The following is a 225551-nucleotide window of genomic DNA, read 5'->3' as shown; positions in this document are numbered from 1 at the left end:
TGGCGAGATCGTCGATACCATGCAGGACATCAGCGCCAGCTCGCACCAGGTCGCCGATATCATTACCCTTATTGATAATATCGCCTTCCAGACGAATATTCTGGCGCTAAACGCGTCCGTAGAAGCGGCGCGGGCTGGCGAGCATGGTAGAGGGTTTGCGGTGGTTGCACAGGAAGTTCGCAGTCTCGCCAGTCGAAGCGCCAGTGCGGCTAAGGATATTCGAACCCTGATCGACACCTCGTTGAGCAAAGTCGATGTTGGTACTGAGCGGGTCAATCAGGCCGGTAAGACAATGCAGGACCTGGTGGCCGCCGTGCAGCGGGTCAGCGACATCATGGACGAAATTGCGGCTGCTTCCGAAGAGCAGAGCAATGGTATCGGTCAGGTTAACCAGGCCGTGGCGCAAATGGATCAAGTGGTTCAGCAAAATGCCGAGTTGGTGCAACAAGCCGCCTTCAGTGCGAACGAGTTGGAAGACGAAGCCGGGCGACTGCGCGAAGCCGTTGAACGTTTTCGTGTTGCCGAGTCGCAGACGGCTTCCGCAAGCAAGCCACGCGCAGCCACTTCGCTGCCCGCTCAGTCCCCCCGTCCTGCCGCGCCAGCTTCAGCAGCAACAGCGGATGAATGGGAAGCGTTTTAAACACTAAAGACGTACTGCAAACGCGCTCAAGTCAGCGGGTTTCAAGCCGATAGTATAAAAGCTGGAGTCAATAGCACTTCGACCAGAGGCATGCCGCTCTATCAGGCGGTGTGCCTCTGGTGCCAGCAGTCGGTTGTGTTTCAGACTCACCGTGTCGTGCAACCCCCGTTGGCTGACAAGTAGGCGGGTCAAGGCTTTGTAGAGGAGTGGCGCATATTTTGACCGAGCAACGTGAACGAGTCGACATCGGCCAATGGGCATCCGGCAGCCAGATCGAGCGCGACCTGGAACTGACGGATGCCGATTTTACCCGTGTACGTGAGTTGATTTATCAGCGCGCAGGCATTGTGCTGGCCGAGCACAAGCGCGAAATGGTCTATAGCCGTTTAGCGAAACGGTTACGTCACCACGGGATGACTCGGTTTGGCGACTACCTCGCGCGCCTTGAGCGTCAGCCGGATGCTAAAGAGTGGGAAGCGTTTACCAATGCGCTAACCACCAACCTCACGGCCTTTTTCCGTGAGGCCCACCACTTTCCGCTGCTGGCTGAGCATATAAAGGACAAGCAGGGGCCTGTATCGGTGTGGTGTTCGGCTGCGTCCACCGGTGAAGAGCCTTACTCGATTGCCATGACGCTGCTCGAAACGCTGGGCGGACGAGCTTCCCAGTCCAGCGTCATCGCGACGGATATTGACACTGACGCCCTGAACAAAGCGCGTAAGGGCGTCTATCCCCAGGAACAGGTGCGCAAGCTTGAAGAGGCGCGGGTAAAGCGTTTCTTCCAGAAGGGCACCGGCAACCATCTCGGGCTGGCCCGCGTGCGACCTGAAGTATCTTCGCTGGTCGAGTTTATGCCCATGAACCTGCTGGCGCCCCAGTGGCCTGTCAAAGGCCCTTTTGACGTGATCTTTTGCCGGAATATCATGATTTATTTTGATAAAGACACCCAGGCAAAAATTCTTAAACGTTTCGCGCCCCTGCTCAAGCCCGACGGCCTTCTGTTTGCCGGTCACTCGGAGAATTTTTCCTACATCAGCGATGCTTTCAAGCTACGTGGGCAAACAGTTTATACCCTGGCAAACAAATAAAACGCCAACGTGCCTTAGTGCGGCAAACGGCTTGACGGATAAGGAGGCGTGCTTTGAGTGCAGCCAAAATAAAAGTGTTATGTGTTGACGACTCGGCGCTGATTCGCGACCTGTTGACGGAAATTATCAATACCCAACCCGATATGGAAGTTGTGGCGGTAGCGCCTGATCCGATTGCCGCCCGCGACCTTATCAAGCAGCATAATCCGGATGTCCTGACGCTTGATGTTGAAATGCCGCGCATGGACGGGCTGGACTTTCTCGAGCGCCTGATGCGTCTGCGTCCGATGCCGGTATTGATGGTATCGTCACTGACCCAAAGCGGTTCGGAAATCACCCTGCGGGCGTTGGAGCTTGGGGCGCTGGACTTTGTTGCCAAGCCCAGTTTGGGTATTCGCAGCGGGATGATGGATTACGCCAACGAGATTGCCGAAAAACTGCGTGCGGCGGCGCGTTCTCGCCCTCGCCAGGCGCGGCATAAAAATACCCCGCCGCCTGCCCAACTCAAAGCGCCCATGGTATCGAGTGAGAAGCTGATTATTATCGGCGCTTCCACTGGCGGTACCGAAGCAATCAGGGCAGTGCTCGAACCGCTACCCGCCAACGCGCCGGCGATTTTAATTACCCAGCACATGCCGGGTGGGTTTACGCGTTCGTTTGCGGAGCGGCTGGACCGGCTATGTCGCATTACCGTCAAGGAAGCCACCGACGGCGAGCGTGTGCTGCCCGGCCACGCCTATATTGCCCCCGGAGACCAGCACCTCAAACTGGCGCGCAGCGGTGCCAACTACGTCGCCCGGCTTGACGACGGACCACCGGTCAATCGCCACCGCCCCTCGGTGGATGTGCTATTTCACTCTGCCGCCGACCAGGCCGGCAAAAACGCCATTGGCGTGATTCTTACCGGCATGGGCAAAGATGGAGCCGCCGGGCTACTTGAAATGCGTCAGGCCGGTTCGGCGACCATTGCCCAGGACGAACAAAGTTGTGTGGTCTTTGGTATGCCCCGCGAGGCTATTGCCATGGGCGGAGCCGTCGATGTCACGCCGTTGGATGAAGTACCCGCGCGACTGATGTCGTTGATTGCCTCGTCCGGGCGTGCGCAGCGGGTATAAAGAAAACGTATAACGGAAGCGTGAAACGCAAATAAAGGGCAGCGTTAGCTGCAAGGGAAGGGAATGCCATGAACCAGGTGTTACGCAACTTGAGTGTTAATGCGGTCGTTGTGACCGCGCTGCTCTTCTTCGTGTTAGCGATGGTCGCCAATGTCGCGATGAGCGCTTTTGCCGAGCAGGCAACCAATCGAACGCTCACGACGCTTGAGCGCATCAACGTCGAGCAGTTGAACGAGATCAACCGTGCTGATGCCCTATGGAGTGGTGCGCTGGTCGACCTGGAAATAGCGTCCAACGATTTTATGCTGGGGCGGGCTCAGCAGGCCAACCAGCACCTGGCGGCGGCCATTGACCAGATAGATCGCGCCGAAGAGCGGCTGCATAATTTCTCTGCCGTGCCGCGGACCAACAGCGGAGCCGCCCTCGGCGAGGAAATCGATACGCTGTTTGCCAGGGTCATCGAGTTTTCTCGTCAGCAGGCCGAGGCGCTCGATCAAATGAACACTACCGGCTTCAATGAACTACGCCGCGAGATGGCCCCCGTTGCCGCGGCCCAAGAGGCCGCATTGACGGAGTTCATGCGTTATGCCTCGGCGCGTGGCGATGCCCTTCAGCAAGAGCTTGAAGAGATCAATGATTTCTACAGCGCGATCGAGTGGGCGATCCTGGCTTTTACACTGGTACTGGTCCTGCTGATTTATCTAGGCTTGCGCAGCGTGATCGTGCGTCCACTGAAACAGGCGGTTACCACGCTGGATACCATTGCCGATGCGGATCTCACTACGCGGATCCCGAGCGGCGGAAAAAACGAGGTTGGCCAGCTTTACACCGCCATGCAGCGCATGCAGAACAGCCTCAACGATATCGTCGCGCGGGTGCGTGATGGCAGCCGTGAAATTCACCACGGTACTCGCGAAATTGCCAGCGGCAATGCCGACCTTTCATCGCGTACCGAGCAGCAGGCGGCCTCTATCGAAGAGACTGCCTCCAGCATGGAAGAGATGACGGCGACGGTGAAGCAGAATGCCGACAATGCACGCCAGGCAAGCACGCTGGCAGCGGATGCATCGTCCACGGCTGAGCGTGGCGGCGACGTGGTGCAGCAGGTGGTGACCACCATGCACGGTATTTCCAGCAGTTCGCAAAAAGTCTCGGATATTACCAGCGTGATCGACTCGATCGCCTTTCAAACCAATATCCTGGCCCTCAATGCGTCGGTTGAAGCAGCCCGTGCCGGTGAGCAAGGCCGAGGCTTTGCTGTCGTGGCCGGGGAAGTGCGCAACCTCGCCAGCCGAAGTGCCGATGCCGCCAAGGAGATCAAAGCGCTGATTGATGACTCGGTGACTCAGATCCAGCAAGGCTCTACCCTCGTTGAACAGGCGGGCACAACCATGTCCGACGTGGTGACGTCTGTACGCCGTGTCACCGACATCATGGACGAAATCTCAGCTGCGTCCCAGGAGCAGAGCGACGGCATCGAACAAGTCAGTCAAGCGGTCGGCCAGATGGACCAAGTGACCCAGCAGAATGCCTCCTTGGTGCAACAGGCCACCGCCGCCGCGTCGTCATTGGAAGAGCAGGCCAACCGCCTTGAAGAAGCGGTGGCGGTATTTAAACTGGTGGGCATGCAGGTGGCTCATCAGCAGCCGTCACGCCAGGCAAGTGCAGGCTCAGTGCCTAAAGCGGTGGCCGCGCCAGCCGCCAAAACACCATCGACTCCGCCTAGCCGTTCAGTGCCATCAACCAGCGGACACGACGACTGGGAAGAATTTTAACCAGCCCCAACTGATAGAGGATGACCCATGGCAGATAAGAACATGAGCTTTTTGGTGGTGGATGACTTCCCCACGATGCGCCGTATTGTACGCAGCTTGTTGAAAGAACTCGGTTTTACCAACGTAGAAGAGGCAGAGGATGGGCAGGATGCCTTGAACAAGCTACGTGCAGGCAATTTTGAGTTTGTGGTCTCTGATTGGAACATGCCCAATCTGGATGGCCTGGAGATGCTCAAGGAAATCCGTCAGGATGACGCCCTCAAAGAGTTGCCGGTGTTAATGGTGACTGCGGAAGCCAAGAAAGAAAACATCATTGCGGCGGCTCAGGCGGGCGCCAACGGCTATGTTGTGAAGCCGTTTACAGCCGCGACGCTGGAAGAAAAGCTCAATAAGATCTTTGACAAATTGGGTAAGTAACGCGGCAAGGCCTGCGGGCCGGGATTACGAGGAGAGAGCACCATGAGCCAGAATGAGCAGTCCGGTTCTACCCAACTGTCCGAAGAGGCCGCCGAAGATCTTATTCATCGCGTTGGCAAACTGACCCGCATGTTGAGGGAAAACATGCGTGAGCTGGGGCTGGATAAGGAAATCGAGCGAGCGGCTGAAGCGATACCCGATGCACGCGACCGTTTGCATTACGTCGCCACCATGACCGAGCAGGCGGCAGATCGCTCGCTGAATGCGATTGACCGGGCCCAACCGCTTCAGGATCAGCTTAGCGATCAGGCTGAGGCGTTGGATAAGCGTTGGTCAGAGTGGTTTGAAGCGCCAAAGGAGTTGGACGAAGCCAAAGCGCTGGTCAAAGATACGCGTGGCTATCTGGGGAGCGTGCCGGATATGGCGGCGGCGACCAATAAAGAGTTAATGGAAATCATGATGGCACAGGATTTCCAGGACCTTACCGGTCAGGTCATCAAGAAGATGATGGACGTCATTCGCGAGATTGAACATCAGCTGGTTCAGGTGCTCATTGACAACGTTCCGGAGGCCCAGGCACGAGAAACGATGCAACGCAAGGCCGAAGATCAGTGGAAAAACGAGAATGCACGGCGTAACGAAGAGCTTTTGAATGGGCCTCAAGTGAAGGACAATGCACCTGATATCGTGACCGGGCAAGATCAGGTCGACGATCTATTGGACGAATTGGGCTTCTAGCGCACGGTTTGAACCCTTGCTCGGGTTACACGACGTTTCGCTCAGCCGTCCTTAGGGGCGGCTTTTCGTGTTTAGCCGCGATACATTACCTGGCCGGATGACCGCATGGCAGAAGACGATAGCGACCAGGAAAAGACCGAAGAGGCCACGCCCCGACGGCTGGAAAAGGCGCGTGAAGAAGGGCAGGTGCCCCGCTCGCGGGAGCTGACCACCTTTTTGGTGCTCTTGGGCGGGGTGATTGGCCTCTGGACCATGGGACAAATGCTCTACAATCAGCTTGGCATGGTGATGGAGCAGGCTTTTCTATTCGAGCGCCGCCACGCCATGGAAAGTATGCCGATGGTGACCCATGCCATCGATCTCGGCAGGCGCACTCTGTTTGCAATGATGCCGCTGTTTTTACTGCTGACATTGATCGCGCTGGTGTCACCTGCGCTGCTGGGCGGTTTTTTGATTTCAGGAAAGTCGATGCAGCCGAAACTGTCCAAGCTGAATCCGCTATCCGGGATGAAGCGCATCTTCGCTACCCAAGCATTGATCGAGCTGGCCAAGGCGATTGCCAAGACACTGCTGGTCGGTAGCGTAGGTGCGGCATTTTTATACCTTAATATGGGCAAGTTCATGTCACTGATGAACCAGCCCATTCAGCAGGCGTTGGCCAGCGCCTTGACCATGGCGGCCCAGGCAGCGGGATTGATGATCCTGGCGTTGATCGTGGTGATTTTGATTGATGTGCCCTTCCAGCTGTGGAGTAATGCCAAGAAATTGCGCATGAGCCAGGAAGAAGTCAAGCGCGAGCACAAGGAATCAGAAGGCGACCCTCAGGTGAAGGCCCGGATTCGCCAGCAGCAGCAGGCCATGGCGCGCGGCCGTATGATGAGCAAGGTACCGGAGGCGGACGTCATCATTACCAACCCGACCCACTACGCAGTGGCGCTGTCGTATCAAGAGGGGCAGATGGGGGCGCCACGCCTGGTGGCTAAAGGCACTGATGCGGTGGCCGAGCGCATCCGTGAAATTGCCAATGAGGCGGAAGTGCCACGGTTAGAAGCAGCACCGCTGGCGCGGGCGCTGTATCATCACGTCGATCTGGACGCCGAAATACCGGCGAATCTATATACGGCCGTGGCCGAGGTCATGGCCTGGGCATATCGCTTGAAAAATGTAGCGCAACAAGGAGGCGAAGTGCCGCCTACCCCCGATAATCTGCCGGTGCCCCCGGAAATGGAAACCCCCGGGCGTGGCGCCGGTGGCGATGAGGCCCAAACATGAAAGGCTTTACCCAACTAATGAGTCGGCGTGACTGGGTGAGCGACGTAAAAGTCCAGTTGCTCGCCGGGCCACTGCTGATCCTGATGATTCTGGGCATGATGATCGTGCCCATGCCGCCGTTTGCGCTGGATTTGCTGTTTACCTTCAATATCGCCATGGCCGTCATGGTGCTGATGGTCAGCATGTTCGCCCAAAAACCCCTCGACTTTGCCGCCTTCCCCGCCGTGCTGCTGTTTACGACGCTGCTGCGTTTGTCGTTGAACGTGGCGTCAACCCGCGTGGTGCTGATGGAAGGGCACCAGGGCGGTGCCGCTGCCGGCAAGGTGATCGAGGCTTTTGGGGCGTTTCTGGTCGGTGGTAATTTTGCCGTGGGTTTGGTGGTCTTTTTGATTCTGGTGATCATCAACTTCATGGTTATCACCAAAGGTGCAGGGCGTATCGCCGAAGTGGGTGCTCGCTTCACGCTGGACGCCATGCCTGGCAAGCAGATGGCAATCGATGCTGACCTCAATGCAGGGCTGATTGGCGAGGAAGACGCCAAGAACCGGCGTGCGGAAATCGCCCAGGAAGCCGACTTTTACGGGTCGATGGATGGTGCCAGCAAGTTCGTACGTGGCGACGCCGTCGCGGGCCTGGTGATCATGGTCGTTAACATCATTGGCGGCCTGATGATTGGCATGCTGCAGCACGATATGAGCTTCGGCGATGCCGGTCGCAGCTATATGTTGCTGGCCATCGGGGATGGCCTGGTGGCGCAAATTCCCGCCCTGGTTATTTCGACGGCCGCCGGTGTGACGGTATCGCGGGTCAATACCGACCAGGATGTTGGTCAGCAGATGATCAGCCAGTTGTTCATCAACCCCCAGGTGATGATCCTGGCAGCGATTGTCATGGGCCTGCTAGGTATTGTGCCGGGCATGCCCAACATGGTTTTCCTGCTGTTTACCCTGCTGCTTGCCGGGCTGGCCTGGTTCATCATGCGCCGCCAGGAGCAGGCGCTGGTCAAGGAGGAAATCTCCGCCGCACCACCGCCGACCCAGGAGGCGCCTGAGGCCAGCTGGGAAGATGTCCAACTGGTCGATACGCTCGGCCTGGAAGTCGGTCATCGTCTGATTCCACTAGTCGATTCACGACAAAAAGGCGAGTTGTTGGCGCGGATTAAAAGCGTTCGTAAAAAGTTTGCCCAGGAGGTCGGCTTTCTGCCGCCGGTAGTGCATATACGCGACAACCTGGAGCTGTCGCCAAACGCTTATGTGCTGTCAATGAAAGGCGCCGAAATTGGCCGTGCCGAGGCCTATCCGGGCAAGTGGCTGGCGATTAACCCGGGTCAGGTGTCCGGGGAGCTGCAGGGCACGCCAACCGAAGATCCTGCCTTTGGCTTGCCCGCGGTGTGGATTGAGTCCAGTCAGCGAGAGCATGCCCAGGTCTACGGCTACACGGTCGTCGACGCCAGCACAGTGATCGCGACGCATCTCAATCACCTATTGCACCGCCACTCGCCGGAAATGCTCGGCCGCCAGGAAGTTCAGAAACTGCTGGACAAGCTGGGCAGCGAGCAGAAGTCGCTGGTGGAAGAAGTCGTACCCAAGGCCATTTCGCTCACGGTGCTGCAGCGTATCCTGCAGAACCTGCTGGATGAAGACGTGTCGATTCGCGACATGCGCACCATCCTTGATACCCTGGCTGAGTACGCCAGCCAGCAGCAGGACGCCAACGAGCTGACGGCTCTGGTTCGTGTGGCCCTGGGCCGGGCGATTACCCAGCAGTGGTTTGCCGGTCAGGATACCTTGAACGTGATGGGGCTGGATGCTCAGCTAGAGCAGGTGCTGGTGCAGGCGATGAACGGCAACGGGGCGATGGAGCCGGGGCTTGCCGAAACGCTAATGACCCAGGCCCAGCAGGCACTGGAGCGCCACGAAAGCAGTGGCGAGCCGCCGGTACTGGTGGTTCAGCATTCCCTGCGTGCGGTGTTGTCGCGGTTCTTGCGCCGTCGCTTGCGCCATATGGCCGTCCTGTCCCAGGCTGAGATACCCGATGACCGCACGCTGCGGGTAACCACTGTGGTAGGGGGCCGCTGATGCCAGCGTCACTATTTGACTCACGGCCAGGGGTAATACATGAGTGTTAGACGTTTCGTGGGCGCCAACAGTCGCGATGTGATGCGCCAGGTGCGTGAAGCGCTGGGTGACGACGCGTTGATTGTCGCGAACCGGCGCACTGAGGGCGGCGTTGAAATTCTCGCCATGGCCGACGAAGCCGTTGATCATTTCGAGCCTTCGCCCCCTCCCGCCAACGAGCCACCGGCTGCGCCGAAGGATCCGCTGGAGTCGATGAGTGAGCGCTTACTGCGCGAAATGCAGGATATGCGCTCGCTGCTTGCTTCCCAACAAACCGACCGTAGCACAACACCCACTGCCTCGACCGCCAGCGGGACAGAGCGTTGGCGACAGCTGCTTTGCGGTGTTGGTTTCAGCCGCGAGCTTGCCGACGACATCCTGATGGACCTGCCGGGCTTCCTGTCGGCGCAAAGTGCGGACAGCGAGCAGGCACTGCCTTGGTTGCGTGAGCGCCTGATGGCACGACTGGACGTGCTCCAGGATGAGCCCGAATTTTTCGATCAAACGGGCATTGTCGCCCTGGTTGGGCCCACCGGGGTTGGCAAGACGACCACGACCGCCAAGCTCGCGGCTCGCTTTGTCATGCGCCATGGGACCCGTCCCGTCGCCCTGGTGACCACCGACAGCTTCCGTATCGGCGCTCATGAGCAACTGCGCATCTACGCGCGCCTGCTGGATATCCCGATGTACGCGCTGGATGCGGAGCAACCCATCGACGACCTGCTGAATCGTCTGCAGGGCAAACAGTGGGTCATCATCGATACCGTGGGCATGAGCCAGCGCGACCAGCGGGTCATCGAGCAGATCGCTCACTTGCAGGGTGGTCGCTCCAACGTCAGGTTGGTACTGCTGCTGAATGCCGCCAGCCAACCGGAAACGTTGGAAGAAGTGGTGATGCGCTATCGCCAGGCTGCCCGTGCGGCAGGTGCTGAACTGGATGACTGCATCATCACCAAGCAGGACGAAGCGGGACGTTTGGCGCCTATCCTGGATATTGTCATGCGCCATGGCATGCGCGTGCTGTTTGGTTCCTATGGTCAGCAGGTCCCCGAAGATATGGCGGTGGCGGACCCGGCTACCCTGGTCGATCAGGCGCTGAATACCGACGCGGCCGGGTCAGGCAGTGGATCTCCATCCGCCGCACCGCTCAGCATGCCCCGCTGGTCACGGGATGTGCTGGGCCAGGGGCGCCGTCTGTCGTCGCTGTTTGCGCGTCTGCGCGAGCGCATGGTGGGCTTTGAGCGTCTCGAAGGCGTCTGGGATATCGCTAACCTGCCCAGCGTGTTGCAGGATCAGCGTCTGGACGAGCTTCTGGAAGGGTACCCACCGCCCCAACACATGCTGGGCATGGCCTGGTCGCCCCGCCGCAATGAACGCGGCTGCGATTGGGCGATGCCGGATATAGGACTGGATGCCGAGGGCGCCTGGATGGCGCTACCCTGGCTTCAGCACCGCCAGCCCGCTGGCTGGCAACCGCGCATGACCACCTTTAGCGAGCGCGATGGCGTCGCCGTGCACCTGCTGCCGTCATTACCCGATAGCGAGGCGTTGACCTGGTTAGAGCGCCAATACCTGACCTGGGTCAGCCTGGCACCCCCGGCACTCAGGGTAAACTTGCACGGTGAACGCTATGCGCTGCGCCAGCTGTTTGCCGAGAGTACGCTCAATCACCGCGTCAATGTGCGCTTCCGTGGCCAGCCGATGGCGCTGTGGACGGCCTATGCCGAAGTTACCGACAAAGAGGGGCGGGCGCTGCTGGCGTGGTATGGCGAAGTCCGTGACCCCGAAAGCGCCAAAGTGGTCACCCGCCGTTACTGGCTCACCCCCGCGCGATTGGGCAATGAGGTGCTGAGCCTGCTGGTGACCCAACTGCAGAGTGAAAGCCTTGCGGCGCTGACACGGCGTGCCTGGCAGCAGCTCAAAGACGCCGATAGTGGCGACGTAAGCCCTGAAGTGCGCCTGTTGATGGCCAGTGGCATTGCCGCCATTGCCGGGCACCTTGATTGCGCCGAGGACGAGGCCGCCGGTGCATTGCACGGTGATGTGCTGAACCTGCTAAGCAGCCGTCGCCGTCGGCGCGATACGGCATTGCTGGATGCGCTGGTATACGCCTTTATGGCCCGTGATGCGATCCGCCAACTGGGCGGTGTTAATCGTGAGGGCCTGGCATGAGCGCACAAGACCAAGCTTCTGGGCTGCGCAAGTGGGCGGATCTGCAGCGTCAGCAGCGGGGCGATGAAGCGCCTCCCGAGGTAACGGAATCATCCGGGCCGATGGCCTACCGCTCACCCGTGGTGCCCAGCGCGGCGGCCATGGAGCCGCCTGTCACACCGCCTAAGCCTAAAACGCCGTTAATGGTCACCGGGCTATCGGGCGATGGGCCGGTAGAGGTGCGCAAGGTCAGCGCGCGCCTGGGCCAGTGGGCCGCGCTAGGGCGAGCCTGGGCCGGGGATCCGGCCGACTGGGATATTCGGATCGTGATGCCGGATGCACCTGAACTGGCGACGCTCAGCCAGCAACACCGTCGCTGGGCGTTGTGGGTCAGCAGCGATGCCGATGCATTTGGGCGCATGTACCAGCTATTGAAACAGCTGCGGCAGCATAACGGCCCGCAACGCTTGTTGGCACTGCACGAGCCTCACCTGCCCAGGCAAGGCCTATTGGCCAACCTGCAGCAAGCGGCCGGCCACTATCTTGACACTGAATTGCTATTGCTGGCCCGCTAATGGCAGCTAACGCCGGTAAAGCGTCTAATAATCGGGGTTAATCCGCTCATGAGAAGGAACGATGCATGCTAGGCTATTGGCGTCATGCGATTAGCATTTTGGTACTAGCCCTGGGACTCGGTTCGTTTGCTCAGGGAGCGTCCAGCAGCTGGGTGACACAAGTGCCGGGGCTCATGGTGACCATGAGCGACCGCGCCAGTCGCAGTGAACCGGTTCGTCCTCCAGCGGGCGCTACCACGCCAGCGGCGGTCATCGAGCGAGTCCAGTGGCAGTACCAACACGCGCCCGGGGCAGCGCTACAGGCATGGTTATGCCACCCCGAGCGCTGTGTGTCATTATCGGGCATGCGTGGGGAGACCCGTGCTTTATCAGGCATAAGTGCGACAACGCCCCTGCATTTTCAATTTGCGCTAAACCCAGGGCAGCGTCCCGTTAGCGTTAAAGGGTTGCAGATGATAGTGAATTACCAGTGAGCACAGGTGGTTTAGCCGCGAGGCAATAGGATGTACACAGCACAAGGCAGGATCAAACAAAGTGAGCTGATGACGGAGTACATGCCACTGGTGAGACGTCAGGCCTTGACGCTTCAGGTCAGGTTGCCGGCCAGCATAGAGCTGGATGACTTAATCCAGGCAGGCATGATGGGGCTACTGGAAGCTCTGGGACGTTTCGATGCCACTCAGGGGGCCACCTTTGCGACGTTTGCCAGTCAGCGCATACGCGGGGCGATGGTGGACGAATTGCGTACTCGTGATTGGCTGCCTCGCAGCGTCCGTCGTTCGGCGCGGGCCGTTGATGAAACCGTCAGGCGTTTGGAGCAGTCGCTTGGGCGTCCCCCCGAAGAAACGGAAATCGCTGACGCCATGGAGATGCCGCTGGGCGACTATCAGCAGCTATTGCACGATACCAATAGCGGGCAGTTGCTGCCCTTTGAAGAGCTGGTGGCGGATGGCAGCGAACCGCATAATCGCGAAACCGTGAGTTCGCCGTTTGACCACTTGCTCGATGCCCAGCAGCGGGAAACCCTGGTGGCGGCCATTGAGGCGCTGCCCGAGCGTGAAAAGTTGCTCATGGCGCTGTATTACCAGGAAGAGCTCAACCTGAAAGAAGTGGGCGCTGTTCTCGGCGTCACGGAGTCACGCGTTTCCCAGTTGCATAGTCAGGCAGTCAGCCGTCTGCGCGCCAAGTTAAACGACTCGGTTTAGGGTCTTTTGACGTCACTGCCAGGGCAACGGCGATTGGCTGACGTTTTAGCGCTCGGTGCTGATAAGCCCCGTTATATTGCTTTAAGGAGCACGACATGAACCCATCGACGCTGATCGGTATTTTCGCCAGCATCCTGTTGCTGGTAAGCGTCCTGTTTTTCACCGCCGAATCGCCGGATAGCTTCCTCAACCTGCCTGGGCTCGCCATCGTGGTCACGGGCACACTTGCCGCTACCTTTATCAGCTATCCCCTCAAGGAAGTGCTGCGGGTGGTGCGTCTGGTCGGGCTGGTCTTCCGGCGCGAAAACACCTACGTGCGTGATGATATCAACGAGTTGGTGGCCATGTCCCGGCTGTGGTTCAAGGGCGATGTCCGCGCTGTTGAACGAGAGCTCGAAAACACCCGTAATCCGTTTTTGCGGACCGGCATTCAACTGGTGATCGCCAACACCAAAGAAGACGAAATCTTCGATATGTTGCGCTGGCGTATTGCGCGGCTGAAGGCGCGTGAGCATGCGGAAGCCCAGATATTCCGCACCATGGCCACTTATGCGCCCGCTTTCGGCATGATTGGCACCCTGGTGGGACTGGTCAATATGCTGGAAGTCATGGACGCCGGCAATCTTGATGTGATCGGCCCGCGCATGGCGGTGGCGCTGCTGACCACCTTCTACGGTATCCTGCTGGCCAATCTGGTGTTCAAGCCTATCGCGGTAAAGCTCGAGCGACGCACCGAGGAGCGCCTGATCACCATGAACATGGTGCTGGAAGGGATCTCCCTGATTACCAAGCGGCGGTTACCTTCCTTTATTGAAGAAACGCTCAATTCCTTTGTCGCCAATTACCATGACGAAATCCGCGAGCCGGAGGTCAAGAAGCCGCGCGCCTCGAATAGCGCCCCCGCCAAGGGGTAGTCGGCATGTTGGACCGGGATACCCGCCATACATTGGAAGCGCCACTGCCCAAGGACAGTGGCGACGATGGCTGGATGACCAGCTATCTGGATGTATTGACGCTGTTGCTGACCTTGTTTGTCTTGCTGCTCTCGCTGGCGCCACCCGGCGGTAACGATGCCGGATCGCAAGCCAGCGTCGTTGAAGCATCTCCCGGCGCGATTGCCGACCTGCCTCTGGCGTCACTGGCGGCCGGGATCGAGCCCCGTCATAGCGGCCTTAAGCCACGCTTTGAGGGTGTCAGTATCCCCGGGGTGGATGTCTCCCAGGGGCGGGAAGGGGTGACGCTGCGCATCAACGACAACCTGTTGTTCGATAGCGGCCGGGCGCAACTCACCGGGCAGGGCCGTGACCTTGTCGAAAGTCTTGTCGAGACGCTCAGCGCCTTTGATGGACAGGTGTCGATCGAAGGCCATACCGATAACGTGCCCATCGCGACCTCGCACTTTCCTTCCAACTGGGAGCTATCAGCAGCACGGGCGATCGCAGTGGTCCGCCACCTGGATAGCCAGGGGCTCGAGGTTGATCGCATGCGCGCCGTTGGCTATGCCGATACCCAGCCGATCGCAAGTAATGCCACGGCGCAGGGGCGGGCGGCCAACCGTCGTGTCGAACTGGTACTCAGGCAACCGCCAACCCAGGAGTAACCCCTACTAAGACGCATCCCGGCACAGGCGCTGCATCCTTGCCAGTGCCTCTCCCGCGCCCTCCAGGCTGAATATCATGTACCAGGGGGCTTCATCTCCCTGATCAAAACCCAGGAAGACCTGTTCACCAACACTCATGTCGGCGATCAATTGATCGATATCGTTGAGATAAAAGTGGGCATAAAAGCCGTTATCGCCACGCTCGGTGATAAATTCGGCGACGCTGTGAATGCGCTCTCGCTCATCGACGCGTAGCCGCGCAGGCACCTGATTAACCGCTTGGCTTTCGCCCTGAGCGGCCTCCAGCTCGACACGCATCTCCAGCCAGGGTAAGTCGCACACGCCCTGGGTGGCATTGATACTCAAGGTGGCATCGGAATAGCTGTGCGCTTCCACGGCACGAAAATGCCGCTCGTCACCGAGGGTCAATGACATCGACTGCCAATGCTCATGGGTTTGGTCGTCTTCGACGTTAAACGACACGGCATGAGCCGATGGCAGCGATAACACCAATGCCGCGCCAAGTGCAGGGTAAGCAAGTGCGGAATGAAAACGCGATATCAACGGCATGAACAGGCCCATCATCTGGAAAACCCTTAGCCTATCGTCTGATGCTCGGGGACAAAAGGCTAACGCGCTGATTTTTCTATATATGGTAGAAAAAATATCAAAAAGCAGCCGATATAGTGGAAAGTCAGGGCTATACTTCATCCGGTTGCCTCGTATAATCGCTTTGACCAAGTGCTATTTTCACCGCCGCTAAGGAGTTTCGCGACATGAGTACTGCTACCCAGGCTATGAACACCTCTAACGATGTCCCGCTGCAGGCGCCGTCGCGGGAAATTTGGGATGCCAAGTATCGTCTGAAGGATCGCCATAGCCAACCGGTGGATCAGGACCTGGGCGCGACCTTCGAGCGTGTAGCGAAAGCCTTGGCGGATGTAGAAGGTGACAAGGCGCAAGAGTGGCTGCCCAAATTCCGTTGGGCGCTGGAAAATGGTGCGGTTCCTGCAGGTCGTATTCTCTCCAATGCCGGGGCTGACGCCTATAAGCCCGCGGTAAGTCTGATCAACTGCACCGTGTCGCGCACCATCCGCGATTCGATGCGCGATATTCTGGATTCCGTGGTGGACGCAGGGATGACGCTCAAGTCCGGCGCCGGTATCGGCTACGACTTCTCCACGCTGCGCCACAAGGGCGCCTTTGTGTTTGGTGCAGGTGCGGGCACCAACGGCCCCCTGGCGTTCATGGATATCTACGACAAGATGTGCTTTACCGTCGCCTCGGCGGGCGGCCGCCGAGGCGCCCAGATGGGCACCTTCGATGTTGGCCACCCCGATGTGCGTGAGTTTATCCAGGCCAAGCGCGAAGCGGGGCGGCTGCGTCAGTTTAACCTTAGCCTGTTGATTACCGACGAGTTCATGGAGGCCGTCAAGCATAACACGGACTGGCCGCTGGCCTTCCCGCTCCACCCCGGCGAGAAAGAAGACGTCAGCGCCGAGGACATCATCTACCGTGACTGGCCGGTAGTTGAAGACGGCTACACGGTCGACGATGAAGGCCGTGTGGCCTGCCGCATTGTCGAGGTGATCAAGGCGCGGGAACTGTGGGACACCATCATGTCCTCGACCTACGACTATGCCGAGCCTGGGTTCATCCTGATTGATCAGGTGAACCGCATGAACAATAACTGGTTCTGCGAAGATATCCGCGCCACCAACCCCTGCGGTGAGCAGCCGCTGCCGCCGGAAGGCGCTTGCCTACTGGGCTCGGTCAACCTGACCCAGTTCGTGATTGAACCGTTCAGTGACCAGCCGCGCTTTGATTGGGATCGCTACCGCAAGGTGGTGGCGATCTTCACCCGCATGCTGGATAACGTGGTCGAGATTGCCGGCTTGCCGCTGCCCCAGCAGCAGCGCGAAATCGAAGCCAAGCGTCGCCATGGCATGGGGTTTCTGGGCCTGGGGTCGACGTTGACCATGCTCAAGATCCCCTATGGCTCACAGGCGTCGCTGGCCTTCACGGAAGAAGTCAGTCGTCACCTGGCACTAGAAGGCTGGAAGCAGGCGCTAGAGCTTTCCCAAGAGAAAGGCATGGCGCCGGTACTTGCCGAAGAGCACGTGATCACGCCGAAGATGATGCGTGAGCGTCCTCAGCTTGCCAAAGACGGCTATGAAGTGGGCGATAAGGTGCCCGGTCGCATTCTCCATGCCCGCTACAGCCAGTACATGAACAAGGTGGCTGAGCTGGAACCCGAACTGATGGCGCAGCTTGCGGAACACGGTGCTCGCTTTACCCATCACAGCTCTATCGCGCCGACCGGCACGATTTCGCTATCGATGGGTAACAACGCCTCCAACGGCATCGAGCCGTCGTTCTCGCACCGTTATTTCCGCAATATCATCCAGTCTGGCAAGAAAACCAAAGAGCAGGTCGAAGTTGTGTCCTTCGAGCTGGCAGCCTATCGCCACTTTATTGCTGCTGATGCGGTGGACAGTGACCTCCCTGACTACTTCATTACGGCTGATGCCGTCACCCCCGAGCAGCATGTCGCGGTGCAGGCGGCGGCCCAGCAATGGATCGACTCGGCGATTTCCAAAACGGTTAACGTGCCCACCGAATTTCCGTTCGAACAGTTCCAGGACCTGTATCTACAGGCTTATGAAAGCCGCCTGAAAGGCTGCACGACCTTCCGCTTTAACCCGGAAGCCTTCCAGGGCGTGCTGGTGCGTGAGGATGACCTGAAAAACACTACCTATGTATTTGAGCTCGAGAACGGTGAAACCCTCGAACTGGCCGGCGATGAAAAAGTGATCTACGACGGTGAAGAGCACAATGCCGCCAACCTGTTTGATGGCTTGAAAGAAGGCACTTACGGCAAATGGTGATGCCTGGACGCGGCCCCATCACGCACAGCCAATGCACACCTTTGCTAAGTGGAGAACGTTATGACTGTTGAAATTACTTCAAAGATCGTCGGTTACCGTATCAAACAGCAGGAGCCGACGGCGCCCAACCCAACTCTGCCCGAGGAAGACCCGCTGACGGTGCGCATTCCGTCGCGCCCGGAAGGCACGCTGGAGGCCGTCTCGGAAAAGATTTCCTACGTGGGCGCTGAAGGCCGCAAAAAAGTTTATCTACTGGTGTCCTTCATGCCGGTGGAAGGCGTGGTCGGCGGCAAACGCGTGATCATCGAGCGGCCGGTGGAGTTTTTCTTCCCCTCCGGGCAGCTTTCCAGCGAACACCAATGGATTACGGCTACCATGCGTAGCCTGTCACTGGCGGCGCGGGGCGGCTATGTCACCCAGGCGGTCGCGGACCTACGCAAGGTTGCCTGGGATAAGGGGCTGGTGCGTTGTGGCATGAACCGCTGGAACAAACCCATGTTCCACGATTCCGAAGTGGCTGCTATTGCCTGGTCGATCCAGCAGATTCTGTATCGCCGGGGCTTTCTGGATCAGGACGGCAACCAGGTGCCGGTGGAAAGCCTGGTGGAGCGGTACGCGCATCGTATGCAGCACGGCCACGCCTGGCAGCCCCCCGTGGATGATACCTCCGACGAGGCCGGCAGCGGGGCGGTCGAGCCCATCGGTCAGGCGGCGTCGACCACTGACCAGGCCAGCGGACCGGCGGTCGTCGGCCACTGCCCGGAGTGCCGCGGTGAGCTGATCATGATGGATGGCTGCCCGACCTGTTACGCGGGGTGTGGCTGGTCTAAGTGCGGCTAATAAGCGTCATCGCCGTATGAGAAACGCCGCGAGCTTAGTCAGCCCGCGGCGTTTTTTGCTTGTTGGGGAGACGAGGAGGTAGGGTCTAGCCCGCGGCATCAAACAGTGGGCGCACATTATCGGTCAGGTAGGCGTCGTCAAACTCGCCTTCTACCGAGAGGGCGTCCAGGTCCGGGATCGTGACGTTATGCCGATCACGGAAGACCAGCCCATCCTCGCTGAGGGCGCTGAACGTTCGGCTGACGTGGACCGGGCTCAAACCCAGGATATCGGCCAACTGCTCCTGGGAAAGCGGTAAGCGGAACTGGCCACTGATATCGTCGTTTGTTTGGCGCAGCCGTAAATACATTTCATGAAGAAAATGAGCCATTTTCTGGCGGGCGCTGCGCCGGGCAATGTTGACTAGCCGTTCGGTTAGTAATGCTTGCTGACGACTGCCGATGGCGAACATGACCGAGGTTAACGGTAGCGACTGGCGAAATAGCTCGAGCATGCGGCGATGGGGAAAATGGCAGATAACCCCGTCGTTGATCATGCGCACGTTCTCGAGACGCTGGTTAAAGGCAAACTCACGCAGTCCAATGATATCGCCTGGCAAAAAGACTTCCAGTATCTGGCGGTCGCCGTTCTCCAGATGGCGATACGAGTAAGCCCAGCCGCTTTTCAGGGTACAGAACTCATTGGCCGGGTCGCCTATCTCCCAGAGTAGCGTGCCTGCCTTGATGTCGGTGGGACTATCCTCCAGCGAGATGAGCAGTTGCTTTTCGTCTTCACTAAGCGAGGAGTAGTGGCTGAAATGCTTAATGATGCAGCTTTTTTCTTGGCCCACGGCTAACGACCCCTTAAATGATGTTCGCACAAAATCGATGATCCAATCGATCGCTACTATAAACGACGCCGATTAAAAATGCTTAGCGTATGAGTCTCGCAGCGTGGCAGCAGCGCGCGCAAGCCCACCATGGTTGACCATCAGGCGGACGCGGGCTGTTGGCGTTTCAGTAACGGTGCCAGGAAGCGTCCGGTATGCGATGTCGATTGTTTGACGACCTGCTCCGGCGTGCCTTCAGCGATGATTCGGCCACCTCCCGAGCCTCCCTCAGGCCCCAGGTCGATAATCCAGTCGGCGGTCTTGATCACATCCAGGTTATGCTCGATCACCACGATGGTGTTGCCGTGATCGCGCAGGCGGTGAAGTACCGTCAGCAGTTGGCGAATATCCTCAAAGTGCAGGCCGGTGGTCGGCTCATCGAGGATATATAGCGTTTTGCCGGTATCGCGTTTGGCCAGCTCGCGGGCGAGCTTGATTCGTTGAGCTTCACCACCGGAAAGCGTGGTCGCACTTTGCCCCAGGCGAATATAGGACAGGCCCACGTCGAGCAGGGTTTGCAGGCGGCGGGCAATGGCCGGCACTGGGCTGAAGAATTCCAGGGCATCTTCCACCGTCATGGCCAGCACTTCGTGGATAGTTTTGCCCTTGTAATGAATATCCAGCGTTTCACGGTTATAGCGCTTGCCCTTGCACACGTCGCAGGGCACATAGATGTCGGGCAGGAAGTGCATCTCGACCTTGATCATGCCTTCGCCCTGACAGGCCTCGCAGCGCCCGCCCTTGACGTTAAAGCTGAACCGGCCGGGCTTGTAGCCTCGCGAACGGGCTTCCTGGGTGCCGGCAAACAGTTCGCGGATAGGCGTGAAAATGCCGGTATAGGTGGCCGGGTTGGAGCGCGGCGTGCGCCCAATCGGGCTCTGGTCGATATCGATCACTTTATCCAGCTGATCGAGCCCTTCGATTTTCTGATAAGGCGCAGGGGTAAGTGAGGTGGCGCGATTCAATTCCCGGGCGGCGATGGGCATCAGGGTGCCGTTGATCAAGGTTGATTTACCCGAGCCAGACACGCCCGTAATGGCGACAAATAGCCCCAGCGGCAGCGAGAGCGACACGTCCTGAAGGTTGTTGCCGGTGGCGCCGTGCACGATGAGCTGCTTTTCCGGATTGCCGGGAATGCGGTAGGGCGGTACGGCGATTTCCCGCGTGCCGGAAAGGTACTGGCCGGTCAGCGACTTGGGGTTGTCCATGACGTCTTGCGGGGTCCCCTGGGCGACAATTTCGCCGCCGTGGACGCCAGCTCCGGGCCCGATATCCAGCACGTGGTCGGCGGCGCGGATGGCATCTTCGTCGTGCTCGACCACGATCACGGTGTTGCCCAGGTCGCGCAGTCGCTCCAGGGTCTTTAAAAGCCGGTCGTTGTCGCGTTGATGCAACCCGATGGAAGGCTCATCGAGAATATACATCACCCCGACCAGGCCTGCGCCAATCTGGCTGGCCAAGCGAATGCGCTGTGCCTCGCCGCCGGAGAGGGTGTCGGCGCTGCGTTCCAGGTTAAGGTAATCCAGGCCCACATTGACCAGAAACTCCAGCCGTGCATGAATTTCATGAACGATCTTGTCGGCGATCTCACCCTTGCGTCCCGGCAGGCTCAGGTTGGCAAAGTAGCGCCACGCGTCGCCAATGGGCAAATGCACCATATCGGCAATGTTGCGGTCGTCGACATACACATGGCGTGATTCTTTACGCAGACGAGAGCCGCTACAGGTCGCGCAGGGCTGTACCGCGATATACTTGGCCAGGTCGTCGCGGACCATGTTGGATTCGGTTTCCCGGTAGCGGCGCTGCATGTTGGGCAGTACGCCCTCAAACGCATGTTCGCGGGTCACTTTGCGGCCGCGATCACCCACATAGACAAACGGAATGGTTTCATCGCCGCTGCCGTTGAGAATAATCTCCTGCTCGTGGCGAGCAAGTTCATTCCAGGGCGTTTCCAGTTCAAAGCGATAGTGTTTGGCCAACGCCTGAAGTTGGGTGAAGTAGTAGATATTGCGCCGGTCCCAGCCCTTGATTACACCTTCCGCCAAGGACAGCTCAGGGTGGCTGATCAGTTTGGCCGGGTCGAAGTACTGCTGGACACCCAGCCCGTCGCAGGTGGGGCAGGCACCGGCCGGATTATTGAACGAGAACATGCGCGGTTCGAGCTCTGCCAGCGAGTAGCCGCACACCGGGCAGGCAAAGCGCGACGAGAAGGCGATATCCTCGTGGCCACCGTCCATGAAGTGGATCATGGCGGTGCCGTCGGCCAGGTTCAGCGCGGTCTCAAAGGATTCGGCCAGGCGTTGAGCGAGGTCGTCACGCACCTTGAAACGGTCGACCACCACGCTGATGTCGTGTTTTTTGCGCTTGTCCAGCGGAGCGATGTCGTCCAGTTCCAGCACCTGTCCATCGATCAACGCGCGCACAAAGCCTTGAGCGCGCAACTCTGCCAGCAGCTGCAAATGCTCGCCTTTACGGCCTTTGACCACCGGGGCAAGCAGCATCAGCTTGGTGCCTTCGGTGAGGTTCATTACCTGGTCGACCATCTGCGAAATCGTCTGGGCTTCCAGATCCTCACCGTGCTCGGGGCAGCGTGGCGTGCCCGCACGGGCAAACAGCAGGCGCAGGTAGTCGTAAATTTCGGTAATCGTGCCAACCGTCGAACGCGGGTTGTGCGAGGTGGACTTCTGCTCAATGGAGATCGCAGGTGACAGCCCTTCGATGTGATCTACATCGGGCTTTTCCATCATCGACAGGAACTGGCGCGCGTAGGTGGAGAGCGACTCCACATAGCGGCGCTGCCCCTCGGCGTAAAGGGTGTCGAACGCCAGCGATGATTTACCCGAACCGGAAAGGCCGGTAATCACGATCAACTTATTGCGGGGCAGTTCCACATCGATCTGCTTGAGGTTGTGGGTGCGGGCACCCCTGACCAGAATGCTGTCCATCAACACCTCGAATCGCGCGGCAAAAGCGTGATTATACGTTTCTCTGTGCCCTCCCGGCAAAGCGGTTTCACTTGGCATCGGGTTGATGGCGTTTCGCTGAATCACCCAACGCGCTAGAATGGGCGGCTATCCAAGCCCCTATGGGCATTTACCATCGACGATCATCACCCCAAGGACCACCCCAAGGGTTTTATGCGCAAGGTGTCTGCACTGTTACTGGCCTCTGAACGCCGTGCCATCAGCGGCCTGGCGGGTCTATACGCGTCTCGTATGTTGGGGCTTTTCATGGTGCTGCCCGTGTTGGCGCTGTATGCCGACGGTCTGGCAGGTTCGACGCCGCTGCTGGTGGGGGTGGCGCTAGGGATCTATGGACTGACCCAGGCGCTGCTGCAAATCCCCTTTGGTTTATGGTCTGACCGGATTGGCCGCAAACGCGTGATTGCCTTCGGCCTGGTACTGTTTGCCCTGGGCAGTGTGGTGGCGGCGCTCGCTGATTCCATCGGTGCAATGATTGTCGGTCGTGCCTTGCAGGGCAGTGGTGCGGTGGCCGCGGCTATCATGGCGCTGCTCGCGGACCAGACCCGCGAGCAGGTGCGTACCGCGGCGATGGCAACGATTGGCTTATCGATTGGCGTGGCATTTGCGCTGGCCATGGTGATTGGGCCCTGGCTGGCTGCGTGGGCAGGGCTTGCCGGTGTGTTCTGGATGACGGTGCTGCTGACGCTGCTGGGCTTGATGGTACTTTGGCGCTGGGTGCCTCCCGCGCCGCGCCGTGTCCAGCACCGCGATGTGGGCATGGATCGTCGGCAGTTGAGAAGCGTGTTGTCACGCCCGGAGCTCTGGCGACTCGACGTGTCGATTTTTGCACTGCACTTTGTGCTGATGGCGATTTTTGTGGCCGTGCCGTTTCGCTTGATTGAGACGGGTATCAGTGCGGCGCATCATGGTCTGGCCTACCTGGCGATCATGGGGCTTTCGTTTATCGCCATGCTGCCGCTGATGATTATGGCCGAGAAGCACCAGCGCATGACGCGGATCTGTTTGCTGGCGATAGGCGCCATTGCGGTCAGCCTGGCGGGGTTGGGACTGCCCGTTTCTGAAGGCTATTGGTTATTTCCATGGCTGTTTATTTTCTTTACCGGCTTTAACCTGCTGGAAGCGACCCTTCCCTCGATGCTCAGCAAGCTCGCACCGGCCGGGGCGAAGGGGACTGCCATGGGTGTCTATTCCACCAGCCAATTCCTGGGGGCATTTCTCGGCGGTACCCTGGGGGGCGTGCTGGCAACGGTCGGCGGTCTGGACGCAGTATTTCTCGGCTGTGCGCTGCTGGCGCTATTATGGTGGGTCGCGATGCTGAATATGCCATCGCCACCGCCGTTGAGCAGTGAGGTGGTGGCACTGGGTGACACCGAGGGCGATACTATGGACGTGCTGCTTGATCACCTGGCGGGCGTGGCAGGCGTCGAGGATGTCATGGTCGTGCCCGAAGAGCGGCTAGCGTATTTGAAGGTCAATCGACAGCAGCTTGATCAAGCAGCGCTTGCTAAGCTGGTAACACCCCCGAAATCGTAAGAGGGGCGGGGTAATAGTGCGTCGCTGGGACGCTGTCGACGTTTATCGATATCAATTGAAAGGAGCGCCTTATGGCTCGCGGCATTAACAAGGTTATCTTGATCGGCAACCTCGGACAGGATCCTGAGGTACGGTTCACGCCCTCCGGGACAGCGGTTGCCAATCTTAATCTGGCCACCACTGATACCTGGATGGATCGCCAGAGTGGCCAGCGCCAGGAGCGCACCGAGTGGCACCGGGTGGTGATGTTCAACAAAACCGCCGAAATTGCCCAGCAATACCTCAAGAAAGGCTCCAAGGTTTACATCGAAGGTCGTTTGCAAACCCGCAAATGGCAGGACCAGAATGGTCAGGACCGCTACAGCACTGAAATCGTTGCCAATGACATGCAGATGCTTGATTCCCGCGGCGGTGATTACCAGGGCGGCGGGGCGCCCAATAACTATGCGCAAGGTGGGCAGGGTGGCCAACCCCAGCCGCCTCAGGGTGACCAATACGGCGGACAAGGCGCTAACCAGCCGCAGCGAGCGCCCCAGCAAAACCAGCCCGCACCGCCCCAAGGCCAGCAAAACAACCAGTATGGCGCCCCTGACCCCGGCAATTTCGATGATTTCGACGATGAGATTCCGTTCTAAGTGACGTTCAATGACGCGAGTGATGGTTAAGGGAGACAGGCCGTCTTGAAGCTTTTGATACTCGATGCGGGACACTGCTTGAGTCTGGCGCTGGCGCGCGAAACCAATCGCCGCTCAGATACTGAGCTGGTGATTGAGCCAACGACGCGAGTGAACTCCGAGCGCCTGCGCGAGGTGTCGCCGGATGCAGTGATTATGCCGCCTCTGGCGCACCCCTTGAACATGGCTCCCGCCGCCGTTATGGAGCACGCCGACGCCGTTGAGGCCTGCCTTGAGGCCTGCCGCGCAGAAGACGTGGCGCTCGTCTGGTGTGTGTCTGATCAGCTCTACGAAGACGGTTTCGACGTCGCCATCGATGAGCATGTCGTTCCGGCACCTCGTGATGAGAGCCTGCGCCGTCTGGTGCAAACCGGCAATCGTATCCGTGCTGATTACGCGCGCCATCTGATTGTTCGTCTGGGGCCGCTGTTTGCCCTTGAGGGCAGTCATGCGTGGCTCAACGAACTGTTGGACAGCCTGGTCATGGGTGACAGCGTGCGCGCGGCGGAAGACGTCATCTTCTGCCCTACCTCGGCAGATGCCGTGGCTCTCGCACTGATCGGCATGCTCCAGCAGCAGTCCTGCGGGGCGAACGCCTGGGGCGCCTATCACCTGGCAGGCACTGAGCCGGTGAGCGCTTTTACCTTTACCTCCATGGTAAGAACCCAGTTGTTGACCCACCTTGAAGGTCGTGGCGAGCAAGTGACATTAGGCGACGTCAAGGCATTGAAGCATCATCACGATGCCAAACTGCGGCGCGTGCTGAATTGCCGCCGCGTGCTCAACGTGTTTGGTGTCCATCAAAAGCCGTGGCGTTTGGAGGTTGGGCGCATGCTCGATGCCTGGTGTTTAACGCGTGATCAAAAGGGTGTCGACGGCACAGGAGCGTCGTCTTGAAGCAAGTGGTTCGCAGCGTGGTATTTTACGCGGGATATTTTGCCGCTTTGTTGGTGATTGGCGTATTGTTTCTGCCGATCGCGCCTTTTTTACCTCTGGCCGGGCGCTATCGCCTGCTCAATTTATATAATTATTTTCTGATGTTCTGGTTCCGCATCGCCTGTGGTGTGCGTTACGACATTCAGGGCGCGCATCACCTGCCTGACGGGCCCTGTGTGATTCAGGCAAACCACCAGAGCGAGTGGGAAACGGTTTTTCTGCAGGTGATGAAACCGCCTGTTTGTACCGTGTTGAAGCGAGAATTACTGCGCCTACCCATCTTTGGCTGGGGCTTGCGTCTGCTACACCCGATCAGCCTGGACCGTTCCAAACCGGCACGGGCTATCAAACAGGTGCTGAGCCAGGGCGTCTCGCGGCTGAACACGGGGCTTTCGGTGCTGATTTTCCCTGAAGGCACCCGGGTTGAGCCGGGGGAGCGCAGGCGTTACAACAAAAGCGGTAGCGTGGTTGCCTGTCGTGCAGGGGTGCCGGTCATCCCCGTGGCCCATAATGCGGGAGAGCGTTGGCCAGGGCGCCATTGGGTCAAGCGTCCGGGCGTGCTGCGGGTGCGTATTGGCGAGCCGATCGAAACCGCGGGGCGAACCTCGGATGAGGTACTGGCCGATGTCGAGGCGTGGATAGAGACCCAACTGATCGATATATCGGATGTGCCAAGGCCGCAATAACGCGCTTATGCGCTGAGCATAAAAAACGCCCCCTGTGGATTCCACAGGGGGCGTTTTCATGGTGCTTACCAGAGATTACTCGGCGTAGCGCTGGAACACCAGGCAGGCATTGGTGCCGCCAAAGCCAAAGCTGTTGGACAAGACGCGGTCGATCGTTACGCCGTCGCGACGTTCGGTGACGATATCGAAACCGTCGGCCTGCTCGTCGAGCTGTTCCACGTTGGCCGAGGCGGCCACAAAGCCATGCTGCATCATAAGCAGCGAGTAGACGGCTTCCTGCACGCCGGTCGCGCCCAGTGAATGGCCAGTCAGCGATTTGGTCGAGCTCATCGCCGGTGTTGAATTGCCAAATACTTCGCGAACCGCTTTGAGCTCGGCCACATCGCCCACCGGCGTTGATGTGCCGTGGGTATTGATATAGTCAATATCACCCTCAACGGTCGCCATGGCTTGGCGCATACAGCGAGTCGCCCCTTCGCCAGAAGGTGCCACCATGTCGTAGCCGTCAGACGTGGCGCCATAGCCTACCAACTCACCGTAAATCTTGGCGCCGCGTGCCTTGGCGTGCTCCAGTTCTTCGAGCACCAGCATGCCGCCGCCGCCAGCGATCACAAAGCCGTCACGAGCTTGGTCATAAGGACGCGATGCCTTGTCGGGCGACGCGTTATAGTGAGTGGAAAGAGCGCCCATGGCGTCGAACAGGCAGGACAGTGTCCAGTGTTCCTCTTCGCCACCGCCAGCAAAGACCACGTCCTGCTTGCCGAGCTGGATCTGCTCCATGGCGCTGCCAATGCAGTGCGCCGATGTCGCACAAGCCGACGAAATCGAATAGTTGACGCCCTTGATCTTGAACGGCGTTGCCAAGCAGGCCGACACGGTACTGCCCATTGTGCGGGTAACGCGGTAGGGGCCCACACGGCGCAAACCTTTTTCGCGCAGCACGTCAGCGGCTTCAACCTGGTTGGCGCTCGAGGCGCCGCCAGAACCTGCAATCAGGCCGGTTCGCTCGTTGGATACCTGGTCATCAGGGAGGCCGGCGTCTTCGATGGCCTGTGCCATGGAAATATACGCATAAGCCGCTGCATCGCCCATAAAGCGCAGCAGTTTGCGGTCAATGAGCGATTCAAGGTCAATATCAACGCTGCCTGCAACCTGGCTGCGAAAGCCACGTTCAGCATAGTCTTCTTTGAAGCGAATGCCGCTACGGCCACTTCTGAGCGCCTCAAGAACCTGTTGTTGGTCGTTGCCCAGGCACGACACAATGCCAAGGCCGGTGACTACCACTCGTCGCATGGGAGCCTCCTGTTAAAAATTCGCAGTGGAGGTGAATAGGCCAACGCGCAAATCATTAGCCTGATAGATGTCACGACCGTCTACTGAGACGGTGCCGTCGGCCATGCCCAGAATCAGCCGACGAGTAATAATACGCTTCATGTTGATACGATAAGTTACTTTTTGCGCGTCGGGAAGTATCTGGCCGCTGAACTTCACTTCGCCGCAGCCGAGTGCGCGACCGCGGCCGGGGTGGCCTAGCCAGCCCAGGTAGAAGCCAACCAACTGCCACATGGCATCAAGCCCAAGGCAGCCTGGCATGACCGGGTCACCGGGAAAATGGCAATCAAAAAACCACAGGTCGGGTGTGATATCCAATTCGGCAATCAGCTCGCCTTTATTGTACTCGCCGCCTGCTTCGTGAATGTGCGTGATGCGGTCAAGCATCAGCATGTTGGGTGCTGGCAGTTGGGCATTGCCCGGGCCAAAAAGTTCGCCGCGCGAGCAGGCCAGCAGTTCATCGCGATCAAAGGAATGTTGCTTGGTCACTGAATCGTTCCGAGTATCAGGGTAAAAGGTTGCGTCTAGTCTACTTCCCGAAACCGCTGAATGCACGTAACGGGCCTATTATTGGTGTGCCCTACAGATTTTTTATTAGCGGCCGAAAGTATAATGAGGCAAATAGTGTAGAGTCGAATGATTGGTTTTGCACATTAAACGGCTTATTGACGTAAGATTGGCGTTCAGTCGCTTGTCAGGCGACGGTATGACGTCGATCTAATTCTTTTTGGGAGTAGCTCTGAGCCCGTTTTTATAGGATATCGTGAACAAGCATGTGGCTTCCCGTTTCCCTTAATCGTCCCTTAGTCTGGACAGCGCTGGTGGCATTACCCGCCTGCATCTGGATTCCGGATGTCGCGCTGCGCATGGTCGCGGCATCGATGGTGGCGCTCGGGCTTTGGGATGCATGGCGTCAGGTTGGTCACCAGCGCCTAAGGTTGCGCCTATCGCAGGATGCGATCGGTCTCGCCAATGATGCGATGGTCATCAGTGACATTGAGAATCGTGTCATTGCGGTTAACCCTGCGTTTACTGAAATTACCGGCTATGAAAGTCATGAAATTCTGGGGCTGAAGCTCGAAACGCTGGCAGCCCCGAGGCACGACAAAACGTTTTACCAGCATTTCTGGAGCACACTGAAAAGCACCGGGCGCTGGGAAGGCGAGATGTGGAACCGGCGCAAGCACGGCGATGAATACCCCGAGTGGCTCAAGGTGCGTGCCATCACCGATAAACGCGGCAAGATAACCCATTTCATTAGCCTTTTTGCCGATATTTCCGCCCAGAAAGCCCGTGAGCGCGACCTGCGTCGCATTGGCTATGAAGACCCGCTGACCGGGCTACCTAACCGGCGGCGCCTGCACGACCTGATGGAATCACGCCTGCGCGGTGTACGCGCGGGGGAAAGCCTGGATATTGCGCTGATCGATATTGATGGCCTGAAATCGGTGAACGACAGCATGGGCGTTGAGCAGGGTGATCGTTTGCTGGCGCGCTTTGCTCAGCGGTTGACGAGTTATATGGCAGGTAGCGTCGTCGGACGTCTAGGCGGCGATGAATTCATGGTCATTCGCACCACGACCTATGATGATCACGATAAGTGGGTCGCTAACTTACGCGACCACATGAGCAACCCGTTTGAGATTCTAGAGCAGTCGTTGCGTCTGGGTTTGACCATCGGCAGCTGTCGAGCGCCAGAAGATGGTCGTGACTCAGGCGTGCTGTTTCAACGGCTGGAGTCGGCGTTATACAACGCCAAGCGGCTTGGGCGTAACCACAGTCTGCGTTTTCGCCCTGCCCTGGACAAGCAGGACAATCCGCAATTGGCGCTGGTTAGCGACCTGCGCGCCGCCCTCGTCTCGGGAGACCAACTGGAACTGTACTTTCAGACCCAGCACCACCCTGGTACGGGCGAGCTGCTTGGCATGGAAGCGCTGCTGCGCTGGCAGCACCCTCGCGATGGAATGATATCGCCCGGTGAATTCATTCCCTTGGCCGAGCGCCACGGCCTGATGGCCGAACTGGGTAGCTGGGTGATTGAAAAGGCTTGCGCCCAGCAGGCGCACTGGGCCAATAATGGCATGCCGACGCTGACCATGTGGGTCAACATCTCGGCGCTGCAACTCTTTCATGGCGATCTGGAAACCCAACTGGCCACCTGCCTGAAACGCTACCGGATAACGCCTGGTCACATCGGTCTGGAGCTAACCGAATCGGTTCTTCTGGACGAGCGCGCGGGAGATATGGGGCCGCGCCTGAAAGCGCTACGCGCCCAAGGCTATGCTATTGCGATTGATGACTTCGGTACCGGCTATTCGTCGCTTGGCTACTTGAAGCGCTTGCCGGTGGACAAGATAAAACTCGACCGCGCTTTCATCCGGGAGCTGCCCGGTGATCAGGCCGATGCCGCCATTGTGAAGGCGGTCCTGTCGATGGCCAAGGGGCTGGAGCTTGATGTGATTGCTGAAGGCGTCGAAACCAAAGAACAGTGTGATTTCCTGGTTGATGCGGGCTGCCATATGGTGCAAGGGTTTTATTTCGCCCGTCCTCAACCCGCACACGAACTGGAGCAACGTTTGCTCCCCCAGTCACAGCCTGCAAAGTCACGCACCGGCAGCATGGCGAAAGCGGGTCCTTAGCGAACTGCAGTGGCAGCATGGCGATATTGCCAGCGCCGATAATAGCGGCAAACCCCCAGGCAGAGGAGTGCCCATACCAGCGCCTGGGCGGGTAGCAGCCAAGGCGCCAGGGTGACATCGGTGAGGGCGGCGCCCGCAAAATACGATAGTGGCCCGCCCAGCGCACCCAGCGCTGCTGCCAGCCAGGGCCATCGCCATAGCCAGGCAAGCGAATGATGCACCAGGGTGGCAAACAGTGGCCAGAGCATCCATAGCCATAATGGCAGCAAGCCGGCAATGAGCCGTTGATCGCCAAATATCAGCCCCCCTGCCAGCTGTAAGCCGCCGTCGACTGCGAGCCCTAACAAGGCAAAGCCCGCCACCAGGCGCCATTCGCCCGGTTTACCGACATACCTTAAATGCAGTGCAATCCAGGTGCTGCCAGCGATCGCTGCGACCCAGGAGCCTCCAAGCACGCATAGCGTCCAGATCACTTCAAAGCCGAGGGCATTGACGAGCACCGCCATCAAGCGCCGCCGTGCAAGCATTACAACCCTCCGGTCAAGGGCGCCGGTTTGGCAGCAGGCTTGGCCAGCAGCAGGTGGCAGGTGCCAATCGAACGCTCAAGGAAACCGCCTTCGCAGTAACAGAGATAATAACGCCACATGCGAATAAAGCGCTCGTCATAACCCAGCGCTTGAATATGTTCCAGATGGGCCTCGAAGCGGTGCCGCCATTCGCGCAGGGTGCGCGCGTAATGCTGGCCAATTTCATCGAGCGCAACCATGTTGAGCGAGGTCTTGCGCATCAAGCTGTTGGCAATGGCGTGGTGGGAAGGTAAAAAGCCACCGGGGAAAATATACCGCTTGATGAAGTCCATATCCCGCTTGGCACCATCAAAGCGCTGGTCGCGGATGGTAATTGCCTGGAGCATGGCTTGACCGTCGTCGGTCAACAGGCTGTCGACCTTGTGCAGGTAGGTATCCAGGTACTGATGGCCGACGGCTTCAATCATCTCGACGGAAATCAGCCGGTCAAAGCGTCCGGTCAGTTCGCGATAGTCCTGTTTCAGCAGTGTAACGCGTGCCTCCAGGCCTTCTTCCTTAATGCGGTTTGCGGTATAGGCGTACTGTTCTTCGGAAATGGTGGTTGTCGTCACACGGCAGCCGCGGGTCTTGGCCGCATGGATGGCCAGCCCGCCCCAGCCCGTGCCGATTTCCAGCAAATGGTGCTCGGGTTGCACGTCGAGCTTGTCGAGCATGACATCCAGCTTGTAGGTCGAGGCCTCTTCCAGACTGGCATCCGGATAGGGAAAAACGGCGCTGGAGTACATCCAGTGGTGCTTGTCGAGAAAGGTGGCAAACAGGTCGTTGCCAATATCATAGTGCGCGGCGATATTGCGCTTGGAACCGGTCAGGCTGTTGCGCTGAAAACGATGCACCAGGCCCATCAGCCAGCGTGCCATGCGCGCGCTGCCGTTCTCGAGATGCCCGTTGACCTGATCCAGGTTAATGGCAAACAGGCGCACCAGGGCGACCAGGTCATCGGCGTCCCAGTCGTTATCCATGTACGCCTCGGCGGCGCCCACGGTGCCGCCGAAAGCCAGCCGCTTCCAGGCGCGTGCGTGGCGGACGACGACGGTGACGTGAAGCTCGCCACCCTGGCCCAGATGGTGACATTGGTTGCCTTCAATCAGGGTGATGTGCCCGCCGGTAAAGGTGTCCAGCTGTGTGATCAACCGCTTTTTCAGCCAGCGGGTGACACGCCCCTGGGGGGCGGGTTGAATGTCAGGCGGCGTGGAACGCAGGGTCGTCATTTCGAGGTCTCCTTGCGCTTGGGATGGTTATAGACAGGGTTGCGCTTCAACCACAGCCGAAGCGCCTCAAAATGAATGCCGGTGATGGTTTTCAGACTTATCCATGGCTGGCGCGCCAAAGTGGTCAGCAATACCCTGGCGGTGGCGGGTGCCGCCTCCAGGGTCAAGGTGGCGTCGAAATGACGCTGCCCGGCCTGCCAGTTTTCCATGTGCAGTAATAACTGGTCGCCCGGTGTGTTAAATCGCCATCGATAAGTCATGTCCATGGGGTTAAAGGGTGAGACGTGCATGGCTTTAGCGAAGGTTGCGTGGTGGCTGTGGCGGTGGCTATCGACACGGCAGGCATAACAGGTGCGCTCACGCCAGGGCATATTGGTGACTTCGCCAAGCACCGCTGACAGTTGGCCTTGCCGGTCATAGGCGTAATACATCGAGATAGGATTGAACATGGCGCCCAGCGTTCGCAGTTGCGTCAACACGCAGATTCGGCCCTCAGGAGCGCTGCCCAGCTGGCGTGTCAGCTCCTCGCGCACGGCGGTGGCCAGCGGGCGATCCGTCGGGCCGAGATAATCTTCGCGGCGAAAGCGAGCCAGCGCCGCGCCTCTAGCGCTGAACCCCGGCACACCGTCAAACAGCGTCGGCAACTCGTCCAGGTCCAGCCAGGCCATCCATAGCTGGTAATCAAAACGGTGGGCATGAGGCGAGAAACGTCGGTGGCGCAGGGTGCCGCGATACACCCGTGAATGTGGCGTCGTTATCATCCCGCGTCACTCCCCTGGTGGGCGTCAAACAGTTCCGTGGTAGGCAGCGCCGTGGGGGTGGTAAACGGGGTGTATGCTTCGTCACAACCCAGCGAGCGGGCAACACGCAGGGCGCTCCAGACGCCGTCTTCATGAAAGCCGTTGCGCCAGTAGGCACCGCAGAAGTGCGTACGTCGGGCGGGGGATGAAATCTCGTCGTGACGCTGCTGAGCGGCGTGCCCCGCCAGGGTGAACTGCGGGTGAGCGTAGGTGTAGCGACCCAGCACCTTGGCGGGGTCAATGCTGTCTGAATCGTTGAGGGTGACGCAGAACGTGGTGTCCGCGTCCAGCCGCTGGAGAATGTTCATGTTGTAGGTGACCGAGACCCGCTCATCGGCGCCGCGACCGTCGAGGCGGTAATTCCAGCTGGCCCAGGCGCGTTGCCGACGCGGTAACAGCGACGTATCAGTGTGTAGTACCACCTCGTTGTCCTGATAAGGCATTGCGCCGAGAATCTCACTTTCAGCCTCGGTCGGGTCGTCCAGCATGGCCAGGGCCTGATCGGCGTGGCATGCCAGTACGACCTGATCAAAGCGTTGGGTGCCTTGAGCAGTGGTGATCATCACCCCGGTATCCGTGCGGGTAATGCCGGAAACCGGGGTGTTCAGATGAATACGGTCCGCATAGGGCGCGGTCAATCGTGGAATGTAGCGGCGTGAACCGCCCACCAAGGTGTACCACTGGGGACGGTGGTTGACCGATAGAAGCCCGTGGTTGCGGAAAAAACGGACAAAAAAAGTCAGCGGAAAGGATCGCAAGTCGCCAATGCTCGCCGACCAGATGGCCGCACCCATGGGCAGCAGGTAGCGCCGCTGGAAGGCCTGGCCGTAGCCGTGACGGTCCAGATAGTCGCCAAGCGTCATGTCCTGAGCAAGCCGACCGTTCTCCAGGTCCGCAGTGGCCTGCTTGTTGAAGCGCATGATATCGCCGAGTAAGCGATAAAAAGCTGGATTCAGCAGGTTTCGGCGTTGGGCAAACAGCGAGGTCAAGGTGTGGCCGTTGTATTCAAAGTCAACGCTGGTCTCGTGTACCGAAAAACTCATTTCGGTGGCCTGGCTGGGAACATCCAGGGCATCCAGCAGGCGCTGAAAATGCGGATAGGTCCAGTCGTTGAAGACGATGAAGCCGGTGTCGATGGCGTAAGGGCGACTGCCTACCTCGACATCCATGGTCGCGGTATGCCCGCCCAGGCGCGCGTCGGCTTCGAACAGCGTGACCTCGTGCTGGGCAGATAGGTACCATCCGGCCGCCATGCCGCTGATGCCGCTGCCGATAATGGCAATGCGTTGAGACGCCGTGTTGCTCATCAGGAAGCCTCTTGCCGGGTCATGCGCAGGCCGATCCGGCGACGCAGGGCTGGCGGCAGGATGCCGAGAAACTTGACCAGATAGGTAAAGCGGCGCGGAAAATGAATATCCAGATGGCCTTTGACCAGGCCGTTGATAATGGCCTCGGCGGCGGTGTCGGCGCTGACCTGCATGGGCATGGGGAAGTCATTGCGATCGGTCAGCGGCGTCTTGACGAAGCCTGGGTGAATCAGGCTGACGTCGATGCCTTCCTGGTCAAGGTCAAGGCGCAGCGATTCCAGGAAATAGCTGACGGCCGCCTTGGAGGCGCCATAGGCTTCAGCCCGGGGTAACGGCAGGTAGGCAGAAGCGCTCGAAGTGGCCGCAAGCCGGGCGGGCTTGCCTTCCTGGCGGGCGGCACGCAGTAAGGGGAGGGCCGCCTCGACGCCATACAGGGTGCCAAACAGGTTGGGGGTGAAAACACGTTCGATCAGGTCCATGTCAAACTGCTGGGCATCGAGATATTCACAGGTGCCTGCGTTGAGCAGAACGAGGTCCAGGGCGCCCAACAGTTCGCCGATCTGCTGGCCCGCCGCCAACACCGCATGGCGGTCGCTGACGTCGAGCGGCAGCGGGTGGGCGTTGGGGTGGTCCTGGCACAGCGCTTCCAGCGCCTCGTGGTTGCGGGCGCTGATTACGACCTGATGACCCTGGGCAATAAGCTTTCTGGCCAAGGCTTCGCCAATCCCCGAGGTCGCACCCGTCAGCCAGATACGCTGGGGGGTTGTCCATGTGCTCATCGAACCTCTCCTGTTACACCCTGTGGGCACCTCGGTCAGGTGCCCCAGGCAACGTAATGATTAATCAAGACGATGCTTTAACCAGCGAATTACCCGCCCCATTACCGGAAGGTGCTCATAGAGCATCGCCCCGGCGTCAAAGTAGTCTCTGTGTCGCGCTACACGTCCGTCGTCAGCAAATGTCAACGCACTGCATCCCTCTACCTTGATCGTACGTCCCCCTGACAGCTTTGGATGCACGAATGTCATGGTCCAGGTGACAAATGCCTGACTGCCCTGGCGCTGGCGCGTGTGATAAACGAATTGGCAATGCTCGACGTTTTCATACATCGCGGCAAAATAGCGCGACAGCGCGGGGCGACCTTCAACGTTATGCAGCGGGTCAGTGAAAATTATATCGTCAGTATATACTTCGTACAGCTTTTCTGTACAGGTATTGTCAAGTTTGTTGAAAAAGGCGCAAAAATCTTCCAGTGCCTTGTCCTGTGACATGAAGACTCCTGAAGTCGTTAGGCGGTTAGCGGGCCGGTATCAGTCTGACAGCGCCTTGAAGGCATCGAGTGCCCGTTGACGTGCTGCCTTGTGGTCGACAACGGGGGCGGGGTAGTCCAACTGGGTCAACAAGTCGCGTGGCGGTGCATGGCGGGCTTTGGCTGGCAAAGTGGCAAACTCGGGCAACCAGTAGGCAATAAACTCGCCGTGGGGGTCAAAGCGCGTGGATTGCGTGGTGGGATTGAAGATTCGGAAATACGGGGCCGCGTCGGTACCCGTTGAGGCCGCCCACTGCCAGCCGCCGTTATTGGCGCAAAATTCGCCATCGATCAGATGATGCAGAAAAAACGCTTCACCCTGCCGCCAGTCGATCAACAAGTGTTTGCTCAGGAACATCGCCGTCACCATTCGCAACCGATTATGCATCCAGCCGGTGGCGACGAGCTGGCGCATGGCGGCGTCTACCAGCGGGTAGCCGGTGCGTCCTTCGCACCAGGCACTAAAGGCGTCGGGGTCGTCGCGCCAGGCAAGTTTACGAGTGTGGGCCTGAAACGGCTGGTGGCGGCATACCTGAGGAAAGCCGACGGCCACGTGCTGGTAAAATTCCCGCCAGATAAGCTCGCTTACCCAGGCGGTCAGGCCTTTATCGCCATCGGCCAAATGTCCGCCATTCTCGCTCATGACGGCTTGCATGCATTGACGATAAGAAATCATTCCCAGCGCCAGATAGGGCGAAAGCTCGCTGGTGCCGCGCACCTTTGGGAAGTCCCGCTGATCGCTGTAGTGGTGGCCGCGGAAGCGTAAGAAGCGCTCCAGGCGGTCACTGGCGGCGTGCTCTCCTGCAGGCCACTGGTGTGCATCAACGGGGGAGCCATTGACGTCTGCCAGCGTAGGCAAGGGGTCGCTCTCGATACTTAGCGGCGATTGGGCGTCCGGGGTGTCGCGCAGTGTCAACTGGTCTGCCGTGATCTGCTTGTGCCAGGCCTTGGCAAACGGCGTGAACACGCCGTAATAGTCGCCCTTGCCGGTCAGCAACGTCCCGGGGGCAAAGGCCACCGCATCATGATGTCCTTGCGCGTCAATTCCTGCCTGCTTGAAGGACTCCATGACCGCCTGGTCGCGGCGCCGTTCGTTGAGGGGGTACTCGATGTTGAAATGCAACTGCTCAATCCGGTGCTGGCGGGCAATCTCCAGCAAGGTGGCGGGAGCATCGTCAAACGATGCGATATCCCGGTGCAGGAGCGGAATATTCAGTCCATCAAGTGCCTCTTTGAGGGCAGTAACGCCACGTGCCCAGAAGTCGATCTTGTTAATACCATGGCCATGCGCCTGCCACTGGGCCACTGAGCGAAGAAACACGGCAACGACCGGCCCTTTTGCAGCGGCGGCGGCAAGCGCGGTGTTATCGTGGATGCGCAGGTCACTACGCAGCCAAACCAACTGTCGAGACATGGGAACTCCTGCAGGGCGATGGTCAAGCGGGTAGCCACCGCCGCAGCGGCGGTGTCACTCAGTTTGTCAAAGGACGCCTGATTCGCGCAGCAACGGGCGCAAGCGGGCGATGGCTTGAGGGAGGTCATCGCCCAGCATATGCACGGAGGTGTCGCGCAAGTCGGCGTCGCGCAGGCGGGCGACTTCACCGCAGACGCCGATGGGCACATTTAACGTGGCGGCGGCATCCGGCAGCGACTGGCGAATATAGTGGTCGTCTTCCCGCTGGCCGCTGGACAGCAGCACCATCGAAGAATGCAGGCGGGCAACGGCTTGGGGTAGGTCTTCAAGCGGCAAGGAGTGATCCAGCAGCTGCACACGGTAACCCTGTTCGCTGGCCATCAACGCTGCCATCAGAACCCACAGGGGGCCTGGGTCGTCGGGCATGACATTAAGCAGGATCAACGGGCCGCGGGTGGCTTGGTTGGCATAATGCAGGCGAATTCCCACCTGACTGCGCAGGAAGGCTTCGAAGGTGCGGCGGACAAGGGCATCAGGCTGCACTGCCCACTTGGCTTCCAGCGTCAGCACCACCGGCTGCCACAGTTCGTTGATAGCGGTACTCAGCGGATAGAGGGCCAGGCTCTGGTGGTAGAAGGCTTCCAGTTTGGGTAGATCCAGCGCTTCGATGACCGCCTGCAACTGCTGACGCTGGCTTACCCAATCGCCGGCATCGGGCACCGGGGCCTCAACGGTGTCGGGTTGGTCGAGCAGGTCCGCGACCTGGCTGACCGGAACGCCGCGGTTGAGCCACTGAAGAATGCGCTCGATGCGTGTGATGTCGTCCTGGGCATACAGCCGGTGGCCCTTGGGGGTGCGTTTGGGGCATATCAAACCGTAACGTCGCTCCCAGGCGCGCAGGGTAACCGAGTTTACGCCCGTCAGACGGGAAACTTCCCGAATAGGATAAAGTGGGGTATCGGGTGGGTGGGTCGCCTTATTATTCATGGGCGCCATTGCCTCTTCGTTGTCTGCGGAGCCAAGCCGCATGGGCCTATCGTAGTTTGCTGCGGCGGGCGATGTGGTTTGCTATCCATAGCAATTACCTAATATCTAATTAACCGATCAACAATCTTGAATAACTAACGTTCCTTTGTACAACTTGTAGCCTCAAGGTACAACCTTTGGATTCACTTGTTGGAGTGTGATGATGAGGCTCTGTTATGTACCGACCGATCTATTAACGCCTGGGCTGATTGCGTTCCAGAGACCCATGCCGATTCCACACGGCTGGCCGTGAAACTGTCACCGCACATAGCCAGGCCGCTGTCGCTGTATAGGTATAGCTGGTCATCGGCAGTGCTTGGCTGAGCATAACGCCAACGGTGTGCGCTGCTGGTAACCCGCAACGGTAACGGCGTGTCAGCCGGAAAAAGCGTCGTAAAGGCCGCCCACAGTGACTCAGCAACCGCTTGTGGGTCATCTTCCAGGTGGGTCTCGCTCCAGTCCAGATGGGCCATCAGGCTGAGGCTTTCAGGCTGATGCTCGCGACCCGGCTTGGTCTGGTTACGCGACACCAGGCGCAGCGCGGGGTGCTCAATACGGGCCATCTGCCAGTCGCTCTGACTGCCTGGTGGAGTGGGTAGGGGGCCATCCAGCACCGCCCAGGCCGCCCAGCAGCTGCGCTGCTCACGTGCTTGGCATGCCTCAGCCAGTGTCGTCTCCCAGGGCGCCACCAGTGGTAATGCCTGTGGCGGTGGAGTGGTCAAGACGACGTGGTCGAACGGCCCGTAACCACGCCCCTGTGCATCTTGAAGCTGCCAGCCTTTGAGTGAGCGGTGCAGCGCCTCGATGCGCGTTGCAAGTTGCAGGGCCGTTTGGGGGTGGGCCTGGAACCTAGCTGCCAGGTGGCGGGTTATAGCGCTCATTCGGGGTGCCCCGGTGTAGCGGGGGCGTGAGTCATGATGCAGTTGCCAGCCGTTTGGACTAGCTTGATAGCTGACGATCGGCCAGCGAGCGACGAGCCCTGACGCAAGCCAGTCAGCAACAGCGTCCCTGAAGGCTGGATCGCGAGCGGTAAATGCTTGGGCACCCAGATCAAGCTGAGCCTGATCGAGGCGCTTGGTCGACATGCGTCCGCCTGGGCCACGGGCTTTATCAAATACCGTCACCGCCACACCGTGTTCTACCAACCGGTTGGCGCAGGCCAGTCCCGTTATGCCAGCACCGATAATGGCGACGTTTGAGAGAGAAGGAGAGGTGACGGTTGTCATGGCGACCTGTTGGGTAATCGGCCCAGCACGATGTGATGTATAGAGTTCACATATATTTATGTACGGATCATTTTATAAGTAATAGTCTTGTATAAATAAATCGAAATGTAAACCTTAATAAAGAGCGTAGCTTGCTCATCGATATCAAAGGGAGAAGCACATGCGTGTACTAGTGACCGGCGGCAGTGGTTTTGTCGGCCAGCGACTCTGCCCGGCGTTGATAGCGCAGGGACATGAGGTGCTGGTGGTTTCCCGTACGCCCCATAAAGTACGCGAGCGTCTTCCCCGCGAATGTGACATCCGTGACAGCGCCCAGGCGTTCATCGATAGCCCGCCGGATGCACTGGTTAACCTGGCGGGGGAGTCAATTGCGGCCAAGCGCTGGAGCGACAGCCAGAAAAAGCGGCTGACTCGCTCGAGGATCGAGATGACCGAGCAACTCGTCTCGCTTTGCGAGCAGCTGGGCGAGAACGGCCAGCCGCTGCCCAAGGTGCTGATCAGTGGTTCCGCGATGGGCTATTACGGTGATCAAGGCGATAAGCGCGTCACCGAAGACACCTCGCCCCACGATGAGTTTGCCCACCGGCTATGCGCGGAATGGGAAGCCGCGGCGAAGCCCATTGAGAACATGGGCGTGCGCCTGGCGATTTTACGTATCGGGCTGGTATTGGGTGCGGGCGGCGGCACCCTGCAAAAGATGCTACCGCCGTTCAAGCTGGGGCTGGGGGGCCGTTTTGGCGATGGCAGGCAGTTCATGCCCTGGATCCATCGCGACGACCTGGTCGAGGCGATCATGTTCCTGCTCAATGATGCCTCGCTATCCGGCGCCTTCAACGGCAGTGCGCCGCATCCTGTGACCAATGCCGAGTTTACCCGGACACTGGCCAGGCAACTGCACCGCCCGGCGGTATTGCCGGTGCCTGCCTGCGTGTTGAAAGCGGGGTTGGGTGAGATGTCTCAGCTGCTGCTGACCGGTGCCGATATGCGCCCCGAGCGCCTTGAGGCAGCGGGGTTTCGCTTTCAATACCCCACGCTGGAAAAGGCGCTCGCCGCTATCCTTTCGCCTGAGCGGAGTGCTTAGGCATTGGGGTCAACGGTGATAATCACCCGCACGGCGTCGAGCCGCAGACGGGTGTTTTCAATCGCGTCACTGAGGGCCTGGCGTTCCTTTTTCAGGGCGTCGAGCTCCTCGCTGCGTACTGACGGGTTGTGTTCCGCCAGCGCCCCCAGACGGGCAAGTTCTGCGTCCAACTGGGTGCGCATGCGTGCCTCGGCGGCTTCAACGATGCTGGGTAGTTCTCGTTCGGCTTCACCCTCTCCTTGCCTGAGCAGACCGCGAAGTTCGTCGTGACGGCTCTTGATCAGGTCCCGTGCCATGGATTTATTGACCTTCTGCAGGTTTTTACCCAGCCCGGTGAAGGAAATCTTGTCGGTCAGGTTGGCCCCCGACTCGTCAAGCAATACGCGGACGGCCGTCGGCGGCAGAAACCGGTTCAGGTGCAGCGATGTGGGCGCTGGGCAATGGGTGCGGAATATCAGCTCGGTCATCAGTCGGCCGCTGGGGATTGCCGGGTGACCCAGCAATGCCAGTGCCGTGTTACCCATGGTGCCGTCAATGATGCGCCCCATCATTTCGCGCAGCAGCGGGTGTTCCCAGGAAAGCCGCTGAACGTCATCGCGGGCGAGTGCCTGATGGCGATCAAAGGTAGCCGAAAACCCTTCTTCGCCTTTTACCAGCCCAGGCAGGCCGTCCAGCATGTGCTGTCCCGGCTGGAGGTGTAGCAGCCCGTTGCCGATCTCCTGGCTATCCACGCCAAACACATCCAACGCGCGCTCTACGTAGCGCGGCAGGGCGCTGTCGTCGTCCAGCTCGCGCACGGCTTCGACTACCTGCTGGGCGCGCACAGGGCGGCAGGCATTGAGCTCCAGCAGGCGGTTACGGCCTGCATCCCGCTCGGCTAATTTGGCGACAAACAGCTCACGGGTCTCGCTGATGATTTCATCCAGCATCTCGTCGTCGAGCAGTGCATCGGCCAGGGCATCGCCAAAGGCGTCAAACAGGTCACTGCCAATACCGTGGGGCGCGCTGAAGGCATCCATGCCTTCGTGATACCAGCGCATCAGGCGTTCGCCGGGACTGCCGGTAAACGTCGGTATGTGCATCTCGATCGCGTGGCGCTGGCCGATCCTGTCAAGGCGGCCAATGCGTTGTTCTAACTGGTCGGGATGCTGGGGCATGTCAAACATGACCAGGTGACGGCAGAACTGGAAGTTGCGCCCTTCGGAGCCGATTTCAGAGCACACCAGCACCTGGCAGCCGTCTTCTTCATCGGCAAACGCCGCGGCGGCACGGTCGCGTTCGACCAGCGACAGGCCCTCGTGAAACACCGGGGCATGGTAGCCGCCCAGCACGCGGAGACCTTCGGCCAGGCCTTCAGCGGTGTCGCGGTGATGGGCAATCACCAACACCTTATCGTTGGCAAAACCGGCGGCGCTGTCGTCGCTGAGTTTTTCCAGCAGCCAGTTAACCCGCGGGTCGATATGCCACCAGGGTTCGCCGTGAAGCGGATCGTTACTCAACTCGCGGTAAGCGGCATCCGGATAGATCAGCACGTCCGGATGATCCATGCCGGTCTCGATCAGCAGTTCGTCGAGGTAGTCGTCGTCGCGTTCCAGGCGTCGCTGCATGCGGCGATAGGCCGACGGCAATGCTAGCGCGTCAAGGTGCAGGCGGCGCTCGGGGAAACCGCCCACATGGCGGCGGCTATTGCGAAACATCACCCGCCCGGTGCCGTGGCGGTCAAGCAGGGCGTCGCGCAGTTGGGCGCGGGCAGCGTCCTGCTGGTCGGTGCTGGCCTCAGGATTGCACAGGGTGGCAAGCAGGGCCCGGCTATCGCGGTCGTCGGCCACGGCGTCGACGTGGACACGGGCGTCAGGCGTGTCGGGTAATGCCTCGAGCGCTTCAATGGCGCTGGCCACTTCACCGTAGTGACGTTCTTCGTCTTTGAAGCGCGCCAGGTCGTGGTAGCGTTCTGGATCGAGCAGCCGCAAACGGGCAAAGTGGCTTTCTATGCCCATCTGCTCGGGCGTGGCGGTGAGCAGCAACAGGCTGGGGATATCGCGTGCCAGCTGCTCGACGCACTGATAGCCGGGGCCGCTACCCTCGCTGCTCCAGTCAAGATGGTGGGCTTCGTCAACAATCAGCAGGTCAAAGTGGCTGGCCAGCGCCTGTTCCTGGCGGTGGGTATTGGCAAACAGCCAGCCCTGGCTTGCCAGTACCAGCTGAGCGCTTTCAAACGGGTTGGCGCTGCCGTGAGCCTGACTCTGGGTCTCATCCAACAGGGTAACGTTGAGCGAGAAGCGGCGCAGCAACTCGACCAGCCACTGATGGGTCAGGCTATCCGGCACCAGAATCAGGGCTCGCTCGGCGCGTCCGGTCAGCAGCAGGCGGTGCAATATCAGCCCCGCTTCAATGGTTTTGCCGAGCCCGACTTCGTCTGCCAGCAGGACGCGCGGCGCATGGCGCCGGGCGACTTCATCGGCAATATACAGCTGGTGTGGCACCAGGTCGATTCGCGGCCCGGCAAAGCCCAGCGCGCTGTGCTGTTCGATACGCTGGTGGTGATGCAGGGTGCGAAAGCGCAGGTCGAACCAGTCGTTGCGGTCGACCTGGCCGGTAAGCAGCCGGTCGCGAGCCTGGTCGAACTGCATGGTGTCGGCGAGCTTGGCTTCCGGCAGTTCGCGCCGTTGTCCCTGGTTGTCTTCGCCTGTATAGGTGATCAAGCCGTTAGACGTTTGGCTGTCATCGACGATCATCTGCCAGCCATCAGCCGACTGGATGCGGTCGCCGGTGCCGAACATGACGCGGGTCAGCGGGGCCTGGCGGGTATTGTAGGTGCGGGTTTCCTGGCTGGCACTGAACAAGATGGTAACGCTACGGGTGTCGCAGTTAAGCACGGTACCGAGCCCAAGCTCGGCTTCTCCGTCACTAATCCAGCGTTGGCCGGGGGAAAAATCGCTCATGATGCCTCAAGGAAGTCTGCGAAACGGGGCGTACGTGGCCGGTCACGATGACCGGCCACAAACAGGGCGAGGGATTCTAACGCAAAGGCGCTGGGGGATTAAGGTGTATCGTCGTCAATCTTCGAGCCAACGGTCCAGATGGGCCTGGGTGAGTTCGCCCACATGAATATCCAGGGTGTTGCCGTCGCCGTCGAACAACACCGTCGTGGGTAACCCGGGGGCCTCGACGAGCGACATCAGCATTTGGTTGGGGTCGCGAAGGGCGTAGCGAAAGCGCAGCGATTGTTCATCCAGGTAGCGCACAATGGGCAGCAGGTCCTCGCCCTGGTTGGCGACCACGACAGCGACGCCTTCGCGCTGGTCGGCATCTTCAAGCAGCGGCATTTCGCGTAGGCAAGGCGGGCACCAGGTGGCCCAAAGATTGACGATGACCCTGTCGTGGTCGTCCGCCAAAGAGGGAAGATGCACCGGGGTGCCATCAATATCTTCCAGGGTAATGTCGGGCAGGCTTTTCAAGCTCATGTCGCTGCCCAGCGGGGCAAGCGTTACCAGCACCAGCCACAGGCTTGAGGCCCCGATCAGCAGCGCCATGGCGCCGCCCATGGCAATCAGCCGTGAGCGCAGCGACCAGATTGTCCACAACAGGCCTGCTGCCATGCCCCAAAGTCCTTGGTAACCAGGTTTCCAGAGCTTAAGTGTCTCCAGTGGGGCGGTACTGTAGCTTTCGATATGCAGGGCGACATGACCGAAGCGAGCCGCGATCAGCCAGATGACCAAAAGACCCAAAAACCAGCGTTGGTGGCGGCGGTGGGGCAGCCCCAGCAAATAGCGCGTGCTGACCAGCAATGCCAGCGCGCAGGCAATGGCGTAAAGGCGGGGCAGCGAAATCAGCAGCGGGCCAAGGGTGATGGCGTTCATGGTTTTCCCGTTTAGCAGTTACACTGATGCACCATATCATGCGAGTTGAAAATTACGGAGACGTTATGCCCCCACCCGCTTTTGATAGGCTGCGCGCGCTAGCGATCGGCTCCCAGGCAATTGGCCTGACACTGATTATCACGTTGGAGACGGTAATGGGTAACGCGGCCCGTCCCTGGCAGGGCGTCGTGTTGGCTGCCATGCTGGCGACGGCGCTGACGATTGCACTGATGCGGCTTTATCGACGCAACCTGGCTCGCAAGCGCTGGGCTGAGCGCGTCAAGGATGATCGCGACGGCTAGCGTTGGAAAACGTTGCTTGTATTTTTAGCGTTCCAGTTCCAGATTAAGAGCAGACCCCAGCGCGAGACGATGGGGCGCTAAATCCTACAGGGAGCGATTGATAACATGATGAATAAACGCATAATTGCCACGGCCGTGGCCGTTTCTTCACTGGCATTGGCAGGTGCGGCCCAGGCTCAGGTCAAGGTGGGCTTTTTGGGGGGCTTTACCGGGGGGATCGAGAGCCTGACACCGCCAATCTTTGACGGTGCGCAGTTGGCGGTCAAGCAGATCAATGAACAGGGCGGTCTTCTGGGCGGCCAGACGCTGGAAATGCCGTCGGGCGATACCACCTGTTCTGATGCATCGGCCGCCTCGAATTCGGCGGACCGTATGGTCAATTCCGAAGATGTCACCGCCATCGTCGGTGCGCTGTGTACCGGTGCCACCATTGCCGCGGCCAATAATGCAGCGATCCCCGGCGGTGTGCTCATGGTATCCCCCGCTTCTACCGCGCCGGCGGTCTCCGAGCTTGACGATAATGATCTGGTGTTCCGCACCGTGCCTTCTGATGCCTTCCAGGGCGAAATGCTGGCTAAGCTTCTGATCGATAAAGGCATCGAAGAAGTCGCCGTGACCTTCGTCAATAACGACTATGGACAGGGGCTATCCGACGCCTTTACCACCACCTTTGAAGCGGAAGGTGGTAGCGTGGTGGAAAGCCTCGCCCACGAAGACAATCGTGCCGACTACCGCTCTGAACTGGGCATATTGTCGTCGACCGGTGTACAAACGTTAGTGGTACTGGCCTATGCCGATACATCGGGCCAGACCGTGCTGCGCCAGGCGGCAGAAAGCGGTGTATTCACCCAGTACGTCGGTGCTGACGGCATGGTGGGCAACAGCCTCGTCGAAGCCGTAGGCGCTGGTGTGCTTGAGGGCATGATCGCAACCCGCCCAGGCAGCCCGGCACTGCCCGGCACGGATATCTTCATTGAAGCCGCCGAAGCTGAAGGAATCGACCCTGAAGCGGTATTTGCCGCCCAGGCCTATGATGCGGCGTTTCTGGTGGCATTGGCCATCGAGCAGAACGGTAACGCCGAGCGTGAAGGGTTATCAGAGGCATTGCGCTCGGTGGCGACAGCACCCGGTGAAACCATTTTGCCCGGCGAGTGGGAGAAGGCCGTGGAGCTGATTGCCCAGGGAGAAGAGATTAACTACGAAGGTGCTTCAGGCAGCCATGAGTTCAACGAAAGCGGCGACGTGCCCGGTATCGTTGTGGAAATGACCGTTGAAGACGGCGAGTTCAAACGGGTAGGCGAACTCGCCGACTAGCCGTCAGCGGCGTCAACTGAGCCACATCCACCGCCCCGGCCAGTCGCTGGGGCGGTTTTTTGTTCAGTCGTGGTACTTGACGCGCTCTGGCAGCAGTCCCTTAGGCGCGAAGCGCAATACCAGCGTTACCAGTACACCAATCACCAAGACCCTTGCCTGGAGGGCGCGACTGTCGATGTTGGCAGGGGCCTGCCAGTCGAAGGCAACGTTACCGAAAGCCACGGCGAGGTCCATCAGGTACAGCGCCAGTGGTTCCGACATGATCCAGATGATATATACGGCGACGGCGCCAAAAATGGTGCCCAGATTGTTGCCTGGTCCACCCAGAATCACCATGACCAGAACCAGAAAGGTATGGTTGAGCGGCAGGTAACCGTTGGGGTCAAACAAGCTGTTGAAGCTGGCTAGCATCCCGCCGCCGATGCCCATCAGGATACAGCCGAGGACGAAAATCTCGAGGCGCCGCTTGTTGATATCCTTGCCCATGGCCGCCGACGATATCTCGTTGTCGCGAATGGCGCGGATCATACGCCCCCAGGGGGCATGGTAAGCCTGATGGAGCAGAAAGAAGATCCCGGCAATGATCACCGCCGTCAGCGACAGGTATATCGCCCGGGAAAGGGTAAACCCCAATTCTGCCGGCCCGGGCGTTGGCCAGGGCAGTGGCGAAACCGTCGCGGTGCCGCGGGTCAGCCAGTCTGAGTTTTTCAGGAATGCCTTGATGATCTCGGCGATACCCAGTGTGGCGATGGCCAGATAGTCGCTGCGCAGGCCAAGGCAAACATGGCCGATGAAGTAGCCCACGACGCCTGCCAGCGCACCGCCAAAGATCCAGCCGAGCCAGGGCGGCAAGCCAAGCCCGCCGACGAAGTCTGCCTGGGACTCAATATCCGCGGTGACGTCGCGCAACAAACTGATGACCACCATATACAGAACGATGGCGAGCAGCACAGCGAATACGGTACGCACCCGTTTGGGAACGCCCAGCCGGGTGAGCTTGGTGGCGGCCACGACCAGCAGTGTGGCCCCAATGGCATACAGCAATACCTTGCCAAGCTCGGCAGGCAGTTCGCTGTTCCAGAAAGCGTCGTTGACCGGCACGCTGAACAACATGGCGCTGACACCGCCCAGGGCGACAAAACCCATGACACCAGCATTGAATTGGCCCGCATAGCCCCATTGAATGGTCAGCCCCAGCGCCAGCACGGCGTAACACGCCGCTTCGACCAGCATGCGGGTACTGTAGGCGGCCCCCATCGCCGCATAAACGCCGACAATGGTCAACAATAGTGCGCCGAACAGGCAAAGTTCGCGTAGCGGCAGCCGCGACGCCTTGGGCGTTGCATCCTGCGGGGTGTAGTTATTATCAGCCATCAGATCACCTTGCCTTTAAAGATGCCGGTGGGTCGCCAAACGAGGATGGCGACCAGAATGAAAAACGGCACGACGATTTTATATTCGGTCCCCACGAAGGCTAAGTTGGACGGCAGCTCGAGCCAGGTGGGCAGGCTATCGCGGAAGGGGCGCAGCAACACGGCCCAGTTGAACACCGCCAGGGTTTCAGCAAAAGCGACCACGAAGCCCCCGGCGACCGCGCCATAGGGGTGGCCGACGCCGCCGACGATGGCGGCGGCGAAAATGGGTAGCAGCAGGAAGAAGCTCAGGTCGGGCTTGAACGTCACGTCCAGCGACAGCAGCGTGCCGGCAATGGCGGCAAGCCCGCCGGCAATCACCCAGGTGACGGCGACGATGGTGTTGGTGTTGATGCCCGAAGCCTGGGCCAGTTCGGGGTTATCGGACATTGCCCGCATGGCTTTACCGAGCCGCGAGCGGCTTAAAAACAGGTGCAGGGCGATCACCGCCACCAGGGTGATCACGAATAGATAAATTTGCGGCTCGGTAATCACGATCGGTACACGAACGTTTTCAAACGGCAGCATGCGAAAAATCGCCTTGCGATCGTCAACGTACAAGCCTTGGCCGCCTGTCCCTGAGAACAAGCGAATCAGGCCCTGTAGAATCAAGGTGACCCCCAGCGAGGCGATGACCATGACGATGGGCTTCACCCCGTGAGCGCGCAGCGGCTTGTAAAACGCTTTATCAATACCCACTGCCAGGAAGGCGGTCAGCAGCATGGCAATAGGCAACATGACGATTGCCGTGGGTACGCCGATGCTGATGCCGACGCCAGGAAATGCGGTGGTGAGCAGCAACACCATGAAGGCGCCAAAGGTCATCACGTCGGCGTGGGCAAAATGAGCAAAGCGCATGATGCTGAAAATCAACGTGACGCCGATCGCCCCAATGGCGTAGATGGCGCCTGTCACGCTACCGGCGATCACGACGTTGTTAACAAAGAAAACCAGTTCATTCACGTTATTGTCCCCTGGACTATCCGCCCAAAAAGCTTTTTGCCACGTCCGGGTCGGCAAGCAGTGCCGCGCCGGTATCGGTGAAGCGGTTTTGGCCTGCTGCCAACACAAAGCCCTTATCTGCAATGGCCAGTGCTTGCTTGGCGTTTTGTTCGACCATCAGAATGCCTACCCCAGCCGCGTTAATATGCTTAACGCGGTCAAAAATCTCGTTCATGTAGAGCGGGGAAAGCCCGGCGGTGGGTTCATCGAGCAGCAGCAAGCTGGGTTCGGCCATGAGCGCGCGGCCCATGGCGACCATCTGGCGCTGCCCTCCGGATAGCTCCCCCGCCGGCTGATGACGCTTTTCCTGCAGGGGCGGAAAGAACTCGTAAACCTGACCCAGCATGCGTTTCACGTTCTGCGGCTTCAGAAAGGCTCCCATCTCCAGGTTTTCCTGCACGGTGAGGCTCGGGAAAACGTTCTTTTCCTGAGGGACAAAGCCCATACCGAGCTCAACCAACTGGTGGGGGGGTAAATTTTGGATGGGCTTGCCATGGAGCAGAATGTCACCCTGATTGACGTGCAGAAGCCCGAAGATCGCTTTCAGCAGCGTCGATTTACCCGCCCCGTTCGGTCCTACAATCACCCCGACTTCGTCAGCTTCCAGGGACATGTCCACCCCATTGAGGATATTCATGCCGCCATAGCCGCCATAAACGTCGCGCGCTTCGATTAAAGGCATGGTGGAAAAGTCTCTTGTTGATTGCCAACTGATTGCTTGTGGCATTTAAATAAGCTCGTCGCCTTCATCCGTCACGCTGCTCCGGCACCGAAATAGGCCTCAATGACCTCGGGATTGTTCTGGATATCCTGGATGTGACCTTCAACCATGACCTGACCCTGGGCAAGCACGATGACCGGATCGCAAAGCCGGGCGATCATGTCCATGTCGTGTTCTATAACCAGGAAGGTATAGCCCATTTCGCGATTGAGTCGTTCGATATTGCCTATCAGGTCGCCGAGCAGGGTACGGTTGACGCCAGCGGCGATTTCATCGAGCAGCACGATCTTGGCGTTGGTCATCATCGTGCGGCCCAGTTCCAGCAGTTTCTTCTGGCCGCCGGACAGGTTGCCAGCCAGCTCATTGCGCACATGGTGAAGGCCGATAAAGTCGATCACCTCAAGCGCGCGTCGGCGCACTTCGGCTTCCTCGCGGCGCACCAGACCGGGTTTGAACCAGGTCGTGAACAGGTTTTCCCCGGCCTGCGCCGGGGGGACCATCATCAGGTTTTCCAGAGCACTCATGTGGGTGAATTCATGGGCAATCTGGAAGGTGCGCAGCAGGCCTTTATGAAAGCGCTGATCCGCGCTGAGCGCGGTAATATCGTCGCCTTCCAGCAGGATACGCCCGCTGTCGGGCTGTAACGCGCCGGCCATCAAGTTGAATAACGTCGACTTGCCCGCGCCGTTAGGGCCGATCATGCCGGTAATCGAGCCTTTCTCGACGTGGATAGAACAGTCGTTGATGACCTGCAGGCCACCAAAGGCCTTGTTGACCTGTTGAACCTCGATAAGCGGGGTCATGGGTTTCCTTGACGGCAGTGATGATCAAAACGTTTGTATGAATTCGATAATAAAATGATTTCCCGTGTCGGGGATACCGCTACTTTGCGCTACACCGCAGCGGCTTTCCAGCGAGTAACCGTTAAGGTTGCGTTGGGGGAACCCCTTGGCAAACGTGCGTGGTCAACATGTCAGGGGTGTGGCAGGCAAAAAAAAGCCCGCTGCTAAGCGGGCTTCGAGAACTTACTTCTTGCTGGAGCGTTTGCGCTCGTTTTCCTTGAGCAGCTTCTTGCGCAGACGAATATGGTTCGGCGTTACTTCCACCAGCTCGTCGGAGTCAAGGAACTCGATGGCCTGCTCCAGGGTGAAGTTGATCGGCGGGGTCAGCACGATATTTTCATCGTTACCTGTTGAGCGCATGTTATCGAGCTTTTTACCCTTGGTCGGGTTGACCACCATGTCGTTGGCACGGTTGTTGATGCCGATCAGCATACCTTCGTAGACTTCGGTGGCGTGGTCGACGATCAGCTTGCCGCGTTCCTGAAGGGTGTAAAGCGCATAGGCCAGTGCCTTGCCATCGACCATCGACACCATGACGCCGTTACGACGCTCGATCGAGGCGTCCGGCTTCAGCGGGCCGTAGTGGTCAAAGCGGCTGGTCAGGATGCCGGTGCCCGAGGTCAGGGTCAAAAACTGACCGCGGAAGCCGATCAGGCCACGCGCCGGGATGATGAAGTCCAGGCGAACGCGACCCTTGCCGTCCGGATTCATGTTGGTCATTTCACCCTTGCGGTAGCCAAGCTCTTCCATGATGGCGCCCTGGTGCTGCTCCTCGCAGTCGATGATGACTTCTTCGTAGGGCTCCTGCTGTTCGCCGTCGATTTCACGGATGATCACCTCGGGGCGGCCAACGGCCAGCTCAAAGCCTTCACGACGCATGGATTCGATCAATACGGACAGGTGCAGTTCGCCACGCCCGGAGACCTTGAATTTCTCCGGCGTTTCGCCTTGTTCAACGCGCAGCGCCACGTTGTGGATGAGTTCCTGTTCCAGGCGGTCCTTGATATTGCGGCTGGTCACGAACTTGCCGTCTTTACCAGCAAACGGCGAGTCGTTGACCTGGAAGGTCATCGAGACTGTCGGCTCGTCAACGGTCAACGGCGGCAGCGCTTCGACGGCGTTCACGTCGCACAGGGTGTCGGAAATCGCCAGATTCTCGATGCCGGTGATGCAGATGATATCGCCCGCAGTGGCTTCGTCGGTCTGTACGCGATCGAGGCCCATGTGGGTCATCACCTGGCCGATCTTGCCCTTGCGTGACTGGCCTTCCTTGGTTACCACGGTAATCTGCTGGTTCGGCTTGACGCTGCCGCGGCTGATGCGGCCGAGGCCGATGACGCCGACGTAGCTGTTGTAGTCCAGTGCTGAAATCTGCATCTGGAACGGTCCGTCACTCTCGACCTTGGGCGGCTCGACGATATCGACAATCGACTGGAACATGGGGGACATGTCGTCTGCCAGCTCTTCCGGGTCGGGGCCGGCAATGCCGTTCAAGGCAGAGCAATAGATAATCGGGAAGTCGAGCTGGTCGTCGGAAGCGCCCAGGTTATCAAACAGATCAAAGATCTGGTCGATCACCCAGTCGGGGCGCGCGCCGGGGCGGTCAATCTTGTTGACCACGACGATAGGCTTCAGGCCACGGTCAAACGCTTTCTGGGTAACAAAGCGGGTCTGCGGCATCGGGCCATCAACGGCGTCAACGAGTAGCAATACCGAGTCCACCATCGACATGACGCGCTCGACCTCACCGCCGAAATCGGCGTGTCCGGGCGTGTCCACGATATTGATGTGGTAGTCAGTGCCGTTGCCGTCCTGCCACTTGATCGCCGTATTTTTGGCCAGGATGGTGATGCCACGCTCCTTTTCCTGGTCATTGGAGTCCATGATCCGCTCTTGCCCTTCGGCTTTGCGGTCGAGCGTGCCGGACTGGCTCAAAAGTTTATCGACCAGGGTAGTTTTACCGTGGTCAACGTGGGCGATAATGGCAATGTTGCGAAGATTCTCGATCACGACGCGATCCTGCTAGAAAAATAGGGCGGCATTATAGGGTCTCGGTGCGGTCTACTACCAGCACTGTATTGTGCAAGGCATCAATAGATTAACTTTGGGCAGTAGTTTTCGCGCTGCTGGCGCATCCGGTAAGATAGACGTTTTCCCAGATGGGGCAAGGACATGAGCATCGGCAACCTGATGCGGCTGCTAAGCGATGGCGAGGTTCATTCCGGTGAACAATTGGGCGAGGCGCTAGGCGTTTCACGCGCTGCCGTCTGGAAGCAGCTGAAAAAGTTAGAGGCGCTCGGCGTGTCGCTGGTGGCGGTCAAGGGGCGCGGCTATCGCCTCGCCCAGCCGTTGGAGCCGCTTGTCGGAGCAAAAATCGTGGAGCGCCTTCCCGCCTCGGCTCGCCATCACCTTGCCCGCCTGTTTGTCGAAGACCAACTGCCTTCGAGCAATGCCTACCTGCGTGAGCGGTTTGAGCAGGGGGCTGGCCACGCAGAGGTGTGTCTGGTCGAGCTGCAAACGGCGGGGCGTGGTCGACGAGGGCGGGTATGGACAACGCCCTGGGGGCAAAGCCTGATGCTCTCGGTCGGCTGGCGCTTTGAAGCGGGTGTTAATGCCCTGGAAGGCTTGAGCCTGGCCGTTGGCGTGGTAGTTGCCCAGGTGCTTGAACAGCATGGTGTCGCCCCTCGGCTGAAATGGCCCAATGATATTTTACTGCCCCAGCGCGACAGCGATGAGTTGGGCAAGCTGGCGGGTATATTGGTGGAAGTGACCGGGGACGCGGCCGGCCCGTGCGAGGTCGTGATAGGCATGGGTATGAACCTCTCGCTGCCCGAAGCAATGCGTGACGCCATTGAACAGCCGGTAGCGGCACTGTTTGATGACTTGCCGTCGCTTTCCCGTAACCAGCTGGCAGCGGATGTTGTGGCGGGGCTGCTCGCCATGCTGGCGGGGTTTGAACAACAAGGGTTTGCATCCTGGCGCGCGGCCTGGAATGAGCGGCATGCTTATGCTGACCAGCCCATTCGCGTCACTCAGGGTAGTCAGGTTTACGAGGCTGTCGCGTGCGATGTGGACGATAGCGGCAGCCTGTGGGTAACGGCATCAGGGCAGTCAAAGCGCTTGTCGGGCGGTGAAATCAGCGTACGTAGGCGCTTATGATTCTAGATCTAGATATTGGCAATACCTTGTCCAAGTGGCGCCTGAAAGACGCTGACAGCAGTGAGATACGGTCACGGGGCGCTGTGTGGACACGTGAGGAATGGCGGCCCGGGGCTGATATACCCGACCTCGACGTGGTCGAAGCTGTGCGCATTTCCAGTGTTGCCCGGGCGGCCGTACTAGAGGAGACCGTGGGGCTGCTGCGTCGGCGGGTGCGGAATGTCCATGTTGCCCGTTCAACTGCCGAAGCACTGGGCGTGGTCAACGGCTACGAAGAGCCCGAAAGATTAGGTGTCGACCGTTGGCTGGGTGCGCTGGCGGGCTATCAGCTCGCGGGTGGCTGCTGTGCGGTAGACTGTGGTAGTGCCATCACTATCGACTTCGTGCTGCCAGGCGGACAGCACCTGGGTGGCTTTATTGTACCCGGACTGCGCCTGATGAAGGAAAGCCTGAAGCTGGGAACGCGGAACGTGGCCATTGACCCGGAAAGCGAAGCGGACGCTCTGCTGGAGCCAGGGCGGCGAACGGTCGACGCTGTGAACCATGGCATTTACATGGCGGCAGTGAGTGCCATTAACCGCATCTACAGCGAGGTGTGCGATCAGGAAGGCGTGGCCCTGCCAATGCTGCTGACGGGTGGCGACGCCCGCGTGGTCTCGCGGGGGGTGCAGGTGCCCCACGCGGTGTGGCCTGATATGGTCTATGGCGGGCTTGAAGCGCGTTTCCCGCTCACCTTTGCCGAACGCGCGGGTAAGATGGCGGGCGCCCCGCGTGTTCCGGAGCCGGTATCATTGGAAAAAATTCGTGCGGGCCTTGCATTCTCCATGCTGCTTTGACAGAATGCAGCGCGTTCCAAGGCATGCGGCCAGCAAGTATAGGGTAATAAAATCCTATGTTGTTGAAGCCAAAGGTTGTTGCGGTCACTGAAGGTCAAAGTGAGCTTGACATGGCTTTGGAGCTTGGCATAATGTGCCGCCTTAGTTGGAGAGGTTCCCGAGTGGCCAAAGGGAGCAGACTGTAAATCTGCCGCGAAAGCTTCGAAGGTTCGAATCCTTCCCTCTCCACCAGTTTCAAGCGTCAGCGACAAGTGTCGATGCCGTAGAATGAAAGCCGGAAGCGGGCAATATCACGACTAGGCGCGCTGCGGATGATCATTCTGAAGCAAGTTGCGCGGGCGTAGTTCAATGGTAGAACCTCAGCCTTCCAAGCTGATGGTGCGGGTTCGATTCCCGCCGCCCGCTCCAGTTAGGTACTGAGTTGTATAGGTGCTTGGCTCATGTAGCTCAGGGGTAGAGCACACCCTTGGTAAGGGTGAGGTCGACGGTTCAAATCCGTCCATGAGCTCCATATTCAAAAAAGCGAGCGATGCTCGCTTTTTTTGTCGCTGCCGCCAGTTGCTTGATGAAAGTGGTTGGCGTGAGCAAGGGTTGTCAAGCGGCTTTTTGTCCGCTATTATGACGCCCGCTGTTGCGTAGGCTGGAGAGCTTGTCTACGTAAATATTGATACAGGCCAGTAGCTCAATTGGCAGAGCAGCGGTCTCCAAAACCGCAGGTTGGGGGTTCGATTCCCTCCTGGCCTGCCAATCTTCCCCAGATTGGTATGTCTTTTTCAAGAATTCCTTTGTCGCTTGCTGCACCCTGAGGAGTCTCGTTTTTATGAAGCCGAGTTCTGTAAAACATGGCGCTGAGGTGCAACAGTCGCGCCATGACGGGCTCAAGTGGGCTGCAGTCATTGCGTTGCTTGTCGTTGCCGTTGTAGGTAATACCTATTTTGCCGATATTGGCCTGATCTACCGCGTGCTGGGCGTCGTGGTGTTGTGTGTCGCAGCTGGTCTGCTGGCACTTACCACGACCAAGGGGCGTGAGTTGGTAGAGCTGGCAATAAGCGCTAAGAAAGAGATTCAGCGCGTTGTATGGCCAACTCGCCCTGAAACCATTCAAACCACGGCGATTGTGCTTGTTGCTGTGCTGGTGGTTGGGTTGATGCTCTGGTTGATTGACACTCTTCTTGGCTGGGCGATGTCCGGCGTTATTGGTTAGGAGCTTGCATGTCCAAACGTTGGTACGTCGTTCACGCCTATTCCGGCTTTGAGAAGCACGTGATGCGCTCCTTGATTGAGCGCGTCAAGATGTACGGCGTGGAAGATCGTTTTGGCGAGATTCTGGTGCCGACTGAAGAAGTCGTTGAAATGCGTGACGGCAAGCGTCGCAAGAGCGAGCGCAAGTTCTACCCCGGCTATGTGCTTGTCGAAATGGAAATGGCCGACGATACCTGGCACCTGGTAAACGAAACGCCCCGTGTAATGGGGTTTATTGGCGGTACCAAGGAAAAGCCAGCGCCCATTACCACGCGGGAGGCTGATGCCATTCTGCGTCGTGTCAAAGACGGCACCGACAGGCCGCGGCCCAAGCACATGTTTGAACCGGGCCAGTCTGTTCGTGTGGTTGACGGTCCCTTTGCTGATTTCAACGGCGTTGTGGAAGAAGTCAATTACGAGAAGAGTCGTCTGCAGGTCAGTGTGCTGATCTTCGGGCGTGCAACGCCTGTCGAGCTCGAGTTCGCGCAGGTAGAGAAAGAATAGCAGTCGATACCCTGGCGGGTGTGTCCCGTCAGGCGTTCGTGCTGCGCCATGTTTTGATTTGATTCGTGTCAGGTGACGATGTCGTCATCTGGCTGTTACCGGGGAGCCGAAAGGCGTTATCACCCAACTGGAGTAAAACGATGGCCAAGAAAGTGCAGGCTTACATCAAGCTGCAGGTTGCTGCAGGTAAAGCCAATCCAAGTCCGCCCGTCGGCCCGGCACTGGGTCAGCACGGCGTGAACATCATGGAATTCTGTAAGGCGTTCAACGCAGAGACTCAGGATATCGAGCCTGGTCTGCCGACGCCTGTCGTGATTACGGTCTACTCTGACCGCAGCTTCTCGTTTATCACCAAGACGCCGCCGGCGGCTGTGCTGCTGAAGAAAGCAGCCGGCATCAAGTCGGGTTCAGGCGAGCCGAACAAGAAGAAGGTCGGCACGGTGACACGCGAGCAGCTTGAAGAGATCGCCACAACCAAAGAGCCGGATTTGACAGCGGCTGACATGGACGCAGCGGTCCGCACCATCGCGGGTAGTGCCCGTAGCATGGGCCTCAACGTGGAGGGTCTCTAATCATGGCGAAACTTACCAAGCGTGCCAAGCAGATTCGTGAAAAGGTCGACACCAACAAGGTCTATTCCCTTGAAGAAGCTGTCGCTCTTCTCTCCGAGCTGTCGACGGTCAAGTTCAAGGAATCTGTCGACGTGGCGATCAACCTGGGTGTTGACCCGCGTAAATCAGATCAGGTAGTGCGTGGCGCTACTGTCATGCCTAACGGCACCGGTAAAGATGTGCGTGTTGCGGTCTTTACCCAGGGTGCCAATGCCGATGCCGCTAAAGAAGCAGGCGCCGACATTGTGGGTATGGACGATCTGGCCGAACAGGTCAAGAAAGGCGTGATGGATTTTGACGTCGTTATCGCCTCTCCGGACGCCATGCGCGTTGTTGGTCAGCTGGGTCAGATTCTGGGGCCGCGCGGCCTGATGCCTAACCCGAAAGTTGGCACCGTTACGCCCGATGTGGCGACGGCGGTTAAAAATGCCAAGGCGGGTCAGGTGCGCTTCCGTACCGACAAGAACGGCATCATCCACACGACAGTTGGTAAAGTGGACTTCGATGCGGCGTCTATCAACGGCAACGTTGAAGCGCTTGTCGCTGACCTGAAGCGTCTCAAGCCGAGTACGTCGAAAGGTATCTACTTTAAGAAAGTCACCCTGTCTACTACCATGGGCCCGGGTTTGACTATCGATCATTCTGCTTACGTGTAAGCGGGTGTTCGTGAGGTTTTAGCAACAACCGAGCAATAACTTTGCGGTCCCTCGGTCATGCCGGGGCACCGTCAAAGACCGCAGGTGCCGCACTTTGGATGTATGCAGTAGATGCTGAAAAGTGTGGCTTAATTGCTCAAAGCGCCTGCGCAGATGGTGTGGCCGCCAGTTGGTAACGCTTTTTAGCTAACCGCTTTCTGGTGAGCACCATCCCTAAGGCTTCCAGCGTTGATCGACTGATCACCTGGAAGAGATGGTAACCACCGAGACTTATAACAGGTTTCGGCACGAAGGAGTGATCACTGTGCCACTAGCACTTGAAGGCAAGAAAGCGATTGTTGCCGAGGTCAGTGAAGCGGCCAAGGACGCACTCTCCGTCGTAGTTGCCGATTCTCGCGGTGTGACGGTCAGCAAGATGACCGATCTGCGTAAGCAGGCACGTGAGAATGGCGTCCAGCTGCGTGTTGTCCGCAACACCCTGGCGCGTCGCGCCCTCGAAGGCACCCAGTGGGAATGCCTGACCGAGAGCTTCGTGGGTCCAACTCTGTTGGCCTTCTCGACTGATCATCCGGGCGCTGCCGCTCGTTTGTTCAAAGAGTTTGCCAAAGACGACAAAGACTTCGAAGTCAAAGCGCTGGCCTACGAAGGTGAGCTGATTCCGGCTGCTGACATCGACCGTCTGGCAACCCTGCCGACTTACGATGAAGCAATTGCCAAGCTGATGTCGGTAATGAAAGAAGCCTCCGCTGGCAAGCTGGTTCGCACACTGGCTGCCCTGCGCGACCAGAAAGAAGAAGCGGCTTAAACGCTTTTTCTGCGCAACCTGAGGCTGCTTGAACCGAGCAATGAATCCCGAGTCGTCGGCAAACCGAGACTCCCGCAAAGTTAGGAATGAAACAATGGCACTGACCAAAGACGATATCATCAATGCTGTAGCCGACATGTCCGTCATGGAAGTTGTCGAGCTGATCGAAGCAATGGAAGAAAAATTCGGCGTTACTGCCGCGGCAGCTGTTGTGGCTGGCCCTGGTGGCGGCGAAGCGGCTGTTGAAGAAGAGCAGACCGAATTTGACCTGGTGCTGACCTCTGCTGGTGACAAGAAAGTTAACGTCATCAAAGCGGTACGTGAGATCACCGGTCTTGGCCTTAAGGAAGCTAAGGGTGCCGTTGACGGCGCACCGGCGACCATCAAAGAAGGCATGGCCAAGGAAGACGCTGAAACAGCTAAGACGAAGCTGGAAGAAGCGGGCGCAAGCGTCGAGCTCAAGTAATTCTTGTGCCGATGGCTTTACGCGCTGCGTAAGCTTCCACGGCTGGCGGCGGGAACTCCCGCTGCCGGCCTTTTTCTGTTGTAACTGAACGGTGAAGCAGAATCGTTGTAGTACGGTTATCGCAAGACTGTTATCGATCAAGATTTTCGACGGCGAGCTACCCGATCAGGAGCTTGCTGTTCGCGTCTGACACGGCCGCAGGGCAGATGACCACGCATCGGTCACCCATGGTGAACAAGCTGGGGAATACAGATGGCTTACTCATATACTGAGAAAAAACGCATCCGCAAGGATTTCGGCAAACTGCCACAAGTGATGGATGTGCCTTACTTGCTGGCCATCCAGCTTGATTCCTATTACGACTTCCTCCAGCAAGATCGTTCGCCCGACGAGCGGCACGAGATCGGCCTGCACGCGGCGTTCAAGTCCGTGTTTCCGATTGAGAGCTTCTCCGGTAATGCGGCGCTTGAGTATGTCAGCTACCGGTTCGGTACGCCGGCGTTCGATGTTAAGGAGTGCCAGCTGCGCGGAGTCACGTATTCCGCACCGCTGCGCGTCAAGGTTCGCTTGATCATTTATGATCGCGATTCCTCGAATAAAGCAATCAAAGATATCAAAGAGCAAGAAGTCTACATGGGGGAAATCCCCCTGATGACGGAGAACGGTACCTTTGTGATCAACGGTACCGAGCGGGTCATTGTGTCCCAGCTCCACCGCTCACCCGGTGTTTTCTTCGATCACGACAAAGGCAAGAGTCACTCATCCGGTAAGTTGCTCTATTCCGCCCGAGTGATTCCTTACCGTGGTTCCTGGCTGGACTTCGAATTCGATCCCAAAGACAACGTCTTTGTGCGTATTGACCGCCGCCGTAAACTGCCGGCCACGGTGTTGATGCGTGCGCTGGGCATGAGTGCGGAAGAGATTCTCGACGAATTCTTTGAAACCAGCGTTTTCCACGTTGAAAAGTCTGGTTTTTCAGTGGAACTGGTGCCGTCGCGTCTGCGCGGCGAAACGGCCACCTTCGATATCAAGGATGGCAACGGAGAGACCATCGTTGAAGAAGGTCGCCGGATTACCCAGAAGCATATCCGCCAGCTCGAAAAAGCCGGGCTTGAGCGCCTGGATGTGCCGATGGAGTACCTGTTCGGCAAAACCCTGGCCAAGGACCAGATCGACAGCAAGACTGGCGAGCTGATCTGCCCGTGTAATACCGAAATTACCCCGGACGTGCTGGAAGCCATGGCCAAGGGCGGTATCAAGCGGATTGAAACGCTGTATACCAACGACCTGGACTGTGGTTCGTTTATTTCCGACACGCTGAAACTGGACACTACAGGGTCGCAGTTGGAAGCGCTGGTGGAAATCTACCGCATGATGCGCCCCGGTGAGCCGCCTACCAAGGAAGCCGCCGAGACGCTGTTCCACAATCTGTTCTTCACTGAGGACCGCTACGACCTGTCGGGCGTGGGTCGCATGAAGTTCAATCGTCGCTTACGCAACGAAGGCGATACCGGTTCCGGCATCCTGGATCGTAAAGACATCCTCGACGTCCTTCGTGAGCTGATCAACATCCGCAACGGCTTTGGCGACGTTGACGATATCGATCACCTGGGTAACCGCCGTATTCGCTGCGTTGGCGAAATGGCCGAAAACCAGTTCCGTGTCGGTCTGGTGCGCGTTGAGCGCGCGGTGAAAGAGCGTCTTTCCATGGCGGAAAGTGAAGGCCTGATGCCGCAAGACCTGATCAACGCCAAGCCGGTGGCAGCGGCGGTGAAAGAGTTCTTTGGCTCTAGCCAGCTTTCGCAGTTCATGGACCAGAACAACCCGCTTTCCGAGGTGACTCACAAGCGCCGTGTTTCAGCGCTCGGCCCGGGTGGTTTGACCCGTGAGCGTGCCGGCTTCGAAGTGCGCGACGTACACGCCACGCACTATGGTCGCCTGTGCCCGATCGAAACGCCGGAAGGCCCGAATATCGGCCTGATCAACTCGCTGGCCACCTACAGCCACACCAACAGCTACGGTTTCCTGGAAACGCCTTATCGCAAGGTAGTGAACCGTCAGTTGACCGACGATATTGTTCACCTCTCGGCAATCGAAGAAGGTGACTATGTTATTGCCCAGGCATCAGCGGCCGTGGATGAGTCCGGCAAGCTGAGCGACGATCTGGTGCAGGCCCGTCACAAGGGCGAAACCACCTTCATGCGCCCTGAGCAGGTCACGCTGATGGATGTCTCGCCGCGCCAGGTGGTATCGGTGGCAGCGGCATTGATTCCGTTCCTTGAGCACGATGATGCCAACCGTGCCTTGATGGGTTCCAACATGCAGCGTCAGGCGGTGCCTACACTGCGTGCCGAGAAGCCACTGGTGGGTACCGGCATGGAGCGCTTCGTTGCCCGTGACTCCGGTGTCTGTGCCGTAGCTCGTCGTGGCGGGGTGATTGATTCCGTTGATGCACGTCGTGTGGTAGTAAGGGTCAATGAAGACGAGATCATCGGCGGGGAAGCCGGGGTCGATATCTACAACCTGACCAAGTACACCCGCTCGAACCAGAATACCTGCATGAACCAGCGCCCCATCGTGCGGCCTGGTGACGACGTGGCGCGTGGCGATATCCTCGCCGACGGCCCGTCGGTGGACATGGGCGATCTGGCGCTGGGTCAGAACATGCGCATCGCTTTCATGCCCTGGAACGGCTACAACTTCGAGGATTCCATCCTGCTTTCCGAGCGGGCGGCCCAAGAAGACCGTTTCACCACCATTCACATCCAGGAACTGACCAGCGTATCGCGCGACACCAAGTTGGGCCCGGAAGAGATTACGTCGGATATCCCCAACGTCGGTGAGTCGGCGCTTGGCAAGCTGGACGATGCCGGTGTTGTCTACATTGGTGCCGAAGTGGGCCCGGGCGACATCCTGGTCGGTAAGGTAACGCCCAAAGGCGAAACCCAGCTGACGCCGGAAGAAAAGCTGCTACGTGCCATCTTCGGCGAGAAAGCGTCTGACGTAAAAGACACCTCGCTACGTGCCCCCACAGGCATGAAAGGCACCGTTATCGACGTTCAGGTGTTTACCCGTGACGGCGTCGAGAAAGACTCCAGGGCGCTTGCGATCGAGCAAATGCAGCTGGATGAGGTACGCAAGGACCTGCAGGAAACCTATCGTATCGCTGAAGACGCAACCTTCGAGCGTCTCAAGCGGACCCTGGAAGGCCAGGTGGTTAACGGTGGCCCGAACCTCAAGAAAGGCGATACCCTTGATGCGGCGTACCTTGACGAGCTGCCTCGTCAGCAGTGGTTCAAGTTACGCATGCAGGATGAGAGCGTTAACGAGCTGCTGGCCCAGGCCGATGAGCAGTTGGAAAATCGCCGCAAAGAAATGGACGAGCGCTTTGAAGACAAGAAGCGCAAGCTGACCCAGGGCGATGATCTTGCACCGGGCGTGCTCAAGATCGTCAAGGTTTACATGGCCGTCAAGCGCCGCATTCAGCCGGGCGACAAGATGGCTGGCCGCCACGGTAACAAGGGTGTTATCTCGGCGATCATGCCCATCGAAGACATGCCGTTCGACGAGCAAGGCGAGCCGGTTGACGTAGTGCTGAACCCCTTGGGTGTACCGTCGCGGATGAACGTGGGTCAGATTCTCGAAACCCACCTGGGCATGGCGGCGCGTGGTCTAGGCGTCAAGATCGAAGCCATGTTGCGCGATGCCCGTGAACAGCAAGTGGCCGAGATCCGCGACTTCCTGGGGCAGGTATACAACACGCCAGGCACGCGGGTCGAAGACATCGATTCGCTGAGTGATGACGAAGTCATTGCGCTGGCGAAAAACCTCAAGGCGGGCGTGCCCATGGCAACGCCGGTGTTTGACGGTGCTCAAGAGCACGAAATCAAGCACCTGCTCAAGCTGGCGGACATTCCCGAGTCGGGTCAGATGACATTGTACGACGGACGTAGCGGTGATGCCTTTGACCGCCCTGTTACCGTTGGCTACATGTACATGCTCAAGCTGAACCACTTGGTCGACGATAAGATGCATGCGCGTTCTACCGGTTCTTACTCGCTCGTCACCCAGCAGCCGCTGGGCGGTAAAGCGCAGTTCGGTGGTCAGCGCTTTGGTGAGATGGAAGTGTGGGCGCTGGAAGCTTATGGCGCGGCCTACACGCTGCAAGAGATGCTCACCGTCAAATCGGACGACGTCGAAGGACGCACCAAGATGTATAAGAACATCGTGGATGGCGACCACACCATGCAGGCAGGCATGCCGGAATCCTTCAACGTACTCGTGAAGGAAATCCGCTCGCTGGGCATCGATATCGAGTTAGAGAGCTAGGAGCCGTCCCATGAAAGATTTGGTGAAAGTACTCAAATCGCAATCTCAGTCCGAAGAGTTTGACGCGATCAAGATTACCCTGGCGTCGCCGGACATGATTCGCTCCTGGTCTTTCGGCGAGGTGAAGAAGCCCGAGACCATCAACTACCGGACCTTCAAGCCGGAGCGGGATGGTCTGTTCTGTGCCAAGATCTTCGGCCCGGTCAAGGACTACGAGTGTCTGTGCGGCAAGTATAAGCGCATGAAGCACCGCGGTATTATCTGCGAGAAGTGCGGTGTTGAAGTGACCAAGGCCGCCGTGCGTCGTGAGCGTATGGGGCACATTGAGCTCGCCTCCCCGGTGGCTCACATCTGGTTCCTGAAATCACTGCCGTCGCGCATCGGCATGTTCCTCGATATGACACTGCGTGATATCGAGCGCGTGCTGTACTTTGAAAGCTTTGTCGTCATCGATCCGGGCATGACCACGCTGGAGCGCGGTCAGCTGCTGAACGACGAGCAGTATTTCGAAGCGCTGGAAGAGTTCGGCGACGATTTCGATGCCCGTATGGGTGCCGAAGCCGTCCAGGAGCTGCTCAAGGACATCGATCTGGAAGAAGAGATCAATCATCTGCGCGAAGAAATTCCGCAGACCAACTCTGAAACCAAGATCAAGAAGCTCTCCAAGCGTCTGAAGTTGCTGGAAGCCTTCTACCACTCCGGCAACGCGCCGGCGTGGATGGTCATGGAAGTGCTGCCCGTGCTGCCGCCGGACTTGCGTCCGTTGGTGCCGCTCGACGGTGGCCGCTTCGCGACCTCGGATCTCAACGACCTTTACCGTCGAGTGATCAACCGTAACAACCGCCTCAAGCGGCTGCTCGATCTCAATGCGCCGGACATCATCGTGCGCAACGAGAAGCGCATGCTCCAGGAAGCGGTCGATGCATTGTTGGATAACGGCCGCCGCGGCCGTGCGATTACCGGTACCAACAAGCGTCCGCTGAAATCGCTCGCCGACATGATCAAAGGCAAGCAAGGCCGTTTCCGCCAGAACCTGCTGGGTAAGCGCGTCGACTACTCGGGCCGTTCGGTGATTACCGTGGGTCCGACGCTGCGTCTGCACCAGTGCGGTCTGCCCAAGAAGATGGCATTGGAGCTGTTCAAGCCGTTTATCTACTCCAAGCTTCAGTCGCTTGACTACGCGTCAACGATCAAAGCGGCCAAGAAGATGGTCGAGCGCGAGCTGCCGGAAGTGTGGGATATCCTCGCCGACGTTATCCGCGAGCATCCGGTCATGCTTAACCGCGCACCGACGCTGCACCGTCTGGGTATCCAGGCGTTTGAACCGCTGCTGATCGAAGGTAAGGCCATCCAACTGCACCCGCTGGTGTGTGCTGCCTACAATGCCGACTTTGATGGTGACCAGATGGCGGTACACGTACCGCTGACCCTGGAAGCCCAACTCGAAGCCCGTGCATTGATGATGGCGACCAACAACGTGCTGTCGCCCGCCAACGGCGAGCCGATCATTGTGCCGTCGCAGGACGTTGTTCTGGGTCTTTACTACATGACCCGGGAAAGAATCAACGATAAAGGCGAAGGCATGATCTTTTCCGGCCTCGATGAGGTCGAGCGCGCCTTCGGTACCCAGACGGTATCGCTGCACGCGCGGGTGAAAGTGCGCCTGGACGAAGTGGATGTTGACGAAGAGACCGGGGATCGTTCTCATCACCGCCGTATCTACGACACCACGGTGGGTCGGGCACTGCTGTTCCGCATCCTGCCGGAAGGGGTGCCGTTCGAGCTGATCGATCAGCCGATGAAGAAAAAGGCGATCTCCAGCCTGATCAATGAAGTGTACCGTCGCGCCGGCCTCAAGCCGACCGTCATCTTCGCTGACCAGTTGATGTATACCGGCTTCCGTCTGGCGACGATGTCCGGGGCCTCTATCGGCGTCAACGACTTTGTCATTCCCGAAGCGAAGACAGAAATTGTCGACGCTGCCGAGGCGGAAGTTAAGGAAATCGAAGACCAGTTCTCTTCTGGCCTGGTAACAGCGGGCGAGAAGTACAACAAGGTTATCGACATCTGGTCCAAGGCCAATGACAAAGTCGCCAAGGCGATGATGACCGGTATCTCGAAAGAGACGGTGGTTGATCGCGATGGCAACGAAGTCGAACAGGATTCGTTCAACAGCGTCTTCATCATGGCCGACTCCGGCGCACGTGGCTCCGCCGCCCAGATCCGCCAGCTGGCGGGTATGCGTGGTCTGATGGCCAAGCCGGACGGCTCGATCATCGAAACACCGATCGTCGCCAATTTCCGTGAAGGCCTGAACGTACTGCAGTACTTCATCTCGACCCACGGCGCGCGGAAAGGTCTCGCGGATACGGCCCTGAAGACGGCCAACTCCGGTTACCTGACTCGTCGTCTGGTCGATGTCGCACAGGATCTGGTGATTACCGAGTCCGATTGCGGTACCGAAAACGGCCTGACGTTGCACCCGATCATCGAAGGCGGCGACATCATCGTACCGTTGTCCCAGCGTGTGTTGGGTCGAGTGGTAGCTCAGGACGTAGTCGATCCTGGAACGGATGAAGTCCTTATCCCGCGCGGTACGCTGCTCGATGAAAAATGGTGCGCGTCGCTGGACACCATGGGCGTTGACGAAATTATCGTTCGTTCGACGATTACCTGTGATACGCCGCATGGCGTGTGCTCTGCCTGCTACGGTCGTGACCTGGCTCGCGGTCATCAGGTCAACATCGGTGAATCTGTCGGCGTCATCGCCGCTCAGTCCATCGGTGAACCGGGTACCCAGCTGACCATGCGGACCTTCCACATCGGTGGTGCGGCTTCGCGGACATCGGCAGTGGACAGCGTCCAGGTCAAGCACGGCGGCAAGGTGCGCCTGCACAACATCAAGCACGTTGAGCGTGCCGACGGCAAGCTGGTCGTGGTATCCCGCTCCAGCGCCCTGGCCGTTGCTGACGATCATGGTCGCGAGCGTGAGTACTACAAGCTACCCTACGGTGCAGAGCTTTCCGTGCGTGACGGCGATGTCGTCGATGCCGGTGCAACGGTCGCCAAGTGGGATCCGCACACTCACCCGATCGTTGCCGAAGTGGAAGGTAAGGCGCAGTTCATCGATCTCGACGAGGGTGTCACCATGCACCGTACCGTCGACGAGATGACGGGCCTGTCGTCCATCGAGGTTATCGAAGCTGCTGCACGTCCCATGGCCGGTCGTGACAAGCGCCCGATGGTCATGCTCAAGGATACCGCTGGCGAGTACGTTTCGGTCTCCGGGGCGAATACCCCAGTGCAATACCTGCTGCCGGGTAAATCGATTATTTCCGTTGATGACGGTGCGGCGATCGGTGTGGGTGAAGTGGTTGCCCGTATTCCGGTCGAGGCGTCCGGTAACAAGGACATCACCGGTGGTCTGCCACGCGTGGCTGACTTGTTCGAAGCGCGTAAGCCGAAAGAACCCTCAATCCTGGCCGAGATCAGCGGTGTGGTCAGCTTCGGTAAAGAGACCAAAGGCAAGCGTCGTCTCACGATCACGCCGGAATCCGGTGATCCGTTTGAAGCGCTGATTCCCAAGTGGCGCCAGATTGCCGTGTTTGAGGGCGAGACCGTCGAGAAAGGCGAGGTGATTTCCGACGGGCCGAGCAATCCTCACGATATCCTGCGTCTGCTGGGCGTCGCCGAGCTTGCCAAGTACATCGCCGCCGAAGTTCAGGATGTTTACCGCCTGCAGGGCGTCGGTATCGACGACAAGCACATCGAAGTGATTGTGCGTCAGATGCTGCGCAAGGTGGAAATCACCGACTCTGGCGATTCTGACTTCATCACTGGCGATCAGGCAGAGCTAGTGCGGGTGCTGGAGCAGAACGCAGTACTTGAGAAGGAAGGCAAATTCCCCGCCAAGTATCAGCGCTTGTTGCTGGGTATCACCAAGGCCAGTCTGGCGACCGAATCGTTCATTTCGGCGGCATCGTTCCAGGAAACGACCCGTGTATTGACCGAAGCAGCGGTAACCGGCAAGCGCGATTATCTGCGCGGCCTGAAAGAAAACGTCGTAGTGGGTCGTCTGATTCCGGCAGGTACCGGTCTGACTCACCACGCGGAACGTCGCCGCAAACGCGAAGACGTCGAGCGCCTGTACAATCCCTCGGCGACCGAGGTAGAGCAGGAGCTGGGAGCTCAGTTGACCGCATTGGATTCCGACGACGAGCTCTAACATTGAGACCTGACCCTTTGGCATCATGGTCCTGTCGGTTTAGCGACCGGCAGGACTTGACGTCGGCTAGGGTCAGCCTTTAGAATGCGCAGCCTTTAACAGTGGGGTGGGTGCGCCCGCATCCGCTGGAAGGCCAGGCAACCATTGGAGTCAGCTAAACACCATGGCAACGATTAATCAGCTAGTGCGCAAGCCGCGTAAGCGCCCCGTCACCAAGAGTGACGTGCCCGCGCTTCAGGCTTGTCCGCAAAAGCGCGGCGTATGTACGCGCGTTTACACCACCACCCCGAAGAAGCCCAACTCGGCCCTGCGTAAGGTTTGCCGTGTGCGCCTTACCAACGGCTTCGAAGTGGCTTCCTATATCGGTGGTGAAGGTCACAACCTCCAGGAGCACTCTGTTGTGCTGATTCGTGGCGGTCGTGTGAAGGACTTGCCCGGTGTGCGTTATCACACCGTTCGCGGCGCCCTTGACACCTCTGGCGTACAGAATCGGAAGCAGGGTCGTTCCAAGTACGGTACCAAGCGTCCGAAGTCCTAATTCGGTGCTGCGTCGCGTAAGCGGCGTCCGTACGAGATGTTTATCACGCATATGATGGTCTGATAAGAGTAAGGTCGGGCGGCACTTCGCGAAATCGCTTGTGTGAGTTCCGAGTTTACCTGAAGGATCCTTAAATTGAGGGCTTATCATGCCTAGAAGAAGAGTTGTAGCTAAGCGCGAAATCCTGCCGGATCCCAAGTTCGGAAGTGAGCGCCTGGCGAAGTTCATGAACCACCTGATGTTCAGCGGCAAGAAGTCCATAGCTGAGCGCATCGTTTATGGTGCGTTGGACAAGGTTGCCGAGCGTAGTAAAGAAGAGCCGCTGGAGATCTTCGACAAGGCGCTGGAAGCTATCCAGCCTATGGTCGAGGTAAAGTCGCGCCGTGTCGGTGGTGCGACTTATCAGGTGCCGGTTGAAGTTCGTCCGTCACGTCGCCAAGCGCTCGCCATGCGCTGGCTGGTTGACGCGGCGCGTCGTCGCGGTGAGAAAACGATGGTTCAGCGTCTTGCAGGCGAAATGCTGGATGCCGCTGAAGGCAAGGGTTCTGCCGTCAAGAAGCGCGAAGACGTGCATCGTATGGCAGAAGCCAACAAGGCCTTCTCGCACTACCGTTTTTAAGATCGGCGCTTTTAGCATCAGCGTTTTTTAAATTCGGCGTTTTCTGGAGATGCTTTTTTGCTACTGCGCCGTGTCGAGATCAGTGAGCGTCAGTTGCAAGATGCCGCCGCTATCATGATTGATGGCGGCGGTGGCATAAGCAAAAAATGCACCTCCAGATTCACGAGCATCGCCAACAAACGGGAGTTCCACCGTGGCACGCAAGACTCCACTAAATCGTTACCGTAATATCGGTATCGTCGCTCACGTCGACGCGGGTAAAACCACGACGACTGAGCGTGTACTGTTCTACACCGGCCTTTCCCACAAAGTGGGTGAGGTGCATGACGGTGCGGCGACCATGGACTGGATGGAGCAGGAGCAGGAGCGTGGTATTACTATCACCTCAGCTGCTACGACCTGTTTCTGGCAGGGCATGAGCAAGCAGTTTCCTGAGCACCGCATCAACATCATCGACACACCGGGGCACGTTGACTTCACCATCGAAGTTGAGCGTTCCCTGCGCGTACTTGATGGGGCGGTTGTCGTACTGTGCGGTTCTTCCGGCGTTCAGCCGCAGACCGAGACAGTATGGCGCCAAGCCAACAAGTACGAAGTGCCGCGCATGGTCTTCGTCAACAAGATGGACCGGACCGGTGCCGACTACTTCATGGTCGTCGACCAGTTGAAAGAGCGCCTGGGTGCCAATGCCGTGCCCATCCAGATCAACTGGGGCACGGAAGAGAACTTCAAGGGCGTCATCGACCTGATCCAGATGAAGGGCATCCTTTGGGACGAAGAGAACCTGGGCATGAATTATGACCTGGTTGATATTCCCGAAGAGCTGGTCGAAACGGCAGAAACCTATCGAGAGCAGATGGTCGAAGCCGCGGCAGAAGGTTCTGATGAGTTGATGGAAAAGTATCTCGAAGGTGGTGAGTTGACCATCGAAGAGATCAAGGCAGGTCTGCGTGCGCGCACCCTGGCTAACGAAATCGTCCTCATCACCTGCGGTTCCGCCTTCAAGAACAAGGGCGTTCAAGCAGTGCTGGACTGCGTCATCGAGTACATGCCGTCGCCGACTGAAGTCAAGGCGATCGAAGGCGAGCTTGATGATAAAGACGGTACTATCGATACCCGTGAAGCGGACGATAATCAGCCGTTTGCTGCCTTGGCGTTCAAGATTGCCACCGACCCCTTTGTGGGTACCCTGACGTTTATTCGCGTCTACTCGGGCGTTTTGAATTCTGGTGATGGCGTCTATAACTCGGTCAAGAGCAAGAAAGAGCGTGTTGGACGTATCGTTCAGATGCACTCGAATTCGCGCGAAGAAATCAAGGAAGTACGCGCGGGCGATATCGCGGCTTGTATCGGTCTGAAAGATGTCACCACCGGGGACACCCTGTGTGATATCAATCACAAGATCGTGCTTGAGCGTATGGAATTCCCCGACCCGGTTATCTCGGTAGCGGTTGAGCCGAAGTCCAAGGCTGACCAGGAAAAGATGGGTGTTGCTCTGGGTAAATTGGCCCAGGAAGACCCGTCCTTCCAGGTGAAAACCGACGAAGAGACTGGTCAGACGATCATTTCGGGAATGGGCGAGCTTCACCTCGATATTCTTGTCGACCGTATGCGTCGCGAGTTCAAGGTAGAAGCCAATATCGGTAAGCCGCAGGTGGCCTACCGTGAAACGATTCGCGGCAGCGTCGAGCAGGAAGGCAAGTTCGTACGCCAGTCTGGCGGTCGTGGTCAATACGGTCACGTTATCATGCGTATCGAGCCGTTGACCTACGAGGAGAAAGGCGAAGGGGATGATGAAATCTTCTTCAAATTCAACTCGGAAATCGTCGGTGGTGTGGTTCCCAAGGAATACATCCCGGCAGTAGAGAAAGGGGCATACGAGCAGCTGAAAAATGGCGTCATTGCGGGTTACCCGATGATTGACGTTAAAGTGACGCTGTTTGATGGCTCCTATCACGACGTGGACTCCAACGAGACTGCGTTCAAGATTGCTTCTTCTATGGCAGTGAAAGAAGGTGCCAGGAAAGCCAAGGCCGTGCTGCTGGAGCCGGTGATGAAGGTCGAAGTCGTGACCCCCGAAGAGTTTATGGGTGACGTCATGGGCGACCTGAACCGTCGTCGCGGCCTGGTCCAGGGCATGGATGATTCCTCGTCTGGTAAAATCATTCGTGCAACGGTGCCGCTGGGTGAGATGTTCGGTTATGCAACCGATCTCCGCTCGCAAACCCAGGGCCGTGCGAGCTACTCTATGGAGTTCGCGAAGTACGAGGAGGCGCCCTCCAGCGTCGTTGAAGCCGTCATCAACCAAAACGGTTAACCGTTAGCTAACGTAAAGAGGTTATAGCAGTGGCTAAGGAAAAATTTGAACGTTCCAAACCGCATATCAACGTCGGCACCATTGGTCACGTCGACCACGGTAAAACGACTCTGACTGCGGCCTTGACCCGCGTTTCCGCTGAAGTATTCGGTGGTGACTGGAGTGAGTTCGACGCCATCGATAACGCGCCGGAAGAGCGTGAGCGCGGTATCACCATCGCGACGTCTCACGTGGAGTACCAGTCCGAGACGCGTCACTACGCACACGTTGACTGCCCGGGGCACGCCGACTACGTCAAGAACATGATCACCGGTGCTGCGCAGATGGACGGCGCAATCCTGGTATGTTCTGCCGCCGACGGCCCGATGCCGCAAACGCGTGAGCACATCCTGCTGTCTCGCCAGGTAGGCGTTCCGTTCATCGTTGTGTTCCTGAACAAGGCGGACATGGTCGATGACGAAGAGCTGCTCGAGCTGGTTGAAATGGAAGTTCGTGAACTTCTCGACCAGTACGATTTCCCGGGTGACGACACGCCGATCATCACTGGTTCTGCGTTGATGGCTCTGGAAGGCAAGGACGACAACGGCATGGGTACGACTGCCGTTGCCAACCTGATCAAGGCCTTGGATGAGTACATTCCGGAGCCTGAGCGTGCCATCGATCAGCCGTTCCTGATGCCGATCGAGGACGTATTCTCTATCTCTGGCCGTGGTACTGTTGTTACAGGTCGTGTAGAGCGCGGCATCATCAAGGCGGGCGAAGAAGTTGAAATCGTCGGTATGCGCGACACGACCAAGACGGTCGTTACCGGTGTTGAAATGTTCCGTAAGCTGCTCGACGAAGGTCGTGCAGGCGAGAACGTTGGCGCCCTGCTGCGTGGTACCAAGCGTGATGACGTTGAGCGTGGTCAGGTTCTGGCGAAAACCGGCACCATCACCCCGCACACCGTCTTTGAAGCAGAAGTCTACGTACTGTCCAAAGAAGAAGGTGGTCGTCACACGCCTTTCTTCAAGGGCTACCGTCCGCAGTTCTACTTCCGTACCACTGACGTCACCGGTACCTGTGAACTGCCGGAAGGCGTTGAGATGGTCATGCCGGGCGACAACGTGAAAATGGTTGTCACCCTGATCGCTCCGATCGCCATGGACGAAGGTTTGCGCTTCGCGATTCGTGAAGGCGGCCGTACCGTTGGCGCTGGCGTTGTGGCCAAAATCATTCAGTAAGTTGATTCGCTGAATGTGAAAGGGGGCTCGTTTGAGCCCCCTTTTCTGCGCACCTCTAGCAAATGTTTGACATGGGCTTTTGGCGTGCCTATAATGCGCATCCTTTGAATGCGTGGGTAGACGGCTCGCGCCGTCGACATCCATTGGAGTTTAGGGCAAATGCAGAACCAAAAGATTCGCATTCGGTTGAAAGCGTTCGACCATCGCCTGATCGATCAGTCCACAGCGGAGATTGTTGAAACCGCTAAGCGTACTGGTGCTCAGGTTCGTGGTCCGATTCCGCTGCCAACCAACCGCGAGCGCTACACCATTCTGATCTCGCCGCACGTCAACAAGGACGCGCGTGACCAGTATGAGATTCGTACGCACAAGCGTGTGCTCGACATTGTTGAGCCGACCGAGAAAACCGTTGATGCGCTGATGAAGCTCGATCTCGCCGCTGGCGTAGACGTGCAAATCAAGCTCGACTAATCACACTAGACACTTGCGGCCCAGCGCTCATTACGAAATAACCTTGAGCAGCAGCCGCCGCGTCGTGAGACGCCACACAATGTGCTAGTGGAATGCTCTGGAAAGGGCAGCCATAGCGGGTGATAGCCCCGTACACTATAGGAGAACTGAGAATGACTATCGGTTTAGTCGGTAAAAAGGCCGGGATGACTCGTGTCTTTACCGAAGACGGTGCATCAGTGCCCGTAACCGTTATTGAGGTTGATCCTAACCGTGTTACACGCGTTAAATCTGTCGAGTCTGACGGTTACGCGGCGGTTCAGGTAACAACCGGCTCTCGCAAGGCCAAACACCTCAGCAAAGCCCAGGCGGGTCAATTTGCCAAGGCGGGTGTTGAGGCTGGTCGTTCACTGATGGAGTTTCGTCTGGAAGATGGCGAAGAAGCTCCTGAAGTCGGCGGCGAACTCACCGTATCCCTCTTCGAAGCTGGTCAGATGATCGATGTGACCGGTACCTCCAAGGGTAAAGGTTTCCAGGGTGCCGTTAAGCGCTGGAACTTCCGTACCCAAGACAACAGCCATGGTAACTCGCTGTCGCATCGCGCGCCGGGTTCTATCGGTATGTGTCAGACCCCGGGTCGCGTTTTCAAAGGCAAAAAGATGGCCGGTCAAATGGGTAACGCCCGTTGCACCGTGCAGAGCCTAGAGATCGTCCGTGTCGACGCCGAGCGTAACCTGCTGCTGATCAAGGGCGCCGTGCCGGGTGCAACCGGTAGTGACGTTATCGTTCGCAGCGCCGTTAAAGCAGGCTGAAGGGGATAATTACCAATGAATCTGAATCTTGCTGCAGGCGCGGGTACCGTTGAAGTAGCCGACGCCACCTTTGGCAAAGAATTCAACGAAGCGCTGGTTCACCAGGTCGTCACTGCCTATTTGGCTGGTGGTCGTCAGGGCACCCGTGCTCAAAAGAACCGTTCCGATGTTCGCGGTGGTGGTAAAAAGCCGTGGCGTCAGAAAGGGACTGGCCGTGCTCGTGCCGGTACCATCCGTTCGCCAATCTGGCGTAGCGGCGGTGTCACCTTCGCGGCGCGTCCGCAAGACTATACCCAGAAGGTGAACCGCAAGATGTATCGCGCCGCGATGCGCTCCATCTTGTCAGAGCTGGTACGTCAAGAGCGCCTGGTCGTGGTTGAAGAGTTCAACGTTGAAGCGCCGAAAACCAAGCAGGTCGCTGCCAAGCTGAAAGAGCTCAACCTTGAGAAAGTGTTGATCGTCACCGAAGACGTTGACGAAAAGCTCTATCTAGCCGCGCGCAACCTTCCTCACGTTGATGTGGTGGATGTTGCGGCCGCTGACCCGGTGAGCCTGGTTGCCTTTGATAAGGTCCTGGTCACCGTCTCCGCCCTGCGTAAATTCGAGGAGAAGCTGGCATGAACCAGGAACGCGTATTCAAGGTTCTGCTTGGACCGCACGTGACCGAGAAGGCCGCGATGGCTGCCGAGCGCAACCAGTACGTTTTTAAGGTGGCAACCGATGCTACCAAGCCCGAGATCAAGAAGGCCGTGGAAATACTTTTCGGCAAGAAGGTCGGTAGCGTTCAGGTACTGAACGTGAAGGGTAAAACCAAGCGTACTGCAAACGGCGTTGGCTTGCGTAAGGGTTACCGTAAAGCGTATGTAACCCTCGCTGCGGGTGAAACGCTCGAAGACTTCTCTGGCGCCGAATAAGGGCAGGAGTACGGATAATGGCAATCGTCAAGACCAAACCCACATCCGCCGGTCGTCGCCACGTCGTCAAGATCGTTGGCGAGGAACTGTACAAAGGCCGTGCCTATGCACCGCTTTTGGAAAAACAGTCCAAGTCCGGCGGCCGTAACAACTACGGTCGCATCACCACCCGCCACGTGGGCGGTGGTCACCGTCATCACTATCGGCTGATCGACTTCAAGCGCACCAAGGATGGCATTCCGGCCACCGTTGAGCGCCTGGAGCACGACCCGAACCGCAGTGCGCACATTGCGCTGCTGAAATACGCCGATGGCGAGCGTCGTTACATCATCGCACCGAAAGGTGTCAGCGCGGGTGACGTGCTGGAATCTGGTGTCAACGCGCCCATCAAAAAAGGCAATGCCTTGCCGCTGCGCAACATTCCGCTGGGTTCGACCGTTCACGGTATCGAACTGAAGCCGGGTAAAGGCGCGCAGATTGCTCGCAGTGCCGGTACTAGCGCTCAGCTGGTTGCGCGTGAAGGCAACTACGCCACCCTGCGTCTTCGCTCCGGCGAGATGCGCAAGGTGCTGGCTGAGTGCCGTGCGACCCTGGGCGAAGTGAGCAACTCCGAGCACAGCCTGCGTCAACTTGGCAAGGCCGGTGCGAAGCGCTGGAGAGGTGTGCGTCCGACTGTTCGCGGTGTCGCAATGAACCCGGTGGATCACCCGCACGGTGGTGGTGAAGGCCGCACCAGCGGTGGTCGTAACCCGGTCACTCCATGGGGTGTGCCGACCAAGGGTTATAAGACGCGTAAGAACAAGCGCACCGACAAGCTGATCGTACGTCGCCGCAAGGCTCGTAGCTGATCTAAATTGCCAAGACATTAAGAGGTAACGGCTGTGCCACGTTCACTAAAGAAAGGTCCTTTCATTGACCTTCATCTTTTGAAGAAGGTAGAGGCTGCAGTGGAAAAGAACGATCGCAAACCGATCAAGACCTGGTCGCGTCGTTCGATGATCCTGCCAAACATGGTGGGTCTGACCATCGCAGTCCATAATGGTCGCCAACACGTCCCGGTGCACGTTTCCGAGGAAATGGTTGGTCACAAGCTAGGCGAATTCGCTGCCACTCGCACTTATCGCGGGCACGTGGCGGACAAGAAAGCCAAACGGTAAGCCAAAGAGGATTGAGAGATGGAAGTCACAGCTAAGCTGCGTGGCGCCGGATTATCCGCCCAGAAGGCCCGTTTGGTGGCTGATCAGGTGCGCGGTAAACCTGTCGCCGAGGCACTCGACCTGCTGACCTTCTCACCGAAGAAGGCTGCCCAACTGGTCAAGAAAGTGCTTCAGTCCGCTATTGCAAACGCGGAAGAAAATAACGGCATGGACATTGACGAGCTGCGTGTCTCGACCATCTGCGTCGATGAGGGCATGACGCTCAAGCGTATCAAGCCGCGCGCCAAGGGGCGGGCGGATCGTATCTTGAAGCGCACCTGCCACATCACCGTCAAGGTAGCCGAGAAGTAGGAGTCGACCGATGGGTCAGAAAGTCAATCCAACAGGCATTCGACTGGGCATCGTCAAAGACCATGCTTCTGTCTGGTATGCCGAGCGCGGCGCATATGCCGATAAGCTCAATAACGATCTCGAAGTGCGAAGCTTCCTGGAGCAGCGTCTCAAAAACGCCTCCGTTAGCCGTATTCACATCGAGCGTCCGGCGAACAACGCCCGCATCACCATTCACACTGCCCGTCCGGGTATCGTGATTGGTAAAAAAGGTGAAGATGTCGACCGTCTGCGTCGCGATCTCACCGAGTTGATGGGTGTTCCTGTTCACGTGAACATCGAAGAAGTTCGCAAGCCGGAGCTGGATGCCAAGCTCGTCGCTGCTAACGTAGCGGGCCAGCTTGAGCGTCGTGTGATGTTCCGTCGTGCCATGAAGCGCGCGGTGCAAAATGCCATGCGTCTTGGCGCTGGCGGCATCAAGATTCAGCTGTCAGGTCGTCTGGGTGGTGCTGAAATCGCACGTACCGAATGGTACCGCGAAGGTCGTGTTCCGTTGCATACGTTGCGTGCGGACATTGACTACGCCACTTACGAAGCTCACACCACCTATGGCGTTATCGGCGTCAAAGTGTGGATCTTCAAGGGTGAAATCCTCGGCGGTATCGAGGAAGTTCGTGCCAAGGCTAAGCAACAGCAGCCTTCCGGCAACGCGCCCAAGAAGAAAGGTTCCAGGTAAGGGGAGAGCGAGTCGATGTTACAGCCCAAGCGTATGAAATTCCGCAAGATGCAGAAAGGCCGCAACCGTGGCCTGGCGCATCGCGGAAGCAAGATCAGCTTCGGGGAGTACGGTCTGAAAGCTACCGGTCGTGGTCGCGTTACTGCGCGCCAGATCGAAGCCGGCCGTCGTGCGATCACACGTCACGTCAAACGTGGCGGTAAGATTTGGATCCGCGTTTTCCCTGACAAGCCGATTTCCAAAAAGCCGCTCGAAGTTCGTATGGGTAAAGGTAAAGGCTCCGTCGAATACTGGGTAGCCCAGATCCAGCCGGGTCGGGTCCTGTATGAAATCGAAGGTGTGCCTGAAGAGCTCGCTCGTGAAGCGTTTGAGCTTGCCGCACAGAAAATGCCCATATCCACCACCTTTGCGAAACGGACGGTGATGTGATGAAAGCCCAGGAAATTCGTGAAAAGTCCGCAGGAGAGCTCCATGAGCAGCTCCTCGAACTCCTCCGCGAGCAGTTCAACCTGCGCATGCAGAAGGCCACCGGCCAACTGAGCCAGACTCATCTGCTCAAGCAGGTCCGTCGGGATATTGCCCGTGTGAAGACTGTGCTCAACGAGAAGGCAGGTGACTGAGATGGCCGAAGAGAAAAAAGCACGTACGCTCACCGGCAAGGTGGTGAGCGACAAGATGGATAAGTCCATCGTCGTAATGATCGAGCGTCGTGAGCGTCACCCGATCTACGGAAAATACGTTAAGCGCTCCACCAAGCTGCACGCCCATGATGAGGCGAACCAGGCTAAGGCAGGCGATACGGTTTCCATTGAGGAGTGCCGTCCGCTTTCCAAGAAGAAAGCCTGGGCGCTAATCGAGGTGGTCGAGCAGGCCAAGGGGTAACCCATGAACCTGCTTAACCAGTGCAGTCAGATTAGGTTTGGAGAAAACCGATGATTCAGACTCAGACAATGCTGGATGTCGCCGACAACAGCGGAGCGCGCCGGGTGCAGTGCATCAAGGTGTTGGGCGGTTCACACCGTCGTTACGCTCGCATTGGTGACATCATCAAGGTAACGGTGAAGGAAGCCATTCCGCGTGGCAAGGTCAAGAAAGGCCAGGTCATGAAAGCGGTTGTGGTCCGGACCCGTAGTGGCGTCCGTCGTAACGACGGTTCGCTGATCCGTTTCGATGGAAATGCGGCGGTTTTGTTGAATAACACCAACGAACAGCCAGTCGGTACTCGTATTTTCGGGCCGGTCACTCGTGAGCTTCGTAACGAGAAGTTCATGAAGATCATTTCCTTAGCGCCTGAAGTGCTGTAAGGAGCGAGGCGGATATGCAAAAAATCAAACGTGACGATGAAGTCATCGTCATCGCCGGGAAGGATAAGGGCAAGCGTGGCACCGTTAAGCGGGTACTAGAAAACCGTTTCTTGGTGTCCGGTGTGAACATGATTAAACGTCACACCAAGCCAAATCCCATGGCGGGAAATCAGGGCGGTATCGTCGAGCGTGAGGCTCCGATTCACGCGTCCAACGTAGCCATCTTCAATTCGGAGACCGGTAAGGCGGATCGCGTCGGCTTCCAAGTGAAGGAAGACGGTACCAAGGTACGTATCTACAAGTCGACGCAGACGCAGATCGACGCCTAACGCGAGTCGGGTAGCAAAATGGCGAACTTGAAAGAACGTTATCAAAACGAGGTCGTAGCACAGCTCAAAGAGCAGTTCAGCTACGCCAACGTAATGCAGGTACCCCGCATCACGAAAGTGACGCTTAATATGGGTATCGGCGATGCGGTCAGCGATAAAAAGCTGATCGACAATGCCATCGGCGACCTGGAGATGTTGTCCGGTCAAAAGCCGCTGGTGACCAAGGCACGCAAGTCCATCGCGGGCTTCAAGGTGCGTGAAGGTTGGCCGATCGGTATCAAGGTAACACTGCGCGCTGAGCGTATGTGGGACTTTCTGGACCGTCTGGTCAACATCGCGATTCCTCGCGTGCGTGACTTCCGTGGTCTCAACCCGAAGTCCTTCGACGGTCGCGGCAACTACTCCATGGGTGTGCGTGAACAGATCATCTTCCCGGAGATCGAGTATGATAAGATCGATCGTATCCGTGGGTTGGACGTCACTATCACCACTACCGCCAACACCGACGAGGAAGGTCGCGCGCTACTAACCGCGCTGAACTTCCCGTTCAAGAAATAAGGGTTGGATCATGGCTAAAAAAAGCATGGTAGAGCGTGAGCTAAAGCGCACCAAGCTGGTCGAGAAGTATGCGGCCAAGCGCGCTGAGCTCAAGGCAATCATCGTAGATGTGAACGCTTCTGAGGAAGATCGCTTCGAGGCGACGCTGAAGCTGCAGCAACTGCCGCGCGACTCAAGCCCGGTACGTCAGCGTAATCGCTGCCGTGTCACAGGCCGTCCGCACGGTTTTTACAACAAGTTCGGCCTCGGCCGTAACAAGCTGCGTGAAGCCGCCATGCGTGGCGACGTTCCTGGTCTGAAAAAGTCCAGTTGGTAACGCCACGTAGAATCATCAGGAGCGCACATTAAATGAGCATGCAAGACACTCTGGCGGATATGTTTACCCGTATCCGCAATGCGCAGATGGCCACCAAGGAGACGGTCACCATGCCGTCTTCCAAGTTGAAAGTGGAAGTGGCCCGCGTGCTGAAAGAAGAGGGCTACATCACCGATTTCACGGTGGCTGAAAGCACCAAGCCCGAATTAACCGTGACTCTCAAGTACTTTGAGGGCAAGCCGGTTATCGACCATATCCAGCGGGTTTCCAAGCCGTCTTTGCGCCGTTACATGGGCAAGGACAACCTGCCTAAGGTCGCCGACGGTCTGGGTATTGCGATCGTTACCACCTCCAATGGGGTGATGACCGATCGTGCTGCTCGCCAGGCGGGTGTTGGTGGCGAAGTCATCTGCACCGTATTCTAGGAGGCTGGAATGTCCCGCATAGCGAAATATCCGGTTAAAGTGCCTGCCGGCGTTGAGATCAAAATCGATGCCGACCAGCTGACCGCCAAGGGCGGCCAGGGCACGCTGTCAATGACCATTCACCACGATGTGGTAGTGGCTCAAGAAGATGGCCAGCTGACCTTCGCCCCGAGTGAATCTGCCAAGAGCTGGGCAATGGCCGGTACAACCCGCGCCTTGGTTCAGAACCTGGTGACGGGCGTATCCGAGGGTTTTACACGAACTCTCGAAATTGTTGGCGTCGGTTATCGTGCCCAAGTTAAGGGCCAGACGCTCAATCTTTCACTGGGCTTCTCGCACCCGGTCGACTACGAACTGCCTGAAGGTGTCTCAGCGGAAACGCCGAAAAACACCGTGATCGTGCTGAAAAGCGCGGACAAGCAGCAGCTCGGTCAGTGCGCCGCGGAAATCCGCGCCTTCCGTCCCCCCGAGCCGTATAAAGGCAAGGGTGTTCGGTACGCCGACGAGCAGGTGCGTCGCAAAGAAGCCAAGAAGAAGTAAGGCAGGGTTATGAACGCGAAGAAAGAATCTCGTCTCCGTCGTGCCCGCCGTGCTCGCGCCAAGATCCGCGAGCTGGGCGTGTATCGCCTGTGCGTCAACCGTACCCCGCGTCACATCTATGCGCAGATTATCTCGCCGGATGGTGGCAAAGTGTTGGCTAGCGCATCTACGCTGGACAAAGCACTGCGCGAGGGTGCGACTGGTAACTCGGAAGCCGCTACGAAAGTCGGCGAACTGATTGCCGAACGCGCTAAAGAAGCAGGCATCACCCAGGTGGCCTTCGACCGTGCTGGCTTTAAGTATCACGGTCGCGTCAAGGCTCTGGCCGACGCCGCGCGTGAAGGCGGCCTGGAATTCTAAAGGGTTTTTACGATGGCGAAGAACGAACAGCAAAGCGGTGATCTGCAGGAAAAACTTGTGCAGGTCAACCGCGTCGCCAAGGTGGTCAAAGGTGGTCGTATTTTCGGCTTCACCGCACTGACCGTCGTTGGTGATGGTAAAGGTCGTGTTGGTTTCGGTCGTGGTAAGGCGCGTGAAGTGCCGATCGCGATTCAGAAAGCCATGGACCAAGCTCGTCGCAACATGGTCAAGGTCAACCTTTCAGGCCATACGCTGCAATACCCGGTTAAAGCCCGTCACGGTGCTTCCAAGGTATACATGCAGCCAGCCTCTGAAGGTACCGGCATTATCGCCGGTGGCGCCATGCGCTCTGTATTGGAGCTCGCTGGTGTCCATGACGTACTGGCCAAGTGCTACGGTTCCACTAACCCGGTTAACGTGGTGCGAGCGACTGTTAAAGGTCTCGCTTCCATGCAAGCACCGGATGACGTGGCCGCCAAGCGCGGCCTGTCTGTCGAAGCGATCACGGGGTAAGGCACCATGGCAGCAACGATCAAGGTTACCCAGATCCGCAGCACCATCGGCGTTCAGCCCAGGCACAAGGCGACTATCAACGGCCTGGGTCTGCGTCGCATCGGTCATTCGGTTGAGCTGGAAGACACCCCTGCCGTACGCGGCATGATCCACAAGGTTAACTACCTTGTGCGCGTTGAGGGAGAGTAATCCATGAAACTCAATACCTTGAGCCCGGCAGCGGGCTCTAAACACGCTGCAAAGCGCGTTGGTCGTGGTATCGGTTCCGGTCTGGGCAAGACCGGTGGCCGAGGCCACAAAGGTCAGAAAGCACGCAGCGGTGGCAGCGTCAAGCCAGGTTTCGAAGGCGGTCAGATGCCGTTGCAGCGTCGTCTGCCGAAATTTGGTTTCACCTCGGCCAAGTCGATGGTCTCGGAAGAGGTTCGCCTGGCTGAGCTGGCCCAAGTGGCCGGCGAAGAGGTGACACTCGAGACGCTGAAGCAGGCAAACGTGCTGAAGGATGCAACGCTACACGCGAAGATCATCCTTTCTGGCGAACTGAAAAAAGCGGTTACCGTTCGCGGCATCAAGGTCACCAAAGGTGCCCGTGAAGCGATCGAAGCCGCTGGCGGCAAGGTAGAGGACTAAATGGCCAAGTCAGGAAACATGCCGGCGATGGGCAGCGGTCTGAGTGAACTGTGGGCGCGTTTGCGCTTCGTGCTCCTCGCCATCGTGGTGTACCGTATTGGTGCCCACATTCCCGTTCCCGGTATCAATCCTGACCAGCTTGCTGCCTTGTTCAGGGAGCAACAGGGCACCATTCTGGGCATGTTCAACATGTTCTCGGGTGGTGCGCTGGAGCGCATGAGTGTCCTCGCCCTGGGCATAATGCCCTATATTTCGGCGTCGATTATCATGCAGCTGATGACTGCGGTCTCTCCCCATCTTGAACAGCTCAAGAAGGAAGGTGAGGCCGGCCGCCGCAAGATTAGCCAGTACACCCGCTACGGTACGGTGCTACTGGCGTTTATTCAGGCTGTCGGTATGTCTGTCGGTCTGGCTAGCCAGGGTATCGCGTACACCGCTGACTTCAGCTTCTATTTTACCGCCGTGATTACGTTCGTATCGGGTGCGGTATTCATGATGTGGCTAGGTGAGCAAATTACCGAGAAAGGCATTGGCAACGGTATTTCGTTGCTGATCTTTGCCGGTATTGTGGCTGGGCTGCCCAGTGCGGCAGGTCAGGCGTTTGAATTGGCTCGCAACGAAGGGGCCTGGAACGTACTGCCACTGTTAGCGCTATCGGCACTGGGTATCGCGACTGTTGCGTTCGTGGTGTTCATTGAACGCGGTCAACGCCGCCTTAAAGTGAATTACCCGCGGCGCCAAGTCGGCAACAAGATGTATGCAGGGCAAAGCAGCTACCTGCCATTGAAAGTGAACATGGCGGGGGTCATTCCAGCCATTTTCGCCTCCAGTATCCTGCTCTTCCCGGCTTCAATCGGCCAATGGGTGGGTTCAGGTGATGGCATGGAGTGGTTGCAGCGTGCCTCGCAAGCATTAGGTCCCGGCCAACCGCTTTACATCTTGCTTTTTGGGGCGGCAGTGGTATTCTTCTGCTTCTTTTACACAGCGCTGGTCTTCAACCCTAAGGACGTAGCTGACAATCTGAAAAAGTCAGGTGCATTCCTGCCGGGTATTCGTCCTGGCGAGCAGACCGCTCGCTATATTGACAAGGTCATGACGCGTTTAACGTTGTTTGGTGCCTTGTACATCACTGCGGTTTCCCTGATGCCCCAGTTCCTGATCGTAGCGTGGAACGTACCGTTCTTCTTTGGTGGTACCTCGCTTCTGATCGTGGTCGTGGTTATCATGGACTTCATGGCCCAGGTGCAATCGCATCTCATGTCGCATCAATATGACTCAGTGATGAAGAAGTCCAACCTGAAAGGCTACGGTAGTGGCGGCATCATGCGCTAAGGCGCCTGCCGTCCGTATTGGAGAGAACGATGAAAGTTCGAGCTTCCGTAAAGAAAATGTGCCGTAACTGCAAGATTATTCGTCGCAATGGCGCAGTCCGCGTCATCTGCATCGAACCGCGGCACAAGCAGCGCCAGGGTTAATTTCCTGGTCTGTATTAAGCGGGTGCCGGCATACCCCTTGCCTTCGGGTGTACAAAGGGGGTATGCTGTTGCGCCTTTTAAAGATGATTAACGAGCAAGCCGCTCAAATTTCGGAGTAAGCTGATGGCCCGTATTGCAGGCGTCAATATCCCGGACAACAAGCATGCGGCGATCTCGCTGACCTATATCTTCGGGATTGGCCGTACACGTGCAGAGCACATCTGTGTTGCTGCCGGTATCGCGCCGACTGCCAAGATCCAGGACCTGTCTTCTGAAGAAGTCGACACCCTGCGTTCTGAAGTTGGTAAGTACACCGTAGAGGGCGACCTTCGTCGTGATGTCACGCTTAACATTAAGCGTCTCATGGACTTAGGTTGTTTCCGTGGTCTGCGTCATCGTCGTAGTCTTCCGCTGCGTGGTCAGCGGACTAAGACTAACGCGCGTACCCGTAAGGGCCCGCGTAAGCCGATCCGCAAATAACACGCACGTTCTGGCGTAAAGACAGGAATAGACATCAACATGGCTAACCCGCGTAGTAACCGTAAAAAGGTTAAAAAGCAGGTAGTGGATGCCGTAGCGCATATCCATGCCTCTTTTAACAACACGATCGTGACGATCACAGACCGCCAGGGCAACGCTCTGTCATGGGCGACTGCCGGTGGTTCGGGTTTTCGTGGTTCTCGCAAGAGCACCCCGTTCGCTGCTCAAGTGGCAAGTGAACGTGCAGCAACTGCTGCAGCCGAGTATGGTGTGAAAAACGTAGACGTGCTGGTCAAAGGCCCAGGTCCCGGTCGTGAATCCGCCGTGCGCGCACTGAATGCCGCCGGCTTCCGCGTGCAAAGCATTATCGACGCGACGCCCATCCCCCATAATGGCTGCCGTCCGCCGAAGAAACGCCGCGTTTAAGGAGACAGATTCATGGCTCGTTATATTGGACCGAAGTGCAAACTGTCTCGTCGTGAAGGCACCGACCTCTTTTTGAAGAGTGGTGTGACTCCCTTCGAGAAAAAGTGTAAATCCGAGCAGATTCCGGGTGTACACGGCCAGCGCCGTCAACGTCTTTCAGACTACGGCTTGCAGCTTCGCGAGAAGCAAAAAGTACGTCGTATGTACGGCGTACTCGAAAAACAGTTCCGTAACTACTACAAAGAAGCCGCTCGCCTGAAAGGCGCGACCGGTGAAGTATTATTGCAGTTGCTCGAATCCCGACTGGATAACGTCGTCTACCGTATGGGCTTCGGCTCGACTCGCTCTGAAGCGCGTCAGCTGGTCAGCCACAAGGCGATTAGCGTGAACGGTCGCAGCGTTAACATAGCTTCCTATCAAGTGAAGCCGGGCGACGTTGTTTCCATTCGCGAAAAGGCGAAGAACCAGGCTCGCATTCAAAACGCGTTGTCCATTGCGGCCAACCGTGGTGATGTGGCGTGGATCGAAACCGACGCCAAGAAGATGGAAGGCACTTTCAAGGCTCTGCCTGAACGCGGTGACCTGTCTGCCGACATCAACGAAAACCTGATCGTCGAGCTGTACTCCAAGTAAGCAGTTTTCTGTTTCTTGTCGACCTGGTGCCGGTTTAAGGCCAGCACCAGGTCGTACCGAGTACCAAGTATCCGTTTGGCAGCCTGAAAGGTGTTCATATGCAGCGTTCAGTGACAGAGTTTCTCCGTCCTCGTGACATCAAGGTCGAAGAAATCAGCGCACATCATGCCAAGATCGTACTCGAACCGTTCGAGCGCGGCTTTGGCCACACCCTGGGGAATGCACTGCGTCGCATTCTGCTTTCATCCATGCCCGGCTGTGCCGTGGTAGAGGCTGAGATTGCGGGTGTCGAGCACGAATATAGTGCTCTCGAAGGGGTGCAGGAAGATGTCATTGAAATCCTCCTGAACTTGAAAGATGTTGCGATCAAGATGCACAGCCGCGATGAGGCGGTGCTCTCGCTGAACAAGCAGGGCCCAGCCGTCGTCACCGCTGGCGACATTGCACTTGATCATAGCGTCGAAATCGTCAACCCGGACCACGTCATTGCACACGTCAATGAAGGTGCCGAGCTGAAGATTCAGCTTAAGGTAGCACTGGGTCGTGGCTACGAACCGGCTGACGCTCGTGGCTCTGATGAAGAGTCCCGTGCCATTGGCCGCCTGCAGCTGGATGCTACCTTCAGCCCTGTCCGCCGAGTTTCCTACGCGGTCGAAGCTGCTCGTGTCGAACAGCGGACCGACCTCGATAAGCTGATTATCGATCTGGAAACCGACGGTACTCTGGATCCGGAAGAGGCTATCCGCCGCAGTGCGACCATCCTGCAAGAGCAGCTGGCCGCCTTCGTCGACCTGGAAGCAGATAAAGAGCAGGAAGTCGAAGAGGAAGAGGATCACGTTGATCCGATCCTATTGCGCCCCGTAGACGATCTTGAGTTGACCGTTCGCAGCGCGAACTGCCTGAAAGCCGAGAATATCTATTATATCGGTGATCTGATTCAGCGCACTGAAGTTGAGCTGTTGAAGACCCCGAACCTCGGTAAAAAGTCCTTGAATGAAATCAAGGATGTATTGGCGGCGCGCGGCTTGTCCCTAGGCATGCGGTTGGAAAATTGGCCGCCGGCTAGCCTGAAGGACGACAAGGCCTCCGCGTGAGTGTCGACTCGAGTCCCAGTTTGGTAAGGAATTACAACCATGCGTCATCGTAAGAGTGGTCGTCATCTGAATCGTACCAGCTCGCATCGGCAGGCCATGTTCAAGAACATGTCTGTCTCGCTGGTCGAACATGAAGTTATCAAGACAACCCTGCCCAAAGCCAAGGAGCTGCGTCGCGTCATCGAGCCGCTGATCACCTTGTCTAAGCAGGATAGCGTTGCCAACCGCCGTTTGGCATTTGCCCGCACGCGCTCCAAAGAAGCCGTCGGCAAACTGTTCAACGAGTTGGGTCCGCGTTACGCCGAGCGTCCGGGCGGTTATGTCCGTATTCTCAAGTGCGGTTATCGTACCGGCGACAATGCGCCCATGGCATTCGTTGAGCTTGTCGATCGTCCGGTGGTTGAAGAGGCCGTTGCAGAAGAGTAATTCCCTTTTGCTACACCTCGTCAACGCCAAAACCGACCCCTTGTGGGTCGGTTTTTTTATGGTGCCGATTAGCCAGTTCAACGTATATACTCAATGCATTAGCCTGAAGTAAAGGCCACTATCACGGCGCTGTTATAAAACAAAATGTCAGGGGGACGTATGATAGCGAGACAATGTCGGCGAGCCGTATCCATCAGAGCAGTATCGTTGTTGATAGGGGTATTGTTCATTGTCATGGCTCTACCCCTGCAAGCGGCTAACCCACGCTATGCGGGGATGGTCGTCGACCTTGATCAAGGTGAAGTACTGTATTCGGAAAATGCGGATGCTCGCCGTTACCCTGCCTCGCTGACCAAGGTCATGACCCTCTATCTGGCCTTTGAAGCGCTAGAAGAAGGGCGATTGCAGCTGGACCAACCGCTGCCGGTGTCGTCCCAGGCGGCGTCCATGCCTGCAACAAAGTTATGGCTTTCCCCTGGCAGCTCGATTCTGGTCGATGAAGCAATTCGTGCGCTCGCTGTCCGCTCGGCCAATGACGTAGCGGTCGTCATGGCAGAGGCGTTGGGGGGTAGCGAACGTCGCTTTGCCCAGTTGATGACGGAAAAAGCCCGCGAACTGGGAATGCGCCATACCACCTTCCGCAATGCCTCGGGGCTTCCCGATGATCGGCAGGTCACCACGGCGCGCGACATGGTCACCCTTGCGGTACGTGTAATGCGGGATTTCCCCGAGTACTATCACTATTTTGGTCTTCAGGCGTTCACTTACCGCGGCACTCGGCACACCAGTCACAACCGACTGGTACGTGACTACCCCGGGGCCGATGGCTTGAAAACCGGTTTTATACGCGCTTCAGGCTTCAACGTGATTACCACGGCCAAGCGCGGTGACCGGCGCTTGATGGCTATTGTGATGGGCGGATTTACCGCTCAGTCCCGGGATAAGCACATGGCAAATCTGCTGGATCGGGGCTTTGCCCGTGCAGCCCTCCTTGATAAGTCGAACTGGCTGGCCGACCTTGAATTTTCTGAAGAATACATGGCCTTTTCCCCAGCACCTTCTCATACGCCCGCGCCGTCGCCGACGCCAACACCCGCACCGGTCGAATCTTCACCCGTTGTCGCGTCTTACTCGCCTGAAACAGCTCCATTTGAACCGCCGGGCGTGGCAGCACAAGCTCCAGAACCACAAACGGATCCCTTGCAGGCCTTTATCGACCGCGAGCGTGCTATGGCATCTCGTGCCGCAGGTGGCTGGGGTATTCAAGTAGGCGCTTTCAGTCAGGAAGATCAAGCCCAGCGCTATGCACGTGAAGCTGCCGCGTACTTGCCACGTGACCTCGATGGTCAAGTGGCGATAGACGACACCTCCGTAGGTCAGAACCCGATATTTCGTGCCCGGCTGATGGCGCTGGAAGAACAACAGGCACATCAGGCATGCGAACAGCTGCGCTCGCGGGGAATGGACTGTATGGTCGTTAACGCCAGCCTGTAGCATTGAAAAGAGCCCAAAACCCCGCCAAAGGCTCTTTGGCGGGGTTTTTACTTTTCAGATCATCAATTCGAGCTAGGGAATAAAAGGAGACGGCGGTGACGACGTCGCTGAAAGGCATACTTTGCATGTGTACGGGGGTGCTGTTCCTGGCACTGGGGGACGCCGTCTCCAAGTGGCTAGGCGAGGTGCACTCACCACTGCAGATCATCTTCTTTAGGACGCTGATCTCGCTACCGCTGATTGCCCTGCTTGCCCACTTTGCTGGCGGCTTGCGCAAGTTACGGACCCGGCGACCGGGGGTGCACCTGCTACGCGGCTTGATCTATACCGCTACCATGGTCTGTTTCGTATGGGGTTTGACGCTATTACCGCTGGCTGAAGCCACGGCGATAGCCTTTGTCGCGCCGCTGTTTGTCACCGTGCTGTCGGTGCCGTTGCTGGGAGAACGTATTGAACCTCCGGTGCTTATTGCCTCACTGGTGGGGTTTGTCGGAGTGCTGATTATTGTTCGCCCTAACAGTGATGCCTTTCAACTGGGCGCCGTGGTGTTGGTGGGAGCGGCGCTGTTCTATGCCCTGATGATGATTACCGCACGCCGCTACGGGGGCCGTGAGCACCTTTGGGCGATGCTTTTCTACATGACCTCTGTGCCCTTGGTGGTGACGGGGCTGACCTTGCCTTGGGTTTGGCAGACGCCGCTGCCCTGGCACTGGCTGGGCTTTTTGGCGTCTGGCGTTCTGGGGGTAGGTGCGACGGCGTTTATTACCCTGGCATTTCGCTTCGCTCCCGCGGCGATAGCCGCCCCGTTTGATTACACCGCCATGCTCTGGGCAGTGCTGCTCGGCTGGTGGTTCTGGGGCGAACTGCCGGACCTCTGGGTATGGGTGGGCAGTGCCTTGATCATGGCGAGCGGCCTGGCGATTGCCTATCACGACCGTCGAACGACGTTAAAACGGCGCCCAACGGCCTAGTACCGACTCTTAACGCCGGAAGGCGCGAGCCGCTGCCTCAGGGTCGGGCTGCCCGCAAATCGCCGAGATGACCGCTAGCCCGTCAGCGCCTGCCCGCCGTATCGCGCTCACGTGGCTGGCATTCAGCCCGCCGATGGCCACGCTGGGTATCGGGCAATCCTTGATCAAGGAGGCGAGACCGCCAAAGCCAATCGGTTGGGCGTGATCCGCTTTGCTGGGGGTGGCAAAGATCGGCCCGATGCCGACGTAGTCAAGCTGATCAATGGGCGCGTCATGCAGTTGCTCAACGGTGTTGATCGAGAGCCCCAATATGGCCTTTGGCCCCATCGCAGCCCGGGCCAGGCGAACCGTCGCATCGCTCTGACCCACATGCAGCCCATCGGCCTGACTGGCAAGTGCCACCTCAAGGCGGTCGTTGATGATCAACGCCACCCCAGTGCCTGCCAGCAGGTCTTTCAAACGTCGTGCCTGGTCGATCATCTGTGCATCGCTTGCCTGCTTGTCGCGCAGTTGCACCATGCTGACGCCGCCGCGGACCGCCTCGCTGACGGTATGCTCAAGACCATGGTGCTGGCAAAGGGTCGCGTCGGTGACCAGATAGAGCGACAGATCAAAGGGCATCGCTGACCTCCCGCTGGGCAAAGCGGTTAAGCTCATCAGGTGTCAGTTGGTAAAGCGCGTCCAACAAGGCAACGTAAAAGCTGCCGGGCCCCCTGGCAGCCTTGCCAGCACGCTCCCCGGCTGCCGCAAAGCACGCAACGGCGGCACTGCTGGCATTCAACGGCGCGTCCGGATTGGTGGCGACAAACGCGGCGACCAGGGCGCTAAGCCCACAGCCCAAGGTCGTGACGCGGGGCATCAAAGGGTGGCCGCCATTGATCGAGTAGCAGACTCGTCCGTCGGTGACCCTGTCCCGCTCACCGGTCATGGCCACAATACACTTTTGCCGCTCGGCAAGTGCCATGGCGGCCGTTATGGCATCGTCGGTAGACGCGGTGGCATCAACCCCCCTGCCCTGGTGGGCCAGCCCATTGAGCGACAGTATTTCAGAGGCGTTGCCACGGATGACGCTGGGCTTAAGGGCCAACAGGTCGGCGCAGACCGTCTGGCGATAACGGGTCGCACCGACGGCGACGGGATCCAGTACCCAGGGCGTGCTGTGCTCGCGAGCCGTGCGCGCGGCAAGCAGCATGGCCTCCGCCCAGGGTGATGAAAGCGTCCCGATGTTGACCGACAGTGCATCGGCAAGCGCGGCGAACTCAGCGACTTCCTGGGTGGCATGCAGCATGGCAGGTGACGCCCCGGTGGCCAGCAGCAGATTGGCGGTGCTGTTCATCGCGACATAATTGGTGATGCAGTGAATAAGCGGGGTGGTATCGCGCAGCGTCATCAAGCTGTCGCCAAATGTGGTCATGAAATCCTCCCGGCAGGGAGGTGGTGACAGGGCACCACGACTCCCTACGCCGGTATTAGCCGGTTCAGGTTATAAGGGTGCTTCTCAGCCCGTTCAGTGACGAGCGCCCCTGTCGTGATCATACTATCCGTGCCTTAGGTGGGTCTGTAAAGCGTTGGATAGGCTCGTTTAACGAAACGAGATGCGTGTTCCGTAGGTGAGCATTTCATCGGGCGTCATGGCTTTCCCCTCAACACCGATCATTTCGTCGCCGCACTGATCGGCAAAGGTAAGCACGCCATGGGTCAAGCCCAATTCACCCAGAGTATCGCGGATTTCGCCAGTGCCCAGGAAGGTGCTGACGTGCCCTTGGGCATTGGATAAATCAGAAACCCCGTTGGCATGGTGAAAGCGCACCTTATAGATGCCATCCATTGATTCAACTTCCACAATCGGCGAGAAGCCGTTGCGGAGCGCCTGGGAAAGCTGCTTCAAGGTGATGTGATCGCCAAGGGTCATATCGATCGAGGTCATGACCTACTCCTGTTGGATACCCTTCCGGTGGGGATCAACTGATGCGGTGTATAAAATTTATAATGGAAGTGTAGGATGTTTGCACAGAATATCCAAGACGCAACCCTATCAATGCACGGCATCCAGGGCGTGTTGGCGCAAGGTTTCGAGGCCGATGATGTCGAGGGTTTTCTGGTTAGTGGCGGATAAGACGACAGGGGGCGCCAAGCCCACCTCGGCGGCTTCCAGCCAGCGTGATGCGCACAGGCACCAACGGTCACCGGGCCGCAGGCCAGGAAAGCCAAATTCAGGCCGCGGCGTTACCAGGTCGTTACCTTGTGCCAGTGAAAAGGCCAGAAACTCCTCCGTCAGCATGGCGCACACAGAGTGGACGCCCATATCATCCGCCCCCACGCGACAGAATCCATCGCGGTAAAAGCCGGTTTTGGGGTCATGGCAGCACGGGGTGAGCGGTTCACCCAGGACATTGAGATCGCGGGCCATAAGGCCTCCTTAGCGCAAGGACTGGTATTTTGTCAGACTGCCCTCATGATGAAATGACAGACAACTATCATTCTGGTGCGCCATGAGGGCGAGTCACGATGGTTGGTAAAGGCTGTTGGTAACAGATAGTTGGTACAGACAGTTGCTGAAGACTGCCAGCCAGGACTCTACAGCCTTGTACAAAGTAACCGAAACGTCAAAGGAGATAGTGCATGTCATTTCAAGGTGAGCAGCATCCAGGGGTTGCCCCGACGCCCAAGCAAACCCAGGGATTCCGTTTGAACCACACCATGTTGCGGGTCAAGGACCCCGAGCGTGCGCTGGCGTTTTATTCACAGGTGTTTGGTATGCAAGTGATGCGTCGACTTGATTTTGAAGAAATGCAATTTTCACTCTACTTTCTGGCTAATCTGGAAGACGGTGATCAGGTCCCTGAAGAGACGCAGGCAAGAACCGCCTGGACGTTCAGTCAGAAGGGGCTTTTAGAGCTGACCCACAACTGGGGCACAGAAAACCAGGACGGCTTTGCCTACCACGATGGCAACGCCGAGCCCCAGGGGTTTGGTCATATCTGCTTTAGCGTGCCCGATCTGGCGGCGGCCCAGGCGTGGTTCGACGAGCACGACGTCACCTTCGTCAAGCGTGCCGATCAGGGAAAGATGCAAGACGTGATTTTCGTCAAAGACCCGGACGGCTACTGGATTGAAGTGATTCAAGCGGACCTGATGGCCGGCAAGGGCGACTAGCATGGCGCATTTGCTGTTTCGCCTGCGCCATGTGACCGACGAAGAGGCCATGGAAGTCCGCCAGTTGCTCGATGCCCATGGCCTGGATACTTACGAGACACAGGCTGGTTTCTTCCGATTGGGCGTGGATGCCATCTGGCTGCGTGACCTAAGTCAGCTTGAGGATGCCAACACGCTACTGGCCGAGTATCAGGCCGAGCGCCAGGCGCGGGCCAGGCAAGAACACAACGAAGCCCTCGCACGGGGTGATGCGCCCACCTTATGGCAGCGTTTTAGTGCCCACCCCGTGCAAATCACGCTGGTGGGCGTGGCCATCTTATTGCTGGTGGCGTTGACGCTGCTGCCCTTTCTGGCCCTAGGCTGAATCGTCCTGCACCGGCGGTAGGTGGCCGCGCTTGAGGTACATCTGCACGCCATGTTCCCCGGCAGTGAGGGTCAGCGCCATGCCGCTGGGGTAGCGGCACCAGCTGCCAGCGGTGTATTCCCGGTCGCCGTCGCTCAAGGCGCCCTCCAGCACGAAAAACTCCAGCCCGCCGGTCAGCACCGGATACTCAATGGCCTGGCCAGCCTCCCAGTGTTCCAGGCTGACCCGCTCCTGTTTGAAGGTGTGCAGCATCTTGTAGCTGATGCCGGGGCGACGGTCCGGCTGCCAGGGCAGGCGGTGGGCGGGGACGGCAAGCTGTAGCTCATCGTTCTGGTCGAACTGGTGCAGCTTGACCAGTATCAGCGCGCCCTCATCGCCAATTTGCGGCGTGTGGGCGGTACCGATGGGGTTTCTCAAGTAGCTACCGGCGGCATAGCGACCATACTCGTCGGCAAACACACCCTCCAGCACTAAAATCTCTTCGCCACCACCGTGGATATGCGGGTCAAACTGGCTATTCGGCGCGTAGCGCACGAGGCTGGTGGCGCGCGCGACTTCGTCGCCAATACGGTCAAGCATCATCCGTTCGACGCCAGCACTGGGCGAGGCCACCCAGCGGTAATCTTCCGGTGTCACACAGGCAAAGCGGGTAAAGTCGGCGTTTAAACGCATGGGGCTGACTCTTGCAGGCAAAGGAAGTGGTGCTAGTCTCCTTATCGACAGCGAAAAATGCAACTTTCGCTGACACTGTTCCTGCACTCAGTGCCCGTCGGTCAACGCGGTAAGGAGTTGATGAGCCACCTTGATGCGCGCCTGATTGGGGTAATTACGGTTTGCCAGCATCACGATACCGATCTGCTCGCTGGGCACAAAGACCACATAGCCGCCAAAGCCATTGGTGGAGCCCGTCTTGTTGTAGAGCGCCTGCTGCCTGGGGGGCTGTGGTGGGCTTAAGCGGCTGACGGGGTTGGCGTCGAGTATCATCTCAAGCGAGTTGCCCTGGACAAGCTTATCAAGGGGGACCGGGTAGGCGTAGCTTTCCCAGCCCAGCCCCTGGGTCATGTTGCCGACTTCAAAGTAACCGGCGCGCGTAGTCGCCATGGCCTGGCTGAGTGATCCATCAAGCCCGGCACCGTCCATATTCGCTTCTACAAACGCCAGTACGTCTGCCGCGGTCGATTTCAAACCGTAGGCCTGGGCATCCAGCATGCCCGGGTTCACCCTGATCGGCTCGTCGTCTTGAGAGTAACCGTAGGCGTAATGCGGCTGTTGCGGGTCAGGTACCTGGTAATAGCTGTTCTCAAGGCCCAGCGGTGTGAGCAGGTCTTCCTGCATCAGCGTCTCGAACCGCTTGCCAAGGCGTTGCGCGGCAAGATAACCGAACAGGCCCATACTCGGGTTGGAGTAGAGCCGGTGGCTACCGGGCGGTGATTCAGGCTGCCACTGGCGATAATAGTCCACCATCGCCGCTTCATCTTGTACCGCTTCCGGAAACTGGAGAGGCAGCTCACCTGCCGTGTAGGTACCCAGTTCCAGCAGGGTGATCTCATCGAAAGCGCTGCCTTCAAGGGCCGGCAAGTGCTGGCTGGCCGAATCAGTAAGCGACAGGTCGCCATTGGATGCCGCATAAGCCGCAAGCGTAGCGGTGAACACCTTGCTGATGGACCCAAGCTCGAACAGCGTCTCTTCGGTGACCGGCGTTTCTGCTTCCAGGTCGGCAACGCCATAATTAAAGTAATATGGCTGGCCGTTGATGCTCAGCGCAACGGACATCCCGGGAATACGATACTCGGCCATGAGCGGGGCGATCGTGTCGTTGACCAGCGCCTCGATGTTTGCGTTATCAACGTCTTCCAATGCCCAGGCAGTGCTGCCAATCAGAAGAGAACCTGTCATGATAAGGCCAGTTTTTGCTGCTAACATCCTGCACATACATGGCTCCTATTGCAGTGGTGAAACAAGGTGAGTGTCAGTTGGCCGGGCGCAATCGCCCGCCGGTGCGAGCGTGAAAGTCGCTAATATAGGGTGAGCGGGTGAGTACGACAAACAGCGATATTTTGCCCAAGCCATTAGAAAAATTAGGGGATCTGGATGGCGCGTTCTTATCTGCCGCTAAACGCGTTGCGCGCCTTTGAGGCGTCGGCGCGGCATTTGAGTTTTACCCAGGCAGCGGATGAGCTCTGCGTTACCCAGGCGGCCGTTAGCCACCAGGTCAAGCTGCTTGAAAGTCATTTGAAGGTACCGCTATTTAAACGCCTGCCCCGAGGGCTGATGTTGACGCAAGAAGGCGAGCGCTTGTTGCCGGTGCTGAACAGTGCCTTTGACCAGATGGGGCATACCCTGGACCGGATAGGCGAGAGCGGTTACCGGGAAGTGATACATGTGGGCGTAGTGGGGACCTTTGCCGTCGGCTGGCTATTGCCACGTCTGGATGATTTTCAGCAGCAGTACCCGTTTATCGACCTGCGCCTTTCCACTCATAACAATCGCGCCGAGCTGGCCGCCGAGGGCCTCGACTTTGCGATCCGCTTTGGTAGCGGGGCTTGGCACGGTACCGCCGCGCAGCCCTTGATGCCAGCGTCGCTATCGGTAATGTGCATTCCAGAGATTGCTGCCCGGCTCAACACGCCAGCCGATGTGCTGGGCGAGACATGGCTACGCTCCTATCGCGCTGATGAGTGGACCGAGTGGCTATTGGCGGCGGGGTTGCCCAGCAGCTATCCGATGTCGAAAAGCATCGTTTTCGACTCATCCATCGCCATGGTGGAAGCGGCCTTGCAAGGGGCGGGAGTGGCGTTGGCGCCACCCCTGATGTTCCCCCGTCAACTGAGCAGTGGCGCACTGGTACAGCCGTTTAACACCGCCGTCAGTTTGGGCGGCTACTGGCTGACGCGCCTGCAGACACGCACCGAAACCCACGCCATGACGTGTTTCCGAGCATGGCTGCTCAAGGCAGCTAGGGCCTGAGCAGCGCTTTTAGGTCCGGCTCGATTAGTGGCTATGCTCGCTGTGGTCGTGAGAATGACCGTGATCTTCGTGGTCAGTCTCTTCATGACCGGGTTTGGCTAACGCATCGTGGAGCGTTTTGGCATTGTGACGCATCATTCCTAAGTAAGTACTTGCTTCGCCATCGCTGCTCAGTGCATCGGCGTATAGTGTGCCAGCCACGCTCAGACCGGTTTCTTCCGCCAGCTGATCAAGTACTGACTGATTGGTCATGTTTTCGTGGAACAGCGCCTCGACGTTCTCTTCTTCAATAACATCGATGAGCTCGGCCATGCTGGCGCCGCTCGGGTCGGCTTCCGTGGACAGCCCTACCGGTGACAGGAAACGCACGCCGTAGGCATTGGCAAAGTAGCCAAACGAATCGTGGCCGGTAATCACGCTGGTAGAGTCAGGAATTTCTTCGATCAGCGCGCGGATTTCTTCATCAGCCGTTCGGATATCGGTCAGATAGCGCTCGGCATTGGCCTGATAAGCCTCGCGATTGTCGCCATCGGCTTCGATCAATCCATCGCGGATGTTCTCGACGTAGGTTTCCGCGCGGGCCAGATCCTGCCAGGCGTGGGGGTCGTCATCGCCATGGGCGTGTTCGGCGTTGTCGCCGGGACCATCGTGGCCCTGAGCATCATGACCGTGCTCGTCGTGATCACCATGACCATGTTCGTCGTGGCCATGCTCATCGTGCTCATGCTCGTTGTGATCATCTTGACCTGCCTGGGCCAGTGGCTTGATGCCTTGGGTCGAGGTGACCAACGCGCCGGTGTAATCGCTGGCGTCGATCAAGCGCTCCATCCAGCCTTCAAACAGTAGCCCGTTGAACACCACCAGGTCCGCATCGGCCAGCGCTCGCGCGTCACCCGGGCTCGGGCTATACATGTGCGCATCACCGTCTGGGCCGACCAGCGAAGTCACGTCCACGTGCTCGCCGCCGACCTGCTCGACCATGTCGGCAAGAATCGAAAAGCTGGTGACCACTTGCACGCGTTCAGACGCCACGGCGGCGGGTAGCGCCAGCAGCGCAGACACGCCAACCAGCCAGCGGGAGAAAGGTAACGGCGACATAAAGGCTCCTTGTAAAGGTGAACGGGCAAGGCCCGATGATCAAGCGCTTGGCTCGGCCGAGAGGGGCGCGGTTTTGCGCCGCCAGCGGGCTGCCAAGCTGTGATAGCGACCGAAAAGGGCAGAGAGCAGATAGCCAATGCCGGCCAGCAGAATGATGCTCGGCCCGGACGGAATATCGAGATGGAACGACAGCAGTAGCCCGCCGGTACTGGAAATCATGGCAAGCGACACGGCAATGCCGATCAACCCCTCCAGGCGCTTGCTCCAGAACCGTGCCGAGGTGGCGGGCAGCATCATCAAGCCTACTGCCATCAGGGTCCCCAGGGTCTGAAACCCGGCGGTTAGGTTGAGCACCAGCAGGCCCAGAAACACGCTGTGTACCCAGCCGCTTCGGCGGCTCTGGCCGCGCAGGAACAGCGGGTCCAGGCATTCCACTACCAGGGCGCGGAAAATCACCGCCAGAGTCAGCACGATCAGCGTGCTCATCCCAGCGATCAGTAGCAGTGCGGTGGAGTTGATCGCCAGAATGGAGCCGAACAGCACGTGGGTGAGGTCGACACTGCTACCGCCGATCGAAATCAGCATCACGCCCGCCGCCAGCGAAATAATGAAAAAGCTGGCCATGGCAGCGTCTTCGCGCTGGCCGCCCATTTTGGACACGGCCCCGGCAAGCAATGCCACCATGACACCAAACAGCACGCCGCCGATGCTCATCACCGGCAGCGAAAACCCGGCCAGCAGAAAGCCCAGCGCCACCCCCGGCAGAATCGCGTGGGCCATGGCATCGCCAATCAGGCTCATGCCACGTAGTACCAGGAACACCCCCAGCGTGGGTGCCGCCAGTGACAGCGCCAGACCGCCGACCACCGCGCGGCGCATAAAGCCGTAATCGAAAGGCGCGATAATCCAGGCATCAAGCAGTGCCAGCATGTCGACCTCCCACGGTGAACGGCACCACTTCTGCCGGGGCATGTTGGTGCATCAGGGCGCCGGGCGATACCCAGCGACCGTGACCGCCGTTGAGCATCAATACCTCGTCGGCCAGGCGGCGCAGGTGGTCCATATCGTGCAGCACCAGAATCAGGGTGGCCCCGTCATCGGCCATCTGGCGCAAGATGCGGATCAGGATATCCACCGTCTCGCTATCCACGTTGGCAAACGGCTCGTCGAGTAGTAACAGCTCGGCTTCCTGCATCAGGGTACGGCCAATCAAGGCGCGCTGGCGCTGGCCGCCGGAAAGCTCGCCCAGCGGGCGGTGCGCCAGATGAGAAATGCCCAGCCGCGCCATGATCTCGCGGCCCTTGCGGTAATGCGACGCACAGTAGCCTTTCAGCGCCCCATGGCTCGGCCAGCTGCCGGTCATGACCAGCTCTTCCACGCTCATCGGAAAGGTCAGATCCAACGCCAGCTGCTGGGGCAGCCAGGCCCGGCGTTCTTTCGGCACGGTGCACACCACCTTGCCGCTGATCGGGCGTAGCTCCCCCATGATGGCTTGAATCAGCGTGCTTTTGCCCGAGCCATTAGCCCCAATCAAGGCAGTAATCGCGCCAGGCTGAAAGTCGCCTTCCACATGCTCAAGCACCGTGCGGTGCCCCTGAGCCAAATGCAGGTTGTGTAGTTGCAGGCGTGATAGTGAGCGCTGACTCATGATGTCCACCCGTTGGCCCACAGCACCATCAACCAAAGCACCAGCAGCGGTACCGTTACCGACAGCAACCGCCGTACCGCCGACAGCGACATCAGCGAAAAATGACAAGGGCCTTCCCTGTTGTGGCGATGCGAATGCTCACTCATTAAAGCCGACCTCGTAAATAATCGAATAGGTTATAACATAACGATGGCAAAGCCAAAAATTTGCCATTTATTTTACGCGCTCAGCGGCACAGGGCAACGCTAATCATGCAGTCTTGCACTTAAAGCGTGCCGCATAAATGTGAGTGAAAGCTGAGGGAATCTAAGAAAAATATAGAAAGCGCCGAAAGACCTAATAACCCCCCGTCGATAACGAGGGATATCTTGGAGGACGTCTCACACTATAATTATTCCTCCGGACTCGGCTCCATAGCACGCTTGTCGTCAGGGAGGCGGACGATGTCGCCTTTGTGGAGCTTGCCGTGGCTGTCCAGGCGCTGGCCCTGGGGCCCAATGATCGCTACCACCGGGCCGATGCTGACCGCTTCGTCTTCCTGGTAGCTTTGCACGTCGACTCGAACCGAACAGCCCTGGTAGCGGGCGGAGATGATATCACCGGTATGCGGTCTGGCGTCGTGGTTGGGATCCTGGGCGTAATGGTGCGCAACGCTGGCGCTGCCTGGCATATCCCATTCAATGTGCCGATGCATAGAAAACTCCTTCTTCGTGGTGCGTTGCAAGCAACAAAGATAAATATCGTTATATTAGCGTAGCTTACTTATTCGCTACTTTCGCCCTGGTTAGGCTGTCCGACGTGTTGAAACATGAAGTTAAGCGCTGCGGGCAGACTGGCCCGCCAGACTCTCCAGGTATGGCCGCCGGGGTAAAGGTCCATATGCACTGAGGTGGGTTGAATCTTTTCCATGGCCTGGCGCAGTTGCCGGGCGTGAAACTCGGCGTCATATACATCACTGCGCCCTGCGCTGATATACATGGGAACATGGGGCACGTCGCTATGCTCTTCCAAGGGGCGAGGCGTCACTTTGATGCGGTAATCCTCAAGGTGCGCGGTGTAGTTCAACTGCTGCCAAAGCTGGCGGTCGAACTCGCCCTGCTCGTCAAGAAAGGCAGGGTGACGGTTGGCAGACGAGTTGTTGGGTGGAAAAGGCACATAGCTCGCGGGACTGAGCGCGGCGACGGCCGCGAAAAGGTCGGGGCGCTCCAGGGCGAAGTTAATCGCGCCAAAACCGCCGGCCGAGAGCCCACCCACGCCGCGCATCGAGCGCTCGTCGCCCACACGGTAGTGGTTTTCCACATGGGGCATGAGGTCATTGAAAAAGGCACTGCGGGCCGCTTCGTTATGGCCATCGACCCACCAGCTGCGGCTGCCGGGCATGATGAAGACGCTGGGCGGAATGTGCCCGGCACGAATCAACCGGTCAGCGGTCTGCTGCAAATTGCCCTTGGCCAGCCAGTCGCGTTCGTTACCAAACGAGCCGTGCAGGAGGTAAACCACAGGGTAGACGGTGTTGCTGTTTTCAGCATAGCCATCAGGCAGGTAAACCGTGTAGGGGTAGGGGTTGCCCAACGTCGGCGAATCGAAATGGTGTCGCTCCACACTGCTGGCGAGGGCGGTTGAAGTGGCCGCCAACAGCCCCGCGAGTAAACCAAACAGGCTGATGAATCCGAGCCGCCAAAGTGGGCGTTTCCTCATGAGCACCTCGTCTGTCGGGAATTCTCGTGTTCTAACGGGGTCGGACAACTCACGGGGTGGGATGTTCAAGACGCTAATGCGTCGGCGTCGCGCAACACAACGTGGCGGGAGGGTTCATGCAGAAAGTGGAAGAAATCTTTTGGCTTAGAGCTTACGGCTGTATAGCCGTTTTTTTATTCCACTTGATGGACCAGGTCAACAAGTACGTCGACAACCTCGTTACTGATTTCATGCGTATCCCCCTGGTATTGGGGACGCCGATTTTCCTGTTTATTTCGGTGTTCGTCTTTGCCGTTCGCTACGATAAAGCGGTGCCTGAAGGGTTCATACGCCAGCGGGTCAAATACGTCATGCTGCCGTATTTCGTTTATGGATTTATCTATTCAACGGCGGAGTGGGCGAAAAGGGGGGCAGAAGGTGACCCGGTCAACTTCTGGGCCAATGCCGTTGAGTATTTTGTTTATGCCGGCTGGCACGGTTACTTCCTGATCATTGCGATGCAGTTTTATGTCGGTTATTGGCTGTTTACCCGCTTGCGCCTCTGGCGAGTCAACCCGGTACCGTGGTTGTGGCTATCCTGCCTGATCAGCATGGCCTACTGGGGAACGGCGTACTGGCAGGGCGTCAATCCGCCGGGGTATCTGCTCTGGGTGGCGCCGCTGGGCTGGCTTTACCTGTTTTTCCTGGCGTTGGTACTCGTGCGTTACTACCCGCTGGCCCCTAATGGCATCAAAGCCCAGCGACCGCAGTGGATGAAGTATCTGGCCCACCCGGCCTGCCTGGGCCTGTTTGTACTTGGGCTTGGTGTGGCAACACTTGCCCACCTGCCGGCCTTTACATCAAAAGAGGTCTGGGTCATTCCGTTCTTTGTGTTGTTTACGCTCTGCGCCACACGTCAGCTCAAGGGCTATACGGCACCGAATTGGGTCCGCCAGATCAATGTGTATTCGTTTGGCATCTATCTGGCGCATCCGATGTTTTTCATCGCCACCGACCTGATCATCGCGCCTTTATCGCTGCCCATCGTGGTTTACGCCGTAATGCTTGCGTTGGTGAGCATGACGGGCTGTATCGTGCTAAGCAAGGTGGTCAATACATCCAGAATCGGGGCGATGATGTTTGGCAAGAAACTGAATGTGGCCATGCACTAGGCGACCCCTGGCGAGGTAGTGGCATTGTCATTGGTCAACGTATGAATGCGTGTGGGGCAGGCATGCAGTCGCTGCATGAAGTCGTGCAGGGCGCTGCGGTCGAGGTCGGGGTCGAAGCCGCCCAGACGCTCCAACCACGTTCGTCGTACCGCTATGTAGGGCGGCGATTGAAGCGCTGAAGCTAAAAAGCGTTGTAAAAGGCGTGCGGGAAAGGTGGGCTCACTGGGGCCGAGCACGACGGCATCCACGGCGTAGCTATCCAGCATGGGAAACATTGCCACCCAGAGGGTCACCGGCAGGGCCGTGGCGTGGAGGGCAAACACCAGCCATTCGGCCTGGCTGGTGGCGGCCGCATGGTTCAGCCGCGCACCCAGCGCGGTGCCCGGCAGGGTGGTGCAGTGGGCAGCGAAGCGTTGCTCCATCAGGGTTAACCGGGGGTCACGGAGCAAACTGGTTATCTGCAGTGTGAAAGCGGGATGGTCGGCGGCTGCTAGGTGAATGTTGCGTAAATGGCGGGGCAGTTGGGCACCCGTTACGCTGGTGTCGATAATAAAGCAGACCGACTTCATGGGTTGCCCTCCGGTCTATGTGTCTGGTTTTTGCTTATTGTAACTGATTGTGTATAAAAGTTTACTATAGTCTCTACCGTTTGGCGCGCAAGTAAATTAAGCGGGTGGATTTGGCTGCAATATCGAGTGCACCTCTATGGTGCAATTAAGTCCGTTCTTGCTTATTTGTGGTGCAATAGTTGGCGACATTGGGTTTTGACTGAACGTTTATGCCTGATATGCAACATGAAGTGGCACCAGAGTGATTTTTAAAGTCATTTAAAAACAACTATTTGCCATTATTTTATGCCATATTGGTGCAAGATTGGCACGCAACCTGCATTATTTGCGGTAGCGGCTAGTAGGTCATAGGCAAATCGCCTGGCGGCGTGCTACAACATTAGCCGGTTTCTATCGCTAGACGTTCTGTTGATGGCAACGGACAAACGTTGAGTGAATAAGCAAGGCAGGCGTGCCATGATGCACGCGACATGTCGAACAACATTTATTGGTAGCTTACTGTCATTAGCTTTAAGCCACGCTCATACCGGAGGACACTATGTCAGCCAAGACTCTCGCGCTAATTGAAGAGCATGATGTTAAGTGGGTAGACCTGCGTTTCACCGACACCCGCGGTAAAGAGCAGCACGTGACCGTGCCTGCCCGCGATGTGGACGAAGAGTTTTTCGAAAACGGTCAGATGTTTGATGGTTCGTCCATCAACGGCTGGAAGGGCATCAACGAATCCGACATGATTCTGCGCCCCGAAGATGGCACTGCCTATCTCGATCCCTTCACTGAAGATGCCACGCTGGTATTGCGCTGTGACATTATCGAGCCGGCCACCATGCAGGGCTATGACCGTGACCCACGCTCCATTGCCAAGCGCGCCGAGGCGTACCTGCAGTCAACCGGTCTTGGCGACACGGCTTTCTTCGGTCCTGAGCCCGAGTTTTTCATCTTTGACGAAGTCCACTGGAAATCCGACATCCAGGGCGCCATGTACAAGATCACGTCTGAAGAAGGTGCATGGGCCACGGACAGCCAGGTAGAAGGTGGCAATCTGGGCCACCGTCCGCGTGTTAAAGGCGGCTACTTCCCGGTTCCACCGGTCGACAGCTTCCACGATATCCGTGGTGCCATGTGTAACACCCTGGAAGCGATCGGCCAGTCGGTAGAAGTTCACCACCACGAAGTTTCCAACGCTGGTCAGAACGAAATCGGTGTGAAGTTCAACACGCTGGTGAAGAAAGCCGACGAAGTTCAGGAAATGAAGTATGTGATCCACAACGTGGCGCATGCCTACGGCAAAACGGCAACCTTCATGCCGAAGCCGCTGGTGGGTGATAACGGTTCGGGCATGCACGTTCACCAGTCGTTCTGGAAGGACGGTACCAACCAGTTCGCAGGCGACGAGTACGCGGGTCTCTCCGAAATGGCGCTTTACTATATTGGCGGCATCATCAAGCACGCCCGTGCCCTGAACGCCTTCACCAACGCTTCTACCAACTCGTACAAGCGCCTGGTACCGGGTTTCGAGGCACCGGTCATGCTGGCTTACAGTGCCCGTAACCGTTCGGCATCCATTCGTATTCCGTACACGGCCAGCCCGAAAGGCAAGCGTGTTGAAACCCGCTTCCCTGACCCGACGGCCAACCCGTACCTGGCTTTTGCGGCGATGCTGATGGCCGGTATCGACGGCATCAAGAACAAGATTCACCCTGGCGACGCCATGGACAAGAACTTGTACGACCTGCCGCCGGAAGAAGGCAAGTCGGTACCCACCGTGGCAAGCAGCCTGGATCAGGCGCTGGAAGCGCTGGACACCGACCGGGCCTTCCTGACCGAAGGTGGCGTGTTCACCGACGAAATGATCGATGCCTACATCGAACTCAAGATGGAAGACGTGGAGCGGATCCGCATGACCACGCATCCGGTCGAGTTTGATATGTATTATAGCTGCTAACAACAGCGGCTAATCTCACCTATGTGGTGCAGATGATCCTAAACCCCGCCACGGCGGGGTTTTTTAGTTGAGGGGGACGCATGTTGCGCAAGGTGTTAATGGCGCGGACCAAAGGCTGGGGCATCGGCCTTGGTCTGGTGCTGGCCGTATGGGTGGATGTTACGGCTGCATCATCAACCGTCTATCGAGTGGTCGATGAACACGGCAATGTCACCTTTTCCGACACCCCGAGCGAGGGTGGGGAAGCGCTTGAGCTGGCGCCGTTGCCTGGATTGCCAAGCGAATACGCCGAGAGGTCCGATGAGCCACCGGCCACCTCACCTGGCCAGCCCTTCATGCCTTACGACCGCTTCCAGATTCGCTCGCCAAGCGATGGCGCCGAGGTGGGTGCCGACACGCCGGTAATGCTGAGTATTAGCCCCCGGTTACGTGATGATCATCGGGTACAGCTGCGGGTGAATGGCAAGCTTAGCCAGTCGGCGCTGCACAGCGATGTGTTCTGGTTGGCAAACTTGCCCGCCGGTCGGCATCGGCTTCAGGCTGAGCTATTGGATAGCCATGGGCGACGGCAGCACCGCACAAACACGGTGACGATTGTGGTGGCAGAATAGCGTCAATGCGCCATTATGGTGCATGTGGTCGCTGGAAGCGTCGATGACCTGCGCTAAAACGACTCGCCATGCACCGCCACACGGCGCAAGTGCCGTGCAAATCAGCACGCTGGCCCATTTGGCGCGCTTTTTGCAGTTCTCTCTACATCTTTCCAGCGGAAGGCTGACCCAAGATAATGGACGAGGCGACTTTGCAAGACACCACCATGCACCAGCGTTTACTTGAACACCTCACCACGGCGGTGCTGCTGCTGGACGGCCGCCTCAATGTGTGCTGGATGAATCCTGCCGCAGAGGCGTTGTTTGCCGTTAGCCTCAGCCGTGTGCGGGGGATGAGCCTGGACGAGATGCTGGGCGGTGATGAAAGCATCGATGAGGTGTTGGCCAAAGCCCGCGATGCGTTTCATCCCTTTACCCAGCGTGAGGCGCGCATTACGCCGCTGAATCGCGATCCGCTCACCGTCGACTATACGGTAACCCCCCTGTCCGACACGGAACTGTTGCTGGAGGTCGAGCCCCGCGACCGGCTGATGCAGATTTCCCGCGAGGAGGCGCTCACCACCCGCCAGGAAACTATCAAGGTGCTGGCGCGCGGCCTTGCTCACGAAGTCAAAAACCCGTTGGGTGGTATTCGTGGCGCGGCGCAGTTGCTTGAACGCGATCTGGATAACCCGGCGCTGCGTGAATTTACCCATATCATCGTCGAAGAAGTTGACCGGCTACGGGACATGGTGGATTCCATGCTGGGGCCCAATTACATCGTCAAACACGAGCCGGTCAATATTCACAAGGTGCTCGAACGTGTGCGTTCATTGCTGATCGCTGAGCACCCGTGGGTCGATATTCAACGGGATTACGATCCCAGCCTGCCGGACCTGTTCGGCGATGAAGCGCAGATGATCCAGGCGGTGCTGAATGTGGCCCGCAATGCGGTTCAGGCCATGGGCGATGCCGAGACGCCGACACCGATGCTGGCGCTGCGCACCCGTGCGCGCCGCCAGTTTACGTTGGGCGCCGAGCGGCACCGCCTGGTCAGCGAGGTGGGCATTATCGACAATGGCCCCGGCATTCCCGGCTCCCTGCAAGAAACCCTGTTTTATCCGATGGTCTCGGGCCGTGCCGAAGGCAGCGGGCTTGGACTGTCGATCGCCCAATCAATTTTGCACCAACATCAAGGACTGATCGAATGCGACTCACGCCCAGGGCGCACCGAATTTCGTTTATTGATTCCCTTGGTTATTAATGTCACCGGAGAAGCGTCATGACAGAGCCTGCCCGTAATGATGTTGCGCGGGTCGTCATTGTTGACGATGACCGTGCGATTCGCTGGGTACTTGAACGTGCGCTGGCGCAACCCGATCTCGAGGTTGAATGTATCGAGCGTGCCGACACGGCCCTTTCCCGCTTGCTCGAGAGTCCGCCGGATGTCCTGGTTACCGATATTCGCATGCCGGGAATTGATGGCCTGGACCTGATGGCCCGGGTACGCGAGGCCCACCCCGATTTGCCGGTGATCGTGATGACCGCGCATTCGGACCTGGACAGCGCCGTGGCGTCTTATCAAGGCGGCGCCTTCGAATATCTCCCCAAGCCGTTTGACGTGGATGAGGCGCTGGCGCTGGTGCGTCGTGCCATTGCCCATGCGCGCGAACGTCAGCGCCCGGTCACGGTGCCGGAGGGACTCAACGCGGAAATTATCGGTGAAGCCCCTGCCATGCAGGAGGTTTTCCGGGCGATCGGGCGTTTGTCTCATTCGCATATTACCGTGCTGATCAATGGCGAGTCGGGCACCGGTAAAGAACGTGTTGCCGAGGCGCTACATCAGCACAGCCCGCGCCAGGGCAAGCCGTTCATTGCGCTGAACATGGCGGCGATTCCGCGGGACTTGATCGAGTCCGAGCTGTTCGGCCATGAGAAAGGGGCCTTTACCGGTGCCACTTCACAGCGTCAGGGGCGCTTTGAGCAGGCCAATGGCGGCACGCTGTTTCTGGATGAAATTGGCGATATGCCGGCTGAAACCCAGACGCGGTTGCTGCGCGTACTGGCCGACGGCGAGTTCTATCGCGTGGGGGGGCATACGCCGACAAAAGTCGACGTGCGGATTATCGCGGCCACCCACCAGAACCTTGAATCACTGGTCGACGATGGGCGCTTCCGGGAAGACTTGTTTCATCGCCTGAACGTCATTCGCATCCACTTGCCGAAGCTGGCCGAGCGCCGTGAGGATATCCCCAGGCTGACGAGTCACTTTCTGGCTGAGGCGGCCAAAGAGCTGTCCACGGATGTGAAAGTGCTGACCCCCGAAGCGGAAGCACATCTGACCCGCCTGCCCTGGCCGGGCAATGTTCGCCAGTTAGAAAACATCTGCCGCTGGCTGACGGTGATGGCCTCGGGACGTGAAGTGCTGGTAGAAGATTTGCCCGCGGAATTGCGCGCACCCAGCGCCTCTGAGTCAAGTGCCCACGGTGACTGGCGGAGCGCTTTTCGCGATTGGGCGGATCACGCCCTGGCAGAAGGCCACACCCATTTGCTGGAAGAGGCCGTGCCGGATTTCGAACGCATCTTGATAGAAACCGCGCTCAAGCACACCGGCGGGCGTAAGGGCGAGGCCGCAGAATTACTGGGCTGGGGGCGCAATACGTTGACCCGCAAACTGAAAACGCTGCTGCCTGCGCTGGCGGCGGACGAGTAGCGCAAGCCGCAATGAGCTTACGTTACTTGCCTTCTTGTTTCAGGCGTTCTATTTCAGCGAGCAGCGCATCGGCTTCCTCCGTCAAGGTGGCATTTGCCCGCATGTCACCGTTGCGTGATGCCTCCATGGCGGCTTGCAGCTTGCGTTCGTAGTCTTGCTGTAGCTTCTTTTTGGGGTCGCGCTTGAAAAGGCCAAACATGGACGCTCTCCTTCTGTGTGTACATTGTTTGTACACCCTTGGAGAGTGTTTGTCTAATGCTGCGACACCTTTACTCCTTACCTTTAGCGGCTAGCGGCGTGAACAGGCGATTGTACTGGCGTGCAGGACGGCGCTGCATCGCATCAGGAAGGCGTCAAAGTCGCTGAGCAAGGTGTCAAGGCTTTCGTGGAGGCGGTGATCGTCGTCCAGCATGCGCAACGACAGGCGCTGCCGTTCGGCCCAGTCAATGACCGGGCGAGGGGGAATCACGTCATCCTGCCAGCCGTGAATCACGTGAGTGCAACTGGCTTGGAGCGTGGGGGCGGTTTCCGGATAATGCGGTAGACCAATGGCCGGGGCCAATAAAAAGCAGCCCAGTACGGGCTGCTGTGAACTGACCGCTGCACTTAGCCAGCCACCCAGGCTTGAGCCGGCAAAGACGCAGCACTCAGGGTTGTCACCCCGCGCCGACAGCGTCGCCAAAAGATGCTTTAGGCGTTGCTGGGGGTCGGGTTGGTCTCGATAATCCATCACGACGGCCTCGCAGTCGTCGAGCTTTTCGGCAATGCCTTTCAGCGCCTGCATTTTCAATGCGCCGGGGCCGCTTTCCAAGCCATGTGATAGGTAGACCGTTAGCATAATGTCGTTAACTCGCTGATTGTTGAATAGCTTCTCCACCTTGCTCGATGTCTTCACCCGCCCCGCGAATGGTATTGCAACCGCTCACTAACAGTAAGATGGTGATGCTAAGAATGCCAAGAGCTGTCATGCGTTTCATAGAAGCTTCCTTTCAGGTGGTCACCCCCTTCAAGGGGGTATTAGCTAGACTAGCAAACGTTAGCCATTTAGCGACACTGGCAGTATGTACCTCTTTATCCTAATCACCATGCTATTTTGTCGCATGTGTCATTACGCCACATTTTTTGTGTGCCGTCGTCGCCGCAAATGAACCCTTTGGCATTTATTTAAGATATTGTTTTAATTGGTTTTTTAATTTTTTTAAGCGAAGTTGGCCTGATGCCTGCTTCGTTAGGTGTGTATGCGAAATGATAAGGAAGCTTGTTTATTCGCATTGATTAAAGTCACGGTCACAAAGGTCAAATCATTGGGTTCAGAAACGTTGTTATGCAGGTAAAGTCGTTACGTAGGAAAGGTTGATCTCGTGTTGGAAGGTAATGGGAAGCTGGTCAGTCAAAAGGTAATAGGTTGGAAGGAAAAGTAGCAGAGAGGTAAGCAGTAGAAAGGTAAGCAGTAGAAAGGTAAAGCGGGTCAGGGGAGTGTCACGGCAGTAAAAGGAAGGCAGGAAGCCCGAGTGATAATGAATGGAACATTCAAAGGAATGGGCACTCTCCGTTTTAGCTTAAGGAGGCGCTAAACATCAGTGTCATGGAATGACGACGATGCGAAATTACCACCTTGTTCCGGCGAGGTGGTTTTTTTGCGTCTGATCGATGCCTTATCGCTCCCCGACTAGCCCATCAGGTAAAGGCTGAGCAGCGCAAAGCCATAGCCCATGGCGGCGCCGGCAATCACATCGCTTGTGTAGTGCAGGCCCAGGCCCACCCGGGATATCGCAATCAGTACCGACAGGGGAATGACCACTGGCAGTAACCACGGCGTGTGGGCGGCGACCAGCACGCTGAACATCACGGCGTGCATGGTATGCCCGCTGGGAAAGCTATAGCGATCCCGGGCCGGTGCATTGCACTGAATACCGCTGCGATAAGTGATATACGGCCGCTCACGGCACAGGCGGGTTTTCACCAGCCGGTAAATGGCGATGGCGACGCTGGCAATCAGGGTGTACTGCAGCACTCGCCAGGCGCCGTCAGGCTGCAGCCAGGGTTGCGCTAGGATCAGTAGCACCCAGACCGGCCAATCACCCAACCGGCTGGCAGCCTGGAGTGTCATGCGCCAGGGCCGGTAGAGCGATAGGCGCGATACGCGCTGGCAAAACTGCCATTCCAGCAAATCAAGACGATCGAATACGACGAGGGGGCGGGGTCGCATGATAAGCCTCCTGGGCCTTTTGAAGATAATCAAGAAACTGCCGGGCAATGCCCGCCCAGCTTTGCTCAAGGGCTTTCAGCCGGGCGAGGCGGCTGTACTTGGCATAGTCCGCCGGGTGTTGGCAGAGGGTCACCGCCGCCTGACTAAAGGCCGCCGAGTCGTTGATGGGCACGGTAATGCCGTTGTAGCCGCTCTGGATCAGCTCGGCGCTGGCCGCGTGCCGATAGGCCACCACGGCGAGCCCGCTGGCCATGGCCTCACTGACCACGTTGCCCCAGGTTTCGGAAAGCGAGGGGAAGATGAACAGGTCGGCGCTTGCGTAATGCCGGGCAAGCGCGTCGGGATCAATAAAACCGGTAAAATGGACATCCGGGAGCGCGCTTTCAAGCTGGGCCTTTGCCGGGCCATCGCCCACGATAACGTGGGCCATGTCCGGGCGGACGTTGCGCATGGCGTGATAGGTTTCCTGTAGCAACGCGAGGTTTTTTTCGGCGGCGAGCCGCCCGACATAAAGCGCCACCGGCTGATGGTCGTTAACGCCCCAGGCACGACGTAATTCAGGGTCGCGGTGGGCAGGGGAAAAACGCTCACCATCGATGCCGCGTGACATCACCGCGACGTCGTGGATGCCTTGCTGGCGAAGTTGACTGGCCTGCAGTTGGGTAGGCACCAGGGTTAACCCGCAACCGTTATGGAAATAACGCAAATAGCGGCGGGTGGCCGAGGCGAGCCAGGGAACGCCGTAATCGCCACAGTAATGATCGAAATTGGTGTGCCAGCCCGCCACCAGCGGAATGCCCATCTGCCGTGCTGCCAAGCGTGCCGACCAGCCCAGCGGGCCTTGGGTGGCCAGGTAAACCACATCGGGGCGCTGCTCTTTCCAGAACTTGCGCAAAGTCGCGGGGCGACAAAAGCCTACCTGAACGTCGCGGTAGCCCGGGATGGCAAAGCGCGGTACCTGTAGCTCGGCCCGTGCCTGAGTTGCCTTGGCGGCAAGCGGGGGCTTTGGCCGAATCACATCAATAAGAACCTGATGGCGGTCAAGCTCGCGGCTAAGCCGACTCAAGGTGTGTGCGACACCATTGATTTCCGGTGCCCATGTTTCGCTGACGATGCAAAGCCGCATGTGCGATCCGCCCTCTTGTCTATTTACAGAGCAGTTTGGACGACAGGGATGACATGCCTAAGACAGGCAGGTGAATAAGCGATGACAGCAAGGCGTCTGTCAGCGTTTAAAGGAGGCCCGCCTAAGGGTTGTGCAAGGATGTACGATGTAGCCGTGATGCATGTTCCAAAAATGGGGAGTTACAGATGAAATCAACGGTGTTAATCACGGGGGCCAACCGGGGTGTCGGGCTGGCGCTGGCAGAGCACTATTTTGATGAAGACTATCGCGTTATCGGCGTTTGCCGGCAGTCATCCGACGCGCTGGACCGCGTGGCGGATCAGGTGATCGAGTCGACTGATGTCACTCAGCCTGATGATGTCATAAGCCTTGCCGAGACCCTGAAGGGCCAGTCGCTGGACTTGCTGATCAACAATGCCGGGTTGCTGCGCGATGAATCCCTGGGCAGCCTTGATTTCGACAGTATCCGCGAGCAGATGGAAATCAATGCCTATGCGCCGCTGCGGGTGGCCGAAGCCCTGCTGCCCAATCTCGGCAAAGGCAGTAAGATCGCCAATATCACCAGCCGCATGGGGTCCATCGCGGATAACGACTCGGGCGGCCGTTATGGGTACCGTGCGTCCAAGGCGGCGCTCAACGCCTTTGGCAAATCGCTGGCGATGGATTTAAAACCCCGCGGCATTGCCGTGGCCCAACTGCACCCCGGCTATGTGCAAACGCGCATGGTGAATTTTGGCGGGTTTATCAGCCCGCAGGATGCCGCGCTGGGTATTGCCGCGCGGATTGAGGAATTGACCCTCGATAACAGCGGCGGGTTTTGGCACAGCAACGGCGAGTCACTCCCCTGGTGATGACGTGCGCTGCCCCGTGGCACTGTCAAAAGGGTGCAGCGCGTCGCGGGGCACGTAGAACCGAAGGGTTTCGCCCTCGGCCACTGGCGGCTGGCCGGAGACGCGGATGACCATGGGCTGGTCACTGTCGGCAAGGTTCGCATACAGGTGGCTTTCGGCTCCGGCGGCCTCAAACAGCGCAAGCGTTGAGTCGATGGTTAGGTGAGGCGCTGTGGGCGGCGTTAAGTGCATATCATCCGGGCGAATGCCGACGATATCGGTGCCTTCTGGCAGGTTATCCAGCAGGCCGTTGCCACCTTTAGCCTTCAGGTAGTCCACCGGCAGCATGTTCATGGCGGGGGAGCCGATAAACCCGGCCACAAACATGGTGGCGGGGCGGGCGTAGATCTCCATGGGCGTGCCCACCTGCTCGATCTGCCCGGCGTTCAGCACCACCAGGCGGTCACCCAGGGTCATGGCTTCCAGTTGGTCGTGGGTCACGTACAGGCTGGTGGTCTTGAGGCGCCGCTGGAGCTGCTTGATTTCCACCCGCATCTGCACGCGCAGCTTGGCGTCCAGGTTCGAGAGTGGCTCGTCGAACAGGAACGCGGCGGGGTCGCGGACCAGGGCGCGGCCCATTGCCACCCGCTGGCGCTGGCCGCCGGATAGCTTGCGTGGTTTGCGATCCAGAAACGCCTCGATCTCGAGCATTTGGGCGGCAACCCAGACGCGTTTTTCTATGTCGTCTTTTTTAAAGCCCCGGTTCTTCAGGCCGTAGGCGAGGTTGTTGTACACCGTCATATGCGGGTAGAGCGCGTAGTTCTGAAACACCATGGCGATGTCGCGTTCGGCGGGTTCGAGCGTGTTCACCACTCGCTCGCCGATTTTGAGAGTGCCCTCGGTGATGGTTTCAAGCCCCGCCACCATGCGCAGCAGCGTGGATTTGCCGCAGCCGGAGGGCCCCACGAGCACTACAAATTCACCATCTTCGATGTGTAGGTCGATGCCTTTGACGGCGTGCACATCGCCGCTATAGGTTTTCTTCAGCCCTTCCAGGGTAATGCTGGCCATCTTACTTCTCCGTCTCGGTCAGGCCTTTCACAAACAGGCGTTGCATAAACAGAATGACTAACACCGGCGGCAGCGCGGCCATGACCACCGCCGCCATTATCAAGTGCCACTGGGGGTTCTCCTCCGAGGTCATGCGCTGAATACCCATGACGATAGTGGTGTAGTCGGGGTCAGTGGTGATCAGTAGCGGCCACAGGTACTGGTTCCAGCCGTAGATAAACATGATCACGAACAGCGCAGCGATATTGGTCACCGAAAGTGGCATCAGGATGTCCTTGAAGAACTTCATAGGCCCGGCGCCATCGACCCGGGCGGCCTCGAGCATTTCTTCGGGAACGGTCATGAAGAACTGGCGAAACAGGAAGGTTGCGGTGGCCGAGGCAATCAGCGGAATCGACAGGCCGGCGAAGCTGTTGAGCATACTGAGGTCGGCCACTACCTGATACGTCGGAATAATGCGTACTTCCACGGGCAGCATCAGGGTGACGAAGATCAGCCAGAAGAAAAACATCCGGAAGCGGAAACGGAAATAGACGATGGCAAAAGCGGATAAAAGCGAAATAAACAGCTTGCCCACGGTGATCGCCATGGCCATTACAAAGCTGTTCCAGAGCATCAGCGCGGCGGATGGAGAGTTGGCCGACGAAACGCCGGATTGCCACATTTGGGTATAGTTTTCGATCCCATGGCTGCCAGGTAGCAACGGCAGGGTGCCGCGCAGTAGCTCATCAGGTGCCTGGGTCGATGCCACAATGGCGATATAGACGGGGAAAACCACCAGTGCCACGCCGATGATCAACACAGTATGGGCAAAGCAATTGGCCCAGGGTCGGTTTTCAACCATTACAAGGCTCCAACAAGGCCAGATTAGCAGGCCGTCCGTTAGTAGTTAACGCGCCGCTCGATAAAGCGGAACTGGATCACGGTCAGCGCGACCACAATGACCATCAGAATCACCGACTGAGCGGCCGAAGACCCCAGGTTCAGCCCCACGAAGCCGTCGGCATACACCTTATACACCAGGATGTTGGTGGCCTGTGCCGGTCCGCCTTCGGTGGTGGCGTGGATAATCCCAAAGGTGTCGAACATGGCATACACCACGTTGACCACCATCAGGAAGAAGGTCGTGGGCGACAGCAGTGGGAATACAATCGTCCAGAAGCGCTTGGTGGGGCTGGCGCCATCAATGGCGGCTGCTTCGATCAGCGATTGCGGGATGGACTGCATGCCTGCCAGGAAAAACAGAAAGTTGTAGGAGATCTGCTTCCAGGAGGCGGCTAAAATCACCAGCAGCATGGCATCGCTGCCGGAATTGCGGTGGTTCCACTGGTAGCCGACCATTTCCAGCATGTAGGGCACGATGCCGATGGAGGGGTTGAAGATAAACCACCACAAAACGCCCGCCAGGGCGGGGGCAATGGCGTAGGGCCACACCAACAGCGTGGTATAGGTGCTGCGCGAACGAATCATCCGGTTGACGGTGCTGGCCAGCAGCAGCGCTACCGACATGGACAACAGCGTGGTGCCCACGGCGAACACCACCGTCACCGACAGCGAATTAAGATAGCTGCCGTCGCGGAACAGGCGGGCAAAATTTTCGAGCCCCACAAACGTCGAGCGTAACCCAAAGGCATCTTCGCGCAGGAGTGATTGATACAGGGCCTGACCCGCCGGCCAGATAAAGAAAATCAGCGTGATGATCACCTGGGGGGCCAGCAGGGCGAAAGGCAGCCAACGCCCTGGAAAGGTCATGCGTTTTGTTTGCATGGCAAGCTCTTGAACACAGCCGAACGAAAGCGCCGCCTACCCTTGGGTAAGCGGCGACGTCAGTGCCTGGTTACTGATTGGCGGCTTCGAAGTCCCGCAGCAGAACATTGCCGCGTTCCACGGCATCGTCCGCCGCTTCCTGGCCGGATTTATCGCCGGTCATCACGGCTTCCATTTCCTCGGAGATAATGTCGCGAATCTGCACAAAGTTACCAAAGCGTAGGCCTTTGGAGTTTTCGGTCGGCGCGTTGAGGGTCATCTGCTCAAGCGAAATATCCGACCCCGGGTTCTCTTCGTAATAGCCCTGCTCTTGACTCAGATCCCACGCTGCTTGCGTGATCGGCAGGTAACCGGTTTGCTGGTGCCAGTCTGCCTGCACCTCTGGCTGGGATAGGTACTCAAAGAACGCCGCAACGGCTGCGTATTCTTCTTCGCTGTGGCCCTGCAGTGCCCATAGCGTTGCGCCACCGATAATCGAGTTTTGTGGTGCGCCGTCTACGTCATCGTAGTAGGGCTGCATGCCAAAGCCGACGTCAAATTCTGAATTGGCGGCGACATCTGCCCGTGAAGCAGAAGAGCCGAAGAAAATCGCGCAGTCCCGGGAGTAGAAAAGCGGCTCCGAGTCGGGGCCGGAACCGGGGCCGCCCCATTTAAACACCCCCTCTTCCTGCCAGTCGTGGAGGTTGTCCCAATGACGAGCAACCAGCTCATTGTTGAAGGTAAGCTCGGTTTCCAGGCCGCCAAAACCGTTTTCCAGCGTACCTAGCGGCACATTATGCCAAGCGGAGAAGTTTTCCAGCATTACCCAGCTAGGCCAGGAGGTGGTAAAACCGCAGCTGGCCGCACCAGCGTCGACGATCTGACGTGAAAAGTCGGCCACTTCTTGCCATGTTTGGGGGGGCTGTTCGGGATCCAGGCCCGCTTCTTCAAACATGTCGCGGTTGTAGTACATGATGGGCGTAGAGGAGTTGAACGGGAACGACAGCATATTGCCGTTGGTGTCGGTGTAGTAACCCACCACCGCGGGCAGGAAGACATCGTTATCGAAAGCGCGGCCATGCGCTTCCATCAACTCGTACACTGGGTAAATGGCGCCTTCGGCGTTCATCATGGTTCCGGTACCGACTTCAAAGACCTGCAGGATATGCGGTTGCTCATTGGCGCGGAAGGCGGCGATAGCGCCCGTCATCGTTTCGGTGTAGGTGCCACGGTAGCTGGGGGTTACATGATAATCATCCTGGGACTCGTTAAAGTCCTGGGTCATCTCTTCGAGAATTTCGCCCAGTTGGCCGCCCATGGCGTGCCACCAGCTAATCTCTGTTGCCGCCTGGGCAGACAGGCTGAGGCTGGCCGTTGCCACCCCTACGGCAAGCGCATGCAGTGTAAAACGAGACATACAGAAGCTCCTTGTGGGCCTGAAATGAATCAGGCAGTACCCTGCGTTTGTTAAGGTTTTTTGGATACATAGTTTTCTGGATGCCTAGACTGTAGAAAGTGCAGATGACGTTCAGGTGAACGCCAGATGAACTCCCCATGACAACTTGCCGATGTAGGCGGCCGGTGGGCGGGGTGATAGTCTGGCAGACAAGATGGCCAATGACAGGAAGGGCAATAATGAGCGACGCGGAGCGACTGTTAGCAAGGTTGGTGGCGTTTGATACCACCTCGAGCGAATCCAACCTGGCGCTGGTCCGCTATGTGGAAGACTACCTGGCTTCCCATGGTGTTGAAGCCGAGCGGGTAATGAGCCCGTGTGGCAATAAAGCCAACTTGATTGCCCGTATCGGCCCTGATGCGCCGGGCGGTGTCATGCTTTCCGGGCATACCGATGTGGTGCCGGTGGCGGGTCAGCCCTGGTCGAGTGACCCTTTCACCCTGCGCGATGGCGGTGATGGCCGGTTATACGGGCGTGGCACCTGCGACATGAAAGGCTTTCTTGCCTGCGTCCTGGCCAACGTGCCCGAGTGGGTGAACGCGCCACTCAAGCAACCAGTTTATCTGGGGTTTTCCTACGATGAAGAAATCGGCTGTGTGGGCGCGCCGGATCTGATTCGGCGATTCTATGAGCATTACTCGACCACCGCGCATGTGATTGTCGGCGAGCCGACCAGCATGCAGCCGGTCGTGGCGCAAAAAGGTGCGACCAACCTGCGCACCACCGTTACCGGGCGCGAGGCCCACAGCAGCCAGGTCAATCAGGGCACCTCGGCGATTCACGTCGCGGCAAGACTGGTGACCTTTATCGAAGACACCATGGCCGCGCTGGTGGAAGAGGGCCGTGTCGATGAGGCCTTCAACGTGCCCCATACCAGTCTGCACGTCGGTAAAATCAAAGGCGGTACGGCGATCAATATCATGGCCCGGGAGTGCCAGTTCGAGTGGGAAATTCGTCACTTGCCCACGGAGACCTTCGACGACATATACGCGCGTTTTGAAACGTTCTGCGCGGAGCTCAGTGCTGAACTGCAGGCCAAAGGCAAGCAGGTTGAGATCACCACCGAAGCGTTGAATGTGACAGTGCCGGGACTTGCGGATCGTGATAACGACCGTGTCATACGCCTGGCGAAAGACCATTTGCCAGCAGGATGCTGCGACCACGCGGTGGCCTATGCGACCGAGGCCGGGCAATTTCAGGGGCAGGGCTTGCAGACGATCATTCTGGGGCCAGGCAGCATTGCCCAGGCGCATCAACCGGATGAATATGTTGAGCGCAGTCAGTTGGAAGCGTGCACGGTGTTTTTGGACAAAATGACAGAGGTGTTGCGGCAAACGTCGGGGCGTAATGAGTGAAATTGGCAAGTGTCCCACCCGGTATCGGGCGGGACAATGACTACCGCATCAATGCTGGTGATCTTCTACGAATAGCTCAGCTTTGGCATGGCGCATTACATCTTCGCAGGCTTGTTGTTGTGCCAGTTGGGACAGCAAGCGCTGGGTCACTTCAAAGCCTTTACCCATGCAGGTATCAACTTCGTGCTGGCTAATGGCCGGCGTCACGCGATAGTCAATCTTTACCGTACGACCGCCGCCCTCTAACCGATCCGCAACCCCTCTGAGACGCCACGCGATTCTCTCTTTCCAGCTAGCTGATTCTTCCGCGCCTTCGTTTACGCTAAACGTGCACTGCCACTCGGGTTTGTAAACCTTCATAGGGAGAACCTCCTGCAATTTGGAAAGAATGATCGATCGTGATTCGTACTCCGTCAGTCTGATGTTCGTGCGCTACCACTATACCCAATTTGTCGTCTATCCCCTAGACAAAACGTATATCGTCTTTCGCATGATGACCACAAGGGGGGTTGATGAAGTACACTTAACCTTACGCCCCGTTCATCGTGAGGTAATTCCGTTGCACGGCAGCGGTGGTTGGTTAACCGTTGAAGGAGAGCGCCTAACGTAAGTCGGCATGCTGTCGATACAGTGTAATAACTGACAGGAAAGTGAGTTGATCCATGCCAGGCACGCGGCAGTATAGGCTGTTGAGGAAAGGATTCAATCGTTGACCGAGGAACTAGCCTTCTCACGTTAGCCAGTGTGAAGTGGTATTAGAGACTAACCAGGAGAAACTGCCTTCGTGCCCATCAACGCGCGGACCCTTGCGTTAGATACGCTGCTGTTAATGACCGTCGCCACACTGGTGCTCATGGGCGTGGTCGGCAGCCTATTTGGGCTGTCCGAATCCCACTCATTGTTTGCCGTCGCACTGGTGCCCGATGCAGCGATCGCTACCTCCCTGGCGAGTGTCGGCGTGTTCGCCATCCTGCAAGGGTGGCAGCGCATGCGATGGTTCTGCGCCCTGGCGCTAACGGGGCTGGCGCTATATACCCTTGCCCATAACGTCCTTGCTTCCCCTGTTGATCCTTCCTGGTTAACCGGTCAGGCGCGAATGACCAGTATTGGCGCGGTGATGTTGCTGGTGGTGGGGTTGGCGCTGTGGTGCGGCCAGTCAACGGACAGGCGTCGATTACTCTGGTTATTCAGTGGGCTTGGCCAGTGGCTATTTGGTGGGCTGATGCTGGTCAGGTTATGGGCGGGCATCGAGCTGGACGATCCGATGTTTTCGTCGTCCCCGGTGGCGGTAGTGGTATTCACACTCCTGCTGGGAACCGCCATGGTGGGGGTTTACCTGCGCCGTTCGCCCGGGCCGCTCAACCTGACGCGCACCACCGCACTGGCGTGCCTGACCGGAGTAGCCGCCAGTGCGGCGGCCTGGGGAATGCTCAGCCTGCAGCAGTTCAACGATACGCAACAGCAGGCCGGGTATCTGCTGGATAATGTGCAGTTAAACGCCGAAAAGGCGGTCAAATCGCGGCTGCAACTGTTGCAGCGTATGGCCGAACGCATCAACGCCGCGCCAGGCAACTTCGATCAAGAGCTGCTGACGCTGGACGGGGAAAGCTATCTGCGTGATACCCCCAGCCTGCAGGCGATCGCCCTGGTCGATGAGCGCTTGAACCCCATCTGGTTTCATTCCCGAACATCCGGCAGCGAGAAGTGGCTTCGGCAGCAGCTCAACAAGCCATCGGTGCCCGAGTGGTTATCGGTGCCCTTCGACCGGCCCTGGGTGGTGATCTCTGATCCATACACGCCGAGCCTGGCGTTTGTGGCGATGCCGCTCGCCCAGCGGGATCAGCGGCTTGTGGCAAGCCTCGATCTGGCCGTGCTGTTCAATTATGACTTGCGTCTTGAGCTGGGCCCCTTTCAGGTCAACATGAGCCGTAGCGGTACCCCTCTGCTGATGCTGCAGCCGCCTGGCGCTCAGACAGATAGCGCGCTACACCCAGGGCGTATATTGGCGAAGCGCAATGCAGGCTTGCCCGGGGGGATCAACCTGCGCCTTGAGGCGTTGTCGGGCAGCCATTACAACTGGTATCTGGCGGGCTTTGTCCCCGTGGTGGTCGCCATGGTGGGGCTGATGCTGAGTGGTTTGTTGGCCTTTTGCATCGGTTTGGTGGTCGCCAGTATCGCCAGGGCCAAAGAGCTGGCGGAGGCACGTCAAACCCTTGAGGACCAGCAGCATATACAGCGGATGATCGCCCAGGAAGCGCCTCTGGAGGACATTCTGGAAAGCCTCTGCCAGTTGCTTGAGCGCCAACTGCCCGGTTCGCTATGTTCGATCATGCTGGCGAATAAAGCGAAGACTCACCTGACGCTGGCGGCGGGTAAGCGGTTGCCCGACGTATACCTTGAAGCGGTCAATCTGGTGGCCATTGGCCCTTTGATGGGCGCATGCGGTCGCGCGGCTTACCAGCGTCGCCAGGTGATCAGTGAGTGCATTGCCAATGATCAGCATTGGAATGGGTATCACAATGTTGCCCGACAAGCGGGATTGGCCGCATGTTGGTCGAGTCCGGTGATGGGGAGCAATGGGCAACTGCTGGGGACGTTTGCCACCTATTCCCACCGACCGCGGGTGCCTACCGAGCACGATAATTTGCTGATCGACAAGGCGGCTGGCTTAATGGCGCTGGCGGTTGAGCGTTTTCAGGTTCGGCGCTCGCTCGAGGAAAGCGAGCAGCGCTACCGCTCATTGTTCACCCACCACCCGGATGCGGTTTTCTCACTTGATGAGCAAGGCCGTTTTACCACGGCCAATGCCACTTGCGCGACGATTAGTGGTTACGCCGTTGATGAGATTGTCGGTAGCCACTTCAACTGTTTTGTCTACGACGAGGATATCGATTCAGTCAACCAGCGTTACCAATCCGTCATGCAGGGCAGTATTATCCGCTATGAGTTAGTTATCCGTGATCGCGCAGGCGAGCCGCATATCATGGACCTGATCAACCTGCCCATCGTGGTCGACGGCGACATTCAGGGGCTTTATGGGATTGCTCAGGAAGTTACCGATAAGCGGCAGCAGGAGTCTCGGCTGCGCACCCTCGAGCGCAGCGTGGAAGCCAGCGTTAATGGGGTGGTCATCGCCGATGCTACGCAGCCGGGGCTGCCGATTGTCTATGCTAATCAGGCCTTTACCGAGATGACGGGCTATGAGCAGGCGGAAATATTGGGCCGCAACTGCCGTTTTCTGCAAGGCGAGGGTACTGACTCAGATGCTGTTGAGAAAATCCGTCAGCGGCTAAGCGAACAGCGTGATGTTCATGTGACCCTACGCAATTATCGCAAAGACGGCAGCCTGTTCTGGAATGATCTTTACATCGCCCCGGTACGCAGCCCCGATGCACAGTTGACCCACTTCGTGGGCGTGCAGCACGACATCTCCAAACACAAGGCCTTCGAAGCGCGGCTGGCCTATCACGCGACCCATGATGACCTGACCCAATTGCCCAACCGAGCACTGTTTGAAGAAACGCTGAGTGATGCCTTTACCAAAGCTCAATCGCAGCAACAGCGCGTTGCGGTGCTGTTTGTCGACCTGGATGACTTCAAACCGATCAACGACAACCTGGGGCACGCCGTGGGCGACAGGGTGCTTGAAGAGGTGGCCCAGCGACTGCTCGGTGCGGTAGACGAACACCACCTGGTAGCGCGCTTGGGTGGCGATGAGTTCGTCATTCTGCACCCAAGGGTTCACGACGAAGCCGATGTGGTGGAGATTGCCGAGCACCTGCTGGTAGCGCTGTCGCGTCCTTATTATATCGAGGAGCACGAGCTATATCTGACCGCGAGCGTGGGCATTGCCATCAGTGAGGAGGCTTTGCTGGAGCCGCAAATGCTGATCCAGCGGGCCGACATGGCGATGTATAAAGCCAAACAGCGGGGACGTAATGCCTATCAATGGTTTTCGGAGGTATTTAACGATACCGCCAGCGAGCGACTGGTGTTGCGCAACGAACTGCAGGAGGCCATCGAGAGCCAGGCGTTTGAACTGTATTATCAGCCGCTGCTTAACCGCAACGGCCAGCTCGTCAGCGTTGAGGCCTTGCTGCGTTGGCCGCACCCGACAAAAGGATTTATCTCGCCGGCGCGTTTTATTCCATTGGCGGAAGCCACCGGCCAGATCATGCCGATCAGTGAGTGGGTGCTGAACCGCGCCTGCCGTGATATGCAAGCCCTGGCCCAGCAAGGGCGGGGGAATCTGGCGGTGGCAGTGAATTTATCGCCGCTCCAATTTCAGCGCTCAAATTTTCTCGCCACGCTACAACAGACGCTTTCGGACACCGGGTTGCCGCCACAGCAGTTGGCGCTGGAGATCACCGAAGGGATTCTGATGGAGAATACCGAGGTCGCCATCGATACCTTGCGTGCGTTGCGCGATATGGACATTCGGGTCTCCATCGATGATTTTGGCACAGGCTTTTCAAGCCTCAGTTACTTGAAGCACCTGCCGGTGAATACGGTGAAAATCGACCGCAGTTTTATACACGAACTGCATCAAAGCGAGGCCGACAGCGCCATTGTTAAAGGCATTATTTCCATGGCCCATCACCTTGGGCTGAACGTCGTTGCGGAAGGTGTTGAAACGTCTGATCAGCATCGCCAACTGCTGGACTATCACTGCGATGTCTTTCAGGGCTTTGGCTTGGCGAGGCCCATGCCGTTGACGAGCTTGGTCGCGTTCATCGATTCGCTCAACGAGCAGCCAAGCGTCAGGAGCCAGCGGTGACCCAGTCCGTCAATAGCGTGACGGCGCCTGGGCGCGACCGTTGGTATCTTTACTTGCTTGAATGCCAGCGGGGCACTTACGTGGGCATCACCAATAATTTGGCCAAGCGTTACCGCGCCCACGCCTCAGGTAAAGGTGCGCGCTTTACCCGTGCGAACCCGCCCGTGGCCCTGCTTGGCGCGCAGCCGTTCCCCGACCGGGCGAGCGCCAGCCGTGCCGAATACCAACTCAAGCGTCAGTCGGCGCAGCAGAAGCGCGCCTGGGCATCAGCCTGGGCGAGCCCAGCCCCGTTGCCGATGGCAGGAGACACCATGCATATTTTTTATTCAGACAAGACCCGCCTGAGACAGGCGCGAACGGAGCTTCATGATGGCGTGCTGGTCGCTCCCTTCGAATGCCCCGAGCGCGTTGATCTGGTGTTGAAGCAACTCCAGCAGGCGGCGGTGGGCGAGCTTTTCGAGCCGCGCGCCTTCGGCCTGGAGCCGGTGCTGGCAGTGCACGATGCTGACTACGTCAATTTCCTGGCAGACTGCTGGCACGAATGGGTAGCCGCCGGGCACGAGGGGGAGGCAATTCCCAATATCTGGCCTGCGCGAACCTTGCGTGGTGACCGTATACCCCAGGTGGTAAGTGCCAAGCTGGGCTATTACGCCCTGGCGGCGGAAACCTCGATTAGCGAAGGTACCTTTGAAGCCGCGATGGCGAGTAAAGATGTGGCGCTGGGGGCTGTTGAACAGACGCTGGCGACGGGCGAGCCCAGTTTTGGCCTGTGTCGGCCGCCGGGGCACCATGCCGCTTTTGACCAGTTTGGCGGCTACTGCTTTTTCAATAATGCCGCGATCGCCGCGCAGCGAGCACTGGCATCGGGCAAGCGCCGCGTCGCGATACTGGACGTGGATTTTCACCACGGGAATGGCACCCAGCAGATCTTCTACGAGCGCGATGACGTGCTGTTTATCTCACTACACGGCGACCCCGAGGTAACCTTTCCTTACTATTCAGGCTATGCGGATGAAACGGGGCGGGGCAGCGGGGAAGGTTTCAACACCAATTACCCCCTCCCGCCGGGTACGACCGTTGATACCTGGATGGCCACGCTGGATAACGCCCTTGCCAGGATCAAGGAGGCACAATGCGACATGCTGATCGTCTCGCTGGGCGTGGATATCTTCGAAGGTGATCCCATCAGCGCTTTTACCTTCACAAGCGGCGACTTTAGCTTGTTGGGACAACGACTTACACAAGCTGGCCTGCCAACGGTGTTGCTTATGGAAGGCGGCTATGCCGTGGACGACATTGGTATCAATGTCGTCAATGTGCTACAAGGCTTTAAACAGGGAATAAGTTAAGACATCAAAAGATGACACTCGAGGCCAATTCGGGCAGTCTATCGCCCTTTATACAGGGCAGGGAGTTCGCGCGTGGCCGTTTACGGCGGTATTCAAGCACATGAGCTGGAGCGTTGGTTAAATGCCTTGACCAACGCTGCCTACGATAGGCGCTGCCCGCTCTCCAAGGTGCACGGTGGCGATGCACGCGCGCGCGCGGCACGCCAGAGCTTGTTACTCCTGGCCAATGACTATCGTGCGGGAGAGCTCACTCGAGAGGATTGTGCCGCCGACCTGGGTCGCTGGTGCGAAGGCTATCTGAGTGAGGCGGAATGGTATGTGCTTGTCGGCACCCGCCAAGCACCATCGCAACCGCAAAGCGAAGAAGAGCGAAGCCTCACCGTGCTCAAGCAGCATCGGGTGGGGTGAGGCCAGCAGGAATCTTCAGGCTGACGATCCACGGTTTTCCTTACGGTCAATGGCGACCAGTGGATGGCGGTGCCGGTGGGGCAGTGCCTCGCCGCTGCCATTGAAAAGGTGCGCGCAGGCCGGATCGAAGGAAAAGCGTACTTGATCGTGCACCCGGTGAGCGACATCGCCGTCGGCTACCAATGTCCATTGGCTGTCAGCGTTCTCTAGATACAGCGTGGTTGCTCCGCCAAGGCGCTCGATGACCAAAATGTTACCCGTCAACGGCCCCTGATCATCGAGTTTGAGGTGTTCGGGGCGGATGCCGAGCGTCAGCGTGTCGCCGCTGCTGATACCGTCGCCCTCCACCGGTATTCGACAATCGCCGCCGGGCAGCACCACATCGACCCCCTCAGCGTCAGCCCCGCGCACCTCGATATCCAGGAAGTTCATCTTCGGCGAGCCTATGAAGCCCGCTACGAAGCGGTTGCGCGGATGGTGGTACAGTGCCATCGGCGAACCGATCTGCTCGACCACGCCGCCCTGAAGCACAACAATCTTATCGGCCATGGTCATGGCCTCGATCTGGTCGTGGGTGACGTAGATCATCGTCGTGTCGAGCTCCTCGTGCAGTCGCGCCAGCTCGATGCGCATCTGTACGCGCAGCGCCGCGTCGAGATTCGATAGCGGCTCGTCGAATAGGAAGATGCTTGGGTTGCGCACGATTGCCCGGCCGATCGCCACGCGCTGGCGCTGGCCGCCGGATAGCGCGCGGGGCTTGCGGTCGAGAAGCTCTTCGAGTTGCAGGATGCGTGCGGCGGCCAGGACTTTCTCGCGACGCTCGGCCTTGGGCACTTTGGCCAGGCGCAGGCTAAAGCCCATGTTGTCCTCGACGGTCATATGCGGGTAAAGCGCGTAGCTCTGGAAGACCATCGCCAGACCGCGGTCGGCTGGGCCAACGTCGTTGATGCGCTCACCGTCGATCGAGATGTCGCCGCTGGTGGCGCTCTCGAGCCCGGCGATCATGCGCATCAAGGTCGACTTGCCGCAGCCCGAGGGCCCGACGAAGACCACGAATTCGCGGTCTTTGACCTCTAGATCGACCCCCTTGATGACTTGGGTGCCGCCGAAGTCTTTGACGATGTTGTTAAGTTGTAGCGTTGCCATGTCGGGTTCCTTGCGGGTCGGGCGGTTACTCGAATTGTGGTTACCAGAGGGTGTAGCCGCCATCCACCACGACGATGGAGCCGGTCATGAAACTCGATGCATTACTGGCCATGTAGACGATGGTGGGGCCGAGCTCTTCGGGAGTGGCGGCGCGCTGCATGGGTGCGTCGTCGATCCAGCGTGGCTTGAACTTGGGGTCGTCGACCGGTGCCATTCTGGTTTTGACGTAGCCTGGGGCCAGTGCATTGACGCGGATACCGTAGGGGGCCCATTCCGCCGCCAGCGACTTGGTCAATTGATGCACCGCGGCCTTGGAGGCGTTGTAGGCGGGCTGCATCTGTGGGCGGTTAACGATCATCGCCGAGATCGAGCCAATGTTGATGATCACGCCGCCGCGCGACTGCATCCGCCGTCCGGCGGCCTGGGCGCAGTACCAGAGTCCGTGGACATTGATATTGAAGATGTCCTGCCAGCCCTCCGGGGTGACATCCAGCGCCGGCGCGTGCTGGCAGGCGCCGGCGTTGTTGAGGAAGATATCGACCGGTCCGAGGGTGGCCTCAACCTCGTCGAGCAGAGGGTCAGCCGCTTCGGGTTGGGTAATGTCGACTTCCACCGCCATGGCGCGGTGCCCGGCGTCCTGCAGGGCCTTAACCACTTCCAGGCTGCGCGCGTGCCCACGGGCGGCGATGGCGACCTGTGCGCCGGCCTCGGCCAGCGCATGGGCGAATGCCTCGCCGAGCCCGCCGTTGCCGCCGGTGACGACGGCGACCTTGCCACTCAGATCGAATTGTGACATCACGTTCATGGTTGTCTCCCTGTTTATTGTAGAGCCGTTATTGTCGGGGCCGTTACCGTAGATCCGTTGTCATAGGGCCAGTCATTTCACCGCGCCCAAGGTCAGCCCTTGGACCAGCCAGCGCTTGACCAGCAGCCCGGCAATCGCCATCGGGCAGACCACGATGGTGCCGATCGCCAGCAGCTTGCCCCAGTCGATGCCGGTCTGAGTGAGCAACTGCGCCGCGGCAATGGGAATGGTCTGCGTGCTGGGCCCGGAAAACGTTTGGGCGAAGGCGTAATCGTTCCAGGCGAAGATGAAACACAGGATAGCGGTTGTCACCAGCCCGGGGGTCATCAGCGGTAGCACGACGTAGCGGAACGCCTGGAACTTGGTGGCACCGTCGATCATCGCCGCTTCCTCCAGGTCAGGTGGCAGGTCGTCGAAGAATGCGGTCATCAGCCAGATGGCGAACGGCAGGTTGAAACTCAGATAGGCGACGATCAGGCCGGCGTGAGTGTCGAGTAGGTAGAGGTAACGGAACAGCAGGTATAGCGGCACGATAACGGCGGCGATCGGCGCCATACGGGTGCTGATGATCCAGAAGGCCAGGTGCTGTTTGCCCTTGATTCTTATCCGCGACAGCCCGAAGCCGGCCATGCAGCCGAGCACCACGGCGATCAGCGTCGAGATCCCGGCGATGAACAGGCTGTTGAGCAGGTAAGGCCAGAGGCTGTTGCCGCTGCTGAACAGCGAGGTGTAATGCTCCAGGGTTGGGGTAAAGAAGACGCGTGGCGTACCGGCGGTGATGATGTCGTTTGGCTTGAAAGAGGACAGCACCATCCAGGTGATCGGTATCAGCGTCCATAACAGCAGGAGCGTTAGCAGAGCGATTTTGAACGTGAGGGGCAGCCAGCGTTTGGAGGTTTTCATGAACTTGTCTCCTGGCGTTTGAGCAGCTTCGTAAACGCTGTAGCCACCATGATCGAGAACACCAGCATGGTGATGCCCACAGCGGCGGCATAGCCCAGATCAAAGAACCGGAAGGCGATGTCGTAGAGCCTAATGGGGATGATCTTGGTGGAATCCGCGGGCCCGCCGTTGGTGGTGATGAAGATGATCGCGAAGAAACGAATCGCATCCATGGCGCGGATGAGCAGCGCCACGAGCAGGATATTGGAGATAGACGGCAGGATAATATAGAGAAGTTTTTGGCCGTATTTGGCACCGTCCATCTCCGCCGCTTCCAGGGTGTCCTCGGGTACTGAAGCCAGTCCTGCCAGAACGATCAGCGCGACCAGCGGCGTCCATTCCCAGACATCCATGAGGATGACGGCGACCATCGCGGAGCCGACGCTGCCCAGAATGTTGCCGTCGAATAGACCGCTTTCATTGAGCAGCCAGGCATACAGGCCATGACTGGGATCGAGCATGAAACGCCCCAGGAGCCCGACGATCACCGGGGCGATGAACATCGGGATCAACAGTAGCGAGATGATGATGTTGCTGCCCCGCGTTAGGCTGTAAACCAGCAGCGCCATCACGGTGCCGATGACCATTTCCAGGCCCACCGTGGCCAGGAAATAGACCAGGCTGATGAGCCAACTGGAGCGGATGTCCGGATCCGTGAACACCCGCTGCCAGTTGTCGAGGCCTGAGAACTCGAAGGCCAGCCCGCCCATCAGGCTGACGTCGTTGAAGCTCATCCAGATAATGGAGAAGAACGGTACCAGCGTGATCAGGGCGAGTAGAAAGAGCGCTGGCGACATCATCGCCAGCTCAAATCCCTGCCGCCGCGCCGAAGGTTTTCCGGTCGTCAGCGCCATGGGTTACGCCCCCACGATACGATCAATGCGCTGCTTGGCGCTCTGCATGGTTTCCTCGGGGGACATCTGCCCCGCCAGCATCTTGGAAAGCTCAGTGAAGATCACCGTATCGACCTCGTTCCATTGGGCGATCTTGGGCCTCAGGCCAATGTGATCGTCCTGCCAGGCGGTCAGCATGGTGTCAGCTGTGAGCATGTTGGGCATGTCGGTGGGCGGGGTGCTGGCGGCCTTGACCTCGGGCATGGCGTAAACCGATTGGCGCGTCGGCGTGCCGCCGCCGACCTCGCTCTTGAGCCCCATCAGTTGGGTCTGTGGTGAAGTTGCCCAGACCAGGAATAGCCAGGCCGCTTTCTGTTTTTCGGCCGAGGCGTTGGCGTTAATACCGATCCCGGTGCCGCCCCACAGGTTGGCGCTGCGTGCTGGGCCCTTGGGCAGCGGGGCGTAGCCGATCTTGCCCTGCAGGTCCGAGCTTTCCAGCGAGCCGGCGAACTCGTGCCATTCGGGCATCATCGCGAACTCGCCGTTCTGGAAGGCGTTGGCGACGCCGGTCCAATCCCAACTGGTACTGCCGGGGTGGGCGACCTTGAGCAACTTCTGGTAGAAGCGCGCGGCTTCCAGCGCGGGCTCGCTGGTCAGTTGGCAGGCGCCAGGGGAGTCGGTGCCGAGTAGGCCGACCTGCTGGCCGTTGGCAAAGTAATCGCCGCCGTAGGCGAACAGCACGTTGGAGAAGTCGCACATCAGCGAATCGTACTGCTGAGCCTGATGACCGGTGCCGTACTGAACCTCGCTGGCGTTGCCGTTACTGAACCACTCGGCGATCTGGTAGTACTGCTCCCAGGTGGTGCTGTCCGAGGGGGTCGGGTCGAAGCCGAGATCCTGCTGCATCTGGTCGTGGTATTTTTCGAACAGGTCACGCCGGTAGATCCAGATCATCGTCGGGCAGTCGTAGGGCAGGGTATACAGGCTTTCCCTGTCTTGGAAACGCCCCGCGGCTGCCAGTTGCGAGGGGATGAAGTCCTCGATGCCCTTGGGCACAACCGGCTGTTGGTCGTCGTTGATGAAGGTGTTGAGATCGACCAGACCGCGGTGATATGGCGCGAGTACCTGGTAAGGATCGGCATAGATCACATCGAAGGCGCTGCGCCCAGCGCCGAAGTCCAGCGCAACTTTCTGTACCAGGGCACCCAACTGCATTTCGGTGATGTTGACGGTGATGCCGGTGAGTTCCTGGAAAGACGCCAGGTTGGCGGCGATGGCGGTGGTCGGCGGCGTGTTCTCGGAGATGAATTGGATGGTGGTGCCACTGGCCTGCTTCCAGGCCTCATCGCTGGCCATGCCTTGGGCCAGGGCCGTTCGCAGTGGGCCTGCGCCCATCAACGATAAGCCGGCGAGTCCACCCATTCCTTTTAATATGTCGCGACGCTTGAACTGGGTCATTGTTGTTTTCCTCTCTTGGGTTCAGGTCTGGCGGGGTTAGGTATCAAGCGTGATCTGCAGCTTGACATCATTGGGTCGTGCGCTTGCGGCACGCTCGAACGCATCGATACTGTGTTCGAAATCAAAGGTCTCCGTAATCAGTGGATTGAGGTCTACCTTGCCCGAAGCGATCAGGTCGATCGCCCGGTCGTAGACGTTGGCGTAGCGGAACACCGTCTCGATGCGCAGTTCCTTGGCTTGCGCCGACACGATATCGAAGGTGACTGGCTCGACGGGCATGCCAACCAGCACGACCGCACCGGCAGGCCGGGCGCAGGCCAGTACATCGTCGTAGACCTTAGGACTGCCGCTGGCCTCGAACACCACATCGGCGCCCCAGTCTTGGCCGCAGCGCTTGTCGAGAACTTCTCGCAGGGATTCCCGCGCAATATTGACAGGCGTGATGCCCTTGTAACGGGCCGCGATGGCCAGCTTTTCCTCAACCAAGTCGGAGACCAGTACCTCGCTGGCGCCGCCCGCAAGCGCGGCCAGGGCGACCATCAGGCCGATCGGCCCGGCGCCGGTGACGACGCAGACATCGCCTGGCTGCATGCGCGCTTTAACGACCGCCTGCATGCCGATCGCGAATGGCTCAATCATGGCGCCTTCGGCAAAGGACACCGAATCGGGAAGTGCGAAGGTGAACGCTGCTGGGTGGATGACTTCGGGCGTCAGGCAGCCGTGCACGGGTGGCGTGGCCCAGAAGCGAACGCTGGGGTCGACGTTGTAGGCGCCCAGCTTGGCGGCGCGCGAGGTGGGATCGGGGATGCCGGGTTCCATGCACACCCGCTCGCCCACATGAAGATGGCTTACGTTACGGCCGACGTCAGTCACTACACCGGATGCTTCATGGCCGAGTACCATTGGCTCACGGACAACAAAGGGGCCGATCTGGCCGTGGGTATAGTAATGCACGTCGCTACCGCAGATGCCGACGGTATGGATGCGCACGCGAACGTCATCCGGGCCGAGCTGATCGGGGAGTTCGATTTCTCGTAACGACAGTTCGCGTTTCTTCTCCAGCACCAGCGCTTTTGCTTTCATGACGCTATTCTCGAATCGTATTAAAAATGGGCGAGAATCGGTCTTTCAGTGGTCTAGCCAACCTCGCCAGGGACTTGCAAGAAATCTACGCGTCAAGCTGAAAAAGAGACTAGGCTGTAATTTTCATGGGAATGATACTTTTTTGCAGAGTTTCACGGAGTAGTAGGTAACTGTCTGTTTTAAAAAATATTTTCCGTGATGTTTAGGGACAGCTTTTGTAAAGAAGAAAGACTTTGTTATGACCAAAGTATAAAAGGCCAGCGGCTCACTTTAATTCAGGATGGTGAGTAATCAGGTATGGGCGTCTTTGTCCAGACATCGCTTCTAACGAAAAGAGGCACTGATAAACGATGATGACTTCGCATCTTACCGATACGCCTCTTGGTGCGCCGGTTTTCGAGTGCATCAGTCAGGATCCAAAATTCAGTTTCTACTGGCATTGTCATGATTTCCCCGCTCCGCTTGCTCGCTGGAATTATCATCCCGAATACGAGCTGCATCTCATCCGTTATTCGGCTGGGCATTATTTCGTAGGGGATTATATTGGCCGCTTCGAACCGGGTAATTTAGTGCTGGTGGGACCGAATATTCCGCACGCATGGTTTAGCGAGCTCGATGAGGTGCAGCCGGTGATTAAGGGCCGTGATGTTGTCCTCCAGTTCAAGGGCGAATGGCTGGAACACATGATGGCGCTCTGCCCGGAGCTCAACTGCCTGTCGACACTCATTGAAGACTCAGCCTTGGGAGTAGAATTCACGGGAGAAGAGGCGGCACGCTGTGCCGAGCTGCTTGTCGGGATGGGCGAGCAGGATAATGCCGGCAGGCTACTGACCATGTTGTCCATTCTGCGCAGTCTAGCGCAGAGTGAATACCATACCCTGGCCGGGCGTGGGTACGGCATGGAAGCCAAGGGGGCCTCCTCCGCACAGGTCGATGCCGTACTGCGTTATATTCACGACCACTTCCATGAAGAGCTTCGCATGTCGACACTGGCCGAAAGCAATGGCATGACGCCTTCCACCTTTTCGCGTTTTTTTAAGCACGCCACCGGTGATACCTTCGTTGCCTTTCTCAGGCGGATCCGCATCGGTCATGCCTGTCGGCTATTACTTGAAGGCAGGCAGTCCATCGCCGATATATGCTTCGAGGTTGGTTATAACAACCTCTCCAATTTCAACCGTCACTTTCGTGAGCTAAAGGGCATGACACCAAGGCAGTACCAGCAGAACACGGCCGACCTTGTGCCGAAAGAATGACAGTAACGAGTTATTAAGCTTGAGTAGTCAGGGCTTGCAGACTGGCAACTGACATAGTTCTGCTTAATCTCCATGACGGCGAGACTGTCACAAAATGGCGTCGCACTGTTATAATGGATAAATGAACAGTGCTTTCGCGACACCGACCGCCTCCCTCGATGACCCCTTCTATTACCTGACGAACTTTCGCTTCGTTTTGACCTGGGTGGGGGAGCGCCACGCTGATCTGCTCGCGGCAGACGAACTCGCTTTTCTTGAACAGTTTGAACGTTTGCCCCAGGCTTCCCAAGCGCTGCTGGTGCGTATGGTGATGCGCAAGGGCGAGCTGTTCCGGCTTGGCAAACTCAGCTATGCCGAGATCGGCGACAGCGCAACGGCGGTGGCGCCCTTGATGTCGCTAGGTTGGGTCGATAGCGACCCGGCGCTTAGTGTCGATGAGGTGTTTCACCAGCTACGCTTGGCCGAACTGCGCCAGGCGTTGGCAGCGGAGATACGCGCAGCCGGGGTCAGTGTCTCTAGCGCCAAAACCGTGCTCTACGACACGCTGGCAAGCGCGTTCAATGAACCCAAGCGGTTATCCCAATGGTGGCCCGGGGCAAACGATACAGTTCTGCGGCTAACGGTCATGGAAACCTGCGACCGTCTGCGGCTGATGTTCTTTGGTAACCTGCGCCAGGACTGGGCTGAGTTCGTGTTGACGGAGCTCGGCCTCCAGCATTTTGAGGTTGTGCCGTTCACGCCACACTCCCGCGCTTTCCAATCGCGTCATGAAGTGGATACCTACCTGGTGCTCCATCATTTGCGCCAACGTCTTGATGAGGGCGAGTTGCCCGCTGATCTTTACCGTGAAGTACCATCGACCTCGGATAACCGCTGGTTGGCCACGCGGCGCGCTCGGTTACTGCTGCAACTGGGCCGCGAGGCTGAGCGCAGCGGTGACTCTGCGCTTGCGCTGACACTCTATGGCGATGCAGACAGTAGCGAAGCGCGCATTCGACAGCTACGTGTGTTGGAGCGAGCGGGAGAACATCAAGCGGCTTTTGAACGGGCGACCCAGGCGTTGGATAGCAGCCCTAACGAGACCGAACATCAAGCCCTGGCACGGCTGCTGCCCCGTTTGCAGCGGCGGCTTAAAATGCCTGTTGTACCGAGTGAGCCAGAGCCCGCCCATGAGCGTTGGGATCTAGTATTGCCCGGGCCACAAGGTGTGGAGCGCGCTGTGGTTCAAGCACTTAGCGAGCCCCAGGCACCGGTCTACTATGTGGAAAACAGTCTGATCACCGGGCTGTTTGGCCTGCTCTGCTGGTCCGCTATATTTGCACCGTTGCCCGGCGCCTTCTTTCATCCCTTTCATAACGGCCCCGCGGATTTATACCGCGACGATTTTGTGGCGCGTCGGCGTGACGCCTTCGATGCCTGCCTGGCGCGGCTGGAAGACGGCAGCTACCGCGAGGTGATTCAGGCGACCTGGCGGGAGAAGTTTGGTCTGGCATCGCCCTTTGTCCACTGGCCAATTGTCGATGAGGCGCTGGTCGAGCTGGCACTCGAGTGTATTCCCGCAGAGCATCTGCGCGCCTGTTTCGAACGACTGCTGGGGGATCTCAAGGCCAACCGCGCCGGGCTGCCGGATCTGATTCAGTTGATGCCCGATGCACCCGAGGGCACGCCGCGCTACCGGATGATCGAAGTCAAGGGCCCCGGCGACCGGCTGCAGGATAATCAGCGTCGCTGGCTAACCTTCTTCCACCGTCACGAGATCCCCGCCGCGGTATGTTACGTCTGCTGGGCGGATAGCGCCGAGCCAATGCCATGAGCGCGACCTATCGGGTGGCAGTGCGGGCGCTCTGCGATTTCACCGCCCGCGAAGGCGATCTCGACCACCGCTTTACCCCTGCGCCCAGTGCCCAGGAAGGCATACAAGGGCATACGCTGGTGGCCAGCCGCCGCGGGGCGGACTATATCGCTGAACTGCCGCTGTCAGGCACCTTTGCGGGGCTGACGGTGACAGGCCGCGCCGATGGTTTTGACCCTGCGGCCAACCGCCTGGAAGAAGTCAAAACCCACCGCGGCAGCCTGGAGCGCATGGCCGATAACCAGCGGGCGCTGCACTGGGCGCAGGTGAAAGTCTACGGCGCGCTGCTCTGCAAAGAGCGCGGTCTGGAGCACATCACCTTGACGCTGGTGTACCTGGAAATCGCCAGTGGCCAGGAGACCTTGCTTAACCAGGAGGCGTCCGCTAGCGAGTTGCAGGCGTTTTTTACCGCCCAGTGCCAACGCTTTCTCGCCTGGGCGGAGCAGGAGGCCGACCATCGCCAGCGCCGCGACAGCCGCCTGCAAACGCTACGTTTTCCTCACAGCACGTTTCGTCCCGGCCAGCGCGAGCTCGCTGAAGACGTCTATAAAGCCACCGGCACCGGGCGCTGCCTGCTCGTTCAGGCACCCACGGGCATTGGCAAGACCGTGGCAACGCTGTTCCCCATGCTCTCGGCCATGCCGCGTCAGCAACTCGACCGCATCGCCTTTCTGACCATGAAGACCCCCGGCCGCCGTTTGGCGCTGGATGCGCTCGCCACGCTGCGCGCTGGCCAGGGCGAGGAAGCCCAGCCGCTGCGGGTCCTGGAACTGGTGGCCCGGGACAAGGCCTGCGAATACCCTGACCGCGCCTGCCACGGCGAGTCGTGCCCGTTGGCGGCGGGCTTTTACGACCGCCTGCCTGCGGCGCGACAAGCGGCAGTCGAGCAAGCGTGGCTGGATCGCGACGCGCTGCGTGAAGTGGCGCTGGCCCATGACGTTTGCCCCTACTATTTAGGCCAGGAACTGGCGCGCTGGACAGATGTGGTGGTCGGCGACGTTAATCACTGGTTCGACAACCACGCGCTGCTGCACGGCCTGGCTCAGGCCAATGACTGGCGGACGGGCGTACTGGTCGATGAAGCGCATAATCTGGTGGAGCGCGCCCGCGGCATGTACAGCGCCGAACTCGACCAGCAGCGTCTTAACCGGTTGCGCCGCGCCGCGCCGACAGCGCTTTCACGGCCTTTGAATCGTTTAGCCCGCCAGTGGCAGGCATTGTTTAAAGACTCATTGCTTAATGACAAGTCACTGAAAGACGCGGGGCTGGATGCGGTAGGCGAACTGGGTAAGCCAGCCTATCGGCTGCTCACGACGCTGCCTGACAAGCTGGTGGCCGCCGCTCAGCAGGCGGGGGCTTCGGTGACCGATCACCTGGGTGAGCACCCTGAAGACGCCAGTCTGGAACTCCAGGAACTGCTGTTCGAAGCGCTGGCGTTCTGCCGCCTTGCAGAGCGTTTTGGCGAGCACTCGCTGTGTGATCTTACCCGCTATGGGCGAGGGCGGGCGGTGCTGGGACTCCGCAACCTGATACCCGCCGATTTTCTGGCCCCGCGCTTTAACGCCGCGCACTCAGTGGTGCTGTTCTCGGCAACGCTCACCCCTGGTCACTACTATCGAGACCTTCTCGGCTTGCCGGAAAAGACCGTCTGGCGCGAAGTGGCATCGCCGTTTGCCGCCCGCCAGCTTGAGGTACGCATAAGACGCGATATTTCCACCCGTTTTCGTGACCGGGACGCCTCCATCGAGCCCATCGTCGCCACCATGGCGCAGCAGTATCAGCGCAGGCCAGGCCACTACCTGGCGTTCTTCAGCAGCTTTGCCTACCTGGCGGCAGCGCTGGCACGGTTCCGCGAAGCGCACCCGGATGTGCCCGTGTTTAGCCAAACCCGCGGGATGCCTGAGGCCGAACGCGAGGCGTTTCTGGCGCGCTTTACACCCGGTGGAAAAGGCATCGGCTTTGCGGTGCTGGGCGGTGCCTTCGCGGAGGGCATCGACCTGCCCGGCGACCGGCTGATTGGCGCCTTTATTGCGACCCTGGGCCTGCCGCCGTTTAACGACTTCAACGAAGCGCTGAAAGCGCGTTTGGGCGCGCGCTTTGGCCAGGGTGACGACTACACCTACCGTATTCCCGGCATGATCAAAGTGGTGCAGGCCGCTGGCCGGGTGATTCGCAGTCCAGATGATGAAGGCGTTGTGGTATTAATGGATGATCGTTTCGCGCAAGCTAATGTACGTGCGCTGCTGCCCTCCTGGTGGACGGTGGAGACCTTTTCTCAATAACGATGCCCCATAACGGCTTTCAAAAACGACGATGGTTAGGCGAACCCATGACGGATCTACTCTGGTATCAGTATGCATTGATCGGGCTAATTTTTGCCTGGAGCGGTTTTGTCAGGACGAGTCTCGGTTTCGGCGGTGCCGTACTGGCGCTGCCATTTCTGCTTTTGGTGGTGAACGAGCCCCTTGTCTTCCTGCCGATTATTGCCATTCACCTGCTGATCTTCTCCAGTTGGATTGCCTGGCGCGGGCATCGTCAAGTGCAGCAAGAGGGGGGAGCCGGCGCCGCGCCGGCGAGTAATATCGATTGGGGCTACCTGGCCAAGGCCTTGAAGATCATGATTATCCCCAAGCTCATCGGGGTGGTGGGGCTGTTGACGCTGCCGGCTAACGTGATGACCAGCATCATCTTCGGCATCGTGATCATCTATGCCATTGGCTACGTGCTTAACAAGCCGTTCAAGAGCAAGAACAAATATGTGGACTATGTGCTGCTGGCGCTGGGCGGCTATGTCAGCGGTACCTCACTGATCGGTGCGCCGCTGATCGTGGCGGTGTTTGCCACGCACGTCGCCAAGGAACAGCTGCGGGATACCCTCTTTGTGCTGTGGTTTATCCTGGTGGTGATCAAGATGGTGTCGTTCGTCATCGCAGGCGTCGACCTGCAACTGATTCACCAGCTGTGGCTGCTGCCCTGCGCTTTTATTGGCCATTTGCTCGGCGAGAAAGCCCATCGCTATATGCTCAAAGCGGACACCGGGCTGTTCTTTCGTGTGTTGGGGGCCGTGCTGATTCTGGTCAGCGTTGTGGGGTTGATTCACCCGCCGGGGTGACGCGCACCTCCCCAAATAGGCGGTTCGCTACCCTGCACGCCAACAAAAAACGGCCACTTGCTGTAATAGCTAAGTGGCCGTTTTCATGGAAATTTTTGGTCGGAATAGCAGGATTCGAACCTACGACCTCTGCCTCCCGAAGGCAGCGCTCTACCAAGCTGAGCTATATTCCGATGCGTTGCCGTATGGTGCGACAACGGAGAGGCATAATACGTAGCCAGGCGGTTTTTTTCAAGTCTTGCCAGGGCTGAAAACGCAATTATGTTTGCCGGTCAACCGCCAGGCGAGCGAGCTCTGCCATCGTGTCGCGATAGGGGCTGGGGGGCAGAGCGTCAAGCTGGGAAAGGGCTTTATCGGCCATTTCTTCGGCCCGCGTACGGGTGTAGGTCAGAGCGCCGGTCGCGTGAACAATGTCGAGTACCGCGTCGAGTTGCTCGAGCCCGCCCTGGCGGATGACCTGGCGAATCAGCTTGGCCTGTTCGGGGGTGCCTTGTTCCATGGCACGGATCAGCGGCAGGGTCGGTTTGCCTTCGGCCAGGTCGTCGCCGACATTCTTGCCCATGGCCTCGGCGTCGCCCTGGTAATCCAGCAGGTCATCAATTAGTTGAAACGCCAATCCCAGATAACGCCCGTAGTGCTGCAGCGCCTGTTCCTGATCGGGGGTCGCTTCAGCAAGCACCGCGCCGCTGTGGGAAGCGGCTTCGAACAGCATGGCGGTCTTGCCGAGAATCGTATCGAAGTAGTCGTCTTCTGAAACGCTGGGATTGCCGATATTGGTCAGCTGCTGAACTTCGCCTTCGGCGATGACGCAGGTGGCACCGGAAAGAATCGCCATGATGCGCATCGAGCCGACGTCGACCATCATCTGAAACGAGCGCGCGTATAGGAAGTCGCCAACGAGTACGGATGGCGCATTGCCCCAGGCGTCGTTGGCGGTTTTCTTGCCCCGCCGCATGTGCGATTCATCGACCACGTCGTCGTGCAGCAGCGTCGAGGTGTGCATGAACTCGATCAGCGTGGCCAGCGGGATATGCTTATCGCCGGTGTAACCCAGTGAACGTGCCGCCAGCAACGCCAGCAGTGGCCGCAAGCGCTTGCCGCCACTCTCGGTGATGTACTGGCCGATGGTTTCGACCAGCGGCACCTTGGAATTGAGCTGGGCGACGATGGTCCGGTTAACGGCATCGAAGTCATCCGCCACCACGGCGTGCAGCGGTGAGGGCGTGGAGCTGGCAGGCTGGACTGATGAGACGTTAGCGGTCATGGAATGTTCGTCGCGGCAGATGGAGGCGGCATATGCCGCGCTAAGTTGAGGCCATGCTATGGGGCTCTCCGTTAGGCGTCAAGGCGCCTGCGGGTGTGTGATACCCTATCATCTGTAATGGTGCAATAGGCCTTGTAGCAAAACGCAATCATCGTTATAATCCGCGACCCACTCATCATGCTCCCTGTCAGATGGCTGCCAAAAGGGGCGCCACTCGCCGCAGGTCGACAAGAGCGATTTTTGATGAGCGCCGTTTTCGGTGATCAAAGCGGCAATATTGACGTCCGGAGAGAGACATGTACGCAGTTATTAAAAGCGGTGGCAAGCAGTACCGCGTTCAGGAAGGCCAGACCCTCAAGCTTGAAAAGATCGAAGTCGCCACTGGCGAGACGATCGAGTTTGACCAAGTGCTGCTGGTAGCCGACGGTGACGACGTTAATGTCGGCGCACCGCTGGTCGGCGGTGCGAAAGTGTCTGCCGAGGTGGTTTCCCACGGCCGCGGTGATAAGGTGACGATCATCAAGTTCCGTCGCCGTAAGCACAGCATGAAGCGCCAGGGCCACCGCCAGTGGTTTACTGAAGTCAAAATTACCGGAATTTCCGCGTAAGCGGCCAATTCCCCTTTAGGAGGATTTTGCAATGGCACATAAAAAGGCAGCCGGCTCCACGCGTAACGGTCGCGATTCCGAGTCCAAACGCTTAGGGGTGAAACTCTTTGGTGGCCAGGCAGCGAGCGCAGGCAGCATCATTGTTCGTCAGCGCGGCACGCGTTTCCACGCCGGCACCGGCGTTGGCCTGGGTCGTGACCACACGCTCTTCGCTCTGAACGAAGGCTTTGTGAAGTTCGAGACCAAGGGTCCGCACAACCGCAAGTTTGTTAGCATCGTTTCTGAGTAAACGGCTAGCGTTGCGCTCGTAACGTCGACAAAGCGTTGCGAGAAAAAAGCCCCGCCATGGCGGGGCTTTTTTGTCGGTTAACCCCTTTTCCAATACACTTTTCCATCATGTTGGTGGAATCAAAGATTGGAAAACGTAACGCATATGAGGGCGGCGAAAGCGGCCGGGAGAAACCAATGCAGTTCGTCGATGAAGCCTCCATCATTGTTGAGGCGGGAAAAGGCGGCAATGGCTGTCTCAGCTTTCGCCGCGAAAAATACGTGCCCAAAGGCGGCCCTGATGGGGGCGACGGCGGCCACGGCGGCAGCGTTTACCTGATTGGTGACGATGCGCTGAATACGCTGATCGACTTCAAGTACCAGCGCTTCTACAAAGCCGAAAACGGTCAGGGCGGTATGGGCCGCCAGATGAGCGGCAAGGCCGGTGAAGACCTGCACGTCAAAGTGCCCGTGGGAACGACGGTGATCGACGAGGATACCCTCGAAGTGATTGCCGATGTGACCGAGATCGGTCAGGTCGTGCTGGTCGCCGAAGGCGGTCGCCGTGGGTTGGGTAATATCCACTTCAAGTCATCCACCAACCGTGCGCCCCGGCGGACCACACCGGGCACCGAGGGGGATCGCCGCAACCTGCGCTTTGAAATGAAAGTCATGGCGGATGTGGGGTTGCTGGGCATGCCCAATGCGGGCAAGTCGACGCTGATTCGCTCCGTATCGGCAGCCAAGCCCAAGGTGGCCAACTACCCCTTTACCACCCTGGTGCCCAACCTGGGCGTGGTGAAGCTGGGCATGCACGAGCACTTCGTCATGGCCGACGTGCCGGGCCTGATCGAAGGCGCGTCCGATGGCGCGGGGCTTGGGTTGCGCTTTTTGAAGCACCTGACCCGTACAAGGCTGCTGTTTCATGTGGTCGACGTGGCGCCGTTCGATGAATCTGACCCGGTCGAGGCGGCCAAAGCGATCGTACACGAACTGGGCCAGTTCTCACCGGCGCTTTCCGAGCGCCCCCGCTGGCTGGTCCTGAACAAGTTCGACCTGCTGCATGAAGAAGAGCGCGAGGCGCGCGCCCAGGCGATTATCGATGCGCTGAACTGGCAAGGGCCGGTGTTCCGCATTTCGGCGATCAGCAGCGACGGCACCGACAAACTGGTGCAGGCGGCCTATCGTTGGCTCACCGAACAGCAGCGCCTGGAACACGAAGACGAGGAAGCCCATGCCCGGGAGCAGGAAATGCGTCGGCGCATGGAGGAAGAGTCCGTGGCCCGCACCGAAGCGCGACTCGGCCGCAAGCGCAAACGCGACGACGAAGATGACGACGACTTCGATGATGATGATTACGATGTGGATGTCGAATACGCGCCTTGAGGGCTAAAGGCGCAGGGTTGGCCAAAAGGGAGAAGAGCGACGTGGCAAGCAATGAGTCGGTGCTGGGTAGAGCGGCGTTGAGCAGGGCTCGTCGCGTCGTGGTCAAGCTGGGCAGCGCGCTGCTGACCAATGACGGTCGTGGCCTGGATGAAGTGGCGATTGGCCGTTGGGTCGATCAAGTTGCGGCCCTGCACCAGCGGGGCATCGAGGTCGTCCTGGTGTCATCGGGTGCCGTCGCGGCGGGCATGGTGCGCCTTGGCTGGCAGGCCCGCCCCAGCGCGGTGCACGAACTCCAGGCCGCGGCGGCGGTGGGGCAAAACGGTCTGACCCAGTGTTACGAGCAGCACTTCGCCCGCCACGGTGTGCTGACCGCGCAGATCCTGCTGACCCACGACGACCTTTCCAACCGCAAGCGTTACCTGAACGCGCTATCCGCATTGCGCACCCTGGTGGAAATGCGCGTCGTCCCGGTGGTCAACGAAAACGACACCGTGGTCACCGATGAGATTCGCTTTGGCGATAACGACACCCTTGGCGCCCTGGTCGCCAACCTGCTCGAAGCCGATGCCCTGCTGCTGCTGACTGACCAGGAAGGCTTGTTCGACGCTGATCCCCGCCACGTACCCACCGCACAGCTGATTGGTGAGGCCCGGGCCGACGACCCGCGCCTGGCGGCCGTTGCGGGTAGTGGCGGGTCGCTGGGGCGGGGCGGCATGACCACCAAGGTGCGCGCCGCTCAATTGGCGGCCCGATCCGGTGCGGTCACGGTAATCGCCAGTGGTCGGCAGCCCGATGTCATCACCCGGGTTATGGCGGGCGAGGCGCTGGGCACGTTGCTGCGCCCGGAGCAAGCCCCCATCGCAGCACGTAAACGCTGGTTGGCGGGGCAACTCCAGGTGCGCGGCACGCTGGTGCTGGACCCTGGCGCGGTCAAGGTGCTGCGCGATAAAGGCTCCAGCCTGCTGGCCGTTGGCGTGCGCACCGTCCAGGGCAGCTTCAAGCGCGGCGATATGGTGGCCTGTGTCGATGAGCAAGGCACGACCGTGGCGAAAGGCTTGGTCAACTACGGGGCCGACGAAGCCCGTCAGCTAGCGGGTAAGCCAAGCCATCAAATTGAAGCCATCCTTGGCTACGTGGAGGCTCACGAGTTGATTCACCGCGATAATCTGGTGGTGGTTTAACGCGGTTGCAAACGCGGTGGCAAAGGTACCTGACGCGGCCAGTTGTCGGGCACGATAAACAGCCGCTCGCAGCGCTGGGTTGACGGCAGATACATCATGACCTGCTGCGGCTGATACCGGGCCATCGCCAATAGCGGTATCAGTGATTCTGACGCTGGTTTGAAGGCGTCAAACGTTGGCGGCGCCAACCAGTGCGGTTTTTCGAGCCAGGCCACCAGAAAATCAGCGGGTAGGGTAGAGGCAAGCGCTGGCCAGTCGCTGACGTGGCACCAGCGTCCTCTGCGGTGTGCAGTAGTGGCACCCTCAGGCGATGGCATGGGCGCGTGCCATGGATAAAACAGCACGCCCGGCATGGCCAGCCGCTGGGTGAGCTGCCCGCCCAGGCCTGTTTCTGTATATCCTGTATCCCGAGGGGCTAGCCAATGGCCGAGTGTTTCCTGTGCGGGTATTGTGGAAGAAAGTGGCAACTGATGACGCTGCAAATGGCAGTATTTCAGAGCCAGGCTGTCCAGACCGCCCGGGCCTATCCAGCGGCTCTGGCTGGTGGCTTCTCCAGGCCCTTCAGGTAACCCGAGATAAAACTTGATCGCCACTTCCAGATGCACCGGAGCAGGTTGATCCCGCCTGCGGTAGAGCATGTCCAGTTCGCCCAAGGTAATGCGCTTGCGGGTAATCCGCACGTTATGAGCCAGCAGGCACGTATTGGGCGCGCGGTCCAGCAGCCAATGCCATAGCTTTTCGTGATAGTGCCCCATGCGGCTCGACTGGCGGCCATGGCGGGCCAGCTCAGGGATTGCCAAACCATTCAGCCAGGCTTCCAGGGCGTCACTCAGCCCCAGCTCGGACTGGCTAGGGCGGCCTGAAAATGGACTGGAGGGCGGGAACGCCACGATATCCGGTGTCACGACCAGCCAGGCGAGGTCACGCAATATTGCTTCATGATGTGCCGACGTCACACCTTCCAGGTAGTTAGGCGGCTTCAAGCGTTGTTCTCGGGCTGGCGTGGTCTGGCGTTCAGGCAATGGCTGATCATGGCAGAATTCCCAGGGCAAGCGGGGGTATAAAGCGTCATTATCACGGCCGTTGGTAACACGCTTACTGCTGATATGGAAGAGGCCGTCTCTGCAGGTATTTCATCAGGCATTAATCTGTGGCAGGGGCCTAGAACGCAAACGGGCTCCCCACTGGAAGCCCGTGAAGCGACACAGTTAACGATCAGTCGCGGTCCATCTGGGTGATATCGTAGGAACCCTGGCGGACGCTGATTTCCAGTTCACGACCGTTTTCATCGCGCCCTTCAATCTCGATAACGCCGCTTTCGTCGATATCCATGTCTTCAAACTCGACCATACCTTCCTGGCTGGCGACGTTCAGCGCCTGGCGAATATCGTCTTCGCTCATGCCCCAGGCACCGGTAATTAGCCGTTCGCGTTTTTCTTCCAGCGTTTCGCCGTCATCGATTGAAAAGCTGACATCGGCGTACCACTCATCGTCGAGCCAGCCTTCGACTTCTGCGCGGCCACGACTATTGATGCTGACTTCTTCAAAATGCGTAAAGCCATAATCATTGGCGTGGGTCAGCACATCGTCAATCCGGTCCATCGCCAGAGAGTCCGCCTGGGCTGTGCCCACCGCTGCTGTAAGCAGTAACGCAGAGCCCGGGATGATCAGCATTTTTTTCATCGTATTCATGGTTAATTCCTTCTTTCCATTCGAGGTGGTAAACGGCATTCGGCGAATGCGACAGTGACGTTATACCCCCACTATGCTTTCCTTAAGCTGACAAAGCGGTTCATCTAGCGTTCATGTTGACTTTGGCATGGTGTGACAATGAAACATGTGACCTCCCTCCTGACAACGCGGCCATGCCGTGATACGCCGCCTGCACTGCGCCGCATGATGCTGGTGGGGATAATGGTGCTTGGCCTGGTCACGGGGCAGGCGTCTTCTGATTCCTCGTGGGAGACGCTTCACGGGGAGGTCAGCGAGGGTGAGGTGGTATCTCTGGAAACCATTCTCGATTGGTTGGAGGCTCATTATATCGGCGAGGTACTGGAAGTTGAGGTCGAGCGTGAAGGTAGCTACGTCGAGTATGAAATCAAGCTGCTGGGTCCGCAAAACCAGGTGGTAGAGTTTGAATTTGATGGTCAGACCGGGCAGCTTATGGAGATGGAAGGCGTCAGGATCAACGACATGCGCCGCACGGAATAGAAGGCAGAAACAGTGGTGAGCCGATGAAGTGTTTGTTGGTAGAGGATGACCAGGCGTTAGCCCGCGAACTTGGCCAGGCATTACGCGATGGTGACTGGCTGGTAGAGCATGCGTTCAACGGTCAGGAAGCCGACTTTCTGGTGCGCACCGAAGCGTACGACAGCTTGATTCTGGACGTTGGACTGCCCGACGGTGACGGCATCCGTTGGCTGGCGGCATGGCGCGAAGACGGCATTGATCTGCCGGTACTGATTTTAACCGCGCGTGAACGTTGGGCCGATAAAGCGGCCGGTTTTTCCGCTGGCGCCGACGACTATGTCACCAAGCCGTTTGAATCCGCTGAGGTCCTGTTTCGCCTGCGTGCGCTGGTTCGCCGCAGCCACGGGCACGCCCACCCGGTGCTCAGGATGGGAGAGTTAAGCCTGGATACCCATACCCAGCACGTGGCGCTAGCGGGCCGCCCCGTATCGCTGACCGCCCAGGAAACGCGACTGTTGAGCTATTTGATGCACGCCGCGCCCCGGGTGGTGAGCCGCACCGAGCTGTCCGAACATGTCTACGACCGTGACCATGAACCCGATTCCAACGTCATTGATGTTCAGGTCAGCCGATTACGACGCAAGTTGGGCGCATGGCGTATTGTCACCCAGCGCGGCCAGGGCTACCGCCTGTTGGCCGAGCAGCCGGCGGCGGGATGATGCCCTGGCCATATTGGCAGGGCCGCATTGCGCGTCGCTCAATCGCCAGCCGTCTATTAGTGGCGACCCTGGTGATCGTCATCGTCGGGCTGCCTTTAGCGGGGTTCTTGCTGTCCCATCACTACCGTGAGTCGGCGACGCAGGCCTTCGATGATCGCCTGGAAGCCTTGCTCAATGTGGTCATCGCCGGGGTCGCCTTTGACCGTGTCGAGCAGCGACTGATCTTTGATCGCGATCTGGGTGATCCGCGTTTCGATCAGGTTTACTCCGGCTGGTATTGGCAGATGACCGACGGTCAGCAGCACACGCTCACCTCGCGCTCGCTATGGGATCAGCGCCTGCCGACCCATGACGGCAACACGCTCATTGCCCGAACCGTGAACGGTCCCCGGGCAAGTTCGCTGCGCCTGGTCGAGCGCGATATACAGCTGGCACCGCTCGAGCAGCCGCTGCATATCAGCGTTGCGGCAGAAAACCAGGCATTGATGGACAATGTGCGCCAGTTTCAGCAGTGGTTATGGGGCGGTTTAGTCGGCTTGGGCACGCTGCTGATGACGGTGCTGGCGTTACAGATTCGCTGGGGGCTGGCGCCGTTGCGGCGTATGCGAGCCAACCTGCGCGAGGTGGAAAACGGCGAGGCCAAGCAACTGGATACCCGGCTGCCCGATGAGTTGGCCGGCCTGGCCACCACCATGAACGCCGTACTGGCCCGTGACCAACGCTTGATAGAACGTGGTCGCCATGCCGCTGGCAATCTGGCCCACGCGCTGAAGACGCCGCTCAGTGTGATGCGTCTGCTGGCCCGTCAGGCACCGGCCGAGCAGCAGAGCGCCTGGGAAGCGGAGCTGACGCGCATCGACAGCGCCGTGCGCCACCATCTGGCACGCGCCTCGGCGGCCGGTGAGGGCGGTAGGGTGGCGCCCGTGTCGCTCAATGAAGCCCTGGCGCCGCTGATAAACGGACTGGCAAGGCTGGCCCAGCGCCGCGATATCCACCTTGAGCATACCCTGCCGCGCGATATGCAAGCGCACATGGATGCCCAGGATGCCCAGGAGATTGTCGGCAATATTCTGGATAACGCTCTGCGTTGGGCGAAGGGCGAGGTTATTCTGACCCTGGAGGCACATGGCGAACACCTCCAGCTGTGTGTCAGCGACGATGGCCCCGGAATGTCCCCAGCTGATTGCCAGGCAGCGCTGCAGCGGGGCAAACGGCTGGATGAGAAACGTTCGGGAAGTGGTTTGGGGCTTTCTATCGTTGCTGATCTGGTCGCTCTGTATCGTGGCGATATGCAACTTGAGCGGGCCGCTTTGGGCGGGTTGGCGGTCACCATCACGCTACCCGTCGTCGTGATTCGTCGCCCGGATAGCCGCTGAAAACGCGTCACGAACACCGAACAGGCAAGGAGCGATCCATGAACCACCACGCGGCAGTCCTCCCGGATGTATTGGTTGGCCCCATTCTGCGCCGCATCACCCCTTCACGGTGGGTGATGTGGTGCCTGACGTCGCGGCCGCTCACCATGTCCCTGGTGCTGCATCCCGACGGGCCGCGAGCACAGACGTATCCGCTCGCGGCTTATCAGCAATGCCTGCCTGTCGGGCAACATGCGTTTATCCATTTGATCGACGTGCCGTTGGCGAGCCCCTTGCCCCGCGATGAGCGCATTGCCTATGACCTGAAAGTGCAGCAGCGCGATGGTGGTTACCAGTCACTTCCTGAGTGGGCGCCGTGGTTATGCTACGACGGCCAGGACTACCCGGGGTTTGTGATTGCCTCGCGCCATCATCGCTTGATGCACGGCTCCTGCCGCAAGCCCCACCATGATAGCGCCGACGGTCTGGTGCGTGCTGACCAATGGTTGGCCGAGCGTCAGACGACGCCAGGCGAATGGCCCGCTTGGCTGCTGATGACCGGCGATCAGGTGTATGTGGATGACGTGGCAGGGCCGATGCTGCGCGCGATTCATGCCCTGACGGAACGCCTGGGGTTGGTCGATGAGTATCTGGAAGGGGCGACCATCAGTGACAGCCAGGCGCTCTATACGTCCCCCGACAGCTACTATCAGCGCAGCCAGTTACTACCGGATACCACCAGCAACGTGGCGCTTCGCGAACGCTTTTTTGGCGGCGTGAAAAAGCCCGTCTTTACCTCGGCCAATGCGCAGAATCATCTGATGACGCTGGGCGAAATGTTGGCCATGTATTGCCTGGTTTGGTCGCCCGTGGCATGGCAGGTTATTGCGCCCTCTCAGCCGTCACTGGGTGACAAGGACGACGCGCTTTATCAGCAGGAGCAGGGCGTGATCGAGGCGTTTGTGGCGGGTTTGCCTCAGTGTGCGCGCGCCATGGCGCATTTGCCCAGTCTGATGATCTTCGACGATCATGATGTAACCGACGACTGGAATCTGACCGCTGAATGGGAGCAAAGTGCCTACGGTCACCCGTTCTCGAAGCAGATTATCGGCAATGCCTTGATCGCTTACCTGCTTTGTCAGGGGTGGGGTAACGCGCCTGAAAAGCTCAACCCGCTGATTGACGAGACCAAGGCGATGCTCGAGTCGGTAGACAGCACCGGCTATCTCGCCAACGTGGCGCAAGACGGCCTGATTGACCGCCTGCTGGCGTTTCAGGGGTGGGCGTTTCAGGTCTCCGGCGAACCGCCATTGATCGTGCTGGACACCCGTACGCGCCGCTGGCGTAACGAGCGACACCCGCAGCGTCCTTCCGGGTTGATGGACTGGGAGGCGTTGATTGAAATGCAGCAGGCGTTGATCGGGGCGCCCAGCGCAGTGATCATTTCACCCGCGCCGATGTTTGGCGTCAAGCTGATCGAAGGTATCCAGAAGCTGTTTACCCTGGCTGGCAAACCGCTGATGGTCGACGCCGAAAACTGGATGGCGCATCGCGGGGCTGCGAACGTACTATTGCAGATTTGGCAGCATTCCAAAACGCCCGGCAACTACGTGATCCTGTCCGGCGATGTGCACTACTCCTTTGCCTACGACATCGTGGTGCGTCACCGCAAGCATGCGCCCAGGCTATGGCAGATCACTTCCAGCGGGGTCAAAAATACCTTTCCTGATTCGCTGTTGGACACCTTTGACCGGCTCAATCGCTGGCTGTATGCCCCCTGGTCACCGCTCAACTGGTTTACCAAGCGCCGCAAGCTGAGTGTTCACCCCCGTGATCCCGACCGTGCAAGTGCTGGCGAACGCCTCTGGAACGCCAGCGGTATCGGGCTAGTGACCCTCGACGAACTCGGCTGCCCGGTCGACATTCGCCAGTTGGACGCCAGCGGAGGAGAAGCCTGTTTTCCACCGCCCGATATACCGGCGCGTTAGGAGTTATAGCGTCTGTCATCATTTCGTCACGGTATTGGCCCAAGCTTATCTCATGGATAAAAACGCTAGGGATATCCGATTGTTATTTAATGTGACGAACAGGCAATGACCGCACAAGAAGCGCAATGGCTCAATCGCATCATTCATACAGAAGACTTGCAGGTCCTTTTTCAGCCCATTGTGGATGCCAGCCAGCAAGCCATCTATGGGTACGAGGCACTGGTTCGTGGGCCTCGCTCTTCTCCGCTTTATTCGCCGCTGCGGTTGTTTGAAGTCGCCACTCAGGCAGGGCTTCTGGTTGAGTTGGACCTGCTTTGCCGTCGCTTGGCCATACGACGCTTTGCCGAACTCGAGCTGCCTAGTCTACTATTTCTGAACGTCATGCCGCTCACCATCCTGGAACGTGATTTTCGCGAAGGATTGACGCTAGGCTTTATTCGCGAAAGCGGCCTTCCTCCAGAGCGCGTAGTGATCGAACTCACCGAGCACGTGCCCATTCATGATTACCAGTTGATGCGCCAGGCAGTGGATCACTATCGCGACATGGGCTTTCAAGTGGCCTTGGATGATCTCGGCGCGGGCCACTCAAGCCTGCGCCACTGGTCGGAACTGCGCCCGGACTTCGTCAAACTGGATCGCCACTTTATTTCGGGCATCGATCAGGAGGCCGCCAAGCGCGAGTTTCTACGCTCTATTCTGGATGTTGCGCGTAGTCTGGACTGCCAATTGATAGCGGAGGGCGTTGAAACCGCCGCTGAGCACCTGTGCCTGTGGGAGCTCGATCGTGGCCTGGCCTTGCTGCAAGGGTTTTATTTTGCCAGACCCAGCGCGGAGCCTCCGCTTCAGCTGCATATGCGGCTGCCTGCCGCTAAACCGCTGGCAAACCCAGCGGGACGAACGGCCCGTTCGATCTGTCAGGCGATTGAAGCGGTCACCCCTAGCTGTGCTGTTCTTACGCTGGCCGAGCGCTTTCGACAGCAGTCGAGTCTTCGCTGCGTAGCGGTGGTCGATGACGGCAGGCCAGTGGCCGTGGTGCGCCGTAATGCGTTTCTCACCTTGTTTACCAACCCCTACAGCCATGCGCTTTATGCCAAGCGGTGCGTGCTGGATGTCGCCGATACCAAGTCATTGATCACTAATGCCAGTACCCCGCTGGATATATTGAGTCAGCAACTGACGGATAGCCGCGATATCGAGCAGGAAGACTTTGTGATTGTCGATGAAAATAGCCACTACCTGGGCATGGGCAATATTGTCGACTTGCTGCGTGAAATTACTGCCATCCAGGTTCGCCAGGCGCGCCATGCCAACCCGCTTACCGGGTTGCCGGGCAATATCCTGATCAATGAAACCCTTGGCCGCTACCTGAATGCCGGTGAGGGGGTGGCCGCTGCTTACGTCGACCTGGATAATTTCAAGGCTTTTAACGACGCCTACGGCTATGCCCGGGGCGATCACATGATCATTGCGTTATCCCGGCTGCTGGAGGCTCAGGCCGATAGCGTCGGTGGCTTCATCGGCCATATCGGCGGGGATGATTTCATGCTGCTACTGCCGTTGGCGCATTGGGAAAAAGCCTGCCAGCAGATCCTGCATCATATGGAGCTGATGGCGCCGGGATTTTATGAAGAGGACGACCGCAAGCGTGGCGGAATCCACATCGAAAACCGGCAGGGGACAATCAGCTTCTTTCCGTTTGTCAGCGTCTCGATTGCCGTCAAGCCGATTCCACCCGTCGCCGACTGTAAGGCCCTGGATGTCGCTGCCGAACTCTCGGAGTTAAAGCAACAGGCCAAAAAAATTCCTGGCAACAGCCTGTTTGTCGAGCGACGTAGCCGCAACGCTGCCAGCTTGAAAGCGTAATGACACATTACGGTCGTCAAAACGTCACCAATGGGTCATCTGAATGTCCCGCCTCTGTCATCTGAGCGCGTCAGTATCGTTGTGTCTTCTAACAACGCATCAGGTGATCCATGCAGACGTTATCTCTTCCTCGTACCCTCATTAGCGCCGCCGTTGCCAGTGCCTTTGCCTTTTCAGCCGTGGCGGTTCAGGCCGATCTTTCCAGCCGCTATCAGGATGCGGACGGCGATCTGATGGCAGATGTCCCCAGCGATGACGCCCAGTGGGTAGACCCGGACACGCTGGTGTTTGCCTATACGCCGGTCGAAGATCCCGCTGTCTATGCCGATGTCTGGTCTGACTTCCTGGATCATTTGAGTGACGCCACAGGTAAAGAGGTGCAGTTCTTCCCGGTACAGTCCAACGCTGCCCAGCAGGAAGCCATGCGTGCGGGCCGTTTGCACGTCGCCGGTTTTAATACGGGTGGTGTGCCAGTAGCGGTCAACTGCGGTGGTTTCCGTCCGTTTGCCATGATGGCCGCCGAGGACGGCAGCTTTGGCTATGAAATGGAAATTATCACCTACCCGGGTAGCGGTATTGAGTCCGTTGAAGATTTGCAGGGCCGCCAACTGGCATTCACCTCCGAGACGTCCAACTCGGGCTTCCGTGCGCCTTCAGCGCTACTGCGTTCCGAATACGGCATGGAAGCGGGAGAAGATTTTGAGACAGCGTTCTCGGGTTCACATGACAACTCTGTTCTAGGCGTGGTCAACGAAGACTATGAGGCCGCGGCCATCGCCAACTCGGTAGCGCGTCGGATGCTGTCGCGTGGCGTCGTGGAAGAAGGTGATTACGATGTCATTTATACCTCGCAAACGTTCCCGACCACTGCCTACGGTACGGCCCATAACCTGGCACCCGAACTGGCGCAGGACATTCAGGACGCCTTCTTCAGCTATGACTGGGAAGGCACCGCCCTGGAGGAAGAATTCTCCAACTCCGGCGAAGCCCAGTTTATCCCCATTACCTATCAGGATAACTGGGAAGTGATTCGCACCATCGCTGATGCCAATGGGGTGACCTACGACTGCGACTGATCGCCAGGTGGACGTTGTTAACCGGCCAGGAAGGCTCCCCTTTCTGGCCGTTTCTTTATATGTTTGAGGTGGAAAATGTTGACACTAAGCGGCGTAGCCAAGCGCTACCCCACCGGCGATCGGGCGCTGGCCAATATAGAGTTAACCCTGCCCAAGGGACAGGTGATGGCGCTGATCGGGCCATCCGGCGCCGGTAAAAGCACCCTGATTCGCTGTGTTAACCGGCTGGTTGAGCCTACCCAGGGCAGCATTCGCCTGGAAAATACCGAAATTACCAAGCTTTCCGGCCACAAGCTGCGCCATGCGCGGCGTTCCATGGGCATGATTTTCCAGGAGTATGCCCTGGTTGATCGACTCACCGTGATGGAAAACGTGCTCTCAGGTCAGTTGGGTTACGTGGGTTTCTGGCGCAGCTTTCTGCGCCGCTACCCTCAGGAAGCGGTCGTGGAAGCGTTTCGGCTGTTGGAGCGGGTTGGCTTGACGCACGCCATCGATAAGCGTGCCGATGCGCTATCGGGCGGTCAGCGTCAGCGTGTGGGGATCGCCCGGGCCCTGTTGCAGAGCCCCAAGCTGCTGTTGGTCGATGAACCCACCGCCAGCCTTGACCCGAAAACCTCTCGCCAAATCATGCGCTTGATTCGTGAGCTGTGTGCCGAGCGTGACCTGGGGGCGATTATCAATATCCATGATGTGGCGCTGGCGAAGCAATTTGCCGACCGCATCGTCGGACTGCGGGCGGGGGAAATCGTCTTTGACGGTGACCCCAGTGAGCTCACCAGCGAGATTCTCACTACGATCTATGGCGAGGAGGACTGGGATACCACACCCGAACCAATGGATGACGAGGTTAGCGATGACCCGCCCGATACAGCCTCGTACAGCGCGGCCCCCGCAATGGCCGTCGGAGGCGCACGATGAACGAGCAGGCCGAGATGTTGACGGCGCGCCAGCAAGCGGCACACCGCGGCGAGTGGCGCCGGCTTCCACTGATCGCAAGCCCGCGATTGCGCTGGGGCATTGTCCTCGGAGTGGGGGTGTATCTTGTGTTGGCGCTCGCCTCGGTAGAGGTGGACTGGGAGCGCGTGGCTGAGGGGGCGGGCCGTGCGGTGAATTTTCTGGGCGCGTTTATGCAGCCCGATTTTGTCAGCCGTTACGACGATATCGTTGCGGGCTTGCTGGAAAGCTTGACCATGACGCTGACCTCCACGGTGATTGGGGTGCTGCTGGCGATACCCGTCGGGTTGGGGGGCGCGCGCAATATTTCGCCATTGCCGATTTACACAGTCTGCCGGGCGATCATTGCGGTGTCGCGCACTTTTCAGGAGGTCATCATCGCCATCCTGTTCGTGGTGATGTTCGGCTTTGGGCCTTTTGCCGGCATGATCACCCTGGCGTTTGCGACGATTGGTTTCATGGCCAAGCTGCTGGCCGAAGACATCGAGGACCTGGACTGGCGTCAGGTTGAGGCAGTGCGCGCCACGGGCGCCAACTGGTGGCAAACCATGAATCACGCGATTCAACCCCAGGTCATGCCACGTTTGATCGGGCTTTCCATGTACCGCCTGGATATCAACTTCCGCGAATCTTCGGTAATCGGGATTGTCGGGGCAGGAGGTATCGGCGCCACCTTGAACACCTCGCTGAGCCGCTACGAATACGATACCTCAGCGGCGATCCTGCTGATCATCATCGCCATCGTATTGCTGTGCGAGTACGCCTCGAGTCATGTCCGTCGCTGGACCCAGTAACCCCCTGAATCAGTCTTTTCTGAATCGATACTTTGTGGAGTAGTTGAATGCCCGTTTCCACCTCATCTCAGGGTCAGCCGGTCTGGCGGCGGCGTACGACCCGCGCGCAATGGCTCCAGTACCTGGCCTGGCTGGCAGGGGTCAGCCTGTTTCTGCTCTGCTGGAAGCTGATTTCCGACAATACCATGTGGGTGTTCGTCGACGACGCTGGCCGCCAGGGAGCCGATCTGATCAGCCGCATGACCCCACCCGAGTGGGGCTATGCCAATGTGCTATGGAAGCCCATGTGGGACACCCTGAACATTGCCACCCTGGGCACGGCGCTGGGCATTGTCATGGCCTTTCCAGTGGCGTTTCTGGCGGCTCGCAATACGACACCGCATCCGCTTATACGCAGCGCCGCGTTGGTGGTGATTGTGTCGTCACGCTCGATCAACTCGCTGATCTGGGCAATGTTGCTGGTCACCATCCTGGGTCCCGGCGTGCTGGCAGGGATTATTGCCATCGCTCTGCGTTCCATCGGCTTTGTGGGTAAGCTGCTCTACGAATCCATCGAAGAGATTCATCCCACGCCGGTCGAGGCGATCAGCGCGACCGGTGCGAGCCGTATGCAGGTAATGAACTATGGTGTGTTGCCCCAGGTCATGCCAGCATTTGCCGGTATCAGCGTTTACCGTTGGGATATCAATATCCGCGAATCGACTGTGCTGGGCCTGGTGGGGGCGGGCGGTATCGGTTTGCAGTTGAACGCTTCGATCAACAGCCTTGCCTGGGATCAGGTCAGCGTGATTTTCGTCATGATCTTTGCCACCGTACTGGTGTCGGAGTGGATATCCGCCCGGGTACGCCACGCGATTATCTAATCGATTTGGCAGCGTCTCGATCTTTGCGCCATGCTATAGACTAACCGGTCAAAGTAGAGATGCCTCCATGCCCTTCGCGCGCAGCTTGCCTATTGTAGGTTTGTTAATCCTCATGATGGTGTCAGGCTGCGCCAGTCACAAGACAGACCTGAATGAACGCCTTGACGAGGCTGAGGGCTTGTCCATGGAGCGTGCGTTGATTCTTTCCCATGCCCAGCAAGCGCTGGGCACTCCCTACCGCTTTGGCGGTAACTCACCCGACGGTCTGGACTGCTCCGGACTGGTCGAGATGGTCTATCAAGCGGCGGGGATCCGTGTGCCTCGTACCGCCGACCAGCAGTTTCGCCAACTGCCAACGGCGAATGCTCCGCGCCCGGGTGATCTGCTGTTTTTTGGTTCACGCCAGAAAGCCACTCACGTGGGCATTTACCGCGGGCAGGGGCAGATGATTCACGCCCCCGGCAGCGGCCGTGAAGTGGTGAGCGTGCCGCTGGATATCGACTACTGGCAGCAACGCTTTCTGGGTGCCGCAAGCCCCGCTCCGTGAGCGCCCCACGATAGGTTTGAACGTGTCTAATAACTCTTTGGTTTCATGACCTGGGTCAATTAGCGTGCATTCCAGCTCCCTATAATATGCTTCGTTTTGACTACCTACCTAATCCATGAGCATTAAGCGTATTTAACTACGTGACATGATGCGGCACACTCAGTTCAAAGCGTTACACGACGCGATAACAAAAACGCGAGCATGCCGCTTACCTCACTAACGACGCTATCAGTTTGAGGCTAAGCAATGAAAACTATCGTTAACCGCATGCCGATGCGGCTCAAATTCGCCTGCGTGTTGCTATTGCCGTTGCTCGCGTTGGCCTGGTTTGCCATTCAGGGGATCATGGAACGTCGTACTTCGCTGCAGGAGTTTGACCGCCTCCATGCAATGACTGAGCTTGCTCAGCGTGCCGGTGATGTTGTTCATCAGATGCAGTTAGAGCGTGGGATGACGGCTGGATTTTTAGGCAGCGAGGGTGACGCGTTTGGCAACCGGCTTCGCCAGCAGCGACCCAATACCGATGAGGCCGCCGAGGCGTTTCATAACGAGCGGGCTTCCCTGGATCAATCGCAGCTGACGCTCTCCGTCCAGCAGCAACTGCGCGAGATTGATGAACGTTGGCAACGCCAGCCGGCGCTTCGCGATCGCGTTGATGACCTGGAGGTGACGATGGGGGAGGCGCTTGGTCACTATACCGGCATTAACGGCCAACTGATGGCGTTTGTAGGTACGTTGGCGCATCTCACTCAGGAAGGTGATATCACCCGCCAACTGAGCGCTTATTATCAGCTATTGGAAGCCAAGGACCTGGCCGGTATCGAACGGGCGCTGCTGTCGAATGCGTTTGCTGCGGATGGCATGTCAGCCGAGATGTTGCGACGCTTTTTATCACTGCTCGGCGAGGAACAGGCCTTTTTGGATAGCTTTCGGGTCCTGACCAGTGAAGCAAGTCGCGAACAGCTTGCTCAAGCGCTAAGCGGTGCGGAGATCGAGCGACTTCTGGAGCGGCGCGAACTTGCCATCAGCCAAGCCAGCGAGGGCGGCTACGGCGTGGACCCAGAGGAATGGTTCGAATGGCAGACAGTGAAGATCGGCCGTTTGAAGGCATTAGAAGACCAGGTGGCGGATTCGATAGTGACTCAAACAGCCGCGTTGCGTCAGGAAGCTCAGCAGGCGCTCTGGCAATATGCGGGGATTGCGCTGGTGGCCAGTTTGGTGGCGATAGGCGTTGCCGCATTGATTGTACGGGCAATTACGCAACCGCTGCATCTGGCACTGTCCAGCATTGAGACGCGCGGTAACGATCTGACCCAGCGTTTGAAAGTGCCGGGTAGCGATGAATTATCGCAGCTGTATCGCGCCTTCAATGAATCGTCGGCGGTAACTGAGAACCTGGTGGCTGAGATCAAACACAACGCACAGTCGGTGGCGGTGGCCAGCAATCAGATCGCGCAAGGAAACCAGGACCTTGCTCAGCGGACGGAAGAGCAGTCTGCTTCGCTGGTACAGACCGCGTCGAGTATGGAGCAGATCACAGCGACGGTCCGCCAGAGCTCTGACAACGCCCAACAGGCTCAGAAGATGACTGGCGAAGTGGCCGAGGAAGCCAAAGAGGCGACTCATGTGGCGTCGCAAGCCCAGCAAGCCATGCAGCTCATTCAGCAAGCCAATGAACAAGTCACCAGCATTGTCGCGACGATTGACAATATTGCTTTCCAGACCAACTTGCTGGCGCTGAATGCCTCGGTTGAGGCCGCGCGAGCGGGTGAACATGGGCGTGGTTTCGCGGTGGTGGCCGATGAAGTACGCAAGCTGGCCAGCCGGAGCGCTGACGAAGCGAGCCAGATTCGTCAACTGGTCGATAACAACGTGAACAAGATTGCCGAGGGCGAAACCCTGGTAACATCAACCAACAATACGCTGGAACGTATCGCCCAGCGCGTTAAGCAGATGGCGGGCTTGATGGATGAGATGGCCTCGGCGACCCATGAGCAATCATCGGGCATTGAGGAAATTAATCGGGCCATGGTTCAACTGGAGGACGTCACTCAGCAAAATGCTTCCTTGGTGGAAGAAGTCGCGGCGGCCAGTCGTTCGCTGGATGAGCAGGCTGATGATATGACCCGAAGAATGAATACGTATCAGGTGCGCGACAGCCATCAAGTTATGCTTAGTTAGGCCGATATAAACCATAGAGGGCGCTCACTGGAGCGCCCTCTTGATATGAACTGTGACTGAAGGACAGTGCCTGGCGTTTTGTAATGCGTTGATTAGCGACGATTGTCGTGTCGCGCAGGGTTTAACAGTAGGTGATGATATAATGAACCTGCTGTGTATGGGGAGGCCTCTGACGCAGCTAAAAATACATTGACGACTATTATAAATTGAGGAGCGCTGGGACGTATGAGCCAGTCTTTCACGACGCCAAAGGCGCAGTCTTTGCCTCATTCCCATGCTTTATCGCTATCCCCAGGCGAAGCCGATCAGCCCGACGACTCGGACGCTACTCGCCTGCCCGCCCTAGGACCCGCCCAAGCGGCTTTCCTGCATGCTAACGAGGCCATAATTATAACCGACGCAGAAAACCGCGTGATCGATGTCAATCCGGCCTTCAGTGAACTGACCGGCTGCATGCTGGACGCTGTGGAGGGCAAGACGCCCGAGGCATTCAGTATTCTGCCGTTGGACGATAGCCGCACCACCCGGTTGATGCGTGAAGAGCTTCATCTTCGTGATCGTAGTAAAAGTCAGGTGAGTTACTGTAGCCACGACGGTCAGTTTTATCCCGGCATGATGTCGATCAATCGGGTGCGCGACGCCGAGGGTAACGTTGATCACCATGTGATCGTTCTGGCGGATCTATCCGCGATTCCTGCCCATGCGCGGCATCTTAACCGGGAAGTGTACTTTGATGCATTGACGGGACTGCCCAACCTGCAACTGCTGACACAGCTTATCCAGGAATCCATACAGCACGCTGAAAACAAGCAGCAGTCGCTGGCGGTATGTTCCCTGGATATCGACCTTTTTAAAGCCATTAACGACCGTCTTGGCTCCAGCGTGGGCGACGCGCTGCTCTCGAGCTTTGCGCAGCGTATCAGTCATCTGCTGTTTGGCGACGATGTGCTGGCTCGGGTAGGCGGTGATGAGTTTGTGCTGCTGCTCCATCATGGTGTGGACGACGTATTCCTCGAAAAGCTGCTGGCCTCCATTCGGAGACCGCTTTTCATTGAAGGACATACGGTCCACCTGACGGTCAGTCTGGGGGTGACGTTTTATCCTAACGACCCGGCGCAGGGCGATGGCTTGTTACGCCATGCCCATCAGGCGATGTACCGGGCCAAGCAGCGGGGGCGTGATAACTTCCATGTCTTTGATCCGAACCATGACCGTCTGCTGCAGGTCCGCCACGAGCAACGCCAGCGCTTTGTGGACGCATTGGCAAACGATGAGCTGCGGCTTTATTACCAGCCGCAAGTCGATATGCGTTCCGGGCAGGTCGTGGGGGTGGAAGCCCTGATTCGATGGCAGCACCCCGAAAGAGGACTGCTGGCACCCAGCCAGTTTCTGCCCACTATTGAGGCGACGCCGCTTGAGGTTGACCTGGGTGAGTGGGTGTTGAAAGAGGCGATGCGACAACTGGTGAAGTGGAAAGCGGCGGGAATTTCGCTGCCCGTCAACGTCAATATCAGCCCCTCGCACTTGCTTCTGGACAACTTCAGCCAGCGCCTTGGTGAGTTGTTAGCGTGTTACCCCAGTGTGCCACCGGCCATGCTCAAGCTCGAAGTGCTGGAAAGCGCGGCGATGCATGACATTCAAGCGGCGTTGAACACCATGGCGAAATGCCAGGCCTTGGGGGTCAACTTTGCGATTGATGATTTTGGTACCGGCTTCTCATCACTAACCCACTTGCGCCAACTGCCGGTGAACCTGATCAAGATCGACCAGAGCTTTGTCCGCGATATGTTAAGCGATGCGGACGACATGGCGATTGTGGAAAGCGTGATCTATATGGCAAATCGCTTTCAGCGGCCGATGCTGGCGGAAGGGGTTGAGACGCTGGGGCATGCAAAAGCGCTGATCGCCCTGGGCTGTGAGTTGGCACAAGGTTACGGTATCGCACGCCCCATGCCTGCTAATGAACTGCCACAATGGCTAGCCGCGTGGCCGAGACGAGCCGATTGGAACGCGCTTGGAAAGATACATTAACAGTCAGGCGTAGGGCTTAAGCGGCGCTTGGCGCATTACTGGGGTTCAGTGCACTGTCAGTCATTGCATCGCTGGTCGGTGATTTACCTTCGGCGCTGGCGCGTGCCTGGGCCATTTCGCTTGTCTGCATGGCCGCTTCAAGCTTGGCTTCAAGCAGGTATTGCCTGGCCTGGGCGGCGACCTGATAATCCTTTGGCGAAGGATCGGCGGGAGCCAGCGCGGCGGCAATCACGGTTTGCATTTTCTCGATGGTGGCCTTGGGGTCGTTGGGCACCGGGCCGTAATTGATCGATACCTCGCCAGCAACAGCGTAGCGCTGTCCGTCAGGGCCTACCTCGTAATCGTAGCTTGCCCCGCCTGCATAAGCACCGCCAACCGTCTGGTGAGCCATCTCGTGTTGTCTGACTTCACGGTCGGTCTGCTTGAGCTGCTCCAACTGTTCAATTTCTTCTGGGGCCATCGGCGTACCGTCGGCGCGCTTTGGGCCCGCAGACTCACCGCGGGTCGCATTGTCGGATGAGACTTCGTCGGATGAGGCTTCCGGCTCTGCAGATGACGCGTTAGCCGCTTTGGGCTCAGCCGTTGTGACCTTGGCCGAACCTGCATTAAACGTGGGTGATGCCCAAGCGGATAGAGAGGCAGCTCCCAGCACGGCGATTGTCATGGCAAGCGCTCCATGAAAATAAAGAAGTATCGTAAAGTATCGGTGAGGCAAGTCGGTCGTGCAAGTTAACGTTGGACGAGTGAGCCTCAGAGGCGAGGAAAACAGGCGATGCAGACGATTGATGTGGTGATTAACCTCTCCTATGAGGCGTGCCTGGCGCACTACGAGGGGCGCATAGCCCAGGTCTATACGTACAGCCTTGACGGCCGACGGGTGGTGTTCCCGGCAGAAGCGCTGCGTCGTGTCATGACCCACGACGGCGTTTACGGTCACTATCGACTAAAGTTTTCTGAGACAGGCCGATTTATAAGTATTCATCCGCTTGGTATCTGTTGAGTTCATATGCCCGATACTAAATCTGACGTGTCACTACATGAGGTCGTCTACGAGGTGGTTCCCAACCTCAATATGGCCGAAAAGCTGGTCAACAATACCCTGGAAAGCATCATGGAGGCCGCCACTGATCCATTGGAGATTATGCGGCGCAAAGAACAGCAGGACGCTTTCCGTCTGGAAGTCCGTCTTGTGCGCATGCACCTTGAACATGTGTTGACGCGCCACCGCGAGGACGTAGCGGCTCTGGTGAGCACCGACGGCCGTGAAGGAGCTTCGATGGTGAAGCTTGACCGCAATGAAGCACAGGCGTTGCGCAGTGCCATTGACATTTATCAGCATGTGCGGGCGTATCAGCGGGGTGAACGCCGTCACCCTCTGGCGAGCCGTTAAGTTCTCCCCGCGGGTCCTGGCCACCAAAAGGCAACAGACTAGGCTATAATGATCGCTTCAATGAACGTCCTGGCTTACCCGCCGGGAACGTTGGCAGCCTGCCTATCCGGCGACGGCTGCTGAGCTATCAGGAGATATACCATGTCTGCCTCACCAGTCACCTTGATGGTGGCGCGTCGCGTCGCCAAAGAGCGTTATCCGCATTTCACCCGCTGGTTGAATGAAGGCCGCCATCTGGCCGCGGACTTCCCCGGTTATCTGGGGTCCGGGGTGTTGGCACCGCCCGCCGACGATGATGAATATCAGATTATATTTCGTTTCAGCAGTGCCGAGACACTGGCTGCCTGGGAACATTCGGCTTCCCGGCGTGCCTGGCTGGCCCGTGGCCAGGGCCTGTTTGATGCCCCGCATGAGCATCGCGCTGTTGGTCTCGATGCCTGGTTCCAGGCAAACTCGCCAGCGCCGCCCCGCTGGAAGCAGGCCGTGGCCGTGTGGCTCGCCTTTTTTCCTGTGTCGCTGCTTTTCCATTGGCTATTCGGTAGTACGTTCGCCAGTTGGCCGATGTTTCCACGGGTTATGGTCAGCACGCTGATGCTGACGCCGATCATGGTGTTCGTATTTATTCCACTCTCGATGCGGTTATTGGCGCCTTGGCTTGAAGGTAAGGTGTCACCATTGGACGTTCTCCTGCGGCGCCTTTCTGAACGAACTACCTAAGTTAACGTTAGCGTTGGCTGCCGGGTCATGGAGAGGTTTTCTTCTACGCGGCCAACGCTGCTATGCTGAATGGGCACAGTGAAAGGAAGACGGGCGCCAGTTCATGGCTGGCGTGCTCAATTGCCCATGGAGTGACTATGATCCACGTTCACCATCTGGAAAAGTCCCGCTCACACCGCATTTTGTGGCTCCTCGAAACGCTTGGGTTGGACTACGAGATCATCGTTTATCAACGTGACGCTTCCACTCAGCAGGCCCCCGCATCGCTCAAGGAAGTACATCCGCTGGGTAAGTCGCCGGTGATCACAGACGGTGAGCTGACGGTTGCCGAGTCCGGTGCGATCATCGATTATCTATTACAGCGCTATGGCAACGGACGCTGCCAGCCAAATAGCGATAATACCAAGGACTGGGTCGATTATCGTTACTGGTTGCACTATGCAGAAGGCTCCTTGATGCCACTGCTGGTCATGCAATTGGTGTTCGGACAACTTCCCAAGCGCGCGCCATGGTTGGTCAAGCCGGTCGCCAATGGCATTACTCAGACGGTTAACCGCACTTTCTTGCATCCGCAAATCAATCAGCACCTGCGCTTTATTGATGACTACCTGGCGTCACACGAGCATTTTGCAAGCCCGTGGCCGAGTGGGGCGGATGTGCAGATGAGCTTCCCCCTTCAGGCGGTAGCAGCAACACATTCCTTGTCAACGTACCCGGCAATTGCACGCTTCGTCGAGCGCGTTGAAGCTGACTCAGCCTGGCAGCGTGTTGTTGAGCGCGCAGGCCCGCTCACCATGCCCGGGGCGTAAGCAACATCATGGTAACGTTGACGGCAACCCGGTTAGGCCCCAACGTGAGCCTGTTACGAGATTATTGCATCGGCCGAGCGGTCCTCGCGCTTAGCAGCTTGCTGATAACCTCTGCGCTAATGGCAGATGAGTCTCTGCGTGTCGGTGTTTATCACAACCCGCCTAAACTGTTTCTGAATGACCAGCAGGACCTGGATGGTATTTTTGGCGATCTGCTATCGGCCATTGCCGAGCGTGAAGCCTGGCAGGTCGAGCCGATTGCTTGTGAATGGCAACGTTGCCTGTCGCTTCTTGAACGCGGTGATATCGATCTGTTACCCGATGTGGCATGGAGCGAGGCAAGGGCCGAACGATTCAGTTTTCATAGCGAACCCGCACTGCACAGCTGGTCACAAATTTACCAGCGGGAAGGGCTATCGATAGAGGCGGTGGTGGATTTAGCCGAACAGCGCGTGACGGTGGTCGATGGGTCAATTCAACAAGACCATCTATTAGCGCTTACCCAACGCTTTGATATACCGGTTGACTGGATCAACGTTCCGAATTTTGAAGAAGGCTTTGCAAAGGTTGCCAGCGGTGAGGCTGACGCCGCTGCAGCGAATCGTCAGTTTGGCGAGTGGCGCGCGGCTGAGGCTGGACTTGTTGATACCCCATTGATGTTTCAGCCCGTCCAGCTTTATTTTGCAGCGTCACCATCGCTTCCCCAAACGGTAATTGAGCGCCTTGATGACTATCTGATGCGCTGGAAAGCGGATACAGATTCGTTTTATTTTGCCACGCTTCAAGCCTGGCAGGCGGGAGCACCCAGTCCACCCGAGACCTCCAAGTGGCTGAGCTGGGGAGTGGCAGCATTGATTGGGTCACTGGTCGTGGCGCTGCTGGTGAACCTTTTACTGAAACGGCGTGTGGCAAGGCAGCGGGTACGGCTGGCAACCAATGAGGCCATGCTGAGCACGATTCTGGATACCGTGGATGCGTATATCTACATCAAATCGCCTGACCTGACATACCAGTATGTCAATCATCGCATTTGCGAGCTTTTTGGTCGTCCCGCAGAGGCAGTGATAGGGCAGCGCGACGACGTTTTTTTTGACCCTGCGACGGCTGCCGAAATTGTCCAGGTGGACCGCCGCGTATTGGCGTCGGGTGAAAAAGTCACCTTGGAAGAAAGCAATGTCCTCAGGCACGACGACCGGGTAAGAACCTTCTTGTCGATCAAGATGCCGCTGACGTTAACGCCGGGTAAGCCACCTTCCTTGTGTGGGATCTCGACCGAATTGACCGAGTATCTGGAGATGCAGTCCCATACGCATTATCTGGCGTATTACGATGCCTTGACGGGCCTGCCTAACCGACGTCTGCTGATGGAGTCCCTGGCCACTACCATAGAGGAAGACGGGCAGAGCAAGCAGTTCGGTGTGCTGATGGTCGTTGACCTCGATAATTTCCGGTTGGTCAACGATCTGCAAGGGCACGCCAGCGGCGACCAGCTGTTGATCAATGTGGCTGAACAACTCCGCCAGGCGTTGGAAAAAGATGCCATTTTGGCGCGCTTCAGTAGTGATGAATTCGTGGTGCTGGTCAACCAGTTGGACCCCCAGCAGGAGGAGGCTGCCGCAAAGGCCGAGCGCATCGCGCGACAGCTGATGATGAAAGTTCACGAATTACGCAATAGCCGCTCATTGCCCATTAGCGCAAGCGTAGGGTTGGCACTTTTTAGCGGCGAATCGAGTTCGCTTGATGCCGTCCTTCAGCAGGCCGACATGGCGCTTCAGCAGGCCAAGGCGTCGGGCGGCAATACGCTGCGCTTTTTCAACCCCGATATGCAGGCCAGCGTGCTGGAGCGGGCGAATCTGGAAGCCGACCTCCACCATGCCCTGGCTCGCCATGAGCTACAGCTGCATTACCAGATTCAGGTGAACCACAAGGGCGTCACGACCGGCGTCGAAGCGTTACTCCGCTGGTATCACCCGACACGTGGCTGGGTTTCGCCCGCCGAATTCATTCCGCTAGCTGAAGAAAGCGGCCTGATTATTCCGATTGGCGACTGGGTGTTGACCCAGGCTTGCCAGCAACTTGCCCGGTGGTCGCGGCAAACCGCCTACGCACCGCTGACGATTTCGGTCAACGTCAGTTCGGTTCAGTTCCAGCAGCCCGACTTTATCAATCTCGTGGAAAATCGCCTCAAGCAGACGCAAGCACCTGCTAATCGATTGGTGTTGGAAGTCACCGAAAGTCTACTGATGCGCGAGCCGACCCGTGTGCGTCACACCATGCTCAAGTTGCGAGAACAGGGCGTTCGCTTTGCCTTGGATGATTTTGGTACTGGGTATTCGTCCCTTAGCTATCTAAAGCGGCTGCCTCTCGATGAGCTAAAGATCGATCAATCGTTTATCCGTGAGTTGCTGACGGATAAGGCCGACGCCGCGATTGTCGATACGATCATTCTTCTGGCTGTCAGCTTGGGGTTGGTGGTAGTGGCCGAAGGCGTGGAAACCCAGGCACAGTTGGATTGGTTAAAAGGCCATGGCTGCTATCGCTATCAAGGCTATTTGCTGGATCATCCCAAGCCCATTGATGACCTGTTTGATGAAAAAAAGCCCCGCCGCTAAGAGCGGCAGGGCATGAATCAAAAACGCCTGGTAGGGCTAGCCAAACAAGGCAAAGCTCTCCGCATTCAGCCACATATGAACCAGGATACTGGCAGCGTAACCCAGCAGAATGACCGGCGACCACTTCAAGTGGCCCAGGAAGGTATAGGCGCCACGTGCCTGGCCCATGACCGCCACACCTGCCGCGGAACCAATCGATAACAAGCTGCCGCCGACCCCGGCGGTGAGGGTGATGAGCAACCAGTGCCCATGTGACATATCGGGTTCCATGGTCAGGACGGCAAACATCACGGGAATATTATCGACCACGGCGGAGACGATGCCGAGCACAATATTGGCCGCTGTGGGGTTCCAGCCGAGATATAGCGCTTCCGAGAGCAAGCCGAGGTAGCCCATAAAGCCCAGCCCGCCAACACACATCACCACGCCGTAGAAAAACAGCAGCGTATCCCACTCGGCGCGCGCCACCCGGTTGAAGACATCGAACGGCACGACGCTACCTAGCTGCTCCAGCTTCTTGTTGTCGCCACGACGGCTGTAGCGCTCGCGCTTGCGCTCCAATGAGCGCGGCAGGCTGCGGCGCAGGTAATAGCCAAAGAACTGCAGATAGCCGAGACCCGTCATCATGCCCAGCACCGGGGGCAGGTGCAGTAGCGTATGGCAAAGTACGGCGGTGGTGATCGTCAGTAAGAAAAGCGCCACAATGCGCCGGGCACCGCGCTTCATCCAGACGTCTTCTTGTACGCTTTCCGGCTTCTTGTTGGGAATGAAAAAACTCATGATCACGGCAGGAATCAGGAAATTGACCAGCGCCGGAACGAACAGAATAAAGAAGTCCTGGAACGGCACAATACCCGCTTGCCAGACCATCAGCGTCGTAATATCACCGAAAGGGCTGAAGGCACCCCCCGCGTTGGCGGCCACCACGATATTGATACACGCAACGTTGATAAAGCGCTTATCACCCTCGGCGACTTTGGTAACCACCGCACACATCAGCAGGGCCGTGGTCAGGTTGTCGGCAATCGGCGATAGAATGAAGGCAAGTCCACCCGTTAACCAGAAGAGCGAACGGTAATTGAACCCTTTGCGCAGCATCCAGGAACGTAGCGCATCAAATACCCGGCGTTCTTCCAGGGCGTTGATATACGTCATGGCCACCAGCAAGAACAGCATCAGCTCGGTGAACTCCAAGAGCGTCACGCGGAAGGCGTGCTCAGATGCCTCCGACATGCCGTTTTGGACATACACCCAGCCGATGAGGCTCCAGATAATACCGGCGGCGACCAGCACGGGTTTGGACTTGCGCATGTGTATCTTTTCTTCTGCCATGACCAATGCATAGGCCAGGACAAAAATACCCAATGCAAAAAAGCCGACCACCGATTGGGTCAGGTCCAGCTCACCCGTAACGGCTAGAACGGCGGGGCTAAAAACCAGCAGCAGGGCTGCCAACAAAAAAAGCCAGCGACGATCGAATCGTGGCTGGCAGGAGGGGCGAAAAAAAGGCATGACGACGCGTTTCCTTTCATTAGGATTATAGGAGGATTTGTAAGCCGCGTTAGTCTATCAGCCTGTACTGCATTGCAATATGTAATAAAAGCGAATGAATATTACGGTGCTTAACCGTTAAAGATCATTTTTTAGCAAATTAACCTTTTAGGTAATGGTCATTTGGTGAATCTTGCTTATTAGACAGCATTGATTATTGTAAAGCTTAAAGCCAAATATATAATGTAGCCTGCTAATAATAAAGCACCCTCAAGACGCGATAGCCGCATACCGGTATACAGAAAAAACACCAATAAGCCCGCAGCGCTCAGCATCACCCACTGATCGAACATGGTCACGCGTGCTGCGATGGGCAGAGGTTGTAAAAACGCCGAAATACCTAAAATACCGAGAATATTAAAGATATTGCTGCCCAGAATGTTGCCTACGGCAACATCGGCATGACGCCGTAAAGCGGCGATAACCGACACGGCCATTTCCGGTAGCGATGTGCCTACGGCCACAATGGTCAAGCCAATCACCGCTTCTGAAATGCCCATGGCGTTGGCCAGCCCAATCGCACCATAGAGTAATAACTGGGAACCGCCGATCAGTAAGCCAAGACCCAGCATCAGTGCAATGATAATCCCTAAAGACGTTCTGGGCAGTGCGTTCAGCTCATCCGCTTCTGAGGCGTGCATCTGGGCAGCAGGAATTGTCTGCTGTCGTTCGCTGAGGTATGCCCAAACGAGATAGCTGATCAATCCAGCCAGGAAAAGGGCGGCATCAAAGCGTCCCAGGGCACCCCCCCACGCCAAGCCAATAAACAACACGCTCGCCGCGACCATTACGACCCCGTCTCGGCTAAGCGCCTTGGGTTGAACGGTCATCGGGCAAATGACAGCACATAAACCCAGAATCAATAAGATATTACCGATATTGCTGCCGACGATATTGCCCACGGCAATATCGGGCTGTTGGTTGATGGCCGCGTGTATCGATACCACCAACTCGGGAGCTGAGGTGCCAAACCCCACGACCACCAACCCGGTCAAAAGGGGAGAGACGCCTACTCGTCGCGCGCCTGCCACGGCACCGCGTATCAAGGCTTCTCCGCCCAGGGTCAAAAAGCCTATACCCACCAATAAGCTTAAAGCATGTAGCATGTTGCGTTTTCCCTTCGGTGTTGGCCCGCAAGCATCAGGCGTTGGCATAACATAGCGGAGAGTATCGGTTTCCGCCTAGCATTTTTGAGGGCGACAAGGTCGTACGGGTCATTGACGTTTGTTATGTTATAACTTATCTTTTGTTTCGACATTCCAGTCTTGTGATTTTGCAGAGGAAATATATCGACATGTTGATGACATATCGTCAAAAAGCGAGTGCCGTTGCGCTAAGTGCTTTGCTGATTACGGGTGTTCAAAGTGTGCAGGCCAATGACCATGACCATTCGCACGATCATGACCATGCTCACGACCACGACCACGACCACGACCACGACCACGACCACGACCACAGCCATGACAGCGATATCTATGCAGGCTACTTTGACGACGAGCAAGTAAAGGCTCGCCCTCTTTCAGACTGGGAGGGTGACTGGCAGTCCGTCTACCCATATCTGGAAGACGGTACGTTGGACGAGGTATTTGCCTATAAAGCCTCGGAAGGCGATAAAACGGCTGAAGAGTACAAGGCGTATTATGAGACGGGGTATCAAACGGACGTGAACCGTATCGTGATCGACGGGCAAAACGTCACTTTCCATGAGGACGGAGAGCAGCGTACGGGAGAATATCAATATGATGGCTATGAGATATTGACCTACGAGGCCGGCAACCGGGGTGTCCGCTTTATCTTCGAGCTTGAAGAGGCATCTGATGACCTGCCGCAATATATCCAGTTTAGCGATCACAGCATCTATCCCACCGATGCGTCCCATTTCCACCTCTACTGGGGCGACGGTCGCGAAGCGCTGCTGGAAGAGGTCACTAACTGGCCGACGTACTATCCTTCGGCGCTGGATGGTGATGAGATCGTCGATGAAATGCTGGCGCACTGATATTGATGGTCGAGACGGACCTCCTGCTTTCTGGTAGGTTCGGCATTGTGAAAAAGCGCTGGCAGAAATGCCGGCGCTTTGCTTGTATGGGGTGAAACAAAACAGTGAAGAGTCGACCCATGACGCCCTATTGGCCTTTATCAATCGCAATGGCTTCATTTTCACGCTTGCTGGGGGTCGGGCTTTTGGCCTCGAGTAGTGTGGTAACCGCAGATACGGGGTGCGACAACGCGAGCACCCAGTTAGCACTAACGGAATGTTCTGCGCAGGCGTATCAATCAGCCGATGATGAGCTTAACGACGCGTATCAGTCGCTTGTCCGCAAACTGGAGGCAAGTCCAGCAACGCTCGAACAACTGCGAAAAGCCCAGCGGGCCTGGATCAGCTTTCGCGATGCCGAATGCGCGCTCGAGAGCAGCGGCGTAGAAGGTGGCAGCGCACAACCCATGGTCCGTAACGGATGCCTTGCCACGCTGACAAAGCGGCGCACGGAGAGGCTACGGGAGCATGCGCATTGCGAAGAAGGCGACTTGAGCTGCCCACGCTAATGACACGGGTTGATGTGATGCAAGGCGTACAGACACAAAAAAAGCACCCGTAGGTGCTTGATTTGAAGGGGTGTCTGGTGGAGGCGGCGGGAATTGAACCCGCGTCCGCCAGCACTCGCCCATTGGCTCTACATGCTTAGATTTCGTCTTTTGCTTTAACTCGGCTGACTCCGACGATCAGGATTCAGCCTTGCGAGTCTTCTAAAGTTTAACGATTGACGAGAAGACACCGCCAACCGCGGTCCTATCAGCTTTAGCTCGTATCCCCTCAACGATGGATAGGCACATCGCCTTGGGGCCGGACAAGAAGCTACCAGCTTACGCTGCTAGCGCGCCCTGAGCATAGTTTTCGTCGTTTGCGACTATTTTTCGTGATGTGGTATTTACGAGATACATCACACTCTCGGCATGCACCGCAGGGTTTGTCACCGGCGTCGAAACCATGTCGCCCCCTTAGTTACCTGAGCATTCTAACGTGCTCACACGAAATTGACCAGCTATGCCTTGTTATGTTCCCGCATGATTCTACCTTTTTGACGATTCCAGTCGCGGTCCTTCTCGGTGGCCCGCTTGTCGTGGATTTTCTTGCCGGTGACCAGGGCGAGTTCGCACTTCACCTTGTTGCGCTTCCAGTAAAGCTTCAGGGGGACGCAGGTGTGGCCCTTATCCTGAGTCACAGAGAATATCTTGGCGATTTCTTTGCGATGCAGGAGCAATTTTCGCGTCCGCGTAGGGTCGGCGATTTCATGGGTGCTCGCGGTGTTCAGCGGCATGATATGGCTACCCAGCAGCCACGCTTCGCCATTGCGAATTAAAATATACGTGTCTGTTAACTGTCCTTTGCCTGCGCGAAGGCTTTTGACTTCCCATCCTGCCAGCGATAAACCCGCTTCGAAGGTTTCATTGATATGATACTCAAAGCGTGCCTTCTTGTTCTGGGCAATAACGTTGCTGGTAGGGCCTTTGCTCTTACCTTTTTTCGTGGCCATGAAACCTCATATTCGATCTGTCTGTGACACCCCCTTCGTTATGTGGGGAGGCATGATACCATTCAAGGTCTTAACTATGATCCCATGATACGCCTTGGGCACTGTGAAGTCAGCGGAGAGGTCAATGCCAACCGTCAATCGTTCCGCCTTGGTGCGGCACACCCCGAAACAAATGTTCGATCTGGTCAACGACTTCGAACGCTATCCAGAGTTCTTGCCGGGTTGTCGGCGTGCGCGTCTGCTCGAGCACGACGCCGATCATTTGATCGGCGAAATGACCCTGGGGCGCGCCGGCGTTGAGCAATCGATCACTACCCGCAACGACCTATTTGCTCCCGAACGTATTGAAATGTCCTTGGTTAGCGGTCCTTTCAAACGTTTGAAAGGGCGCTGGCAATTCATTCCGATGGGTGATGGTGCGTGCAAGGTGAGCCTGGACATGGAATTCGAATTTGCTAACCGACTGCTGGGCATGGCATTCGGCAGGTTGTTCCAGCAGATTGCCGGGCAGTTAGTGGAGGCTTTTACCCGCCGCGCCGACGAGATCCATGGCCGATGACGCCGTTGCCATCGAGGTGGCGTTTGGTCTTCCGCACAAGCAGCGCCTGGTTGCACTGAGCGTGCCGCCGGGGACGACGGCGCGTGAAGCTGTCGCCCTGGCAGATTTGCCCCACCTGTTCCCCGAGCTGGCCCCTGAAACGTTTGCAAACGCGCCGTTGGGCATCTTCGGTCAGGCGCTACGCGATCCATCGCGGTATGAAGTCGCCCCTGGCGATCGGGTTGAGGTTTACCGGCCATTGCTGATTGACCCCAAGGCCGCTCGCCGTGAACGTGCAAAACGCCAGGCGAGCGGGAGCGCCGATTAAGACGACGACTCGCGTCATCAATTGGTGGTATTGGGCGTTGTGTTTTGCCTCGGCTCGTTAGGGATCGCTTCAGTGGGATCGGTGATGTCCGGTGCCGGCCCGCTAGTGGTGTCGGCCTCCAGAGGGAGGTCCTCAGATAAATCGCCTTCCTGATCGATATTGGCAAGCCGCCCCTGGTCATCAAATGTCAGCGTGACACGCCGCTGTTCAACCCCTGCGTAAGCTTTGTCGAGCCGGAACACGTAATCCCACTCGCGAGCATCAAAGGGCGCTTCAAGCAGTGGGCGGCCCATCACATAGGTCACCTGTTCCTGGGTCATCCCCGGTTGCAGTTGGTCGACCATTTCCTCGGTGACCAGGTTGCCTTGCGGGATGTCGCGTTTATACACGCCAACGTAGCTACAGCCGCTGATCACGGCAATGGAGACGGAAAGCGTAATGATTCGAGTCAATTTTTGCATTTGAGCCTATTCTTCACTATCGTGGTTTCGGTCGATCATACCCGACCTAACCTGTTACTGCGAAGAGCAACCATGGCCGATAAGAACCATGAATTACGTAAAGCCGGGCTGAAAGTGACCCTGCCGCGCGTCAAAATCCTGCAGATTCTCGAAACTGCATCGGGTCAGCACCACCTTAGCGCAGAAGAAGTGTATAAAACACTGATAGATGCGGGCGAAGATGTGGGGCTGGCAACTGTCTACCGTGTGCTGACTCAGTTCGAGTCGGCGGGCCTCGTTATTCGTCATAATTTCGATGGCGGCCACGCGGTATTCGAGATGACGCAAGAAGATCACCATGACCACATGGTGTGTCTGGAAAGCGGTGAAATCGTTGAGTTCGTTGACGAGATCATTGAGCGACGCCAGCAAGAAATCGCTGAAGAGCACGGCTATGAATTAGTTGACCATGCGTTGGTGTTATACGTGCGCCCCCGAGGATCGGACGTAACACGCCAGGACAGCGGGCCGACTAATAAGAAATAGGGGCTAACCCTAGCTCAGGCTTTGATGCACGCCCTAATGCCTCTAGGCTGCCTGGCTTAAATACCAGGCGGCCTAGGGGCGTTTTATTGCGCGCTTGAAATACACGGTTGCCCAGCAGCCCTTCGACCCGCCATCGTCAGTGGGGCTGGCGCTGGCTGGCATTGAGCATTTCACGGGCATGGGCCAGGGTTTGGTCCGAGAGTTTGACGCCGCCCAGCATGCGGGCCAGCTCGCTGACTCTGCCCTGTTCATCCAGCAGGGCCATGTGCGTCAGGGTGGTATCGCGCCGGGCGTGTTTCTCAATGTGCAGGTGCTGGTGAGCCTGGGCGGCCACCTGAGGCAGGTGGGTGACGGTCATTACCTGGCCGTTTTCGCCCAGCTTGCGGAGCAGCTGGCCGACAATCTCTGCAGTGGCACCGGAAACCCCGACGTCGACTTCATCAAACACTAGGCTTGGTATGGTTGAGTGAGACGCGGCGACGACCTGGATAGCCAGGCTGATGCGCGAAAGCTCACCGCCAGAGGCAACTTTGGTGAGCGGTCTGGCGGGCTGTCCGGGGTTGGCGCTGATTAAAAAGTGAACCTGATCGACGCCTTCCGCCGCCGGTGTATCCCTGGGCGTGACCTCCACTTCAAAGCGTGCCTTGCCCATGGCCAGGAAACTTAGCTGCTGCTGGACCTCCTTCCCCAAATGGACGGCGGCTTTCTGGCGTCCCTCGCTCAGGTGCTTGGCGTCACGTCGATAGCGCTCGCGAAGTTCCGCTACCTGGGCACCCAAGGCCTCGATGTCGTTCTCGCTGTTATCCAGTTCGGCCACTTCCCGGCTCAACTCCGCATGCAGTGCACAAACCTCTTCGGGTGCCACATGGTGCTTGCGGGCAATACGGTGCACGTCCGCTAAACGCTCTTCCACCCACGCCAGGCGCTCGGGGTCGAGTTCGGTGGTGCTGGCGAGGCGGTTGAGCTCGCTGGCGGCCTCTTCGACCTGAATGCGCGCGTCGCTGAGCATCGCCAGAGTGTTAAATAACGTGCCCTTATCGCTGCCCGGCAAGGCGCTTAAATGTGTATAAGCCTGGTTGAGCAACGATAGTGCCCCGCCCTCGTCGCTGGCGCAGCAGTCAGCAGCAAACTGCGTTTCGCGGAGTGTTTCATCGGCGTGGGCCAGGGAGTGTTGTTCTTCTTCAAGGGTTTGCAGTTCGCCTTCAGCAAGGCCCAACTGATCGAGCTCCTCCACCTGATAGCGCAGCAGCTGTCGCTTGGCTTCTACCTCGCTGCCGGCTTCCTTGCGCTGCTTGAGGCGACGGTTGGCGCTGCGCCAGTCACGGTACGTCTCGGCCAGCTGCTGGGCGGTGTCGCGAAGGCCCGCATAATCGTCGAGTAGTGCGAGATGGGTTTCTTCGCGCATCAGCGCCTGGTGGGCGTGCTGGCCGTGAATCTGCACCAGGTGTTCCCCAAGCGCTTTGAGGTCGCTGATCGTGGCCGGTTGTCCGTTGATCCATGCTTTGGAGCGCCCGCTTGCCGTTACCACCCGCCTTAACAGGCATTCGTCACTGGGCAGTTCGCGGCTGCTAAGCCACTCGCTTGCCGCGGGCAAATGCTGAATATCAAAACGCGCTGAGAGGTCAGTGCGTTCGCTGCCATGGCGCACGCTGCCTGCGTCGGCGCGTTCGCCCAGGCAAAGGCCCAGTGCGCCGAGCAGAATCGATTTGCCGGCCCCGGTCTCGCCGGTAATGGCGGTCATGCCATGGGTCAGGTCGAGTTCCAGGTGCTCAACGATCGCGTAATCTCGAATGGCAAGCTGAGTCAACATGAGGGCCTCCTGAGGCGCAGCGGAACGAGCGTAGTCAATGCGTCTGAATATTGTTGTTTTATACAGTAGTCGAAAACACGCTTCAATGCCCACTTGAGATGGCTTTTATGGTCCCCATATACGGTGCAGAGCCAATTTACGTTGCTATTTATTATTTGGGCGTATCGCACGCCTCTCGAACGTTGCAGGAGCTAGGCATGGCAAAAGAACCGCAAACCCCGATGGACGACGAGCTGGCTCGCCACGAGCAGGAAGCAGAGACGCCGGAGCAAGAAGCTGAAGATCGCCTGGTTGAAGGCGAACTGGAAGGCCTTGTCAATGACGATGAAACCGTCGTCAATCGTGTCGAGGATGAGGCTGAAGTCGATGCGCTGGCCGCCAAGGTGCAGGATCTGGAGCAGCGTCTGGCAGAAGCCCAGGATCAGTCACTAAGAGAAGCCGCCGAAGCGCAAAACGTGCGCCGCCGGGCGGAGCATGAGGCTGAAAAGGCGCGCAAATTCGCCTTGGAGAAGTTTGTTAAAGAGCTTCTGCCGGTCATCGACAGCCTGGAAAAAGCGCTTGAGTCGATGCAGGAAGACGCCTCCGAGGTTCATCGCGAAGGGGTCTCGATGACCCTGAAGATGCAGCTGGATGTGCTGAGCAAGTTTGGCGTTGAAAGCATCGATCCCCAGGGCGAGCCGTTTGACCCACAGGTCCACGAAGCCATGGCGATGGTGCCGAACCCTGAGCAGGAGCCAAATACGGTCATGGAGGTCATGCAGAAGGGTTACTTGCTGAATGGACGCCTGGTCCGCCCGGCCATGGTCGTGGTCAGTCAGAAAGCGAGTGAGTCATAACGCAGTAAAGGCCTAAAAAGGGCCTTGAAAAGTCTCAGGTGGCCCCCAGATAAAGGGGCAACCCCGCGGGAAATCCCGCAACCAGTTTGATGTATTGAAACAACCGAATACGAGGTTCTTATTATGGGACGCATTATTGGTATTGATTTGGGCACCACAAACTCCTGTGTATCGGTGCTCGATGGCGACAGTGCAAAAGTCATTGAAAACGCAGAAGGCGGCCGTACGACGCCGTCCATCATTGCGTACACCGAAGACGGTGAGACGCTCGTCGGTCAGGCCGCCAAGCGCCAAGCGGTGACCAATCCTGAAAATACGCTTTACGCTATCAAGCGCCTGATTGGCCGTCGTTTCAAAGACGACGTTGTTCAGAAAGATATCAAGATGGTGCCGTACAAGATCACCGAAGCCGATAACGGTGATGCCTGGGTAGAAGTGAAAGGCCAGAAAATGGCACCGCCGCAGGTGAGCGCGGAAGTGCTCAAGAAAATGAAGAAGACGGCAGAAGACTACCTTGGTGAAACCGTCACCGAAGCGGTCATCACCGTGCCGGCTTACTTCAATGACAGCCAGCGCCAGGCCACTAAAGATGCAGGCCGCATCGCCGGTCTGGATGTCAAGCGTATCATCAACGAGCCGACCGCAGCGGCGCTTGCCTATGGCATGGACAAGTCACGCGGTGATAAAACCATCGCGGTATACGACCTGGGCGGCGGTACCTTTGATATTTCGATCATCGAAGTCGCCGATGTCGACGGCGAAACCCAGTTTGAAGTGTTGGCCACCAACGGTGACACCTTCCTGGGTGGTGAAGACTTCGATCTGGCGCTGATCAACTATCTGGTTGACCAGTTCAAGTCGGACAGCGGTATTGACCTGTCAGGCGATAACCTGGCCATGCAGCGTCTGAAAGAAGCCGCCGAGAAGGCCAAAATCGAACTTTCCAGTGCCCAGCAGACCGATGTCAATCTGCCCTATATCACGGCCGATAACACCGGTCCGAAGCACCTGAACGTGAAAGTGACCCGCGCCAAGCTGGAGTCGCTGGTAGACGATCTGGTGCAGCGCTCGATGGAACCCTGCAAGATGGCGCTGAAAGATGCCGGCCTGTCGGCCTCCGAGATCGACGACGTTATCCTGGTCGGTGGTCAGACGCGCATGCCGCTGGTTCAGCAAAAAGCCGCTGAGTTCTTCGGCAAGGATGCACGTAAAGACGTCAACCCGGACGAAGCCGTGGCCGTGGGTGCCGCAATTCAGGGCGGCGTTCTGGGTGGCGACGTGAAAGACGTGCTGCTCCTCGATGTAACGCCGCTGACCCTGGGCATCGAAACCCTGGGTGGCGTGATGACGCCGCTGATCGAGAAAAACACCACCATCCCGACCAAGAAGACGCAAACCTTCTCCACGGCGGATGACAACCAGACGGCGGTGACCATCCACGCCGTCCAGGGTGAGCGCAAGCAAGTGTCGCAGAACAAGTCGCTGGGTCGCTTTGACCTTGCCGATATTCCGCCGGCGCCGCGCGGCGTGCCGCAGATCGAAGTAGCCTTCGACCTGGATGCCAACGGTATCCTGAACGTCTCCGCGAAAGACAAGGCGACCGGCAAAGAACAGTCGATCGTCATCAAGGCGTCCAGCGGCCTGACCGAAGACGAGATCGAGCAGATGGTACGCGACGCCGAAGCCCACGCCGACGAAGACAAGAAGTTCGAGGCGCTGGTGCAGTTGCGTAACCAGGCGGACGGCATGATCCACGCCACCCGCAAGACGCTGGAAGAAGCTGGTGACAAGGCGACCGATGACGAGAAGCAATCCATCGAAACCGCGATCACCGAGCTGGAAGAAGCTACCAAAGGCGATGACCAGGAGCTGATCCAGCAGAAACTCGACGCACTCACTGAAGCGTCTGGCCAGCTGGCACAGAAGATGTACGCCGAGCAGGCTGAAGGCGCCGAGCAGCCGGGTGAGGAAGGTGCCGAGCAGGGCAACGCCAAGCCCGATGAAGACGTGGTCGACGCCGAGTATGAAGAAGTCAACGACGATCAGAAAAAGCAGTAAGCGCTCTTTCTGACGAGGTAGGCGGCGACGCGGGGGGCAACTCCCGCGTTGCTGTTTCCACGTCAAAGACGCAAAAAGCTTAATGTGTCGTTAAATACTGTGTCTTAAATACTCTGTCGTTAACACATAGTTAAATGTGCAGTTGAATGCGTAGCTAACCAAGAGGCGTAGGACCCATGTCCCAACGCGATTATTATGAAATCCTGGGTGTCGACAAAGGGGCCGATCAGAAAGAGATCAAGAAGGCCTACCGTCGCCTTGCGCAAAAATATCACCCCGACCGCAACCCGGAAGACGATACTGCCGCGGAAAAATTCCGCGAAGTGTCAGAAGCCTACGAAGTCCTGACCGATAGCGAAAAACGTGCGGCCTACGACCAGTTTGGTCATGCCGGTGTCGATGGCCAGGGCGGTGGCTTTGGTGGCGGTGGTTTCGGCGGCGGTGGCGCTGGCGATTTCAGCGACATTTTCGGCGATGTGTTTGGCGATATTTTCGGCGGTGGCGGCGGGCGTCGTCGTGGTCCCAATGCCCCGGCGCGCGGTTCTGACCTGCGCTATAACCTGGAGCTGGACCTGGAAAATGCGGTCTCCGGTACCACGGTTGATATCCGTGTGCCGCGCCATATTGAATGTGACCGTTGTGACGGCGGCGGTGCTGAACCGGGGTCAAGCAAAGATACCTGCCCCACCTGCCATGGCCACGGCCAGGTGCGTATGCAGCAGGGCTTTTTTGCGGTTCAGCAAACCTGCCCGACCTGCCATGGCTCAGGCCAGCACATCAAGGTGCCGTGTCACAAGTGTAACGGCGAAGGGCGCGTGCGCGAGACCCGGACACTGTCGGTGAAAATCCCGCCGGGTGTGGATACCGGCGACCGTATCCGCCTGAACGCGGAAGGCGAAAGCGGCATCAATGGCGGCCCGCCAGGCGACCTGTACGTCCAGGTGGCCATCAAGCCGCACCATATCTTCCAGCGTGATGGCAAGCACCTGCAATGTGACGTGCCGATCAATTTCGTCGATGCAGCATTGGGCGGTGAGCTGGAAGTGCCGACACTCGATGGTCGAGTGAAGCTGAAGATTCCGCCGGAAACCCAAACCGGCAAGATGTTCCGGCTCAAGGGCAAGGGCGTCAAGCCGGTTCGCGGCGGCGTCCCTGGCGACCTGCTGTGCAAAGTCGTGGTGGAAACGCCCGTCAAGCTCAGCGAGGAACAAAAGAACCTGCTGCGCCAGTTCCAGGAAAGCCTGGACGGCAGCAACAGCCACCATTCACCCAAGAAAACCGGCTTCTTCGACAGCGTGAAGAAGTTTTTTGAAGAGATGAAGCCGTAATGTTGGGGAGATAGCCAACCGTCGGCTGTTAAGCGCAAAAACCCTCGGTCCGCCGGGGGTTTTTGCTGTATGGGGAGTGCTGCGCATCATGGATAACCTTCAGGATAGGCCCGTAACAGGGATTTTGCTCAGGGTCCTGTCAGGTCTTCTGTTTACCGGCATGCTGGTAAGCATCAAGGCGGTCAGCGATGCTGTGCCGGTCGGCCAGTCGGTGTTTTTTCGCTCGCTGTTTGCGTTGTTGCCGATCGTGGTGTTTCTGGCCTTGCGCCATGAATTCCCTCGTGGCCTGGCAACGCGTCGTCCGCTGGGTCATGCTCTGCGCTCTGGGTTGGGAGCGGCGGCCATGTTCGCCTCCTTTGCGGCGGTCGCGATATTGCCGGTTGCCGAGGCCACGCTGCTCGCTCAACTGACACCAGTGTTCATGGCGGTAGGCGGGATATTGCTGCTGGGTGAGCGGTTTTCGCTCTATCGAGCAGGGGCGATTGTATTAGCGCTCAGCGGAATGGCGGTATTGGTGCTGCCTGGGTTGGGCAAGGATGGGGCGCATGGCCAGGTGGCCGGCTATGCGCTGGGCGCGCTTAGCGCCTTGTTAACGGCAGGGGCGCTGTTGACCGTTCGGCGGATTTCACGCACGGAAACGGCGGGTTCCATCGCGTTCTATTTTATTCTGGTGTCGTCGTTGGCAGGCCTTGCAACCCTGCCATGGGGCTGGGCGGCGCTTAGCCCGGTCGAGTTTGGGCTGCTGGTGCTCTCGGGCCTGTTTGGCGGGGCGGCGCATATCGCGATGACGCTGGCATTACGCTACGCGGAAGCGTCCCGTCTGGCACCCTTTGAGTATATTGCCCTGGTTTGGCCCGTATTGGCGGATTGGATGTTGTTCGGGATACCTGTCTCGAGTGCCTTTCTGCTGGCACTGCCGCTGATGCTGAGCGGGGTGGCGCTGGCCGCCATGGAAGGGCGGCGGCTTAAATGGCCTCTTCGACGATAAGCTGCGGGCTGCCTTTTGAGCAGGGCTCGATCCGCGCATTGACCCGATAAACGGATTGCAGCAGCGAGGGCGTGATGACGTCCTCCGTGGGACCGCAGGCAATCAGGCGGCCATGTTCGAGGACCATGGCGGCATCGCTGAAGCGCAGCGCATGGCCCAGGTCATGCAACGCCACCAGAATGAGCATCTGGCGCTCATTGGCCAGCCGCCTTAGCACACCCAGCAGGCTAATCTGGCGGTTAAGGTCGAGCGCCGAGGTGGGCTCGTCGAGCATCAGGATCTCGGGCTCCTGGACCAGCGCCTGGGCGGCACTGACCAGTTGGCGCTGCCCACCGCTCAGGTCGCCGATATCACGCTCGCCAAGCACGGCAATGTTCAGCTCATCAAGGGCGCGATCAACCTGGGCCAGGTCCTCGTTTTGCACTTTCAGGCTGCGTCCCTGCATGCGCGCTAACAGTACCGACTCATACACCGTCAGTACCGCTCTTGCCCCCGTGTCCTGGGGCATATAGGCCACGGGCCGCTCGGCACTGGTACCGCTGATAGTGACCTCGCCGTCACCTTTCAATAGGCCCAGGATGCGGCGAAAAAGGGTCGATTTACCGGCGGCGTTAGGCCCCAGCAGGGCGACCATCTGCCCACCCTGAAAGGCTGGTGTCGTAATGTCCTGGATAATGGGAGTACGCCCGTAGCGGGCGGAAACATGAGTCAGCTGTAGGGTTACCATGACGCCTTCTTGTGGTTAAGCACGAGAAATAGAAAGAAGGGAATGCCCACCAGTGAGGTAATGATACCAATGGGGATGATGGTGCCGGGGATGATGATTTTGGAAATCACGGACCCGACGGAAAGAATCAGCGCGCCACACAGCGCCGAGCCGGGCAGGAAGAAGCGCTGGTCTTCGCCTAGAAGGATGCGTGCAATGTGCGGCCCGACCAGGCCAATAAAGCCGATGGTGCCCACAAACGCCACTGCAATCGCGGCCAGTAGCGATACCAGTACCAGCACTTCCAGTCGCAGCGCGCGAGGATTCACGCCCATGCTTTCGGCCTTGGCATCGCCCAGTCGCATGGCGGTGAGCGCCCAGCCGTGACGTGCCAGTAGCGGCATCACCATGGTCAAAATGCTCAGCGCGATCCAGAATTTTGGCCAGGTGGCTTTGGTGAGGCTGCCCATGGTCCAGAACACCACTGCGGCTACGGCCTGCTGGCTGGCAAAAAACTGAATCAGCGCCATGAGGGAATTGAAGATAAATACCATCGCAATGCCCAGCAGCACGATGGTTTCCACCGTCACGCCGCGCTTGAGGCTGAGCGCATGGATGAGAAAGGCGGTGACCATGGCCATCAGAAACGCATTGATAGGCACCACGTATTCGATGGCCGCCGGGATAATCGCGACGCCAAAGGCTAGCCCCAGAGCGGCACCAAAACTTGCGCCCGCCGAAATGCCCAATGTGAAGGGGCTGGCCAGCGGGTTGCTCAGGATGGTTTGCATCTGCGCCCCGGCGATGGAAAGGCTCGCGCCCACCACCAGCGCCATCAGGGCTACTGGCATGCGGATTTCCCAGAGGATCACCCGGGCCTGCTGGCTGACGCTGTCGGGGGTGAACAGCGCGGCCATGACCTCGCCCAGGCTATAGCGCGCAGGGCCGAGGGCAAGATCGACGCACAGGCTGAAGAAGAGCGCGACGACCAGCGCCGCCAGAATCATCTGGCGGCGAAACACTTGGCTGCGATAAAAGGCGCGCCCCTTTGAATCCTGCGCGTTGGGCGTTGTCGCGATGCTCTCAGTCGTCATTCAAGGATAACCAGTAGCCGGGTTCATAATCGATGGGTAAAAAGCGATCGTGCAGTTCCGCCATGGTGGCTTCCGGGTCCAGGTCCGCAAACAGGTCGGGGTGCAGCCATTTCGCCAATCGCTGGATAGCGACAAAATAGTAGGGGCTGTTATAGAACTGGTGCCAAATGGCGTGGACATTATCTGACTCGACCGCCTGAATACCGGTCATGGCGGTGCGTTCGGTGAGGGCCTCGAGCTTGGCCTGCGCCTTCTCCATGTCAGCGCCAGGCCCGACGCCGACCCAGTCGCCGCCTGGCACGTAGGCATCCCAACTGCCGCCAGTCACTACCATGTGGTCTGGGTCAGCAGCGATAATCTGCTCGGGATTCAAGGTGCCGAAGGTGTTGGGGATAATGTCCGCGGCAATGTTGGTGCCACCGGCCAGGGCGACGTATTCGCCAAAGTTGGCAGGGCCAAAGCTCATGCAGCATTCGTCTGAGTAGCCGCCCGCTCGGTCAATAAAGACGCTGGGTCGCTCGGGGTCGGCCTGCTCGATGACATCCGTGACCCGTGCAAGCTGTTCCTCGGCGAAGGTGATGAACTCTTCGGCGGCGGCTTCATCGCCCAACAGCTTGCCGATGATTCGCATAGAAGGAATGGTGTTTTTGATGGGGTCTTCGCGGAAATCCACATAGACGATAGGGATGTCCAACTCGGCCAGTTTGTCGTCGTAGCCAGCATCCTCGGTGGCGGTTTTGGCTTCAATGTTCATCATCACCACGTCGGGGGTAAGCGATGCAGCCTGTTCAACATCGAAGGTGCCGTCTTTAAAGCCGCCAAAAGTCGGGATCGCTTCAATCTCAGGAAAACGCTCAAGATAGCGTGCGTAGTTGTCGGGGTCAGCTTGGGAAAAATCCTCGCGCCAGCCCACTACATGCGCAAAGGGGTCCTCCGGTTCCAGTATGCCCACCAAATAGATTTGCCTGCCTTCGCCTAGAATAACCCGCTCGGCCGGCGCTTCTAGGGTGACGTTGCGACCGGCAACATCGGTCACGGTAATCTCGTCAGCTGAAGCGACGCAGCTCAATGCAGACAGTGCACCAAACAGCCATTTTGAAAAGTGGGTAGCTATACGCATTTTTATTACCAGTCGATAAAGTGAGCCAGTGGGGGGAGTCGCAATGCTCGCCAACGGAGCGTGAATGATTCAACTATGTCCTGCGTTTAATTCCTATTTGCAACAGAGATCATTATCGTGGAAACGACCCTGGCTGTCGAGAGGGGTAACCCCGTAAACGCCGCGTCACGCCAAGGGTGAAAACGCTGCTTGGCACTTATGGCTGCGCGGATTAGGCTAGTAGGTACTCACTTGCCACTTCTTTTGGAGAAAGCAGCATGCCGCTATCTCGTGCTGAAATCGCGACGCCCTCTGGCGAGCGCTTAATGAATCGCTTGTGCAAGCACTGGGCGCACGAGCTTGAGGTTGAGCACTCTGATCAAGAGGCAAAAATCGTTTTTGGTTCCGGTACTTGCCTGATGAGGGCCGATGACGAAACCTTGATAGTGGCGCTCGAGACACTGGAGGAAGGCCATCTGGACGAATTGGAAGGAGTAGTGGAGCGGCACCTGGTGCGTATGGCCGGTGATGAAGCGCTGGTCATCATTTGGGAAAATTGAGCGAGACCCGACGTCGAACAGGATAGTGGGTCTGTTATAATCACTTTCTTTTATTTCCTCTATGTTGATGCACTAGACCACTTAGCGCAGGAGTTTCCATGACCCGAGTTGCCATTGTTGGCGTCGCTGGCCGGATGGGCCGCACACTGGTAAACGCTGTTGAACAGGAGGCAGACGCCACGCTGGCCGGTGGCATTGTCGAGCCTGGCAGTTCCCTGACCGGTGCGGATATTGGCGAACTGGCAGGTGTTGGCAAGCGTGGTGTGAAGGCGGTGGATTCGCTGGAGGCCATCGTGGACGATTTCGATGTGCTGATCGATTTCACTGCGCCGCAGGTGACCCTGGCTAACCTGGCGTTCTGTGCCAAGCATGGCAAGCGTATCGTGATTGGCACCACGGGCATGAACGATGATCAACTGGCCCAGTTGGATAGCTACCGTGATGACGTCGCGATGGTGTTTGCACCCAATATGAGCGTGGGGGTCAACCTTACCCTGAAACTATTGGAAACCGCCGCCAAAGCGCTGGGCGATGAAGGCTACGATATTGAAGTTATCGAGTCCCACCATCGTCACAAGGTGGATTCGCCATCGGGCACCGCGATCAAGATGGGCGAAGTGGTCGCGAAAAGCCTGGACCGCACGCTGAAAGAGCACGGCGTGTTCGAGCGGGTGGGGCAGTGCGGCCCGCGTACCGATAAAGAAATCGGCTTTGCCACCGTTCGCGCGGGCGATATCGTCGGTGAGCATACGGTGATGTTCGCCACCGAAGGCGAGCGCATCGAAATCACCCACAAGGCCTCCAGCCGCATGACCTTTGCCAAAGGCGCGGTGCGCGCGGCGCGCTGGGTCGCGGGTAAGGAGAGCGGCCGCTACGATATGCAGGATGTGCTGGCGTTGAAATAGATAAAGGGCGCGTCTGCGATATGACAGTTCGGTCTCTAGGGGGTAGTCTTGGGTCAGAAATTCCTGTAACATTCCAAAAATTTTGGCCGAGTGGCTGCCTACAGGCAGCGAAATGTCTGCAGCGAAAGCACCGCGCTTGTTGCACTGGCCTCAGGTTAGAGAGAAATAGCTAATCGCTGCGCCATGACGGTTAGCCATGGATGAGAACAACAAGCGGGATGAAACCGATTTTTAATCGGCGTCATCCCGCTTTTTTACGGCCCCAGTTTAATGAAGATAGTTTCACTAATGAGCGTCGTGAATAACGAAGAAATTGCTGAGCCTGCGCCCACAGGCTCCCATCAGCCTGGGAGGATCTTGTTTTGAATAACACCGCATTGAGCAAACCCGCAATATTGGCTCTGGAGGATGGCAGTGTCTTCCACGGAACCGCCATTGGCGCGGATGGCGCCACAAGCGGTGAGGTGGTGTTCAATACAGCCATGACCGGCTACCAGGAAATCCTCACCGACCCTTCCTATACCCGCCAGATCGTTACCCTCACGTATCCCCATATCGGCAATACCGGCACTAACAGTGAAGACGTGGAATCTGCCTCTATTGCCGCTGCTGGGCTGGTGATTCGCGACCTCCCGCTGCTGGCCAGCAATTTCCGTTCCGAGCAGACGCTTTCAGACTACCTGAAAAGCCAGAACGTGCTGGGGATTGCCGACATCGATACCCGTCGCCTGACGCGCATTTTGCGTGATAAGGGGGCTCAGAACGGGGCGATTCTGGCAGGCGCTGATGCAGAAGGCGACGATGCGGTGGAACGAGCGCTGGAAGCCGCCCACGCGTTTCCGGGGTTGAAGGGCATGGATCTGGCCAAAGAGGTGTCCTGTAAGGCGGTCTATGAGTGGTCGGAAGGCGAGTGGGCGCTAGGTGAAGGTTATGCAGATGCGACGCAAGGTGATCGCCCCTACCATGTAGTGGCGTATGACTACGGTGTGAAATTCAACATTCTGCGCATGCTGGCGTCACGCGGCTGTCGTCTGACGGTGGTGCCAGCGCAAACCAGCGCCGCCGATGTGTTGGCAATGAAACCCGATGGCGTCTTTTTGGCCAACGGCCCCGGCGACCCGGAACCCTGCGACTATGCCATCAAAGCGATCCAGGACGTACTGGAAACCGATACGCCGGTGTTTGGTATTTGCCTGGGTCACCAGCTGTTGGCGCTCGCCTCGGGGGCAAAAACCATCAAGATGAGCCACGGCCATCACGGTGCCAACCATCCCGTGCAGGATCTGGATACCGGCACGGTGATGATCACCAGTCAGAACCACGGTTTTGCGGCGGACGAAGATAGCTTGCCCGCTAACCTGCGTGCTACGCACCGTTCACTGTTCGACGGCACCTTGCAGGGGGTTGAGCGCACCGATCGTCCGGCCTTCAGCTTCCAGGGGCACCCCGAGGCCAGTCCTGGCCCCCGCGACGTGGCGCCGTTGTTTGATCGCTTCATCGCCATGATGCAGGCGCGACGCTAACGCAATCGTTTGTTGCCGCCATTTATCGCCGTCTTTTGTCGTCCATCGTCACCATTTTTGCGGGAACCGTTATGCCCAAGCGTACCGATATCAACAGCATACTTATCATTGGCGCTGGCCCGATCGTTATCGGCCAGGCCTGCGAATTCGACTACTCCGGCGCCCAGGCGTGCAAGGCGCTACGTGAGGAAGGCTTCCGGGTGATTCTGGTCAACTCCAACCCGGCGACCATCATGACCGACCCGGTCATGGCCGATGCCACCTACATCGAGCCAATCACCTGGCAGGCGGTTGAAAAAATTATTGAAGCCGAGCAGCCGGATGCCGTTCTGCCCACCATGGGGGGGCAGACCGCGCTGAACTGTGCCCTCGATCTGGAAAAGCACGGTGTGCTGGCAAAGCACGGCGTCGAGATGATCGGCGCTAACGCCGATGCGATCAACATGGCCGAAGACCGTGACCTGTTCGATCAGGCCATGAAGCGGATCGGCCTGGAATGCCCGAAAGCGAAAGTCGCCCATACCATGGAAGAAGCCTGGGAGATCCAGGCCGAGCTCGGCTTCCCGACGATTATTCGCCCTTCCTATACCATGGGCGGCTCCGGCGGCGGCGTGGCGTACAACAAGGAAGAGTTCGAAGAGATCTGTATCCGCGGGTTTGAGCTTTCCAACAACCACGAGCTGTTGATCGACGAGTCGCTGCTGGGTTGGAAAGAGTACGAGATGGAAGTTGTGCGTGACAAAAACGACAACTGCATCATCGTCTGCGCGATCGAAAATTTCGACCCCATGGGGGTGCATACAGGCGACTCCATCACCGTGGCGCCGGCGCAAACGCTGACCGATAAAGAATACCAGATCATGCGTGACGCCAGCCTCGCGGTCCTGCGTGAGATTGGCGTGGAAACCGGTGGGTCCAACGTCCAGTTTGGTATGGACCCCAAGACCGGTCGCCTGGTGGTGATCGAGATGAACCCGCGGGTGTCGCGTTCCTCGGCGCTGGCCTCAAAAGCCACTGGCTTCCCGATTGCCAAGATCGCCGCCAAGCTGGCGGTGGGTTATACCCTGGATGAGCTGCAAAACGATATTACCGGTGGGCGTACACCGGCGTCGTTCGAGCCGTCTATCGATTACGTGGTGACCAAGATTCCACGTTTCACCTTCGAGAAATTCCCGCAGGCCAACGACCGCCTGACCACCCAGATGAAATCGGTGGGCGAAGTGATGGCGATCGGCCGTACCTTCCAGGAGTCGCTGCAAAAAGCGTTGCGCGGCATGGAAACCGGTAACGACGGCCTTGATCCCATCATTACCGATTTCACGTCTGACAATATGGCGGTGATTCAAGGCGAGCTTCAGGCCGCCGGTGCCGAGCGCATCTTCTTTGTCGCTGACGCCCTGCGTGCCGGGATGAGCGTCGAGGAGGTGTTTGCGCTCACCAATATCGACCGCTGGTTCCTGGTGCAGTTGGAAGATCTCGTGCTGAGCGAAGCCGCTGTGCAACGGCGTTCTCTTAGCGAGCTTTCCGCCCGTGAGCTTTACCAGCTCAAGCGTAAGGGCTTCTCGGATGCCCGGTTGGCCAAGCTGTTGGGCGTGGCAGAGAAAGATTTCCGCAAAACGCGCCAGGCCGCCGGCATTCGCCCGGTCTACAAGCGGGTGGATACCTGTGCGGCGGAGTTCGCCTCGGATACCGCCTACATGTACTCCACCTACGAAGAAGAGTGCGAAGCAGACGTCTCTGACCGTCAGAAAATCATGGTGCTGGGCGGCGGCCCCAACCGGATTGGTCAGGGGATCGAGTTCGACTACTGCTGTGTGCACGCGGCGTTTGCCATGCACGACGATGGCTATGAAACCATCATGGTCAACTGCAATCCGGAAACCGTCTCGACCGACTACGATACCTCTGACCGGCTATATTTTGAGCCAGTGACACTGGAAGACGTGCTCGAAATCGCCGACAAAGAGAAGCCGGTGGGCGTGATCGTCCAGTTCGGTGGCCAAACCCCATTGAAGCTCGCCCGCGAGCTTGAAGCCGCTGGTGTGCCGATTATCGGCACCACGCCGGACGCCATCGACCGCGCCGAAGACCGCGAGCGTTTCCAGCAGATGATCGACAAGCTGGGCCTCAAACAGCCGCCCAACGCCACTGCGCGCAGCTTTGACGAAGCCTTTTCCAAAGCTGATGCCATTGGCTATCCGTTGGTGGTGCGGCCCAGTTACGTCCTCGGCGGTCGGGCGATGGAAATCGTCTACGATGCTTCCGAGCTCGAGAACTACATGACCAACGCGGTGAAAGTCTCCAACGACTCACCGGTCCTGTTGGATCACTTTTTGAGCGCGGCGATCGAGATCGATATCGATGCGGTTTCCGACGGTCAGCAGGTAGTGATTGGCGGTATCATGCAGCACGTGGAGCAAGCGGGCGTTCACTCCGGCGACTCGGCCTGTTCGTTGCCGCCTTACTCGCTACCCGCCGCCGTGCAGGATGAAATGCGCGATCAGGTCAAGCAGATGGCCGTGGAGCTGGGTGTCAAGGGCCTGATGAACGTACAGCTTGCCTGGCAGGACGGCGAGATCTACGTGATCGAGGTCAATCCGCGTGCATCGCGTACCGTGCCGTTTGTCTCCAAGTGCATTGGTACCTCGCTGGCCCAGGTCGCGGCGCGCTGCATGGCCGGTCAAACCCTTGCTGAGCAGGGCTTCGATCATGAAATCGTGCCGCACTTCTATAGTGTTAAAGAGGCGGTTTTCCCGTTCAATAAATTCCCCGGTGTCGATCCGATTCTGTCGCCGGAAATGAAGTCCACCGGCGAAGTAATGGGGTCGGGCGAGACCTTTGCTGAAGCCTTCTTCAAAGCGCAACTGGGGGCGGGGGAGGCGATTCCTGCGCTCACCGGCGAGCGCAAGGCATTTCTGTCCGTACGTGAGCCGGACAAGCAGGGGATTATCGAAGTGGCTCGTTCTCTGCTAACATTGGGCTTTACTCTCTGTGCAACGCGTGGCACGGCAGCTGCCCTGGAAGCGGCTGGTCTGTCAGTGGAGCACGTCAATAAAGTCTACGAAGGTCGTCCCCACATCGTCGATCTGTTGAAGAACGACGAAATCGCCTACATCGTGAACACTACCGAAGGTCGCCAGGCTATTAACGACTCTTCGGTCATTCGCCGTACTGCTCTCGCGCGCAAGGTGCCCTATGCGACCACCTTGGCGGGCGCTAATGCCGTTTGCATGGCGCTTGAGTACGGTAGGGAGATTACGGTGCGGCGCCTTCAGGATCTGCATGCAGGAGCAAGTCAATGAACAAGGTCCCGATGACGATAGCGGGCGAAAAAAGTCTTCGTGATGAACTCAATCACCTCAAGAGCGAAGCTCGTCCCCAGGTGATTGCGGCTATCGCTGAAGCGCGCGAGCACGGCGACCTTAAGGAAAACGCCGAGTATCATGCTGCGCGTGAACAGCAAGGCTTTATCGAAGGGCGTATCCAGGAAATCGAAAGCAAGCTGTCAGGCGCCCAGGTAATCGATGTCACCAAGCTGCCAAAGACCGGGAAGGTGATTTTTGGCGTGACGGTATCACTGCTCAATCTGGATACCGACGCTCAGGTGACGTACCGGATTGTGGGTGAAGACGAAGCCAATATTAAGTCAGGACTCATCTCCGTGACCTCGCCGATTGCCCGTGCGCTTATCGGTAAAGAGGAAGGCGATGTGGTCGTGGTGACGACCCCGGGTGGCGACGTCGAGTACGAGATCGAGAGTGTTGAGCACCTCTGATTCAAGCTTGAGCGAAGCCTGAAACAAAACGCCCCCGCAACCATGGCTGCGGGGGCGTTTTGTCTGACGGCGGGTGCGGCATGCTGGCCTGGCGGTAGCTTCTGGCTCGTGCGGGGCGTTAGTGACGACCGTGGTGGTTTTCGAAGCGTTTGATGTTCGAAAGCTTGGGGTTCACTTGCGGATTGCGGCGATAGAGCAGCGCCATTTTGCCAATGGTCTGAACCGGCTCTGATTGGCTGTGGTTGATCAGCTCCTCGAGCATGGCGGCGCGCTCATCGCGCTCCGGTAATGCCAGCTTTACCTTGATCAATTCGTGGTCGTTGAGCGCACGGTCGAGTTCAGCCAGTAAATTGTCGGAAACGCCGTTTTCTGAAACGGTGACGACCGGATTCAAGTGGTGACCAATGCTACGAAATGCTTTCTTTTGTGCCTGTGACAAGCTCATGGTATCTTGCGGTATCCCAGTTTGCGCTTAACGTTCCATCTTACGGTGAAACGCCACCGAGTGAAAGACATGGTGTTAAAGCGTGCCGTCGCCTCTTCCAGTGTTAGATTTTCTCATGCAGCAAACGCCCCCAGGCCGTAAGCGGCCATCAAGTAAAACCAGCGCAAGCTGGATGAAAGAGCATTTTGACGATCCTTACGTCAAGCAGAGTTGGCAGGATGGCTATCGCTCGCGGGCGAGCTATAAACTGCTCGAGATTGACGAAAAGGACAAGCTGTTGCGTCCTGGGATGACCGTCATTGACCTTGGTGCTGCGCCAGGGGGGTGGAGTCAAATCGCCGCCGAGAAAGTCGGTCCGCAGGGTATGGTCATCGCTTCCGATATTCTCGATATGGATGGGCTGGCCGATGTGTCCTTTGTTCAGGGGGACTTTACCGAGGAAGCGGTGCTCAATGCGATTCTTGAGCGGTTGGAAAATCGTCCGGTAGACCTTGTGATGTCGGATATGGCCCCCAATATGAGTGGCATGGCGGCGATTGACCAGCCTCAAGCCATGTATCTGGTGGAGCTGGCGCTGGAGTTGGCGCGTGAAACGCTCTCTCCGGGTGGTCAGTTGCTGGTAAAGGTCTTCCAGGGCGAAGGCTTTGACAGTTATCTAAAAGAGCTTCGCGAAAGCTTCAAGCGGGTGGTGACGCGTAAACCCGGTGCTTCTCGGGCGCGATCCCGTGAAGTCTATCTGCTGGCGGAGGGCTTTCGGGGGCATGATCAGCGCTAGGACTATCGACAGGATTTATCACCGCGATAGCCAGACAGACAGTTGCAAAGTGTGTCATATTGAGCCTTAAAGGTGATCGTGGCACAGATGGCCCAAGGTATTAGACGCCTTGGCAATGGTTGAACCCTCGAGGCTGGTGTAAGGTCTCATTGATAGGTTTAACTGACGGATTCTTGTAATGAGGGTAGCCCCTTGAACGATATGGCAAAGAACCTGATTCTGTGGTTGGTCATCGCGGCCGTTCTACTGACAGTGTTCAATAATTTCAGTACCGAGAGCGCACCCCAGACAATGAACTACACCCAGTTCGTTGAGCAGGTGCAGGACCAGGAAGTACGCAGCGTCACTATTGATGGCTATACCATCTCCGGTGAGCGGACCGATGGTTCACAGTTTCAGACAATTCGTCCTGCGGCAGAAGATCCCAAGCTGATGGATGATCTGCTGAGCAACGACGTGACGGTTATCGGTAAAGAGCCGGAGCAACAAAGTATCTGGACGCGTCTGCTGATTGCCAGCTTCCCGATTCTGCTGATCCTGGCCATTTTCATGTTTTTCATGCGCCAGATGCAGGGCGGTGCCGGCGGAGGTAAAGGCGGCCCGATGAGCTTTGGCAAGTCCAAAGCCAAGCTGCTCTCTCATGATCAGGTCAAGACGACGTTCTCGGACGTTGCCGGTTGCGATGAAGCCAAGGAAGAAGTCGAAGAGCTTGTCGACTTTTTGCGCGACCCGACCAAGTTCCAGCGCCTGGGCGGCACAATTCCGCGTGGTGTTCTGATGGTGGGGCCGCCGGGTACCGGTAAAACGCTGCTGGCGAAATCGATTGCCGGCGAAGCCAAGGTGCCGTTCTTCTCCATCTCCGGCTCTGACTTCGTTGAAATGTTTGTCGGTGTCGGCGCGTCCCGTGTACGCGATATGTTCGAGCAGGCCAAGAAGCAGGCGCCGTGCATCATCTTTATTGATGAGATTGATGCGGTAGGCCGCTCGCGTGGTGCTGGCATGGGTGGCGGTAACGACGAGCGTGAGCAGACCCTGAACCAGCTACTGGTTGAGATGGACGGCTTCGAGGCCAATGAAGGCGTCATCGTCATTGCGGCTACTAACCGTCCTGACGTGCTTGACCCCGCACTGCTGCGTCCTGGACGCTTTGATCGTCAGGTAACCGTTGCCTTGCCTGATATCCGTGGCCGTGAGCATATCCTCGGCGTGCACCTGCGCAAGGTGCCGTTGGGCGACGATGTGAAACCGCAGATCATTGCCCGCGGTACACCGGGCTTTTCGGGGGCCGATCTTGCCAACCTGGTCAACGAGGCTGCCCTCTTCGCTGCCCGTCGTAACAAGCGGCTGGTCAGCATGGAAGAGCTCGACCTGGCCAAGGACAAGATCATGATGGGCGCTGAGCGCAAGTCCATGGTCATGACCGACAAGGAAAAGCTCAATACGGCTTACCACGAGTCGGGCCACGCAATTATCGGCCTGGTGGCGCCCAGCCACGACCCGGTTTATAAGGTAACGATCATTCCTCGGGGACGGGCGCTGGGTGTGACCATGTTCCTGCCTGAAGAGGATCGTTACAGCCTGTCGCGTCAGCAAATTCTGAGTCAGATCTGCTCGCTGTTCGGTGGTCGTATTGCCGAGGAGATGACGCTTGGGCCTAACGGTGTCACCACCGGGGCGTCCAACGATATCAAGCGTGCCACTGAGCTTGCCCATAACATGGTCGCCAAGTGGGGGCTGTCGGATGAAATGGGTCCGATCATGTATGACGAGGACGAGTCCCACCAGTTCCTCGGCGGTCCTGGTCAGGGTGGCTCCAAGATGAAGTCGGGTGAAACCACCACACGGCTCGATAAGGAAGTCCGCAAGATTATCGATGATTGCTACGAGGAAGCGCGCCGCATTCTGACCGACAATCGCGATAAACTCGACGCGATGGCGGAAGCGCTGATGAAGTACGAAACCATTGATGCCGACCAGCTAAAAGATATTATGGACGGCCGCGACCCGCGTCCGCCGGAAGGCTGGAATGACGGCGATTCATCCGGTGGTGGAACGCCTGCATCAAGCGATCAGTCCAGCGCGTCCCCCAGCGATACGCGTAATGGTGATGAGGCAAGTGGCGATGGTGATTCAGATGACGAAGAGCCTAGCCGTCGACCCTCTGACCCCCTAGGTGGCCCTGCCGGCCCTTAGGCTCCAAGTCCGGTCATTGAGCTAACATTAAGGCGTCCCCAAACGGGACGCCTTTTTGTTATGCTGTGCACCTATAATACCGATATGTTTTTTCGACCAGGCGACAGCATGACTTCTACGGCACGTCCCACCCCGTCGGCTCCGCAGGCGCAGCTTTCAGCGCAATTGCGTTGCGGCCGGCATTTACTTGACCTTTCCTTTCCTCGCGTCATGGGCGTTTTGAACGTCACGCCGGATTCGTTTTCTGACGGTGGCCAGCACGTGGCATTGGACGATGCGTTACGCCGCGCCGAGCAAATGCTGGCGGAAGGCGCCGCCATGATTGATGTGGGGGGGGAATCGACTCGCCCTGGTGCCTCCCCCGTCGGCGAGCAGCAGGAGCTTGATCGTGTTGCGCCGGTCGTGGAAGCACTGGTACGCGAGCTGGATGCGCTTGTTTCGGTGGACACCAGTTGCCCTGCCGTGATGCACGAGGCGAGCACGCTGGGGGCCGGCATGATCAATGACGTGCGGGCACTTGAGCGGGATGGGGCCTTGGCAGCCGCCACGGGCAGCGGATTGCCGGTGTGCTTGATGCACCGTCAGGGTGAGCCGCAGGATATGCAGCAGGCACCTGCCTATACTCAACCCATCGAAGAAGTGGTGGTCGACTATCTGGCGGCCCGAGTTGCCGAGTGCGAAGCCGCAGGGCTGCGCCGTCATCGTCTGCTCGTGGATCCGGGGTTTGGCTTTGGCAAGACGGTTGAGCACAATTTGCGCTTGCTGAATCGCATGGATGCCCTTCGATCATTAGGTCTGCCGGTGCTCGTCGGCATGTCGCGCAAGAGCATGATCGGCAAAGTGTTGGGTCGACCCATAGACGAACGGCTGCCAGGCGGGCTTGCGTTGGCGGCCATGGCGGTTGAACGCGGGGCGAGTATCGTTCGCGTCCATGATGTGGGGCCGACGGTCGACGCCATCAATATGGCGTGGGCTGTGTGTCAGGAAGGCTGTGAGGCCGCTACCAAGAAGGAGAATAACGCATGACAAGACGCTATTTTGGCACGGACGGTATTCGCGGAACGGTCGGTCAGTCACCCATTACCGCCGATTTTATGCTCAAGCTGGGCTGGGCCGCGGGGCAGGTCTTACGCCGGGAGAAAGGTCGCACCCGGGTGTTGATCGGCAAGGATACCCGTATCTCTGGTTACATGTTCGAGTCTGCGCTTGAATCGGGGCTGTCTGCAGCGGGCGCCGATGTGGCGCTGCTGGGGCCAATGCCTACCCCCGGTATTGCCTATTTGACGCGCACCTTTCGGGCCGATGCCGGGATCGTGATTTCAGCCTCCCACAATCCATTCGACGATAACGGCATCAAGTTTTTTTCGGCGGAGGGTAAGAAACTCCCGGACGCTATTGAAGACCAAATCGAGACCATGCTGGATGCGCCGTTAACCACCGCAGGGGCCGCCCAGCTGGGCAAAGCCATGCGGATTGATGATGCGGCCGGTCGCTATATCGAGTTTTGCAAATCGACCCTGCCGGATCGCCTTAGCCTGCATGGCTTGACCATTGTGCTCGACTGCGCTCATGGTGCCACTTATCACATCGCGCCGAGTGTGTTTCGTGAACTGGGGGCCGAGGTCAGCATCATTGGCGGGACGCCAGATGGTTTGAATATCAACCAGAACGTGGGCTCGACGCACCCAGCAGCGTTGCGCGCGGCGGTTATCCAGCAAGGCGCCGACCTGGGGATCGCCTTTGACGGCGACGGCGATCGTGTATTACTGGTCGATTCCGATGGTCGTGAAGTCGACGGCGACGATATTCTTTATCTGATTGCCCGGGATCGTCACGAGCGTGGTTTGCTGGATGGCGGTGTGGTAGGGACGCTCATGAGTAACTTGGGGCTGGCGATGGCGCTGGAAAAAATGGGTATTCCGTTTGAGCGCGCCAAGGTCGGTGACCGTTTCGTGATGGAGCGTATGGCGGCCAATCAGTGGGAGTTGGGTGGCGAATCGTCGGGCCATATCTTGTGCAGCCATGTCCAGACCACCGGAGACGGCATCGTGTCAGCGTTGCAGGTGTTGGCGCTGATGATGCGTGAGCAGCAACCGCTCCCCGCCTTGTTAAGAGGGTTGGAAAAAGTCCCGCAGGCGCTGGTGAACGTCAGGTTGCCTGCAGGGACAAATGCCAAGGACGTGATGGCCTCGGAGCCGCTTCAGAAGGCAGTGTCCGCTCTCGAAAAGGAGTTGGGTGATGAAGGTCGTGTATTGCTCAGGGCCTCGGGCACTGAGCCGTTAATTCGTGTCATGGTGGAGGGGCGCGCGCATCTGGATGTCGATAAGTTGGCCAATCGTTTGGCTGAACAGGTGCAAGCGCTGCTTAAATAGCCTCTGCTGACAACAGCGGTTGTCTTGACAAGTCCGCTCCTATACCATTTCGCTCCACCTTGAGTGTGAGGAGATTCCATGCGTAGGCCATTAATTGCCGGTAACTGGAAAATGAACGGTTCGACGGCTCTGGTGAAAGCGTTTGGCGATGCTTTTGCGGCCGCCAAATTGCCTGCTGGCGTTGATGTGGTCGTGATTCCGCCTTTTCCTTATCTGGAGATGGCGCGGCAGGCCTTCAAAAAGACGTCGCTAAAACTGGGTGCGCAGACGCTCAATCCTCAGTCCTCAGGCGCTCATACCGGCGAAGTCAGTGGCAGTATGCTTCAGGAGTTTGATGTCGCCTACGTACTGGCTGGCCATTCAGAGCGGCGTCAGCTTTATCAGGAAAATGACGAGCAGGTATTTGATCGTCTGATGGCAGCCCTGGCGTCAGGACTTACCCCGATTCTCTGTGTCGGGGAAACCCTGGAAGAGCGCGATGCGGATCGCACCATGGATGTCGTGCTGCGTCAGGTCGGGTACGTAATGTCTCGCCTGGAGCCCGCTCAGCGTTCTGAGGTGGTCATCGCCTATGAGCCGGTTTGGGCGATTGGCACAGGACGAACAGCAACGCCTGAACAAGCTCAAGAGGTAATGGCCGGTATTCGGTCTTACCAGGCGTCCTTCGACGCGGTGCTTGCCGAACAGCTCAAGCTGTTGTACGGCGGCAGCATGAATGCAAGCAATGCGGCTGAGCTGCTTGCTCAGCCGGACATCGACGGCGGTTTGGTGGGCGGTGCTTCGCTCAAAACCGACGAATTTTACGCCATTTGTCAGTCAGCAGGATAACGCCATGCAAGTTGCAATTCTAATGGTCCACGTGGTGATTGCGATCGCCCTGGTTGTGCTCATCCTGCTTCAGCAGGGTAAAGGTGCCGAAGCAGGTGCCGCCTTTGGTGGCGGTGCGTCGCAAACGGTATTTGGTTCACGCGGCAGCGGTAATTTTCTGTCTCGTTTCACGGCCATCCTTGCCGCAGGCTTTTTCGTCACATCGATGGCGCTGGCTTACTTTGCCACTCAGGCAGGGCAGGCACCGGAAGCAGGTATTCCTGATGCCAACCTGATCGAGCAACAGCAAAGTGCACCAATGCTTGACGAAGGTGACGAAAGTGCGGATAATGCCGCGCCAGTGCTAGAGGAAAGCAGCGAGTAACTGATTGATGTTGCTTCCTTGAGCCTCCCCTGATGCCGAAGTGGTGGAATTGGTAGACACGCTATCTTGAGGGGGTAGTGACCTTACGGTCGTGCGGGTTCAAGTCCCGCCTTCGGCACCATCTGTTGCGCTGGTTCTCCAGCTCCCCAGACGTAATAAACGCTACTTGGTTGGAGCGTGTAAGGGTAAAAGACAGCTTGACGAAATAAGCTTGAGCGTCTATTATCTGCGACCTAGATTGATGCGGGGTGGAGCAGTCTGGTAGCTCGTCGGGCTCATAACCCGAAGGTCATCGGTTCAAATCCGGTCCCCGCTACCACTTTCTGGCGATAAGCAAACATGTGCGAGCGTTTCATGTCATAAGAGGCGGCGCCATCGTTAAGGGCTTTCCCAATGCTTACCGTCATGTTGGTGTAACAGGTTTCTTTCAAAAAGCCCCTTCCTGTGAAGGGGCTTTTTGTTAGCAGCTTTTCGTTAACAAGCGTGTCTCAAGGGCGGATGCCCATCGGCTTGCCGGAGGCACATTTCCGGGTAACGCCAATCAGCCACCTAGCTTTTCATATGTCTCCTGGCCAGGTGCCTGATGCAACGGCTATAGGAGCAATGTCTGTGGCCACAAAACATGCGGCGCTGCACGCGCTGATAGAACCTGTTGTTGCTGCCATGGGCTTTGAACTATGGGGCATCGACCATCTTTCGCAGGGTAAGCATTCGCGGTTGGTGATTTATATCGAACGCGAAAGCGGCGTCAATGTTGAAGACTGCGCCGATATCAGTCGTCAAGTCAGTGCGATATTAGACGTCGAAGATCCTATTCCGGGGGAGTATCGGCTCGAAGTGTCTTCGCCGGGCATGGCACGCCCGCTGTATACCCTGGATCATTTTTCCCGTTTTCAAGGTCATCATGTCGCATTAAAACTGCGCGCCCCTTTTGACGGGCGTCGCAAGTTCCAAGGATTGCTGGCAGGTGTCGAGGGCGACGAAATACTGCTGCAGATGGATGGCGAAGAGTATTGTTTTCCCATAGAAGGCATTGATTCTGCGCACATTGTACCGCAGTTTGACGATTAACCAGGTGGCGTGGTGGCCGGCAGGCAGCTGGCACGATGCACATAAGGACAGGTTTTCTGGCGAGGCAAACGCATGAGTAAAGAAATATTAATGGTCGTTGACGCGATCTCTAACGAAAAAGGTGTTCCCCGCGACGTTATTTTTGAAGCGGTGGAATCTGCTCTTGCGAGCGCGTCACGCAAGCGTTTTGACAATGAAGAAGCCAGCGTGCGGGTGCACATTGACCGCCGTACGGGGGATTACGAGACGTTTCGCTACTGGACGGTGGTCGAGGACGACGAATTCGAAACGCCAGACTACGAAATTAAGCAGACCATCGCTGAACAGCGCGATCCGCCGCTGAAGCTGGGCGATGTCGTCGAGCAGAAAATCGAAAACGCCGTGTTTGGTCGTATTGCGGCACAAACGGCCAAGCAAGTCATCGTGCAAAAAGTGCGCGAAGCCGAGCGTGCCGAGGTCGTACGTCAATACACCGACCGTGAAGGGGAGTTGGTCGCCGGTATTGTCAAAAAGACCACGCGCGACGGCTTGATCATTGACCTGGGCGACAATGCAGAAGCGTTTCTGCCGCGCAACGAAATGATCCACGGTGAGCGCTACCGCATGAACGAGCGTGTGCGCGCGCTGCTGGTCAAGGTGGATCCAGACGCCCGCGGTGCCCAGCTACAGCTATCGCGCACCTGCCCCGAGTTGATTATCGAGCTGTTCAAGATTGAAGTGCCGGAAATCGCCGAGCAGCTAATCGAGATCAAAGGGGCGGCAAGGGATCCCGGTTCACGCGCCAAGATTGCCGTGAAGACCAATGACCGTCGTATTGACCCAGTCGGTGCCTGTGTCGGCATGCGTGGCTCTCGCGTTCAAGCAGTATCGACCGAGCTACAAAACGAACGTGTCGATATCGTGCTATGGGATGACAATCCAGCACAATTGGTGATTAATGCCATGGCACCCGCCGACGTGGCGTCTATCCTTGTTGACGAAGATGCCCATGCGATGGACGTTGCCGTTGCCCAGGACAACCTGGCCCAGGCCATAGGCCGAAGCGGCCAGAATGTGCGTCTGGCTTCTGATCTGACCGGATGGCGCATTAACGTCATGACCGAAGATGAAGCGGAAGCCAAGCGCGACCAGGAAATTGATAGTCTGGTAGATTCTTTCGTCAGCCATCTCCAGGTCGATGAAGATGTTGCCCGCCTGTTAGTGGAAGAAGGGTTCACAACCCTTGAAGAAGTCGCCTATGTGCCGCTTGAAGAGATGCTTGAAATCGAAGAATTCGACGAGGATCTGGTTGAAGAGCTGCGTGCACGAGCGAAAGACGAGCTGCTGACGATGGCCATTGCCTCGGAAGAAGCGTTAGACGGTGCCCAGCCGGCAGACGATCTGCTGGCGATGGACGGCATGGAGCGCCATCTGGCCTTCATTTTTGCCAGCCGCGGCATTGTTACCATGGAAGATCTCGCCGAGCAGTCTGTTGACGATCTGGTCGATATCGAGGAGTTGGACGAAGCGCGCGCAGCGGCACTGATCATGACTGCCCGTGCGCCCTGGTTTGAAGACGATGACGCGTCGGATTCAAACACACAGTAAACAGGTCACGGGCTGAGGAGGGTCAATATGTCAGATATGACAGTTAAAGATTTTGCAGTAAAGGTAGGCCGCGATGTGCCTCGCCTGCTAGAACAGATGAAAGAAGCGGGTTTGCAGCACGCCTCGGAAACCGATGCCGTATCAGAAGAAGATAAGCGCACCTTGCTTAACTTTCTGAAGAAAAGTCACGGCGGCGATGGCGATGAAAGTGATAGCGGCAAGAGCCGTATTACACTGACGCGCAAAACCCGCAGCCGTATCAAGACAGGCGAGCGCGGCAAAACGATTGAAGTTCAGGTGCGCAAGAAGAAGACGTACGTCAAGCGCTCTGAAGAAGAGAATAAGCCGAAAGCGCCTGAGCCCAAGCATGCTGGCCCGCGTCAGTTAGTCGGTGACATGGCGGAAGCTGAGGCTGAAAGCAAGGCACGCGAGGCGCGTGAAGCGGAAGAAAAAGCCGCTGCAGAAAAAGCCAAGGCGGCTGAAGAAGCGGCGCGTAAAGAAGCCGAACAAGCAGCTCAGGTCGAGGCACAGAAAGCATCTGACGCTCAAGTGCCTGAGCTGCAGATCGACGATACCCCGGCACCTGAAGAAATGCCGCCGGCACCGCCGAAAGAAGGCCGCACCGATCGCCGCACAGCACCGCCCAAGAAATCAGCGGCCAAGAAGAAAGGCCGTCGTGATGACGAGGAAGATCGCGGTGATCGCGAAGAGCGCAAGCGCGGCGCTGGTGGCAAGAAAGCCAAGCGTGCCGAACGCCGCGGCGGTCGTCGTGGTGGTAGTTCAAGCGGTGGTAACGGCAAGCATGGCTTCCAGAAGCCGACCCAGCCGATCGTGCGCGAGGTCTCGATCCCCGAGTCCATCAGCGTGGCGGATCTGGCCGACAAGATGTCGATCAAGGCCAATGAAGTCATCAAGGCGATGTTCAACATGGGCGCGGCGGTCACCATCAACCAGACCATCGATCAGGATACGGCGGCCATCGTCGTCGAGGAGATGGGTCACAAGGTCAAGCTGGTGAAGGACGACGCGCTGGAAACGGAAATGCTCGAAGGCATCTCCTATGAAGGCGACGAGATCACCCGTTCCCCGGTCGTGACCGTGATGGGCCACGTTGACCATGGTAAGACGTCGCTTCTCGATTATATCCGTAAGGCCAAGGTGGCGACCGGCGAAGCGGGTGGTATTACCCAGCATATCGGTGCCTACCATGTGGAAGACGAACATGGCGGCGTTACCTTCCTGGATACGCCAGGCCACGCGGCGTTTACCGCCATGCGTGCCCGCGGCGCCCAGGCGACCGACGTTGTCATTCTGGTCGTGGCGGCGGATGACGGTGTGATGCCCCAGACGGTTGAGGCGATCGAGCACTCCAAAGCGGCGGGTGTGCCGATGGTAGTGGCGGTCAACAAGATCGACAAAGAGGGTGCTGACTTCGACCGCATTCGTAACGAGCTATCGCAGCACGGCGTGATCTCGGAAGAGTGGGGCGGCGATACCCAGTTCGTCCACGTGTCTGCCAAGAGCGGTGATGGCATTGAGGAGCTGCTGGAAGCGATCCAGCTGGTCTCTGAAGTGCTCGAGCTTAAAGCCGTGCCTGAAGCACCGGGTAAAGGTGTCGTGGTTGAGTCGCGCCTGGATAAAGGCCGTGGCCCCGTGGCGACCGTGCTGGTTCAGAACGGTACGCTCAAGAAAGGCGATATCGTCCTGGCCGGGCTGCACTACGGTCGCGTGCGGGCGCTAACCAACGAACTTGCCAAGCAAGTGGACGAGGTGGGCCCGGCCATGCCGGTCGAAATCCAGGGCCTGGACGGTACGCCGGACGCCGGTGACGACTTCATGGTGGTTGCCGACGAGAAGAAAGCCCGCGAAGTGGCCAACTTCCGTCAAGGCAAGTACCGCGAAGTACGCCTGGCGCGTCAGCAAAAGGCCAAACTGGAGAACATGTTCAGCCAGATGGGCCAGGACGAAGTGGCCAAGGTCAACATCGTCTTGAAAGTCGATGTCCAGGGCTCGCTGGAAGCCATCAAGGGCGCGTTGGAAGAGCTCTCCACCGACGAAGTCGAAGTGGCGGTTGTGTCCTCGGGTGTGGGCGGTATCACCGGTACCGATGCCAACCTGGCGCTCGCCTCCGAAGCCATCGTGGTCGGCTTTAACGTGCGTGCCGATGCTGCCGCCCGCGAAATCATCGAACGTGAAGGCCTGGATCTGCGCTATTACAGCGTCATCTACCAGCTGATCGACGAGGTCAAGCAGGCGATGAGCGGTATGCTTGCGCCGGAGTGGAAAGAAGAAATCGTCGGTATTGCCGAAGTACGCGATGTCTTCCGCGCGCCGAAGATCGGCGCGATCGCCGGCTGTATGGTGGTTGAAGGCACCGTGCACCGGAACAAGAAGATTCGCGTGCTGCGTGATGACGTGGTGATCTACGAAGGCGAGCTCGAATCGCTGCGCCGCTATAAGGACGACGTTCAGGAAGTACGTAGCGGCGTCGAGTGTGGCATCGGCGTGAAGAACTACAACGATGTTCAGGTCGGCGACAAGATCGAAGTCTTTGACCAAGTGAAGGTCGAGCGCAGCCTGTAGGGCTGAGGAGCAAGCATGCGCGAATTCAAGCGTACCGACCGGGTAGCCGACCAGCTCCAGAAGGAGCTGGCGGTGCTGATCCAGCGCGAAGTGAAAGACCCACGCCTCGGCATGGTCACGGTCAGCGGTGTCACCGTGAGCCGCGACCTGGGTTATGCTGATATCTACGTCACCCTGTTGGGTGAGCAGGATCCCGAGCGTATCAAGGAAAACCTGAAGGTGCTGAAACGGGCGGCAGGTTTCTTGAGAAGCCAGATTGCCAAGCGCATTAAACTGCGCCACGTTCCCGAATTGCGCTTTCATTTCGATGAAAGCGTGGTGCGTGGCCAACAGCTGTCGTCGCTGATTGACGAAGCGGTTTCAACCGACCGTGCCCGTCAGGAACAGGATGATGAAGGCGCGGATGAGCCAGGCGGGGAGACGCGTTAATGGCGCGTCGCCGCCGGGGGTTGCCGGTGAATGGTATTGTTCTGCTGGATAAACCGAAAGGGCTTTCCAGCAACCATGCCTTGCAGCGGGTGCGTCGTCTTTTCGAGGCACAAAAAGCGGGCCACACCGGCACGCTGGATCCGATGGCTACCGGCTTGCTGCCCATCTGCCTGGGTGAGGCCACCAAGTTTTCATCGCACCTGCTGGAAGCCGACAAGGTGTATCGCACCCGGGTAGAACTGGGGACGATAACCGACACGGGGGATGCAGAAGGCGCGGTCATTGAGCAACATGATGTGCCAAGCCTGACGGTCGACGATATTGAGTCGGTATTATCCGGCTTTCGCGGTGAGATCGACCAGGTGCCGCCGATGTACTCGGCGCTGAAGCACGAAGGTAAAAAACTCTACGAGCTGGCCCGCGAAGGGAAGCAGGTTGAGCGTGCAGCGCGGCGGGTAAGCGTGTATGATGCCCGCCTGCTGTCATTTGAAGGCACGGCCTTCGAACTGGAAGTCAGCTGCAGCAAAGGGACCTACATCCGTACCCTGGCTGAAGACATTGGCAAGGCACTGGGCTGTGGCGGCCACATCAGTCAGCTGAGAAGGCTCAAGACCGGCCCTTTCAACGGCGATGCCATGTGGACGCTGGAAGCGCTTGAGGCGTTAGCCGATCAAGCGGCCCGCGAAGCCGAGCTGATGCCGGTTGACGTGCTGGTAGATCATTTGCCGTCGCTTACATTGGACGAACCGGCTTATGGGCGCTTGGCTCACGGCCAGTCGGCCAATGTGGTGTCTGGTAAATCACTGCCACCCGAGGCGCTGGCAAGACTTTATTACGCGGAGGCGTTCATTGGCCTTGGCGTTGTAAAAGAGGGCCAGGAAGTGGCACCCAAGCGGCTGTTAAGTACGGTCGCTATCTCGTAAAGCGTTGCATCAATGCGGCGATTTGCGCGAAAATTGTAGACCTAGAGTAGTAGATTGAGACTGCAAATATGCGTGGTCTCACCCATTCATTGTTAGGCATATTGCTTACTGGAGAGACAGATGGCATTAACCGCTGAAAAGAAGGCCGAAATCGTCAACGAATACGGCCGCGGCGAGAACGACACCGGATCACCTGAAGTGCAGGTTGCACTGCTGAGCGCCAACATCAACGGCCTGCAGGATCACTTCAAAACCAACAAGCAGGATCACCACTCGCGTCGTGGTCTGATCCGCATGGTAAACCAGCGTCGTAAGCTGCTGGATTACCTGAAGCGTAAAGATTTCGAGCGCTATCAGTCTCTGATTCAGAGCTTGGGCATCCGCCGCTAAGTTATTGTTGGCGAAGGTCGAGAAACGGGCAGCTCCTCAGGGGCTGCCCGTTTTCTTGTTTGTGGTAGCCCTATTGCGCGGCAACGCCTAGAATGGTGGCGAGTCCAAACGACCCAAACGAAAAGACAAGTAGCTATTAATGTTAAAGGAAGTCGCCGTGAATCCGGTAAAAAAAACGTTCCAATACGGTCGTAGCACCGTCACGCTAGAAACTGGGCGCATTGCTCGTCAGGCCACCGGCGCCGTTATGGTCACCATGGATGACACCGTGGTGCTGTGTACGGTAGTGGCAAAGAAAGAAGCAAATCCCAACCAGCCCTTCTTCCCTCTTTCGGTTCATTACCAGGAGAAAACCTACGCGGTAGGCAAGATTCCTGGCGGCTTTTTCAAACGCGAAGGTCGCCCCACCGAAAAAGAGACGCTCACCTCGCGTTTGATCGACCGCCCTATCCGTCCGCTGTTCCCCAAGGGGTTCATGAACGAAGTGCAGGTGATCTGTACCGTTCTCTCCACCGATCGCAATCACGATCCGGATATCGCGGCAATGATCGGTACCTCAGCGGCGCTGTCGATTTCAGGTGTGCCGTTTAGCGGCCCGATTGGCTGTGCCCGGGTCGGCTTTAACGAAGAGCAGGGCTACTTCCTGAATCCCACCGTTGAAGAGCTTGCCAGCTCGGAACTGGATATGGTCGTCGCCGGTACTGAAAAAGCCGTGCTGATGGTCGAGTCTGAAGCCAAAGAGCTGCTTGAAGACGAAATGCTGGGTGCCGTGCTGTTCGGTCATCAGGAAATGCAGGTTGCTATCAGTGCGATCAATGAACTGGTTGCAGAGGCCGGTAAGCCGCGCTGGGATTGGCAGCCGCCCGAAGAGAACATGGCGCTGAAAGCGGCCATGGCCGACGCCTTCGAAGCCAAGGTCGGCGAGGCCTATCGAATTACCGATAAAATGGCGCGTCAGGATGCCCTTTCGGCCTTGAAAGACGAAGCAGTCGACCAGCTTGCTGCTGCCGAAGGCGAAGAGACAGAAGGCAAGTTCAGCAAGGACGACGTCAAAGGCGCCTTCGCGGGTCTTGAAAAGCGTGTCGTACGCTCTCGTGTTGTCAAGGGCGAGCCGCGTATTGACGGCCGTGACAATACCACGGTACGTCCGTTGGACATCGAGGTCGGTACGCTGCCCAAGACCCATGGTTCCGCTGTGTTTACTCGTGGTGAGACCCAGGCGATAGCCATTGCGACCCTGGGCACACTGCGCGATTCGCAGCTCATTGAGTCGTTGGAAGGCGAGCGTAAAGACCGCTTTATGCTGCACTATAATTTCCCTCCCTACAGCGTCGGTGAAGCGGGCTTTTTCGGTGGACCGAAGCGCCGTGAAATCGGCCATGGTCGCCTCGCTCGCCGGGGTGTACAGGCCATGCTGCCGGCTGAAGATGCGTTTCCCTATACCATTCGTGTGGTGTCGGAAATTACCGAGTCCAACGGCTCAAGCTCGATGGCCTCAGTCTGCGGCTCGTCGCTGGCCCTGATGGACGCCGGTGTACCGCTCAAGGCGCCGGTGGCCGGTATTGCCATGGGTCTGGTGAAAGACGAAGACGGTTTTGCGGTATTGACCGATATCCTGGGTGACGAAGATCATCTTGGTGATATGGACTTCAAGGTGGCTGGTTCTGAAGAGGGCGTGACCGCCCTGCAGATGGACATCAAGATCGAAGGTATCAACGAAGAGATCATGGAAACGGCCCTGCAGCAGGCTTTGAAAGCACGCCTGGGTATTCTTGAGCAGATGAATGCCGTGATCGCCCAGAGCCGTGCCGAAGTGTCTGAGAATGCTCCATCCATGGCGACGATCAAAATCGCGCCGGACAAGATCCGCGATGTGATCGGCAAGGGCGGCGCCACGATCCGCAAGATCTGCGAAGATACCGGCGCATCGGTTGATCTGGACGATGACGGCACCGTGCGTATCTACGCGGAAGATAAAGCCGCCGCGAAAAAAGCCATTGATACCGTGTTGGCCATTACGGCAGAAGCGGAAATCGGCAAGCTGTACATGGGTAAAGTGGTACGTATCGCCGACTTCGGGGCTTTCGTGAATATCATGCCAGGTACCGATGGTCTCGTGCATATTTCGCAAATTGTTCAGGAGCGGGTTAACAACGTTCGCGATTTCCTGAACGAAGGCGACGATGTGCTCGTTAAAGTCCTCGATATTGATAACCGCAACCGGGTGAAGCTCTCGATCAAGGAGATCACCGAAGAAGAGAAGGCGGCCTTCGAAGCCGACGACGCGGAAATCGCTGATTAATCCAGCGGCAGCGTCGACATCACCGCCCTCGCAGCGTCTCGTTGCGGGGGCGGTAGTGTTTGGGGGCTTAGGAAAGGAGCATGCGATGGAACAGCAAATGGCGCCGCGTTGGTGGGCAGTGGTCGCCGTCATGATGGGGATTTTCCTGTTGGTGACTGCCGAGCAGTTACCGATTGGTCTGCTGCCGCAGGTGGCGTTTTCTATGGACGTTACCCCGGGCATGGCCGGCTTGATGGTGACAGTGCCTGGGGTCGTGGCGGCCTTTTCAGCGCCGCTTCTGCCGGTCGCGGTGGGGCGTCTTGATCGCCGTATCATGTTGACATCACTGATGGGCGTTATGGTGGTCGGTAGCCTGCTGACGTCAATGGCCAGCAGCTTCGTATTGCTATTGGCCTCTCGGGTGCTGGTAGGGCTCAGTATTGGCGGTTTCTGGGCGGTGGCAGGGAGTATTGCCCCGCGTCTGGTGCCCGAGGCCCAGGTTTCCAAAGCGATGACGGTGATCTTTGGTGGTGTCGCGGCGGCGTCGGTCCTTGGGGTCCCGCTAGGAACCCTGTTGGGCGAGTTCAGTAGCTGGCGGGTTGCCTTTGGGGCGCTGGGTGGGTTAAGCCTGTTAACAGCGATGGCGCTGTGGTATTGGCTGCCGCCATTGCCACCCAGCGAGCCGGTTCGTCTGAGGATACTGGCGCAACAGTTCAAGAACCGTGGGGTCAGGGTGGCCGTGCTGACCACCGGCTTGGTGGTGGTGGGGCACTTTGCGGCCTATACCTTTATCAGTCCCGTCCTACAGGACATCAGCGGTATTGCCCAGCGCCACGTAGGCAGCCTACTGCTGCTATACGGGGCGGCAGGCATCCTCGGCAACATCGCGGCAGGCATGTTCGCCGGGCGCCATCCTTACCGAGCGGTGCTGGCGATTCCCAGTCTGCTGCTCCTTGTCGTGGCCAGCTTCCCGGTGCTGGGTGTGCAGCCAAGCAGTGGTGTGATGCTGCTCATGGTATGGGGTGCGGTATTCGGCAGCGTCTCGGTGAGCATTCAAACCTGGATTTTGCGGACGGCGCCCAACACCGAAGCGGCTACCGCACTGATGGCCTTCACCTTTAATTTGTCCATTGGCTTTGGCGCCATGGTGGGCGGCCGCATTGTCGATGGCACCAGTCTGCCGGTCGCCATGTGGGCTGCCTCGGGATTGTTTTTACTGGGCACGCTGCTGGTATGGCTAACGCCGTCGCGGGTTGTGGGAGTGAAGCATCGCTGAGGCAAAAAAATGCCCCCGCTGATGCGGGGGCATGAGAGGCGATACGTCTTCGCTTCGGCAATTCTCGCTAGCTAGCTTCGCTCAATTGCCAGCGCAACCCCCTGACCGCCGCCGATACACAGCGTCGCCAGGCCTTTTTTCGAGTCGCGGGCGATCATCTCGTGGAGCAGCGTCACGAAAACGCGGCAGCCTGAGGCGCCGATGGGGTGGCCCAGGGCAATTGCACCGCCATTGACGTTGACCTTGTTGGTGTCCCAACCGAGTTCCTTGTTGACCGAAAGTGCCTGGGCAGCAAAGGCTTCGTTGGCTTCCACCAGATCCAGGTCGTCGAGGCTCCAACCGGCTTTCTCCAGACAGCGGCGGGTGGCCGGTGCCGGGCCGATACCCATGATTGCCGGGTCGACACCGGCATTGGCGTAACCGGCGATCCGGGCGAGCGGCTCCAGGCCGAGCTGCTTGGCTTTTTCCGCCGAGCAGATCATCACCACCGCTGCGCCGTCGTTGAGCGCCGAGGCGTTGCCTGCTGTCACGGTGCCGTCTTTCTTGAACGCGGGGCGCATGCCGCCCAGTTTCTCGGCGGTGACTTCGCGTGGGTTTTCGTCGGTATCAAACACCATCGGGTCGCCTTTGCGCTGGGGAACTTCCACCGGCACGATCTGGCTTTTGAACCTGCCCTCTTTAATGGCGGCCGCGGCTTTCTGCTGCGACGCGGCGGCGAATTCATCCATGGCTTCACGGGTAATGCCGTACTTCTCGGCCAGGTTTTCGGCGGTGATGCCCATATGGTAGTTGTTGAAGGCATCCCACAGGCCGTCATGCACCATGGAGTCAATCGCTTTCCAGTCACCCATGCGCTGTCCGTTGCGCGAGTTGGGCAGCACGTGGGGAGACGCCGACATGTTCTCCTGCCCACCGGCCAGAATCAGCTCGGCATCACCGCAGCGAATGGCCTGAGTGGCGAGGTGCAGGGCTTTAAGGCCCGAACCGCAGACCTTGTTGATGGTCATGGCCGGTACAGCCTCGGGAAGACCGGCCTTGATCGACGCCTGACGGGCAGGGTTTTGGCCCACACCGGCGGTTAGCACTTGACCGAGCAGGACTTCATCGACCTGGTCGGCGGCAACGCCCGTTGATGAAAGAATGTCTTTGATGACGAGTGCGCCCAGGTCACTCGCGGGAATACCGGCGAGAGACCCTCCAAAAGCGCCTACAGCGGTGCGGCGTGCCGCCACAATGACTACTTCTTGCATAACAGACTCCTGGTCTAAGTAACGCCGTTGAAAAAACGCCAGCGTTTGTATTGAGCGTTGTTGTAACCGTTATCGTCTCAGCGAAGGTCTTGTCTCAGCATAGGGGAAGGATGTGGCTGGCGGCAATACGCTTTTTGATCCAAATGAAAACGGGCCAACTTGTGGCCCGTCAATCATCGTTTCTGCTAGGCAAGCTGGACGGGAATCGCATTGCTGGTGTGGCTGACGTGGTTGCCTTCCTGAAGATACACCAGCGCGGGCTGATGGTTATCCAGCTCGGCTTCCGAGTAATGCGCATAGCTGCAGATGATGATGCGATGCCCCGGAGCGGCAAGATGGGCGGCGGCGCCGTTGATCGAGATCAATCGGGAGCCCTCTTCACCGCGGATGGCGTAAGTGGTGAAGCGTTCGCCATTTTCCACGTTATAGATCTGGATCTGTTCGTTCTCGCGGATGCCCGCCATGTCCAGCAGATCGCCGTCGATGGCACAGGAGCCTTCGTAGTTGAGTACCGCGTGGGTCACGCGGGCCATATGCAATTTGGCTTTGAGCATAATCGTGTGCATGGAAACTCCTAGATAACAAAGCTAGCGGCCAGCGTCAGTTGCAGCCGGCAATTGGACGCTGAGGTTGTCGATAAGCCGAGCCGGGCCGAGATGGGCGGCGGCTAGCAGAACGGCGTGGCGTGTCGAGGGGGTTACTGGGCCAAGCATGGTGTCACGCAGCTCCAGGTAGTCCGGCGTAAAACCCGCATCATACAGGGCCGTGTGACCTCCGTGTAGTACTCGTTCGACAGATTCGCCGCCCTCTAATGCATCGCGCAACTTGCAGAGGGTTTGGTAGAGCGCGGGGGCAATCGCCCGCTCCTCCTGGCTCAAATAACCGTTACGAGAGGACAACGCAAGTCCATCCTCAGCGCGCACAATGGGCACGCCGATAATCTCGATGGGCATGTGCAGGTCGCTGGCCAGCTTACGAATCACCGCAAGCTGCTGGTAGTCCTTTTGGCCAAAAAAGGCTACATCGGGCTGCACCAGGTTAAACAGCATGCTGACCACGGTCGAAACGCCGTCAAAGTGCCCAGGCCGGGAGCTGCCACACAGGCCTTCTCCCATCTCGGGCACATGCACACGGGTCTGGGCGGTTAAACCATTAGGGTACAGCGCGCTGATGGTCGGGCTGAACAGCACATCGCAGCCTGCCTCGGTCAGCTGTGCCTGGTCCGCCTCGAAGGTACGGGGGTAGGCGTCCAGGTCTTCGCCGGGGCCAAACTGCATCGGGTTGACGAACAGACTGGCGACCACCACGTCGGCGTTCGCTCGGGCGCGGGCCACCAGGGCCAGGTGCCCGGCATGCAGGTTGCCCATGGTGGGTACCAGGGCAATCCGTTGGCCGCGTAATCGGTGCTCACGCAGCGTATGGCGTAGCTCGGAGATGTCTCGCAAAGTATGCATAGCAGTCTTGTCGTCGTTCACGGGCATTGTGCTAATACGTTCCCATTGGAACATCGTTTAGAAGCAGTGTTCCGGCGCGGGGAACGTCCGGGTTTTGACCGCCTCGTGGTAGTGCTGAAACGCCGACTGAATGCTGTCAGCGTCGGTCATGAAATTTTTCACGAAGCGTGGCGTGCGGCCATGGGTAACGCCGAGAACGTCGTGCATCACCAGGATCTGGCCGTCGGTATCCGGACCAGCGCCAATACCGATCACCGGCACATCCAGCGCTTCCGTCACCGCCTTGCCCAGACTCGCGGGCACGCACTCCAGTAAAATGATCGATGCGCCCGCCTCAACGAGGATTTTGGCATCATTAATGATCTGTTCTGCCTGGGCGGCTTCGCGGCCTTGTACCTTATAGCCGCCAAGTTGATAGACCGTCTGCGGTGTCAGCCCCAGATGCGCGCAGACAGGGACACCGCGGCGAGTCAGCTCGCGTATGCCGTCGGCCATCCAGGCTTCGCCCTCTACCTTGACGAGCTCGGCACCGGCGCGCATCAAGGCGGCGGCGTCTTCCAGCAAGCGCTCGGTGGTGGCATTGCTCATGAAGGGCAGGTCGACCATCAGCAGGCTATGGCCTTTGCCACGGGCCGTGCAGCGGGTGTGATAACAGATGTCGTCAATGGTCACCGGCAGGGTGCTGTTATGGCCCTGCAGGACCATGCCCAGCGAATCGCCCACCAATAACACGTCAATACCTGCGTGGCTGGCGGCGTGGGCAAAGGAGGCATCATAAGCGGTCAGGCAACTGAACGTCTCACCGGCGCGCTTGTGCGCCTGTAGCGTGCTCAGGGTGACGGTTTTCATGGCGTGCTCTCATGTTTCTACGTGAGGCCGACGCGACATTGGCGTTCGGCCAGTGTTAACGCCGCCTGACGGCGGACGCTGAGTGGCGTAACCGGCAATTGTTACCTGAATGCGGCCTTGGTGTCGAGATTTGTGTCAGATGGTAGCAGTCGGGGTGACATCGGTATCCACGAGTCGGCGTATCGGTGCGCTATCGAGCTTGGCAAGCCAGTCGCCAAGTGGACGCTGATGAAGACTTAACCCGGGGGCTAGCTCGTAGAGCGGTACAAGGACAAAGGCGCGTACGTGCATATGCAAGTGGGGCAGCTTGAGGCGGGGGGTGTCGAGTGCTAACTGGTCATAAAGCAGCAGGTCTAGATCGAGGGTACGAGGCCCCCAGTGACGACGCCTCTGGCGGCGATGATGCTGTTCCAGTGCCTGCAGTTGGTCAAGGAGCGCAAGTGGCGACAGTGATGTTTGAAGCGCGGCGACGGCGTTAATAAAATCGGGTTGATCCTGGGGGCCCAGAGGGGGAGTGGCATACAGCGAAGAGGCACCGACCATGTCGCTTAGCGGTAGACGGGCAAGCTCGCCAAGCGCCTGGCGAATCTGGTCGGTGGGGTTATCCAGATTGCTTCCCAGGCCGATATAGGCAAACGACATGTGTGTTACTCTTCGCTTTTACGCGGTTTGCGTCGCCGTTTGCGGCGGCGGTCGCCCTGGCTGGCAGGATCGCCGCCCACCTTCTGCAATAGTCGGCGTTGATCGTGCTCGTCGCCAGTCTGGAAGGCGTTCCACCATTCGCCCAGCCCACTCGGGATTTCCCCTGCCTGTTCGCGCAGCAGCAGCAGGTCATAAGCGGCACGGAAGCGGGGGTGTTCGCGGGTCTGGAACGCTTTTTTACCCCGGCGCAGGGGTAAGCGCCCCTGAAGCTCCCAGATATCGCGCATCGGCATGCCAAAACGTTTGGGGATGGAGATGTGCTGTAGCTGTCGAGTCACGACCTGCTGAGCGGCCGCTTGTAGCGCGGGAATGGACGGCATGCCTTCACTTTCAAGCTCTGCCTGGCGGTGGGCAACCGGGGCCCATAAGAACGCCGCCAGCAAGAAAGCGGGTGTAACGGGGCGGTCTTCGGCAATACGCTTGTCGGTGTTGGCAAGCGCCTTTTCAATCAAATCTTCTGCCCATGCCGCATCCGCCATGGCTTCTTCGGCCTCGGGGAACAGCATGCCAAACAACCCATAATGGCTTAGCATCCTGAAGGTCACTAGTCCGTGACCCGACATGAAGAGCTTGAGCGCTTCATCGAACAGCCGTGCCGGGGGAATGCTCAACAGCAGCGGCGCCAGATCGTACATGGGCGTTTCGGTGTCGGCATCAATCGTAAAGCCGAGCTTGGCGGCAAACCGCACTGCCCGCAGCATGCGAACAGGATCCTCGCGGTAGCGCGTGGCGGGGTCTCCAATCAAGCGAAGCGTCCGCGCCTCAATATCCTTGGCCCCGTTGGCAAAGTCATGGATGGTGAAGTCGGCGATGTTGTAATACAGCGCATTCACGGTGAAATCGCGCCGCAGGGCATCTTCTTCGATATTGCCCCATACATTGTCACGCAGCAGAAGGCCGTCGTCAGATTGCTGGGCGATATGGTCGCCGTGCTCGTCCTGGGGTTTGCCGCGGAAGGTCGTGACCTCGATAACTTCTCGACCAAAGCGCACGTGCACAATACGAAAACGTCGCCCGATCAGGCGCGAATTGCGAAAAAGATCGCGCACCTGCTCGGGTGTTGCATTGGTAGCAACGTCGAAATCCTTGGGCATCTTGCCAAGCAGGGCGTCGCGAATGCAGCCGCCCACCAGATAGGCCTCAAAACCGGCGCCATTGAGGCGGTAAAGCACCTTCAGGGCAGCATCACTGATCTGCTGACGAGAAACGGGGTGCTCGGAGCGAGGTATAATGCGTGGGCTAAGCGCGCCTGACGCGCCCTGTTGGGGTTCGAGCAGAGATTTCAATTGCTCTCCCGGACTGAGTAATAAACGGGTAAATCCTTTAAGCATGCGGCGGAATCGACTCGCAGGATATCGAAAAAATGGCCCTAATGTAAGCGACGAGTCGCTGAGTGTAGCCGACCGCTAGAGGCTTGCAAAGCCTTGGCAGGGTTGTGGCATGAGCAAAACCGCTAAACGCAGACCGCTAAACGCAGAAAGGGGAGGCTAATAAGGCCTCCCCTGTAAAAGCGACAATCAGCGTCCGTTGCTGCTGTTTTTCTTCATGATGGCACATCGCCCTGAATACGCACCGCAGTCGGTAGGCGTGGCAATCACGTGGATTCCGACCGCCTCGTATTCAAAACAATAATCCAACCGCGAACTTTTCATCCCCCGGCGAGTTGTTGTTGGGTCCGGGGTGTACACACTGACTACTGTTGTTCTTGTTAGGGCGCAGTCTTTCAGGTGTACGTCGCGTCCATTTTTGGGCACTTGCCGTATGTTGTTGTTGTGTATAGCGCTTATTTTTCTTAGCGCAAGCAAGTAACGAGATACAAGCCTGTTGTTTTTGTTAGTACCGTTATCTCTGCCTGGCCGTGTTGTTTTTGTTTTGGCTCAGGTCTGGGCGGTGTCATGTTGTTTTTGTTGACGACTTACCGCGTTGCCCAGTTTGTTTTTCTTACCCAGTTATATTGCACTCGCCGTGCCACTCGTAGAATAATTCAGAAAATTCAGTAGGTTGAAATTTTCCGCTATGCCAGGGAACGATCGTGGGAAATAAGTGTTACCCGCTTTGAGCGGTCTTTCGTGTGGGAAGGTAACAGTATGCGGGTAACGAATTTCGTGGATATTTCTTTGATAAATCAGTGTATTAGACGTTAGTTGTAGGTGCGATTGAGCTGTTCAGGTAGGGCGGCGTGCCGTCTTCTTGCGCGGTATGCCCAGCCGCTGGCGTCGCTCCCATAGGTTTTTGCGGCTGATCCCCAACTTCTGTGCCAGCTCGGTCTCGCTCATCTGGTCCTGATGCTCAAGTACAAAGTGTTGGAAATAGTCTTCCAATGACAGGTCATCTTCTTCGGTGCCGGATTGAATCGTGTCGGCGCTGGCGGCTGACGGAGGGGGGCTAGCCGCTGGTGTCGGGCGATGCGAAACGGGGGCCAGTCCCAGGTCATCGGGGTGGATCAAATGGCCTTCGGCCAGAATGACGCCGCGTTCCAGGGCATTTTCCAGCTCACGCACGTTGCCGGGCCAGGGGTAGTCACGCAGCTCATGGCGCGCCGCCCGGGATAAGCGCAGCCCTTGGCGTTCGTGGCGCTTGCAGGCCTTGTCGAGCAGGATGTCGGCGATTTCCAGCACATCGTCCTCACGCTCACGCAACGGCGGCAGCTCTATCTGCATGACGTTCAGTCGGTAATACAGGTCCAGGCGAAATTCGCCACTCTTGGAGAGCGCACGAAGGTCGCGATGGGTCGCGGCGATCAGGCGGACATCGACATGGCGGGTTTCCACCGATCCGATTTTGCGAATTTCGCCTTCCTGGAGTACGCGCAGCAGCCGTGCTTGAGCGTCGAGGGGGAGCTCGCCAATTTCGTCCAGAAATAACGTGCCGCCGTCGGCGGCTTCGACCAGCCCGGTACGCGCGGCGCTGGCGCCGGTAAAGGCCCCTTTCTCATGACCAAACAGTTCTGACTCGATCAGCGTCTCCGGGATAGCCGCGCAGTTGACGCATATCAGTGGGGCCTTGGCCCGTTTGCTTTGTTGGTGCAGGGCCCGGGCGACGAGTTCCTTGCCGGTGCCGGACTCCCCCAGAATGAGCACCGTGACATCGGCGGGGGCGGTTTTGCGAATGCGGGTATAGACCTGCTGCATGGCCACGCAGTTGCCGATCATGGTTTGGCGGCCACCTCCGTCATCGGTGATGGCGGGGGGCGGGCTGTGTTGCATTGACTGCTGGTGCAGAATCCGTGCAACGGTTTCCAAAAGCTCTGCGTGGTCAAACGGTTTAGCAACGTAATCCACAGCGCCCTGTTTGAGGGAGTCGACCGCTGAGCGCATGCTGGCATAGCTGGTCATGATCAGAACCGGCGCCGGGGCGGCGGCCTGGATCAGGCGGGTGCCCGGCTCACCGGGCAGGCGCAGGTCGCTGATAATCAGATCAAAGCCGACCAGCTCAAACGTCTCGGCCTCTTCAGCACTGCCCGCTTCGCTGACCTCGTAGTCGTGACGCTCGAGCAGACGCCTGAGCGCACTGCGGATAATGGCTTCATCTTCAACAATCAGAATCCTAGACATGGGGCAGCTGATCATCCTGTTGGAAAAGCGGTAGCCACAAGGTAATGGCCGTGCCGCGAGATGTTCCGGGCGGTGGCGACGCCACCTCTATTCTGCCGTGATGCTCATTGATAATTTGGTAGGCCAGTGATAACCCAAGACCGGTGCCTTCACCGGCCGCTTTGGTGGTAGTAAAGGGCTCGAACAGGTGGTCACGTACCTTGGGGTCAATACCCAGACCATCGTCGGTAATACACCACCATGCCTGATCATCCTGCCTGTCGGCCGTAATGTGCACGCTGCCCTCGGGGCTGCAGGCATCCCGTGCGTTGCCCATTAGATTCACCATCACCTGGGTCAAGCGCTGGGCATCACCTTGCACCACCAGCTCTTCCGCACACGCATTGGTAAAGATGACATCCTCGCCCGAGCGGGCCAGGTGGATCAAGTGCAAGGCATCGTCGGTGATCGTTCTAAGCACGACAGGCGAGCGCGGCATGCCGGGCGAGTCGCGCCCGGCATGGGCAAAGCCGACCAGCGAATTGACGATCTTGGTCACCCGTTCGGTCAACTGCTGAATATGGTCGGCGGTTTCCAGCAAGGCGGGATCCTGAGTGTCATAACGCAGGTTTTGCGCCAACGACGAGATGCCGGTGATCGGGTTGCCTATCTCATGGGCAACACCCGCTGCCAATTGGCCGATGGAGGCGAGGCGGGCGGCGTGAACCAGTTCATCCTCCAGCCACTTCATCTCGGTGTGATCTTCCACCAGGATGACGCTGCCACCACGGCTGTCATTACCGCTCAGGTCGGCTTTATGCAGGGTCAGGAAGTAGTCTTTATCATGGAGCCTTACCGCTTGTTTATACAACGGTGACGGCCCCTCGTTGAGCACGCTACCCAGCAGCCATGGCCAGGGGGCGGGCAAGCTGTCCCGGCGCGAGCCGATCACGCTTTCACCGCTGATGCCGGACAGCTGGGAAAGCGCTTGATTCCACATGACCAGCTCTTCGTCGTCGCCGAGGACGCAAAGCCCGACGGGCAGGTAAGCCAGCGTTTGACGATGGTGGCGGCGCAGGCCGTCGAGTTCCCGGGCCAGCCCCGTGAGCCGCGAGCGATAGGCTTCCAGGCGGCTTTCCACGAAATGGATGTCATCGGTAATCGGCGCATCGTCGTGCCGGTAGGGCAGGTAACGGTCGACGATGTCGCGCGCCACTGAAGGACCCATCAAGCCAGAAAGGTTTGCCTGGATACGGTCGCGCAAGCGGCGCAGTGCGTAGGGGCGGCGTTCCTGGTGAGTCAGGTTGAGTGCCTTGAGCGCGCGGTCGACTTCACGGTGGGCGGCGTCATCGCCCAGTGCCTGGGCCAGGTGGGCGGAGAAGTCACTCGCTGTGGCGGCTTCCAGCGGCAGGCGTTTCGAGCGAATGACCGCATCCACCGAGCAGGCTTCGGCCGCCGATTTTTCACCTTCCGAGGTGCGAGTGAACAGCGAAACGACAATCAGCAGCAGGATGTTGAGCGATTGAGACAACAAGGTGACGCTATACCAGATGGGTGCATCCGTGGGTGTCAGCGGTGTCAATGGCAGGGTGGGTGGGGTATAGCCCGCCACCAGGGGCAGCCATAGCCCCCAGAGCCAGACGCCAACGCCACCGATCAGGCCAGCCACCATGCCCTTGCGGTTGGCACCCGGCCAGTAGAGCAGTGCCAGCATGCCTGGCAAACACTGGGCCATGCCGATGAAGGCGGCGAGCCCCAGGCTGGTCAGCGGGTGATGACGGCCAATCCACTGATAAAACAGCCAACCGCTTAAAATAACCCCGATCACCAGCCCCCGGCGCAGCCATAGCAGCCAGCCATACAAGTCGCTACGTGCTTCGGGGGGCCTTGCCACCAATACGATGTGGTTAAGCACCATGCCCGAGAGTGCCAGCGCGATCAGCATCATGGTGCCGCTGGCGGCAGCCAAGCCGCCGATAAACGCCAGCGCACCGACCCACCAGTGCTCGCTCAATGCATAGGCGGCGTAGGCGGTGATGGGGAGTGTCTCGTTGACCGACTGCGCAGCCCACCAGATAAGGGGGACAGGCAACGCCATCAGCAGTAAAAATAACGGCAAGGTCCAGCTTGCCTGCAGCAGGGTTTGCGGTGACAGGCTTTCCGCAAAGGTGATATGAAACAGGTGTGGCATCATGAAGGCGGCGGCAAAAAACAACAGCAGCAGGGTGCGCCATTGGGCGGGATCAAAACGCGCTGTGTGTGCCTGGGCAAGGTAGCCGGGGCCTTCGAGCCATGCCTGCAAGTCGCCAGGGCCGCTGAACACCAGCCACAATGCCACGGCACCCAGCCCCAGCATGGCCAGCAGTTTGACGACCGACTCGATCGCAATGGTGCTCAACAGGCTGTTGTGACGGCTATGCACATGACTATGTCGCGCCCCTAGCATCACCGCTAAAGCGGCGATGGCCGTGCAAAATGCCAGTGCCACGACAGGACCAGCCTGGCTCTGGGTGAAAAGATTGACCGCCTCGCTCATGGTTTTGACCTGAATGCCCAGTAAGGGCAATACCGCGAGCAGGCTGACCAAGGTTACCAGGGTGCCCGCCCAGCGGGAGCGAAAACGAAAGGCGAACAGGTCCGCCAGGGAGGCGAGTTGGTAGGTGCGAGTGATCCGCTGAATGGGGACCAACAACACCGGGGCAAGCAGAAAGGCACCGGCGGCCCCCAGGTAGTAGGCGAGATAGCCAAAGCCGACATTAGCCGCTAGTTCGACGCTGCCATAAATTGCCCAGGCGCTGGCATAAACGCCCAGTGCCAGGGTGTAGACGGCAGGGTGACGGCTGATGCGCAACGGTATCCAGCCCCGTTCCACCGCCAGGGCACAGCCCAGCAGAAGGGCGAGATAGCCCAGGCCGAGAAACAGCGCGCCAAAAACCTCAACGCTCATCCAGTTTCCTCTTCTGATCGAGCCACAGCGTCAGGGCGATCAGCCCACCCCAGATAACAAAGGGCCGATACCAGGCCACGCTCGGGTCGCTCCAGCCATCCATCAGCAAGGGGGAGAGCAGATAGCCGCCAAACACCAGAAACAGCATGATGCGGTAAACGTACATGTCAGGGCTCCTGTGGCAGTTCGCGCTGCGCTGACGGTGACAGTTGTTCGACCGACCAATGCGTCACCGCCCAGTCTAACTGCGTTGTCACCGGTGCTTGGGAAAGGTCATCGGGCGGCGCCTGGTCAAGTGCCTGCAGCGCCCGAAACAGCTGCTGGCGTACGGCGTGCGGCTCGTCGGCCAGCGCAGGTGCAAGGTTCTGCTTGGAAAGCTTCTGGCCCTGCGATGTCACCACCAACGGCAAATGCAGGTAACGTGGCTCGGGAAATGCCAGTGCCACTTGCAGCTGGCGCTGCCAGGGCGTGTTGTCGAGCAGGTCAAAGCCTCTGACAACGTCCGTTATGCCCTGCTCGGCGTCGTCGACCACCACCGCCAGTTGATATGCCCAGAGAGCATCTTTGCGCTTGAGGATGACGTCCCCCAGGGTTTCAGGGTCTAATTGCTGCCAGCCAAACAGGCGGTCGTGCCATTGGATCGGGCGCTTGCCCAGATCGCTGCGCAGCCGCCAGGCGACCGGCTGGGCGGGGTCACTCAGCCCTGTGCGACACCAGCCGGGGTATACTGGATATGCCTGCCATTGTTTGCGCGAACAGCTGCAAGGGTAGGCCAGCCCCTGATCGGCCAGCGTATCGAGCGCCTGCTGATAGGCAGCGTGGCGGTCATGCTGCCAGCGAACGGTCTCGTCCCAATGAAGACCAAACGTTTCCAACTGGTGCAGAATGGTGCTGTCAGTGCCTGGTGGGCAGCGGGGTGGGTCGATATCTTCAATGCGTACCAGCCAATCGCCGCCCGCCGCGCGGGCGTCCAGGTAACTGCCCAGGGCCGCCACCAGCGAGCCGAAGTGTAGCGGCCCTGACGGCGTGGGGGCAAAACGTCCTTGGTAGCGAAGTGGTTGCGTCATCAACGTCTTCCAGAAACCAAAACGGGCACCACAGGGTGCCCGCATTCCACAATAGCATACAGGTCGATTGTTCCTGGCTTAACCGCCGAGTTGCTTCTCCTTGAGCTCGGCCAGGGTCTTGCAGTCGACGCATAGCGTGGCGGTCGGGCGCGCTTCAAGACGGCGAATACCAATCTCGACGCCGCAGGCTTCGCAGAAGCCGTAATCGTCTTCGTCGATCTTTTCGATGGTTTCGTTAATTTTCTTGAGCAGCTTACGTTCGCGATCCCGAGTGCGCAGCTCAAGGCTGAAGCCTTCTTCCTGGGTCGCCCGATCAGCCGGATCGGCGTAGTTGTTAGCATCTTCCTGCAGGTGGCGTACGGTACGGTCCACCTCTTCCATGAGGTCCTGTTTCCAATCCAACAGCAGCTGGCGGAAGTGCGCCAGCTGTTGGTCATTCATATATTCTTCACCCGTTGCCGGCTCATACGGTGTGAAGGGCTTGGACGCTTCCGGTTTTTTTTCCGCTACTGGCATGGGAGTGCCCCCTACGTATGTGACTACTGATCGACCATGAGCGTGTGTCACGATCTCACGCCAAAGGGATGCTTGTTTAGCTGAAAATTGGCTGCGTTGCAAGCATAATAGGGTGCTTTCTATCATGAACTTGCCTTCAGTGCGACCAAGCTCATGTTTTTACTACCGCTAGGTAAGGAGCCACTATGGCCTGGAATTCACGCGTGAATCATGTCGCACCTTTTCGTGTGATGCATCTACTGGAAATGGCTCAGGCGCGTGAGGCAGCGGGCCATGATGTGATTCACCTTGAAGTAGGGGAGCCGGATTTCGCTACCCCTGCGCCGGTGGTGGCCGCGGGCCAGCAAGCATTGGCGACTGGCAAAACCCGCTACACGCCTGCCGCTGGCCTGCCCGCATTGCGCGAGGCCATTGCCGGCCATTACGCGGAGCACTTCAATGCCTCGGTGGACCCCGCGCGGATTCTGGTCACCCCTGGCGCATCGGGGGCATTGTTGTTGGCCAGTCAACTATTGGTCGAGACAGGCGACCGGGTAATGATGGCCGATCCCAACTATCCGTGTAATCGTCATTTCATGGCCCTGGCCGGTGCCGACGTCGATGCTATCCCGGTTGGTCGTGAAAGCGGCTGGCAGTTGGACGCTGCGCTGGTCAAGCGGCACTGGCAAACCAATACGCGGCTGGCGATGTTGGCATCCCCCTCCAATCCGACCGGTCATACGTTGAGTGCCGATGCCTTGCAATCGGTATTCAAGGCGGTGTCCGAGCGTGGCGGCGAGGTGCTGGTCGACGAGATCTATCAGGGGCTGAATTACGACGATGCGCCTCTTTCGGCAACGTCGTTGTCTAGCGACGCCTTTGTGGTCAACAGCTTTTCCAAATACTTCGGCATGACAGGCTGGCGCCTGGGCTGGCTGGTGGCCCCTGAACACGCGATCGAGCCGCTCACCAGGCTTGCCCAGAACGTGTTTCTTGCCGCTCCTACGCTTTCCCAGCACGCGGCATTGGCTGCCTTTACCCCCGAGTGCCGCGATATTCTCGAGACTCGGCGGACGACGCTCAAGCAGCGCCGTCAGGTATTGCTTGAGGGCCTGGCGCAATTAGGGCTGGCGCCGGATTTGCCGCCCCAGGGGGCGTTTTATCTGTGGCTGGACATCTCCCGCTATAGTCGTGACAGCCAGGATTTTTGCGAACGGCTTCTGCGTGAGGAGAACGTGGCGATCACCCCGGGTATCGACTTTGCCGTTCAGGGCGGCGAGCATCATGTGCGTATTGCCTTTACCAACGACGTCGAGCGGCTGGAAGACGCCGTGGAGCGCATCACCCGCTTTGTGAGCCGTCTATGAGCCTTGCCTGCCAGGGCTTGGTGCCCGGTACCTTGCTGCGGCGCTACAAGCGCTTTCTGGCCGATGTGCGCCTGGATGATGGCCGGGACGTCGTCGCCCATTGTCCCAACACAGGCTCGATGAAGGCGGTCAATGTGCCCGGTTGCCGCGTATGGCTGTCGCCAAGCGATAACCCGAAACGCAAGCTGGCCTGGACCTGGGAGTGGATCGAGCTGCCGCAGCCGGATGGCACGGTGGCACTGGCTTCGGTGCATACCGGGCGTGCCAACCGCATTGTGGAGGCGGCCATCGAGGCGGGCGATATCGCGCCGCTGGCTGGCTATCAAACCCTCAAGCGCGAGGTGAAAATAACCGATGCACGGCTCGACTTTCGCCTGGATGACCCTGAGCTTGGTAATGCTTACATCGAAGTAAAGCAGGTGACGCTGAGAGAGTCTGATGGCCATGGCTATTTCCCCGACTCGGTCAGCGTACGAGGCACCCGGCATCTGCGTGCGCTACAGGCGCTGGCCGAGCAGGGCGGGCGGGCGGTGCTGCTGTTTTGTGTCGCCCATGAAGGCATCTGTGACGTGGCGCCCGCGGCGCATATCGACCCTGCTTATGCCGCGGCGCTGGGTGAGGCGGCGCAAGCAGGGGTCGAGGTGTTGGCGTACGGGATTGAGGTGCAGCGGGCTGCGGCAAGCCCCGCGTTCGTGCGTTTATCGCGGCCCTTGCCGATACGCTGGCCAGATTCGCTAGCGACGGCGAACGCGGAAAATGGCGATTTCACCGAACAGGTTGGGCCATAGCCGGGAAGTCCAATGCCCACGGTGGTCACCCACGCCCACGGCGCGATCCACAATCACCATGCCTTTTTCACGGCACAGGTGCTCAAAGTCGTTGAAGGTGGAGAGATGAATATTGGGGGTGTCGTACCAGGCGTGAGGCAGCGACTTCGAGACCGGCATGTAGCCCCGCAGGCCCAGATGAATGCGGTGACGCCAATAGGCAAAGTTGGGAAACGTGATGATGCCCTCTTCGGCAACGCGCAGCATTTCATCGAGCATTTTATCGGGGCGACGCAAGGCCTGCAGGGCCTGGGTCATGATCACCTGATCGTAGCTGTTGTCGCAGAAGCTACCCAGGCCATCGTCAAGGTTATGCTCGATGACGTTGACGCCGCGGGCTACGCAGCCGGTAATGCCGTCGTGATCGATTTCGAGCCCATAGCCGGTCACGCCTTTGTGCTGGGCCAGCGCTTCGAGCAGTACGCCATCACCGCAGGCCAGGTCCAGCACGTGCGCGCCTTCGGGGACCCAGTCATAAATCAGTTCCAGATCAGCGCGCATCATGGTGTCTCCTCTGCATCCGGATGAGCGAGGTTAAGCTCGCGGGCCGCGCGGTTCATGAAGGCGCCGAATACTGCTTCGTAGCGTGGTTCGGGTAACAAGAAAGCGTCGTGGCCATGGGGCGAGTCGATATTGGCGTAGCTCACCGGTTTGCCCGCACGAGTGAGGGCGTCGACCAACTCCCGAGAGCGTGGCGGCGGAAAGCGCCAGTCAGTCGTGAAGCTGACAATCAGGAACGGACACTGAGCCGGGGAGAGGGCGTTGGCGAGGTCTCCGCCCTGCGTGGCCGCCGGGTCGAAGTAATCCAGTGCCTTGGTCATCAGCAGGTAGGTATTGGCGTCAAAAGCGGTGGAAAACGTATCACCCTGGTAGCGCAGGTAGGACTCCACCTGGAATTCGACGCCGAAGCCGAAGTTCAAGTCGTTGCTGCGCAGGTCACGGCCGAACTTGCTGCCCATGGCGTCTTCGGAAAGATAGGTGATATGGCCCACCATACGAGCCAGCTTCAGCCCACGCTTGGGCACGGTATTATGTTCGGCGTACCAGCCGTCAAAAAAATCCGGGTCGGAGCGAATCGCCTGTCGCGCGACTTCATTGAAGGCGATGTTCTGCGCTGACAGGCGTGGCGTCGCGGCGATGACCACCGCATTGGCAACCCGGTCAGGGTAGGTCATTGTCCATTCCAGCACCTGCATACCCCCCAGGCTGCCACCCACAGCTGCCGCCCAGCGCTCGATCCCCAACTGATCGGCCAGGCGAGCCTGGCTGGCCACCCAGTCACTCACCGTGACCATGGGGAAGTCGGGTCCCCACTGGCGTCCGGTGTCGGGATTGTGGCTCACCGGACCGGTGCTGCCATGGCAGCCGCCCAGGTTGTTCAGGGACACGACGAAAAAGCGGTTGGTGTCGATAGGTTTGCCGGGGCCGATGTGGGCATCCCACCAGCCGGGTTTGCGGTCTTCCTGACTGTGATAACCCGCCGCATGATGGTGGCCGGACAGGGCATGACAGATCAGTACCGCGTTGCTTCGTTCGGCGTTAAGGGTGCCGTATGTCTCGTAAATCAACTCATACTCGGGCAGTACCTTGCCGCAGGCGAGCGAAAGCGGTGTGTCGAACTTGGCGACATTCGGAGTGACCAGCCCGACGGAATTCGTCGGCCGGTCTTCAAAAGCAAGCGTGTCTGAATCGGGCATCGAAAGCGTTAGTCCTGCTGAGTCAGTCGTCGTAAATAAGCCATTGCGAGTGATTACAGGCCGACCAGGGCGCCGGAAATGCCGGCCGCGCGAATCAGTGAGCCAACCAGTAGCCCATCCACCAGATTAATGGCGATAAATACCACAATGGGAGATAAATCAATCATGCCTAGCGGCGGGATGACTTTGCGTACCGGCGCCATGATGGGCTCCACCAGCTGCATGACCAAGAGCGCGCCTGGGTGGCTAGCGTTGGGGGCGACCCAACTTAGGATGATCATCACGATCAAGGCGAAGAAGTAAATCTTCAGGATGGCGTTGGCCAGCGCGGCGATGCCAGCGATCAACAGCCCTGTAACAGGCGGCATGCCAACGCCGATGACCATGAAAATGGCGATAATGCTGAGGACCTTGAGGACAAACCCTGCCGCCAGTGTCGCAAGATCAAAGCGACCGGCGACCGGCCCTAGAAAGCCCTGGAACAGGCCCACGACCGGCTGGGTAATCTTGACCACTGTCTGGCTCATGGGGTTGTAATAGTCGGCCCTTGATGCCTGCAATAAAAATCGCAGCATGAGTAAAAACAGATAAATGTTGATCAGCGAGTTAACCAGCATTAACCCGGCGCTGCCCAATTCGTTGCCCATGGCTGTTTCTCCTATAAAATCCGCTTGGTTTAGTGGCCGCTCAGTTCCTTGGACATGGCTTGGGCGCGCTTGGCGCAGGCCTGCATCGCATCAGCGATTGTCGTCCTTAGCTGGGCATCTTCCATGTGTTGAATCGCTTGTTCGGTCGTTCCACCGGGCGACATGACATTCTGTTTAAGTGTTGCCGGGTCTTTATCGCTTTGTTGTGCCATGGTGGCGGCACCCAGCGCGGTTTGAATCGCCAGGCGGCGCGCTGTATCAGCGGGAAGGCCGAGCTTGACGGCGGCGTCTTCCATGGCTTCCAGCATCAGGAAAAAATACGCCGGCGCGCTACCGGAGACCGCTGTCACCGCGTCCAGCAAGGCTTCTTCCTCGACCCATTCGACGATACCCACCGCTTCCATTAGGTGAGTCGCGACATCGCGCTGGGCATCGCTGACCCGCGCATTAGCATACAGGCCACTGGCACCGCGTCCTACCAAAGACGGTGTATTCGGCATGCAGCGAACCACAGCGTTATCCCCGCCCAACCATTGGTCAATGGTGGCCGCGTCAAGGCCGGCGGCGATGGAAATGACCAGAGGGTTGCGTTGTTTAACCGTGTCGCTAAGCGCTTCGCATACGTCGCGCATGATCTGTGGTTTAACGGCCAGCACCAGAACGTCGGCCTGACTCGCGGCGGCGTTGTTATCGGTTTGCGTCTGAATATTGAGGCGTGTGCGAATCGTGTCCAGTTCGCTTTCCCGTGGCGCGGTGGCAGTGATGTCGGCAGGCGTGACACCGCTGTCGATCAGGCCGCCAATGATGGCGCTTGCCATGTTGCCTGCGCCAATGAAGGTGATCTTGTTCGTCATGGGGGTATCCTCTGTTGAAAAAGGCGGCGTTGAGCCGTGTTATGTCACTCGTCGGGGTAAGGCATTCCCGCTTAGTTCGTTGGTTCTCAGGTCGTATCCCGCGCGCCAAAGATCGCCGTCCCTAAACGTACCAGTGTGGCACCTTCCAGCACAGCCGCTTCCAGATCGTCGCTCATGCCCATGGAAAGCGTATCGAGAGGCGCATCGGGCAGAGCCTTCTGCAACGCCGACAAAAGCTCGCGCATCTCGCTCAGAGGCTGACGCTGGGCCGACAGGCTTTCTGCCGGAGCAGGGATTGCCATCAGGCCTCGCAGCTTGAGGCCAGGTAGTGCTGCGACCTCTTTGGCAAGGGCTTCCACGTCCTCTGGCATGACGCCTGATTTTGAGGGCTCGCGGCTGATGTTGACCTGTAAGCAAACGTTGAGTGGGGCTAGGTGGGTGGGTCGTTGTTCGCTAAGCCGCTTGGCAATTTTCAGGCGGTCAATGGTGTGCAGCCAGGCGAAATTTTCCGCAACAGCGCGTGTTTTATTCGATTGCAGAGGGCCAATAAAATGCCACACAAGGTCGTCCAGGTCGGCCAGTTCTTCCTGTTTGTCCAACGCCTCCTGCAGATAGTTTTCACCAAACTCGCGCTGACCCAGCGCGCTTGCCTGGCGAATCATCGAGGCCGGTTTGGTTTTGCTTACGGCCAGCAGCGAGGCATCATCAAGGGGGCGGTCAGCGTCAATGAGCGCGCGTTCTAGTCGCTCACGCGCGCGGGCTAGTGACGCTGGAAGCGCGTTATCTGTCATACTCAAGCACCTTACCGCAGCTGGGGAAGAAAGATGGATATTACCGAACTGCTGGCATTCTCGGCAAAGCAGAATGCTTCAGACCTCCACTTATCCGCGGGCTTGCCGCCCATGATACGGGTTGATGGCGATATCCGTCGGCTGAATGTGCCCGCCATGGATAACAGTGAGGTCCGTCGGTTGATTCACGACATCATGAACGATCGCCAGCGTCGCGACTACGAAGAACACCTTGAAGTCGACTTTTCTTTCGAAGTGCCGGGCGTGGCGCGTTTTCGGGTCAATGCCTTTAATCAGGCACGCGGTGCGGGAGCGGTATTTCGCACCATTCCCAACCAGGTGCTATCGATGAAGACCCTGGGGCTGGGGGAAGTGTTCGAGCGCCTTTCAATGCTGCCGCGCGGTCTGGTGTTGGTGACCGGGCCAACCGGTTCGGGAAAAAGTACCACACTCGCGGCCATGATCGATTACATCAACGATCATCGCTTTGAACACATTTTAACCATCGAAGACCCGGTTGAGTTTGTGCATGCCAGCAAGCGTTGCCTGATTAATCAGCGGGAAGTCCATCGTGACACGCATGGCTTTGCGGAGGCATTGCGCAGTGCGCTGCGCGAAGACCCGGATGTGATTCTGGTGGGAGAGCTGCGCGATCAGGAAACCATCCGCCTGGCGTTAACAGCGGCAGAGACCGGACACCTGGTGCTCGGGACGCTGCATACCACCTCAGCGGCCAAGACCATTGACCGGATTATTGATGTCTTCCCCGGCGAAGAGAAGGCCATGGTGCGTTCGATGCTGTCGGAGTCGCTACAGGCCGTGGTATCCCAGGCGCTGTTGAAACGCCAGGGGGGCGGCCGTGTGGCGGCCCATGAAATTCTGATCGCGACCTCGGCGGTGCGCAATCTGATTCGTGAAGACAAAGTGGCGCAGATATTCTCGGCGATTCAAACCGGCGGCAATCTGGGTATGCAAACGTTGGACGCCGCACTGATGCAACTGGTCAACGACGGTCATGTCGGCATGGAAGATGCCCAGGCGCTGGCCAAGGGCACCCTCACTTCGCGGGAGGCGTAATCGATGACGAACAACGACGCCTCAACGCTGACGCCTGGCCAGTGGTTGCATCAGCTGTTGGACATCATGGTGACGCAGCAAGCCTCAGACCTACTCATTTCAACGGGGGCACCACCCAGCCTCAAGATGCCCAGCGGGCTGGTTCCTCTTGGCCAACGGCCCTTGAGTGAACATCAGGTAAGTGAGCTGGTAACGCACACCGTGCCTGAAGGGCTGCGCGAGCGTTTTAGCCAACAGCGCGAGGCGAATTTTGCGCTGGGTTTTGAAGACAAAGGGCGCTTTCGCGTTAGCGCCTTCCAGCAGCGAAATCAGCCCGCCATGGTGATTCGCCGTATTGAGCAGCACATTCCCACTCTGGAAACCCTGGGTGTGCCCACGGTGCTTGCCTCGCTCGCCCATGCCAAACGGGGGCTGGTATTGGTGGTAGGGGGCACGGGGACCGGGAAATCCACCACCCTGGCGTCGATGGTGCAGGAGCGCAATGAAACGATCGGTGGGCACATCATCAGCATTGAAGATCCGATCGAGTACCTGCACCCGCACAAGCGCGCCATCGTTAACCAGCGTGAAGTGGGGATTGATACCGAGTCATTTGAAGTAGCGCTCAAGAACACCCTGCGCCAAGCCCCTGATGTGATCTTGATCGGTGAGATACGCAGCCGTGAAACCATGGAACATGCGTTGACGTTCGCTGAAACAGGGCATCTCTGTCTGGCCACCTTGCACGCCAACAACGCCAATCAGGCGTTGGAGCGTATCATTCACTTCTTTCCTCATGAGCGTCATGAGCAGATATGGATGGACCTCTCCCTCAATCTCCGCGCGGTGGTGGCTCAACAGCTGTTGCCCAGGCTGAACGGTGGTCGTTGTGCGGCGGTTGAAGTCATGCTGCCGTCGTCACGGATTGCCGACCTGATTCGTAAAGGCAGGGTCGCCGAGATTAAAGCCGCCATGGCGGCGTCGCGTGATGACGGCATGCAGACGTTTGATCAAGCACTCTTCGATCTTTGCCAGGCATCACAGATCAGTCATGAGGTAGCGCTTGCCCACGCGGACTCCGCCAATGACTTGCGACTCATGCTGAAGCTGCAGGGGGAGGCGACGTCGCGTTCGCTGGATGAGCGTGCTCCAAGTCATTGGGACCTCCGCGACCGCGACGATGCATGGTGACGCTGATGTCCTAGGGCGCGTAGACACCGCCAAGGACGCGCGGCCCTCTGGCACCGGTCACCGAGGGCAGATTGCCGGGTAGCTGGTGCAGGCGCTGGTGGGCCAGCCAGGCAAAGGCGCCTGCCTCGATCCAGTCTTCAGGCCATCCGTAGCTTGACGGTGACGCAAAGGTGGCAAACGGCAAGTGAGCGGCCAGCCTGGCCATGAGATCAGCGTTATGCGCACCGCCCCCGCAAGTAATCAACGTGACGCCCTGATGAGAGAAAGGCAACTGCTGGATGCCTTGTGCAACACTGACCGCAGTGAGTTCGGCAAGTGTGGCCTGGACATCATCAGGCGTTTCGTGACCGGCCAGATGACGTTCCAGCCATGGCAGATGAAATAGCTCTCGACCCGTGCTACGCGGTGGCGGCTGTTGAAAAAAGGGGGCATCCAGTAGCCGTTCCAGTAACTCAGGGTCCACATTGCCGCTGCCAGCCCAGGCCCCATTCTGATCAAAACGGCCGCCCTGGTGTTTTGAGAACCAGGCATCCAGCAACACATTCGCAGGCCCCGTATCGAAGCCGGTCACAGGCGTTTTCGAGTTGCTGGGCAGCCACGTCAGGTTGGCAAAACCGCCCAGATTCAAGATGAGCTGTTCGCCTTCCTGGCGCCCAAACAGCGCCTGATGAAAGGCTGGTGCCAGCGGTGCCGCCTGCCCGCCTGCTGCCAGATCGCGTCGTCGAAAATCAGCCACAACGGTGCAGCCGGTCAACTCCGCCAGCAGGCTAGGGTTATCCAATTGCAGTGTGTAAGCAGGGCCTCCATTATGGCCGTCTGGAGCGTGCTCAACGGTCTGCCCATGGCTGCCTACCGCCTGGATCTGTTCAGGCGAAAGTTGCTGTGCGGTTAGCAGGGCTTTCACCGCCTCGGCTTGCAGTCGGCAAAAGGCGTCCTCCGCGGCGGCCAGCTCGGCAAAGCTCACTTCTTGTGCATGACAAAGATGCAGCAGCTGTTCATGCAGCGTGTCAGGCATTTCGGCAGCCAGGGTGCCCAGCAGTTGTGGCGGTGTATCGCGGTCAATCGCCACCAGAGCGGCATCGATGCCGTCAAGGCTAGTGCCCGACATCAGGCCAATATAATAATGTGGTGCAGATTTCATAAGACGACCCATACAAAGCGCGTTAAGGCTCAACCAATATCCGTGAGCATGATAACATCGCCCACTATTTATTATTCGAACGCCAACAAGGCGATGCTTACGTGGAGATAAAGCAATGAGTGAGGTGGATCAGGCGCTAGCGTTGCTGTCGCGGGGGACGCACGAAATCCTGCTGGAGGAGGAGCTGCGCGAAAAGCTGGCCTCTGGCCGTACACTGCGTATCAAGGCAGGTTTCGATCCTACAGCCCCCGATCTACACCTAGGGCACAGCGTCCTGCTGACCAAGATGCGCCAGTTCCAGGATCTGGGGCACACCGTTATCTTCCTCATCGGGGATTTCACCGGTCGTATTGGTGATCCCACCGGTAAAAACGTGACTCGCAAACCGCTGACCGAAGCTGACGTTAAAGCCAATGCCGATACCTACAGGGAACAGGTATTTAAAATCCTTGATCCCGATAAAACCGAGGTACGCTTCAACGCTGAATGGTTTGGCGATCTAACCGCCGCCAAGATGATCGAGCTGGCAGCGCAAAGTACTGTTGCGCGTATGCTCGAGCGCGATGACTTTGAAAAACGCTACAAAGCCAACCAGTCGATCGCCATCCACGAATTTCTCTACCCGCTGGTACAGGGCTATGACTCGGTCGCGTTAGACGCGGATGTCGAATTAGGCGGTACTGACCAGAAGTTCAACCTGCTGATGGGGCGAGAGATCCAAAAGCATTTCGGTCAGGAGCCGCAGGTGGTGATCACCATGCCGCTACTTGAAGGTTTGGACGGTGTGCAGAAGATGTCCAAATCGCTGGGTAATTATGTTGGCGTCGATGAAACACCCGGCTCCATGTTCAATAAGCTGGTTTCCATGCCGGATACCTTGATCTGGCGCTATTTTGATTTACTGTCGCTGAAGTCCAACGAAGAAATCGAAGCGCTTAAGCAAAGCGTTGAGCAGGGTGCCAACCCACGCGATGTCAAAATGGCGTTGGCGCGTGAGCTGATAGCGCGCTACCACGGAGATGAAGCCGCGGCCAATGCACATAAATCTGCCGGCAACCAGTTGGCGGATGGTGAGTTGCCCGAAGATCTTCCCGAGGTTGAGGTTGATTTTGAAGGCATTGACGATGCGCCGATTGCCGCTGTGCTAAACCGTTCGGAGTTAACCAAGAACAGTGCCCAGGCCAAAGACATGCTGAAAAATGGCAGCGTCAAAGTAGATGGCGAGGTTGTGGCGCAAGACGCCATGCTGTCCACCGGCAAGGCTTACGTTATCCAGGCAGGCAAGAAACGTTACGCCCGTGTGACACTGCGCTAATTTTTTCCGCACACCCCTTGCGTCCTCGTCAGCAAAGCCGTAAAGTACGCATCCGCTGCCGGGGACGCCAGGCGTTGCCAGCGGTGGATGAGGTGTAAAAACCTTGTTTTGTCAGTAGGTTAGGCAAATAGCAGGAAGGAAAATCGAGTTAAACATTTCCTTCGCTTCTGCCAAACAGCCGTTGACAAACATTGGAAAGTGCGTAGAATAAGCCTTCCTCGCTTAGCAGCGGCCACGTCAGGTTTTAAGGCCCGCAAGCGAAACGCTCTTTAATAATGTGATCAGGTAATTCATGTGGGCGCTTGCCGATGAGGGTGATAAATCACCAATTATCAAGG

Annotated in this window: 219 protein-coding genes, 7 tRNA genes, 1 other RNA gene, 1 pseudogene and 1 riboswitch (1 of these 229 running past the window's edge); of the genes and pseudogenes, 146 read left to right on the top strand and 82 right to left on the bottom strand. The window is 58.2% G+C overall.

The annotated features are described in order from the left end of the window. The 14 genes from QC816_RS14800 to QC816_RS14735 form a co-directional block, all read left to right on the top strand. On the top strand, window positions 1-640 hold the 3' portion of the coding sequence (locus tag QC816_RS14800) for a methyl-accepting chemotaxis protein (protein WP_199284418.1). The gene continues 632 nt to the left of window position 1, outside the view; 640 of the gene's 1272 nt are visible here — the last part of the coding sequence; its start codon lies beyond the left edge, outside the window; the stop codon is at window positions 638-640. Window positions 641-858: 218 nt separating this feature from the next. Beyond that, window positions 859-1728: a CheR family methyltransferase gene (locus QC816_RS14795; RefSeq protein WP_085917698.1), complete on the top strand. Its 870-nt coding sequence runs from the start codon at window positions 859-861 to the stop codon at window positions 1726-1728. 53 nt (window positions 1729-1781) lie between these two features. Beyond that, window positions 1782-2843 carry a protein-glutamate methylesterase/protein-glutamine glutaminase gene (locus tag QC816_RS14790; protein ID WP_085917567.1) on the top strand — a complete coding sequence of 354 codons (1062 nt, stop codon included), beginning with the start codon at window positions 1782-1784 and terminating at the stop codon, window positions 2841-2843. 68 nt (window positions 2844-2911) lie between these two features. Then, a complete protein-coding gene (locus QC816_RS14785) occupies window positions 2912-4618 on the top strand; it encodes a methyl-accepting chemotaxis protein (RefSeq protein ID WP_309783016.1) in 1707 nt (568 codons plus the stop codon). A 27-nt stretch (window positions 4619-4645) separates the two neighbouring features. Next, entirely contained in the window at window positions 4646-5035 is a 390-nt protein-coding gene (gene cheY / locus QC816_RS14780) for a chemotaxis response regulator CheY (protein ID WP_085917569.1), read from the top strand. A gap of 42 nt (window positions 5036-5077) precedes the next feature. Further along, the gene (gene cheZ, locus QC816_RS14775; protein WP_199284421.1) at window positions 5078-5773 is read left to right on the top strand and encodes a protein phosphatase CheZ; all 696 of its coding nucleotides are present in this window, start codon (window positions 5078-5080) and stop codon (window positions 5771-5773) included. A 105-nt stretch (window positions 5774-5878) separates the two neighbouring features. Then, window positions 5879-7045, top strand: a complete 1167-nt coding sequence (gene flhB, locus QC816_RS14770) for a flagellar biosynthesis protein FlhB (RefSeq protein WP_085917571.1) — start codon at window positions 5879-5881, stop codon at window positions 7043-7045. Continuing rightward, window positions 7042-9123, top strand: a complete 2082-nt coding sequence (flhA, locus tag QC816_RS14765) for a flagellar biosynthesis protein FlhA (protein WP_309783013.1) — start codon at window positions 7042-7044, stop codon at window positions 9121-9123. Before flhB ends, flhA begins: the two co-directional genes overlap by 4 nt. A gap of 39 nt (window positions 9124-9162) precedes the next feature. Next, window positions 9163-11334, top strand: coding sequence for a flagellar biosynthesis GTPase FlhF (flhF, locus tag QC816_RS14760; protein ID WP_309783011.1), 2172 nt, complete (start codon window positions 9163-9165; stop codon window positions 11332-11334). Then, window positions 11331-11888 carry a hypothetical protein gene (locus tag QC816_RS14755; protein ID WP_309783009.1) on the top strand — a complete coding sequence of 186 codons (558 nt, stop codon included), beginning with the start codon at window positions 11331-11333 and terminating at the stop codon, window positions 11886-11888. The genes flhF and QC816_RS14755 overlap by 4 nt, the downstream gene beginning before the upstream one ends. Window positions 11889-11953: 65 nt before the next feature. Next, the gene (locus tag QC816_RS14750; RefSeq protein WP_199284424.1) at window positions 11954-12361 is read left to right on the top strand and encodes a flagellar protein FlhE; all 408 of its coding nucleotides are present in this window, start codon (window positions 11954-11956) and stop codon (window positions 12359-12361) included. Between the two features lie 30 nt (window positions 12362-12391). After that, window positions 12392-13093, top strand: a complete 702-nt coding sequence (locus QC816_RS14745; RefSeq protein ID WP_085917576.1) for an RNA polymerase sigma factor FliA — start codon at window positions 12392-12394, stop codon at window positions 13091-13093. Between the two features lie 95 nt (window positions 13094-13188). Continuing rightward, window positions 13189-14007 (top strand): motility protein A, encoded by an 819-nt coding sequence (locus tag QC816_RS14740; protein WP_085917577.1) that lies wholly within the window; start codon window positions 13189-13191, stop codon window positions 14005-14007. Between the two features lie 5 nt (window positions 14008-14012). Then, a complete protein-coding gene (locus QC816_RS14735; protein ID WP_085917578.1) occupies window positions 14013-14693 on the top strand; it encodes an OmpA/MotB family protein in 681 nt (226 codons plus the stop codon). Between the two features lie 6 nt (window positions 14694-14699). On the opposite strand, the gene QC816_RS14730 is transcribed toward QC816_RS14735, so the two are convergent. Beyond that, window positions 14700-15275: a hypothetical protein gene (locus QC816_RS14730; protein ID WP_309783089.1), complete on the bottom strand. Its 576-nt coding sequence runs from the start codon at window positions 15273-15275 to the stop codon at window positions 14700-14702. A 194-nt stretch (window positions 15276-15469) separates the two neighbouring features. On the opposite strand from QC816_RS14730, the gene QC816_RS14725 reads away from it, so the two are divergent. Together QC816_RS14725 and QC816_RS14720 are read left to right on the top strand one after the other, a co-directional pair. Beyond that, window positions 15470-17581, top strand: coding sequence for an adenosylcobalamin-dependent ribonucleoside-diphosphate reductase (locus QC816_RS14725; protein WP_309783006.1), 2112 nt, complete (start codon window positions 15470-15472; stop codon window positions 17579-17581). Between the two features lie 60 nt (window positions 17582-17641). Then, window positions 17642-18421: a ribonucleoside-diphosphate reductase gene (locus QC816_RS14720; RefSeq protein WP_309783005.1), complete on the top strand. Its 780-nt coding sequence runs from the start codon at window positions 17642-17644 to the stop codon at window positions 18419-18421. 85 nt (window positions 18422-18506) lie between these two features. Here QC816_RS14720 and QC816_RS14715 read toward each other — a convergent pair whose 3' ends face one another. After that, window positions 18507-19250, bottom strand: coding sequence for a Crp/Fnr family transcriptional regulator (locus tag QC816_RS14715; RefSeq protein ID WP_085917581.1), 744 nt, complete (start codon window positions 19248-19250; stop codon window positions 18507-18509). Between the two features lie 140 nt (window positions 19251-19390). Further along, window positions 19391-22234, bottom strand: a complete 2844-nt coding sequence (gene uvrA / locus QC816_RS14710; RefSeq protein ID WP_199284430.1) for an excinuclease ABC subunit UvrA — start codon at window positions 22232-22234, stop codon at window positions 19391-19393. A 192-nt stretch (window positions 22235-22426) separates the two neighbouring features. On the opposite strand from uvrA, the gene QC816_RS14705 reads away from it, so the two are divergent. The 4 genes from QC816_RS14705 to QC816_RS14690 all read left to right on the top strand — a co-directional run bounded on the left by QC816_RS14705 (window position 22427) and on the right by QC816_RS14690 (window position 26102). Continuing rightward, window positions 22427-23806, top strand: a complete 1380-nt coding sequence (locus QC816_RS14705; RefSeq protein WP_199284431.1) for an MFS transporter — start codon at window positions 22427-22429, stop codon at window positions 23804-23806. Between the two features lie 71 nt (window positions 23807-23877). Beyond that, window positions 23878-24441 (top strand): single-stranded DNA-binding protein, encoded by a 564-nt coding sequence (gene ssb, locus QC816_RS14700; RefSeq protein WP_066318997.1) that lies wholly within the window; start codon window positions 23878-23880, stop codon window positions 24439-24441. Window positions 24442-24486: 45 nt separating this feature from the next. Continuing rightward, window positions 24487-25377: a sugar nucleotide-binding protein gene (locus QC816_RS14695; protein WP_309782999.1), complete on the top strand. Its 891-nt coding sequence runs from the start codon at window positions 24487-24489 to the stop codon at window positions 25375-25377. Further along, window positions 25374-26102 (top strand): lysophospholipid acyltransferase family protein, encoded by a 729-nt coding sequence (locus QC816_RS14690; RefSeq protein ID WP_085917585.1) that lies wholly within the window; start codon window positions 25374-25376, stop codon window positions 26100-26102. Before QC816_RS14695 ends, QC816_RS14690 begins: the two co-directional genes overlap by 4 nt. A gap of 75 nt (window positions 26103-26177) precedes the next feature. Here QC816_RS14690 and fabB read toward each other — a convergent pair whose 3' ends face one another. Together fabB and fabA are read right to left on the bottom strand one after the other, a co-directional pair. Next, window positions 26178-27395: a beta-ketoacyl-ACP synthase I gene (gene fabB / locus QC816_RS14685; RefSeq protein ID WP_085917586.1), complete on the bottom strand. Its 1218-nt coding sequence runs from the start codon at window positions 27393-27395 to the stop codon at window positions 26178-26180. A 12-nt stretch (window positions 27396-27407) separates the two neighbouring features. Then, the gene (gene fabA, locus QC816_RS14680) at window positions 27408-27923 is read right to left on the bottom strand and encodes a 3-hydroxyacyl-[acyl-carrier-protein] dehydratase FabA (protein ID WP_066319005.1); all 516 of its coding nucleotides are present in this window, start codon (window positions 27921-27923) and stop codon (window positions 27408-27410) included. A 284-nt stretch (window positions 27924-28207) separates the two neighbouring features. Between fabA and QC816_RS14675 the strand changes: the two genes are divergently transcribed. Beyond that, a complete protein-coding gene (locus QC816_RS14675) occupies window positions 28208-30073 on the top strand; it encodes a putative bifunctional diguanylate cyclase/phosphodiesterase (protein WP_085917587.1) in 1866 nt (621 codons plus the stop codon). Here QC816_RS14675 and QC816_RS14670 read toward each other — a convergent pair. The 9 genes from QC816_RS14670 to QC816_RS14630 all read right to left on the bottom strand — a co-directional run bounded on the left by QC816_RS14670 (window position 30070) and on the right by QC816_RS14630 (window position 38950). Further along, entirely contained in the window at window positions 30070-30600 is a 531-nt protein-coding gene (locus tag QC816_RS14670; RefSeq protein ID WP_199284433.1) for a DUF2878 family protein, read from the bottom strand. The two genes, QC816_RS14675 and QC816_RS14670, sit on opposite strands and share 4 nt — an antisense overlap. After that, on the bottom strand, window positions 30600-31868 hold the full coding sequence (locus QC816_RS14665) for a class I SAM-dependent methyltransferase (protein ID WP_309782992.1): 1269 nt from the start codon (window positions 31866-31868) through the stop codon (window positions 30600-30602). The genes QC816_RS14670 and QC816_RS14665 overlap by 1 nt, the downstream gene beginning before the upstream one ends. Beyond that, on the bottom strand, window positions 31865-32629 hold the full coding sequence (locus QC816_RS14660) for a DUF1365 domain-containing protein (RefSeq protein WP_264825304.1): 765 nt from the start codon (window positions 32627-32629) through the stop codon (window positions 31865-31867). The genes QC816_RS14665 and QC816_RS14660 overlap by 4 nt, the downstream gene beginning before the upstream one ends. Beyond that, window positions 32626-33975: an NAD(P)/FAD-dependent oxidoreductase gene (locus tag QC816_RS14655; protein ID WP_199284434.1), complete on the bottom strand. Its 1350-nt coding sequence runs from the start codon at window positions 33973-33975 to the stop codon at window positions 32626-32628. The genes QC816_RS14660 and QC816_RS14655 overlap by 4 nt, the downstream gene beginning before the upstream one ends. Further along, window positions 33975-34754 carry an SDR family NAD(P)-dependent oxidoreductase gene (locus QC816_RS14650; RefSeq protein WP_199284435.1) on the bottom strand — a complete coding sequence of 260 codons (780 nt, stop codon included), beginning with the start codon at window positions 34752-34754 and terminating at the stop codon, window positions 33975-33977. Before QC816_RS14650 ends, QC816_RS14655 begins: the two co-directional genes overlap by 1 nt. Window positions 34755-34814: 60 nt before the next feature. Next, window positions 34815-35246 (bottom strand): nuclear transport factor 2 family protein, encoded by a 432-nt coding sequence (locus tag QC816_RS14645; RefSeq protein WP_085917593.1) that lies wholly within the window; start codon window positions 35244-35246, stop codon window positions 34815-34817. Window positions 35247-35285: 39 nt separating this feature from the next. After that, window positions 35286-36698, bottom strand: coding sequence for a deoxyribodipyrimidine photo-lyase (phrB, locus tag QC816_RS14640; RefSeq protein WP_085917594.1), 1413 nt, complete (start codon window positions 36696-36698; stop codon window positions 35286-35288). 66 nt (window positions 36699-36764) lie between these two features. Next, window positions 36765-37685, bottom strand: a complete 921-nt coding sequence (locus QC816_RS14635) for a MerR family transcriptional regulator (RefSeq protein ID WP_176243627.1) — start codon at window positions 37683-37685, stop codon at window positions 36765-36767. 182 nt (window positions 37686-37867) lie between these two features. After that, entirely contained in the window at window positions 37868-38950 is a 1083-nt protein-coding gene (locus QC816_RS14630) for an NAD(P)/FAD-dependent oxidoreductase (protein ID WP_309782988.1), read from the bottom strand. A gap of 160 nt (window positions 38951-39110) precedes the next feature. Between QC816_RS14630 and QC816_RS14625 the strand changes: the two genes are divergently transcribed. Continuing rightward, a complete protein-coding gene (locus QC816_RS14625; protein ID WP_309782986.1) occupies window positions 39111-40031 on the top strand; it encodes a TIGR01777 family oxidoreductase in 921 nt (306 codons plus the stop codon). On the opposite strand, the gene rapA is transcribed toward QC816_RS14625, so the two are convergent. Further along, window positions 40028-42973, bottom strand: a complete 2946-nt coding sequence (gene rapA, locus QC816_RS14620; RefSeq protein WP_309782984.1) for an RNA polymerase-associated protein RapA — start codon at window positions 42971-42973, stop codon at window positions 40028-40030. The genes QC816_RS14625 and rapA overlap by 4 nt on opposite strands. A gap of 114 nt (window positions 42974-43087) precedes the next feature. Beyond that, complete coding sequence (locus tag QC816_RS14615) at window positions 43088-43891, bottom strand: redoxin family protein (protein WP_085917598.1); 804 nt, start codon at window positions 43889-43891, stop codon at window positions 43088-43090. A 65-nt stretch (window positions 43892-43956) separates the two neighbouring features. Between QC816_RS14615 and QC816_RS14610 the strand changes: the two genes are divergently transcribed. After that, window positions 43957-44193 (top strand): hypothetical protein, encoded by a 237-nt coding sequence (locus QC816_RS14610; RefSeq protein ID WP_199284438.1) that lies wholly within the window; start codon window positions 43957-43959, stop codon window positions 44191-44193. A 105-nt stretch (window positions 44194-44298) separates the two neighbouring features. Further along, on the top strand, window positions 44299-45507 hold the full coding sequence (locus tag QC816_RS14605; RefSeq protein WP_085917600.1) for an ABC transporter substrate-binding protein: 1209 nt from the start codon (window positions 44299-44301) through the stop codon (window positions 45505-45507). 63 nt (window positions 45508-45570) lie between these two features. On the opposite strand, the gene QC816_RS14600 is transcribed toward QC816_RS14605, so the two are convergent. The 5 genes from QC816_RS14600 to typA form a co-directional block, all read right to left on the bottom strand. After that, window positions 45571-46881, bottom strand: coding sequence for a branched-chain amino acid ABC transporter permease (locus tag QC816_RS14600; protein ID WP_085917601.1), 1311 nt, complete (start codon window positions 46879-46881; stop codon window positions 45571-45573). After that, window positions 46881-47882, bottom strand: coding sequence for a branched-chain amino acid ABC transporter permease (locus QC816_RS14595; RefSeq protein WP_085917602.1), 1002 nt, complete (start codon window positions 47880-47882; stop codon window positions 46881-46883). Before QC816_RS14595 ends, QC816_RS14600 begins: the two co-directional genes overlap by 1 nt. A gap of 16 nt (window positions 47883-47898) precedes the next feature. Then, on the bottom strand, window positions 47899-48603 hold the full coding sequence (locus QC816_RS14590; protein ID WP_309782980.1) for an ABC transporter ATP-binding protein: 705 nt from the start codon (window positions 48601-48603) through the stop codon (window positions 47899-47901). A gap of 71 nt (window positions 48604-48674) precedes the next feature. Next, the gene (locus tag QC816_RS14585; protein WP_085917604.1) at window positions 48675-49445 is read right to left on the bottom strand and encodes an ABC transporter ATP-binding protein; all 771 of its coding nucleotides are present in this window, start codon (window positions 49443-49445) and stop codon (window positions 48675-48677) included. Window positions 49446-49667: 222 nt separating this feature from the next. Beyond that, window positions 49668-51494 (bottom strand): translational GTPase TypA, encoded by a 1827-nt coding sequence (gene typA / locus QC816_RS14580; protein WP_085917605.1) that lies wholly within the window; start codon window positions 51492-51494, stop codon window positions 49668-49670. A gap of 162 nt (window positions 51495-51656) precedes the next feature. Here typA and QC816_RS14575 point away from each other — a divergent pair, with 162 nt between their 5' ends. From QC816_RS14575 to QC816_RS14340, 48 genes are all read left to right on the top strand, one after another. Further along, window positions 51657-52643 carry a biotin--[acetyl-CoA-carboxylase] ligase gene (locus tag QC816_RS14575; RefSeq protein ID WP_085917606.1) on the top strand — a complete coding sequence of 329 codons (987 nt, stop codon included), beginning with the start codon at window positions 51657-51659 and terminating at the stop codon, window positions 52641-52643. After that, complete coding sequence (locus tag QC816_RS14570; RefSeq protein WP_085917607.1) at window positions 52640-53479, top strand: type III pantothenate kinase; 840 nt, start codon at window positions 52640-52642, stop codon at window positions 53477-53479. The genes QC816_RS14575 and QC816_RS14570 overlap by 4 nt, the downstream gene beginning before the upstream one ends. A 147-nt stretch (window positions 53480-53626) precedes the next feature. After that, window positions 53627-53710: transfer RNA gene (locus QC816_RS14565), tRNA-Tyr, on the top strand. Window positions 53711-53813: 103 nt separating this feature from the next. Further along, window positions 53814-53887: transfer RNA gene (locus tag QC816_RS14560), tRNA-Gly, on the top strand. Between the two features lie 28 nt (window positions 53888-53915). After that, window positions 53916-53990, top strand: a tRNA-Thr gene (locus QC816_RS14555). Between the two features lie 160 nt (window positions 53991-54150). Further along, window positions 54151-54226 (top strand) — tRNA-Trp (locus tag QC816_RS14550). Window positions 54227-54299: 73 nt separating this feature from the next. Continuing rightward, window positions 54300-54683 (top strand): preprotein translocase subunit SecE, encoded by a 384-nt coding sequence (secE, locus tag QC816_RS14545; protein WP_085917608.1) that lies wholly within the window; start codon window positions 54300-54302, stop codon window positions 54681-54683. Between the two features lie 8 nt (window positions 54684-54691). Further along, window positions 54692-55225, top strand: a complete 534-nt coding sequence (nusG, locus tag QC816_RS14540; protein WP_066318615.1) for a transcription termination/antitermination protein NusG — start codon at window positions 54692-54694, stop codon at window positions 55223-55225. A gap of 140 nt (window positions 55226-55365) precedes the next feature. Continuing rightward, entirely contained in the window at window positions 55366-55797 is a 432-nt protein-coding gene (gene rplK, locus QC816_RS14535; protein ID WP_085917609.1) for a 50S ribosomal protein L11, read from the top strand. Between the two features lie 2 nt (window positions 55798-55799). Continuing rightward, window positions 55800-56492, top strand: a complete 693-nt coding sequence (gene rplA / locus QC816_RS14530) for a 50S ribosomal protein L1 (protein ID WP_066318611.1) — start codon at window positions 55800-55802, stop codon at window positions 56490-56492. A gap of 304 nt (window positions 56493-56796) precedes the next feature. Next, window positions 56797-57297 (top strand): 50S ribosomal protein L10, encoded by a 501-nt coding sequence (gene rplJ / locus QC816_RS14525; protein ID WP_066318608.1) that lies wholly within the window; start codon window positions 56797-56799, stop codon window positions 57295-57297. Window positions 57298-57391: 94 nt separating this feature from the next. Next, window positions 57392-57763: a 50S ribosomal protein L7/L12 gene (gene rplL, locus QC816_RS14520; protein WP_066318605.1), complete on the top strand. Its 372-nt coding sequence runs from the start codon at window positions 57392-57394 to the stop codon at window positions 57761-57763. Window positions 57764-58015: 252 nt separating this feature from the next. Further along, window positions 58016-62092 (top strand): DNA-directed RNA polymerase subunit beta, encoded by a 4077-nt coding sequence (gene rpoB / locus QC816_RS14515; protein ID WP_085917611.1) that lies wholly within the window; start codon window positions 58016-58018, stop codon window positions 62090-62092. 10 nt (window positions 62093-62102) lie between these two features. Continuing rightward, window positions 62103-66317 (top strand): DNA-directed RNA polymerase subunit beta', encoded by a 4215-nt coding sequence (gene rpoC / locus QC816_RS14510; RefSeq protein ID WP_085917612.1) that lies wholly within the window; start codon window positions 62103-62105, stop codon window positions 66315-66317. Between the two features lie 163 nt (window positions 66318-66480). Then, window positions 66481-66855, top strand: a complete 375-nt coding sequence (rpsL, locus tag QC816_RS14505) for a 30S ribosomal protein S12 (protein WP_066318585.1) — start codon at window positions 66481-66483, stop codon at window positions 66853-66855. Between the two features lie 148 nt (window positions 66856-67003). Then, window positions 67004-67474 (top strand): 30S ribosomal protein S7, encoded by a 471-nt coding sequence (rpsG, locus tag QC816_RS14500; RefSeq protein ID WP_027337504.1) that lies wholly within the window; start codon window positions 67004-67006, stop codon window positions 67472-67474. A 193-nt stretch (window positions 67475-67667) separates the two neighbouring features. Beyond that, window positions 67668-69791, top strand: coding sequence for an elongation factor G (gene fusA, locus QC816_RS14495; RefSeq protein ID WP_085917613.1), 2124 nt, complete (start codon window positions 67668-67670; stop codon window positions 69789-69791). A gap of 29 nt (window positions 69792-69820) precedes the next feature. After that, complete coding sequence (gene tuf / locus QC816_RS14490) at window positions 69821-71014, top strand: elongation factor Tu (RefSeq protein ID WP_085917614.1); 1194 nt, start codon at window positions 69821-69823, stop codon at window positions 71012-71014. 159 nt (window positions 71015-71173) lie between these two features. Beyond that, the gene (gene rpsJ, locus QC816_RS14485) at window positions 71174-71485 is read left to right on the top strand and encodes a 30S ribosomal protein S10 (RefSeq protein WP_009098983.1); all 312 of its coding nucleotides are present in this window, start codon (window positions 71174-71176) and stop codon (window positions 71483-71485) included. A gap of 152 nt (window positions 71486-71637) precedes the next feature. Continuing rightward, window positions 71638-72276 (top strand): 50S ribosomal protein L3, encoded by a 639-nt coding sequence (rplC, locus tag QC816_RS14480; protein WP_066318578.1) that lies wholly within the window; start codon window positions 71638-71640, stop codon window positions 72274-72276. A gap of 15 nt (window positions 72277-72291) precedes the next feature. Further along, window positions 72292-72897, top strand: a complete 606-nt coding sequence (gene rplD / locus QC816_RS14475; RefSeq protein WP_066318576.1) for a 50S ribosomal protein L4 — start codon at window positions 72292-72294, stop codon at window positions 72895-72897. Beyond that, window positions 72894-73190 (top strand): 50S ribosomal protein L23, encoded by a 297-nt coding sequence (gene rplW / locus QC816_RS14470; protein ID WP_199284443.1) that lies wholly within the window; start codon window positions 72894-72896, stop codon window positions 73188-73190. Before rplD ends, rplW begins: the two co-directional genes overlap by 4 nt. A 17-nt stretch (window positions 73191-73207) precedes the next feature. Beyond that, a complete protein-coding gene (rplB, locus tag QC816_RS14465; protein ID WP_085917616.1) occupies window positions 73208-74038 on the top strand; it encodes a 50S ribosomal protein L2 in 831 nt (276 codons plus the stop codon). A gap of 33 nt (window positions 74039-74071) precedes the next feature. Beyond that, window positions 74072-74347, top strand: coding sequence for a 30S ribosomal protein S19 (rpsS, locus tag QC816_RS14460; protein ID WP_027337511.1), 276 nt, complete (start codon window positions 74072-74074; stop codon window positions 74345-74347). A gap of 18 nt (window positions 74348-74365) precedes the next feature. Beyond that, window positions 74366-74698: a 50S ribosomal protein L22 gene (gene rplV, locus QC816_RS14455; protein WP_027337512.1), complete on the top strand. Its 333-nt coding sequence runs from the start codon at window positions 74366-74368 to the stop codon at window positions 74696-74698. A 10-nt stretch (window positions 74699-74708) separates the two neighbouring features. Beyond that, a complete protein-coding gene (rpsC, locus tag QC816_RS14450) occupies window positions 74709-75413 on the top strand; it encodes a 30S ribosomal protein S3 (RefSeq protein WP_066318566.1) in 705 nt (234 codons plus the stop codon). Between the two features lie 15 nt (window positions 75414-75428). Then, window positions 75429-75842: a 50S ribosomal protein L16 gene (gene rplP, locus QC816_RS14445; protein WP_066318565.1), complete on the top strand. Its 414-nt coding sequence runs from the start codon at window positions 75429-75431 to the stop codon at window positions 75840-75842. Beyond that, on the top strand, window positions 75842-76033 hold the full coding sequence (rpmC, locus tag QC816_RS14440) for a 50S ribosomal protein L29 (RefSeq protein ID WP_066318563.1): 192 nt from the start codon (window positions 75842-75844) through the stop codon (window positions 76031-76033). The genes rplP and rpmC overlap by 1 nt, the downstream gene beginning before the upstream one ends. Window position 76034: 1 nt before the next feature. Further along, window positions 76035-76295, top strand: coding sequence for a 30S ribosomal protein S17 (gene rpsQ / locus QC816_RS14435; RefSeq protein ID WP_066318561.1), 261 nt, complete (start codon window positions 76035-76037; stop codon window positions 76293-76295). A gap of 50 nt (window positions 76296-76345) precedes the next feature. Further along, window positions 76346-76717, top strand: coding sequence for a 50S ribosomal protein L14 (rplN, locus tag QC816_RS14430; protein WP_066318559.1), 372 nt, complete (start codon window positions 76346-76348; stop codon window positions 76715-76717). A 14-nt stretch (window positions 76718-76731) separates the two neighbouring features. After that, entirely contained in the window at window positions 76732-77046 is a 315-nt protein-coding gene (gene rplX, locus QC816_RS14425) for a 50S ribosomal protein L24 (RefSeq protein ID WP_007111996.1), read from the top strand. Between the two features lie 18 nt (window positions 77047-77064). Then, the gene (gene rplE, locus QC816_RS14420; RefSeq protein ID WP_085917617.1) at window positions 77065-77604 is read left to right on the top strand and encodes a 50S ribosomal protein L5; all 540 of its coding nucleotides are present in this window, start codon (window positions 77065-77067) and stop codon (window positions 77602-77604) included. Between the two features lie 10 nt (window positions 77605-77614). Beyond that, window positions 77615-77920: a 30S ribosomal protein S14 gene (gene rpsN / locus QC816_RS14415; RefSeq protein WP_066318556.1), complete on the top strand. Its 306-nt coding sequence runs from the start codon at window positions 77615-77617 to the stop codon at window positions 77918-77920. Window positions 77921-77952: 32 nt separating this feature from the next. Further along, complete coding sequence (gene rpsH / locus QC816_RS14410) at window positions 77953-78345, top strand: 30S ribosomal protein S8 (RefSeq protein ID WP_085917618.1); 393 nt, start codon at window positions 77953-77955, stop codon at window positions 78343-78345. Window positions 78346-78354: 9 nt separating this feature from the next. Continuing rightward, a complete protein-coding gene (gene rplF / locus QC816_RS14405; protein ID WP_085917619.1) occupies window positions 78355-78885 on the top strand; it encodes a 50S ribosomal protein L6 in 531 nt (176 codons plus the stop codon). Between the two features lie 9 nt (window positions 78886-78894). Beyond that, the gene (gene rplR / locus QC816_RS14400; RefSeq protein WP_066318549.1) at window positions 78895-79245 is read left to right on the top strand and encodes a 50S ribosomal protein L18; all 351 of its coding nucleotides are present in this window, start codon (window positions 78895-78897) and stop codon (window positions 79243-79245) included. A gap of 12 nt (window positions 79246-79257) precedes the next feature. Then, the gene (gene rpsE, locus QC816_RS14395) at window positions 79258-79758 is read left to right on the top strand and encodes a 30S ribosomal protein S5 (protein WP_085917620.1); all 501 of its coding nucleotides are present in this window, start codon (window positions 79258-79260) and stop codon (window positions 79756-79758) included. A gap of 6 nt (window positions 79759-79764) precedes the next feature. Next, on the top strand, window positions 79765-79947 hold the full coding sequence (gene rpmD, locus QC816_RS14390) for a 50S ribosomal protein L30 (protein ID WP_066318538.1): 183 nt from the start codon (window positions 79765-79767) through the stop codon (window positions 79945-79947). A 3-nt stretch (window positions 79948-79950) separates the two neighbouring features. Next, a complete protein-coding gene (gene rplO / locus QC816_RS14385) occupies window positions 79951-80385 on the top strand; it encodes a 50S ribosomal protein L15 (RefSeq protein WP_066318535.1) in 435 nt (144 codons plus the stop codon). Then, on the top strand, window positions 80386-81717 hold the full coding sequence (gene secY, locus QC816_RS14380; RefSeq protein ID WP_085917621.1) for a preprotein translocase subunit SecY: 1332 nt from the start codon (window positions 80386-80388) through the stop codon (window positions 81715-81717). 29 nt (window positions 81718-81746) lie between these two features. Beyond that, window positions 81747-81860 carry a 50S ribosomal protein L36 gene (gene rpmJ, locus QC816_RS14375; RefSeq protein ID WP_009099023.1) on the top strand — a complete coding sequence of 38 codons (114 nt, stop codon included), beginning with the start codon at window positions 81747-81749 and terminating at the stop codon, window positions 81858-81860. Window positions 81861-81983: 123 nt separating this feature from the next. Further along, complete coding sequence (gene rpsM, locus QC816_RS14370; RefSeq protein WP_085917622.1) at window positions 81984-82340, top strand: 30S ribosomal protein S13; 357 nt, start codon at window positions 81984-81986, stop codon at window positions 82338-82340. A 39-nt stretch (window positions 82341-82379) separates the two neighbouring features. Further along, complete coding sequence (gene rpsK, locus QC816_RS14365) at window positions 82380-82766, top strand: 30S ribosomal protein S11 (protein WP_027337525.1); 387 nt, start codon at window positions 82380-82382, stop codon at window positions 82764-82766. A 12-nt stretch (window positions 82767-82778) separates the two neighbouring features. Then, window positions 82779-83399 (top strand): 30S ribosomal protein S4, encoded by a 621-nt coding sequence (rpsD, locus tag QC816_RS14360; protein ID WP_085917623.1) that lies wholly within the window; start codon window positions 82779-82781, stop codon window positions 83397-83399. Between the two features lie 98 nt (window positions 83400-83497). Then, entirely contained in the window at window positions 83498-84493 is a 996-nt protein-coding gene (locus QC816_RS14355; protein ID WP_027337527.1) for a DNA-directed RNA polymerase subunit alpha, read from the top strand. Window positions 84494-84532: 39 nt separating this feature from the next. Beyond that, complete coding sequence (gene rplQ / locus QC816_RS14350; protein WP_074397824.1) at window positions 84533-84919, top strand: 50S ribosomal protein L17; 387 nt, start codon at window positions 84533-84535, stop codon at window positions 84917-84919. A 234-nt stretch (window positions 84920-85153) separates the two neighbouring features. Continuing rightward, window positions 85154-86413: a D-alanyl-D-alanine carboxypeptidase gene (locus QC816_RS14345; protein WP_254902840.1), complete on the top strand. Its 1260-nt coding sequence runs from the start codon at window positions 85154-85156 to the stop codon at window positions 86411-86413. Window positions 86414-86508: 95 nt separating this feature from the next. Then, window positions 86509-87384, top strand: coding sequence for a DMT family transporter (locus tag QC816_RS14340; protein ID WP_309782959.1), 876 nt, complete (start codon window positions 86509-86511; stop codon window positions 87382-87384). 9 nt (window positions 87385-87393) lie between these two features. Here QC816_RS14340 and thiE read toward each other — a convergent pair whose 3' ends face one another. The 4 genes from thiE to QC816_RS14320 form a co-directional block, all read right to left on the bottom strand. After that, complete coding sequence (thiE, locus tag QC816_RS14335) at window positions 87394-88005, bottom strand: thiamine phosphate synthase (protein ID WP_268902085.1); 612 nt, start codon at window positions 88003-88005, stop codon at window positions 87394-87396. Further along, window positions 87995-88798, bottom strand: a complete 804-nt coding sequence (gene thiM / locus QC816_RS14330; protein ID WP_309782956.1) for a hydroxyethylthiazole kinase — start codon at window positions 88796-88798, stop codon at window positions 87995-87997. The genes thiE and thiM overlap by 11 nt, the downstream gene beginning before the upstream one ends. A gap of 24 nt (window positions 88799-88822) precedes the next feature. After that, window positions 88823-88919, bottom strand: a riboswitch (TPP riboswitch). 47 nt (window positions 88920-88966) lie between these two features. Further along, the gene (locus QC816_RS14325; protein ID WP_085917628.1) at window positions 88967-89311 is read right to left on the bottom strand and encodes a hypothetical protein; all 345 of its coding nucleotides are present in this window, start codon (window positions 89309-89311) and stop codon (window positions 88967-88969) included. A 108-nt stretch (window positions 89312-89419) separates the two neighbouring features. Continuing rightward, entirely contained in the window at window positions 89420-89794 is a 375-nt protein-coding gene (locus QC816_RS14320) for a DUF2237 family protein (protein ID WP_085917629.1), read from the bottom strand. 212 nt (window positions 89795-90006) lie between these two features. On the opposite strand from QC816_RS14320, the gene gloA reads away from it, so the two are divergent. Together gloA and QC816_RS14310 are read left to right on the top strand one after the other, a co-directional pair. Further along, window positions 90007-90540: a lactoylglutathione lyase gene (gene gloA, locus QC816_RS14315; protein WP_264825321.1), complete on the top strand. Its 534-nt coding sequence runs from the start codon at window positions 90007-90009 to the stop codon at window positions 90538-90540. A gap of 1 nt (window position 90541) precedes the next feature. Continuing rightward, on the top strand, window positions 90542-90904 hold the full coding sequence (locus tag QC816_RS14310) for a DUF6164 family protein (RefSeq protein ID WP_309782953.1): 363 nt from the start codon (window positions 90542-90544) through the stop codon (window positions 90902-90904). Here QC816_RS14310 and QC816_RS14305 read toward each other — a convergent pair. Both QC816_RS14305 and ampC read right to left on the bottom strand, forming a co-directional pair. Then, on the bottom strand, window positions 90896-91576 hold the full coding sequence (locus tag QC816_RS14305) for a cupin domain-containing protein (protein WP_268902089.1): 681 nt from the start codon (window positions 91574-91576) through the stop codon (window positions 90896-90898). The genes QC816_RS14310 and QC816_RS14305 overlap by 9 nt on opposite strands. Before the next feature lie 87 nt (window positions 91577-91663). Next, complete coding sequence (gene ampC, locus QC816_RS14300; protein WP_422823623.1) at window positions 91664-92827, bottom strand: class C beta-lactamase; 1164 nt, start codon at window positions 92825-92827, stop codon at window positions 91664-91666. Window positions 92828-92995: 168 nt separating this feature from the next. On the opposite strand from ampC, the gene QC816_RS14295 reads away from it, so the two are divergent. Next, window positions 92996-93871, top strand: coding sequence for a LysR family transcriptional regulator (locus QC816_RS14295; protein WP_309782950.1), 876 nt, complete (start codon window positions 92996-92998; stop codon window positions 93869-93871). A gap of 24 nt (window positions 93872-93895) precedes the next feature. Here QC816_RS14295 and QC816_RS14290 read toward each other — a convergent pair whose 3' ends face one another. The 6 genes from QC816_RS14290 to QC816_RS14265 form a co-directional block, all read right to left on the bottom strand. After that, window positions 93896-94969, bottom strand: coding sequence for a metal ABC transporter solute-binding protein, Zn/Mn family (locus QC816_RS14290; protein WP_309782947.1), 1074 nt, complete (start codon window positions 94967-94969; stop codon window positions 93896-93898). 39 nt (window positions 94970-95008) lie between these two features. Further along, complete coding sequence (locus tag QC816_RS14285; RefSeq protein WP_085917636.1) at window positions 95009-95899, bottom strand: metal ABC transporter permease; 891 nt, start codon at window positions 95897-95899, stop codon at window positions 95009-95011. Beyond that, the gene (locus tag QC816_RS14280) at window positions 95883-96617 is read right to left on the bottom strand and encodes a metal ABC transporter ATP-binding protein (protein WP_264825324.1); all 735 of its coding nucleotides are present in this window, start codon (window positions 96615-96617) and stop codon (window positions 95883-95885) included. Before QC816_RS14280 ends, QC816_RS14285 begins: the two co-directional genes overlap by 17 nt. Continuing rightward, window positions 96614-96763 (bottom strand): hypothetical protein, encoded by a 150-nt coding sequence (locus QC816_RS14275; RefSeq protein ID WP_199284450.1) that lies wholly within the window; start codon window positions 96761-96763, stop codon window positions 96614-96616. Before QC816_RS14275 ends, QC816_RS14280 begins: the two co-directional genes overlap by 4 nt. A 245-nt stretch (window positions 96764-97008) precedes the next feature. After that, window positions 97009-97311: a hypothetical protein gene (locus tag QC816_RS14270; RefSeq protein ID WP_085917645.1), complete on the bottom strand. Its 303-nt coding sequence runs from the start codon at window positions 97309-97311 to the stop codon at window positions 97009-97011. Window positions 97312-97379: 68 nt separating this feature from the next. After that, entirely contained in the window at window positions 97380-98315 is a 936-nt protein-coding gene (locus tag QC816_RS14265; RefSeq protein WP_268902101.1) for an alpha/beta hydrolase, read from the bottom strand. A 116-nt stretch (window positions 98316-98431) separates the two neighbouring features. Between QC816_RS14265 and QC816_RS14260 the strand changes: the two genes are divergently transcribed. After that, the gene (locus QC816_RS14260) at window positions 98432-99466 is read left to right on the top strand and encodes an acyltransferase family protein (protein WP_268902102.1); all 1035 of its coding nucleotides are present in this window, start codon (window positions 98432-98434) and stop codon (window positions 99464-99466) included. Here the strand turns inward: QC816_RS14260 and QC816_RS14255 are convergent. Next, window positions 99463-100035, bottom strand: coding sequence for a glycosyltransferase family protein (locus QC816_RS14255; RefSeq protein WP_085917648.1), 573 nt, complete (start codon window positions 100033-100035; stop codon window positions 99463-99465). The genes QC816_RS14260 and QC816_RS14255 overlap by 4 nt on opposite strands. A gap of 538 nt (window positions 100036-100573) precedes the next feature. Between QC816_RS14255 and glnA the strand changes: the two genes are divergently transcribed. The 4 genes from glnA to ntrC all read left to right on the top strand — a co-directional run bounded on the left by glnA (window position 100574) and on the right by ntrC (window position 105283). Further along, window positions 100574-101980 (top strand): glutamate--ammonia ligase, encoded by a 1407-nt coding sequence (gene glnA, locus QC816_RS14250; protein WP_085917649.1) that lies wholly within the window; start codon window positions 100574-100576, stop codon window positions 101978-101980. Between the two features lie 80 nt (window positions 101981-102060). Further along, window positions 102061-102591 carry a DUF4124 domain-containing protein gene (locus tag QC816_RS14245; protein ID WP_309782941.1) on the top strand — a complete coding sequence of 177 codons (531 nt, stop codon included), beginning with the start codon at window positions 102061-102063 and terminating at the stop codon, window positions 102589-102591. Window positions 102592-102797: 206 nt separating this feature from the next. Next, complete coding sequence (gene glnL, locus QC816_RS14240; RefSeq protein ID WP_309782939.1) at window positions 102798-103856, top strand: nitrogen regulation protein NR(II); 1059 nt, start codon at window positions 102798-102800, stop codon at window positions 103854-103856. Beyond that, complete coding sequence (ntrC, locus tag QC816_RS14235) at window positions 103853-105283, top strand: nitrogen regulation protein NR(I) (RefSeq protein ID WP_085917650.1); 1431 nt, start codon at window positions 103853-103855, stop codon at window positions 105281-105283. Before glnL ends, ntrC begins: the two co-directional genes overlap by 4 nt. A gap of 22 nt (window positions 105284-105305) precedes the next feature. Here the strand turns inward: ntrC and QC816_RS14230 are convergent, their stop codons facing one another. From QC816_RS14230 to QC816_RS14210, 5 genes are all read right to left on the bottom strand, one after another. Continuing rightward, complete coding sequence (locus QC816_RS14230; RefSeq protein WP_139839340.1) at window positions 105306-105482, bottom strand: DUF6435 family protein; 177 nt, start codon at window positions 105480-105482, stop codon at window positions 105306-105308. 90 nt (window positions 105483-105572) lie between these two features. Beyond that, window positions 105573-106121, bottom strand: coding sequence for a YqiA/YcfP family alpha/beta fold hydrolase (locus QC816_RS14225; protein WP_085917651.1), 549 nt, complete (start codon window positions 106119-106121; stop codon window positions 105573-105575). Between the two features lie 7 nt (window positions 106122-106128). Beyond that, on the bottom strand, window positions 106129-106260 hold the full coding sequence (locus QC816_RS14220) for an entericidin A/B family lipoprotein (RefSeq protein ID WP_085917652.1): 132 nt from the start codon (window positions 106258-106260) through the stop codon (window positions 106129-106131). Between the two features lie 692 nt (window positions 106261-106952). Then, window positions 106953-107492, bottom strand: a complete 540-nt coding sequence (locus QC816_RS14215; protein WP_264825331.1) for a phosphatase PAP2 family protein — start codon at window positions 107490-107492, stop codon at window positions 106953-106955. Further along, window positions 107455-108618, bottom strand: coding sequence for a glycosyltransferase family 4 protein (locus QC816_RS14210; protein ID WP_085917654.1), 1164 nt, complete (start codon window positions 108616-108618; stop codon window positions 107455-107457). Before QC816_RS14210 ends, QC816_RS14215 begins: the two co-directional genes overlap by 38 nt. A 185-nt stretch (window positions 108619-108803) precedes the next feature. On the opposite strand from QC816_RS14210, the gene QC816_RS14205 reads away from it, so the two are divergent. Continuing rightward, a complete protein-coding gene (locus QC816_RS14205) occupies window positions 108804-109469 on the top strand; it encodes an SDR family oxidoreductase (RefSeq protein WP_309782935.1) in 666 nt (221 codons plus the stop codon). Here the strand turns inward: QC816_RS14205 and QC816_RS14200 are convergent. The 4 genes from QC816_RS14200 to ugpB form a co-directional block, all read right to left on the bottom strand. Then, complete coding sequence (locus QC816_RS14200; protein ID WP_309782934.1) at window positions 109455-110519, bottom strand: sn-glycerol-3-phosphate import ATP-binding protein UgpC; 1065 nt, start codon at window positions 110517-110519, stop codon at window positions 109455-109457. The two genes, QC816_RS14205 and QC816_RS14200, sit on opposite strands and share 15 nt — an antisense overlap. Window position 110520: 1 nt before the next feature. Further along, window positions 110521-111363, bottom strand: a complete 843-nt coding sequence (ugpE, locus tag QC816_RS14195; RefSeq protein ID WP_264825335.1) for a sn-glycerol-3-phosphate ABC transporter permease UgpE — start codon at window positions 111361-111363, stop codon at window positions 110521-110523. A gap of 38 nt (window positions 111364-111401) precedes the next feature. Next, window positions 111402-112286, bottom strand: a complete 885-nt coding sequence (gene ugpA, locus QC816_RS14190; protein WP_309782930.1) for a sn-glycerol-3-phosphate ABC transporter permease UgpA — start codon at window positions 112284-112286, stop codon at window positions 111402-111404. Window positions 112287-112356: 70 nt separating this feature from the next. Further along, window positions 112357-113682, bottom strand: coding sequence for a sn-glycerol-3-phosphate ABC transporter substrate-binding protein UgpB (gene ugpB / locus QC816_RS14185; protein WP_309782927.1), 1326 nt, complete (start codon window positions 113680-113682; stop codon window positions 112357-112359). Between the two features lie 218 nt (window positions 113683-113900). On the opposite strand from ugpB, the gene argE reads away from it, so the two are divergent. Next, window positions 113901-115076 carry an acetylornithine deacetylase gene (gene argE, locus QC816_RS14180; RefSeq protein WP_309782924.1) on the top strand — a complete coding sequence of 392 codons (1176 nt, stop codon included), beginning with the start codon at window positions 113901-113903 and terminating at the stop codon, window positions 115074-115076. Between the two features lie 48 nt (window positions 115077-115124). Here argE and QC816_RS14175 read toward each other — a convergent pair whose 3' ends face one another. Continuing rightward, window positions 115125-115436, bottom strand: coding sequence for a hypothetical protein (locus QC816_RS14175; protein ID WP_085917661.1), 312 nt, complete (start codon window positions 115434-115436; stop codon window positions 115125-115127). A gap of 424 nt (window positions 115437-115860) precedes the next feature. Here QC816_RS14175 and QC816_RS14170 point away from each other — a divergent pair, with 424 nt between their 5' ends. The 4 genes and pseudogenes from QC816_RS14170 to QC816_RS14155 all read left to right on the top strand — a co-directional run bounded on the left by QC816_RS14170 (window position 115861) and on the right by QC816_RS14155 (window position 121610). Beyond that, window positions 115861-119853: an EAL domain-containing protein gene (locus QC816_RS14170; protein ID WP_309782922.1), complete on the top strand. Its 3993-nt coding sequence runs from the start codon at window positions 115861-115863 to the stop codon at window positions 119851-119853. Further along, window positions 119850-120095, top strand: a pseudogene (locus QC816_RS14165) (GIY-YIG nuclease family protein); the annotation flags it as partial. The gene QC816_RS14170 and the pseudogene QC816_RS14165, both read left to right, overlap by 4 nt. 69 nt (window positions 120096-120164) lie before the next feature. Beyond that, window positions 120165-121202, top strand: a complete 1038-nt coding sequence (locus QC816_RS14160) for a histone deacetylase family protein (protein ID WP_309783087.1) — start codon at window positions 120165-120167, stop codon at window positions 121200-121202. Window positions 121203-121274: 72 nt separating this feature from the next. Beyond that, window positions 121275-121610: a hypothetical protein gene (locus QC816_RS14155; RefSeq protein WP_085917664.1), complete on the top strand. Its 336-nt coding sequence runs from the start codon at window positions 121275-121277 to the stop codon at window positions 121608-121610. A 15-nt stretch (window positions 121611-121625) separates the two neighbouring features. Here QC816_RS14155 and QC816_RS14150 read toward each other — a convergent pair whose 3' ends face one another. The 6 genes from QC816_RS14150 to QC816_RS14125 all read right to left on the bottom strand — a co-directional run bounded on the left by QC816_RS14150 (window position 121626) and on the right by QC816_RS14125 (window position 127877). Then, window positions 121626-122756, bottom strand: a complete 1131-nt coding sequence (locus tag QC816_RS14150) for an ABC transporter ATP-binding protein (RefSeq protein ID WP_309782920.1) — start codon at window positions 122754-122756, stop codon at window positions 121626-121628. A 40-nt stretch (window positions 122757-122796) separates the two neighbouring features. Further along, on the bottom strand, window positions 122797-123561 hold the full coding sequence (locus tag QC816_RS14145) for an SDR family oxidoreductase (RefSeq protein ID WP_309782918.1): 765 nt from the start codon (window positions 123559-123561) through the stop codon (window positions 122797-122799). A 72-nt stretch (window positions 123562-123633) separates the two neighbouring features. Beyond that, complete coding sequence (locus QC816_RS14140) at window positions 123634-124464, bottom strand: carbohydrate ABC transporter permease (protein ID WP_309782916.1); 831 nt, start codon at window positions 124462-124464, stop codon at window positions 123634-123636. After that, entirely contained in the window at window positions 124461-125357 is an 897-nt protein-coding gene (locus QC816_RS14135; protein ID WP_051430635.1) for a carbohydrate ABC transporter permease, read from the bottom strand. The genes QC816_RS14140 and QC816_RS14135 overlap by 4 nt, the downstream gene beginning before the upstream one ends. 3 nt (window positions 125358-125360) lie before the next feature. Then, window positions 125361-126794 (bottom strand): ABC transporter substrate-binding protein, encoded by a 1434-nt coding sequence (locus tag QC816_RS14130; RefSeq protein WP_309782914.1) that lies wholly within the window; start codon window positions 126792-126794, stop codon window positions 125361-125363. Window positions 126795-126830: 36 nt separating this feature from the next. Then, window positions 126831-127877 carry an NAD(P)-dependent alcohol dehydrogenase gene (locus QC816_RS14125; protein ID WP_309782912.1) on the bottom strand — a complete coding sequence of 349 codons (1047 nt, stop codon included), beginning with the start codon at window positions 127875-127877 and terminating at the stop codon, window positions 126831-126833. Between the two features lie 350 nt (window positions 127878-128227). Between QC816_RS14125 and QC816_RS14120 the strand changes: the two genes are divergently transcribed. The 4 genes from QC816_RS14120 to QC816_RS14105 all read left to right on the top strand — a co-directional run bounded on the left by QC816_RS14120 (window position 128228) and on the right by QC816_RS14105 (window position 134097). Next, on the top strand, window positions 128228-129133 hold the full coding sequence (locus tag QC816_RS14120; protein WP_309782911.1) for a helix-turn-helix domain-containing protein: 906 nt from the start codon (window positions 128228-128230) through the stop codon (window positions 129131-129133). A 121-nt stretch (window positions 129134-129254) separates the two neighbouring features. Further along, entirely contained in the window at window positions 129255-130946 is a 1692-nt protein-coding gene (locus QC816_RS14115) for a VRR-NUC domain-containing protein (protein WP_309782909.1), read from the top strand. Continuing rightward, a complete protein-coding gene (locus tag QC816_RS14110; protein ID WP_309782908.1) occupies window positions 130943-133267 on the top strand; it encodes an ATP-dependent DNA helicase in 2325 nt (774 codons plus the stop codon). Before QC816_RS14115 ends, QC816_RS14110 begins: the two co-directional genes overlap by 4 nt. Before the next feature lie 47 nt (window positions 133268-133314). Next, window positions 133315-134097, top strand: a complete 783-nt coding sequence (locus QC816_RS14105; protein WP_085917703.1) for a sulfite exporter TauE/SafE family protein — start codon at window positions 133315-133317, stop codon at window positions 134095-134097. Window positions 134098-134193: 96 nt separating this feature from the next. Here QC816_RS14105 and QC816_RS14100 read toward each other — a convergent pair. Both QC816_RS14100 and ispB read right to left on the bottom strand, forming a co-directional pair. Next, window positions 134194-134270, bottom strand: a tRNA-Pro gene (locus QC816_RS14100). A gap of 86 nt (window positions 134271-134356) precedes the next feature. Beyond that, window positions 134357-135361 (bottom strand): octaprenyl diphosphate synthase, encoded by a 1005-nt coding sequence (gene ispB, locus QC816_RS14095; protein ID WP_085917667.1) that lies wholly within the window; start codon window positions 135359-135361, stop codon window positions 134357-134359. A 296-nt stretch (window positions 135362-135657) separates the two neighbouring features. Between ispB and rplU the strand changes: the two genes are divergently transcribed. The 4 genes from rplU to proB all read left to right on the top strand — a co-directional run bounded on the left by rplU (window position 135658) and on the right by proB (window position 138803). Next, complete coding sequence (rplU, locus tag QC816_RS14090) at window positions 135658-135969, top strand: 50S ribosomal protein L21 (RefSeq protein WP_027337601.1); 312 nt, start codon at window positions 135658-135660, stop codon at window positions 135967-135969. Between the two features lie 31 nt (window positions 135970-136000). After that, the gene (gene rpmA / locus QC816_RS14085; protein WP_085917668.1) at window positions 136001-136258 is read left to right on the top strand and encodes a 50S ribosomal protein L27; all 258 of its coding nucleotides are present in this window, start codon (window positions 136001-136003) and stop codon (window positions 136256-136258) included. 176 nt (window positions 136259-136434) lie between these two features. Next, window positions 136435-137622: an Obg family GTPase CgtA gene (gene cgtA, locus QC816_RS14080; RefSeq protein ID WP_066316227.1), complete on the top strand. Its 1188-nt coding sequence runs from the start codon at window positions 136435-136437 to the stop codon at window positions 137620-137622. Window positions 137623-137663: 41 nt separating this feature from the next. After that, complete coding sequence (gene proB, locus QC816_RS14075) at window positions 137664-138803, top strand: glutamate 5-kinase (protein ID WP_199284488.1); 1140 nt, start codon at window positions 137664-137666, stop codon at window positions 138801-138803. Here the strand turns inward: proB and QC816_RS14070 are convergent. Further along, window positions 138800-139825, bottom strand: a complete 1026-nt coding sequence (locus QC816_RS14070; RefSeq protein WP_422823749.1) for a DUF1853 family protein — start codon at window positions 139823-139825, stop codon at window positions 138800-138802. The two genes, proB and QC816_RS14070, sit on opposite strands and share 4 nt — an antisense overlap. 193 nt (window positions 139826-140018) lie before the next feature. Further along, on the bottom strand, window positions 140019-140495 hold the full coding sequence (locus QC816_RS14065) for a PepSY domain-containing protein (RefSeq protein WP_085917671.1): 477 nt from the start codon (window positions 140493-140495) through the stop codon (window positions 140019-140021). Between the two features lie 138 nt (window positions 140496-140633). Between QC816_RS14065 and QC816_RS14060 the strand changes: the two genes are divergently transcribed. The 12 genes from QC816_RS14060 to QC816_RS14005 all read left to right on the top strand — a co-directional run bounded on the left by QC816_RS14060 (window position 140634) and on the right by QC816_RS14005 (window position 155364). Then, window positions 140634-141014 (top strand): PepSY domain-containing protein, encoded by a 381-nt coding sequence (locus tag QC816_RS14060; protein ID WP_139839341.1) that lies wholly within the window; start codon window positions 140634-140636, stop codon window positions 141012-141014. A gap of 23 nt (window positions 141015-141037) precedes the next feature. Next, window positions 141038-141712 carry a response regulator transcription factor gene (locus QC816_RS14055; protein ID WP_230447747.1) on the top strand — a complete coding sequence of 225 codons (675 nt, stop codon included), beginning with the start codon at window positions 141038-141040 and terminating at the stop codon, window positions 141710-141712. Beyond that, window positions 141709-143088 carry a sensor histidine kinase gene (locus tag QC816_RS14050; protein ID WP_309782898.1) on the top strand — a complete coding sequence of 460 codons (1380 nt, stop codon included), beginning with the start codon at window positions 141709-141711 and terminating at the stop codon, window positions 143086-143088. Before QC816_RS14055 ends, QC816_RS14050 begins: the two co-directional genes overlap by 4 nt. A gap of 38 nt (window positions 143089-143126) precedes the next feature. Continuing rightward, window positions 143127-145055 (top strand): metallophosphoesterase family protein, encoded by a 1929-nt coding sequence (locus tag QC816_RS14045; RefSeq protein WP_309782897.1) that lies wholly within the window; start codon window positions 143127-143129, stop codon window positions 145053-145055. Between the two features lie 105 nt (window positions 145056-145160). Continuing rightward, window positions 145161-146918, top strand: a complete 1758-nt coding sequence (locus tag QC816_RS14040) for a bifunctional diguanylate cyclase/phosphodiesterase (protein WP_309782895.1) — start codon at window positions 145161-145163, stop codon at window positions 146916-146918. A 110-nt stretch (window positions 146919-147028) separates the two neighbouring features. Then, window positions 147029-147994: a phosphate/phosphite/phosphonate ABC transporter substrate-binding protein gene (gene phnD, locus QC816_RS14035; protein WP_085917675.1), complete on the top strand. Its 966-nt coding sequence runs from the start codon at window positions 147029-147031 to the stop codon at window positions 147992-147994. A gap of 75 nt (window positions 147995-148069) precedes the next feature. Next, a complete protein-coding gene (gene phnC, locus QC816_RS14030; RefSeq protein WP_309782892.1) occupies window positions 148070-148912 on the top strand; it encodes a phosphonate ABC transporter ATP-binding protein in 843 nt (280 codons plus the stop codon). Then, window positions 148909-149742 carry a phosphonate ABC transporter, permease protein PhnE gene (gene phnE / locus QC816_RS14025; RefSeq protein ID WP_264825347.1) on the top strand — a complete coding sequence of 278 codons (834 nt, stop codon included), beginning with the start codon at window positions 148909-148911 and terminating at the stop codon, window positions 149740-149742. The genes phnC and phnE (QC816_RS14025) overlap by 4 nt, the downstream gene beginning before the upstream one ends. Window positions 149743-149789: 47 nt before the next feature. After that, a complete protein-coding gene (gene phnE, locus QC816_RS14020) occupies window positions 149790-150605 on the top strand; it encodes a phosphonate ABC transporter, permease protein PhnE (RefSeq protein WP_199284495.1) in 816 nt (271 codons plus the stop codon). 67 nt (window positions 150606-150672) lie between these two features. Next, window positions 150673-151152 (top strand): C40 family peptidase, encoded by a 480-nt coding sequence (locus QC816_RS14015; protein ID WP_085917679.1) that lies wholly within the window; start codon window positions 150673-150675, stop codon window positions 151150-151152. 246 nt (window positions 151153-151398) lie between these two features. Continuing rightward, window positions 151399-153333, top strand: coding sequence for a methyl-accepting chemotaxis protein (locus QC816_RS14010; protein ID WP_309782888.1), 1935 nt, complete (start codon window positions 151399-151401; stop codon window positions 153331-153333). Window positions 153334-153558: 225 nt separating this feature from the next. Continuing rightward, window positions 153559-155364, top strand: a complete 1806-nt coding sequence (locus QC816_RS14005) for a putative bifunctional diguanylate cyclase/phosphodiesterase (protein ID WP_309782886.1) — start codon at window positions 153559-153561, stop codon at window positions 155362-155364. Between the two features lie 16 nt (window positions 155365-155380). Here the strand turns inward: QC816_RS14005 and QC816_RS14000 are convergent, their stop codons facing one another. Further along, on the bottom strand, window positions 155381-156028 hold the full coding sequence (locus QC816_RS14000; RefSeq protein WP_085917682.1) for a putative metalloprotease CJM1_0395 family protein: 648 nt from the start codon (window positions 156026-156028) through the stop codon (window positions 155381-155383). A gap of 108 nt (window positions 156029-156136) precedes the next feature. On the opposite strand from QC816_RS14000, the gene QC816_RS13995 reads away from it, so the two are divergent. From QC816_RS13995 to QC816_RS13975, 5 genes are all read left to right on the top strand, one after another. After that, window positions 156137-156364: a DUF2835 domain-containing protein gene (locus QC816_RS13995; RefSeq protein ID WP_085917683.1), complete on the top strand. Its 228-nt coding sequence runs from the start codon at window positions 156137-156139 to the stop codon at window positions 156362-156364. A 6-nt stretch (window positions 156365-156370) separates the two neighbouring features. Continuing rightward, the gene (locus QC816_RS13990; protein ID WP_085917684.1) at window positions 156371-156754 is read left to right on the top strand and encodes a hypothetical protein; all 384 of its coding nucleotides are present in this window, start codon (window positions 156371-156373) and stop codon (window positions 156752-156754) included. Window positions 156755-156895: 141 nt separating this feature from the next. After that, complete coding sequence (locus tag QC816_RS13985) at window positions 156896-157471, top strand: antibiotic biosynthesis monooxygenase (protein ID WP_085917685.1); 576 nt, start codon at window positions 156896-156898, stop codon at window positions 157469-157471. A 137-nt stretch (window positions 157472-157608) separates the two neighbouring features. Beyond that, window positions 157609-158280 carry a glutathione S-transferase gene (locus QC816_RS13980; RefSeq protein WP_309782881.1) on the top strand — a complete coding sequence of 224 codons (672 nt, stop codon included), beginning with the start codon at window positions 157609-157611 and terminating at the stop codon, window positions 158278-158280. 119 nt (window positions 158281-158399) lie between these two features. Further along, window positions 158400-160892 (top strand): EAL domain-containing protein, encoded by a 2493-nt coding sequence (locus tag QC816_RS13975; RefSeq protein ID WP_264825353.1) that lies wholly within the window; start codon window positions 158400-158402, stop codon window positions 160890-160892. Between the two features lie 36 nt (window positions 160893-160928). On the opposite strand, the gene nhaD is transcribed toward QC816_RS13975, so the two are convergent. Next, complete coding sequence (nhaD, locus tag QC816_RS13970; protein ID WP_085917687.1) at window positions 160929-162404, bottom strand: sodium:proton antiporter NhaD; 1476 nt, start codon at window positions 162402-162404, stop codon at window positions 160929-160931. Between the two features lie 179 nt (window positions 162405-162583). After that, window positions 162584-163549 carry a calcium/sodium antiporter gene (locus tag QC816_RS13965; protein ID WP_264825354.1) on the bottom strand — a complete coding sequence of 322 codons (966 nt, stop codon included), beginning with the start codon at window positions 163547-163549 and terminating at the stop codon, window positions 162584-162586. A 188-nt stretch (window positions 163550-163737) separates the two neighbouring features. Between QC816_RS13965 and QC816_RS13960 the strand changes: the two genes are divergently transcribed. Together QC816_RS13960 and QC816_RS13955 are read left to right on the top strand one after the other, a co-directional pair. Continuing rightward, window positions 163738-164442 carry a metal-binding protein ZinT gene (locus tag QC816_RS13960; protein ID WP_309782876.1) on the top strand — a complete coding sequence of 235 codons (705 nt, stop codon included), beginning with the start codon at window positions 163738-163740 and terminating at the stop codon, window positions 164440-164442. A gap of 119 nt (window positions 164443-164561) precedes the next feature. Next, window positions 164562-164990 (top strand): lysozyme inhibitor LprI family protein, encoded by a 429-nt coding sequence (locus QC816_RS13955; protein ID WP_264825356.1) that lies wholly within the window; start codon window positions 164562-164564, stop codon window positions 164988-164990. A 75-nt stretch (window positions 164991-165065) separates the two neighbouring features. Here QC816_RS13955 and ssrA read toward each other — a convergent pair. Both ssrA and smpB read right to left on the bottom strand, forming a co-directional pair. Continuing rightward, window positions 165066-165443: a transfer-messenger RNA gene (ssrA, locus tag QC816_RS13950) on the bottom strand. 44 nt (window positions 165444-165487) lie between these two features. Beyond that, window positions 165488-165979 carry an SsrA-binding protein SmpB gene (gene smpB / locus QC816_RS13945; RefSeq protein WP_085920333.1) on the bottom strand — a complete coding sequence of 164 codons (492 nt, stop codon included), beginning with the start codon at window positions 165977-165979 and terminating at the stop codon, window positions 165488-165490. A 124-nt stretch (window positions 165980-166103) separates the two neighbouring features. Here smpB and QC816_RS13940 point away from each other — a divergent pair, with 124 nt between their 5' ends. Together QC816_RS13940 and QC816_RS13935 are read left to right on the top strand one after the other, a co-directional pair. Beyond that, entirely contained in the window at window positions 166104-166538 is a 435-nt protein-coding gene (locus QC816_RS13940; RefSeq protein WP_085920332.1) for a type II toxin-antitoxin system RatA family toxin, read from the top strand. Continuing rightward, entirely contained in the window at window positions 166528-166845 is a 318-nt protein-coding gene (locus QC816_RS13935) for an RnfH family protein (RefSeq protein ID WP_199284502.1), read from the top strand. The genes QC816_RS13940 and QC816_RS13935 overlap by 11 nt, the downstream gene beginning before the upstream one ends. A gap of 17 nt (window positions 166846-166862) precedes the next feature. Here the strand turns inward: QC816_RS13935 and QC816_RS13930 are convergent, their stop codons facing one another. Continuing rightward, entirely contained in the window at window positions 166863-167306 is a 444-nt protein-coding gene (locus QC816_RS13930; protein ID WP_085920330.1) for an outer membrane protein assembly factor BamE, read from the bottom strand. A 72-nt stretch (window positions 167307-167378) separates the two neighbouring features. On the opposite strand from QC816_RS13930, the gene fur reads away from it, so the two are divergent. Beyond that, on the top strand, window positions 167379-167831 hold the full coding sequence (fur, locus tag QC816_RS13925; RefSeq protein ID WP_066316169.1) for a ferric iron uptake transcriptional regulator: 453 nt from the start codon (window positions 167379-167381) through the stop codon (window positions 167829-167831). A gap of 136 nt (window positions 167832-167967) precedes the next feature. Here fur and recN read toward each other — a convergent pair whose 3' ends face one another. Continuing rightward, complete coding sequence (gene recN / locus QC816_RS13920; protein ID WP_309782871.1) at window positions 167968-169641, bottom strand: DNA repair protein RecN; 1674 nt, start codon at window positions 169639-169641, stop codon at window positions 167968-167970. A gap of 197 nt (window positions 169642-169838) precedes the next feature. On the opposite strand from recN, the gene grpE reads away from it, so the two are divergent. The 4 genes from grpE to QC816_RS13900 all read left to right on the top strand — a co-directional run bounded on the left by grpE (window position 169839) and on the right by QC816_RS13900 (window position 174851). Then, complete coding sequence (grpE, locus tag QC816_RS13915) at window positions 169839-170477, top strand: nucleotide exchange factor GrpE (RefSeq protein WP_309782869.1); 639 nt, start codon at window positions 169839-169841, stop codon at window positions 170475-170477. 123 nt (window positions 170478-170600) lie between these two features. Beyond that, window positions 170601-172535 carry a molecular chaperone DnaK gene (dnaK, locus tag QC816_RS13910; RefSeq protein ID WP_085920327.1) on the top strand — a complete coding sequence of 645 codons (1935 nt, stop codon included), beginning with the start codon at window positions 170601-170603 and terminating at the stop codon, window positions 172533-172535. Between the two features lie 176 nt (window positions 172536-172711). After that, window positions 172712-173863, top strand: a complete 1152-nt coding sequence (dnaJ, locus tag QC816_RS13905) for a molecular chaperone DnaJ (protein ID WP_085920326.1) — start codon at window positions 172712-172714, stop codon at window positions 173861-173863. 88 nt (window positions 173864-173951) lie between these two features. After that, window positions 173952-174851, top strand: a complete 900-nt coding sequence (locus QC816_RS13900; RefSeq protein WP_085920325.1) for a DMT family transporter — start codon at window positions 173952-173954, stop codon at window positions 174849-174851. Here the strand turns inward: QC816_RS13900 and QC816_RS13895 are convergent. Genes QC816_RS13895 through QC816_RS13885 form a run of 3 tightly spaced genes read right to left on the bottom strand, consistent with a single transcriptional unit; the run spans window position 174829 to window position 177771 of the window. Then, window positions 174829-175578, bottom strand: a complete 750-nt coding sequence (locus QC816_RS13895) for an ABC transporter ATP-binding protein (protein WP_085920324.1) — start codon at window positions 175576-175578, stop codon at window positions 174829-174831. The genes QC816_RS13900 and QC816_RS13895 overlap by 23 nt on opposite strands. Beyond that, complete coding sequence (locus QC816_RS13890; protein ID WP_309782866.1) at window positions 175572-176651, bottom strand: FecCD family ABC transporter permease; 1080 nt, start codon at window positions 176649-176651, stop codon at window positions 175572-175574. The genes QC816_RS13895 and QC816_RS13890 overlap by 7 nt, the downstream gene beginning before the upstream one ends. Continuing rightward, window positions 176641-177771, bottom strand: a complete 1131-nt coding sequence (locus tag QC816_RS13885) for an ABC transporter substrate-binding protein (RefSeq protein ID WP_085920148.1) — start codon at window positions 177769-177771, stop codon at window positions 176641-176643. The genes QC816_RS13890 and QC816_RS13885 overlap by 11 nt, the downstream gene beginning before the upstream one ends. Window positions 177772-178028: 257 nt before the next feature. On the opposite strand from QC816_RS13885, the gene QC816_RS13880 reads away from it, so the two are divergent. From QC816_RS13880 to greA, 5 genes are all read left to right on the top strand, one after another. Further along, window positions 178029-178310, top strand: coding sequence for a DUF2218 domain-containing protein (locus tag QC816_RS13880; protein WP_085920149.1), 282 nt, complete (start codon window positions 178029-178031; stop codon window positions 178308-178310). A 98-nt stretch (window positions 178311-178408) separates the two neighbouring features. Beyond that, on the top strand, window positions 178409-179215 hold the full coding sequence (dapB, locus tag QC816_RS13875; protein ID WP_309782863.1) for a 4-hydroxy-tetrahydrodipicolinate reductase: 807 nt from the start codon (window positions 178409-178411) through the stop codon (window positions 179213-179215). Window positions 179216-179592: 377 nt separating this feature from the next. Continuing rightward, entirely contained in the window at window positions 179593-180738 is a 1146-nt protein-coding gene (gene carA, locus QC816_RS13870; RefSeq protein WP_309783082.1) for a glutamine-hydrolyzing carbamoyl-phosphate synthase small subunit, read from the top strand. A 71-nt stretch (window positions 180739-180809) separates the two neighbouring features. After that, window positions 180810-184040: a carbamoyl-phosphate synthase large subunit gene (gene carB, locus QC816_RS13865; RefSeq protein WP_085920152.1), complete on the top strand. Its 3231-nt coding sequence runs from the start codon at window positions 180810-180812 to the stop codon at window positions 184038-184040. After that, window positions 184037-184513 carry a transcription elongation factor GreA gene (greA, locus tag QC816_RS13860; protein ID WP_085920153.1) on the top strand — a complete coding sequence of 159 codons (477 nt, stop codon included), beginning with the start codon at window positions 184037-184039 and terminating at the stop codon, window positions 184511-184513. The genes carB and greA overlap by 4 nt, the downstream gene beginning before the upstream one ends. 118 nt (window positions 184514-184631) lie before the next feature. Here greA and yhbY read toward each other — a convergent pair whose 3' ends face one another. Continuing rightward, on the bottom strand, window positions 184632-184958 hold the full coding sequence (gene yhbY / locus QC816_RS13855) for a ribosome assembly RNA-binding protein YhbY (RefSeq protein WP_085920154.1): 327 nt from the start codon (window positions 184956-184958) through the stop codon (window positions 184632-184634). 115 nt (window positions 184959-185073) lie between these two features. Here yhbY and rlmE point away from each other — a divergent pair, with 115 nt between their 5' ends. The 16 genes from rlmE to QC816_RS13775 all read left to right on the top strand — a co-directional run bounded on the left by rlmE (window position 185074) and on the right by QC816_RS13775 (window position 202030). Continuing rightward, a complete protein-coding gene (rlmE, locus tag QC816_RS13850; protein ID WP_309782859.1) occupies window positions 185074-185733 on the top strand; it encodes a 23S rRNA (uridine(2552)-2'-O)-methyltransferase RlmE in 660 nt (219 codons plus the stop codon). Between the two features lie 192 nt (window positions 185734-185925). Beyond that, on the top strand, window positions 185926-187926 hold the full coding sequence (gene ftsH, locus QC816_RS13845) for an ATP-dependent zinc metalloprotease FtsH (protein ID WP_309782858.1): 2001 nt from the start codon (window positions 185926-185928) through the stop codon (window positions 187924-187926). 108 nt (window positions 187927-188034) lie between these two features. Further along, a complete protein-coding gene (gene folP / locus QC816_RS13840) occupies window positions 188035-188952 on the top strand; it encodes a dihydropteroate synthase (RefSeq protein ID WP_085920181.1) in 918 nt (305 codons plus the stop codon). Next, window positions 188949-190298 (top strand): phosphoglucosamine mutase, encoded by a 1350-nt coding sequence (gene glmM / locus QC816_RS13835; protein ID WP_085920157.1) that lies wholly within the window; start codon window positions 188949-188951, stop codon window positions 190296-190298. Before folP ends, glmM begins: the two co-directional genes overlap by 4 nt. Window positions 190299-190376: 78 nt before the next feature. Continuing rightward, window positions 190377-191126: a triose-phosphate isomerase gene (tpiA, locus tag QC816_RS13830; RefSeq protein WP_085920158.1), complete on the top strand. Its 750-nt coding sequence runs from the start codon at window positions 190377-190379 to the stop codon at window positions 191124-191126. A gap of 4 nt (window positions 191127-191130) precedes the next feature. Then, window positions 191131-191490 (top strand): preprotein translocase subunit SecG, encoded by a 360-nt coding sequence (secG, locus tag QC816_RS13825; protein WP_066316119.1) that lies wholly within the window; start codon window positions 191131-191133, stop codon window positions 191488-191490. Window positions 191491-191524: 34 nt separating this feature from the next. Further along, window positions 191525-191611: transfer RNA gene (locus tag QC816_RS13820), tRNA-Leu, on the top strand. A gap of 121 nt (window positions 191612-191732) precedes the next feature. After that, window positions 191733-191809: transfer RNA gene (locus tag QC816_RS13815), tRNA-Met, on the top strand. Between the two features lie 290 nt (window positions 191810-192099). After that, complete coding sequence (gene rimP / locus QC816_RS13810; protein WP_085920182.1) at window positions 192100-192561, top strand: ribosome maturation factor RimP; 462 nt, start codon at window positions 192100-192102, stop codon at window positions 192559-192561. 72 nt (window positions 192562-192633) lie between these two features. Next, window positions 192634-194148: a transcription termination factor NusA gene (gene nusA / locus QC816_RS13805; RefSeq protein WP_085920159.1), complete on the top strand. Its 1515-nt coding sequence runs from the start codon at window positions 192634-192636 to the stop codon at window positions 194146-194148. A gap of 27 nt (window positions 194149-194175) precedes the next feature. Then, the gene (gene infB, locus QC816_RS13800; RefSeq protein WP_085920160.1) at window positions 194176-196731 is read left to right on the top strand and encodes a translation initiation factor IF-2; all 2556 of its coding nucleotides are present in this window, start codon (window positions 194176-194178) and stop codon (window positions 196729-196731) included. A 15-nt stretch (window positions 196732-196746) separates the two neighbouring features. Further along, window positions 196747-197160 carry a 30S ribosome-binding factor RbfA gene (gene rbfA, locus QC816_RS13795; protein ID WP_085920161.1) on the top strand — a complete coding sequence of 138 codons (414 nt, stop codon included), beginning with the start codon at window positions 196747-196749 and terminating at the stop codon, window positions 197158-197160. Continuing rightward, window positions 197160-198083, top strand: coding sequence for a tRNA pseudouridine(55) synthase TruB (gene truB, locus QC816_RS13790; RefSeq protein ID WP_199284510.1), 924 nt, complete (start codon window positions 197160-197162; stop codon window positions 198081-198083). Before rbfA ends, truB begins: the two co-directional genes overlap by 1 nt. 120 nt (window positions 198084-198203) lie before the next feature. Beyond that, window positions 198204-198473 (top strand): 30S ribosomal protein S15, encoded by a 270-nt coding sequence (gene rpsO / locus QC816_RS13785; protein ID WP_066316110.1) that lies wholly within the window; start codon window positions 198204-198206, stop codon window positions 198471-198473. 139 nt (window positions 198474-198612) lie between these two features. Beyond that, on the top strand, window positions 198613-200775 hold the full coding sequence (pnp, locus tag QC816_RS13780) for a polyribonucleotide nucleotidyltransferase (RefSeq protein WP_085920163.1): 2163 nt from the start codon (window positions 198613-198615) through the stop codon (window positions 200773-200775). 85 nt (window positions 200776-200860) lie between these two features. Next, window positions 200861-202030: an MFS transporter gene (locus QC816_RS13775; RefSeq protein ID WP_199284511.1), complete on the top strand. Its 1170-nt coding sequence runs from the start codon at window positions 200861-200863 to the stop codon at window positions 202028-202030. A 71-nt stretch (window positions 202031-202101) separates the two neighbouring features. On the opposite strand, the gene QC816_RS13770 is transcribed toward QC816_RS13775, so the two are convergent. From QC816_RS13770 to dksA, 11 genes are all read right to left on the bottom strand, one after another. After that, window positions 202102-203280: an acetyl-CoA C-acetyltransferase gene (locus QC816_RS13770; protein ID WP_085920165.1), complete on the bottom strand. Its 1179-nt coding sequence runs from the start codon at window positions 203278-203280 to the stop codon at window positions 202102-202104. 185 nt (window positions 203281-203465) lie between these two features. Further along, a complete protein-coding gene (panD, locus tag QC816_RS13765) occupies window positions 203466-203846 on the bottom strand; it encodes an aspartate 1-decarboxylase (protein ID WP_027337660.1) in 381 nt (126 codons plus the stop codon). Window positions 203847-203867: 21 nt separating this feature from the next. After that, entirely contained in the window at window positions 203868-204734 is an 867-nt protein-coding gene (panC, locus tag QC816_RS13760) for a pantoate--beta-alanine ligase (RefSeq protein ID WP_085920183.1), read from the bottom strand. Between the two features lie 57 nt (window positions 204735-204791). Beyond that, window positions 204792-205583, bottom strand: coding sequence for a 3-methyl-2-oxobutanoate hydroxymethyltransferase (gene panB, locus QC816_RS13755; RefSeq protein WP_085920166.1), 792 nt, complete (start codon window positions 205581-205583; stop codon window positions 204792-204794). A gap of 135 nt (window positions 205584-205718) precedes the next feature. After that, window positions 205719-206225: a 2-amino-4-hydroxy-6-hydroxymethyldihydropteridine diphosphokinase gene (gene folK / locus QC816_RS13750; RefSeq protein ID WP_309782852.1), complete on the bottom strand. Its 507-nt coding sequence runs from the start codon at window positions 206223-206225 to the stop codon at window positions 205719-205721. A 5-nt stretch (window positions 206226-206230) separates the two neighbouring features. Next, window positions 206231-207616: a polynucleotide adenylyltransferase PcnB gene (pcnB, locus tag QC816_RS13745; protein WP_199284513.1), complete on the bottom strand. Its 1386-nt coding sequence runs from the start codon at window positions 207614-207616 to the stop codon at window positions 206231-206233. Between the two features lie 834 nt (window positions 207617-208450). Continuing rightward, entirely contained in the window at window positions 208451-209839 is a 1389-nt protein-coding gene (locus QC816_RS13740) for a sigma-54-dependent transcriptional regulator (RefSeq protein ID WP_199284514.1), read from the bottom strand. Beyond that, window positions 209832-212765 (bottom strand): ATP-binding protein, encoded by a 2934-nt coding sequence (locus QC816_RS13735; RefSeq protein ID WP_268902128.1) that lies wholly within the window; start codon window positions 212763-212765, stop codon window positions 209832-209834. The genes QC816_RS13740 and QC816_RS13735 overlap by 8 nt, the downstream gene beginning before the upstream one ends. Beyond that, window positions 212755-212931: a hypothetical protein gene (locus QC816_RS13730; RefSeq protein WP_176243723.1), complete on the bottom strand. Its 177-nt coding sequence runs from the start codon at window positions 212929-212931 to the stop codon at window positions 212755-212757. Before QC816_RS13730 ends, QC816_RS13735 begins: the two co-directional genes overlap by 11 nt. A gap of 1 nt (window position 212932) precedes the next feature. Beyond that, on the bottom strand, window positions 212933-213832 hold the full coding sequence (gene gluQRS, locus QC816_RS13725; protein ID WP_309782850.1) for a tRNA glutamyl-Q(34) synthetase GluQRS: 900 nt from the start codon (window positions 213830-213832) through the stop codon (window positions 212933-212935). Window positions 213833-213910: 78 nt separating this feature from the next. Then, window positions 213911-214348 carry an RNA polymerase-binding protein DksA gene (dksA, locus tag QC816_RS13720; RefSeq protein ID WP_066316091.1) on the bottom strand — a complete coding sequence of 146 codons (438 nt, stop codon included), beginning with the start codon at window positions 214346-214348 and terminating at the stop codon, window positions 213911-213913. A gap of 185 nt (window positions 214349-214533) precedes the next feature. Between dksA and QC816_RS13715 the strand changes: the two genes are divergently transcribed. Continuing rightward, window positions 214534-215694, top strand: a complete 1161-nt coding sequence (locus tag QC816_RS13715; protein WP_199284517.1) for an aminotransferase class I/II-fold pyridoxal phosphate-dependent enzyme — start codon at window positions 214534-214536, stop codon at window positions 215692-215694. After that, complete coding sequence (sfsA, locus tag QC816_RS13710) at window positions 215691-216482, top strand: DNA/RNA nuclease SfsA (RefSeq protein ID WP_309782842.1); 792 nt, start codon at window positions 215691-215693, stop codon at window positions 216480-216482. Before QC816_RS13715 ends, sfsA begins: the two co-directional genes overlap by 4 nt. Here sfsA and metW read toward each other — a convergent pair. The 5 genes from metW to QC816_RS13685 form a co-directional block, all read right to left on the bottom strand. Then, entirely contained in the window at window positions 216429-217022 is a 594-nt protein-coding gene (metW, locus tag QC816_RS13705) for a methionine biosynthesis protein MetW (protein WP_066316286.1), read from the bottom strand. The two genes, sfsA and metW, sit on opposite strands and share 54 nt — an antisense overlap. Beyond that, window positions 217022-218218, bottom strand: coding sequence for a homoserine O-succinyltransferase MetX (metX, locus tag QC816_RS13700; RefSeq protein ID WP_085920174.1), 1197 nt, complete (start codon window positions 218216-218218; stop codon window positions 217022-217024). Before metX ends, metW begins: the two co-directional genes overlap by 1 nt. A 53-nt stretch (window positions 218219-218271) precedes the next feature. Continuing rightward, window positions 218272-218865 carry a YggT family protein gene (locus tag QC816_RS13695; RefSeq protein WP_085920175.1) on the bottom strand — a complete coding sequence of 198 codons (594 nt, stop codon included), beginning with the start codon at window positions 218863-218865 and terminating at the stop codon, window positions 218272-218274. 29 nt (window positions 218866-218894) lie between these two features. Next, window positions 218895-219719, bottom strand: coding sequence for a pyrroline-5-carboxylate reductase (gene proC, locus QC816_RS13690; protein WP_264825367.1), 825 nt, complete (start codon window positions 219717-219719; stop codon window positions 218895-218897). An 86-nt stretch (window positions 219720-219805) separates the two neighbouring features. Beyond that, window positions 219806-220510, bottom strand: coding sequence for a YggS family pyridoxal phosphate-dependent enzyme (locus QC816_RS13685; protein ID WP_199284520.1), 705 nt, complete (start codon window positions 220508-220510; stop codon window positions 219806-219808). 33 nt (window positions 220511-220543) lie between these two features. Here QC816_RS13685 and QC816_RS13680 point away from each other — a divergent pair, with 33 nt between their 5' ends. Beyond that, window positions 220544-221587, top strand: a complete 1044-nt coding sequence (locus tag QC816_RS13680) for a type IV pilus twitching motility protein PilT (protein ID WP_309782839.1) — start codon at window positions 220544-220546, stop codon at window positions 221585-221587. 3 nt (window positions 221588-221590) lie between these two features. After that, window positions 221591-222757, top strand: a complete 1167-nt coding sequence (locus tag QC816_RS13675; protein ID WP_085920179.1) for a PilT/PilU family type 4a pilus ATPase — start codon at window positions 221591-221593, stop codon at window positions 222755-222757. Window positions 222758-222767: 10 nt separating this feature from the next. Here QC816_RS13675 and QC816_RS13670 read toward each other — a convergent pair whose 3' ends face one another. After that, complete coding sequence (locus QC816_RS13670; protein ID WP_309782837.1) at window positions 222768-223898, bottom strand: anhydro-N-acetylmuramic acid kinase; 1131 nt, start codon at window positions 223896-223898, stop codon at window positions 222768-222770. Between the two features lie 115 nt (window positions 223899-224013). On the opposite strand from QC816_RS13670, the gene tyrS reads away from it, so the two are divergent. Further along, window positions 224014-225213 (top strand): tyrosine--tRNA ligase, encoded by a 1200-nt coding sequence (gene tyrS, locus QC816_RS13665; protein ID WP_199284522.1) that lies wholly within the window; start codon window positions 224014-224016, stop codon window positions 225211-225213. Window positions 225214-225551 lie beyond the last annotated feature (338 nt).

The organism is Vreelandella janggokensis (assembly GCF_031451615.1).
In the GTDB taxonomy this organism is placed as follows: Bacteria; Pseudomonadota; Gammaproteobacteria; order Pseudomonadales; family Halomonadaceae; genus Vreelandella; species Vreelandella janggokensis.
This window is presented reverse-complemented; position numbering and strand designations above follow the sequence as displayed.

What these genes read in the sequence shown, in the direction of transcription:
- QC816_RS14785 (WP_309783016.1), top strand. Translation starts at nt 2,912, where the DNA reads ATGAACCAGGTGTTACGCAACTTGAGTGTTAATGCGGTCGTTGTGACC.
- cheY (WP_085917569.1), top strand. Translation starts at nt 4,646, where the DNA reads ATGGCAGATAAGAACATGAGCTTTTTGGTGGTGGATGACTTCCCCACG.
- cheZ (WP_199284421.1), top strand. Translation starts at nt 5,078, where the DNA reads ATGAGCCAGAATGAGCAGTCCGGTTCTACCCAACTGTCCGAAGAGGCC.
- flhB (WP_085917571.1), top strand. Translation starts at nt 5,879, where the DNA reads ATGGCAGAAGACGATAGCGACCAGGAAAAGACCGAAGAGGCCACGCCC.
- flhA (WP_309783013.1), top strand. Translation starts at nt 7,042, where the DNA reads ATGAAAGGCTTTACCCAACTAATGAGTCGGCGTGACTGGGTGAGCGAC.
- flhF (WP_309783011.1), top strand. Translation starts at nt 9,163, where the DNA reads ATGAGTGTTAGACGTTTCGTGGGCGCCAACAGTCGCGATGTGATGCGC.
- QC816_RS14755 (WP_309783009.1), top strand. Translation starts at nt 11,331, where the DNA reads ATGAGCGCACAAGACCAAGCTTCTGGGCTGCGCAAGTGGGCGGATCTG.
- QC816_RS14750 (WP_199284424.1), top strand. Translation starts at nt 11,954, where the DNA reads ATGCTAGGCTATTGGCGTCATGCGATTAGCATTTTGGTACTAGCCCTG.
- QC816_RS14745 (WP_085917576.1), top strand. Translation starts at nt 12,392, where the DNA reads ATGTACACAGCACAAGGCAGGATCAAACAAAGTGAGCTGATGACGGAG.
- QC816_RS14740 (WP_085917577.1), top strand. Translation starts at nt 13,189, where the DNA reads ATGAACCCATCGACGCTGATCGGTATTTTCGCCAGCATCCTGTTGCTG.
- QC816_RS14735 (WP_085917578.1), top strand. Translation starts at nt 14,013, where the DNA reads ATGTTGGACCGGGATACCCGCCATACATTGGAAGCGCCACTGCCCAAG.
- QC816_RS14730 (WP_309783089.1), bottom strand. Translation starts at nt 15,275, where the DNA reads ATGGGCCTGTTCATGCCGTTGATATCGCGTTTTCATTCCGCACTTGCT.
- QC816_RS14725 (WP_309783006.1), top strand. Translation starts at nt 15,470, where the DNA reads ATGAGTACTGCTACCCAGGCTATGAACACCTCTAACGATGTCCCGCTG.
- QC816_RS14720 (WP_309783005.1), top strand. Translation starts at nt 17,642, where the DNA reads ATGACTGTTGAAATTACTTCAAAGATCGTCGGTTACCGTATCAAACAG.
- uvrA (WP_199284430.1), bottom strand. Translation starts at nt 22,234, where the DNA reads ATGGACAGCATTCTGGTCAGGGGTGCCCGCACCCACAACCTCAAGCAG.
- QC816_RS14705 (WP_199284431.1), top strand. Translation starts at nt 22,427, where the DNA reads ATGCGCAAGGTGTCTGCACTGTTACTGGCCTCTGAACGCCGTGCCATC.
- ssb (WP_066318997.1), top strand. Translation starts at nt 23,878, where the DNA reads ATGGCTCGCGGCATTAACAAGGTTATCTTGATCGGCAACCTCGGACAG.
- fabB (WP_085917586.1), bottom strand. Translation starts at nt 27,395, where the DNA reads ATGCGACGAGTGGTAGTCACCGGCCTTGGCATTGTGTCGTGCCTGGGC.
- QC816_RS14675 (WP_085917587.1), top strand. Translation starts at nt 28,208, where the DNA reads ATGTGGCTTCCCGTTTCCCTTAATCGTCCCTTAGTCTGGACAGCGCTG.
- QC816_RS14670 (WP_199284433.1), bottom strand. Translation starts at nt 30,600, where the DNA reads ATGCTTGCACGGCGGCGCTTGATGGCGGTGCTCGTCAATGCCCTCGGC.
- QC816_RS14665 (WP_309782992.1), bottom strand. Translation starts at nt 31,868, where the DNA reads ATGACGACCCTGCGTTCCACGCCGCCTGACATTCAACCCGCCCCCCAG.
- QC816_RS14660 (WP_264825304.1), bottom strand. Translation starts at nt 32,629, where the DNA reads ATGATAACGACGCCACATTCACGGGTGTATCGCGGCACCCTGCGCCAC.
- QC816_RS14655 (WP_199284434.1), bottom strand. Translation starts at nt 33,975, where the DNA reads ATGAGCAACACGGCGTCTCAACGCATTGCCATTATCGGCAGCGGCATC.
- QC816_RS14650 (WP_199284435.1), bottom strand. Translation starts at nt 34,754, where the DNA reads ATGAGCACATGGACAACCCCCCAGCGTATCTGGCTGACGGGTGCGACC.
- QC816_RS14645 (WP_085917593.1), bottom strand. Translation starts at nt 35,246, where the DNA reads ATGTCACAGGACAAGGCACTGGAAGATTTTTGCGCCTTTTTCAACAAA.
- phrB (WP_085917594.1), bottom strand. Translation starts at nt 36,698, where the DNA reads ATGTCTCGACAGTTGGTTTGGCTGCGTAGTGACCTGCGCATCCACGAT.
- QC816_RS14635 (WP_176243627.1), bottom strand. Translation starts at nt 37,685, where the DNA reads ATGAATAATAAGGCGACCCACCCACCCGATACCCCACTTTATCCTATT.
- QC816_RS14630 (WP_309782988.1), bottom strand. Translation starts at nt 38,950, where the DNA reads ATGACAACCGTCACCTCTCCTTCTCTCTCAAACGTCGCCATTATCGGT.
- QC816_RS14625 (WP_309782986.1), top strand. Translation starts at nt 39,111, where the DNA reads ATGCGTGTACTAGTGACCGGCGGCAGTGGTTTTGTCGGCCAGCGACTC.
- rapA (WP_309782984.1), bottom strand. Translation starts at nt 42,973, where the DNA reads ATGAGCGATTTTTCCCCCGGCCAACGCTGGATTAGTGACGGAGAAGCC.
- QC816_RS14615 (WP_085917598.1), bottom strand. Translation starts at nt 43,891, where the DNA reads ATGAACGCCATCACCCTTGGCCCGCTGCTGATTTCGCTGCCCCGCCTT.
- QC816_RS14610 (WP_199284438.1), top strand. Translation starts at nt 43,957, where the DNA reads ATGCCCCCACCCGCTTTTGATAGGCTGCGCGCGCTAGCGATCGGCTCC.
- QC816_RS14605 (WP_085917600.1), top strand. Translation starts at nt 44,299, where the DNA reads ATGATGAATAAACGCATAATTGCCACGGCCGTGGCCGTTTCTTCACTG.
- QC816_RS14600 (WP_085917601.1), bottom strand. Translation starts at nt 46,881, where the DNA reads ATGGCTGATAATAACTACACCCCGCAGGATGCAACGCCCAAGGCGTCG.
- QC816_RS14590 (WP_309782980.1), bottom strand. Translation starts at nt 48,603, where the DNA reads ATGCCTTTAATCGAAGCGCGCGACGTTTATGGCGGCTATGGCGGCATG.
- QC816_RS14585 (WP_085917604.1), bottom strand. Translation starts at nt 49,445, where the DNA reads ATGACCCCGCTTATCGAGGTTCAACAGGTCAACAAGGCCTTTGGTGGC.
- QC816_RS14575 (WP_085917606.1), top strand. Translation starts at nt 51,657, where the DNA reads ATGAGCATCGGCAACCTGATGCGGCTGCTAAGCGATGGCGAGGTTCAT.
- QC816_RS14570 (WP_085917607.1), top strand. Translation starts at nt 52,640, where the DNA reads ATGATTCTAGATCTAGATATTGGCAATACCTTGTCCAAGTGGCGCCTG.
- secE (WP_085917608.1), top strand. Translation starts at nt 54,300, where the DNA reads ATGAAGCCGAGTTCTGTAAAACATGGCGCTGAGGTGCAACAGTCGCGC.
- nusG (WP_066318615.1), top strand. Translation starts at nt 54,692, where the DNA reads ATGTCCAAACGTTGGTACGTCGTTCACGCCTATTCCGGCTTTGAGAAG.
- rplK (WP_085917609.1), top strand. Translation starts at nt 55,366, where the DNA reads ATGGCCAAGAAAGTGCAGGCTTACATCAAGCTGCAGGTTGCTGCAGGT.
- rplA (WP_066318611.1), top strand. Translation starts at nt 55,800, where the DNA reads ATGGCGAAACTTACCAAGCGTGCCAAGCAGATTCGTGAAAAGGTCGAC.
- rplL (WP_066318605.1), top strand. Translation starts at nt 57,392, where the DNA reads ATGGCACTGACCAAAGACGATATCATCAATGCTGTAGCCGACATGTCC.
- rpoB (WP_085917611.1), top strand. Translation starts at nt 58,016, where the DNA reads ATGGCTTACTCATATACTGAGAAAAAACGCATCCGCAAGGATTTCGGC.
- rpoC (WP_085917612.1), top strand. Translation starts at nt 62,103, where the DNA reads ATGAAAGATTTGGTGAAAGTACTCAAATCGCAATCTCAGTCCGAAGAG.
- rpsL (WP_066318585.1), top strand. Translation starts at nt 66,481, where the DNA reads ATGGCAACGATTAATCAGCTAGTGCGCAAGCCGCGTAAGCGCCCCGTC.
- rpsG (WP_027337504.1), top strand. Translation starts at nt 67,004, where the DNA reads ATGCCTAGAAGAAGAGTTGTAGCTAAGCGCGAAATCCTGCCGGATCCC.
- rpsJ (WP_009098983.1), top strand. Translation starts at nt 71,174, where the DNA reads ATGCAGAACCAAAAGATTCGCATTCGGTTGAAAGCGTTCGACCATCGC.
- rplC (WP_066318578.1), top strand. Translation starts at nt 71,638, where the DNA reads ATGACTATCGGTTTAGTCGGTAAAAAGGCCGGGATGACTCGTGTCTTT.
- rplD (WP_066318576.1), top strand. Translation starts at nt 72,292, where the DNA reads ATGAATCTGAATCTTGCTGCAGGCGCGGGTACCGTTGAAGTAGCCGAC.
- rplW (WP_199284443.1), top strand. Translation starts at nt 72,894, where the DNA reads ATGAACCAGGAACGCGTATTCAAGGTTCTGCTTGGACCGCACGTGACC.
- rplB (WP_085917616.1), top strand. Translation starts at nt 73,208, where the DNA reads ATGGCAATCGTCAAGACCAAACCCACATCCGCCGGTCGTCGCCACGTC.
- rplV (WP_027337512.1), top strand. Translation starts at nt 74,366, where the DNA reads ATGGAAGTCACAGCTAAGCTGCGTGGCGCCGGATTATCCGCCCAGAAG.
- rpsC (WP_066318566.1), top strand. Translation starts at nt 74,709, where the DNA reads ATGGGTCAGAAAGTCAATCCAACAGGCATTCGACTGGGCATCGTCAAA.
- rplP (WP_066318565.1), top strand. Translation starts at nt 75,429, where the DNA reads ATGTTACAGCCCAAGCGTATGAAATTCCGCAAGATGCAGAAAGGCCGC.
- rpmC (WP_066318563.1), top strand. Translation starts at nt 75,842, where the DNA reads ATGAAAGCCCAGGAAATTCGTGAAAAGTCCGCAGGAGAGCTCCATGAG.
- rpsQ (WP_066318561.1), top strand. Translation starts at nt 76,035, where the DNA reads ATGGCCGAAGAGAAAAAAGCACGTACGCTCACCGGCAAGGTGGTGAGC.
- rplN (WP_066318559.1), top strand. Translation starts at nt 76,346, where the DNA reads ATGATTCAGACTCAGACAATGCTGGATGTCGCCGACAACAGCGGAGCG.
- rplX (WP_007111996.1), top strand. Translation starts at nt 76,732, where the DNA reads ATGCAAAAAATCAAACGTGACGATGAAGTCATCGTCATCGCCGGGAAG.
- rplE (WP_085917617.1), top strand. Translation starts at nt 77,065, where the DNA reads ATGGCGAACTTGAAAGAACGTTATCAAAACGAGGTCGTAGCACAGCTC.
- rpsN (WP_066318556.1), top strand. Translation starts at nt 77,615, where the DNA reads ATGGCTAAAAAAAGCATGGTAGAGCGTGAGCTAAAGCGCACCAAGCTG.
- rpsH (WP_085917618.1), top strand. Translation starts at nt 77,953, where the DNA reads ATGAGCATGCAAGACACTCTGGCGGATATGTTTACCCGTATCCGCAAT.
- rplF (WP_085917619.1), top strand. Translation starts at nt 78,355, where the DNA reads ATGTCCCGCATAGCGAAATATCCGGTTAAAGTGCCTGCCGGCGTTGAG.
- rplR (WP_066318549.1), top strand. Translation starts at nt 78,895, where the DNA reads ATGAACGCGAAGAAAGAATCTCGTCTCCGTCGTGCCCGCCGTGCTCGC.
- rpsE (WP_085917620.1), top strand. Translation starts at nt 79,258, where the DNA reads ATGGCGAAGAACGAACAGCAAAGCGGTGATCTGCAGGAAAAACTTGTG.
- rpmD (WP_066318538.1), top strand. Translation starts at nt 79,765, where the DNA reads ATGGCAGCAACGATCAAGGTTACCCAGATCCGCAGCACCATCGGCGTT.
- rplO (WP_066318535.1), top strand. Translation starts at nt 79,951, where the DNA reads ATGAAACTCAATACCTTGAGCCCGGCAGCGGGCTCTAAACACGCTGCA.
- secY (WP_085917621.1), top strand. Translation starts at nt 80,386, where the DNA reads ATGGCCAAGTCAGGAAACATGCCGGCGATGGGCAGCGGTCTGAGTGAA.
- rpmJ (WP_009099023.1), top strand. Translation starts at nt 81,747, where the DNA reads ATGAAAGTTCGAGCTTCCGTAAAGAAAATGTGCCGTAACTGCAAGATT.
- rpsM (WP_085917622.1), top strand. Translation starts at nt 81,984, where the DNA reads ATGGCCCGTATTGCAGGCGTCAATATCCCGGACAACAAGCATGCGGCG.
- rpsK (WP_027337525.1), top strand. Translation starts at nt 82,380, where the DNA reads ATGGCTAACCCGCGTAGTAACCGTAAAAAGGTTAAAAAGCAGGTAGTG.
- rpsD (WP_085917623.1), top strand. Translation starts at nt 82,779, where the DNA reads ATGGCTCGTTATATTGGACCGAAGTGCAAACTGTCTCGTCGTGAAGGC.
- QC816_RS14355 (WP_027337527.1), top strand. Translation starts at nt 83,498, where the DNA reads ATGCAGCGTTCAGTGACAGAGTTTCTCCGTCCTCGTGACATCAAGGTC.
- rplQ (WP_074397824.1), top strand. Translation starts at nt 84,533, where the DNA reads ATGCGTCATCGTAAGAGTGGTCGTCATCTGAATCGTACCAGCTCGCAT.
- QC816_RS14345 (WP_254902840.1), top strand. Translation starts at nt 85,154, where the DNA reads ATGGCTCTACCCCTGCAAGCGGCTAACCCACGCTATGCGGGGATGGTC.
- thiE (WP_268902085.1), bottom strand. Translation starts at nt 88,005, where the DNA reads ATGCCCTTTGATCTGTCGCTCTATCTGGTCACCGACGCGACCCTTTGC.
- thiM (WP_309782956.1), bottom strand. Translation starts at nt 88,798, where the DNA reads ATGACCACATTTGGCGACAGCTTGATGACGCTGCGCGATACCACCCCG.
- QC816_RS14325 (WP_085917628.1), bottom strand. Translation starts at nt 89,311, where the DNA reads ATGACCTCGATCGATATGACCCTTGGCGATCACATCACCTTGAAGCAG.
- QC816_RS14320 (WP_085917629.1), bottom strand. Translation starts at nt 89,794, where the DNA reads ATGGCCCGCGATCTCAATGTCCTGGGTGAACCGCTCACCCCGTGCTGC.
- gloA (WP_264825321.1), top strand. Translation starts at nt 90,007, where the DNA reads ATGTCATTTCAAGGTGAGCAGCATCCAGGGGTTGCCCCGACGCCCAAG.
- QC816_RS14310 (WP_309782953.1), top strand. Translation starts at nt 90,542, where the DNA reads ATGGCGCATTTGCTGTTTCGCCTGCGCCATGTGACCGACGAAGAGGCC.
- QC816_RS14305 (WP_268902089.1), bottom strand. Translation starts at nt 91,576, where the DNA reads ATGCGTTTAAACGCCGACTTTACCCGCTTTGCCTGTGTGACACCGGAA.
- ampC (WP_422823623.1), bottom strand. Translation starts at nt 92,827, where the DNA reads ATGTTAGCAGCAAAAACTGGCCTTATCATGACAGGTTCTCTTCTGATT.
- QC816_RS14295 (WP_309782950.1), top strand. Translation starts at nt 92,996, where the DNA reads ATGGCGCGTTCTTATCTGCCGCTAAACGCGTTGCGCGCCTTTGAGGCG.
- QC816_RS14290 (WP_309782947.1), bottom strand. Translation starts at nt 94,969, where the DNA reads ATGTCGCCGTTACCTTTCTCCCGCTGGCTGGTTGGCGTGTCTGCGCTG.
- QC816_RS14285 (WP_085917636.1), bottom strand. Translation starts at nt 95,899, where the DNA reads ATGCTGGCACTGCTTGATGCCTGGATTATCGCGCCTTTCGATTACGGC.
- QC816_RS14280 (WP_264825324.1), bottom strand. Translation starts at nt 96,617, where the DNA reads ATGAGTCAGCGCTCACTATCACGCCTGCAACTACACAACCTGCATTTG.
- QC816_RS14275 (WP_199284450.1), bottom strand. Translation starts at nt 96,763, where the DNA reads ATGAGTGAGCATTCGCATCGCCACAACAGGGAAGGCCCTTGTCATTTT.
- QC816_RS14270 (WP_085917645.1), bottom strand. Translation starts at nt 97,311, where the DNA reads ATGCATCGGCACATTGAATGGGATATGCCAGGCAGCGCCAGCGTTGCG.
- QC816_RS14265 (WP_268902101.1), bottom strand. Translation starts at nt 98,315, where the DNA reads ATGAGGAAACGCCCACTTTGGCGGCTCGGATTCATCAGCCTGTTTGGT.
- QC816_RS14260 (WP_268902102.1), top strand. Translation starts at nt 98,432, where the DNA reads ATGCAGAAAGTGGAAGAAATCTTTTGGCTTAGAGCTTACGGCTGTATA.
- QC816_RS14255 (WP_085917648.1), bottom strand. Translation starts at nt 100,035, where the DNA reads ATGAAGTCGGTCTGCTTTATTATCGACACCAGCGTAACGGGTGCCCAA.
- glnA (WP_085917649.1), top strand. Translation starts at nt 100,574, where the DNA reads ATGTCAGCCAAGACTCTCGCGCTAATTGAAGAGCATGATGTTAAGTGG.
- QC816_RS14245 (WP_309782941.1), top strand. Translation starts at nt 102,061, where the DNA reads ATGTTGCGCAAGGTGTTAATGGCGCGGACCAAAGGCTGGGGCATCGGC.
- glnL (WP_309782939.1), top strand. Translation starts at nt 102,798, where the DNA reads ATGCACCAGCGTTTACTTGAACACCTCACCACGGCGGTGCTGCTGCTG.
- ntrC (WP_085917650.1), top strand. Translation starts at nt 103,853, where the DNA reads ATGACAGAGCCTGCCCGTAATGATGTTGCGCGGGTCGTCATTGTTGAC.
- QC816_RS14230 (WP_139839340.1), bottom strand. Translation starts at nt 105,482, where the DNA reads ATGTTTGGCCTTTTCAAGCGCGACCCCAAAAAGAAGCTACAGCAAGAC.
- QC816_RS14225 (WP_085917651.1), bottom strand. Translation starts at nt 106,121, where the DNA reads ATGCTAACGGTCTACCTATCACATGGCTTGGAAAGCGGCCCCGGCGCA.
- QC816_RS14220 (WP_085917652.1), bottom strand. Translation starts at nt 106,260, where the DNA reads ATGAAACGCATGACAGCTCTTGGCATTCTTAGCATCACCATCTTACTG.
- QC816_RS14215 (WP_264825331.1), bottom strand. Translation starts at nt 107,492, where the DNA reads ATGCGACCCCGCCCCCTCGTCGTATTCGATCGTCTTGATTTGCTGGAA.
- QC816_RS14210 (WP_085917654.1), bottom strand. Translation starts at nt 108,618, where the DNA reads ATGCGGCTTTGCATCGTCAGCGAAACATGGGCACCGGAAATCAATGGT.
- QC816_RS14205 (WP_309782935.1), top strand. Translation starts at nt 108,804, where the DNA reads ATGAAATCAACGGTGTTAATCACGGGGGCCAACCGGGGTGTCGGGCTG.
- QC816_RS14200 (WP_309782934.1), bottom strand. Translation starts at nt 110,519, where the DNA reads ATGGCCAGCATTACCCTGGAAGGGCTGAAGAAAACCTATAGCGGCGAT.
- ugpE (WP_264825335.1), bottom strand. Translation starts at nt 111,363, where the DNA reads ATGGTTGAAAACCGACCCTGGGCCAATTGCTTTGCCCATACTGTGTTG.
- ugpA (WP_309782930.1), bottom strand. Translation starts at nt 112,286, where the DNA reads ATGCAAACAAAACGCATGACCTTTCCAGGGCGTTGGCTGCCTTTCGCC.
- ugpB (WP_309782927.1), bottom strand. Translation starts at nt 113,682, where the DNA reads ATGTCTCGTTTTACACTGCATGCGCTTGCCGTAGGGGTGGCAACGGCC.
- argE (WP_309782924.1), top strand. Translation starts at nt 113,901, where the DNA reads ATGAGCGACGCGGAGCGACTGTTAGCAAGGTTGGTGGCGTTTGATACC.
- QC816_RS14175 (WP_085917661.1), bottom strand. Translation starts at nt 115,436, where the DNA reads ATGAAGGTTTACAAACCCGAGTGGCAGTGCACGTTTAGCGTAAACGAA.
- QC816_RS14160 (WP_309783087.1), top strand. Translation starts at nt 120,165, where the DNA reads ATGCATATTTTTTATTCAGACAAGACCCGCCTGAGACAGGCGCGAACG.
- QC816_RS14150 (WP_309782920.1), bottom strand. Translation starts at nt 122,756, where the DNA reads ATGGCAACGCTACAACTTAACAACATCGTCAAAGACTTCGGCGGCACC.
- QC816_RS14145 (WP_309782918.1), bottom strand. Translation starts at nt 123,561, where the DNA reads ATGAACGTGATGTCACAATTCGATCTGAGTGGCAAGGTCGCCGTCGTC.
- QC816_RS14140 (WP_309782916.1), bottom strand. Translation starts at nt 124,464, where the DNA reads ATGAAAACCTCCAAACGCTGGCTGCCCCTCACGTTCAAAATCGCTCTG.
- QC816_RS14135 (WP_051430635.1), bottom strand. Translation starts at nt 125,357, where the DNA reads ATGGCGCTGACGACCGGAAAACCTTCGGCGCGGCGGCAGGGATTTGAG.
- QC816_RS14130 (WP_309782914.1), bottom strand. Translation starts at nt 126,794, where the DNA reads ATGACCCAGTTCAAGCGTCGCGACATATTAAAAGGAATGGGTGGACTC.
- QC816_RS14125 (WP_309782912.1), bottom strand. Translation starts at nt 127,877, where the DNA reads ATGAAAGCAAAAGCGCTGGTGCTGGAGAAGAAACGCGAACTGTCGTTA.
- QC816_RS14120 (WP_309782911.1), top strand. Translation starts at nt 128,228, where the DNA reads ATGATGACTTCGCATCTTACCGATACGCCTCTTGGTGCGCCGGTTTTC.
- QC816_RS14115 (WP_309782909.1), top strand. Translation starts at nt 129,255, where the DNA reads ATGAACAGTGCTTTCGCGACACCGACCGCCTCCCTCGATGACCCCTTC.
- QC816_RS14110 (WP_309782908.1), top strand. Translation starts at nt 130,943, where the DNA reads ATGAGCGCGACCTATCGGGTGGCAGTGCGGGCGCTCTGCGATTTCACC.
- QC816_RS14105 (WP_085917703.1), top strand. Translation starts at nt 133,315, where the DNA reads ATGACGGATCTACTCTGGTATCAGTATGCATTGATCGGGCTAATTTTT.
- ispB (WP_085917667.1), bottom strand. Translation starts at nt 135,361, where the DNA reads ATGACCGCTAACGTCTCATCAGTCCAGCCTGCCAGCTCCACGCCCTCA.
- rplU (WP_027337601.1), top strand. Translation starts at nt 135,658, where the DNA reads ATGTACGCAGTTATTAAAAGCGGTGGCAAGCAGTACCGCGTTCAGGAA.
- rpmA (WP_085917668.1), top strand. Translation starts at nt 136,001, where the DNA reads ATGGCACATAAAAAGGCAGCCGGCTCCACGCGTAACGGTCGCGATTCC.
- cgtA (WP_066316227.1), top strand. Translation starts at nt 136,435, where the DNA reads ATGCAGTTCGTCGATGAAGCCTCCATCATTGTTGAGGCGGGAAAAGGC.
- QC816_RS14065 (WP_085917671.1), bottom strand. Translation starts at nt 140,495, where the DNA reads ATGAATACGATGAAAAAAATGCTGATCATCCCGGGCTCTGCGTTACTG.
- QC816_RS14060 (WP_139839341.1), top strand. Translation starts at nt 140,634, where the DNA reads ATGAAACATGTGACCTCCCTCCTGACAACGCGGCCATGCCGTGATACG.
- QC816_RS14055 (WP_230447747.1), top strand. Translation starts at nt 141,038, where the DNA reads ATGAAGTGTTTGTTGGTAGAGGATGACCAGGCGTTAGCCCGCGAACTT.
- QC816_RS14050 (WP_309782898.1), top strand. Translation starts at nt 141,709, where the DNA reads ATGATGCCCTGGCCATATTGGCAGGGCCGCATTGCGCGTCGCTCAATC.
- QC816_RS14045 (WP_309782897.1), top strand. Translation starts at nt 143,127, where the DNA reads ATGAACCACCACGCGGCAGTCCTCCCGGATGTATTGGTTGGCCCCATT.
- QC816_RS14040 (WP_309782895.1), top strand. Translation starts at nt 145,161, where the DNA reads ATGACCGCACAAGAAGCGCAATGGCTCAATCGCATCATTCATACAGAA.
- phnD (WP_085917675.1), top strand. Translation starts at nt 147,029, where the DNA reads ATGCAGACGTTATCTCTTCCTCGTACCCTCATTAGCGCCGCCGTTGCC.
- phnC (WP_309782892.1), top strand. Translation starts at nt 148,070, where the DNA reads ATGTTGACACTAAGCGGCGTAGCCAAGCGCTACCCCACCGGCGATCGG.
- phnE (WP_264825347.1), top strand. Translation starts at nt 148,909, where the DNA reads ATGAACGAGCAGGCCGAGATGTTGACGGCGCGCCAGCAAGCGGCACAC.
- phnE (WP_199284495.1), top strand. Translation starts at nt 149,790, where the DNA reads ATGCCCGTTTCCACCTCATCTCAGGGTCAGCCGGTCTGGCGGCGGCGT.
- QC816_RS14015 (WP_085917679.1), top strand. Translation starts at nt 150,673, where the DNA reads ATGCCCTTCGCGCGCAGCTTGCCTATTGTAGGTTTGTTAATCCTCATG.
- QC816_RS14010 (WP_309782888.1), top strand. Translation starts at nt 151,399, where the DNA reads ATGAAAACTATCGTTAACCGCATGCCGATGCGGCTCAAATTCGCCTGC.
- QC816_RS14005 (WP_309782886.1), top strand. Translation starts at nt 153,559, where the DNA reads ATGAGCCAGTCTTTCACGACGCCAAAGGCGCAGTCTTTGCCTCATTCC.
- QC816_RS14000 (WP_085917682.1), bottom strand. Translation starts at nt 156,028, where the DNA reads ATGACAATCGCCGTGCTGGGAGCTGCCTCTCTATCCGCTTGGGCATCA.
- QC816_RS13995 (WP_085917683.1), top strand. Translation starts at nt 156,137, where the DNA reads ATGCAGACGATTGATGTGGTGATTAACCTCTCCTATGAGGCGTGCCTG.
- QC816_RS13990 (WP_085917684.1), top strand. Translation starts at nt 156,371, where the DNA reads ATGCCCGATACTAAATCTGACGTGTCACTACATGAGGTCGTCTACGAG.
- QC816_RS13985 (WP_085917685.1), top strand. Translation starts at nt 156,896, where the DNA reads ATGTCTGCCTCACCAGTCACCTTGATGGTGGCGCGTCGCGTCGCCAAA.
- QC816_RS13980 (WP_309782881.1), top strand. Translation starts at nt 157,609, where the DNA reads ATGATCCACGTTCACCATCTGGAAAAGTCCCGCTCACACCGCATTTTG.
- QC816_RS13975 (WP_264825353.1), top strand. Translation starts at nt 158,400, where the DNA reads ATGGCAGATGAGTCTCTGCGTGTCGGTGTTTATCACAACCCGCCTAAA.
- nhaD (WP_085917687.1), bottom strand. Translation starts at nt 162,404, where the DNA reads ATGCCTTTTTTTCGCCCCTCCTGCCAGCCACGATTCGATCGTCGCTGG.
- QC816_RS13965 (WP_264825354.1), bottom strand. Translation starts at nt 163,549, where the DNA reads ATGCTACATGCTTTAAGCTTATTGGTGGGTATAGGCTTTTTGACCCTG.
- QC816_RS13960 (WP_309782876.1), top strand. Translation starts at nt 163,738, where the DNA reads ATGTTGATGACATATCGTCAAAAAGCGAGTGCCGTTGCGCTAAGTGCT.
- QC816_RS13955 (WP_264825356.1), top strand. Translation starts at nt 164,562, where the DNA reads ATGACGCCCTATTGGCCTTTATCAATCGCAATGGCTTCATTTTCACGC.
- smpB (WP_085920333.1), bottom strand. Translation starts at nt 165,979, where the DNA reads ATGGCCACGAAAAAAGGTAAGAGCAAAGGCCCTACCAGCAACGTTATT.
- QC816_RS13940 (WP_085920332.1), top strand. Translation starts at nt 166,104, where the DNA reads ATGCCAACCGTCAATCGTTCCGCCTTGGTGCGGCACACCCCGAAACAA.
- QC816_RS13935 (WP_199284502.1), top strand. Translation starts at nt 166,528, where the DNA reads ATGGCCGATGACGCCGTTGCCATCGAGGTGGCGTTTGGTCTTCCGCAC.
- QC816_RS13930 (WP_085920330.1), bottom strand. Translation starts at nt 167,306, where the DNA reads ATGCAAAAATTGACTCGAATCATTACGCTTTCCGTCTCCATTGCCGTG.
- fur (WP_066316169.1), top strand. Translation starts at nt 167,379, where the DNA reads ATGGCCGATAAGAACCATGAATTACGTAAAGCCGGGCTGAAAGTGACC.
- recN (WP_309782871.1), bottom strand. Translation starts at nt 169,641, where the DNA reads ATGTTGACTCAGCTTGCCATTCGAGATTACGCGATCGTTGAGCACCTG.
- grpE (WP_309782869.1), top strand. Translation starts at nt 169,839, where the DNA reads ATGGCAAAAGAACCGCAAACCCCGATGGACGACGAGCTGGCTCGCCAC.
- dnaK (WP_085920327.1), top strand. Translation starts at nt 170,601, where the DNA reads ATGGGACGCATTATTGGTATTGATTTGGGCACCACAAACTCCTGTGTA.
- dnaJ (WP_085920326.1), top strand. Translation starts at nt 172,712, where the DNA reads ATGTCCCAACGCGATTATTATGAAATCCTGGGTGTCGACAAAGGGGCC.
- QC816_RS13900 (WP_085920325.1), top strand. Translation starts at nt 173,952, where the DNA reads ATGGATAACCTTCAGGATAGGCCCGTAACAGGGATTTTGCTCAGGGTC.
- QC816_RS13895 (WP_085920324.1), bottom strand. Translation starts at nt 175,578, where the DNA reads ATGGTAACCCTACAGCTGACTCATGTTTCCGCCCGCTACGGGCGTACT.
- QC816_RS13890 (WP_309782866.1), bottom strand. Translation starts at nt 176,651, where the DNA reads ATGACGACTGAGAGCATCGCGACAACGCCCAACGCGCAGGATTCAAAG.
- QC816_RS13885 (WP_085920148.1), bottom strand. Translation starts at nt 177,771, where the DNA reads ATGCGTATAGCTACCCACTTTTCAAAATGGCTGTTTGGTGCACTGTCT.
- QC816_RS13880 (WP_085920149.1), top strand. Translation starts at nt 178,029, where the DNA reads ATGCCGCTATCTCGTGCTGAAATCGCGACGCCCTCTGGCGAGCGCTTA.
- dapB (WP_309782863.1), top strand. Translation starts at nt 178,409, where the DNA reads ATGACCCGAGTTGCCATTGTTGGCGTCGCTGGCCGGATGGGCCGCACA.
- carB (WP_085920152.1), top strand. Translation starts at nt 180,810, where the DNA reads ATGCCCAAGCGTACCGATATCAACAGCATACTTATCATTGGCGCTGGC.
- greA (WP_085920153.1), top strand. Translation starts at nt 184,037, where the DNA reads ATGAACAAGGTCCCGATGACGATAGCGGGCGAAAAAAGTCTTCGTGAT.
- yhbY (WP_085920154.1), bottom strand. Translation starts at nt 184,958, where the DNA reads ATGAGCTTGTCACAGGCACAAAAGAAAGCATTTCGTAGCATTGGTCAC.
- rlmE (WP_309782859.1), top strand. Translation starts at nt 185,074, where the DNA reads ATGCAGCAAACGCCCCCAGGCCGTAAGCGGCCATCAAGTAAAACCAGC.
- folP (WP_085920181.1), top strand. Translation starts at nt 188,035, where the DNA reads ATGACTTCTACGGCACGTCCCACCCCGTCGGCTCCGCAGGCGCAGCTT.
- glmM (WP_085920157.1), top strand. Translation starts at nt 188,949, where the DNA reads ATGACAAGACGCTATTTTGGCACGGACGGTATTCGCGGAACGGTCGGT.
- tpiA (WP_085920158.1), top strand. Translation starts at nt 190,377, where the DNA reads ATGCGTAGGCCATTAATTGCCGGTAACTGGAAAATGAACGGTTCGACG.
- secG (WP_066316119.1), top strand. Translation starts at nt 191,131, where the DNA reads ATGCAAGTTGCAATTCTAATGGTCCACGTGGTGATTGCGATCGCCCTG.
- nusA (WP_085920159.1), top strand. Translation starts at nt 192,634, where the DNA reads ATGAGTAAAGAAATATTAATGGTCGTTGACGCGATCTCTAACGAAAAA.
- infB (WP_085920160.1), top strand. Translation starts at nt 194,176, where the DNA reads ATGTCAGATATGACAGTTAAAGATTTTGCAGTAAAGGTAGGCCGCGAT.
- rbfA (WP_085920161.1), top strand. Translation starts at nt 196,747, where the DNA reads ATGCGCGAATTCAAGCGTACCGACCGGGTAGCCGACCAGCTCCAGAAG.
- truB (WP_199284510.1), top strand. Translation starts at nt 197,160, where the DNA reads ATGGCGCGTCGCCGCCGGGGGTTGCCGGTGAATGGTATTGTTCTGCTG.
- rpsO (WP_066316110.1), top strand. Translation starts at nt 198,204, where the DNA reads ATGGCATTAACCGCTGAAAAGAAGGCCGAAATCGTCAACGAATACGGC.
- pnp (WP_085920163.1), top strand. Translation starts at nt 198,613, where the DNA reads ATGTTAAAGGAAGTCGCCGTGAATCCGGTAAAAAAAACGTTCCAATAC.
- QC816_RS13775 (WP_199284511.1), top strand. Translation starts at nt 200,861, where the DNA reads ATGGAACAGCAAATGGCGCCGCGTTGGTGGGCAGTGGTCGCCGTCATG.
- QC816_RS13770 (WP_085920165.1), bottom strand. Translation starts at nt 203,280, where the DNA reads ATGCAAGAAGTAGTCATTGTGGCGGCACGCCGCACCGCTGTAGGCGCT.
- panD (WP_027337660.1), bottom strand. Translation starts at nt 203,846, where the DNA reads ATGCACACGATTATGCTCAAAGCCAAATTGCATATGGCCCGCGTGACC.
- panC (WP_085920183.1), bottom strand. Translation starts at nt 204,734, where the DNA reads ATGCATACTTTGCGAGACATCTCCGAGCTACGCCATACGCTGCGTGAG.
- panB (WP_085920166.1), bottom strand. Translation starts at nt 205,583, where the DNA reads ATGAAAACCGTCACCCTGAGCACGCTACAGGCGCACAAGCGCGCCGGT.
- folK (WP_309782852.1), bottom strand. Translation starts at nt 206,225, where the DNA reads ATGTCGTTTGCCTATATCGGCCTGGGAAGCAATCTGGATAACCCCACC.
- pcnB (WP_199284513.1), bottom strand. Translation starts at nt 207,616, where the DNA reads ATGCTTAAAGGATTTACCCGTTTATTACTCAGTCCGGGAGAGCAATTG.
- QC816_RS13740 (WP_199284514.1), bottom strand. Translation starts at nt 209,839, where the DNA reads ATGTCTAGGATTCTGATTGTTGAAGATGAAGCCATTATCCGCAGTGCG.
- QC816_RS13735 (WP_268902128.1), bottom strand. Translation starts at nt 212,765, where the DNA reads ATGAGCGTTGAGGTTTTTGGCGCGCTGTTTCTCGGCCTGGGCTATCTC.
- QC816_RS13730 (WP_176243723.1), bottom strand. Translation starts at nt 212,931, where the DNA reads ATGTACGTTTACCGCATCATGCTGTTTCTGGTGTTTGGCGGCTATCTG.
- gluQRS (WP_309782850.1), bottom strand. Translation starts at nt 213,832, where the DNA reads ATGACGCAACCACTTCGCTACCAAGGACGTTTTGCCCCCACGCCGTCA.
- dksA (WP_066316091.1), bottom strand. Translation starts at nt 214,348, where the DNA reads ATGCCAGTAGCGGAAAAAAAACCGGAAGCGTCCAAGCCCTTCACACCG.
- QC816_RS13715 (WP_199284517.1), top strand. Translation starts at nt 214,534, where the DNA reads ATGGCCTGGAATTCACGCGTGAATCATGTCGCACCTTTTCGTGTGATG.
- sfsA (WP_309782842.1), top strand. Translation starts at nt 215,691, where the DNA reads ATGAGCCTTGCCTGCCAGGGCTTGGTGCCCGGTACCTTGCTGCGGCGC.
- metW (WP_066316286.1), bottom strand. Translation starts at nt 217,022, where the DNA reads ATGCGCGCTGATCTGGAACTGATTTATGACTGGGTCCCCGAAGGCGCG.
- metX (WP_085920174.1), bottom strand. Translation starts at nt 218,218, where the DNA reads ATGCCCGATTCAGACACGCTTGCTTTTGAAGACCGGCCGACGAATTCC.
- QC816_RS13695 (WP_085920175.1), bottom strand. Translation starts at nt 218,865, where the DNA reads ATGGGCAACGAATTGGGCAGCGCCGGGTTAATGCTGGTTAACTCGCTG.
- proC (WP_264825367.1), bottom strand. Translation starts at nt 219,719, where the DNA reads ATGACGAACAAGATCACCTTCATTGGCGCAGGCAACATGGCAAGCGCC.
- QC816_RS13685 (WP_199284520.1), bottom strand. Translation starts at nt 220,510, where the DNA reads ATGACAGATAACGCGCTTCCAGCGTCACTAGCCCGCGCGCGTGAGCGA.
- QC816_RS13680 (WP_309782839.1), top strand. Translation starts at nt 220,544, where the DNA reads ATGGATATTACCGAACTGCTGGCATTCTCGGCAAAGCAGAATGCTTCA.
- QC816_RS13675 (WP_085920179.1), top strand. Translation starts at nt 221,591, where the DNA reads ATGACGAACAACGACGCCTCAACGCTGACGCCTGGCCAGTGGTTGCAT.
- QC816_RS13670 (WP_309782837.1), bottom strand. Translation starts at nt 223,898, where the DNA reads ATGAAATCTGCACCACATTATTATATTGGCCTGATGTCGGGCACTAGC.
- tyrS (WP_199284522.1), top strand. Translation starts at nt 224,014, where the DNA reads ATGAGTGAGGTGGATCAGGCGCTAGCGTTGCTGTCGCGGGGGACGCAC.